The 230,686-nt window shown below is 48.2% G+C and carries 224 protein-coding genes, 23 tRNA genes, 14 rRNA genes, 1 riboswitch and 3 other annotated features (2 of these 265 running past the window's edge); of the genes, 214 read left to right on the top strand and 47 right to left on the bottom strand.

Annotated features, from left to right (window positions below; genetic code table 11):
- From ACXAGL_RS07550 to rsmI, 13 genes are all read left to right on the top strand, one after another.
- Positions 1 to 194: ribosomal RNA gene (locus ACXAGL_RS07550) — 23S ribosomal RNA — on the top strand; it begins 2,723 nt to the left of the window's first position.
- 78 nt (positions 195 to 272) lie between these two features.
- A 5S ribosomal RNA gene (rrf, locus tag ACXAGL_RS07555) occupies positions 273 to 386 on the top strand.
- Positions 387 to 526: 140 nt separating this feature from the next.
- Positions 527 to 709, top strand: coding sequence for a sigma factor G inhibitor Gin (locus ACXAGL_RS07560; protein WP_474970183.1), 183 nt, complete (start codon positions 527 to 529; stop codon positions 707 to 709).
- A gap of 327 nt (positions 710 to 1,036) precedes the next feature.
- A complete protein-coding gene (locus ACXAGL_RS07565; RefSeq protein ID WP_474990707.1) occupies positions 1,037 to 2,452 on the top strand; it encodes an aminotransferase class I/II-fold pyridoxal phosphate-dependent enzyme in 1,416 nt (471 codons plus the stop codon).
- Positions 2,453 to 2,454: 2 nt separating this feature from the next.
- The gene (tmk, locus tag ACXAGL_RS07570; RefSeq protein WP_474990709.1) at positions 2,455 to 3,084 is read left to right on the top strand and encodes a dTMP kinase; all 630 of its coding nucleotides are present in this window, start codon (positions 2,455 to 2,457) and stop codon (positions 3,082 to 3,084) included.
- Between the two features lie 55 nt (positions 3,085 to 3,139).
- Entirely contained in the window at positions 3,140 to 3,469 is a 330-nt protein-coding gene (locus ACXAGL_RS07575; RefSeq protein WP_474990711.1) for a cyclic-di-AMP receptor, read from the top strand.
- A gap of 9 nt (positions 3,470 to 3,478) precedes the next feature.
- Positions 3,479 to 3,919 (top strand): YaaR family protein, encoded by a 441-nt coding sequence (locus ACXAGL_RS07580; RefSeq protein ID WP_474970187.1) that lies wholly within the window; start codon positions 3,479 to 3,481, stop codon positions 3,917 to 3,919.
- Positions 3,920 to 3,932: 13 nt separating this feature from the next.
- Positions 3,933 to 4,919, top strand: a complete 987-nt coding sequence (holB, locus tag ACXAGL_RS07585; protein WP_474970188.1) for a DNA polymerase III subunit delta' — start codon at positions 3,933 to 3,935, stop codon at positions 4,917 to 4,919.
- Between the two features lie 7 nt (positions 4,920 to 4,926).
- Entirely contained in the window at positions 4,927 to 5,754 is an 828-nt protein-coding gene (locus tag ACXAGL_RS07590) for a PSP1 domain-containing protein (RefSeq protein WP_027953500.1), read from the top strand.
- 16 nt (positions 5,755 to 5,770) lie between these two features.
- Positions 5,771 to 6,121 (top strand): DNA replication initiation control protein YabA, encoded by a 351-nt coding sequence (gene yabA, locus ACXAGL_RS07595; protein ID WP_474970189.1) that lies wholly within the window; start codon positions 5,771 to 5,773, stop codon positions 6,119 to 6,121.
- A 74-nt stretch (positions 6,122 to 6,195) separates the two neighbouring features.
- On the top strand, positions 6,196 to 6,939 hold the full coding sequence (locus tag ACXAGL_RS07600) for a tRNA1(Val) (adenine(37)-N6)-methyltransferase (RefSeq protein ID WP_474970190.1): 744 nt from the start codon (positions 6,196 to 6,198) through the stop codon (positions 6,937 to 6,939).
- The gene (locus tag ACXAGL_RS07605) at positions 6,929 to 7,213 is read left to right on the top strand and encodes a GIY-YIG nuclease family protein (protein ID WP_474970191.1); all 285 of its coding nucleotides are present in this window, start codon (positions 6,929 to 6,931) and stop codon (positions 7,211 to 7,213) included. Before ACXAGL_RS07600 ends, ACXAGL_RS07605 begins: the two co-directional genes overlap by 11 nt.
- The gene (rsmI, locus tag ACXAGL_RS07610) at positions 7,191 to 8,069 is read left to right on the top strand and encodes a 16S rRNA (cytidine(1402)-2'-O)-methyltransferase (protein ID WP_474970192.1); all 879 of its coding nucleotides are present in this window, start codon (positions 7,191 to 7,193) and stop codon (positions 8,067 to 8,069) included. The genes ACXAGL_RS07605 and rsmI overlap by 23 nt, the downstream gene beginning before the upstream one ends.
- A gap of 124 nt (positions 8,070 to 8,193) precedes the next feature.
- On the opposite strand, the gene ACXAGL_RS07615 is transcribed toward rsmI, so the two are convergent.
- Positions 8,194 to 8,469, bottom strand: a complete 276-nt coding sequence (locus ACXAGL_RS07615) for an AbrB/MazE/SpoVT family DNA-binding domain-containing protein (RefSeq protein ID WP_027953495.1) — start codon at positions 8,467 to 8,469, stop codon at positions 8,194 to 8,196.
- A gap of 413 nt (positions 8,470 to 8,882) precedes the next feature.
- Here ACXAGL_RS07615 and metG point away from each other — a divergent pair, with 413 nt between their 5' ends.
- The 27 genes from metG to ACXAGL_RS07750 all read left to right on the top strand — a co-directional run bounded on the left by metG (position 8,883) and on the right by ACXAGL_RS07750 (position 35,346).
- Positions 8,883 to 10,838 carry a methionine--tRNA ligase gene (gene metG / locus ACXAGL_RS07620; protein ID WP_474990713.1) on the top strand — a complete coding sequence of 652 codons (1,956 nt, stop codon included), beginning with the start codon at positions 8,883 to 8,885 and terminating at the stop codon, positions 10,836 to 10,838.
- Positions 10,839 to 10,910: 72 nt separating this feature from the next.
- On the top strand, positions 10,911 to 11,684 hold the full coding sequence (locus ACXAGL_RS07625; RefSeq protein ID WP_474970194.1) for a TatD family hydrolase: 774 nt from the start codon (positions 10,911 to 10,913) through the stop codon (positions 11,682 to 11,684).
- Positions 11,685 to 11,894: 210 nt separating this feature from the next.
- The gene (locus ACXAGL_RS07630; protein ID WP_474990715.1) at positions 11,895 to 13,187 is read left to right on the top strand and encodes a ubiquitin-like domain-containing protein; all 1,293 of its coding nucleotides are present in this window, start codon (positions 11,895 to 11,897) and stop codon (positions 13,185 to 13,187) included.
- 97 nt (positions 13,188 to 13,284) lie between these two features.
- Positions 13,285 to 13,848, top strand: coding sequence for a ribonuclease M5 (rnmV, locus tag ACXAGL_RS07635; protein ID WP_474970196.1), 564 nt, complete (start codon positions 13,285 to 13,287; stop codon positions 13,846 to 13,848).
- Entirely contained in the window at positions 13,838 to 14,707 is an 870-nt protein-coding gene (gene rsmA, locus ACXAGL_RS07640; protein WP_474970197.1) for a 16S rRNA (adenine(1518)-N(6)/adenine(1519)-N(6))-dimethyltransferase RsmA, read from the top strand. Before rnmV ends, rsmA begins: the two co-directional genes overlap by 11 nt.
- A 60-nt stretch (positions 14,708 to 14,767) precedes the next feature.
- A complete protein-coding gene (gene yabG / locus ACXAGL_RS07645) occupies positions 14,768 to 15,640 on the top strand; it encodes a sporulation peptidase YabG (RefSeq protein WP_027953489.1) in 873 nt (290 codons plus the stop codon).
- Between the two features lie 276 nt (positions 15,641 to 15,916).
- Positions 15,917 to 16,177: a biofilm formation stimulator Veg gene (gene veg, locus ACXAGL_RS07650; RefSeq protein WP_027953488.1), complete on the top strand. Its 261-nt coding sequence runs from the start codon at positions 15,917 to 15,919 to the stop codon at positions 16,175 to 16,177.
- Positions 16,178 to 16,359: 182 nt separating this feature from the next.
- A complete protein-coding gene (locus ACXAGL_RS07655; protein ID WP_474970198.1) occupies positions 16,360 to 16,539 on the top strand; it encodes a small, acid-soluble spore protein, alpha/beta type in 180 nt (59 codons plus the stop codon).
- Positions 16,540 to 16,665: 126 nt separating this feature from the next.
- Positions 16,666 to 17,532, top strand: a complete 867-nt coding sequence (ispE, locus tag ACXAGL_RS07660) for a 4-(cytidine 5'-diphospho)-2-C-methyl-D-erythritol kinase (RefSeq protein WP_474970199.1) — start codon at positions 16,666 to 16,668, stop codon at positions 17,530 to 17,532.
- Positions 17,533 to 17,593: 61 nt separating this feature from the next.
- Positions 17,594 to 18,412, top strand: coding sequence for a pur operon repressor (gene purR, locus ACXAGL_RS07665; RefSeq protein ID WP_027953485.1), 819 nt, complete (start codon positions 17,594 to 17,596; stop codon positions 18,410 to 18,412).
- Positions 18,413 to 18,587: 175 nt separating this feature from the next.
- Entirely contained in the window at positions 18,588 to 18,887 is a 300-nt protein-coding gene (gene spoVG, locus ACXAGL_RS07670; protein ID WP_027953484.1) for a septation regulator SpoVG, read from the top strand.
- Positions 18,888 to 19,033: 146 nt separating this feature from the next.
- Entirely contained in the window at positions 19,034 to 20,413 is a 1,380-nt protein-coding gene (gene glmU / locus ACXAGL_RS07675) for a bifunctional UDP-N-acetylglucosamine diphosphorylase/glucosamine-1-phosphate N-acetyltransferase GlmU (protein WP_474990717.1), read from the top strand.
- Between the two features lie 15 nt (positions 20,414 to 20,428).
- Entirely contained in the window at positions 20,429 to 21,382 is a 954-nt protein-coding gene (locus ACXAGL_RS07680) for a ribose-phosphate diphosphokinase (protein ID WP_206936280.1), read from the top strand.
- Positions 21,383 to 21,461: 79 nt separating this feature from the next.
- A complete protein-coding gene (locus tag ACXAGL_RS07685; protein ID WP_474970202.1) occupies positions 21,462 to 22,118 on the top strand; it encodes a 50S ribosomal protein L25/general stress protein Ctc in 657 nt (218 codons plus the stop codon).
- A 173-nt stretch (positions 22,119 to 22,291) separates the two neighbouring features.
- A complete protein-coding gene (gene pth / locus ACXAGL_RS07690; protein WP_474970203.1) occupies positions 22,292 to 22,855 on the top strand; it encodes an aminoacyl-tRNA hydrolase in 564 nt (187 codons plus the stop codon).
- Between the two features lie 81 nt (positions 22,856 to 22,936).
- Positions 22,937 to 23,167 carry an anti-sigma-F factor Fin family protein gene (locus ACXAGL_RS07695; RefSeq protein ID WP_027953479.1) on the top strand — a complete coding sequence of 77 codons (231 nt, stop codon included), beginning with the start codon at positions 22,937 to 22,939 and terminating at the stop codon, positions 23,165 to 23,167.
- 50 nt (positions 23,168 to 23,217) lie between these two features.
- The gene (gene mfd / locus ACXAGL_RS07700; RefSeq protein WP_474970204.1) at positions 23,218 to 26,754 is read left to right on the top strand and encodes a transcription-repair coupling factor; all 3,537 of its coding nucleotides are present in this window, start codon (positions 23,218 to 23,220) and stop codon (positions 26,752 to 26,754) included.
- Between the two features lie 328 nt (positions 26,755 to 27,082).
- Positions 27,083 to 27,619, top strand: coding sequence for a stage V sporulation protein T (gene spoVT / locus ACXAGL_RS07705; protein WP_474970205.1), 537 nt, complete (start codon positions 27,083 to 27,085; stop codon positions 27,617 to 27,619).
- Positions 27,620 to 27,703: 84 nt separating this feature from the next.
- Positions 27,704 to 29,281 (top strand): putative polysaccharide biosynthesis protein, encoded by a 1,578-nt coding sequence (locus ACXAGL_RS07710; RefSeq protein ID WP_474970206.1) that lies wholly within the window; start codon positions 27,704 to 27,706, stop codon positions 29,279 to 29,281.
- 5 nt (positions 29,282 to 29,286) lie between these two features.
- A complete protein-coding gene (gene yabN / locus ACXAGL_RS07715; protein ID WP_474990719.1) occupies positions 29,287 to 30,750 on the top strand; it encodes a bifunctional methyltransferase/pyrophosphohydrolase YabN in 1,464 nt (487 codons plus the stop codon).
- Positions 30,751 to 30,753: 3 nt separating this feature from the next.
- Complete coding sequence (locus ACXAGL_RS07720) at positions 30,754 to 31,017, top strand: RNA-binding S4 domain-containing protein (protein ID WP_027953474.1); 264 nt, start codon at positions 30,754 to 30,756, stop codon at positions 31,015 to 31,017.
- 156 nt (positions 31,018 to 31,173) lie between these two features.
- Positions 31,174 to 31,479: a sporulation protein YabP gene (yabP, locus tag ACXAGL_RS07725; protein ID WP_474970207.1), complete on the top strand. Its 306-nt coding sequence runs from the start codon at positions 31,174 to 31,176 to the stop codon at positions 31,477 to 31,479.
- Complete coding sequence (gene yabQ / locus ACXAGL_RS07730; RefSeq protein WP_474970208.1) at positions 31,476 to 32,066, top strand: spore cortex biosynthesis protein YabQ; 591 nt, start codon at positions 31,476 to 31,478, stop codon at positions 32,064 to 32,066. The genes yabP and yabQ overlap by 4 nt, the downstream gene beginning before the upstream one ends.
- A 16-nt stretch (positions 32,067 to 32,082) precedes the next feature.
- Positions 32,083 to 32,466, top strand: coding sequence for an FtsB family cell division protein (locus ACXAGL_RS07735; RefSeq protein ID WP_281659560.1), 384 nt, complete (start codon positions 32,083 to 32,085; stop codon positions 32,464 to 32,466).
- Positions 32,467 to 32,542: 76 nt separating this feature from the next.
- The gene (locus tag ACXAGL_RS07740) at positions 32,543 to 32,929 is read left to right on the top strand and encodes a S1 domain-containing RNA-binding protein (protein WP_027953470.1); all 387 of its coding nucleotides are present in this window, start codon (positions 32,543 to 32,545) and stop codon (positions 32,927 to 32,929) included.
- Between the two features lie 198 nt (positions 32,930 to 33,127).
- Complete coding sequence (locus ACXAGL_RS07745) at positions 33,128 to 34,495, top strand: aspartate aminotransferase family protein (protein ID WP_474990721.1); 1,368 nt, start codon at positions 33,128 to 33,130, stop codon at positions 34,493 to 34,495.
- 8 nt (positions 34,496 to 34,503) lie between these two features.
- Entirely contained in the window at positions 34,504 to 35,346 is an 843-nt protein-coding gene (locus ACXAGL_RS07750) for a MurR/RpiR family transcriptional regulator (protein ID WP_474990723.1), read from the top strand.
- Positions 35,347 to 35,422: 76 nt separating this feature from the next.
- Here the strand turns inward: ACXAGL_RS07750 and ACXAGL_RS07755 are convergent.
- Together ACXAGL_RS07755 and ACXAGL_RS07760 are read right to left on the bottom strand one after the other, a co-directional pair.
- A tRNA-Glu gene (locus ACXAGL_RS07755) sits at positions 35,423 to 35,494 on the bottom strand.
- 24 nt (positions 35,495 to 35,518) lie between these two features.
- Positions 35,519 to 35,592, bottom strand: a tRNA-Met gene (locus ACXAGL_RS07760).
- Positions 35,593 to 35,875: 283 nt separating this feature from the next.
- Here ACXAGL_RS07760 and spoIIE point away from each other — a divergent pair.
- The 98 genes from spoIIE to ACXAGL_RS08250 all read left to right on the top strand — a co-directional run bounded on the left by spoIIE (position 35,876) and on the right by ACXAGL_RS08250 (position 117,297).
- Positions 35,876 to 38,323, top strand: coding sequence for a stage II sporulation protein E (gene spoIIE, locus ACXAGL_RS07765; RefSeq protein ID WP_474970211.1), 2,448 nt, complete (start codon positions 35,876 to 35,878; stop codon positions 38,321 to 38,323).
- A 63-nt stretch (positions 38,324 to 38,386) separates the two neighbouring features.
- A complete protein-coding gene (locus ACXAGL_RS07770) occupies positions 38,387 to 39,124 on the top strand; it encodes a VWA domain-containing protein (RefSeq protein ID WP_474970212.1) in 738 nt (245 codons plus the stop codon).
- Positions 39,105 to 40,028, top strand: coding sequence for a serine/threonine protein kinase (locus ACXAGL_RS07775; RefSeq protein ID WP_474990725.1), 924 nt, complete (start codon positions 39,105 to 39,107; stop codon positions 40,026 to 40,028). Before ACXAGL_RS07770 ends, ACXAGL_RS07775 begins: the two co-directional genes overlap by 20 nt.
- Before the next feature lie 73 nt (positions 40,029 to 40,101).
- Complete coding sequence (gene tilS / locus ACXAGL_RS07780) at positions 40,102 to 41,499, top strand: tRNA lysidine(34) synthetase TilS (protein ID WP_474990727.1); 1,398 nt, start codon at positions 40,102 to 40,104, stop codon at positions 41,497 to 41,499.
- An 11-nt stretch (positions 41,500 to 41,510) separates the two neighbouring features.
- Entirely contained in the window at positions 41,511 to 42,050 is a 540-nt protein-coding gene (gene hpt, locus ACXAGL_RS07785; protein ID WP_027953463.1) for a hypoxanthine phosphoribosyltransferase, read from the top strand.
- A 117-nt stretch (positions 42,051 to 42,167) separates the two neighbouring features.
- A complete protein-coding gene (ftsH, locus tag ACXAGL_RS07790; RefSeq protein WP_474990730.1) occupies positions 42,168 to 44,198 on the top strand; it encodes an ATP-dependent zinc metalloprotease FtsH in 2,031 nt (676 codons plus the stop codon).
- A gap of 118 nt (positions 44,199 to 44,316) precedes the next feature.
- Positions 44,317 to 45,108 carry a type III pantothenate kinase gene (locus ACXAGL_RS07795; RefSeq protein WP_474970216.1) on the top strand — a complete coding sequence of 264 codons (792 nt, stop codon included), beginning with the start codon at positions 44,317 to 44,319 and terminating at the stop codon, positions 45,106 to 45,108.
- 6 nt (positions 45,109 to 45,114) lie between these two features.
- A complete protein-coding gene (gene hslO / locus ACXAGL_RS07800) occupies positions 45,115 to 45,996 on the top strand; it encodes an Hsp33 family molecular chaperone HslO (RefSeq protein ID WP_474990732.1) in 882 nt (293 codons plus the stop codon).
- A gap of 154 nt (positions 45,997 to 46,150) precedes the next feature.
- A complete protein-coding gene (gene cysK / locus ACXAGL_RS07805; RefSeq protein WP_474990734.1) occupies positions 46,151 to 47,083 on the top strand; it encodes a cysteine synthase A in 933 nt (310 codons plus the stop codon).
- Positions 47,084 to 47,204: 121 nt separating this feature from the next.
- Positions 47,205 to 48,038 (top strand): dihydropteroate synthase, encoded by an 834-nt coding sequence (gene folP, locus ACXAGL_RS07810; protein ID WP_474970218.1) that lies wholly within the window; start codon positions 47,205 to 47,207, stop codon positions 48,036 to 48,038.
- Positions 48,031 to 48,399, top strand: coding sequence for a dihydroneopterin aldolase (folB, locus tag ACXAGL_RS07815; protein WP_474970219.1), 369 nt, complete (start codon positions 48,031 to 48,033; stop codon positions 48,397 to 48,399). The genes folP and folB overlap by 8 nt, the downstream gene beginning before the upstream one ends.
- A complete protein-coding gene (gene folK, locus ACXAGL_RS07820) occupies positions 48,392 to 48,889 on the top strand; it encodes a 2-amino-4-hydroxy-6-hydroxymethyldihydropteridine diphosphokinase (protein WP_474990736.1) in 498 nt (165 codons plus the stop codon). The genes folB and folK overlap by 8 nt, the downstream gene beginning before the upstream one ends.
- A gap of 180 nt (positions 48,890 to 49,069) precedes the next feature.
- The gene (gene lysS, locus ACXAGL_RS07825; RefSeq protein WP_474970465.1) at positions 49,070 to 50,560 is read left to right on the top strand and encodes a lysine--tRNA ligase; all 1,491 of its coding nucleotides are present in this window, start codon (positions 49,070 to 49,072) and stop codon (positions 50,558 to 50,560) included.
- Between the two features lie 431 nt (positions 50,561 to 50,991).
- A 16S ribosomal RNA gene (locus tag ACXAGL_RS07830) occupies positions 50,992 to 52,556 on the top strand.
- Positions 52,557 to 52,726: 170 nt separating this feature from the next.
- Positions 52,727 to 55,643, top strand: a 23S ribosomal RNA gene (locus ACXAGL_RS07835).
- Between the two features lie 145 nt (positions 55,644 to 55,788).
- Positions 55,789 to 55,902: ribosomal RNA gene (gene rrf / locus ACXAGL_RS07840) — 5S ribosomal RNA — on the top strand.
- Positions 55,903 to 55,913: 11 nt separating this feature from the next.
- Positions 55,914 to 55,989 (top strand) — tRNA-Val (locus tag ACXAGL_RS07845).
- A gap of 14 nt (positions 55,990 to 56,003) precedes the next feature.
- Positions 56,004 to 56,079 (top strand) — tRNA-Thr (locus ACXAGL_RS07850).
- Positions 56,080 to 56,111: 32 nt separating this feature from the next.
- A tRNA-Lys gene (locus tag ACXAGL_RS07855) sits at positions 56,112 to 56,187 on the top strand.
- A gap of 10 nt (positions 56,188 to 56,197) precedes the next feature.
- A tRNA-Leu gene (locus ACXAGL_RS07860) sits at positions 56,198 to 56,279 on the top strand.
- Between the two features lie 7 nt (positions 56,280 to 56,286).
- Positions 56,287 to 56,361, top strand: a tRNA-Gly gene (locus ACXAGL_RS07865).
- Positions 56,362 to 56,424: 63 nt separating this feature from the next.
- Positions 56,425 to 56,513: transfer RNA gene (locus tag ACXAGL_RS07870), tRNA-Leu, on the top strand.
- An 11-nt stretch (positions 56,514 to 56,524) separates the two neighbouring features.
- Positions 56,525 to 56,601 (top strand) — tRNA-Arg (locus ACXAGL_RS07875).
- A 6-nt stretch (positions 56,602 to 56,607) separates the two neighbouring features.
- Positions 56,608 to 56,684 (top strand) — tRNA-Pro (locus ACXAGL_RS07880).
- 15 nt (positions 56,685 to 56,699) lie between these two features.
- Positions 56,700 to 56,775: transfer RNA gene (locus ACXAGL_RS07885), tRNA-Ala, on the top strand.
- A 119-nt stretch (positions 56,776 to 56,894) separates the two neighbouring features.
- Positions 56,895 to 58,459, top strand: a 16S ribosomal RNA gene (locus ACXAGL_RS07890).
- 170 nt (positions 58,460 to 58,629) lie between these two features.
- Positions 58,630 to 61,546 (top strand): 23S ribosomal RNA (locus ACXAGL_RS07895).
- Between the two features lie 78 nt (positions 61,547 to 61,624).
- Positions 61,625 to 61,738, top strand: a 5S ribosomal RNA gene (gene rrf, locus ACXAGL_RS07900).
- Together the 16S, 23S and 5S rRNA genes with 9 tRNA genes alongside form the textbook arrangement of a ribosomal RNA operon.
- 75 nt (positions 61,739 to 61,813) lie before the next feature.
- Positions 61,814 to 62,503 (top strand): MgtC/SapB family protein, encoded by a 690-nt coding sequence (locus ACXAGL_RS07905; RefSeq protein WP_474990738.1) that lies wholly within the window; start codon positions 61,814 to 61,816, stop codon positions 62,501 to 62,503.
- A gap of 164 nt (positions 62,504 to 62,667) precedes the next feature.
- Positions 62,668 to 63,132 carry a CtsR family transcriptional regulator gene (locus tag ACXAGL_RS07910; RefSeq protein ID WP_474970222.1) on the top strand — a complete coding sequence of 155 codons (465 nt, stop codon included), beginning with the start codon at positions 62,668 to 62,670 and terminating at the stop codon, positions 63,130 to 63,132.
- A gap of 18 nt (positions 63,133 to 63,150) precedes the next feature.
- Positions 63,151 to 63,699, top strand: a complete 549-nt coding sequence (locus tag ACXAGL_RS07915) for a UvrB/UvrC motif-containing protein (protein WP_474970609.1) — start codon at positions 63,151 to 63,153, stop codon at positions 63,697 to 63,699.
- Positions 63,699 to 64,769, top strand: coding sequence for a protein arginine kinase (locus ACXAGL_RS07920; protein ID WP_474970224.1), 1,071 nt, complete (start codon positions 63,699 to 63,701; stop codon positions 64,767 to 64,769). The genes ACXAGL_RS07915 and ACXAGL_RS07920 overlap by 1 nt, the downstream gene beginning before the upstream one ends.
- An 18-nt stretch (positions 64,770 to 64,787) precedes the next feature.
- Positions 64,788 to 67,250: an ATP-dependent protease ATP-binding subunit ClpC gene (gene clpC / locus ACXAGL_RS07925; RefSeq protein ID WP_474970225.1), complete on the top strand. Its 2,463-nt coding sequence runs from the start codon at positions 64,788 to 64,790 to the stop codon at positions 67,248 to 67,250.
- A gap of 153 nt (positions 67,251 to 67,403) precedes the next feature.
- Entirely contained in the window at positions 67,404 to 68,783 is a 1,380-nt protein-coding gene (gene radA / locus ACXAGL_RS07930) for a DNA repair protein RadA (protein WP_474970607.1), read from the top strand.
- Positions 68,784 to 69,857 carry a DNA integrity scanning diadenylate cyclase DisA gene (gene disA / locus ACXAGL_RS07935; protein WP_027953448.1) on the top strand — a complete coding sequence of 358 codons (1,074 nt, stop codon included), beginning with the start codon at positions 68,784 to 68,786 and terminating at the stop codon, positions 69,855 to 69,857. It begins immediately after the preceding gene.
- A gap of 153 nt (positions 69,858 to 70,010) precedes the next feature.
- A complete protein-coding gene (locus tag ACXAGL_RS07940) occupies positions 70,011 to 71,111 on the top strand; it encodes a PIN/TRAM domain-containing protein (RefSeq protein WP_474970227.1) in 1,101 nt (366 codons plus the stop codon).
- Positions 71,112 to 71,218: 107 nt separating this feature from the next.
- The gene (locus ACXAGL_RS07945) at positions 71,219 to 72,403 is read left to right on the top strand and encodes a bifunctional 2-C-methyl-D-erythritol 4-phosphate cytidylyltransferase/2-C-methyl-D-erythritol 2,4-cyclodiphosphate synthase (protein WP_474990741.1); all 1,185 of its coding nucleotides are present in this window, start codon (positions 71,219 to 71,221) and stop codon (positions 72,401 to 72,403) included.
- A gap of 58 nt (positions 72,404 to 72,461) precedes the next feature.
- The gene (gltX, locus tag ACXAGL_RS07950) at positions 72,462 to 73,931 is read left to right on the top strand and encodes a glutamate--tRNA ligase (RefSeq protein WP_474990743.1); all 1,470 of its coding nucleotides are present in this window, start codon (positions 72,462 to 72,464) and stop codon (positions 73,929 to 73,931) included.
- A 44-nt stretch (positions 73,932 to 73,975) separates the two neighbouring features.
- Positions 73,976 to 74,193 (top strand) — a binding site (T-box leader).
- 57 nt (positions 74,194 to 74,250) lie between these two features.
- Positions 74,251 to 74,910 (top strand): serine O-acetyltransferase, encoded by a 660-nt coding sequence (cysE, locus tag ACXAGL_RS07955; RefSeq protein ID WP_474970230.1) that lies wholly within the window; start codon positions 74,251 to 74,253, stop codon positions 74,908 to 74,910.
- Positions 74,900 to 76,300: a cysteine--tRNA ligase gene (gene cysS / locus ACXAGL_RS07960; RefSeq protein ID WP_474990745.1), complete on the top strand. Its 1,401-nt coding sequence runs from the start codon at positions 74,900 to 74,902 to the stop codon at positions 76,298 to 76,300. Before cysE ends, cysS begins: the two co-directional genes overlap by 11 nt.
- A 5-nt stretch (positions 76,301 to 76,305) precedes the next feature.
- Entirely contained in the window at positions 76,306 to 76,707 is a 402-nt protein-coding gene (locus ACXAGL_RS07965; protein WP_474970232.1) for a Mini-ribonuclease 3, read from the top strand.
- Positions 76,704 to 77,450 (top strand): 23S rRNA (guanosine(2251)-2'-O)-methyltransferase RlmB, encoded by a 747-nt coding sequence (gene rlmB / locus ACXAGL_RS07970; RefSeq protein ID WP_474990747.1) that lies wholly within the window; start codon positions 76,704 to 76,706, stop codon positions 77,448 to 77,450. Before ACXAGL_RS07965 ends, rlmB begins: the two co-directional genes overlap by 4 nt.
- A gap of 3 nt (positions 77,451 to 77,453) precedes the next feature.
- Positions 77,454 to 77,963 carry an NYN domain-containing protein gene (locus tag ACXAGL_RS07975; RefSeq protein ID WP_474970234.1) on the top strand — a complete coding sequence of 170 codons (510 nt, stop codon included), beginning with the start codon at positions 77,454 to 77,456 and terminating at the stop codon, positions 77,961 to 77,963.
- Positions 77,964 to 78,044: 81 nt separating this feature from the next.
- Positions 78,045 to 78,701, top strand: a complete 657-nt coding sequence (gene sigH / locus ACXAGL_RS07980) for an RNA polymerase sporulation sigma factor SigH (RefSeq protein WP_027953439.1) — start codon at positions 78,045 to 78,047, stop codon at positions 78,699 to 78,701.
- Positions 78,702 to 78,779: 78 nt separating this feature from the next.
- Complete coding sequence (rpmG, locus tag ACXAGL_RS07985; RefSeq protein ID WP_084162932.1) at positions 78,780 to 78,929, top strand: 50S ribosomal protein L33; 150 nt, start codon at positions 78,780 to 78,782, stop codon at positions 78,927 to 78,929.
- A gap of 39 nt (positions 78,930 to 78,968) precedes the next feature.
- A complete protein-coding gene (gene secE, locus ACXAGL_RS07990) occupies positions 78,969 to 79,145 on the top strand; it encodes a preprotein translocase subunit SecE (RefSeq protein WP_027953438.1) in 177 nt (58 codons plus the stop codon).
- 128 nt (positions 79,146 to 79,273) lie between these two features.
- Positions 79,274 to 79,810 carry a transcription termination/antitermination protein NusG gene (gene nusG, locus ACXAGL_RS07995; RefSeq protein WP_027953437.1) on the top strand — a complete coding sequence of 179 codons (537 nt, stop codon included), beginning with the start codon at positions 79,274 to 79,276 and terminating at the stop codon, positions 79,808 to 79,810.
- Positions 79,811 to 79,961: 151 nt separating this feature from the next.
- Complete coding sequence (gene rplK, locus ACXAGL_RS08000) at positions 79,962 to 80,387, top strand: 50S ribosomal protein L11 (protein WP_027953436.1); 426 nt, start codon at positions 79,962 to 79,964, stop codon at positions 80,385 to 80,387.
- A gap of 115 nt (positions 80,388 to 80,502) precedes the next feature.
- Positions 80,503 to 81,198, top strand: coding sequence for a 50S ribosomal protein L1 (rplA, locus tag ACXAGL_RS08005; RefSeq protein ID WP_027953435.1), 696 nt, complete (start codon positions 80,503 to 80,505; stop codon positions 81,196 to 81,198).
- 51 nt (positions 81,199 to 81,249) lie between these two features.
- Positions 81,250 to 81,398, top strand: a sequence feature (ribosomal protein L10 leader region).
- Positions 81,399 to 81,443: 45 nt separating this feature from the next.
- Positions 81,444 to 81,944, top strand: a complete 501-nt coding sequence (rplJ, locus tag ACXAGL_RS08010; RefSeq protein WP_474970466.1) for a 50S ribosomal protein L10 — start codon at positions 81,444 to 81,446, stop codon at positions 81,942 to 81,944.
- Positions 81,945 to 81,993: 49 nt separating this feature from the next.
- A complete protein-coding gene (gene rplL / locus ACXAGL_RS08015; protein ID WP_474970235.1) occupies positions 81,994 to 82,359 on the top strand; it encodes a 50S ribosomal protein L7/L12 in 366 nt (121 codons plus the stop codon).
- Between the two features lie 102 nt (positions 82,360 to 82,461).
- Positions 82,462 to 83,067 (top strand): class I SAM-dependent methyltransferase, encoded by a 606-nt coding sequence (locus ACXAGL_RS08020; RefSeq protein ID WP_474990750.1) that lies wholly within the window; start codon positions 82,462 to 82,464, stop codon positions 83,065 to 83,067.
- Between the two features lie 312 nt (positions 83,068 to 83,379).
- Positions 83,380 to 86,907, top strand: coding sequence for a DNA-directed RNA polymerase subunit beta (gene rpoB, locus ACXAGL_RS08025; protein WP_474970237.1), 3,528 nt, complete (start codon positions 83,380 to 83,382; stop codon positions 86,905 to 86,907).
- Between the two features lie 72 nt (positions 86,908 to 86,979).
- The gene (gene rpoC, locus ACXAGL_RS08030; protein WP_474970238.1) at positions 86,980 to 90,591 is read left to right on the top strand and encodes a DNA-directed RNA polymerase subunit beta'; all 3,612 of its coding nucleotides are present in this window, start codon (positions 86,980 to 86,982) and stop codon (positions 90,589 to 90,591) included.
- A gap of 141 nt (positions 90,592 to 90,732) precedes the next feature.
- A complete protein-coding gene (locus tag ACXAGL_RS08035; RefSeq protein ID WP_474970467.1) occupies positions 90,733 to 90,984 on the top strand; it encodes a 50S ribosomal protein L7ae-like protein in 252 nt (83 codons plus the stop codon).
- A 92-nt stretch (positions 90,985 to 91,076) separates the two neighbouring features.
- Entirely contained in the window at positions 91,077 to 91,496 is a 420-nt protein-coding gene (rpsL, locus tag ACXAGL_RS08040) for a 30S ribosomal protein S12 (protein WP_027953428.1), read from the top strand.
- A 58-nt stretch (positions 91,497 to 91,554) separates the two neighbouring features.
- A complete protein-coding gene (gene rpsG / locus ACXAGL_RS08045; RefSeq protein WP_474970239.1) occupies positions 91,555 to 92,025 on the top strand; it encodes a 30S ribosomal protein S7 in 471 nt (156 codons plus the stop codon).
- A gap of 42 nt (positions 92,026 to 92,067) precedes the next feature.
- Positions 92,068 to 94,146 (top strand): elongation factor G, encoded by a 2,079-nt coding sequence (gene fusA, locus ACXAGL_RS08050; protein ID WP_474970240.1) that lies wholly within the window; start codon positions 92,068 to 92,070, stop codon positions 94,144 to 94,146.
- A 121-nt stretch (positions 94,147 to 94,267) separates the two neighbouring features.
- On the top strand, positions 94,268 to 95,458 hold the full coding sequence (gene tuf / locus ACXAGL_RS08055) for an elongation factor Tu (protein ID WP_474970604.1): 1,191 nt from the start codon (positions 94,268 to 94,270) through the stop codon (positions 95,456 to 95,458).
- A 371-nt stretch (positions 95,459 to 95,829) separates the two neighbouring features.
- Positions 95,830 to 96,138, top strand: a complete 309-nt coding sequence (gene rpsJ / locus ACXAGL_RS08060) for a 30S ribosomal protein S10 (protein WP_027953424.1) — start codon at positions 95,830 to 95,832, stop codon at positions 96,136 to 96,138.
- A gap of 31 nt (positions 96,139 to 96,169) precedes the next feature.
- On the top strand, positions 96,170 to 96,805 hold the full coding sequence (rplC, locus tag ACXAGL_RS08065) for a 50S ribosomal protein L3 (protein WP_027953423.1): 636 nt from the start codon (positions 96,170 to 96,172) through the stop codon (positions 96,803 to 96,805).
- A 21-nt stretch (positions 96,806 to 96,826) separates the two neighbouring features.
- Positions 96,827 to 97,450, top strand: coding sequence for a 50S ribosomal protein L4 (rplD, locus tag ACXAGL_RS08070; protein ID WP_027953422.1), 624 nt, complete (start codon positions 96,827 to 96,829; stop codon positions 97,448 to 97,450).
- A complete protein-coding gene (rplW, locus tag ACXAGL_RS08075; protein ID WP_474970242.1) occupies positions 97,450 to 97,737 on the top strand; it encodes a 50S ribosomal protein L23 in 288 nt (95 codons plus the stop codon). Before rplD ends, rplW begins: the two co-directional genes overlap by 1 nt.
- 33 nt (positions 97,738 to 97,770) lie before the next feature.
- Entirely contained in the window at positions 97,771 to 98,604 is an 834-nt protein-coding gene (gene rplB, locus ACXAGL_RS08080) for a 50S ribosomal protein L2 (RefSeq protein WP_474970243.1), read from the top strand.
- Positions 98,605 to 98,661: 57 nt separating this feature from the next.
- Positions 98,662 to 98,940: a 30S ribosomal protein S19 gene (gene rpsS / locus ACXAGL_RS08085; RefSeq protein WP_027953419.1), complete on the top strand. Its 279-nt coding sequence runs from the start codon at positions 98,662 to 98,664 to the stop codon at positions 98,938 to 98,940.
- A 20-nt stretch (positions 98,941 to 98,960) separates the two neighbouring features.
- A complete protein-coding gene (rplV, locus tag ACXAGL_RS08090) occupies positions 98,961 to 99,302 on the top strand; it encodes a 50S ribosomal protein L22 (protein WP_027953418.1) in 342 nt (113 codons plus the stop codon).
- A gap of 3 nt (positions 99,303 to 99,305) precedes the next feature.
- A complete protein-coding gene (gene rpsC / locus ACXAGL_RS08095) occupies positions 99,306 to 99,947 on the top strand; it encodes a 30S ribosomal protein S3 (protein ID WP_027953417.1) in 642 nt (213 codons plus the stop codon).
- Positions 99,948 to 99,965: 18 nt separating this feature from the next.
- Complete coding sequence (gene rplP / locus ACXAGL_RS08100; RefSeq protein WP_027953416.1) at positions 99,966 to 100,400, top strand: 50S ribosomal protein L16; 435 nt, start codon at positions 99,966 to 99,968, stop codon at positions 100,398 to 100,400.
- On the top strand, positions 100,390 to 100,590 hold the full coding sequence (gene rpmC / locus ACXAGL_RS08105) for a 50S ribosomal protein L29 (protein WP_027953415.1): 201 nt from the start codon (positions 100,390 to 100,392) through the stop codon (positions 100,588 to 100,590). The genes rplP and rpmC overlap by 11 nt, the downstream gene beginning before the upstream one ends.
- 24 nt (positions 100,591 to 100,614) lie before the next feature.
- Positions 100,615 to 100,878: a 30S ribosomal protein S17 gene (gene rpsQ, locus ACXAGL_RS08110; protein ID WP_027953414.1), complete on the top strand. Its 264-nt coding sequence runs from the start codon at positions 100,615 to 100,617 to the stop codon at positions 100,876 to 100,878.
- 42 nt (positions 100,879 to 100,920) lie between these two features.
- A complete protein-coding gene (gene rplN / locus ACXAGL_RS08115; protein WP_027953413.1) occupies positions 100,921 to 101,289 on the top strand; it encodes a 50S ribosomal protein L14 in 369 nt (122 codons plus the stop codon).
- Positions 101,290 to 101,329: 40 nt separating this feature from the next.
- Positions 101,330 to 101,641 (top strand): 50S ribosomal protein L24, encoded by a 312-nt coding sequence (rplX, locus tag ACXAGL_RS08120; RefSeq protein ID WP_027953412.1) that lies wholly within the window; start codon positions 101,330 to 101,332, stop codon positions 101,639 to 101,641.
- Between the two features lie 26 nt (positions 101,642 to 101,667).
- Entirely contained in the window at positions 101,668 to 102,207 is a 540-nt protein-coding gene (rplE, locus tag ACXAGL_RS08125) for a 50S ribosomal protein L5 (protein ID WP_027953411.1), read from the top strand.
- A 26-nt stretch (positions 102,208 to 102,233) separates the two neighbouring features.
- Complete coding sequence (locus ACXAGL_RS08130) at positions 102,234 to 102,419, top strand: type Z 30S ribosomal protein S14 (RefSeq protein ID WP_027953410.1); 186 nt, start codon at positions 102,234 to 102,236, stop codon at positions 102,417 to 102,419.
- A 30-nt stretch (positions 102,420 to 102,449) separates the two neighbouring features.
- On the top strand, positions 102,450 to 102,848 hold the full coding sequence (gene rpsH / locus ACXAGL_RS08135; RefSeq protein ID WP_027953409.1) for a 30S ribosomal protein S8: 399 nt from the start codon (positions 102,450 to 102,452) through the stop codon (positions 102,846 to 102,848).
- A gap of 30 nt (positions 102,849 to 102,878) precedes the next feature.
- The gene (gene rplF / locus ACXAGL_RS08140) at positions 102,879 to 103,415 is read left to right on the top strand and encodes a 50S ribosomal protein L6 (protein ID WP_474970244.1); all 537 of its coding nucleotides are present in this window, start codon (positions 102,879 to 102,881) and stop codon (positions 103,413 to 103,415) included.
- A gap of 35 nt (positions 103,416 to 103,450) precedes the next feature.
- Positions 103,451 to 103,813 carry a 50S ribosomal protein L18 gene (rplR, locus tag ACXAGL_RS08145; RefSeq protein ID WP_206936248.1) on the top strand — a complete coding sequence of 121 codons (363 nt, stop codon included), beginning with the start codon at positions 103,451 to 103,453 and terminating at the stop codon, positions 103,811 to 103,813.
- A 20-nt stretch (positions 103,814 to 103,833) separates the two neighbouring features.
- Positions 103,834 to 104,334, top strand: a complete 501-nt coding sequence (gene rpsE / locus ACXAGL_RS08150; protein ID WP_027953406.1) for a 30S ribosomal protein S5 — start codon at positions 103,834 to 103,836, stop codon at positions 104,332 to 104,334.
- A 13-nt stretch (positions 104,335 to 104,347) separates the two neighbouring features.
- Positions 104,348 to 104,530, top strand: a complete 183-nt coding sequence (rpmD, locus tag ACXAGL_RS08155) for a 50S ribosomal protein L30 (protein WP_027953405.1) — start codon at positions 104,348 to 104,350, stop codon at positions 104,528 to 104,530.
- Between the two features lie 30 nt (positions 104,531 to 104,560).
- The gene (gene rplO, locus ACXAGL_RS08160) at positions 104,561 to 105,001 is read left to right on the top strand and encodes a 50S ribosomal protein L15 (RefSeq protein ID WP_474990753.1); all 441 of its coding nucleotides are present in this window, start codon (positions 104,561 to 104,563) and stop codon (positions 104,999 to 105,001) included.
- Positions 105,001 to 106,293: a preprotein translocase subunit SecY gene (secY, locus tag ACXAGL_RS08165; RefSeq protein WP_027953403.1), complete on the top strand. Its 1,293-nt coding sequence runs from the start codon at positions 105,001 to 105,003 to the stop codon at positions 106,291 to 106,293. Before rplO ends, secY begins: the two co-directional genes overlap by 1 nt.
- Before the next feature lie 42 nt (positions 106,294 to 106,335).
- Complete coding sequence (locus ACXAGL_RS08170; RefSeq protein ID WP_027953402.1) at positions 106,336 to 106,989, top strand: adenylate kinase; 654 nt, start codon at positions 106,336 to 106,338, stop codon at positions 106,987 to 106,989.
- Positions 106,986 to 107,732 (top strand): type I methionyl aminopeptidase, encoded by a 747-nt coding sequence (gene map, locus ACXAGL_RS08175; RefSeq protein ID WP_474970245.1) that lies wholly within the window; start codon positions 106,986 to 106,988, stop codon positions 107,730 to 107,732. Before ACXAGL_RS08170 ends, map begins: the two co-directional genes overlap by 4 nt.
- A gap of 16 nt (positions 107,733 to 107,748) precedes the next feature.
- Entirely contained in the window at positions 107,749 to 108,084 is a 336-nt protein-coding gene (locus ACXAGL_RS08180) for a KOW domain-containing RNA-binding protein (protein ID WP_027953400.1), read from the top strand.
- On the top strand, positions 108,062 to 108,280 hold the full coding sequence (gene infA, locus ACXAGL_RS08185) for a translation initiation factor IF-1 (protein ID WP_027953399.1): 219 nt from the start codon (positions 108,062 to 108,064) through the stop codon (positions 108,278 to 108,280). The genes ACXAGL_RS08180 and infA overlap by 23 nt, the downstream gene beginning before the upstream one ends.
- 28 nt (positions 108,281 to 108,308) lie before the next feature.
- Complete coding sequence (gene rpmJ / locus ACXAGL_RS08190) at positions 108,309 to 108,422, top strand: 50S ribosomal protein L36 (protein WP_002509257.1); 114 nt, start codon at positions 108,309 to 108,311, stop codon at positions 108,420 to 108,422.
- 24 nt (positions 108,423 to 108,446) lie between these two features.
- Positions 108,447 to 108,812: a 30S ribosomal protein S13 gene (rpsM, locus tag ACXAGL_RS08195; protein ID WP_474970247.1), complete on the top strand. Its 366-nt coding sequence runs from the start codon at positions 108,447 to 108,449 to the stop codon at positions 108,810 to 108,812.
- A gap of 30 nt (positions 108,813 to 108,842) precedes the next feature.
- Positions 108,843 to 109,238: a 30S ribosomal protein S11 gene (gene rpsK, locus ACXAGL_RS08200; protein ID WP_027953397.1), complete on the top strand. Its 396-nt coding sequence runs from the start codon at positions 108,843 to 108,845 to the stop codon at positions 109,236 to 109,238.
- A 180-nt stretch (positions 109,239 to 109,418) separates the two neighbouring features.
- Positions 109,419 to 110,363: a DNA-directed RNA polymerase subunit alpha gene (locus ACXAGL_RS08205; RefSeq protein ID WP_474970248.1), complete on the top strand. Its 945-nt coding sequence runs from the start codon at positions 109,419 to 109,421 to the stop codon at positions 110,361 to 110,363.
- Between the two features lie 41 nt (positions 110,364 to 110,404).
- Positions 110,405 to 110,764: a 50S ribosomal protein L17 gene (gene rplQ / locus ACXAGL_RS08210; protein WP_027953395.1), complete on the top strand. Its 360-nt coding sequence runs from the start codon at positions 110,405 to 110,407 to the stop codon at positions 110,762 to 110,764.
- A 183-nt stretch (positions 110,765 to 110,947) separates the two neighbouring features.
- Positions 110,948 to 111,787, top strand: coding sequence for an energy-coupling factor ABC transporter ATP-binding protein (locus ACXAGL_RS08215; protein WP_474990755.1), 840 nt, complete (start codon positions 110,948 to 110,950; stop codon positions 111,785 to 111,787).
- Complete coding sequence (locus ACXAGL_RS08220) at positions 111,763 to 112,632, top strand: energy-coupling factor ABC transporter ATP-binding protein (protein WP_474970250.1); 870 nt, start codon at positions 111,763 to 111,765, stop codon at positions 112,630 to 112,632. The genes ACXAGL_RS08215 and ACXAGL_RS08220 overlap by 25 nt, the downstream gene beginning before the upstream one ends.
- On the top strand, positions 112,625 to 113,422 hold the full coding sequence (locus ACXAGL_RS08225) for an energy-coupling factor transporter transmembrane component T family protein (protein WP_474970251.1): 798 nt from the start codon (positions 112,625 to 112,627) through the stop codon (positions 113,420 to 113,422). Before ACXAGL_RS08220 ends, ACXAGL_RS08225 begins: the two co-directional genes overlap by 8 nt.
- Before the next feature lie 15 nt (positions 113,423 to 113,437).
- Positions 113,438 to 114,178 (top strand): tRNA pseudouridine(38-40) synthase TruA, encoded by a 741-nt coding sequence (truA, locus tag ACXAGL_RS08230; protein ID WP_474970252.1) that lies wholly within the window; start codon positions 113,438 to 113,440, stop codon positions 114,176 to 114,178.
- 225 nt (positions 114,179 to 114,403) lie between these two features.
- Complete coding sequence (gene rplM / locus ACXAGL_RS08235; protein ID WP_474970253.1) at positions 114,404 to 114,841, top strand: 50S ribosomal protein L13; 438 nt, start codon at positions 114,404 to 114,406, stop codon at positions 114,839 to 114,841.
- Positions 114,842 to 114,858: 17 nt separating this feature from the next.
- Entirely contained in the window at positions 114,859 to 115,251 is a 393-nt protein-coding gene (rpsI, locus tag ACXAGL_RS08240; protein ID WP_027953389.1) for a 30S ribosomal protein S9, read from the top strand.
- Between the two features lie 190 nt (positions 115,252 to 115,441).
- Complete coding sequence (gene cwlD, locus ACXAGL_RS08245; protein WP_027953388.1) at positions 115,442 to 116,170, top strand: N-acetylmuramoyl-L-alanine amidase CwlD; 729 nt, start codon at positions 115,442 to 115,444, stop codon at positions 116,168 to 116,170.
- 74 nt (positions 116,171 to 116,244) lie between these two features.
- Complete coding sequence (locus tag ACXAGL_RS08250) at positions 116,245 to 117,297, top strand: Mrp/NBP35 family ATP-binding protein (protein ID WP_474970255.1); 1,053 nt, start codon at positions 116,245 to 116,247, stop codon at positions 117,295 to 117,297.
- Positions 117,298 to 117,342: 45 nt separating this feature from the next.
- On the opposite strand, the gene gerD is transcribed toward ACXAGL_RS08250, so the two are convergent.
- Positions 117,343 to 117,981 (bottom strand): spore germination lipoprotein GerD, encoded by a 639-nt coding sequence (gerD, locus tag ACXAGL_RS08255; RefSeq protein WP_474970256.1) that lies wholly within the window; start codon positions 117,979 to 117,981, stop codon positions 117,343 to 117,345.
- Positions 117,982 to 118,118: 137 nt separating this feature from the next.
- Between gerD and ACXAGL_RS08260 the strand changes: the two genes are divergently transcribed.
- Positions 118,119 to 118,724, top strand: a complete 606-nt coding sequence (locus ACXAGL_RS08260; RefSeq protein ID WP_474990757.1) for a KinB-signaling pathway activation protein — start codon at positions 118,119 to 118,121, stop codon at positions 118,722 to 118,724.
- A 35-nt stretch (positions 118,725 to 118,759) separates the two neighbouring features.
- Here ACXAGL_RS08260 and pdaB read toward each other — a convergent pair whose 3' ends face one another.
- Entirely contained in the window at positions 118,760 to 119,518 is a 759-nt protein-coding gene (gene pdaB / locus ACXAGL_RS08265; RefSeq protein WP_474990759.1) for a polysaccharide deacetylase family sporulation protein PdaB, read from the bottom strand.
- Positions 119,519 to 119,638: 120 nt separating this feature from the next.
- Between pdaB and ACXAGL_RS08270 the strand changes: the two genes are divergently transcribed.
- The 17 genes from ACXAGL_RS08270 (at position 119,639) to rocF (ending at position 127,681) form a co-directional block, all read left to right on the top strand.
- Positions 119,639 to 119,860 (top strand): hypothetical protein, encoded by a 222-nt coding sequence (locus tag ACXAGL_RS08270; protein ID WP_027953383.1) that lies wholly within the window; start codon positions 119,639 to 119,641, stop codon positions 119,858 to 119,860.
- Between the two features lie 422 nt (positions 119,861 to 120,282).
- Positions 120,283 to 121,847: ribosomal RNA gene (locus ACXAGL_RS08275) — 16S ribosomal RNA — on the top strand.
- An 86-nt stretch (positions 121,848 to 121,933) separates the two neighbouring features.
- Positions 121,934 to 122,010 (top strand) — tRNA-Ile (locus ACXAGL_RS08280).
- Positions 122,011 to 122,019: 9 nt separating this feature from the next.
- Positions 122,020 to 122,095 (top strand) — tRNA-Ala (locus ACXAGL_RS08285).
- Positions 122,096 to 122,257: 162 nt separating this feature from the next.
- Positions 122,258 to 125,174: ribosomal RNA gene (locus ACXAGL_RS08290) — 23S ribosomal RNA — on the top strand.
- 201 nt (positions 125,175 to 125,375) lie between these two features.
- Positions 125,376 to 125,489, top strand: a 5S ribosomal RNA gene (rrf, locus tag ACXAGL_RS08295).
- Between the two features lie 38 nt (positions 125,490 to 125,527).
- Positions 125,528 to 125,602, top strand: a tRNA-Asn gene (locus tag ACXAGL_RS08300).
- A 3-nt stretch (positions 125,603 to 125,605) separates the two neighbouring features.
- A tRNA-Thr gene (locus tag ACXAGL_RS08305) sits at positions 125,606 to 125,677 on the top strand.
- A gap of 19 nt (positions 125,678 to 125,696) precedes the next feature.
- Positions 125,697 to 125,771 (top strand) — tRNA-Glu (locus ACXAGL_RS08310).
- Positions 125,772 to 125,775: 4 nt separating this feature from the next.
- A tRNA-Val gene (locus ACXAGL_RS08315) sits at positions 125,776 to 125,851 on the top strand.
- A 7-nt stretch (positions 125,852 to 125,858) separates the two neighbouring features.
- Positions 125,859 to 125,934, top strand: a tRNA-Thr gene (locus ACXAGL_RS08320).
- 10 nt (positions 125,935 to 125,944) lie between these two features.
- Positions 125,945 to 126,030 (top strand) — tRNA-Tyr (locus tag ACXAGL_RS08325).
- 113 nt (positions 126,031 to 126,143) lie between these two features.
- A tRNA-Gln gene (locus ACXAGL_RS08330) sits at positions 126,144 to 126,218 on the top strand.
- A 90-nt stretch (positions 126,219 to 126,308) separates the two neighbouring features.
- A tRNA-Lys gene (locus tag ACXAGL_RS08335) sits at positions 126,309 to 126,381 on the top strand.
- A 10-nt stretch (positions 126,382 to 126,391) separates the two neighbouring features.
- A tRNA-Gly gene (locus ACXAGL_RS08340) sits at positions 126,392 to 126,466 on the top strand.
- A 3-nt stretch (positions 126,467 to 126,469) separates the two neighbouring features.
- Positions 126,470 to 126,545: transfer RNA gene (locus ACXAGL_RS08345), tRNA-Ala, on the top strand.
- A gap of 233 nt (positions 126,546 to 126,778) precedes the next feature.
- Positions 126,779 to 127,681 (top strand): arginase, encoded by a 903-nt coding sequence (rocF, locus tag ACXAGL_RS08350; RefSeq protein ID WP_474970259.1) that lies wholly within the window; start codon positions 126,779 to 126,781, stop codon positions 127,679 to 127,681.
- Positions 127,682 to 127,690: 9 nt separating this feature from the next.
- On the opposite strand, the gene ACXAGL_RS08355 is transcribed toward rocF, so the two are convergent.
- Entirely contained in the window at positions 127,691 to 127,885 is a 195-nt protein-coding gene (locus ACXAGL_RS08355; protein ID WP_474970260.1) for a Spo0E family sporulation regulatory protein-aspartic acid phosphatase, read from the bottom strand.
- Positions 127,886 to 128,059: 174 nt separating this feature from the next.
- Between ACXAGL_RS08355 and sigW the strand changes: the two genes are divergently transcribed.
- From sigW to glmS, 6 genes are all read left to right on the top strand, one after another.
- Positions 128,060 to 128,623, top strand: coding sequence for an RNA polymerase sigma factor SigW (gene sigW, locus ACXAGL_RS08360; protein ID WP_027953318.1), 564 nt, complete (start codon positions 128,060 to 128,062; stop codon positions 128,621 to 128,623).
- Between the two features lie 15 nt (positions 128,624 to 128,638).
- Positions 128,639 to 129,301: a zf-HC2 domain-containing protein gene (locus tag ACXAGL_RS08365; RefSeq protein ID WP_474990761.1), complete on the top strand. Its 663-nt coding sequence runs from the start codon at positions 128,639 to 128,641 to the stop codon at positions 129,299 to 129,301.
- 142 nt (positions 129,302 to 129,443) lie between these two features.
- Positions 129,444 to 130,256 carry a diadenylate cyclase CdaA gene (cdaA, locus tag ACXAGL_RS08370; protein ID WP_027953316.1) on the top strand — a complete coding sequence of 271 codons (813 nt, stop codon included), beginning with the start codon at positions 129,444 to 129,446 and terminating at the stop codon, positions 130,254 to 130,256.
- Entirely contained in the window at positions 130,249 to 131,220 is a 972-nt protein-coding gene (locus ACXAGL_RS08375) for a CdaR family protein (protein ID WP_474970262.1), read from the top strand. The genes cdaA and ACXAGL_RS08375 overlap by 8 nt, the downstream gene beginning before the upstream one ends.
- 57 nt (positions 131,221 to 131,277) lie before the next feature.
- Positions 131,278 to 132,624, top strand: coding sequence for a phosphoglucosamine mutase (gene glmM / locus ACXAGL_RS08380; protein WP_474970468.1), 1,347 nt, complete (start codon positions 131,278 to 131,280; stop codon positions 132,622 to 132,624).
- Between the two features lie 486 nt (positions 132,625 to 133,110).
- The gene (glmS, locus tag ACXAGL_RS08385) at positions 133,111 to 134,913 is read left to right on the top strand and encodes a glutamine--fructose-6-phosphate transaminase (isomerizing) (RefSeq protein ID WP_474970264.1); all 1,803 of its coding nucleotides are present in this window, start codon (positions 133,111 to 133,113) and stop codon (positions 134,911 to 134,913) included.
- Positions 134,914 to 134,955: 42 nt separating this feature from the next.
- Here glmS and ACXAGL_RS08390 read toward each other — a convergent pair whose 3' ends face one another.
- Together ACXAGL_RS08390 and ACXAGL_RS08395 are read right to left on the bottom strand one after the other, a co-directional pair.
- On the bottom strand, positions 134,956 to 136,104 hold the full coding sequence (locus ACXAGL_RS08390; protein WP_474970265.1) for an FtsW/RodA/SpoVE family cell cycle protein: 1,149 nt from the start codon (positions 136,102 to 136,104) through the stop codon (positions 134,956 to 134,958).
- 166 nt (positions 136,105 to 136,270) lie between these two features.
- On the bottom strand, positions 136,271 to 136,558 hold the full coding sequence (locus tag ACXAGL_RS08395; protein WP_281659506.1) for a phospholipase: 288 nt from the start codon (positions 136,556 to 136,558) through the stop codon (positions 136,271 to 136,273).
- A gap of 276 nt (positions 136,559 to 136,834) precedes the next feature.
- On the opposite strand from ACXAGL_RS08395, the gene trxB reads away from it, so the two are divergent.
- Positions 136,835 to 137,788, top strand: a complete 954-nt coding sequence (gene trxB / locus ACXAGL_RS08400; protein WP_474990764.1) for a thioredoxin-disulfide reductase — start codon at positions 136,835 to 136,837, stop codon at positions 137,786 to 137,788.
- A gap of 118 nt (positions 137,789 to 137,906) precedes the next feature.
- Positions 137,907 to 138,230 carry a hypothetical protein gene (locus tag ACXAGL_RS08405; RefSeq protein WP_474990766.1) on the top strand — a complete coding sequence of 108 codons (324 nt, stop codon included), beginning with the start codon at positions 137,907 to 137,909 and terminating at the stop codon, positions 138,228 to 138,230.
- Positions 138,231 to 138,578: 348 nt separating this feature from the next.
- Here ACXAGL_RS08405 and ACXAGL_RS08410 read toward each other — a convergent pair whose 3' ends face one another.
- Positions 138,579 to 139,196: a LysE family translocator gene (locus tag ACXAGL_RS08410; RefSeq protein WP_474990768.1), complete on the bottom strand. Its 618-nt coding sequence runs from the start codon at positions 139,194 to 139,196 to the stop codon at positions 138,579 to 138,581.
- Positions 139,196 to 139,675, bottom strand: coding sequence for an Lrp/AsnC family transcriptional regulator (locus tag ACXAGL_RS08415; RefSeq protein ID WP_474970269.1), 480 nt, complete (start codon positions 139,673 to 139,675; stop codon positions 139,196 to 139,198). Before ACXAGL_RS08415 ends, ACXAGL_RS08410 begins: the two co-directional genes overlap by 1 nt.
- Positions 139,676 to 139,994: 319 nt before the next feature.
- Here ACXAGL_RS08415 and cydD point away from each other — a divergent pair, with 319 nt between their 5' ends.
- Positions 139,995 to 141,719 carry a thiol reductant ABC exporter subunit CydD gene (gene cydD, locus ACXAGL_RS08420; protein WP_474990770.1) on the top strand — a complete coding sequence of 575 codons (1,725 nt, stop codon included), beginning with the start codon at positions 139,995 to 139,997 and terminating at the stop codon, positions 141,717 to 141,719.
- Positions 141,716 to 143,422: a thiol reductant ABC exporter subunit CydC gene (cydC, locus tag ACXAGL_RS08425; RefSeq protein ID WP_474990772.1), complete on the top strand. Its 1,707-nt coding sequence runs from the start codon at positions 141,716 to 141,718 to the stop codon at positions 143,420 to 143,422. The genes cydD and cydC overlap by 4 nt, the downstream gene beginning before the upstream one ends.
- Positions 143,423 to 143,495: 73 nt before the next feature.
- Here the strand turns inward: cydC and ACXAGL_RS08430 are convergent, their stop codons facing one another.
- Positions 143,496 to 143,843, bottom strand: coding sequence for a hypothetical protein (locus ACXAGL_RS08430; protein WP_474970272.1), 348 nt, complete (start codon positions 143,841 to 143,843; stop codon positions 143,496 to 143,498).
- A gap of 133 nt (positions 143,844 to 143,976) precedes the next feature.
- Between ACXAGL_RS08430 and ACXAGL_RS08435 the strand changes: the two genes are divergently transcribed.
- From ACXAGL_RS08435 to ACXAGL_RS08455, 5 genes are all read left to right on the top strand, one after another.
- Positions 143,977 to 144,924, top strand: coding sequence for an MBL fold metallo-hydrolase (locus tag ACXAGL_RS08435; RefSeq protein WP_474990774.1), 948 nt, complete (start codon positions 143,977 to 143,979; stop codon positions 144,922 to 144,924).
- A 124-nt stretch (positions 144,925 to 145,048) separates the two neighbouring features.
- Entirely contained in the window at positions 145,049 to 146,761 is a 1,713-nt protein-coding gene (locus ACXAGL_RS08440) for a DNA-binding protein (protein ID WP_474990776.1), read from the top strand.
- Positions 146,762 to 146,842: 81 nt separating this feature from the next.
- Positions 146,843 to 147,226, top strand: a complete 384-nt coding sequence (locus ACXAGL_RS08445) for a carbonic anhydrase (protein WP_474970275.1) — start codon at positions 146,843 to 146,845, stop codon at positions 147,224 to 147,226.
- 87 nt (positions 147,227 to 147,313) lie between these two features.
- Positions 147,314 to 147,535: a hypothetical protein gene (locus ACXAGL_RS08450; RefSeq protein ID WP_474970276.1), complete on the top strand. Its 222-nt coding sequence runs from the start codon at positions 147,314 to 147,316 to the stop codon at positions 147,533 to 147,535.
- A gap of 473 nt (positions 147,536 to 148,008) precedes the next feature.
- Positions 148,009 to 149,133, top strand: coding sequence for an NAD(P)/FAD-dependent oxidoreductase (locus ACXAGL_RS08455; protein WP_474990778.1), 1,125 nt, complete (start codon positions 148,009 to 148,011; stop codon positions 149,131 to 149,133).
- A gap of 224 nt (positions 149,134 to 149,357) precedes the next feature.
- Here the strand turns inward: ACXAGL_RS08455 and ACXAGL_RS08460 are convergent, their stop codons facing one another.
- Positions 149,358 to 149,780 carry a VOC family protein gene (locus ACXAGL_RS08460; protein WP_474970469.1) on the bottom strand — a complete coding sequence of 141 codons (423 nt, stop codon included), beginning with the start codon at positions 149,778 to 149,780 and terminating at the stop codon, positions 149,358 to 149,360.
- A gap of 147 nt (positions 149,781 to 149,927) precedes the next feature.
- Here ACXAGL_RS08460 and ACXAGL_RS08465 point away from each other — a divergent pair, with 147 nt between their 5' ends.
- Entirely contained in the window at positions 149,928 to 150,155 is a 228-nt protein-coding gene (locus ACXAGL_RS08465) for a hypothetical protein (protein WP_474990780.1), read from the top strand.
- Between the two features lie 107 nt (positions 150,156 to 150,262).
- Here ACXAGL_RS08465 and ACXAGL_RS08470 read toward each other — a convergent pair whose 3' ends face one another.
- Positions 150,263 to 150,925 carry a type 1 glutamine amidotransferase domain-containing protein gene (locus tag ACXAGL_RS08470; protein WP_474970279.1) on the bottom strand — a complete coding sequence of 221 codons (663 nt, stop codon included), beginning with the start codon at positions 150,923 to 150,925 and terminating at the stop codon, positions 150,263 to 150,265.
- 144 nt (positions 150,926 to 151,069) lie between these two features.
- On the opposite strand from ACXAGL_RS08470, the gene ACXAGL_RS08475 reads away from it, so the two are divergent.
- On the top strand, positions 151,070 to 151,402 hold the full coding sequence (locus ACXAGL_RS08475) for an ArsR/SmtB family transcription factor (protein WP_474970280.1): 333 nt from the start codon (positions 151,070 to 151,072) through the stop codon (positions 151,400 to 151,402).
- A 225-nt stretch (positions 151,403 to 151,627) separates the two neighbouring features.
- Positions 151,628 to 153,121 carry a UDP-N-acetylmuramoyl-L-alanyl-D-glutamate--2,6-diaminopimelate ligase gene (locus tag ACXAGL_RS08480; RefSeq protein WP_474992349.1) on the top strand — a complete coding sequence of 498 codons (1,494 nt, stop codon included), beginning with the start codon at positions 151,628 to 151,630 and terminating at the stop codon, positions 153,119 to 153,121.
- Positions 153,122 to 153,157: 36 nt separating this feature from the next.
- Here the strand turns inward: ACXAGL_RS08480 and ACXAGL_RS08485 are convergent, their stop codons facing one another.
- Positions 153,158 to 153,697 (bottom strand): HD domain-containing protein, encoded by a 540-nt coding sequence (locus ACXAGL_RS08485; RefSeq protein ID WP_474970282.1) that lies wholly within the window; start codon positions 153,695 to 153,697, stop codon positions 153,158 to 153,160.
- 139 nt (positions 153,698 to 153,836) lie between these two features.
- On the opposite strand from ACXAGL_RS08485, the gene ACXAGL_RS08490 reads away from it, so the two are divergent.
- From ACXAGL_RS08490 to uvsE, 6 genes are all read left to right on the top strand, one after another.
- Positions 153,837 to 154,775 (top strand): bifunctional riboflavin kinase/FAD synthetase, encoded by a 939-nt coding sequence (locus ACXAGL_RS08490; protein ID WP_474970594.1) that lies wholly within the window; start codon positions 153,837 to 153,839, stop codon positions 154,773 to 154,775.
- A gap of 25 nt (positions 154,776 to 154,800) precedes the next feature.
- Complete coding sequence (locus tag ACXAGL_RS08495; RefSeq protein ID WP_027953290.1) at positions 154,801 to 155,049, top strand: YuzB family protein; 249 nt, start codon at positions 154,801 to 154,803, stop codon at positions 155,047 to 155,049.
- A 14-nt stretch (positions 155,050 to 155,063) separates the two neighbouring features.
- Positions 155,064 to 155,552 carry a DUF1189 family protein gene (locus ACXAGL_RS08500; RefSeq protein WP_474970593.1) on the top strand — a complete coding sequence of 163 codons (489 nt, stop codon included), beginning with the start codon at positions 155,064 to 155,066 and terminating at the stop codon, positions 155,550 to 155,552.
- Between the two features lie 79 nt (positions 155,553 to 155,631).
- Positions 155,632 to 156,468: an SAM hydrolase/SAM-dependent halogenase family protein gene (locus ACXAGL_RS08505; protein ID WP_474970285.1), complete on the top strand. Its 837-nt coding sequence runs from the start codon at positions 155,632 to 155,634 to the stop codon at positions 156,466 to 156,468.
- Between the two features lie 75 nt (positions 156,469 to 156,543).
- A complete protein-coding gene (locus ACXAGL_RS08510; protein ID WP_474970286.1) occupies positions 156,544 to 157,368 on the top strand; it encodes an aldo/keto reductase in 825 nt (274 codons plus the stop codon).
- Positions 157,369 to 157,503: 135 nt separating this feature from the next.
- A complete protein-coding gene (gene uvsE, locus ACXAGL_RS08515) occupies positions 157,504 to 158,460 on the top strand; it encodes a UV DNA damage repair endonuclease UvsE (RefSeq protein ID WP_474990782.1) in 957 nt (318 codons plus the stop codon).
- A 185-nt stretch (positions 158,461 to 158,645) separates the two neighbouring features.
- Here uvsE and ACXAGL_RS08520 read toward each other — a convergent pair whose 3' ends face one another.
- Positions 158,646 to 159,227 carry a CDP-alcohol phosphatidyltransferase family protein gene (locus tag ACXAGL_RS08520; protein WP_474970471.1) on the bottom strand — a complete coding sequence of 194 codons (582 nt, stop codon included), beginning with the start codon at positions 159,225 to 159,227 and terminating at the stop codon, positions 158,646 to 158,648.
- Between the two features lie 189 nt (positions 159,228 to 159,416).
- On the bottom strand, positions 159,417 to 160,832 hold the full coding sequence (locus ACXAGL_RS08525; protein WP_474970287.1) for an alanine/glycine:cation symporter family protein: 1,416 nt from the start codon (positions 160,830 to 160,832) through the stop codon (positions 159,417 to 159,419).
- A gap of 136 nt (positions 160,833 to 160,968) precedes the next feature.
- Between ACXAGL_RS08525 and ACXAGL_RS08530 the strand changes: the two genes are divergently transcribed.
- The 5 genes from ACXAGL_RS08530 to ACXAGL_RS08550 all read left to right on the top strand — a co-directional run bounded on the left by ACXAGL_RS08530 (position 160,969) and on the right by ACXAGL_RS08550 (position 165,525).
- Positions 160,969 to 161,559, top strand: a complete 591-nt coding sequence (locus ACXAGL_RS08530) for a flavin reductase family protein (protein WP_474970288.1) — start codon at positions 160,969 to 160,971, stop codon at positions 161,557 to 161,559.
- 177 nt (positions 161,560 to 161,736) lie between these two features.
- Complete coding sequence (locus ACXAGL_RS08535) at positions 161,737 to 162,114, top strand: GntR family transcriptional regulator (RefSeq protein ID WP_474970289.1); 378 nt, start codon at positions 161,737 to 161,739, stop codon at positions 162,112 to 162,114.
- Positions 162,107 to 163,006 (top strand): ABC transporter ATP-binding protein, encoded by a 900-nt coding sequence (locus ACXAGL_RS08540; protein WP_474990784.1) that lies wholly within the window; start codon positions 162,107 to 162,109, stop codon positions 163,004 to 163,006. The genes ACXAGL_RS08535 and ACXAGL_RS08540 overlap by 8 nt, the downstream gene beginning before the upstream one ends.
- Positions 162,981 to 164,993: a DUF6449 domain-containing protein gene (locus tag ACXAGL_RS08545; RefSeq protein ID WP_474990786.1), complete on the top strand. Its 2,013-nt coding sequence runs from the start codon at positions 162,981 to 162,983 to the stop codon at positions 164,991 to 164,993. Before ACXAGL_RS08540 ends, ACXAGL_RS08545 begins: the two co-directional genes overlap by 26 nt.
- 13 nt (positions 164,994 to 165,006) lie before the next feature.
- Positions 165,007 to 165,525, top strand: a complete 519-nt coding sequence (locus tag ACXAGL_RS08550; RefSeq protein WP_474990788.1) for an RNA polymerase sigma factor — start codon at positions 165,007 to 165,009, stop codon at positions 165,523 to 165,525.
- A 185-nt stretch (positions 165,526 to 165,710) separates the two neighbouring features.
- Here the strand turns inward: ACXAGL_RS08550 and ACXAGL_RS08555 are convergent, their stop codons facing one another.
- The 5 genes from ACXAGL_RS08555 to ACXAGL_RS08575 all read right to left on the bottom strand — a co-directional run bounded on the left by ACXAGL_RS08555 (position 165,711) and on the right by ACXAGL_RS08575 (position 172,356).
- Positions 165,711 to 166,184 carry a PCYCGC motif-containing (lipo)protein gene (locus tag ACXAGL_RS08555; protein WP_474990790.1) on the bottom strand — a complete coding sequence of 158 codons (474 nt, stop codon included), beginning with the start codon at positions 166,182 to 166,184 and terminating at the stop codon, positions 165,711 to 165,713.
- 94 nt (positions 166,185 to 166,278) lie between these two features.
- Complete coding sequence (locus tag ACXAGL_RS08560) at positions 166,279 to 167,910, bottom strand: thiamine pyrophosphate-binding protein (RefSeq protein WP_474990792.1); 1,632 nt, start codon at positions 167,908 to 167,910, stop codon at positions 166,279 to 166,281.
- Between the two features lie 4 nt (positions 167,911 to 167,914).
- Positions 167,915 to 170,728: a sensor domain-containing phosphodiesterase gene (locus ACXAGL_RS08565; protein ID WP_474990794.1), complete on the bottom strand. Its 2,814-nt coding sequence runs from the start codon at positions 170,726 to 170,728 to the stop codon at positions 167,915 to 167,917.
- Positions 170,729 to 170,858: 130 nt separating this feature from the next.
- Positions 170,859 to 172,040, bottom strand: coding sequence for a chromate efflux transporter (gene chrA / locus ACXAGL_RS08570; protein WP_474970296.1), 1,182 nt, complete (start codon positions 172,038 to 172,040; stop codon positions 170,859 to 170,861).
- On the bottom strand, positions 172,018 to 172,356 hold the full coding sequence (locus tag ACXAGL_RS08575; protein WP_474990797.1) for a PadR family transcriptional regulator: 339 nt from the start codon (positions 172,354 to 172,356) through the stop codon (positions 172,018 to 172,020). The genes chrA and ACXAGL_RS08575 overlap by 23 nt, the downstream gene beginning before the upstream one ends.
- 174 nt (positions 172,357 to 172,530) lie before the next feature.
- Between ACXAGL_RS08575 and ACXAGL_RS08580 the strand changes: the two genes are divergently transcribed.
- A complete protein-coding gene (locus tag ACXAGL_RS08580; RefSeq protein WP_474990799.1) occupies positions 172,531 to 173,517 on the top strand; it encodes an NAD(P)/FAD-dependent oxidoreductase in 987 nt (328 codons plus the stop codon).
- Between the two features lie 140 nt (positions 173,518 to 173,657).
- On the opposite strand, the gene metH is transcribed toward ACXAGL_RS08580, so the two are convergent.
- The 9 genes from metH to ACXAGL_RS08625 all read right to left on the bottom strand — a co-directional run bounded on the left by metH (position 173,658) and on the right by ACXAGL_RS08625 (position 186,293).
- A complete protein-coding gene (metH, locus tag ACXAGL_RS08585; RefSeq protein WP_474990801.1) occupies positions 173,658 to 177,119 on the bottom strand; it encodes a methionine synthase in 3,462 nt (1,153 codons plus the stop codon).
- On the bottom strand, positions 177,100 to 178,959 hold the full coding sequence (locus ACXAGL_RS08590; protein ID WP_474990803.1) for a bifunctional homocysteine S-methyltransferase/methylenetetrahydrofolate reductase: 1,860 nt from the start codon (positions 178,957 to 178,959) through the stop codon (positions 177,100 to 177,102). Before ACXAGL_RS08590 ends, metH begins: the two co-directional genes overlap by 20 nt.
- A complete protein-coding gene (gene metC / locus ACXAGL_RS08595; RefSeq protein ID WP_474970301.1) occupies positions 178,956 to 180,137 on the bottom strand; it encodes a cystathionine beta-lyase in 1,182 nt (393 codons plus the stop codon). Before metC ends, ACXAGL_RS08590 begins: the two co-directional genes overlap by 4 nt.
- The gene (locus ACXAGL_RS08600; protein WP_474990805.1) at positions 180,134 to 181,249 is read right to left on the bottom strand and encodes a methionine biosynthesis PLP-dependent protein; all 1,116 of its coding nucleotides are present in this window, start codon (positions 181,247 to 181,249) and stop codon (positions 180,134 to 180,136) included. The genes metC and ACXAGL_RS08600 overlap by 4 nt, the downstream gene beginning before the upstream one ends.
- 103 nt (positions 181,250 to 181,352) lie before the next feature.
- Positions 181,353 to 181,463: riboswitch (SAM riboswitch) on the bottom strand.
- A 108-nt stretch (positions 181,464 to 181,571) separates the two neighbouring features.
- Complete coding sequence (locus tag ACXAGL_RS08605) at positions 181,572 to 182,018, bottom strand: DUF4385 domain-containing protein (RefSeq protein WP_474970303.1); 447 nt, start codon at positions 182,016 to 182,018, stop codon at positions 181,572 to 181,574.
- Positions 182,008 to 182,976 carry a glutaminase A gene (gene glsA, locus ACXAGL_RS08610; RefSeq protein ID WP_474990807.1) on the bottom strand — a complete coding sequence of 323 codons (969 nt, stop codon included), beginning with the start codon at positions 182,974 to 182,976 and terminating at the stop codon, positions 182,008 to 182,010. The genes ACXAGL_RS08605 and glsA overlap by 11 nt, the downstream gene beginning before the upstream one ends.
- Positions 182,977 to 183,070: 94 nt before the next feature.
- Positions 183,071 to 184,096 (bottom strand): cytochrome d ubiquinol oxidase subunit II, encoded by a 1,026-nt coding sequence (locus ACXAGL_RS08615; protein ID WP_474970305.1) that lies wholly within the window; start codon positions 184,094 to 184,096, stop codon positions 183,071 to 183,073.
- A gap of 24 nt (positions 184,097 to 184,120) precedes the next feature.
- Positions 184,121 to 185,446, bottom strand: coding sequence for a cytochrome ubiquinol oxidase subunit I (locus tag ACXAGL_RS08620; protein WP_474970306.1), 1,326 nt, complete (start codon positions 185,444 to 185,446; stop codon positions 184,121 to 184,123).
- Positions 185,447 to 185,516: 70 nt separating this feature from the next.
- Entirely contained in the window at positions 185,517 to 186,293 is a 777-nt protein-coding gene (locus ACXAGL_RS08625; RefSeq protein WP_474970472.1) for a class I SAM-dependent methyltransferase, read from the bottom strand.
- Positions 186,294 to 186,541: 248 nt separating this feature from the next.
- Positions 186,542 to 186,770 (top strand) — a binding site (T-box leader).
- Between the two features lie 100 nt (positions 186,771 to 186,870).
- On the opposite strand from ACXAGL_RS08625, the gene ileS reads away from it, so the two are divergent.
- From ileS to ACXAGL_RS08645, 4 genes are all read left to right on the top strand, one after another.
- Positions 186,871 to 189,960 (top strand): isoleucine--tRNA ligase, encoded by a 3,090-nt coding sequence (ileS, locus tag ACXAGL_RS08630; RefSeq protein WP_474970307.1) that lies wholly within the window; start codon positions 186,871 to 186,873, stop codon positions 189,958 to 189,960.
- Between the two features lie 103 nt (positions 189,961 to 190,063).
- On the top strand, positions 190,064 to 190,483 hold the full coding sequence (locus ACXAGL_RS08635; RefSeq protein WP_474970308.1) for an RrF2 family transcriptional regulator: 420 nt from the start codon (positions 190,064 to 190,066) through the stop codon (positions 190,481 to 190,483).
- A gap of 360 nt (positions 190,484 to 190,843) precedes the next feature.
- The gene (locus tag ACXAGL_RS08640; protein ID WP_474970309.1) at positions 190,844 to 191,554 is read left to right on the top strand and encodes a nitroreductase family protein; all 711 of its coding nucleotides are present in this window, start codon (positions 190,844 to 190,846) and stop codon (positions 191,552 to 191,554) included.
- 119 nt (positions 191,555 to 191,673) lie between these two features.
- Positions 191,674 to 192,288, top strand: a complete 615-nt coding sequence (locus tag ACXAGL_RS08645; RefSeq protein WP_474970310.1) for a PH domain-containing protein — start codon at positions 191,674 to 191,676, stop codon at positions 192,286 to 192,288.
- Positions 192,289 to 192,401: 113 nt separating this feature from the next.
- Here ACXAGL_RS08645 and ACXAGL_RS08650 read toward each other — a convergent pair whose 3' ends face one another.
- The 5 genes from ACXAGL_RS08650 to nadB all read right to left on the bottom strand — a co-directional run bounded on the left by ACXAGL_RS08650 (position 192,402) and on the right by nadB (position 196,801).
- A complete protein-coding gene (locus ACXAGL_RS08650; protein WP_474970311.1) occupies positions 192,402 to 192,587 on the bottom strand; it encodes an H-type small acid-soluble spore protein in 186 nt (61 codons plus the stop codon).
- A 57-nt stretch (positions 192,588 to 192,644) separates the two neighbouring features.
- Entirely contained in the window at positions 192,645 to 193,241 is a 597-nt protein-coding gene (locus ACXAGL_RS08655; protein WP_474970312.1) for a TetR/AcrR family transcriptional regulator, read from the bottom strand.
- A gap of 74 nt (positions 193,242 to 193,315) precedes the next feature.
- Positions 193,316 to 194,422 carry a quinolinate synthase NadA gene (gene nadA / locus ACXAGL_RS08660; RefSeq protein ID WP_474970313.1) on the bottom strand — a complete coding sequence of 369 codons (1,107 nt, stop codon included), beginning with the start codon at positions 194,420 to 194,422 and terminating at the stop codon, positions 193,316 to 193,318.
- The gene (nadC, locus tag ACXAGL_RS08665; RefSeq protein ID WP_474970314.1) at positions 194,419 to 195,270 is read right to left on the bottom strand and encodes a carboxylating nicotinate-nucleotide diphosphorylase; all 852 of its coding nucleotides are present in this window, start codon (positions 195,268 to 195,270) and stop codon (positions 194,419 to 194,421) included. The genes nadA and nadC overlap by 4 nt, the downstream gene beginning before the upstream one ends.
- Complete coding sequence (gene nadB / locus ACXAGL_RS08670) at positions 195,245 to 196,801, bottom strand: L-aspartate oxidase (RefSeq protein WP_474990809.1); 1,557 nt, start codon at positions 196,799 to 196,801, stop codon at positions 195,245 to 195,247. Before nadB ends, nadC begins: the two co-directional genes overlap by 26 nt.
- Positions 196,802 to 196,899: 98 nt before the next feature.
- Here nadB and ACXAGL_RS08675 point away from each other — a divergent pair, with 98 nt between their 5' ends.
- Both ACXAGL_RS08675 and mscL read left to right on the top strand, forming a co-directional pair.
- Positions 196,900 to 198,024: an IscS subfamily cysteine desulfurase gene (locus ACXAGL_RS08675; protein ID WP_474990811.1), complete on the top strand. Its 1,125-nt coding sequence runs from the start codon at positions 196,900 to 196,902 to the stop codon at positions 198,022 to 198,024.
- 57 nt (positions 198,025 to 198,081) lie between these two features.
- Entirely contained in the window at positions 198,082 to 198,573 is a 492-nt protein-coding gene (gene mscL / locus ACXAGL_RS08680) for a large conductance mechanosensitive channel protein MscL (RefSeq protein ID WP_474970317.1), read from the top strand.
- A gap of 39 nt (positions 198,574 to 198,612) precedes the next feature.
- On the opposite strand, the gene ACXAGL_RS08685 is transcribed toward mscL, so the two are convergent.
- Complete coding sequence (locus tag ACXAGL_RS08685; RefSeq protein WP_474970318.1) at positions 198,613 to 198,825, bottom strand: hypothetical protein; 213 nt, start codon at positions 198,823 to 198,825, stop codon at positions 198,613 to 198,615.
- Between the two features lie 256 nt (positions 198,826 to 199,081).
- Here ACXAGL_RS08685 and ACXAGL_RS08690 point away from each other — a divergent pair, with 256 nt between their 5' ends.
- Positions 199,082 to 200,260: an MFS transporter gene (locus ACXAGL_RS08690; RefSeq protein WP_474970473.1), complete on the top strand. Its 1,179-nt coding sequence runs from the start codon at positions 199,082 to 199,084 to the stop codon at positions 200,258 to 200,260.
- Between the two features lie 135 nt (positions 200,261 to 200,395).
- Here the strand turns inward: ACXAGL_RS08690 and ACXAGL_RS08695 are convergent, their stop codons facing one another.
- Both ACXAGL_RS08695 and ACXAGL_RS08700 read right to left on the bottom strand, forming a co-directional pair.
- Entirely contained in the window at positions 200,396 to 200,824 is a 429-nt protein-coding gene (locus ACXAGL_RS08695; protein WP_027953252.1) for a BrxA/BrxB family bacilliredoxin, read from the bottom strand.
- Between the two features lie 12 nt (positions 200,825 to 200,836).
- Entirely contained in the window at positions 200,837 to 201,976 is a 1,140-nt protein-coding gene (locus ACXAGL_RS08700; RefSeq protein ID WP_474970319.1) for a conserved virulence factor C family protein, read from the bottom strand.
- Between the two features lie 180 nt (positions 201,977 to 202,156).
- Here ACXAGL_RS08700 and ACXAGL_RS08705 point away from each other — a divergent pair, with 180 nt between their 5' ends.
- Genes ACXAGL_RS08705 through ACXAGL_RS08715 form a run of 3 tightly spaced genes read left to right on the top strand, consistent with a single transcriptional unit; the run spans position 202,157 to position 204,482 of the window.
- A complete protein-coding gene (locus ACXAGL_RS08705) occupies positions 202,157 to 203,074 on the top strand; it encodes an ABC transporter ATP-binding protein (protein ID WP_474990813.1) in 918 nt (305 codons plus the stop codon).
- Positions 203,067 to 204,017: an ABC transporter permease gene (locus ACXAGL_RS08710; RefSeq protein WP_474970321.1), complete on the top strand. Its 951-nt coding sequence runs from the start codon at positions 203,067 to 203,069 to the stop codon at positions 204,015 to 204,017. Before ACXAGL_RS08705 ends, ACXAGL_RS08710 begins: the two co-directional genes overlap by 8 nt.
- Positions 204,018 to 204,035: 18 nt before the next feature.
- Entirely contained in the window at positions 204,036 to 204,482 is a 447-nt protein-coding gene (locus ACXAGL_RS08715) for a DUF4064 domain-containing protein (protein WP_474970581.1), read from the top strand.
- A gap of 30 nt (positions 204,483 to 204,512) precedes the next feature.
- Here the strand turns inward: ACXAGL_RS08715 and ACXAGL_RS08720 are convergent, their stop codons facing one another.
- Positions 204,513 to 204,689: a hypothetical protein gene (locus ACXAGL_RS08720; RefSeq protein ID WP_474972337.1), complete on the bottom strand. Its 177-nt coding sequence runs from the start codon at positions 204,687 to 204,689 to the stop codon at positions 204,513 to 204,515.
- A gap of 120 nt (positions 204,690 to 204,809) precedes the next feature.
- Here ACXAGL_RS08720 and ACXAGL_RS08725 point away from each other — a divergent pair, with 120 nt between their 5' ends.
- The gene (locus tag ACXAGL_RS08725) at positions 204,810 to 205,715 is read left to right on the top strand and encodes a formate/nitrite transporter family protein (RefSeq protein ID WP_474970323.1); all 906 of its coding nucleotides are present in this window, start codon (positions 204,810 to 204,812) and stop codon (positions 205,713 to 205,715) included.
- A 222-nt stretch (positions 205,716 to 205,937) separates the two neighbouring features.
- Here the strand turns inward: ACXAGL_RS08725 and ACXAGL_RS08730 are convergent, their stop codons facing one another.
- Positions 205,938 to 206,408, bottom strand: coding sequence for a DinB family protein (locus ACXAGL_RS08730; protein ID WP_474990815.1), 471 nt, complete (start codon positions 206,406 to 206,408; stop codon positions 205,938 to 205,940).
- Between the two features lie 188 nt (positions 206,409 to 206,596).
- On the opposite strand from ACXAGL_RS08730, the gene ACXAGL_RS08735 reads away from it, so the two are divergent.
- Positions 206,597 to 207,361 carry a MerR family transcriptional regulator gene (locus tag ACXAGL_RS08735; protein ID WP_474970324.1) on the top strand — a complete coding sequence of 255 codons (765 nt, stop codon included), beginning with the start codon at positions 206,597 to 206,599 and terminating at the stop codon, positions 207,359 to 207,361.
- A 43-nt stretch (positions 207,362 to 207,404) separates the two neighbouring features.
- Here the strand turns inward: ACXAGL_RS08735 and ACXAGL_RS08740 are convergent, their stop codons facing one another.
- Positions 207,405 to 208,457 carry a class I SAM-dependent methyltransferase gene (locus ACXAGL_RS08740; protein ID WP_474990817.1) on the bottom strand — a complete coding sequence of 351 codons (1,053 nt, stop codon included), beginning with the start codon at positions 208,455 to 208,457 and terminating at the stop codon, positions 207,405 to 207,407.
- 261 nt (positions 208,458 to 208,718) lie between these two features.
- On the opposite strand from ACXAGL_RS08740, the gene ACXAGL_RS08745 reads away from it, so the two are divergent.
- From ACXAGL_RS08745 to ACXAGL_RS08780, 8 genes are all read left to right on the top strand, one after another.
- Positions 208,719 to 209,498 carry a 3D domain-containing protein gene (locus ACXAGL_RS08745; protein WP_474970474.1) on the top strand — a complete coding sequence of 260 codons (780 nt, stop codon included), beginning with the start codon at positions 208,719 to 208,721 and terminating at the stop codon, positions 209,496 to 209,498.
- Between the two features lie 250 nt (positions 209,499 to 209,748).
- Positions 209,749 to 209,904 (top strand): hypothetical protein, encoded by a 156-nt coding sequence (locus ACXAGL_RS08750; RefSeq protein WP_169516172.1) that lies wholly within the window; start codon positions 209,749 to 209,751, stop codon positions 209,902 to 209,904.
- Positions 209,905 to 210,094: 190 nt separating this feature from the next.
- The gene (locus ACXAGL_RS08755) at positions 210,095 to 210,895 is read left to right on the top strand and encodes an SDR family NAD(P)-dependent oxidoreductase (protein ID WP_474970326.1); all 801 of its coding nucleotides are present in this window, start codon (positions 210,095 to 210,097) and stop codon (positions 210,893 to 210,895) included.
- A 627-nt stretch (positions 210,896 to 211,522) separates the two neighbouring features.
- Positions 211,523 to 213,087 (top strand): 16S ribosomal RNA (locus ACXAGL_RS08760).
- A gap of 170 nt (positions 213,088 to 213,257) precedes the next feature.
- A 23S ribosomal RNA gene (locus ACXAGL_RS08765) occupies positions 213,258 to 216,174 on the top strand.
- A 78-nt stretch (positions 216,175 to 216,252) separates the two neighbouring features.
- Positions 216,253 to 216,366: ribosomal RNA gene (gene rrf, locus ACXAGL_RS08770) — 5S ribosomal RNA — on the top strand.
- 148 nt (positions 216,367 to 216,514) lie between these two features.
- Positions 216,515 to 217,423, top strand: coding sequence for a DMT family transporter (locus ACXAGL_RS08775; RefSeq protein ID WP_474990819.1), 909 nt, complete (start codon positions 216,515 to 216,517; stop codon positions 217,421 to 217,423).
- 63 nt (positions 217,424 to 217,486) lie between these two features.
- Positions 217,487 to 218,638: an AI-2E family transporter gene (locus ACXAGL_RS08780; protein ID WP_474990821.1), complete on the top strand. Its 1,152-nt coding sequence runs from the start codon at positions 217,487 to 217,489 to the stop codon at positions 218,636 to 218,638.
- An 83-nt stretch (positions 218,639 to 218,721) separates the two neighbouring features.
- Here the strand turns inward: ACXAGL_RS08780 and ACXAGL_RS08785 are convergent, their stop codons facing one another.
- From ACXAGL_RS08785 to ACXAGL_RS08795, 3 genes are all read right to left on the bottom strand, one after another.
- Positions 218,722 to 219,279: a cysteine dioxygenase gene (locus ACXAGL_RS08785; protein ID WP_474990823.1), complete on the bottom strand. Its 558-nt coding sequence runs from the start codon at positions 219,277 to 219,279 to the stop codon at positions 218,722 to 218,724.
- 13 nt (positions 219,280 to 219,292) lie between these two features.
- Complete coding sequence (locus ACXAGL_RS08790) at positions 219,293 to 220,183, bottom strand: DMT family transporter (RefSeq protein ID WP_474990825.1); 891 nt, start codon at positions 220,181 to 220,183, stop codon at positions 219,293 to 219,295.
- A gap of 165 nt (positions 220,184 to 220,348) precedes the next feature.
- Entirely contained in the window at positions 220,349 to 221,353 is a 1,005-nt protein-coding gene (locus ACXAGL_RS08795) for a YeiH family protein (RefSeq protein WP_474990827.1), read from the bottom strand.
- 108 nt (positions 221,354 to 221,461) lie between these two features.
- Between ACXAGL_RS08795 and ACXAGL_RS08800 the strand changes: the two genes are divergently transcribed.
- Entirely contained in the window at positions 221,462 to 222,352 is an 891-nt protein-coding gene (locus tag ACXAGL_RS08800) for a LysR substrate-binding domain-containing protein (protein WP_474990829.1), read from the top strand.
- Between the two features lie 54 nt (positions 222,353 to 222,406).
- A complete protein-coding gene (locus tag ACXAGL_RS08805; RefSeq protein ID WP_474990831.1) occupies positions 222,407 to 222,874 on the top strand; it encodes a GNAT family N-acetyltransferase in 468 nt (155 codons plus the stop codon).
- A gap of 278 nt (positions 222,875 to 223,152) precedes the next feature.
- Here ACXAGL_RS08805 and ACXAGL_RS08810 read toward each other — a convergent pair whose 3' ends face one another.
- Entirely contained in the window at positions 223,153 to 224,247 is a 1,095-nt protein-coding gene (locus ACXAGL_RS08810; RefSeq protein WP_474990833.1) for an MFS transporter, read from the bottom strand.
- A 224-nt stretch (positions 224,248 to 224,471) separates the two neighbouring features.
- Here ACXAGL_RS08810 and ACXAGL_RS08815 point away from each other — a divergent pair, with 224 nt between their 5' ends.
- From ACXAGL_RS08815 to ACXAGL_RS08835, 5 genes are all read left to right on the top strand, one after another.
- Positions 224,472 to 225,389 carry a LysR family transcriptional regulator gene (locus tag ACXAGL_RS08815; protein ID WP_474970327.1) on the top strand — a complete coding sequence of 306 codons (918 nt, stop codon included), beginning with the start codon at positions 224,472 to 224,474 and terminating at the stop codon, positions 225,387 to 225,389.
- On the top strand, positions 225,319 to 225,891 hold the full coding sequence (locus ACXAGL_RS08820; RefSeq protein WP_474972274.1) for a nucleotidyltransferase family protein: 573 nt from the start codon (positions 225,319 to 225,321) through the stop codon (positions 225,889 to 225,891). Before ACXAGL_RS08815 ends, ACXAGL_RS08820 begins: the two co-directional genes overlap by 71 nt.
- 88 nt (positions 225,892 to 225,979) lie before the next feature.
- Positions 225,980 to 226,783: a YtvA family blue-light photoreceptor gene (ytvA, locus tag ACXAGL_RS08825; protein ID WP_474972273.1), complete on the top strand. Its 804-nt coding sequence runs from the start codon at positions 225,980 to 225,982 to the stop codon at positions 226,781 to 226,783.
- 215 nt (positions 226,784 to 226,998) lie between these two features.
- A complete protein-coding gene (locus ACXAGL_RS08830; protein ID WP_474967106.1) occupies positions 226,999 to 227,298 on the top strand; it encodes a putative quinol monooxygenase in 300 nt (99 codons plus the stop codon).
- 173 nt (positions 227,299 to 227,471) lie between these two features.
- Positions 227,472 to 228,638 carry an acyl-CoA dehydrogenase family protein gene (locus ACXAGL_RS08835; RefSeq protein WP_474990835.1) on the top strand — a complete coding sequence of 389 codons (1,167 nt, stop codon included), beginning with the start codon at positions 227,472 to 227,474 and terminating at the stop codon, positions 228,636 to 228,638.
- A gap of 38 nt (positions 228,639 to 228,676) precedes the next feature.
- On the opposite strand, the gene ACXAGL_RS08840 is transcribed toward ACXAGL_RS08835, so the two are convergent.
- Together ACXAGL_RS08840 and ACXAGL_RS08845 are read right to left on the bottom strand one after the other, a co-directional pair.
- On the bottom strand, positions 228,677 to 229,201 hold the full coding sequence (locus tag ACXAGL_RS08840; protein ID WP_474967109.1) for a type 1 glutamine amidotransferase domain-containing protein: 525 nt from the start codon (positions 229,199 to 229,201) through the stop codon (positions 228,677 to 228,679).
- 17 nt (positions 229,202 to 229,218) lie between these two features.
- The gene (locus ACXAGL_RS08845; RefSeq protein ID WP_035532877.1) at positions 229,219 to 229,626 is read right to left on the bottom strand and encodes a DoxX family protein; all 408 of its coding nucleotides are present in this window, start codon (positions 229,624 to 229,626) and stop codon (positions 229,219 to 229,221) included.
- 159 nt (positions 229,627 to 229,785) lie between these two features.
- Here ACXAGL_RS08845 and ACXAGL_RS08850 point away from each other — a divergent pair, with 159 nt between their 5' ends.
- Positions 229,786 to 230,686 carry the 5' portion of a DUF1002 domain-containing protein gene (locus tag ACXAGL_RS08850; RefSeq protein ID WP_474967110.1) on the top strand. The gene runs 2 nt beyond the window's last position, so the window shows 901 of its 903 coding nt (coding positions 1-901); it begins with the start codon at positions 229,786 to 229,788; its stop codon straddles the right edge of the window (only 1 of its three bases is visible, at position 230,686).

Raw genomic sequence — 230,686 nt, forward strand, 5'->3', positions numbered from 1 at the left:
GAGCATCGCTGGGTAGCTACGTGTGGTCGGGATAAGTGCTGAAAGCATCTAAGCATGAAGCCCCCCTTGAGATGAGATTTCCCTCTGCTTCGAGCAGATAAGATCCCTCAGAGACGATGAGGTTGATAGGTCCGAGGTGGAAGCGTGGTGACACGTGGAGCTGACGGATACTAATGGATCGATGACTTATCTATATATACTTCGTGAATGATGTTTCATCAATAGTTGTTTCCTTATCCAGTTTTGAGGGTTCACCTCAAACTTTATATCGATGTGGTGGTGAAGGCGAAGAGGTCACACCTGTTCCCATGCCGAACACAGCAGTTAAGCTCTTCAGCGCCGATGGTAGTCGGGTTTACCCCCGTGAGAGTAGGACGCTGCCACGTCACACAAAACCTTCAGGATTGTCCTGGAGGTTTTTTTCTATCTTTTTTTGCATGTACATAGACCTTGAAAGTATAAGATTCATAGTTTTGGACATACTAAGGCTGTAGCATTTAAATCGCACGGAAAGAGGGGGATAGCGATGAGTAGGAAAGATCGATGCAGCATTTGTGAGAGGAAAACCGACCAGGGATTATATTTATTGAAAATTTATATCTGCGAAGCCTGTGAATCAGAAATAAAAGACACACCGGCGGATGATCCGAAGTATGTGCATTTTGTGAAGAAAATGGCAGAGGCACAGAAGTCCATGATTCCCTCCTGACGTATGGTGACTTGTACCAACAATGATCTTGAAGTGGTTTGTCTTTACCAGTAGAAAAAGATCGCGGATTCTCAAGCCGTGCGGCCGGTGGATACCAAGGCTTCACTTGCCAGACGGGCATCGCTGATGCTTGGAACATTATCAAACGATCATTTGAAAAGGAAGATTTTCTGTTAAACAGAAGGTCTTCTTTTTTTCTGTTTCAAATTTATAGAGGAAAAGGACAGACTTGCTCTTTAAACCCTGCAGGGGTCGGCAAATCTTCGGTGGATTGCCTGAGGAGGCGATCTCCGGTAGTGTGGAGGAAGAAGAAAGGATGGAGTGCGCGTGAATTTAAAATCGACGCCTCTTTATGAGGCGCTGCAGAAAAATAGAGAGAAAGAACCGATTTCTTTTCATGTTCCAGGTCATAAATACGGGCAGATATATAAGGGAGAGGATACCGGCTTTCTTGGACTGGATGCGACAGAAATCAGTGGATTGGACGATCTGCATGCTCCGGAGGGCGTCATACGCCAGGCGCAGGACCACGCGGCTCGTTTTTTTGGAAGTGAAGAGACGTTTTTCCTCGTGAATGGTACGACGGTTGGAAATATGGCGCTCCTCTTAACAGTCTGCGGGCCGGGTGATGAAATCATCGTGCAGCGGAACTGTCATAAATCTGTTCTGAATGGTATAGAACTGGCGGGAGCAAAACCAGTATTCATTGCCCCTGAATATGAGGAGGATACGGGCCGCTACAGCCGGGTCACACCATCGTCTATCCAAAAAGCGCTCGACCAATATCCGGACAGCCGTGCTGTTTTTTTAACCTATCCCGATTATTTCGGCCGGACGTATCCTTTGAGAGAGATCGCTTCCGTTGTCCACAGCCGGGATATTCCTCTGCTGATTGATGAAGCTCATGGTGTTCATTTTCATTTAGGACCTCCATTCCCGGAGCCGGCCTTAAAAGCGGGGGCCGACGCCATCGTCCAGTCGGCCCATAAAATGGCCCCGGCGATGACGATGGCTTCTTACCTGCATATAAAGGGGTGCCGCGTCTCTTCTGCCCGTCTGCGCCACTACCTGCAGATGCTTCAATCAAGCAGTCCTTCCTATCCATTGATGGCGAGTCTTGATCTGGCAAGGGATTACTTACAGCAGTGGTCTACAGAGGATCGGAAAACGCTTGTTTCTTTCATTAAGGATGTGCGGGCAGTATTTGAAGGTTATCCGGAGCATTGGCGTGTTCTTCCCATCACTCCTTGGGACGATACAATGAAGATCATTCTTGAGCCTGAGACGAACACAGGCTTTGCTGTAGCTGATGTATTGGAAAAGCAGGGACTGGTCCCCGAGATGGCTTCAACGGACCAGGTGCTGCTCGTGTTAGGGCTGGAGCCTTATTTTTCCTTGGCTAACTTAAAGAAACAACTGGCTTTCGTCGATAACAAATTAAAAAAGACGGAAAACCATGCTACAATAAAGCAAGATCAAATATCGTTTCCACCTATTCAAACATTGGAATGGAGTTATTCGGAGATGAGGGACAAACCGGTCGTTCTTATGGACTGGAACGAAGCGGAAGGACAGGCAGCCGCCGAAGCCATCATCCCTTATCCACCCGGAATCCCTTTGATACTCAAAGGGGAACGCCTTTCCAGTACACATATCCAGGCCGTCCACTCTTTGGTGGAGAAGGGCGCACGTTTTCAGAACTTAGATATGGCAACAGGGGTGCGAGTGTTTAAAGGAGAATGATTGTGAAGGGATTGTTTGTAACATTTGAAGGCGGCGATGGGGCTGGAAAGTCATCCATGCTGAAAGAAATGGCCGCTGAACTTCGGAGTGAGGGATACCCGGTCATGGAAACTAGGGAACCGGGCGGAATCCGTATTGCAGAAAAAATTAGAGAAGTCATCCTGAATCCGGACCATACAGAAATGGATGCACGGACAGAGGCACTGTTGTATGCAGCAGCCCGGAGGCAGCACCTTGTTGAAAAGGTTTTACCTGCTTTAGAGAAAGGGAGCATTGTGTTGTGTGACCGTTTCGTCGATTCCAGTCTGGCCTACCAGGGTGCTGCCCGGGGGCTTGGTATGGAAGAGGTCTATCAAATCAATGAGTTTGCGATAGAAGACTGCATGCCGGACCTGACTCTGCTGTTTGATATAAACCCGGAAGAGGGTCTCGACCGGATTGCACAGAACAAAGGACGGGAACAGAACCGTCTCGATTTAGAACATCTTGCTTTTCACAAAAAAGTCCACGAGGCTTATGAGGAACTTGCCGCACGCAGTAAAGACCGTATTCAAATCATTGATGCCGGCCGGTCGTTCGACGAAGTGAAAAAGGACGCCTCAAGAATTCTACGTGCGTCCTTACCCTCATAATCCTTCCGCGATTTGTTATAATAGGAGAAAACACCCAAACAGGAGGGCTGTTCTCATGAAAATGATTATTGCGGTCGTCCAGGATAAGGACAGCAGCCGTTTAAATGATGCGTTATCCAAAAATGATTTTAAAACAACTAAACTTTCGACCACCGGTGGTTTTCTCAGGGAAGGAAATACGACATTCATGATCGGCTGTGAAGATGATCACGTCGATCGTGCCCTCGATATCATCAGGGAAAATTGCAGCCAGCGCGAACAGATGGTGGCACCGATTTCTCCAATGGGAGGGAATGCCGACTCGTACATTCCGAAACCTGTGAAGGTGGAAGTCGGAGGAGCGACGGTGTTCATCTTACCTGTCGATTCCTTTTTCCAGTTTTAAGAGGCTCTTATGAAAATCAATCAGGATATAAGAGCAAATGTGGAAGGCCCTGTTAAAAACACAGGAAAGATACCTCAGGGAAACCGGACGTTCGGTACGATCATCCAGACCCAGACTCAGCAGCTGCAGCAGAATCAGCTGGACCGGCTTGTGGAGACGATTACGGCCCAGGGGGAACGCGTTGCGCGCTCCCGTTCCTTCAGGGATCTTGCTAAATATAAACGTCTCATCAAGGATTTCATTAAAGAATCCGTGCAGTACGGCACAAACCTCAAGCAGTCCCAGCAATGGAGTCCTCATGGACAGACGCGCAGGCTTACGCTCATTGAAACCATTGATGAGCAGCTTCTGGAACTTACGGAAATGGTGATGGATCAGGAGAAGCGTTCGGTCGACCTGCTTGGATTGATGGGTGAAATGAAAGGTCTGCTGATTAATCTTTACACATAAGGACGGTATGTACATGCAGACGTGGCAGGATATGAAACAATTACAGCCGTTAGCGGCTCAGATGCTGGTCAACAGCTTCAAGAAAGACCGCATCTCCCACGCCTATCTATTTCAGGGAGATCGCGGCACTGGAAAAAAAGAAATGAGTTTACTATTTGCGAAAAGTATTTTCTGTAAAAATAAAGACGGGGCGGAACCGTGTCAGAACTGCCGCGACTGCCACCGTATCGATTCGGGGAACCACCCCGATCTGCACTGGATAGAACCGGATGGACAGTCTATTAAAAAAGACCAGATCCTTCATCTGCAAAAGGAATTCACATACACAGGACTGGAGTCCAACCGTAAAGTCTATATCATTGTGGATGCAGAAAAAATGACCGTCAACGCGGCGAACCGCCTGTTGAAGTTCCTCGAGGAGCCGAGCCGGCAGACAACCGCGATGCTGTTAACGGAAAACGGCGCCACGATTTTGGATACTATCCGATCCAGATGCCAGCTGCTGGCTTTTCAACCACTCCAGGCGCATATCATGGAGAAAAAATTAATTGAAGAAGGCGTTTCCAACTCAAACGCCCGCCTGCTTGCGGCTTTGACGAATAACATGACGGAAGCACTGGAGATGAATGAGGATGAGTGGTTTGCGAATGCTAGAAAAATAGTGATACAATTAATTGAAGTGCTTCAAAACAAACCAAATGAAGGACTTTTGTTTATCAACCATCAATGGATGCCTCACTTTAAGGAACGCACCCAGCTGCAGCGCGGTCTTGACGTGCTCATACTCTGGTTTCAGGATATGATCCATCAACTTTTGGACCGGGAAGATTCGATCGTTTTCATTTCAGAGAAAGAGAAATTGAACCAGTCGGTCATGAGATGGTCACGACAGTCGGCAGCCAGAGGTCTTTCCAGCATTCTTGAGGCAAAACGAAAGATAAATCAAAATGTCCATCCTAATTTAGTGATGGAACAACTTACCCTTCAACTACAGAGGTGATGATCGTATGATCGAAGTTGTAGGTGTCCGATTTAAACAAGCCGGTAAGGTCTACTACTTTGATCCAGGTGGACTGCGTATGACGACGGAAGACTACGTCATTGTGGAAACGGTCCGCGGGATTGAATTCGGAAAAGTTGTCATTGCTAATAAATCCATAGATGAAGAAGATGTGGTGTTACCTCTTAAGAAAGTGATCCGCATGGCGGATGACAAGGATAAACTCACCGTGGATGAAAACAAAGACAATGCTCAAAAAGCCTACCAGGTTTGTGTGAAAAAAATCCGTGAACATAAATTGGACATGAATCTTGTCGATGTTGAATATACATTTGATCGCAATAAAGTGATCTTTTATTTTACTGCCGATGGACGCGTCGATTTCCGGACACTCGTCAAGGATCTCGCGTCTGTTTTCAAAACGAGAATCGAGCTTAGACAGATCGGTGTCCGTGACGAAGCCAAGATGCTCGGCGGCATCGGTCCCTGCGGAAGAATGCTCTGCTGTTCTACGTTCCTCGGGGATTTCGAGCCTGTATCTATTAAAATGGCCAAAGACCAGAATCTGTCGCTCAACCCAGCCAAAATTTCAGGCCTCTGCGGCCGCTTGATGTGCTGTCTGAAGTACGAAAATGATGATTATGAAAATGCGAAAAAAGAGCTTCCGGATCTCGGTGAGAATATATCAACTTCTTATGGGAAAGGCAGAGTGGTCGGTCTCAACATGCTTGAACGCATGGTTCAGGTTGAATTCCGCGAGAAGGAACGTGTATTGGAGTATTCCCTTCAGGAACTGATTGATGAAGGCGTCCTTCAAACCGAAGCCTCAGAATAAAAGGGTGAAGTCGACCGTGAATAAGAAAGCCATTTTTGAACAAGTATCCCATTTCGAAAGCCAGATCGGCGAGTTGTATGAACAACTTGGAGATCTGAAAAAGCAGCTGGCCTATCTATTGGAAGAGAACCAGCATTTATCGCTTGAGAATCATCATCTGCGGCAGCGGTTGGAAAAGGAAAATGAGAAACAGGAGACCCCTTCCTCACCCTCGTCGAAACAGGACAAAGGCACGGTCGTCGGAGAAGGCTATGATAATCTGGCCAGACTCTATGAAGAAGGCTTTCATATTTGTAATCTGCATTTCGGCAGCCCGAGAGACGAGGATTGCTTGTTCTGCCTATCATTTTTGAATAAAAAGAAATAAATCCAGGTCCAGGCCCTTTCCTTGCTCGTTCGAGGAAGGGCTCTCTTTATATTGGAAAGAAAGGAAACAGACGGATGGTACAATTGAAAGATGATGAACGAATCGATGATTTATTAGCCAAGGAAGAACGGAGGATTATCCAAAGCCCGAGCGCTTTTGCCTTTTCGCTCGATGCTGTTCTGCTTGCCGACTTTACGTACGTACCGAAAACAAGAGGAAAGATTCTCGACTTGTGTACGGGAAACGGGGTCATTCCGTTGTTTCTATCCACACGCTCTTCCGTACCCATAACTGGAGTGGAAATCCAGGAGCGTCTGCATGATATGGCGGTTCGGAATGTTGAATTGAATGAACTCGGTGATCAGCTTCAGATGATCCATGGGGATTTGAAGGAGATGCCGGCCTATTACGGTAATAACAAGTTCGATCTGGTCACCTGCAATCCTCCTTATTTTCCAACACCCAAAACAGAGGAACATAACTTGAATGAATACCTGGCTGTCGCCCGCCATGAGATTCACTGTACTCTTGAGGATGTAGTATCTGCATGCAGCCGGCTTGCAAAATCCGGTGGGAAAGTATCCATGGTGCATCGGCCGGACCGGCTTGTGGAGATTATCCAACGTTTCAAAGCCCACAAGCTGGAGCCGAAGCGGATGCGGCTTGTCTACCCGAAAGCAGGGAAGGAAGCGAACATCCTTTTGATTGAAGGGGTGCGGGACGGTCGTCCTGGATTGAAAATCCTTCCGCCATTCTATGCGCTTCAGGAAGATGGCGGTTACACCGATGAACTGAAGGATATTCTAAATGGACGGTAGTCATTATGTCTATATGCTTCGTTGTGGGGACGGGAGCCTTTATACCGGGTATACGAATAACCTCGAGCTCCGTCTGCAGAAGCATCGGGAAGGAAAAGGAGCTAAATATACCAGGGGCCGGGGACCGCTCGTACTGGAAGCGTGGCAGTGTTATGATCATAAAAGAGAAGCCCTCCAGGAGGAATACCGTTTAAAGCGGATGGCCAGAACGAAAAAAGAAATATGGATTGAACAGCGGAAGGAGGAAGCTGGTGAAAATTCAAAAGAGCTTTAATGAACATCCAACAGGTACCCTTTATATTGTACCTACACCAATCGGGAATCTGGAGGATATGACGTACCGGGCTGTATCCACCTTAAAGGGTGCTGATATGATTGCGGCAGAAGATACCCGGAATACAAGAAAGCTGCTGAATCATTTCGATATTCACACATCGTTGGTCAGCTATCATGAGCATAACAAATACACCAAGGGATCTCAGCTGGTCGAACAGCTGCAGGCAGGGCAGACCATTGCTCTTGTCAGCGATGCGGGGATGCCGGGGATTTCAGACCCGGGCACAGATCTTGTGGCTGAAGCGGTGGAGGAGGACGTTCCAGTCGTTGTTCTTCCAGGGGCGAATGCCGCCCTCCCAGCCCTGGCCGGGTCCGGTTTACCGACGGATGAATTTTACTTTTGTGGCTTTCTGCCACGTAAAAAGAAAGACAGGGCAGCTGTATTGGGACGTCTGAAACCTTATGGAGCGACGTTGATCTTTTATGAATCTCCTCATCGTCTGAAGGAAATGCTCGCGCATATGAATGAGGAGTTCGGAGCAAGAAGAGCATCGCTCGTGCGGGAATTGTCCAAGCGTTTTGAAGAATATGTACGCGGGACCCTTCCTGAACTCGCCCAGTGGGCTGAGGACGAGGACCTGCGTGGGGAATTCTGCATCATTATAGAAGGCTCTTCAGAAGAGGAAAAGCAGGAGGAGGCATGGTGGGCGGGGATTTCCCTGATTGACCATGTGGACCACTACATCGAGAAAGAACAGATGAAAAGCAAGCAGGCGATTAAACAGACCGCCCTGGACAGAGAACTTCCAAAACGGGATGTTTATCAGGCTTATCACGTCATCCAGGATGAATAGATATAAGAAAATCCCTTACTGTCAGGCCTGTCCAGTAAGGGATTTGTTTTGGAGCATATGTCAGACTGATTATCTCTCTATTCGCTAACCAGTGATTGTCGTCGTCTTTTGTTTATCTCTTTTTTTATTTAAGGTTGTCTTGAAGTTCGTTAAGAAGCATTTGAGCGCCTTCTTTACTTAGAACAAGGTTGCCGTTGGCCAGTTTCATGTTGTCGTCTGAAACTTCACCAGTAATATGACAAGTCATATTCGGCTTATACTTCTTGAGAACGATGCGGTCATCGTCCACGTAAATTTCTAATGCGTCTTTTTCATTGATCCCCAGTGTGCGGCGAAGTTCGATCGGAATCACAACGCGACCAAGCTCGTCCACCTTACGTACAATACCTGTAGATTTCATTTTTCTATCTCCCCTCAATCAAAAGTTTGATCGTCATGTTTCGACATATGTCTCGACATAATAGTACCAACCATTCCCAGACGTGTCAATTACTAAAAAAGGTGCAGAGATTTCCATATCCCTATACGAGGTGAGGTATATAAAATGGGGGAGAGGAGTGATTTCCGCAGGCCTGATTTCCTCTTCTCCATTTATATCGGTTCCAAAAATGGATAGTTTATCCACTTCGGTTATATATGTCCTATTTTACCACGGTATTTACAGATGTGAAGCACTAATGTGTGCTTCTTTTGACAGTTTTACACAACTTTCGGTATATTTTAATGTTAGGAATGGAAATAAAAGAAATAAATCGATAGAATGATACCATGACCTTTCATGGCGTTAGGATGATTTTTTGAGGAGGGAACAGGATGCCAGAGGAAAAGAATACGTTCTATATTACAACACCAATCTATTACCCGAGTGGTAATCTGCATATTGGACATGCCTATACAACGGTGGCCGGCGATGCGATGGCCCGTTATAAGCGCCTGCGGGGGTACGATGTGATGTACCTGACAGGGACGGATGAGCACGGACAGAAGATTCAGCGGAAAGCCGAGGAAAAAGGGGTTTCGCCACAGGAGTACGTCGACGATATCGTCAGCGGAATCAAGCAGCTGTGGGATAAGCTGGATATTACGTATGATGATTTTATCCGTACGACACAGGACCGCCACAAAGTGGTCGTTGAGAAAATTTTCGACTATTTAATGAAAAAAGGGGATATCTACCTCGACGAATATGAAGGATGGTACTGTACATCGTGCGAGTCCTTCTTCACAGAACGCCAGCTTGATGACGGGCACTGCCCGGACTGCGGCGGTGAAGTGGAGAAAGTTAAAGAGGAGTCCTACTTCTTCAAAATGAGCAACTACGTGGATCAGCTTCTTGACTTTTATGAGAAGAATCCAACGTTCATTCAGCCGGAAAGCCGGAAGAATGAAATGATCAACAACTTCATTAAACCAGGACTTGAAGATCTGGCGGTTTCCCGGACGACCTTCGATTGGGGAATCGGCGTGCCGGGTAATGAAAAACACGTCATTTACGTGTGGATTGATGCCTTGAGTAACTACATTACAGCCCTCGGTTATGGTACGGATGATGATACACGCTATCAGAAATACTGGCCGGCCGATGTCCAGCTGGTAGGGAAGGAAATTGTCCGTTTCCATACGATTTACTGGCCGATCATGCTGATGGCGCTGGATCTTCCGCTTCCGAAAAAAGTGTTCGCCCACGGATGGATTTTGATGAAGGACGGCAAGATGTCCAAATCAAAAGGGAATGTCGTCGACCCGGTTCAGCTCAGTGACCGCTATGGTCTTGACGCCCTGCGTTACTATCTGCTTCGCGAAGTACCGTTCGGATCTGATGGCGTCTTCACTCCGGAAGCGTTCGTAGAGCGGACCAATTATGACCTGGCCAATGATCTTGGCAACCTGTTGAACCGTACAGTGGCCATGATCAGCAAATACTTTGATGGACAGATCCCGGCGCTTACACTGGCTGAGGATACCTTTGATGAAAGCCTGGAAAGTCTTGCCCGTGAAACGCTTGACGGCGTCGAAGAGTCGTTGGAAAATATGGAGTTCTCCGTTGCGCTTTCCACGTTGTGGAAGTTCATCAGCCGTACGAACAAGTACATTGATGAAACGCAGCCATGGGTGCTTGCCAAAGATGATACGAAACGGGAGCGTCTCGGAAATGTCATGGCGCACCTGGCCGAAGCCCTCCGTCATACCGCAGTGATGCTGCAGCCATTCCTGACGCAGACACCGGACCGGATTTTCCAACAGCTTGGCTTGAATGAAGAGCGTTTCAAGTCATGGGAAAGCCTTGCAGAGTTCGGATTGATTCCAGCAGGAACGACTGTTCAAAAAGACGAGCCGATTTTCCCGCGTCTTGACGCAGAGGAAGAGACGCAGGTCATTAAAGATATGATGAAGCAGCCGGCTCCGAAGGAAGAAGAGAAAAAGGAAGCTCCAGCCGATCTTGCTGATGAAGTGACGATTGAGGACTTCGCCAAACTCGACTTCCGCGTAGCTGAAGTTTTGAAAGTCGACAAAGTGAAAAAAGCGGATAAACTGCTGAAAATCCAGCTCGATCTTGGCTTTGAGCAGCGTCAGGTTGTCTCAGGCATTGCCGAGCACTATTCACCAGAGGAACTCGTTGGTAAGAAAGTGATCTGTATTGCCAACCTGAAGCCGGTGAAACTGCGCGGTGAATTGTCCCAGGGGATGATTCTTGCCGGTGAAGACAATGGAAAGCTTGCTCTAGCTTCTGTCGATCAGACCTTGAGCAATGGCACAAAAGTGAAATAACACAGGACTAAAAAGGGAAAGCTCTAATCAGCGCTTTCCCTTTTCCAATGAAAAAAGAAAGGCGGGACAACGATGCTTTTTGATACACACGTTCATTTGAATGCCGATCAATTTGAAGAAGACCTTGAGGAAACGATCCAAAGGGCACGCGAAGCTGGTGTGACGTATATGACTGTCGTCGGTTTTGACAGAAAGACGATTCCGAAGGCACTGGAAATTGCGGAATCGGATGAGAATATCTATGCGGCTGTGGGGTGGCACCCGGTCGATGCGGTCGATATGACTGATGAAGACCTGGCCTGGATTGAAGAGCTGACTTCTCATCCGAAAGTAGTGGCTCTCGGCGAAATGGGACTCGACTACCACTGGGATAAATCACCGGCTGATGTGCAGAAGGACGTCTTCCGGAAGCAGATCAGGCTGGCGAAAAAAGTCAAGATGCCGATCATCATTCACAACCGGGAGGCAACGGAGGATATTGTGCAGATCCTGAAAGAGGAGAACGCAGCAGAAGTCGGTGGGATTATGCACTGTTACAGCGGCCCTGTGGAAACTGCTCAGGAATGTATCGATATGAATTTCCTGATCTCCCTGGGCGGACCTGTGACATTTAAGAATGCCAAGCTTCCGAAAGAAGTCGCCAAAGCCGTTGATTTAAAGCATATGCTTGTGGAGACGGACTGTCCGTTTCTAGCTCCTCATCCAAATCGAGGCAAACGGAACGAACCGGCTTACGTAAAGCTTGTAGCCGAACAGGTCGCTGAATTGAAGGGGATCTCTTATGAAGAGGTCAGCCGTGTCACGACAGAGAATGCCTTGTCCTTCTTTGGTATTTCCCATTCGTAATGGAGGACTTTGGTCATAATATTACAGCTGTTTGAGAATTGTATGGGAATTGTAACATGCCTGTTATGTTATTCATCTGGGCATAAATGCATAATGGAGGAGTCAGTGATTGTCATCTGACTCCTCCATTTTATTTAAAGGGGAGTTAGTTGACATCATTTTGTCACTTGAATACAATGGAACGCGTGCTTAAGAGAGGGGGCCTTTAGGATGAATAGAAAAGAAATTGTAAAAAAAGCTGTCAGTCAAACGACTTTCTGGGCTGTATTATCTGTTATCCTGGCATCCGCCTTTTTAGTGACCGTTACCTATGAAGCGACCAAGGCTTCTGTCCAGGTGACTCAGAACGGAGAAAAAGAATTGATTCGTACTCATGCGGATACGGTAGAGGAATTATTGTCTGATCTGGACGTTTCCATACAATCGCATGATGAATTATCACATAAATTATCTGATTCAGTTGAATACGGAATGGATGTTGAATACATAGCATCAAAATCGGTTCACCTGGCCATCGATGGCGGGGAAAAGAAAGACTATTATACAACGGCAGCTACTGTCGGAGAGTTTTTCAAGGAGAATGATCTGGAATTCAAGGAACACGATCAGCTGTCCCACCAATCCAGTGAGCATCTCGCTGATGGCATGAGTATTGAGGTCGCTGAAGCCTTTCAAGTTACGTTGAATGATGGCGGAGACGAGGAACATATATGGACGACACCTTCCACTGTGGAAGAATTATTGAAAGAACAGGGAATTGAACTCGATGACCTGGATGAATTGAACGTTGATGCGGATGCATGGGTATCTGCGGATACACCGCTGGAAATCACGCGGGTGGAAAAGGTGACCGACATTGTCGAAGAAGAAACGGATTATTCGGTTGAAGTGAAAAAGGACGACTCCCTTCCGAAAGGGGAGCGCAAGGTGCTGGAAGACGGGCAGGAAGGTCTTGTGACGAAGGAGTATGAAGTTACGATTGAAAATGGCGAAGAGGTCAGCCGTGAGCTTGTAGAAGAGACGGTCGATCAGGAAAGCCGAAGGGAAATCGTAGCGCTTGGTACAAAAGTGGATGAACCCACACCACAGCCTGTGTTGGCAGCCTCCACTTCAGATGCTGAAAAAGACACAGACTCTTCCCGCGAAGTTGTGCAGACATCTGCCAACGTTTCAAAAAGCAGTCCGGAAACAAGTCGTGAAAAAGAATCAAGTCAAACGATGCGGATGCACGCTACAGCGTACACGGCAGAGTGTGCCGGATGCTCGGGCGTAACAGCAACGGGAATCGACTTGAATGAAAACCCTGAGAAGAAAGTCGTAGCTGTCGATCCGGACGTCATTCCGCTGGGCAGCCGTGTCTGGGTGGAAGGCTATGGAACTGCCATTGCAGGAGATACGGGTGGAGCAATCAATGGGAAACGGATTGATCTTCATGTCTCTTCCAAGAGCGAAGCTTACAACTTTGGTTCGAAAACGGTACAAGTGAAAATACTGGATGAGTGAAGACAGCAGAGGAACTTTTCCTCTGCTTTTTTCCGTGTATAGACTCATGGTATGCTAGGGAGAGGTTTATAAACGGACGTGTAGGGAGGATATACCATTGAAAATTAAAGAGGTCATTGTCGTTGAAGGAAGAGACGACACGGCCAAAATTAAACGGGCCGTGGATGCAGATACCATTGAAACGAACGGCTCGGCTATTGATGAAGAGGTGCTGACACGCATCAAACATGCGCAGGAGAAGCGGGGAATCATTATTTTTACGGACCCCGATTATCCGGGAGAGCGGATCCGTCATATCATTGCGCAGAAGATTCCGGACTGCAAGCACGCCTTCCTTCCGAAGCATCAGGCCAGAGCGAGGCAGGATAAAGGGATCGGAATAGAGCATGCTTCCATTACGGACATTCAAACAGCTTTAAGCGCTGTCTATGAGCTGATGGATGAGAAGGCAGGAGAAATTTCAAAGCAGGATCTGATCGACCTTGGTTTGATCGGAGGCCCGCATTCTGCTGACTTACGAGAAAAGATAGGCATGGACTTAAACATAGGCAAAACCAATGGAAAGCAGCTGCTCCGCCGGTTGAATATGTTTCATATCACCCGCCGGCAGCTTGCTGAAAGTATAGATAGAATCAATCAGGAGGAAAGCTATGAACAGTAAAGCGGTTGCGACACCATCACGTACAAAGGAAATACTCGGGAAGTATGGATTTTCGTTTAAGAAAAGCCTCGGCCAGAACTTTCTTATCGACGTAAACATTCTGAAGAATATTATTGAAGAGGCTGGTATTCATGAAGAGGCAGGAGCCATTGAAATCGGTCCGGGAATCGGAGCGCTTACAGAACAATTGGCCCGTCATGCCGATCGTGTCGTAGCCTTTGAAATTGATCAGCGTCTGCTTCCGATCTTGGAAGATACACTGAGTCCATATGATAATGTGCATGTCATCAATCAGGATATTCTTCAAGCCGACGTAGAACAGGTCATTCAGGAACAGTTCAAGGAAGGACAGCCGGTCAGGGTTGTCGCCAATCTTCCTTATTACATTACGACGCCTATTCTGATGAAGCTGTTGATGAGTCATCTGCCGATTGACAGCATAACCGTCATGATCCAAAAGGAAGTGGCCGACCGTATGGCCGCCGAACCGAACACGAAGAGTTATGGATCGTTGTCGATTGCTGTCCAGTACTATACAACAGCGGCCGTAGCCCTGACTGTTCCTAAGACCGTCTTTATGCCGCAGCCGAACGTGGATTCTTCTGTCCTGCACCTGGAGATGCGTGATCAGCCTCCGGTCCAGGTGGAAGATGAAGACTTTTTCTTTGATGTGGTCAAAGCCACTTTCGGGCAGCGCAGGAAAACGTTGATGAATAACCTGGCCCGTCATTTCAAGGGCCGCATGGATAAGAGTGAACTGCGGACCCGCCTGGATGAAGCCGGCATTGATCCTTCCCGCCGCGGAGAATCCTTGTCGATGGAAGAGTTTGCAGCTCTTGCGAATGAGTTGTATAAGTAAGACACAAAGCCCATCTTTTCACATACACTAATGTAGTGCTTAGAGTAAGGTGGGGAAGAAATGATATCAAATGGAGACCTCGTTACGAGGAAGTCTTATCAGCACGATGTAATTTTCCGTGTGAAGGAGAAATCCTCTTCCGTCGTCCAGTTGATGGGTGAACATATCCGTCTCGAGGCGGACGCCCCGCTGGATGATGTGGAAGAAGTCACAGGCGCGGAGTACCACCGTAGAAAAAGCCGTGTAGAGGAACAGGAAGCCTTTTCCTACCGCTTATTCAGACAGGATTACCGGCTGTTAAGGGAACAGCGGGAAGCGGATGCAGGAAGTGGCTACGGAACCGATGAAGAAACGAGCTATTTTCAAATCCCGCCGCGTATCCTCCATATTGATGGGGACCCGTTGTTTTTAAAAAAATGCATTGCCTTATATGAACAGCTTGGCCTGCAGGTACACGGACAATATCTCCATGAGAAGGAAATGCCTCACCAAGTGCTGCCTTTAATAGAAAAAGTTCATCCGGAAATCGTCGTTTTAACGGGACATGACTCGTATTCGAAAGCGAAAGGTCCGGTCAGGGAACTGGAATCGTACCGCCATTCCAAGTACTTTGTCGAAGCGGTGAGGAACATCAGGCGCAGCTACCCTAATTTCGATCAGCTGGTCGTATTTGCTGGAGCCTGTCAGTCGCACTTTGAATCGATCATCCGTGCGGGGGCCAATTTTGCGAGCTCACCATCCCGGGTGAACATCCACGCCATCGACCCTGTGTATGTAGCAGCCAGAGTGGCATATACGTCGTTCAAGGATCATATTAATATATGGGAGGTTATCCGCAACACCATCAGTGGTCAGGATGGGCTTGGCGGAATAGAGACGAAGGGACTTCTTCGGATCGGAATCCCCTATACGAAAAATCAGGAAGAATTATAGCCGTTGTTTCCAACAAACAACGGCTATTCACTTTTGGGATGGCCCGACGTGTCGTCATCCTTTGTTTCGAATCATCCGGCACTGGATTCCTGCTGATTCAATCCCGCAGAAATGCCGCAAAAAACTACATACTTTTCCTACTTATGGATAACCTAACCAAGAGTAATTATTTATATCATTCTGTTGCAATGTTTTCGATCAGTTGGTATAATTGATAACTTTATTTGACTTTGTCCATAGTCTGTGGTATTCTTATAAACAGTGAGGTGGAGTGCAGTGGCTAAAACGTTAGGTGAAATTAAGCAGTCCCTAGAAGGACAGATTGGTAAACGACTAACTTTGAAAGCAAACGGCGGGCGCCGCAAGACGATTGAGCGTTCCGGTGTTTTAGCAGAAACTTATCCTGCAGTTTTCATTGTCGAGCTTGACCAGGAAGAAAATGCATTTGAACGTGTATCATACAGCTATGCAGATGTACTTACAGAGACAGTCGAACTGACCTTTGATGACCTTAAGACTTTGGCCCTTGAGCAGTGAACCTTCCGTTTGCTGCTTTTTTATTTTGCCTTCATGACGGAAAGCCATTCGTCAGCCTACAGCAGGCGGCTTTATTGTAGAAGTTCCTGCCAGTATTGTATAGAACTACCGGTTTTCCGGTGAGTGGTTTGGCACATACTAACGTTGTCGTAGCTGAGTGAAAGCGAAAGGAGCTGAGAACGATGGGACGTAAGCGCAGCATGATGTCCGATTCGTTTAAAGAAGAGATCGCGAAGGAACTTGGGTTTTACGACAAGGTACAGAAAGATGGCTGGGGCGGCATCTCTGGGCGCGATGCCGGCAACATGGTCAAACGGGCGATACAAATGGCAGAAGAACAAATGGTGAAAAACCAAAACTGAACGTTCCCCTTGATGCCGGGCATCAAGGGGTTTTACAGGTTTGTCTGTTTTACAGGTCCTTCTTCCTCTTCCAGGTGCGAAATATGGTACAATGCTTTCAGATAATCCAGAAGAAGAGGTGCTTATATGCAGATTTTAGAAAAAGCTCCTGCCAAGATAAATTTGTCCTTAGATGTTTTACATAAACGACCGGACGGCTTCCATGAAGTTGAAATGGTGATGACGACCGTTGATTTAGCGGATCGTATCCAGCTGACGCTTCTACGTGAACCTGTCGTAAGAGTGGAATCTGAAAGCCGCTTTGTTCCGAATGATGAACGAAACCTTGCCTACCGGGCGGCAAAGCTGATCCAGGATCGTTTCCGTGTAAAAAAAGGTGTGCATATTCATATTGAAAAAAACATTCCCGTTGCGGCTGGTCTTGCCGGGGGAAGCAGTGACGCAGCGGCTGTCCTGCGCGGAGTGAACCGGATGTGGGGACTCGGCCTGTCTATGGATGAACTGGCCGTCCTTGGTGCTGAAATCGGTTCGGACGTGTCGTTCTGTGTTTACGGAGGAACAGCACTTGCGACCGGTCGTGGTGAAAAAATTCAATCGCTGCCGGCTCCGCCGCCATGCTGGGTCGTTCTTTCGAAGCCGACTATCGGCGTATCGACCCAGACGGTTTATCAGAACCTGGATCTTAAAGGAGCGCTTCATCCTGATACCACGGCGATGGTTGAGTCACTGAAGGTTGGAGATTACGACGGGATCTGCTCTCATGTCGGCAATACACTGGAAGGTGTCACTCTCGGTCTTCATCAGGAAGTCGGCCAGATCAAGGAGCAGATGAAGCAGGCTGGAGCGGACGCTGTGCTCATGAGCGGAAGCGGACCGACCGTGTTCTGTCTTGTCGATCAGGATGCCCGTGCCCAGCGGATTTACAACAGCCTGAAAGGGTTCTGTACGGAGGTTTATATGGTAAGGATGCTTGGTTACCGGGAAACCACTTGATAAATTCCGTACATATTTGTTATATTTAACTAAAATATTCGGATTTTGAGGTGTCCTTACTATGAAAAGAAGTGAAAGGCTCGTTGCGATGACGCATTTTATCCTGGACCAGCCGAGAACGTTGATTTCCCTCCCCTATTTCTCAGAAAAGTACGGAGCGGCCAAGTCTTCCATCAGTGAAGACCTTGGCATCATTAATAAAATGTTCCAGCATGAGGGGATCGGGTATTTGGAAACGATATCCGGTGCCGCCGGAGGAGTGAAGTACATTCCTGTATTCTCTGAAGATTACAGCCGCACGTTCGTGAATCAGCTCTGTGATCGTCTGGAGGATCCGGAACGTCTGCTTCCCGGAGGGTATTTGTTTATGAGTGATATACTCGGGGACCCGGAGACGACGAGGAATATCGGCCGGATGTTCGCCTCCGCCTTCCGTGATAAAGGCGTTGACGTCGTCATGACGGTAGCAACCAAAGGGATTCCTTTAGCCTATGCCGTCGCTTCGTATTTGAACGTCCCAGTCGTCATTGCCCGCCGTGATCCTAAAATATCAGAAGGTTCCACCGTGAGCATCAACTATGTATCAGGCTCCACCCGTAAAATCCAGACCATGGTGCTGACGAAGCGTTCTCTCCAGGAAGGATCCAGAGTCTGCATCATCGATGACTTTATGAAAGCGGGCGGAACCATCAACGGCATGCGGAACCTGTTAAAAGAATTCAACGCAGAACTTGCCGGCATCGGCGTCCTCGCAGAAGCGGAAGATGAAGAGGAGGACCGGGTGGTGGAAGAATATTTATCCCTCGTCCAGATCGTCAATGCGGACGACCGCCGTTCAACCATCGAAGTCCGTCCGGGCAATCTGCTTGAAAATATCTAACCTTTTCCAAAGCTCTCATTCTTTCGTATGAGGGCTTTTTTCATGGCCGGAAAACCATCGGAGAGTCTGGAGTTCATCGAATATAAAAATTTTTTAGAAAACAGGCAGGAATTTTTCCCGTTTTGTGGAATTTGTGTTACATAAGTTCTTTTGGATAAAAAAGGTGGTGAAATTAATGGAAGTAACTGACGTAAGACTGCGACGCGTGAATACCGATGGAAGAATGCGAGCAATTGCTTCTATTACCTTGGACCAGGAATTTGTTGTCCATGACATACGGGTGATTGATGGCAACAACGGATTGTTTGTGGCGATGCCGAGCAAACGGACTCCGGATGGAGAGTTCCGTGATATTGCACACCCGATCAATTCAGGTACACGTGGAAAGATCCAGGACGCTGTACTTGAAGCCTATCACCAGGCTGGTGAAGAGGAAGGAGCAGAGGTGGAATTCGAAGAAGCCGGGGCCTCCTGATACTTAGGAAACAACAAGAGTCTAACCGATGTGGTTAGGCTCTTTTTTCTGTTCTGGTAAAACCTTCATGCATTGTCCTATATTGTTGAAAATACCCCTGGATTAAGATATGATTCAAAGTGGATAATTAGGATGGAGGTTCTTTCATGACGAATCGATATGCCGTCGTACTGGCAGCTGGACAAGGGACACGTATGAAATCGAAACTGTACAAGGTTCTGCACCCTGTATGTGGGAAACCGATGGTTCAGCATGTCGTCGACCAGTTGAATACATTAGATCTAAGTGAATTGATTACAGTAGTAGGATTTGGAGCGGAAAAAGTTCAGGAACAGCTTGGTTCGGACAGTCATTATGTCGTCCAGAAAGAACAGCTGGGCACAGGCCACGCCGTTCAACAGGCCGATGACATCCTTGCTGATAAAGAAGGAACGACTGTTGTCGTCTGTGGTGATACGCCTCTATTGACAGCTGAAACCCTTCAGAAACTTCTCGATCATCACGAAGCGCAGAACGCAAAAGCCACCATTTTAACGGCTCACGCGGATGACCCTCATGGATATGGACGGGTCATCCGTGGCGGAAACGGCCAGGTGGAACGTATTGTTGAGCAGAAGGATGCATCAGAAGATGAACAGGCGATTCAGGAAATCAATACAGGAACGTACTGCTTTGATAATGCTCTGCTTTTTGACGCACTGAAAAATGTTTCCAATGACAACGTCCAGGGAGAGTATTACCTTCCGGATGTGGTTGAAATTCTTAAAGACCGCGGAGAAACAATCAGTGCCTATCAGACACCGGAATTCTCTGAATCACTCGGAGTCAACGACCGTGTAGCTCTGGCAAAAGCAGAAAAATTAATGAAAGCACGCATTAACGAGAAACATATGAGAAATGGTGTCAGCTTGATCGATCCGGATCAAACGTATATCGGACCGGATGTCACCATCGGACCGGATGTCACCATCTATCCGGGGACCGTCATTGAAGGAACGACAACGATTGAAAATGATGCTGTCGTCGGTCCTCATACGACAATCAGCAGCTGTCACGTCGGGGCGGAAACGACGATCAAGCAGAGTGCGGCTTCGGACAGCCGGATTGGAAACCGTGTGCAGATCGGGCCGTTCGCCCATATCCGCCCGCAGTCTGATCTCGGCAATGATGTAAAAGTAGGTAATTTTGTTGAAGTGAAAAAAGCCTCCTTCGGAGATGGAAGCAAAGCCTCCCACCTCAGCTACATCGGAGATGCAGAAGTGGGAAGCGGTGTGAACATCGGCTGCGGTACAATTACTGTCAACTACGATGGTCAGAACAAGCATTTGACGACAATCGAAGATGATGCCTTCATCGGATGCAACTCCAATCTGATTGCACCGGTGACGGTCGGCCGTGGATCCTACGTGGCGGCCGGATCCACCATCAATCAGGACGTCCCGTCAGAGGCACTGTCTATTGCCCGTTCAAGACAGACGAACAAAGAAGGCTATGCTAATAAAATGAAATCGATCAAAAAAGATTAACGGAGGGTAACATCCATGCCAACTGGATATAAAGATTCAAAACTGAAAGTATTCTCGCTTAACTCGAACCCGGGCCTTGCGAAGGAAATAGCGGACAACATTGGAGTGGAACTTGGGAAATGTACAGTTACAAGCTTCAGTGACGGAGAGATTCAAATCAATATCGAAGAAAGTATCCGCGGCTGCGATGTCTATATCGTCCAATCGACCTGCGAGCCTGTCAACCAGCACATCATGGAACTGTTGATTATGATCGATGCTCTGAAGCGTGCATCTGCCCGTACTATCAATGTCGTTATGCCTTACTACGGTTATGCCCGTCAGGATCGTAAGGCCCGTGCCCGTGAGCCGATTACGGCCAAATTGATTGCCGATCTGCTTGAAACAGCCGGAGCTTCCCGTGTCCTGATGCTGGATCTGCACGCACCGCAGATCCAAGGGTTCTTCAACCTGCCGATCGATCACCTTGTCGGAGTCCCTATTCTTTCTGATTACTTTGAAGAGAAGAATTTTGATGATGTCGTCATCGTATCCCCGGACCACGGTGGTGTAACCCGTGCCCGTAAAATGGCCGACCGTCTGAAGGCTCCGATTGCGATTATCGATAAACGCCGTCCAAGACCGAACGTCGCGGAAGTGATGAACATTGTCGGAAACATCGAAGGAAAGACGGCCATTCTGATCGATGACATCATCGATACAGCGGGGACCATTACCCTCGCTGCCAATGCGCTCGTGGAAAACGGAGCGACAGAGGTTTACGCGTGCTGTACGCACCCTGTCCTATCCGGACCTGCGATTGACCGGATTGAGAACTCTAAAATTAAAGAATTGGTCGTGACCAATACCATCCCGCTCGGCGAAGAAAAAGCGAGCGATAAGATTACGGAACTTTCCGTAGCCGGCTTGATCAGTGAAGCGATCATCCGTGTTCATGAACGCCAGTCCATCAGCATACTATTCGATTAATTTACGAAAATACGTTTAGCTCTTTGTTTTAATGGGAAACTTTTATTAATGATTGGTAAATTAATGGAGGTTGATTATTTTGGCTATTACGTTGAAAGCGAAACAAAGACAAAATCTCAAACAATCCGTCACGCGTGAACTGCGCCAGGAGGGAAGTATCCCAAGTGTTGTTTACGGAAATGACAAAGAACCGATCACGGTTGCTGTTAACAGCATAGAGTTACTTAAAACTGTTCGTGATGAAGGGAAGAACGCAATCATTTCCCTGAATATCGAAGGTAAAGATACAGTTGATGTGATGCTGCATGACTATCAGGTGGATCCTTTGAAAGATGAATTGATCCATGCCGACTTTTATGTCGTGAACATGTCCCAGGAGATGGATGTGGAAGTACCGGTTCGTCTGGAAGGAGAAGCCGCCGGCAGCAAAGAGGGCGGTGTCGTTCAGCAGCCGCTTTATGACCTTGCCGTTCGTGCAAAACCTGCGGATATTCCGGAAGAAATCGTCGTGGATATCTCTGAATTGAACATCGGTGACAGCGTGATGGTAAGTGATCTGAAATCTTCCCGTAATTATGAAATTACAGAAGATGACAATACGACCATTGTTTCCGTAACACCACCGGAAGAAATGCCGGAGGAAGAACCGGAACCATTGGATGTTGATGCGGATCCAGAAGCGTCCGAAGAGAAATTCGAGGACGAAAAAGCTGGAACGGATGAAGCGAAACAGTAAAACAGGATCCCATGGATCAAGGGGCGCGGCCATAGAGGCCCGCCCCTTTTCTGTGTTTAGGAACGATGGAAAAGGGGATTGTAGGAATACATCGGCCTTTCCAGCGTGTTTTGACATTATTTTTGATTCAGCTTTGCTATAATAGATGGTAATAGAGAAAAAGGGAGTTCATTATGAAATGTATTGTTGGTCTCGGCAACCCGGGAAAGAAGTATGACCGGACCCGTCACAATGCCGGGTTTATGGTGCTTGATGAATGGGCGGAACGCAACAACTGGTCATTCAGTCAAAAGAAATTCAATGGCTTATATACAATGGAGCGTATGGATGGCGAAAAAGTGGTGCTTCTGAAGCCACAGACTTATATGAATTTGTCAGGAGAGTCCCTGAGACCGCTGATGGATTATTATAATCTGGATGTGGAGGATATCCTTGTCGTCTACGATGACCTTGATCTTCCCCCTGGCAAAATCCGCCTGCGCAAAAAAGGCGGCCACGGAGGTCACAACGGCATCCGCAGTATCATCGACCATCTCGGAACGAAGGAGTTCAAACGGCTTCGTGTCGGCGTAGGACGTCCGGAAGGCTCCAAAACCGTCATCGATCATGTGCTCGGAACGTTCACAAAAGAAGAGGTCCCTCACGTTGAAGACAGTATCGATTACGCTGTGAAGGCGTGTGAGGCATGGGTGGGTCAGACCTTTGACGAAGTGATGAATACGTACAATATGAAATGACACCTGTTTACTTCTGAGTTCGTATAACGGACCACAAGGACGGTAACACTATCTACCATCACCCCTTCAAGGAGGATGGACATGAAAATACGATACTTCTGCCGTCATTGTGAGAATCAGGTTGGAGAATTAGATGCAGCACACGTGGATGTTTCTCAACTAGGGTTTGATCTGTTGAATGATCAGGATCAGGAACAGATGGTTCATATGACCGCTGATGGCGGTATGAATATACGGACGATCTGTGACTCGTGTAAAGAATCATTGGACGAACATCCACATTACCATGAACTGGACCATTTTATTCAGTAAATCCCGACCCCCAGCTTCTGCTGGGGGAAAAGGTGGTGGAGGAATTCGTTATGCAAGGGATAAAGGATTATTTACATCCAAAGGAAGATGTACAGTCCGTGATTGAAGGCTTTCAATCCGGAATGAAAGAACAAATGGTGGCCGGTCTTTCCGGAGCCTCCAGGAGCCTGATGATTTCTCTTCTTCAGCAATCCCTGGATCGTCCGGTTATTCTTGTCACCCATCAACTGATACAAGCACAGCAGCTGTATGACGACATGCAGGAGCTTGCAGATCCTGATCAGGTTCATCTGTATCCAGTCAATGAACTGATTGCATCGGAAATCGCTGTGGCGAGTCCTGAACTCCGCAGTCAGAGGATCGAAGCGCTCAGCCAGTGGCTGAATCAGGAAAAAGGTGTATTGATCGCACCTGTAGCTGCTTTGAAACGTATGATGCCGCCGCAATCCTATTGGGAGCGTAACCTGCTCCCTTTTCGTGTTGGGGAAGAAATCAACCTGGAGGATTACCTGGAACGGTTTATCAGCATGGGGTATGAGCGTACGGAAATGGTGGCGACCCCGGGGGAGTTCTCGCTTCGTGGGGGAATTCTGGATGTGTATCCGTTAACGGCAGAGTTTCCGTACCGGATCGAATTGTTTGATACAGAGGTGGATTCTATTCGTACCTTTGATTCAGAAACCCAGCGCTCCCATCAAAAGGTGGAGGCTGTCACCATCGGCCCGGCAACAGAACTGCTGTTAACGTCCGAGGACTTTACAAGAGCCCACCATCGTCTGGAAAACGCGCTGGCTCATTCATTGAAGAAGCTGACGAAGACCGAATCCAAGGAGACGCTGAGCCGGGTCATTGATCATGATCTGGAGCGTCTGAAACACCACGAACGATTCCAGGAAATGTATAAATACATTGAAATGTTCTATGAGGAGCCTGTCAGTCTACTAGACTACTTGTCTAAGGACGGACTTATCGTTTTAGATGAGATGAGCCGGATCCAGGAAACCGCCCACCGTCTTGATCAGGAAGAGGGTGAATGGCTGCAGAGCATGCTCGAGGCGAATCAGTCGGTCCGCGATCTTCACTTATCCTTTGACTGGCAGGATACGTGGAATAAAATGGAGCACCCCCGTCTTTATTTATCTGTTTTTATGCGTCATATTGCCAATACCCAGCCTCAGAACATCGTCAATATTTCCAGTCGGCAGATGCAGCAGTTCCACGGCCAGATGAATTTATTGAAAAATGAGATGGACCGCTGGGAGAAGCAGGATTACTCTGTCGTGATTCTCGCACCGGATGAGAACCGTCAGGAGAAGATCCAGGGAGTCCTGGCGGATTATGACATTGAAGCTGTTCCTGCTAAAGGGGAACCGGAACTCCCACTTGTGAAACCGACGATTGTCATCGGCAACATCAGCAGCGGTTTTGAATGGCCGATGCACAAGGTGGCCGTCCTGACAGAAAAGGAATTGTTCAAAAAGCGGACGGCCAAGCCGAAACGCAGACAGAAAATGTCCAACGCCGAACGGATCAAAAACTATCAGGAGCTTAAAGTCGGCGATTATATTGTGCACGCCAGTCACGGGATCGGGAAGTACCTCGGAATTGAAACGCTGAAAATGGGAGGAAGTCATAAGGACTTCCTGATGGTGAATTATTCGGGGAATGACAAACTGTATGTCCCGATCGATCAGATCGATATGATCCAGAAATATGTCGGTTCTGAAGGCAAGGAACCGAAAGTGTATAAACTGGGCGGCAGTGAATGGAAAAAAGTCAAAAGCCGTGTGCAGTCCTCTGTTGAAGATATTGCTGATGACTTGATCGAACTGTATGCCGAGCGTGAAGCATCCAAAGGGCATGCCTTTCAGGAAGACGGCGAAATGCAGCGTGAATTTGAAGCAGCTTTCCCGTATGAGGAAACCGAGGATCAGCTCCGCTGTATCGAAGAGATCAAGGCAGACATGGAACAGATCCGTCCGATGGACCGGCTGCTCTGCGGGGACGTCGGCTACGGGAAAACCGAAGTGGCGATCCGCGCCGCCTTCAAAGCGATTGCAGAAGGCAAACAGGTGGCTCTGCTCGTTCCGACGACGATTCTTGCGCAGCAGCATTATGAGACGCTTCAGGAGCGCTTTCAGGGCTTCGGAGTCAATGTAGGCCTTATGAGCCGCTTCCGTACGAAAAAGCAGCAGAAGGAGACGACAGACCGGTTGAGAAAAGGACTGGTTGACGTCGTCGTCGGTACCCACCGGGTTCTTTCCAAGGACGTCGAGTTCAAGGACCTTGGTCTCTTAATTGTGGATGAAGAGCAGCGTTTCGGAGTGAAGCATAAAGAGAAAATCAAACAGTTGAAGAACAATGTCGACGTTTTGACCCTTACAGCGACGCCGATCCCACGAACCCTGCACATGTCGATGCTCGGCGTTCGTGATTTGTCCGTAATTGAAACGCCGCCGGCCAACCGATTCCCGATCCAGACGTACGTACTGGAATACAACCCGATCTTCCTGAGGGAAGCAGTGGAACGGGAGATGGCAAGGGACGGCCAGGTGTTCTTCCTGTTCAACCGGGTGGAGAATATTGAACGGATGGCGCAGGAGATTGCTGAACTTGTCCCGGAAGCACGGGTGAGCTTTGCTCATGGGCAGATGAATGAAACTGAGCTTGAGAACGTTATGTTCTCCTTCCTCGGCGGAGAGTCCGACGTGCTTGTCAGTACGACAATCATTGAAACAGGGGTGGACATTCCAAACGTGAACACCTTGATTGTCTATGATGCGGACCGGATGGGTCTCAGCCAGCTGTATCAGCTGCGTGGACGTGTCGGACGTTCCAACCGTGTAGCCTACGCGTACTTTACGTATCAGAAGGACAAAGTGCTCACAGAAGTAGCGGAGAAAAGGCTCCAGGCGATCAAGGAATTCACCGAGCTTGGATCCGGGTTCAAGATTGCCATGCGTGACTTGTCCATCCGTGGAGCCGGTAACCTGCTCGGCTCCCAGCAGCACGGGTATATCGATTCGGTCGGGTTTGATATGTATTCCCAAATGCTGAAAGATGCGATCGAGGCGAAGCGTCAAGGCAAAAAGCCGGAAGAAGTCCAGCCTTTCCAGCCGGAGCTTGACTTGAGCGTGGATGCCTATATTCCGGATGATTACATCGCTGATGAAAAACAGAAAATCGACATGTACAAATTGTTCCAGGCGGTGGAGTCTGTCGAGGATATTCAGGATCTCAGGGATGAACTGATCGACAGGTTCGGGGACTACCCGGGAGAAGTGGAAAATCTCTTCCGCGTCTCCAGCATCAAGCTGCAGGCGAAGCGGGCCAGGATTGAATCCGTCGCAGAGAAGAAGAAGAAAATCGAAATGGTGATGGAAGCGGAACAGAGCCGTGACATCGATGGTTCCAAATTGTTCGACTTTGCCAACTCTTATGGAAGGATGGTTCAGCTCGGCACCGAGGACAGCCAGCTGAAGGTGACCTTCACGTGGGACCGCAAACAGGAATTCGACCGCTACAGGCTTGTGGAAGAATTCATCGGCCGTCTCCCGGAGATGATGAGAGAAACGACAACAGCCTGATAATAATCACCCTGTGGCTGCAGGGTGATCCGGCCTGGAGAGAAACCCCGTGTTTTTCTCCAGGCTTTTTTCATGCCTCCAGATGTATAGATCATTCCTTATCCGCGGACGAGCGTCCATGTTTGAAGCTGACTCCTGCCAAGTTGAAAAACAGAGGGGTTCTATCCTGCTTGAGGATAGGTTTACATTATTTATGAAAAAAACCAGACCAAGGGTGTATAGGTTTTTATTGCTGACCCATACTATCGTTAATCACCCGCTTGTTCTGCTTGCTCTTCAACAGGAGAAGGAAAGGTAGTCATCACAGAAAAGGAGGCAGCATAAAAGAATGAAAGCAACTGGTATTGTACGTCGTATTGATGATCTAGGCCGTGTTGTTATTCCGAAAGAAATCCGCCGCACCCTCAGAATCCGTGAAGGAGATCCTCTGGAAATATTCGTGGACAGAGAAGGGGAAGTCATTCTGAAGAAATATTCCCCGATCAGTGAACTGGGTGATTTTGCGAAGGAATATGCGGAAGCCTTAAGTGAGTCCCTGGAATCCCCTGTTCTTATATGTGACCGGGACGAGTATATTGCTGTGGCTGGTGGAGGCAAAAAAGAATACATGAACCGGTCGATCGGGTCAAAAGTGGAGGAAGTCATGGACTCGCGGTCCATGGCTTCTGAAAAGCATCCGGATCCAGTGGAATTCGTCCGCGGGCAGGAAGAAGACGTCATTTCCTATCTTATTCATCCTATCATCGCCCAGGGAGATCCTATTGGCTGTGTGATTGCGTTCAATAAAGAAGGAGCACCTCTTGAAAGCGACGCAGATAAGGCGGTCCAGACGGCAGCAAGTTTTCTCGCCAAACAGATGGAATAACACGAAGGTCAGGCCGATGGTCTGGCCTTTTCCTATGATATAATGGAAGTTCTGAACACATACATATGAGGAGAACGTTCCAAAATGACTCGAACATCTACACCATCTATTTTAAAAGGCGCCTTCATTCTTTCTATGGCTGGTTTGATCAGCAAAATCATTAGTGCCGGCTACCGGGTGCCTCTGCAGAATCTGACCGGGGATCTTGGTTTTTACGTATATCAGCAGGTCTATCCGATTCTCGGAATGGCCCTGGTGCTGGCCTTGTACGGTTTCCCCGGTGCGATTTCAAAATTCATATCCGACCGGGACCACAACAGCAGTCCGGCGTCCCTTCCATCTTTTTACCTGCCTGTATTCCTTCTGCTTACCGCCTTTAGTTTGGTCATCGTGGCTGCGGGCTGGATGCAGGCTCCCCGGCTGGCCCGGTGGATGGACGATCCACATCTGACCCAGGCCGTCCGCACATCTTTTTGTGTCTTTTTGTTTATTCCTGTGATTTCTGTTCTCCGAGGCGTTTTTCAGGGGAAAAATGATATGACTCCGACCGCTGTATCCCAGATCGTGGAGCAGGTCTTCCGAGTAGCTGTTATTATCACCACGGCTCTTGTGGTTTCCCGAAGCGGGGATTTGTACCACATCGGAACCGGAGCGGCCTATGGAAGTATGGCAGGAGCGGCAGCAGCTTCTCTTGTACTTTTCCTTTGGATGGTTAAAAAACGGGGGATATGGACTTTTCAGCGCTCTCCTGTCCGGGCTTCCTTCAGCAGACACATCCTGCTTTACGGAGTATTGATTTCCTTTAACTATATGCTGCTGTTGTCCCTGCAGCTCGTCGATGCCTTTACTCTTGTTCCGCAGTTGGTCCAGAACGGGTACCATCCGGAAGAGGCGAAGGTTGTCAAAGGGATTTATGACCGGGGGCAGCCATTGATTCAATTGGGAACGATCCTGGCTTCTTCCCTTGCTCTTGCTTTGATTCCTTCTGTGACACGTCGGCGGATGGACGAGAATCCGGAGCTGGTCCGGTCTTCGATTACGAGTGCCGGAAAAATCACACTTTACATAGCCACCGGAGCCGCCGCCGGGTTGATCTTCCTTTTTCCTGACGTGAACGAGGTATTTTTCCAGGATGCTGCCGGGAGCGGTTATTTACGTATCCTGATGCTCGTTATCATTGCCAGTTCACTGTCCATTACGACCGCTTCTGTCCTGCAGGGACTCGGCCGGATTCGTCACACAGCTGTTCTTGTCATAGCCGGGATCGGTGTGAAGGGGGCAGCTAATTTTCTATGGATCTCATCAGCCGGTATCTACGGAGCTTCTCTTGCTTCGTTAACCGCTGTTACTTTTGTTTTGTTTGGAAATATCGTAATCTTAAGGAAAGATCTTTCATTATGGAGATGGCGGTGTCTTCCGTGGGGCTCCCTGGTCTCTGCCGTGGCAGGAATGTCTGCAGCATTGTACATAAGCAGAGGAGTAATCAAAGCTTTATTCGCCCTGGATGACCGGCTGCCTCTTCTTCTTTATATTCTGACTCTTTCAGTCGGGGGAGCTGTAGTCTTCGGACTGATTCTGATCAGGACCGGCGGTTTTACAAGACAGGAGATAGAAGCTCTTCCCTCGAGTAACCGGCTGATTCCATTATTACCGAAAGGATGAAAACGATGCAGACGATTAAAATTTTCGGACTGGGCGCCTCCGGGCTGGACCAGCTTCCGCTTGGTGTTTACAGGCAGCTGACGCAGGCCGGTGCCCGGCTCACTGCAAGGACACTGGATCATCCTGTCGTAACAGAGCTCCTTCAGGAAGGGCTCTCGATCGAAAGCTTTGATGAAGTGTATGAGGAGCACGAATGCTTCGGCAGCGTATATGAAGAAATCACCAGCCGTCTTCTGGAGCGTCCGGAAGACGAGATTTTCTATCTTGTGCCCGGCCACCCGATGATGGCGGAAAAAACGGTGCAGCTTCTTTTAGAAAAGGAAAAAGAAGGGGAAATAAACGTAGAGATTGAGGGAGGGCAGAGCTTCCTGGATGCCACCTTCACCACCCTCGGCATCGACCCGATTGAAGGTTTCCAGCTCGTCGATGCGACCGATATCAAGCGCGAGCAGCTGATGTATACAAGCCATCTGATTTTATGTCAGGTCTATGATGCGATGACCGCATCTGAAGTGAAGCTGACGCTGCTTGAGGATCTTCCAGCTGCGCATCCGGTAACCATTGTCACAGCAGCAGGGGGAAGCGGCGAGCTTGTCCGTACGGTTCCTTTAGAAGAGCTCGACAGGAGTGTGGAGGTTGACAACCTGACAAGTGTCTATGTCCCTCCTTTGCAAAAGTCCCTTCTCAATCACCAGTTTTTCCGGCTGAGGGAAGTGATCCGGATTCTCAGGAGCCCGGAAGGATGTCCATGGGACAGAAAGCAGACCCACGAGTCGCTGCGGAAGTATCTGATCGAGGAAACCTACGAGTTCATCGACGCCGTCAACCAGGAGGACGATGATCAAATGGTGGAAGAGCTCGGGGATGTGCTTCTGCAGGTGATGCTGCACAGTCAAATCGGTGAAGATGAAGGATATTTTACCATTGATGACGTAATAGTATCGATAACGGATAAAATGATCCGCCGCCATCCGCACGTCTTCGGGGAAGTTCAGGCAGACACGACGGATGAAGTGCTGACGAACTGGGACGCGATCAAACAGCAGGAAAAGGGAAACAAATCCCCCCGCCTTTTGGACTCCGTACCGGAAAGTTTCCCAGCTCTCCTGCAGGCGGAGGAACTGCAGAAAAAGGCGGCCAAGGTCGGCTTTGACTGGGAGGATGTTGCCCCTGTTTTAGAGAAAGTGGAGGAAGAGTGGCAGGAGTTTCAAGAAGCGCTAACCTCCGGGGACCGGGAGGAAATGGAGAAGGAGTTCGGGGATTGGTTGTTTGCCATTGCCAACCTCGCCCGCCATTACCGCCTGAACAGTGAAAATGCCCTGCAGCGGACCAACCGTAAGTTCCGGATGAGGTTGTCGTCCATGGAAGAATCGGTGGAGCGCAGCGGCAGGAAACTGGAGGATTACGAGTTGGATGCTTTGGAAGAGTTATGGGTACAAGCGAAAGCCAAACATAAAGGAGCGGAATAAAGCATGCGTTTAGATAAATTTCTAAAAATCTCGCGGTTAATTAAGCGTCGGACGCTGGCCAAGGAAGTAGCCGATCAGGGACGGATCAGCATCAACGGCGCGCAGAGCAAGGCGGCCAGTAACGTAGCCGTCGGCGATGAGCTGACGATTCAGTTCGGCCAGAAGGTACTGACCATTGAAATTAAGGATTTGAGAGAGAACGTCAACAAAAATGAAGCAGCTTCCTTATATGAAATCAAAAAGGAAGAACCTGTGAATCAGGATTAATCTGATGAACCACCTCCCCGGGGGAGGCAGGCGGACTGTCGAGGGCATTCTCGACAGTCTTTTTTACGTGTGAGCCCTTTCGATCAGAGAGGCAGGCTCCAAGTCATAATCCTTCTCTTTTTTTCATAGTTTGTACAAGAGAAGGAGGCTGTTAAGATGGAGAGCTATGAGAAAAACCACGGGAGTAGGACTCAGCAGCAGGTCGATCATCATGTAAAGGTTATGAACCGGAGAAATATTGAAATATCAGGCGTCAAAGAAGTGGACAGCTTCGATAGTGAAGAGTTTCTACTGCAGACGAATATGGGGTATCTCGTCATCCGCGGCCAGAACCTGCAGATGAAAAACCTGGACCTTGATTCCGGGGTGGTTTCCATAAAAGGAAAAATGCATGAAATGACTTATTTGGACGAGCACCAGGGGGAGAAAGCTAAAGGTTTGTTTAGCAAGCTGTTCAAATGACCCTCACGACGCAGTTTATGACGATCCTGTCCATGATCGGGGGAGGGATGTTCGTGGGAGCATCCCTGGACACATTCGAACGTTTTTTTCATAAGCGCAATAAACAAAGCTGGCTTGAGCTCCTGTATCAGCTTGGTTTCTGGCTGGTTCAGGCGGCCTTTCTTTTTTACCTGCTTTATCTTGTGAATTACGGTGAGCTCCGGGTGTATGTATTTGTAGCGGTCGTATGTGGGTTCGCCGCTTATCGTGCATTATTTCAGAGCCTCTACTTACGTTCGCTTGAGCTTTGGATAAAGATCTGCACGGCTGTTCTCACCTTTTTGAAAAAAACGGTGTATTATCTTGTATACATCCCTGCGAAATCCATCATTTTCCTTATTATTTCTTTACTTCTTGGCGTTTATAAGATACTTTTAAAGGGTATCATTATATTGTTTATTGTCGCTTTTTATCCAATCAAACTGCTTTTTCGATTGATTTGGCGTTTCCTGCCGAAAAACATGAAAATTTACTTAAGTGAATCAGCAGGGTTTTTGGAAAAGATGAAGAATATAATGGTCAGTTGGGTAAAACGATTCAAAAAGTAAAGGAGGACGAACTTACATGGCAAAGAGACAGCAGGAGTCGGTGGCACGTCTGGATTCTACATACATGCAGCATTATGATGCCTATATGGACAGACATCAGCGGAAGAAAAAGCGCCTGATACGCCGTCTCGCAATGTTTGCCCTGTTAGTGTCGATCGTAGCTGGATCCATGGTGTTTTACCATGTGAAACAGCAGTCACTTTATGCACAGAAACATGAGGAATTCGAACAGTTGAAACAGGATATGAGTGTTTTGGAAAAAGAGGAGAAGGATTTGAAGGAGGAAATTGACCTTCTGAATGATGAGGAGTACGTTCTCCAAATCGCCAGGACCAATTATTTCTTCTCTAAAGAAGGCGAAATTATCTTTAAAATGCCTGATGAGGATCCATCTTATTGACACTCTTTTCAAAGCTTATATATAATATATAAGAAGATATATTCTTATCGAAATTTTAAGGAGGAGCATTTTTTTTATGTCAATTGAAGTAGGCAGCAAGCTGCAGGGTAAGGTAACGGGAATCACTAATTTCGGAGCGTTCGTCGAGCTTCCGGATGGCAAGACGGGGCTGGTTCACATTAGCGAAGTTGCCGACAACTACGTAAAAGACATTAATGAGCACCTGAGTCAGGGAGACCAGGTGGAAGTAAAGGTTATTAATGTCGGAGATGATGGAAAGATCGGTCTTTCCATTAAGAAAGCGAAAGAGAACCAAAACCGTCGTCCGCCAAAACCTCGTAAGCCGGCTGAATCATTCGAACAGAAGATGAACCGTTTTATCAAGGATAGCGACGAACGTTTAGCATCACTGAAGAAGCACACGGAGTCCAAACGTGGAGGTCGAGGTGCTAAAAGAGGATAGCTTGCTGTCTAGGACAATGAGTAAAAGGTGCGCATCTTTTATATAAAAGGAACCCATCCAAATGTGGATGGGTTCCTTTTTTTATTTTTCTAGGGCAGGAGCCGTTTACAGGGTTGAAATGATGGAATCAGTATGAATATATTATTTCATAATAATTTGTATATGAAATAATAATCTCAAAATGTGGAGGGTTTTGTTTTGAATAACCAGAAAGAGCAGCCGGGCCATAGAAGGATGCGGCAGTCAGCCGAAGCCTATGCGAGAGCTGAAAAGGTCATCCCCGGCGGTGTGACCGCGAATATCAAATATTTCGAACCACACCCCATATTTATGAAAAAGGCCTCAGGCAGCCATCTGTATGATGCTGACGGCAATCATTATGTGGATTACCTTCTTTCCTATGGGGCGCTGATTCACGGGCATGGCCATCCTTCCATCAAAAAGGCTGTCATCCGGCAGATGGAGGAGGATGGAACGACGATTTACGGGACACCTCACGAACGGGAGGTTGAGATGGCGGAACGGCTTTGTTCGTTATATCCAGGCATGGAACGGGTCCGGTATACCAACTCAGGACTGGAAGCCACGCTGCTCGCACTGAGAGTCGCTAAAGCCTATACGGGCCGGCCGAAAATAGCAAAGTTTGAAGGGCATTATCATGGAGGATATGATCAAGTATTATGGAGTATCCATCCGGAGGAGAAGGAAGCAGGAGATGCGGAAGAGCCGAATCCGGTTCCCGAATCGAGTGGTCTTCCAGAGTATTATCAGGATCATACCATCATTCTTCCGTTTAATGACCTGGAATCGACAGAACGAATCCTGCGCCGGCATGCCGGGGAGATTTCTGCGCTTATGATGGAGCCTGTTCAGGGCGGTTACATACCGGCGGATTCGTCATTCATGGACGGCGTGCGCCGCGTGACGAAAGAGCTTGGCATTCTGCTGATTATGGACGAAGTGAAAACAGGCTTCCGCTTATCTCTCGGAGGGGCTCAGAAAACGTATGGCATCACCCCTGACTTGACGGCACTCGGAAAAGTGCTGGGCGGAGGTTTCCCTGTCGGGGCCCTCGGAGGAGCAGAGCACGTCATGGAGGTCCTGAATCCGAAGCGGAGTTATGATGTAATGTCCGGCAGTTCGTCCGATCAGCCGCGTGCTCTGTTCCACAGTGGCACCTACAATGGTCATCCGACCGTGCTGGCTGCCGGGATGGCGACGATCGATCTGCTTCAGCAGAGGGACGTCATGGAAAACCTGATGACCAAGACGCACAAACTGCGCAAGCACCTGGAAGACTTGTATAAGGCTATGGGAATACCAATGAAAACGGTAGGGACAGGGAGTATTTTTAATGTGATGATGACAGACGGGGATATCCGTAACTACCGTGATCTTCAACACGTGGACATGACGTTCAGGAAGCGCGTAGATGAGAGGCTGCTTCAGCTCGGTGTGTATACGAAACCGCTCAACCGTTACTCGATGTCAACAGTGCATACGGAAGCAGACATACAGTTTACTGTAGATGCGCATGAAAAAGCGGTGAAGAATGTGAAAGGGTGACAGCTGCTGTGAAGAATGAACCGAATGTATATGAGACGATCCGCCGGTCTCTTCCGGAGATGAGCCGCTCCCACAAAAAAGTGGCAGCCATTCTGCTGGACCGGCCGGATGAAGTTGTTTTCCTGAATGTCAGCCGGCTGGCTGCTATGGCCGGGGTGAGTGACGCGACAATCACACGGTTCGCCGTTTCTCTTGGCTTCCGGGGGTTTGCAGAATTCCAGAAGGCCATCCAATCATCCTTAAAACAGCAATGGAAGACGAGTGAACGGCTGATAAAGACAACGAACCCTTCTCCTTCATTTGAATCTGTGCTCAAAGAAGACATCCGGGAAATGGAAGAGACGATGAACAGGCTGGATGAAAAGGAGCTGATGAAAGCGGTCCATGCTTTATGGAAGGCTGATAAAATTTGGTTTGCTGCGAACCGGAGTGCAGAAGCATTAGGGGGATTCCTTCATTACTATTTGGAAAAGGTGGTGGATGATGTCCGCATGATTCACTCCGTGGAGAGGGATGCGGACCTTCTGGCACGTCTGGGAAAACAGGATGTGGTGATTGGGATCAGTTTTCCACGGTACAGCAAAAGCACCGTCGACATCCTTGCCTACGCTTATGAGGAGGGTGTGGAAACAGTGGCACTTACAGACACCCTTTCCTCCCCTCTTTCCGCTTATTCGGATACGGTTCTCACAGCAAAGAGCCGGATGCATTCTTATATTGATACGTTTACAGCACCGCTCAGCGTCATTCAGGCACTGCTCGTACAGATCGGGAGGGAAAAAGAAGAAGAAACAGAAAAGCGTCTCGAGCATCTGGAATCGATCTGGGAGAAATTCGATGTGTTTTATTGAGGGCCTGCATAGAAAAGGACATAGAAAAAACGCCTTCCAATTTGGAAGGCGTTTTTCTGGACAAGAATGTTTCCGATGACCCGTACGGGATTCGAACCCGTGATACCGCCGTGAAAGGGCGGTGTCTTAACCACTTGACCAACGGGCCAATATATCGTTTTTGAAAAAATAGTAGCGGCGGAGGGGATCGAACCCCCGACCTCACGGGTATGAACCGTACGCTCTAGCCAGCTGAGCTACACCGCCATGTGTTTGAAGTGATGTTGTCTCGCAACGTCACAAAAAATATAGTACACCATGATAGAAAAAGAGTCAACAACCAATAAAAAAATCAGACAACTCTGTTTATTTCGCTAGGGAAAGAAGGGGGTTTTTGGGAGGGGATGGAAGTGCCCGGCATACATTTTGTAGAATCTGATGCGGCTTCTGAGAAAAGCATCGAAGTTTTTGTTTCTGCTCTCTTGTTGTTTTGACAAAATGCTTCTTCTTCATGTGGTTTAATAGGTTTCACAAAGAAGGAGTGATAAACATGTTAGAAACAGTTTCGAAGCAGGAAAATCGTCCATCAGCCGTCCGAGGTTCAAGAATGGTTCAAGGCTTCCAAAGAGCTTCTTTCCGCACAGTTTCGTTTATGGCCGACAAAGGAGTCTTCCACATGGTCCTCGCCCTGCTGCTTGGACGAGCTATCATTCTATCATCCATGGCCCCTTTCGGTGTCGCTTTCCTGTCGGTGATCTGGTGGATGAAACGTCCGCTCGTCATCCCCGTAACGATCATGATGGCAGCAGGGGCATCTACATACAGCTACGCACATGCGGGGTTTATTGTAGGGGCGTCGACGGCTTTTTTGCTCTTAAGCCTGGGGCTGCGCAAAACAAGTCACCCCCAGAAGTGGCTCCCGGCTTTGGCATTAATGGCAAGCTTGATCCCCCGCACCGTCAGCCTCGCTTTACTGGACCGCTGGCAGCTCTATGAAATTACATTGATGGCTGCCGAAGGAATACTGAGTTTCATCCTTGTCCTTATCTTTATGCAGAGCATCCCGATTTTAACACCTCAGAGGTTTCAGCCTACGTTGAAAAATGAAGAGATTGTCTGCCTCATTATATTACTCGCTTCCGTTTTGACAGGATTGATCGGGTGGCAGATCCAGGGCGTAGCCGTCGTGGATGTATTTGCCCGGTACCTTGTCATTCTGCTCGCCTATATTGCCGGCGCTGCCATCGGTTCAACCGTTGGAGTCGTCACAGGACTGGTACTGAGCTTATCGAATATGGATCATATCTATCAAATGAGTCTGCTGGCTTTTTCCGGCCTGCTTGGCGGGCTCTTGAAGGAGGGGAAAAAAGCAGGAGTCAGTGCCGGTCTGGTGGTCGGCACCCTTTTAATCGGTTTTTATATGGGCAGTGACACAGAACTGCCGGCTTCCTTATGGGCAACGGCCTGGGCCGTGGCGTTGTTTGTTCTCACGCCGAACTCCTGGGTGAAACAATTGTCCAAGTATGTTCCGGGCACAGATGAACATTTTTCGGAACAGCAGAAATACTTACAAAAAGTCCGGGATGTCACGGCTGTGAGGGTCGGGAAGTTCTCGGACGTTTTTCAGGCTTTATCAAGAAGTTTCACATATTTAGAGTCTCCAAAGGAGGAAAGCGGTGAAGCGGAGGAGATCGATTACTTCTTGAGCCATGTCACAGAAAAGACCTGTCAGTCCTGTTTCATGAAGGAAAAGTGCTGGGTGCGGAACTTTGATGACACCCATAATTTGATGACGGATTTGATGCATGAACTGGATGAGAAAGGAGAGGCGGGCAGGGGCCTGCGGAAAAGTGTGGACCAGCACTGCGTGAAGCCGCAGAAGCTGATTGATACGATGAATCACGAGTTGTCTTTTTATCATGCCAACCGGCAGTTGAAACGGCAGGTGCTGGAGAGCCGGCGCTTTGTGGCGGAACAGCTGCAGGGGGTTTCGGAGGTGATGGATAATTTCGCTCAGGAGATTGTGAAAGAACGAGAGCACCACGAAAAAAAGGAGCATGTCATTTATCGTGCTCTTGAACGAATGGGGATGGTGATCCAGAAACTCGAAATCTATTCATTGGATGAAGGGAACATGGACCTTGAACTGATTGTAGAAATTGATAATTACCGCGGAGAAGGAGCGAAAATTATTGCACCGGTATTGTCCGACATTCTGGGGGAGACGATTGTCGTAACGATGGAGGAAATCTCTCCTTATCCGCAGGGCAGGTGTTACCTTTCGTTCGGCTCTGCCAAACATTACGCCATCGAATCCGGAGTGGCGCATGCAGCCAAAGGGGGCGGGTTTGTATCCGGAGACAGTTTTACGATGATGGAACTGGGCAGAGGGAAATATGCCCTGGCGATCAGTGATGGAATGGGTAACGGGGAACGTGCTCATGAAGAAAGTATGGAAACGCTGCGTCTGCTCAAGCAGATTTTACAGTCCGGCATCCAGGAATCAGCAGCGATCCAATCGATTAACTCCATCCTGTCGCTTCGTACGAATGATGAAATTTTTTCAACGTTGGATTTAGCTGTGATTGATCTGCATCAGGCGACATCCAAGTTCATTAAAGTCGGGAGCACCCCGAGTTTTATAAAAAGAGGAGATAAAATCCACACCGTTGAAGCCGGGAATCTGCCGATGGGCATTATCCCGGACGTGGATGTAGACGTAAGGAGTGAACAGCTGAAAGCCGGGGACTTCCTCATCATGATGAGCGACGGCATACTGGAAGCGCCGCGTCAGATTGAAAACGTGGAAATGTGGATCAAACGGAAGATCCGCGAAATATCGAGTCAGGATCCACAGGTGATGGCTGATCTGCTCCTGGAAGAAGTGATCCGTACCCATTCGGGTGACATTGTCGATGATATGACGATCATCGTCGCGAGAATCGATCATTATCTGCCGGAGTGGGCGTCCATTCCCTCAGAGAAAAAAGAGGCCTGACCGCGTATAGAACCCCTCCTTTTCGGCGAAGATGGAAGCAACGAAACAGGAGGGAGCATCATTATGAAAACAGGGCGACTGAAGCAGATACTTTTGTTAACCGATGGATGTTCAAATCACGGGGAGGACCCTGCCACAGTGGCGGCACTGGCAAGAAGCCAGGGGATAACGGTGAACGTGATTGGTGTTCTCGACGACCGGCAGAACAGCAGGCCGCAGGGGCTTGATGAAGTAGAGGCGATTGCCGAGGCAGGCGGGGGCATCAGTCAAATCGTGTATCAAAAAAGTCTGTCCCAGACCGTGCAGATGGTGACAAAACAGGCGATGACCCAGACGATACAGGGAATCGTCAATAAAGAGCTGCAGGAGATTCTGGGAAAAAATCAATCGCTGGAGGAACTTCCTCCTGAGCAGCGGGGAGAAGTTGTGGAAGTCGTTGATGAGCTTGGGGAAAGCAGTGCTCTGGAGGTGCTTGTACTCGTGGACGTGAGTGCAAGCATGCATCATAAGCTTCCTACAGTGAAAGATGCTCTTTTTGATTTGTCCTTAAGCCTCAATGCACGATCAGGGTCCAATCAGTTCAGTGTCTACACCTTCCCGGATCCGAAACATACGATCCTGCAGATGGTGGACTGGACGCCCGAACTGGGAGCGGTCAATCGTTTGTTTTCTAAATTGAACAGCGGCGGCTATACACCGACAGGACCTGCACTTCGAGAGGCGCTGTATGCTTTTGCTGCCAAATCAGCCCCTTCCCGCCTGGAAGATGGAGAAGATCCTTATGAAGAAACAGGCTGGTAACTTCTCACCGGGCCATCAGGTCCTCGGCAGGTGGAACAAGAACCCTTACATCATCATGGAAAAACTCGGTTCAGGAGCGTGCGGCACCGTTTATAAATGCCGCTCGACACGGGGGGAGACGTATGCGCTCAAAATGGGAACCGACAGCTCCAGAATGATGCTTGAGGTGAACATGCTAAAGAAATTCAGCAAGGTCCAAGGGGAAAAACTTGGGCCTTCTTTTGTTGATGTGGATGACTACCGGATGTCCGGGGGGCATCAGCTGCCTTTTTATGTGATGGAATACATAGAAGGAAAGCCCCTGCCTCAGTTTTTGGCGGGGAAGTCGAAAGAATGGATCGGTATTTGCGCAGCTCAAATTCTGGGTGATATCGCCAAACTTCACAAAGCCGGCTACGTGTTCGGCGATTTGAAAACAGACAACCTGCTCGTGTCCGGTTCGCGGGTCCGGCTTATTGACGTCGGAGGTGTGACAGCAGCGGGCAGGGCGATAAAGGAATACACGGAGTTCTATGACCGCGGGTACTGGGGGATGGGTTCCAGGAAGGCCGAACCTTCCTATGATCTATTCGCGCTTACGATGATTATGCTGGAAACCGCAGGGGCGGGGCGTTTTGAAAGGGGGCCTTCCCCGAGAAAGATGCTCGAACAGAAACTGGCAGCTTCTTCTGTACTCAAACCATACCGGACAATCATCCAAAACGGCTGGAAGGGAAAGTACAAGGATGCGTCGGAAATGGAAAGAGATATGGCAGGTGTACTGCTGCACAAAACACCGCCTCCAACACGTGTCCATTTCCGCGCAGATCAGAAGAAAAAGACCACCGATTCCGGGGAGTTAACGGCCATCACCTTATTTTCCGTTCTGCTTATGGGAGGGTCCCTCCTTACTTTTTTCTTGTAACAGCTATTCTTTTGCAGATGGTGAGAAGAGTGATACGATAGGGGAAGATAGAGATAGACAGGAGGAACGTCTGATGGATCACGTTGTCCATTCGTTCATCTCAAAACATCAGTTAATTCAGCCGGGACAGACTGTCCTTGCTGCTGTATCCGGAGGGCCGGATTCAACAGCTCTTCTCCATATGCTGACCCAGCTGAGAGAAAAGGTTCCGTTTCACCTCACAGCTGTGTCCGTGGATCACGGCCTGCGGGGAGAAGAAGCGCGGGAGGATCTGACCTTTGTTCAGATGCTGGCGGATCAGTGGGGTGTCGAATTTTATGGAACCTCTGTCGATACAGGTTCGTATAAGGAATCATCGGGAAAAGGGACACAGGAAGCGGCCCGCGATCTCCGTTATCGTTTCTTTGAAGAGCAGATGTATGCCCGGCAGGCGGATGTCCTCGTCATGGGGCATCACGGAGACGATCAGGCAGAAACACTCATGATGCAGATGGTCCGTTCCGCCAGGCCCGAAGCGGTCCGGGGAATCCCTTTGCGTCGGCCGTTTGCCTGCGGTGAAATCGTACGGCCGCTGCTATGTGTCTCCAAGGAACAGCTTCTCCATTATATGAATGACCGTTCTCTTCCAAGCCGCCATGATCCCTCTAATGACCGGACGGATTACACGCGCAACGCATTCCGTCACAGGGTGATGCCTTTTTTGAAGGAGCAGAATCCCCGGCTTCATGAGCATGTGCAGGCATTCAGTGAAAGGGCAGCGGAAGAGCGTTCCTACATAAACGAACAGGCTCAGAAGGTGTTGGAATGTGTTCATTTTTTGGAGGATGTTGAGAAATTCGTACAATTTTCCAAACAAACTTTCAAAACATTTCCGCTTGCTTTACAAAGGACGGCCTTTCATCTAATATTGAACTATCTGTATGTGAAGCAAAACGAAGACATTTCCTATCTTCATGAAGAAATGTTCATGGACCTGTTAAGGGACGAGAAACCGAACCGCTCCCTTGATTTTCCCGGAGGGTTGAAAGTGGTCCGCGCTTACGATGAGATCACCTTCACATTTGCGGATGAAGACGAGGATCCGTCCTTTCGTTTCATGCTGCACCCCGGGTCTTCTGTCTCCCTTCCGGATGGTTCGTCCATGGAAGCGGAATGGAGCTGGTCGCCGGAAGAGCCTGATGCCTTCACCTATGTATGTGAGGACTATCACGTAAACCTTCCGCTCATCGTCCGCTCCAGACAGCCTGGAGACCGTATGGAAGTCAGAGGGATGAAGGGGTCAAAAAAAGTAAAAGATATTTTTATTGATCAGAAAATCCCTGCCCGCACCCGCGGGATACTGCCGGTCGTTACCGATCAGACAGGGGAAATCCTCTGGCTTGGCGGACTGAAGAAAGGCGGCAGGCAGGGAGGCAGGTCCTCAACAGGTCCATGGCTTCGGTTACATTATAAAAACAAAGCAGACGCGTAGGAGGAGCAATCATGCACAACGAAATTGAAAAGGTCTTGATTTCCGAAGAGGAGATCCAGCAGAAATGCAAAGAGATGGGAGCCCGTTTATCCGAGGAGTATAAGGATCGATTTCCTTTGGCTATCGGAGTGCTGAAAGGGGCAACTCCTTTTATGACAGACCTTTTGAAACGGATGGAGACGCATTTGGAAATGGACTTTATGGATGTGTCCAGCTATCACGGTGGAATGGAATCCTCCGGTGAGGTCAAGATTGTCAAGGACCTTGATACAAAAGTAGAGGGCCGGGATATCCTGATCATTGAAGACATTATTGACAGTGGCCGCACGCTTGCCTATCTTGTCGACTTGTTTAAATATAGAAAGGCGAATTCGATTAAGATCGTCACTCTTCTTGATAAACCGACGGGACGCAACGCTGATGTAATAGCAGACGTTGTCGGCTTTGAAGTACCGGATGAGTTCGTTGTCGGGTATGGTCTGGATTATCAGGAGAAGTATCGGAATCTTCCTTATGTAGGGGTGTTGAAACCTGAAGTATATGGCGGATAGTCCCAGATACTCCGTAAGTGGTTTCAAACGGTTCGTTTCAAGGGTAATTAGTTGTGTCGTCCGATTTTGTTATGGTAGTATTTACTATAGTTTTTCTCGTTTGGGAGGAGGTAGGCAATGAACCGGATCTTTCGTAATACCATATTTTACTTACTTATCTTCCTCGTTGTTATCGGCGTGGTCGGTTTATTCCGAGGTCAAGGTGATCCGCAGCAAGAGTTAAATGTAAATCAGTTTTACGATAAATTAAACAGCGGTGCCATCGAAGAGATGACAATTCAGCCTGTTAATGGAGTGATTCGAATCACTGGTCAGCTGGAGGGTGCAGAAGAAGGGGAGGAAGCCTTCACCGCACAGATTACAGCGAACGACCAGACACTATCCAACATTACAGAAACGGCTCAGGAGCAGTCGATTTTAAATGTTGAACAGGAAGAGCAGCCGAGCGCATGGGTGACATTCCTGACATCCATTATTCCGTTTGTCATTATCTTCATTCTCTTCTTCTTCCTGCTTAACCAGGCTCAGGGCGGCGGAAGCCGTGTCATGAACTTCGGTAAGAGCAAGGCGAAGATGTACACCGAAGAGAAGAAAAAAGTACGTTTTAAAGACGTCGCTGGTGCAGATGAAGAGAAGCAGGAGCTTGTGGAAGTAGTTGACTTCCTTAAAGACCCGCGCAAATTCTCTGCTGTTGGTGCACGTATTCCAAAAGGTGTCCTGCTGGTAGGGCCGCCGGGTACAGGTAAAACATTGCTGGCCCGTGCCGTTGCCGGAGAAGCGGGAGTTCCGTTCTTCTCCATCAGTGGTTCGGACTTCGTTGAAATGTTTGTCGGTGTCGGGGCTTCCCGTGTCCGCGACCTGTTTGAAAATGCGAAGAAGAATGCCCCTGGTATCATCTTTATCGATGAGATCGATGCTGTTGGACGTCAGCGTGGCGCAGGCCTTGGCGGCGGTCACGATGAGCGTGAGCAGACATTGAACCAGCTTCTTGTTGAGATGGACGGTTTTGGAGTCAATGAAGGAATCATCATCATTGCTGCGACCAACAGACCGGACATTCTTGACCCGGCCCTTCTTCGTCCCGGCCGTTTTGACAGACAGATTACTGTCGATCGCCCGGATGTTAAAGGCCGTGAAGCTGTTCTCGCCGTTCATGCGAAGAACAAGCCGCTGTCTGAAAATGTCGATTTGAAGACGATTGCTCTTCGTACACCAGGATTCTCCGGCGCAGACTTGGAGAACCTGTTGAACGAATCCGCACTTGTAGCTGCCCGTGGAGACAAGAAAAATGTCGACATGGATGATGTTGATGAAGCCATCGACCGGGTTATTGCAGGACCGGCTAAGAAGAGCCGTGTCATTTCCAAGAAAGAGCGCGACATCGTGGCCAACCACGAAAGTGGACATACGGTTATCGGTATGGTGCTTGATGATGCGGACATGGTTCATAAAGTAACGATCGTCCCACGAGGTCAGGCCGGCGGTTATGCGGTCATGCTTCCGAAAGAAGACCGCTACTTTATGACAAAACCTGAACTTTTCGACAAAATTACAGGTCTTCTGGGCGGCCGTGTAGCTGAAGAAATCATCTTCGGTGAAGTAAGTACCGGTGCCCACAACGACTTCCAGCGTGCGACAAGTATTGCACGCAAGATGGTTACCGAGTACGGCATGAGTGAAAAACTTGGACCGCTTCAGTTCGGTTCCAATTCCGGAGGTCAGGTCTTCCTGGGCCGTGACATCCAGAACGAACAGAACTACAGTGACCAGATCGCTTACGAAATCGATCAGGAAGTGAAGAACTTTATCCAGTACTGTTATGATCGCGCGAAGACGATTCTGACAGAAAACAGAGATAAATTAGAGCTGATTGCCAAAACATTGCTGGAAGTAGAAACTCTGGATGCTACTCAAATCCGTTCCTTGTTTGATAAAGGACGTCTTCCAACAGATGAAGAGCTTGAAGCCCTTGCTAGAGAACACAACGCTAAAATCAAGAACAATACTTCTTCCGGAAGTGACGAAGATGTACGCGTAAACATCCAATCCAAAGATGAAGAAGTCTCTGAAGAGGAACAGGAAACTGAAGATTCCTCAACAAATAAAGAAGAAGAGAGCGGATCAGATTCCGAAGATCGTCGTTCTTAATTCAACGAAAAAACCACACCAGCTCCGGCGGTGTGGTTTTTCGTGTTTCATTACAGCAGACGGTTCGGCTCTTGTGGTATGATGGTAGCCGAAGGAAATGACACAGGAGGCTTTTTGTATGAATTTTGTCCTTGATGTGGGAAATACCAATACTGTCTTAGGTGTGTTTGAAAATGGTGCGTTAAAGTATCAATGGCGTATTAAGACAGATCGACATAAAACAGAAGATGAGTTCGGAATGCTGATCAAATCCCTTTTTGATCATGAAGGTCTGGCCTTTGAAGATATGGACGGGGTCATCATCTCTTCCGTAGTTCCGCCCATAATGTTTGCACTTGACCGTATGTCTCGTTATTATTTTAAAAAGCAGCCCATGATTATCGGAGAGAATAATGTCGACCATGGTCTGCCCATGAAATATCCGAACCCTGACGAAATAGGGGCGGACAGGGTAGTGAATGCTGTCGGAGCCATTGATGAGTACCCGCTTCCTTTGGTCATTATTGATTTCGGAACAGCCACAACCTACTGCTACATCAATGCAGAAGGCGAGTATCTGGGAGGTGCCATTGCGCCTGGAGTCAACATATCCATGGAAGCCCTCTATGCCAAAGCAGCTAAACTGCCGAAGATTGAAATTAAAAGTCCGGAACATGTCATCGGACAAAGTACTGTAGAAGCGATGCAGTCCGGAGCGTTTTACGGATACGTCGGACAAGTGGATGAAGTCGTACGAAGGATGAAGGAAACTTCCGACCGTACGCCGACGGTCATTGCTACCGGAGGCTTAGCGAACTTAATTGCCGGCCAGTCCAGGACCATTGATCATGTAGATCCCTATCTTACATTGAAGGGGCTGCATAAGATATATCAGCGCAACAAAGAGAAAAAAGCATTTAAAGGAGAATGATGATTCATGTCAGATTATTTAGTGCGGGCGATGGCCTTTGATGGACAAGTGAGAGCGTACGCTGTTCAGTCCACCAACACCGTCGAAGAAGCAAGACGCAGGCAGGATACGTGGGCGACAACATCAGCCGCTCTGGGTAGAACCTTGACGATCAGCTCTATGATGGGAGCTATGCTTAAAGGAGATGACAAAATCACAGTGAAGGTTGAAGGCGGCGGCCCGGTGGGTGCCATTGTCGTGGATGCCAACGCTAATGGGGAAGTTCGCGGCTATGCGAAGAATCCTCATGTTGATTTCGAGTCCAATGCCCAAGGAAAGCTGGACGTATCACGTGCGGTCGGTACGTCCGGGACATTGAGCATTGTGAAGGATCTTGGGATGAGGGATCATTTTACCGGCCAGGTACCGATTGTGTCCGGAGAAATCAGTGAGGACTTCACTTATTATTTCGCGAACTCTGAACAGGTCCCTTCCGCTGTAGGGGCGGGTGTGCTCGTGGATACAGATCACAGCATCCTTGCTTCCGGGGGCTTTATCATTCAAATGATGCCGGGCGCTGACGACAAGACGACGACAGAAATTGAGAAACGTCTCTCTGATATGCGCCCTATTTCCGCGCTTGTACAGGAAGGAAAAACACCAGAGCAGATTCTTCATACCGTTCTAGGGGAAGAAAATGTCCAGTTGTTGGACACAAAGCCTGTGAATTTCCAATGCCATTGTTCACGCGAACGGGTCGAGATGGCCATTTCCAGTCTTGGTGATGAGGAAATTGAACGCATGATTGAAGAGGATAACGGTGCGGAAGCGAAGTGTCACTTCTGCAACGAAGATTATCAATTCTCTGCGCATGATCTGGAAGAACTGAAATCTCAGAGCACCAGCTGATTTTTTTCATCAACAGCAGCCGATAAGGATATAAATAAAAGACGGGACTTTCGTTCCGTCTTTTTCTATTCTTTCAGCATGAATTGTTTGACAATTGTAGTGGATTTCAGTAAGTTAAAGTTAAATCCTATTTAAATACTTGGTTTTAGGAGTGATGGTGTTGAGAATCGTTAATAACGTAAGTGAACTTGTAGGACAGACTCCGCTGGTAAAACTGAACGGCAGTGCTGACGCAGACAGTGCAGACATTTACCTTAAACTGGAGTACATGAATCCAGGGAGTTCCGTTAAGGATCGTATTGCCCTGTCCATGGTGGAAGAAGCGGAAAAAGACGGCCGATTGAACGAGGGCGACACGATTGTGGAACCAACGAGTGGAAACACGGGGATTGGTCTGGCTATGATTGCTGCAGCCAAAGGCTATAAAGCGATTCTCGTCATGCCGGATACGATGAGTCAGGAACGTCGGAACCTTCTGCGTGCCTACGGGGCGGAACTGGTTCTTACACCGGGAAGCGATGGTATGAAGGGAGCGATTAAGAAGGCGGCTGAGCTTCATGAAAAGCATGGCTACTTCATGCCTCAGCAGTTTAACAATGAAGCGAACCCTCTCATCCACGAAAAGACCACAGGACCTGAAATCATCGAGCAGATGGGTGATCAATTGGATGCTTTTGTTGCTGGTATTGGCACAGGGGGAACAATTACCGGTGCTGGAAAAGTGCTGAAGGAAAAGTACCCTGACATGAAGGTCTATGCAATTGAACCGGAAGAATCCCCGGTATTATCCGGCGGAAATCCCGGCCCTCACAAAATCCAGGGGATCGGTGCCGGCTTTGTGCCAGGAATCCTGAACACAGAAATCTACGATGAAGTCGTAACGGTTTCAAAGGAAGACTCCTTTACGGCTGCCCGCGAAGCAGCGCGTAAAGACGGAATCCTTGGAGGGATTTCTTCCGGTTCAGCGATCCACGTAGCGAAACAAGTGGCTAAGCAGCTTGGAAAAGGTAAAAAAGTGGTAGCGGTCATCCCTAGTAATGGAGAAAGATATCTATCCACTCCTCTTTACCAATTTGATGAAGAATAAAGCCTGACGCACTCCTTTTAGCAGGGGGTGCGTTTTTTCGTAGGACAGGAATTCCTGTCATGATAGAACTTATGAAATGTTGTAAGATAGGGGAAGAGTAATAAAGAAATGAGGGAAATACATGTCCTTATACTTACACACGCGCGTAAAAACCTATGATTTAACGGAACAGACGCTCGTTATGGGCATTTTAAACGTCACTCCTGATTCCTTTTCGGATGGCGGGCTGTACACAGATGTTGACAGGGCTGTCCAACAGGCTGAAGCTATGGTGGAGGCAGGAGCCCACATCATTGACATTGGTGGTGAATCAACCCGTCCAGGCCATGACCCTGTACCGGCGGATGAGGAGTTGAAAAGAGTTCTTCCAGCGATAGAGGCGGTGAGTCAGGCGGTCGATGTACCCATCTCCATTGATACGTACAAGTCGGAAGTGGCTGACCGGGCAGTCCAGCATGGCGCCTCCATCATTAACGATGTTTGGGGAGCTGTAAAGGATCCAGCTATAGCTGATGTCGCTGCCCGGCATGACGTTCCACTTGTTTTGACCCACAACCGGAACGATCGGAATTACACTTCGTTAATCGATGATATTAAAAAGGATCTGACGGAAATGGTGAGCCGTGTGAAGGCGCGGGGAGTGAAGGATGAGCAGATCATCCTTGATCCGGGTATCGGTTTTGCCAAGAGCCAGCAGGATAACCTAGTCGTCATGCGTCACCTGAGCGACCTTCGTGACCTCGGTTACCCGGTTCTTCTCGGTACTTCAAGGAAATCTTTTATCGGTACAGTGCTGGATCTTCCTAAAGAGGAACGAATGGAAGGGACAGGCGCAACGGTGTGCTACGGGGTGGCCCAGGGAGTGGAAATGGTAAGGGTGCACGATGTGGGTCCCATGGTCCGTATGACGAAAATGATGGATGCTATGATTGGAAAGGGTGGAGGAATTGGATAAAATCTACGTTAATCAAATGGAATTCTGGGGCTATCACGGCCTTTTTCCGGAAGAAAACAAACTGGGGCAGCGTTTTTATGTAGACCTTGAATTGGAGCTGGACTTAAAACCGGCCTCCCAATCTGACGATATGACAAAGTCTATTGATTATGGGGCGATTTATGAAACAACCAAAAAGATTGTAGAGGGGAAGGCCTATAAGCTTGTGGAGTCTGTAGCTGAGCAGATATCCGGAGAGTTGTTCTCCTCCTTCCCGCTGTTAGAAGGGTGCCTTGTAAAAGTATTCAAACCGGACCCGCCCATTCCCGGCCATTATCAATCCGTAGCAATTGAGATATACCGGAGCCGGTCTGATGAATAAAGCTTATATCGCACTCGGCTCCAACCTCGCTGAAAGGGAACAGTACCTTCGTGATGCCATTGCTTTACTGGATGAAAATGAAGCCGTTCAAGTAGAGGGGAGATCGGGGGTATATGAAACGAGTCCTGTGGGTTATACAGATCAGGGGGATTTCCTGAATATGGTGATCATCGTGGAGACATCCCTTCCTCCTGAAGATCTGTTGGCGGCCTGTCAGGCGATTGAAGAAGGGCTGGGAAGAAAAAGATTGGTGAAATGGGGGCCGCGGACTATTGATCTCGACATTCTTTTGTATAACGAAGAAAACAGAGCAGCTGCCGACTTGACGATTCCTCACCCCCACATGCATGAACGGGCGTTTGTTATCGTCCCTCTGGCCGATGTAGATCCACAGGCCTACCTTCCCCATCTGCAGAAGAAGGCGGTCGAACTGCTTCATGAACTTCCCGATGCAGAAAGGGAGAGCGTCACGTTATGGGGGCACCTGTGAAGAGAAAGCCGTGAAGCAGCAAGGGCATCAGCCGGGAAAGCTGAGGTTCCCGTGAGCGTTGACACACCCATAAGACTTTTTTATACTAAACCATAGTTAGATGCTGCCAGTCCTTTGCTGGCAGTTTTTGTTATTGTGGCGGCACAGTACAAGGAAAAGATGAGGAATGGAGTGATAGCAGTGTCAGAAGAACTGAATGAATATATGCAGGTGCGCAGAGACAAAATGAATGCTCACCGTGAGCAAGGTCTGGATCCGTTCGGCGACCGTTTCGACCGGACCCACTATGCGGATCAGTTAAAAGAACAATACGATACCTATACAAAAGAAGAATTGGAAGAAAAGCAGTTCCCGGCGACCGTAGCTGGACGAATCATGACCAAGCGTGGGAAAGGGAAAGCCGGCTTCGCGCACATCCAGGATGTCACAGGGCAGATCCAGTTGTACGTCCGTAAAGATGAAATCGGCGAAGAAGCTTATGACAATCTCTTTAAAACAGCAGACCTGGGGGATATTGTCGGAGTAACCGGAGTGATGTTCAAAACAAACGTCGGAGAACTTTCTGTAAAAGCGGAGGAATTCCAGCTGCTTACGAAATCCCTGCGCCCGTTACCTGAAAAGTTCCACGGACTCCAAGATGTAGAACAGCGCTATCGACAGCGTTATCTTGACTTGATTACGAACCCTGACAGCAGGGACACGTTTGTTCTGCGCAGTAAAATCATTCAATCCATGCGCCGTTACCTGGACGGTTTAGGTTTCCTTGAAGTGGAGACACCATTAATGCACGGCATTCCGGGAGGAGCTTCCGCCCGTCCGTTCATTACCCATCACAACGCTCTTGATATGCAGTTGTACATGCGTATAGCCATCGAGCTACACTTGAAGCGTCTCATTGTAGGCGGCATGGAGAAGGTATACGAGATCGGACGTGTCTTCCGTAACGAAGGCGTATCTACGCGTCACAACCCTGAATTTACGATGATTGAATTGTATGAAGCGTATGCGGATTATAAAGACATTATGGCCTTGACGGAAAACATGGTCGCTCATATCGCTAAAGAGGTGCTGGGTACGACAACGGTCATGTATGACGATCAGGAGATTAACCTGGAACCAAACTGGGCCCGCCTGCATATGGTGGATGCAATCAAGGAATATACAGGCGTTGATTTTTGGAAGCACATGAGTAATGATGAAGCTAAAGCTCTTGCTGAAGAACATGGCATTGAAATTAAAGACACAATGACATTCGGTCATATTGTCAACGAGTTCTTTGAGCAGCGTGTCGAGGAAAAGCTCGTCCAGCCGACCTTTATTTATGGACATCCAATAGAGATCTCTCCACTTGCCAAAAAGAATCCTGAAGATGAACGCTTCACGGACCGCTTTGAATTATTCATCGTTGGACGCGAACATGCCAATGCGTTTTCTGAGTTGAATGATCCGATCGATCAGCGCGAACGGTTCGAAGCTCAGCTTAAAGAGCGTGAAGAAGGTAATGATGAAGCCCACATGATGGATGAGGACTTCCTGGAAGCTCTTGAGTATGGTATGCCGCCGACCGGTGGATTGGGCATCGGCGTGGACCGCCTCGTTATGCTGTTAACCAATTCAGCCTCTATCCGTGACGTCCTGCTGTTCCCGCAAATGCGACATCGCGAATCCTGATCCAGCTATCCTCCGCCGGTTATAAAGGCGGGGGATTTCTTTTTACAATAAAATGATAAGATATTTTAAAAAAACTATTGCGTTGGATTCATATCCGTGATAAATTATTACTTGTCGCTTTAAGAGAGCGGCGCGATGTTGAAAAACATCAAAACGAATCATGAAAAAAGTCGTTGACACAAACGGCTTCCCATGATAAATTAGTATTTGTCGCCAAAAACGACAGCGAAACGCTTTCTCAACTTAATGAAAAAAGTTGTTGACATGAAAAGCAACACATGTTAAGATGATTAAGTCGCTGTTTTCAAACGGCCGACAACATTTGATCTTTGAAAACTGAACGAACCAACCAGTACGTCAAAACATTTCTTCTTTAATGAAGAAATTTGAAACAAGCACATTCGGTGTGCAAATGAGCAAGTCAAACTACTTTTATGGAGAGTTTGATCCTGGCTCAGGACGAACGCTGGCGGCGTGCCTAATACATGCAAGTCGAGCGCGGGAAGCGAGCGGATCCCTTCGGGGTGAAGCTCGTGGAACGAGCGGCGGACGGGTGAGTAACACGTGGGCAACCTGCCTGTAAGATCGGAATAACCCCGGGAAACCGGGGCTAATGCCGGGTAATACTTTTCTTCGCATGAAGATAAGTTGAAAGATGGCTTCTCGCTATCACTTACAGATGGGCCCGCGGCGCATTAGCTAGTTGGTGAGGTAACGGCTCACCAAGGCAACGATGCGTAGCCGACCTGAGAGGGTGATCGGCCACACTGGGACTGAGACACGGCCCAGACTCCTACGGGAGGCAGCAGTAGGGAATCTTCCGCAATGGACGAAAGTCTGACGGAGCAACGCCGCGTGAACGATGAAGGTCTTCGGATCGTAAAGTTCTGTTGTCAGGGAAGAACAAGTACCGTGCGAATAGAGCGGTACCTTGACGGTACCTGACGAGGAAGCCCCGGCTAACTACGTGCCAGCAGCCGCGGTAATACGTAGGGGGCAAGCGTTGTCCGGAATTATTGGGCGTAAAGCGCGCGCAGGCGGTTCCTTAAGTCTGATGTGAAAGCCCACGGCTCAACCGTGGAGGGTCATTGGAAACTGGGGAACTTGAGGACAGAAGAGGAGAGTGGAATTCCACGTGTAGCGGTGAAATGCGTAGATATGTGGAGGAACACCAGTGGCGAAGGCGACTCTCTGGTCTGTTTCTGACGCTGAGGTGCGAAAGCGTGGGTAGCAAACAGGATTAGATACCCTGGTAGTCCACGCCGTAAACGATGAGTGCTAGGTGTTAGGGGGCTTCCACCCCTTAGTGCTGAAGTTAACGCATTAAGCACTCCGCCTGGGGAGTACGGCCGCAAGGCTGAAACTCAAAGGAATTGACGGGGGCCCGCACAAGCGGTGGAGCATGTGGTTTAATTCGAAGCAACGCGAAGAACCTTACCAGGTCTTGACATCCTTGGACCTCCCTAGAGATAGGGATTTCCCTTCGGGGACCAAGTGACAGGTGGTGCATGGTTGTCGTCAGCTCGTGTCGTGAGATGTTGGGTTAAGTCCCGCAACGAGCGCAACCCCTAATCTTAGTTGCCAGCATTCAGTTGGGCACTCTAAGGTGACTGCCGGTGACAAACCGGAGGAAGGCGGGGATGACGTCAAATCATCATGCCCCTTATGACCTGGGCTACACACGTGCTACAATGGATGGTACAAAGGGCAGCGAAGCCGCGAGGTGTAGCAAATCCCATAAAACCATTCTCAGTTCGGATTGCAGGCTGCAACTCGCCTGCATGAAGCCGGAATCGCTAGTAATCGCGGATCAGCATGCCGCGGTGAATACGTTCCCGGGCCTTGTACACACCGCCCGTCACACCACGAGAGTTGGCAACACCCGAAGTCGGTGAGGTAACCTTTTTGGAGCCAGCCGCCGAAGGTGGGGCCAATGATTGGGGTGAAGTCGTAACAAGGTAGCCGTATCGGAAGGTGCGGCTGGATCACCTCCTTTCTAAGGATATTACGGAAACGTACTGTGTTGGTTGTTCAGTTTTGAGAGATCAAAGCATCTTTCAAATTTGTGAACCTTGAAAACTGGATAAGGAATTATGACTCATCTAGCGATGAGATCATGATGACAAGACATCTAATTGATTTATATAAACGTCTTTTCACGAAGATAGTTAAGTGAATAAGGGCGCACGGTGGATGCCTTGGTACTAGGAGCCGATGAAGGACGGGACTAACACCGATATGCTCCGGCGAGCCGTAAGCAGGCTTTGACCCGGAGATTTCCGAATGGGGAAACCCACTGTTCGTAATGGGACAGTATCCTATACTGAATACATAGGTATAGGAAGGCAGACCCGGGGAACTGAAACATCTAAGTACCCGGAGGAAGAGAAAGCAAACGCGATTTCCCAAGTAGCGGCGAGCGAAACGGAATCAGCCCAAACCAGAAAGCTTGCTTTCTGGGGTTGTAGGACACTCCTTTGGAGTTATCAAGGAGGAAGATAGACGAATCGATCTGGAAAGATCAGCCGAAGAGGGTAACAGCCCTGTAGTCGAAATCTTCCTCTCTCCGGAGTGGATCCTGAGTACGGCGGAACACGAGGAATTCCGTCGGAATCCGGGAGGACCATCTCCCAAGGCTAAATACTCCCTAGTAACCGATAGTGAACCAGTACCGTGAGGGAAAGGTGAAAAGCACCCCGGAAGGGGAGTGAAATAGAACCTGAAACCGTGTGCCTACAAGTAGTCGGAGCCCGTTAATGGGTGACGGCGTGCCTTTTGTAGAATGAACCGGCGAGTTACGACCGTATGCGAGGTTAAGCAGCAGAAGCGGAGCCGCAGCGAAAGCGAGTCTGAACAGGGCGAGTGAGTATGCGGTCGTAGACCCGAAACCGTGTGATCTACCCATGTCCAGGGTGAAGGTCAGGTAACACTGACTGGAGGCCCGAACCCACGTAAGTTGAAAATTACGGGGATGAGGTGTGGGTAGGGGTGAAATGCCAATCGAACACGGAGATAGCTGGTTCTCTCCGAAATAGCTTTAGGGCTAGCCTCAGAATAGAAAGTCATGGAGGTAGAGCACTGATTGGACGAGGGGCCCCTATCGGGTTACCGAATTCAGTCAAACTCCGAATGCCATAGACTTTGTTCTGGGAGTCAGACCGTGGGTGATAAGGTTCATGGTCGAGAGGGAAACAGCCCAGACCGCCAGCTAAGGTCCCAAAGTGTGTGTTAAGTGGAAAAGGATGTGGAGTTGCTTAGACAACCAGGATGTTGGCTTAGAAGCAGCCATCATTCAAAGAGTGCGTAATAGCTCACTGGTCGAGTGACTCTGCGCCGAAAATGTACCGGGGCTAAACACACCACCGAAGCTGCGGATTGATCTTATGATCAGTGGTAGGAGAGCGTTCTAAGTGCTGCGAAGTCAGACCGTAAGGACTGGTGGAGCGCTTAGAAGTGAGAATGCCGGTATGAGTAGCGAAAAAAGAGTGAGAATCTCTTTCACCGAATGCCTAAGGTTTCCTGAGGAAGGCTCGTCCTCTCAGGGTTAGTCGGGACCTAAGCCGAGGCCGAAAGGCGTAGGCGATGGACAACAGGTTGATATTCCTGTACCACCTCCTTTCCGTTTGAATGACGGGGGGACGCAGGAGGATAGGGAGAGCGTGCCATTGGATGTGCACGTCCAAGCAGTGAGACGGTCGGAATAGGCAAATCCGTCCGGCAACGTCAAGCTGTGATGGGGAGGGAACTATAGTACCGAAGCTCCTGATTTCACACTGCCAAGAAAAGCCTCTAATGAGGAAAGAGGTGCCCGTACCGCAAACCGACACAGGTAGGCGAGGAGAGTATCCTAAGGTGAGCGGGAGAACTCTCGTTAAGGAACTCGGCAAAATGACCCCGTAACTTCGGGAGAAGGGGTGCTCCTCTGCCGAGGAGCCGCAGTGAAAAGGCCCAAGCGACTGTTTACCAAAAACACAGGTCTCTGCGAAGCCGTAAGGCGAAGTATAGGGGCTGACACCTGCCCGGTGCTGGAAGGTTAAGGGGATGCGTTAGCTTATGCGAAGCGTTGAACCGAAGCCCCAGTAAACGGCGGCCGTAACTATAACGGTCCTAAGGTAGCGAAATTCCTTGTCGGGTAAGTTCCGACCCGCACGAAAGGTGCAACGACTTGGGCACTGTCTCAACGAGAGACCCGGTGAAATTATACTATGTGTGAAGATGCACATTACCCGCGACAGGACGGAAAGACCCCGTGGAGCTTTACTGCAGCCTGATATTGAATGTTGGTACAGCTTGTACAGGATAGGTAGGAGCCTTGGAAACCGGAGCGCCAGCTTCGGTGGAGGCGCTGGTGGGATACTACCCTTGCTGTACGGACATTCTAACCCAGGACCGTAATCCGGTCCGGAGACAGTGTCAGGTGGGCAGTTTGACTGGGGCGGTCGCCTCCTAAAGAGTAACGGAGGCGCCCAAAGGTTCCCTCAGAATGGTTGGAAATCATTCGCAGAGTGTAAAGGCACAAGGGAGCTTGACTGCGAGACCTACAAGTCGAGCAGGGACGAAAGTCGGGCTTAGTGATCCGGCGGTACCGTATGGAAGGGCCGTCGCTCAACGGATAAAAGCTACCCCGGGGATAACAGGCTTATCTCCCCCAAGAGTCCACATCGACGGGGAGGTTTGGCACCTCGATGTCGGCTCATCGCATCCTGGGGCTGTAGTCGGTCCCAAGGGTTGGGCTGTTCGCCCATTAAAGCGGTACGCGAGCTGGGTTCAGAACGTCGTGAGACAGTTCGGTCCCTATCCGTCGTGGGCGTTGGAAATTTGAAAGGAGCTGTCCTTAGTACGAGAGGACCGGGATGGACACACCGCTGGTGTACCAGTTGTTCCGCCAGGAGCATCGCTGGGTAGCTACGTGTGGTCGGGATAAGTGCTGAAAGCATCTAAGCATGAAGCCCCCCTTGAGATGAGATTTCCCTCTGCTTCGAGCAGATAAGATCCCTCAGAGACGATGAGGTTGATAGGTCCGAGGTGGAAGCGTGGTGACACGTGGAGCTGACGGATACTAATGGATCGATGACTTATCTATATATACTTCGTGAATGATGTTTTAATCAATAGTTGTTTCCTTATCCAGTTTTGAGGGTTTTCAAAAAAACTTTCAAAAACACCTTGATTTTCAATGCGGAACACGGTATAATAGTTCTTGTCCTTGAAAAAAGGTAAACAAAAGATCTGGTGATGAAGGCGAAGAGGTCACACCTGTTCCCATGCCGAACACAGTAGTTAAGCTCTTCAGCGCCGATGGTAGTCGGGTTTACCCCCGTGAGAGTAGGACGTCGCCAGGTCGATACATATTGGAGGATTAGCTCAGCTGGGAGAGCACTTGCCTTACAAGCAAGGGGTCGCAGGTTCGAACCCTGCATCCTCCACCATTTACATTTAGTTAGCCGGCCTAGCTCAACTGGCAGAGCAACTGATTTGTAATCAGTAGGTTGGGGGTTCAAGTCCTCTGGCCGGCACCATGAGTTGCCTGTTGCTAACTTAAAGATTTCGTGAGCCATTAGCTCAGCTGGTAGAGCATCTGACTTTTAATCAGAGGGTCGAAGGTTCGAATCCTTCATGGCTCACCATGTATTCTATGCGGGTGTGGTGGAATTGGCAGACACGCTAGATTTAGGATCTAGTGCTTCACGGCGTGGGGGTTCAAGTCCCTCCACCCGCATTATTAAGCGGAAGTAGTTCAGTGGTAGAACATCACCTTGCCAAGGTGGGGGTCGCGGGTTCGAATCCCGTCTTCCGCTCCATTTACTAAGCTAAGTTACTTAATGATATTATAATAAACAACACGACATATACGAAACTGCCGAGCCGGGGTGGCGGAATTGGCAGACGCACAGGACTTAAAATCCTGCGGTGGGTTTCCACCGTGCCGGTTCGAGTCCGGCCCTCGGCACCAAATATATATATGCGCCCGTAGCTCAATTGGATAGAGCGTCTGACTACGGATCAGAAGGTTAGGGGTTCGACTCCTCTCGGGCGCGCCATTATAACGGGAAGTAGCTCAGCTTGGTAGAGCACTTGGTTTGGGACCAAGGGGTCGCAGGTTCGAATCCTGTCTTCCCGACCATTCCAAATTTATAATGGGGCCTTAGCTCAGCTGGGAGAGCGCCTGCTTTGCACGCAGGAGGTCAGCGGTTCGATCCCGCTAGGCTCCACCAATTATTTTATTTGATCTTTGAAAACTGAACGAACCAACCAGTACGTCAAAACATTTCTTCTTTAATGAAGAAATTTGAAACAAGCACATTCGGTGTGCAGATGAGCAAGTCAAACTACTTTTATGGAGAGTTTGATCCTGGCTCAGGACGAACGCTGGCGGCGTGCCTAATACATGCAAGTCGAGCGCGGGAAGCGAGCGGATCCCTTCGGGGTGAAGCTCGTGGAACGAGCGGCGGACGGGTGAGTAACACGTGGGCAACCTGCCTGTAAGATCGGAATAACCCCGGGAAACCGGGGCTAATGCCGGGTAATACTTTTCTTCGCATGAAGATAAGTTGAAAGATGGCTTCTCGCTATCACTTACAGATGGGCCCGCGGCGCATTAGCTAGTTGGTGAGGTAACGGCTCACCAAGGCAACGATGCGTAGCCGACCTGAGAGGGTGATCGGCCACACTGGGACTGAGACACGGCCCAGACTCCTACGGGAGGCAGCAGTAGGGAATCTTCCGCAATGGACGAAAGTCTGACGGAGCAACGCCGCGTGAACGATGAAGGTCTTCGGATCGTAAAGTTCTGTTGTCAGGGAAGAACAAGTACCGTGCGAATAGAGCGGTACCTTGACGGTACCTGACGAGGAAGCCCCGGCTAACTACGTGCCAGCAGCCGCGGTAATACGTAGGGGGCAAGCGTTGTCCGGAATTATTGGGCGTAAAGCGCGCGCAGGCGGTTCCTTAAGTCTGATGTGAAAGCCCACGGCTCAACCGTGGAGGGTCATTGGAAACTGGGGAACTTGAGGACAGAAGAGGAGAGTGGAATTCCACGTGTAGCGGTGAAATGCGTAGATATGTGGAGGAACACCAGTGGCGAAGGCGACTCTCTGGTCTGTTTCTGACGCTGAGGTGCGAAAGCGTGGGTAGCAAACAGGATTAGATACCCTGGTAGTCCACGCCGTAAACGATGAGTGCTAGGTGTTAGGGGGCTTCCACCCCTTAGTGCTGAAGTTAACGCATTAAGCACTCCGCCTGGGGAGTACGGCCGCAAGGCTGAAACTCAAAGGAATTGACGGGGGCCCGCACAAGCGGTGGAGCATGTGGTTTAATTCGAAGCAACGCGAAGAACCTTACCAGGTCTTGACATCCTTGGACCTCCCTAGAGATAGGGATTTCCCTTCGGGGACCAAGTGACAGGTGGTGCATGGTTGTCGTCAGCTCGTGTCGTGAGATGTTGGGTTAAGTCCCGCAACGAGCGCAACCCCTAATCTTAGTTGCCAGCATTCAGTTGGGCACTCTAAGGTGACTGCCGGTGACAAACCGGAGGAAGGCGGGGATGACGTCAAATCATCATGCCCCTTATGACCTGGGCTACACACGTGCTACAATGGATGGTACAAAGGGCAGCGAAGCCGCGAGGTGTAGCAAATCCCATAAAACCATTCTCAGTTCGGATTGCAGGCTGCAACTCGCCTGCATGAAGCCGGAATCGCTAGTAATCGCGGATCAGCATGCCGCGGTGAATACGTTCCCGGGCCTTGTACACACCGCCCGTCACACCACGAGAGTTGGCAACACCCGAAGTCGGTGAGGTAACCTTTTTGGAGCCAGCCGCCGAAGGTGGGGCCAATGATTGGGGTGAAGTCGTAACAAGGTAGCCGTATCGGAAGGTGCGGCTGGATCACCTCCTTTCTAAGGATATTACGGAAACGTACTGTGTTGGTTGTTCAGTTTTGAGAGATCAAAGCATCTTTCAAATTTGTGAACCTTGAAAACTGGATAAGGAATTATGACTCATCTAGCGATGAGATCATGATGACAAGACATCTAATTGATTTATATAAACGTCTTTTCACGAAGATAGTTAAGTGAATAAGGGCGCACGGTGGATGCCTTGGTACTAGGAGCCGATGAAGGACGGGACTAACACCGATATGCTCCGGCGAGCCGTAAGCAGGCTTTGACCCGGAGATTTCCGAATGGGGAAACCCACTGTTCGTAATGGGACAGTATCCTATACTGAATACATAGGTATAGGAAGGCAGACCCGGGGAACTGAAACATCTAAGTACCCGGAGGAAGAGAAAGCAAACGCGATTTCCCAAGTAGCGGCGAGCGAAACGGAATCAGCCCAAACCAGAAAGCTTGCTTTCTGGGGTTGTAGGACACTCCTTTGGAGTTATCAAGGAGGAAGATAGACGAATCGATCTGGAAAGATCAGCCGAAGAGGGTAACAGCCCTGTAGTCGAAATCTTCCTCTCTCCGGAGTGGATCCTGAGTACGGCGGAACACGAGGAATTCCGTCGGAATCCGGGAGGACCATCTCCCAAGGCTAAATACTCCCTAGTAACCGATAGTGAACCAGTACCGTGAGGGAAAGGTGAAAAGCACCCCGGAAGGGGAGTGAAATAGAACCTGAAACCGTGTGCCTACAAGTAGTCGGAGCCCGTTAATGGGTGACGGCGTGCCTTTTGTAGAATGAACCGGCGAGTTACGACCGTATGCGAGGTTAAGCAGCAGAAGCGGAGCCGCAGCGAAAGCGAGTCTGAACAGGGCGAGTGAGTATGCGGTCGTAGACCCGAAACCGTGTGATCTACCCATGTCCAGGGTGAAGGTCAGGTAACACTGACTGGAGGCCCGAACCCACGTAAGTTGAAAATTACGGGGATGAGGTGTGGGTAGGGGTGAAATGCCAATCGAACACGGAGATAGCTGGTTCTCTCCGAAATAGCTTTAGGGCTAGCCTCAGAATAGAAAGTCATGGAGGTAGAGCACTGATTGGACGAGGGGCCCCTATCGGGTTACCGAATTCAGTCAAACTCCGAATGCCATAGACTTTGTTCTGGGAGTCAGACCGTGGGTGATAAGGTTCATGGTCGAGAGGGAAACAGCCCAGACCGCCAGCTAAGGTCCCAAAGTGTGTGTTAAGTGGAAAAGGATGTGGAGTTGCTTAGACAACCAGGATGTTGGCTTAGAAGCAGCCATCATTCAAAGAGTGCGTAATAGCTCACTGGTCGAGTGACTCTGCGCCGAAAATGTACCGGGGCTAAACACACCACCGAAGCTGCGGATTGATCTTATGATCAGTGGTAGGAGAGCGTTCTAAGTGCTGCGAAGTCAGACCGTAAGGACTGGTGGAGCGCTTAGAAGTGAGAATGCCGGTATGAGTAGCGAAAAAAGAGTGAGAATCTCTTTCACCGAATGCCTAAGGTTTCCTGAGGAAGGCTCGTCCTCTCAGGGTTAGTCGGGACCTAAGCCGAGGCCGAAAGGCGTAGGCGATGGACAACAGGTTGATATTCCTGTACCACCTCCTTTCCGTTTGAATGACGGGGGGACGCAGGAGGATAAGGAGAGCGTGCCATTGGATGTGCACGTCCAAGCAGTGAGACGGTCGGAATAGGCAAATCCGTCCGGCAACGTCAAGCTGTGATGGGGAGGGAACTATAGTACCGAAGCTCCTGATTTCACACTGCCAAGAAAAGCCTCTAATGAGGAAAGAGGTGCCCGTACCGCAAACCGACACAGGTAGGCGAGGAGAGTATCCTAAGGTGAGCGGGAGAACTCTCGTTAAGGAACTCGGCAAAATGACCCCGTAACTTCGGGAGAAGGGGTGCTCCTCTGCCGAGGAGCCGCAGTGAAAAGGCCCAAGCGACTGTTTACCAAAAACACAGGTCTCTGCGAAGCCGTAAGGCGAAGTATAGGGGCTGACACCTGCCCGGTGCTGGAAGGTTAAGGGGATGCGTTAGCTTATGCGAAGCGTTGAACCGAAGCCCCAGTAAACGGCGGCCGTAACTATAACGGTCCTAAGGTAGCGAAATTCCTTGTCGGGTAAGTTCCGACCCGCACGAAAGGTGCAACGACTTGGGCACTGTCTCAACGAGAGACCCGGTGAAATTATACTATGTGTGAAGATGCACATTACCCGCGACAGGACGGAAAGACCCCGTGGAGCTTTACTGCAGCCTGATATTGAATGTTGGTACAGCTTGTACAGGATAGGTAGGAGCCTTGGAAACCGGAGCGCCAGCTTCGGTGGAGGCGCTGGTGGGATACTACCCTTGCTGTACGGACATTCTAACCCAGGACCGTAATCCGGTCCGGAGACAGTGTCAGGTGGGCAGTTTGACTGGGGCGGTCGCCTCCTAAAGAGTAACGGAGGCGCCCAAAGGTTCCCTCAGAATGGTTGGAAATCATTCGCAGAGTGTAAAGGCACAAGGGAGCTTGACTGCGAGACCTACAAGTCGAGCAGGGACGAAAGTCGGGCTTAGTGATCCGGCGGTACCGTATGGAAGGGCCGTCGCTCAACGGATAAAAGCTACCCCGGGGATAACAGGCTTATCTCCCCCAAGAGTCCACATCGACGGGGAGGTTTGGCACCTCGATGTCGGCTCATCGCATCCTGGGGCTGTAGTCGGTCCCAAGGGTTGGGCTGTTCGCCCATTAAAGCGGTACGCGAGCTGGGTTCAGAACGTCGTGAGACAGTTCGGTCCCTATCCGTCGTGGGCGTTGGAAATTTGAAAGGAGCTGTCCTTAGTACGAGAGGACCGGGATGGACACACCGCTGGTGTACCAGTTGTTCCGCCAGGAGCATCGCTGGGTAGCTACGTGTGGTCGGGATAAGTGCTGAAAGCATCTAAGCATGAAGCCCCCCTTGAGATGAGATTTCCCTCTGCTTCGAGCAGATAAGATCCCTCAGAGACGATGAGGTTGATAGGTCCGAGGTGGAAGCGTGGTGACACGTGGAGCTGACGGATACTAATGGATCGATGACTTATCTATATATACTTCGTGAATGATGTTTCATCAATAGTTGTTTCCTTATCCAGTTTTGAGGGTTCACCTCAAACTTTATATCGATGTGGTGGTGAAGGCGAAGAGGTCACACCTGTTCCCATGCCGAACACAGCAGTTAAGCTCTTCAGCGCCGATGGTAGTCGGGTTTACCCCCGTGAGAGTAGGACGCTGCCACGTCAACCAAAAAACCAGAAGTATTTACTTCTGGTTTTTTTCTATTAAGAATATATTGTTGAATAAAGGAGGTTATCCATGAACTGGTCCTACTTTTTCCATGAAGATATACTTATGTTCATCTTTCGATTATTTTTCGCGTTACTATTAGCAGGACTCATAGGTTTTGAGAGGGAATTGAAAAATCATTCCGCTGGATTCCGGACGCATATCCTTGTAGGGGTGGGTGCCTGTATGATGATGCTCCTTTCTTTATATGGATTTCAAGCGTTCATAGAGGAATATGATCAAGTGCGCTTTGATCCCGCCCGTATTCCATCTTATGTAATCAGTGGGATCGGCTTTTTGGGAGCGGGTACGATCATCGTCAACGGCATGACCATCCGGGGGCTGACAACAGCTGCCTCTATTTGGACGGTTGCTGGCATCGGTCTCGTTGTTGGAGCGGGAATGTACGATGTTGCAACAGTAACCACACTGTTTGTGCTGATCAGTCTGATTCTTTTAAACAAAGTAGAAAAAGAGAAATTGAACGGCGGTCCTACGTATCATATTACAATAAAAAAAGATCTGCAGATTCATCAGCTGCTTTCTTTGTTTGAACAGGAGGACCTGGACATTCGCAGTTTGGATGTAATGGCTCTTGATGGCGAGCAGAAGAGAGTGACCGTTCAGATTGAAAAAAAGCCCGGCCTCGATCGTTCAAAGCTGCTGGCGGAGATTACATCTATTAATGGAGTGGAAGGCTGCGGTCATGATCGGTCATGAAATCTACACAGACATCTGTGTAGATTTTTTGTTTTAATTCAAGTTCAATCGGGGAAACATAGATGGTGTGTATCAAACAAACAAGATAGTTGCGTACGGATAAAATTTGAGTATAATAAAATTAAAGTCAAAGATAGTCAAAGTCAGAAGAAGGGGGAGGGGCGATGCGGAACATATCCGATGTCATTGAGGATTATTTAAAAGATATACTGGATCAAAGTCAAAAGCAGATCATTGAAATTAAGCGAAGCGAACTGGCGGAAAGGTTTCAGTGTGTTCCATCTCAAATCAATTATGTGATTAAGACACGTTTTACAGTGGAAAAGGGTTATATCGTAGAAAGTAAACGTGGAGGTGGAGGGTATATCCGCATCAGCCGGATCCAGCATCGCAAGGATTCTGAAATGATCGAAGATGTGATGCACCTCATTCACCCACGTGTCTCTCAGTCTCAGGCGGAGGACGTTCTTGCGCGTCTCGTAGAATTTGATGTGATTACGTTAAGAGAAGGGAAACTTCTCCAGAGTGTCATTGACCGCGATGTGCTGGCTTTTCCTCTGCCTGTCAGGGATGAAATTCGATCGCGGATTATGAAGGCGATGTTATTTACCCTTAAATACAAATGCTGACTGAAGGGAGAGATTCAGATGGAATGCCAGGAATGTCATCAGCGTCCGGCAACGGTGCATCTGACGCAGGTTGTGAATGGTCAGAAGACAGAGATTCACGTCTGTGAGCAGTGTGCAAAGGAAAATGGCTATATGAACTATGGTGAAGAAAATTTTTCGCTGAACGATCTGCTTTCCGGTCTTTTTCATTCTGAGGGCCCTTCTCCATTTAAGGGACAGAGTCCTCAAACGTATCCTAAAAAAGAAACTCTAAAATGTCCGAACTGCGGACTTACTTATAATGAATTTGCTAGAATCGGCAAATTTGGCTGTGCCGTCTGTTATGAAACATTTAATGATCGGCTTAACCCGATTTTAAGACGTGTACACAGCGGGAATACCCGTCATGATGGGAAGATTCCAAAGAGAGAAGGCGGAAACCTTCATCTGAAAAAAGAAATCGAAGAATATAAAATTAATCTTCGACAATTAATCGAGCAGGAAGAATTTGAAGAAGCAGCGAAATGTAGAGATAAGATACGTTCATTAGAGAACGAACTTCATCAGGATGAGGGTGGTGAAGAGTAATGTCCCTGAAGCAGTTTATCAATGAAGCCATCAGTCCATGGATGAAACAGGAGGGACCGGACAGCGATATTGTGATGAGCAGCCGCATACGCCTCGCCCGGAATTTTGCAGAACATCCTTTTCCTATCATCGCAAAGGAGGACACCTTAAGTAAGGTCCTGGCTCATTTTGAAGAAAATTTTCAGCAGACGTCTTTCCGGGACTATAAGGATTTTGAATTGGTCCGGATGCGGGACCTTCAACCTGTGGAGAAAAGGGTGCTTGTAGAAAAGCACTTGATCAGCCCTCACCTTGCTGAGCACTCAGAAAACTCAGCCTCACTGATTTCTCAAAATGAACAGGTCTCCATCATGGTTAATGAAGAAGACCATGTACGCATACAATTATATTTCCCGGGTTTTCAGCTTGATAAAGCACTGGAACAGGCGAGTCAGCTTGATGACTGGCTCGAGGAAAAAGTAGATTATGCCTTTGATGAAAACCGAGGATATCTTACGGCCTGTCCTACAAACGTAGGTACGGGGATGAGGGCTTCCGTAATGATGCACCTCCCTGCTTTATCGATGACTCAGCAGATCAACCGGATGATTCCGGCGATCAACCAGCTGGGGCTGGTGGTAAGAGGTATTTACGGGGAAGGCAGTGAAGCACTGGGGAGCATTTTTCAAATATCCAACCAGATTACTCTCGGAAAGTCGGAGGAGGACATTGTGGAAGATCTCCATAGTGTCGTGAAGCAGCTGATCGACCAGGAGAGGAAAGCAAGAAAGACGTTGATGCACCGCTCCAGTATCCGTCTGGAGGATCGGATTTTCCGGTCGTACGGGGTGTTAACAAACAGCCGCATCATCGAATCGAAAGAGGCGGCGAAATGTCTGTCCGACCTGCGGCTCGGTATCGATCTTGGTCTCATTGATCATATTCCAAGAACCATTTTGAATGAATTGGTGATTTTGACACAGCCGGGCTTCCTTCAGCAATACGCTGAAACATCGTTATCCCCTGATGAGAGGGATGTAAGGAGAGCTTCGCTTATCCGTGAGAGGCTCCAGCTTGAGCATAAAGAATAATGTTAGGAGGGAATGTCCATGATGTTTGGGCGATTTACAGAAAGAGCACAGAAAGTACTTGCTTTAGCGCAGGAAGAAGCTGTCCGTTTAGGACACAACAATATTGGAACAGAACACATTCTGCTTGGACTTGTCAGTGAAGGGGAAGGCATTGCAGCCAAAGCTTTGACGGCTTTAGGTCTGGAATCCTCTAAAATCCAGCAGGAAGTCGAGAAGTTAATCGGCAAGGGAGAGAAAGTATCCCAGACGATTCACTATACGCCGCGTGCGAAAAAGGTGATTGAGCTTTCCATGGATGAAGCACGCAAGCTTGGTCATTCCTATGTCGGAACCGAACACATTCTTCTCGGTTTGATCCGCGAGGGAGAAGGAGTGGCGGCCCGTGTATTGAACAACCTTGGTGTAAGCTTGAATAAAGCCCGTCAGCAGGTTCTTCAGCTGCTTGGGAACAATGAGTCCACCGGCGGTCAGAATCGCAGAGGCGGCGGCTCAGGAGCTCAGGCGGCGAATGCGAATACGCCGACCCTTGACTCCCTTGCCCGTGACTTAACAGCAATTGCCAAGGAAGGTAATATCGACCCGGTCATCGGCCGCAGTAAGGAAATTGAGCGCGTGATTCAAGTATTAAGCCGCCGTACGAAGAACAACCCTGTTCTTGTAGGTGAGCCTGGTGTTGGTAAGACCGCTATCGCTGAAGGCCTTGCCCAGCAGATCATGAATAACGAAGTGCCCGAAATTCTTCGTGAAAAACGCGTCATGACGCTTGATATGGGAACCGTTGTCGCTGGCACGAAATACCGCGGTGAATTTGAAGACCGTCTGAAAAAAGTGATGGAGGAAATCCGTCAGGCAGGCAATATCATTTTATTCATTGATGAGCTTCACACGCTGATCGGCGCCGGTGGTGCTGAAGGTGCCATTGATGCTTCCAACATCCTTAAACCGTCGCTTGCCCGTGGTGAGCTGCAGTGTATCGGAGCTACGACACTTGATGAGTACCGTAAGTATATTGAAAAGGATGCGGCTCTTGAGCGCCGATTCCAGCCGATTCAGGTGGATGAGCCGACGCTTGATGAGTCTGTTCAGATCCTTCAAGGACTGCGTGACCGCTATGAAGCGCACCACCGTGTAACGATTACAGATGAATCCATTGATTCTGCCGTCCGTTTTTCTGATCGTTACATCACAGACCGGTTCCTTCCGGATAAAGCGATCGATTTGATTGATGAAGCAGCATCCAAAGTGCGGTTGCGTTCCTACACGGCTCCACCGAACTTAAAAGAGCTCGAACAGAAGCTTGAGGAAGTTCGCAAGGAGAAAGATGCAGCGGTACAAAGCCAGGAATTTGAAAAAGCCGCTTCCCTGCGTGACAGCGAGCAGCGCCTTCGTGATGAACTGGAGCAGACGAAAGACGAATGGAAGGAAAAGCAGGGACAGGAAGACTCTGAGGTAACTGTTGAAGATATCGCAGCCGTCGTTTCTGTTTGGACCGGCGTTCCTGTTTCCAAGATGACGAAAGATGAAAGTGAGCGTCTGTTGAACCTTGAAGAGACGCTTCACAACCGTGTCATTGGTCAAGAAGAAGCCGTTAAGGCCATTTCCAAGGCGATCCGCCGTGCCCGTGCCGGTTTGAAAGATCCGAAGCGTCCAATCGGTTCCTTTATTTTCCTTGGACCTACAGGTGTCGGTAAAACAGAACTCGCCCGCGCCCTTGCAGAAAGCATGTTCGGCGAGGAAGATGCCATGATCCGTATTGACATGTCCGAGTACATGGAAAAACACAGCACGTCCCGTCTGGTCGGCTCTCCTCCAGGTTATGTCGGCTACGAAGAAGGCGGCCAGCTGACTGAGAAAGTGCGTAACAAGCCTTACTCCGTCGTTCTGCTGGATGAAATCGAAAAGGCGCACCCGGAAGTCTTCAACATCCTTCTCCAGGTTCTGGAAGATGGTCGTTTGACAGATTCCAAGGGCCGTGTCGTTGATTTCCGTAACACGGTGCTGATTATGACATCCAACGTTGGAGCCCAGGAGCTTAAGCAGAATAAATATGTTGGATTCTCTATGGGAGAATCGGGCCAGGATTACAAGGACATGAAGTCCAAGGTTACGGATGCATTGAAGAAAGCCTTCCGTCCTGAATTCCTGAACCGTATCGACGAGACAATCGTCTTCCATTCTCTTGAGAAGAAACATATGAAAGACATCGTTGTTCTTATGGCTGAAGAACTCAGAAAACGCCTGTTGGAACAGGAAATCGACTTTACGCTCACAGACGCAGCCATTACCTATATTGCAGATTCCGGTTTTGATCCGGAGTACGGTGCAAGACCACTGCGACGTTCCATTCAGAAAAACGTCGAGGATCTGTTGTCTGAAGAGCTTCTTAAGGAAAACATCGCTAAAGGCCAAAAAGTTAAAATTGATCTGGACGATGAAAAGAACTTCGTCGTTCATAAGCAGCAGGAGTCTTCAACAAGCTGACTGCATGAGTAAAGAATCGGAAGGTGTCTGCCTTCCGATTTTTTTCTTATTCCGGTATGATTTGAATCACAACATTTAATAAAAATGATAAGACTGTGAAACTTCCTCACAATCTTTTTCGTATACACTCATAGGAATAGAAGAGGTGATCTCTTGGCAAAAAGAAAGACAAAGTTTGTCTGCCAGGAATGTGGATATGAAACACCGAAATGGATGGGGAAATGCCCTGCGTGCCATCAATGGAACACGCTCGTGGAGGAAATGTCGGCTCCGGCTGCCAATTCCCGTCACGTTTTCCAGACCAGTTCCACTTCTGCAACGACAAAACCTGAAAAAATTACACAGATCAAATCACAGAAAGAGCCACGGCTGCCGACAGATATGCCTGAATTCAACCGCGTGCTCGGCGGTGGTATTGTAGCAGGCTCCTTAGTTTTAATCGGGGGAGACCCGGGTATCGGTAAGTCAACATTACTCCTTCAGGTTTCCGCGCAGATCGCTGATAAGGATTTTCCGGTCCTCTACATATCAGGGGAAGAATCTCCCCGGCAGACGAAGCTGAGGGCGGAACGTTTAGACATCACATCTGACGAGCTTTATGTACTGTCGGAGACGAATCTCCAGGACGTGACGAACCAGATTGAACAGATCGATCCGAAGTTCGTCGTCATTGACTCGATCCAGACGATATTCAAAGAGGATGTCACATCTGCCCCGGGGAGCGTTTCCCAGGTGAGGGAATGTACGAGTCAGCTGATGAGAATTGCCAAAAGCAAAGGTATCCCGATTTTTATTGTGGGGCATGTTACGAAAGAAGGATCCATCGCGGGGCCGCGGCTTCTGGAGCATATGGTGGATGCCGTCCTTTATTTTGAAGGAGAGCGCCATCACACCTTCCGAATTTTGAGAAGTGTGAAAAACCGTTTCGGAAGCACGCACGAAATGGGTATATTCGAAATGAAGGAAAAAGGACTTGAAGAAGTGCTCAACCCTTCGGAGATCTTTCTTGAGGAGCGGTCCCAGGGGGCAGCCGGCTCAATTGTTGTTGCTTCCATGGAAGGAACGAGACCCGTGCTTGTGGAAATTCAGGCTCTCATTTCACCAACGGCCTACGGGAATCCGAGGCGTATGGCGACAGGACTTGATAACAGCCGGGTGCCGCTGCTTATGGCGGTTCTTGAGAAACGGGCCGGTCTTCTGCTCCAAAACCAGGATGCGTATGTCAAAGTCGCCGGTGGTGTCAAACTGGATGAACCGGCTATTGACCTTGGCGTGGCGATCAGCATTGCCTCAAGCTTCCGCAACCAATCGTCCAATGGGGATGATGTCGTAGTAGGGGAAGTGGGTCTGACCGGTGAAATCCGTCGTGTAGCAAGGATTGAACAGCGTGTTCAGGAAGCGGCTAAGCTTGGCTTCAAGCGGGTCATCATTCCTAAGAAGAACATGGATGGCTGGACACCGCCCTCCCAGATTGAAGTGATCGGAGTCAGCACCGTCCAGGAAGCTATGAAGGTCACATTGGGGGACACATAAATGGAATGGCACGAAATCAAGGAAAACGGAATTGGAGACATTTTGAAGCTGGTGGCTCCGGGGACGCCACTTAGGGACGGCATTGACAACGTCCTCCGTGCAAATACGGGGGGCTTAATCGTCCTGGGCTATGGAGACGGTATGCGGGAACTCGTGGATGGTGGTTTTCACATCCAGTCAGACTTCACACCGGCGCACTTATATGAATTGGCCAAAATGGACGGAGCGCTCATCCTTAATGATGAAGGTACGAAAATTTTATACGCGAATGCCCAGTTGATGCCGAACCCTGATATCCTCTCCAATGAAACAGGGATGCGTCACCGGACAGCTGAGCGGGTGGCCAAGCAGACAGGTTCACTTGTGATTGCCATCTCCCAGCGGAGGAATGTCATAACGCTGTATAAAGGATCGCTCCGTTATTCCTTGAAAGACATCGGCGTCATCCTGACGAAGGCGAATCAAGCAATTCAGACATTGGAAAAGTATAAAAATGTGCTCGACCAAAGCGTCACCAACCTTGGAGCCATGGAATTCGAGAACATGGTTTCCTTTTCCGAAGTGGTCCAGGTTGTACACCGGATTGAAATGGTTCTCCGCACAAAGACAGAAATCTTAAATTATGTGAATGAGCTTGGAATTGAAGGACGTCTGATCCAGCTTCAGCTCACGGAACTGGTCTCCAACATTGAGGAAGAGGCAGAGCTTCTCATGAAGGATTACAGCCGCCGGCCTGATTACGAACCTTACTATATGTTAAAGAAGATGCAGGAAGTGTCCAATCCGGAACTTCTTTCTGATGAGCAGGTATTAAAACTACTGGGGTATTCAACCGGAACGAAGCTTTCTGATGCCGTTCATCCACGAGGCTACCGGATTCTCAGCCGGATCCCGCGTCTTCCGTTTTTAATTATTGAACACCTGGTGCAGCGGTTCAGCACCCTTGATGATCTCATCCAGGCTTCCCCCAAAGAGCTTGTCAAAGTCGATGGCGTCGGGGAAATCCGGGCAGCAAAAATCAGAGACGGACTCGACCGCATACAGGAACAACTGTTTGTAGACCGTCATATATAAGAACATTGACTTATTTAAAATAAATGTGGTATGATGAATGTTTTGCTCATTGACTAAAAATGGAAGTTGTGCTAAGTTTAAGACCATCATTCCTTTTTATATGATTAATGGTTGTGAGGTTTGGTCATACTGTGTTTGAGGAGGTGAATACAAGTGCTTAAACGTATTGTACAGTTGTTTATTGTTATTACCGGCGGAACCATCGGTTACCTCTATTTCCCTGAACTGTTTACAACCATGGGGCTTACGTGGCAGACCTGGATTCAAGCTGTCATGGGAGCTGTAATAGGAGCACTTATTTTATTTTTATTAACATTCTGGATCGTAGATTATATTGTCGATTTCATTCGATGGGTGGAGGATTCTCTTGTCCGGGCCCCTGTCGCTGATTTACTGTTCGGAAGTTTAGGTTTAATTGTTGGACTGCTGATCGCGTATTTGATTAATGTGTTTGTCCAGGATATTCAAATCCAGGTCATCAACCAGGTCGTACCGATTGCTCTTACCGTTCTGCTTGGCTACCTCGGTTTTCAGGTCGGATTCAAACGTAAAGATGAATTCTTGAATCTTGTTTCCAAAAAGGATAAAAAAGCGGACGAGGACGCGGAAAGCTCTTCCGGTACAGCGGTGGATGAGTCGTTGATTCCTAAGCAGAAGATTCTTGATACCAGTGTCATTATTGATGGTAGAATCGCAGATATCTGTGAAACTCACTTTCTGGAAGGTACGATCGTGATTCCCCAGTTTGTTCTTGAAGAACTTCAGCACATTGCTGATTCCTCTGACGGACTGAAAAGAAACCGCGGACGCAGAGGTTTGGATATTCTGAACCGGCTGCAGAAGGATCTTCCTGTTAATGTGGAGATTTATGAAGGTGACTTTGAAGAGATTCAGGAAGTGGACAGCAAGCTTGTCAAACTCGCTAAAGTCACGGACGGTATTGTCGTGACCAACGACTTCAACTTAAATAAAGTCTGTGAGTTTCAAAATGTTCAAGTGCTGAACATCAATGATCTTGCAAATGCTGTGAAGCCTGTTGTGCTCCCTGGTGAGGAAATGACCATCCAGGTGATCAAAGACGGGAAAGAGCAGAATCAGGGTGTCGCTTATCTGGATGACGGAACAATGATTGTCGTTGAAGAAGGGAAGGACTTTATCGGTAAGACGATTGAAGTTGTGGTCACCAGTGTCCTTCAGACATCAGCGGGCCGCATGATTTTCGCAAAGCCTAAATCACTTGAAAAAGCCCTTTAAAAACGGTATAAACTAAATAGAGAAATACAAAAGTGATAACGCGTATGTTATCGCTTTTGTTCTTTTATGGGGAATTTCACAACACTATCCCGCTCAAGGTGGCTATTATGATAAAATACACAGCGATTGTGCTTGCGGCCGGACAAGGAAAGCGGATGGGTGCAGGTCACAATAAACAATTCATTAACATCAATGATAAACCTCTGATCCTTCATACTCTGTCTGTCTTTGAACAAGATGAGTGGTGTGGGGAAATCGTTCTCGTTACGAATGAACAGGAGCAGGACCAGATGGAGAGACTGCTTGAGCGATTTCCTTCAACCACACCCATCAAGGCTGTGAATGGGGGAGCAGAACGGCAGGACAGTGTACATGCCGGACTATCTGTCGTGCAGAGGAAAGACATCCCTGTACTGATCCATGACGGGGCGCGTCCTTTTGTCATGGAAGAAAGTCTTCATCAATTAGCAGAAACAGCTGTGGAAAAAGGAGCGGCGCTGCTGGCTGTTCCGGTCACGGATACGATTAAACAGAAAGAGGGAAGGACGCTTACAACCCTCGACCGTAACAAACTGTGGGCTGCCCAGACGCCGCAGGCTTTTCAGTATGATCTGATTACCGAAGCGCATGAAGAAGCGCAGGAACGTGGATACTATGGTACAGATGATGCATCGTTAGTGGAACAGTCTGGTAAAGAAGTGGCGGTCGTGCAGGGAAGTTATGACAATATTAAGCTGACAACTCCTGAGGACTTACATAAGGCAGAAGCCTATTTGAATAACCAAAAGGAAAAGGAGGCACATTCAATGTTTCGAATCGGACAAGGTTTTGATGTGCACCAGCTGACAGAAGGTCGTCCATGTATCATCGGGGGAATTGAAATCCCTTATGAAAAAGGACTCCTCGGACACTCGGATGCCGATGTTCTGCTTCATACCATCGCGGATGCTTGTCTTGGAGCGGTAGGAGAAGGAGATATCGGCAGGCATTTTCCGGATACCGATCCGGAGTTCAAGGATGCAGACTCCGGCCGTCTTCTCCAGCATGTATGGGAAATTATTAAGAAAAAGGGGTATACGCTTGGGAATATGGACTGTACTGTGATCGCCCAAGCACCGAAAATGGCCCCTTATATTGAACAAATCAGAGAAAACATTGCGGATCTGCTCCAGACCGAAAAAGATCTCATCAATGTCAAAGCCACAACAACAGAGAAGCTTGGTTTTGCCGGACGAAAAGAAGGAATTGCGGCCCAGGCGGTTGTTCTGTTGCAAAAGAATCCACAATCCTAAGCAAAAAATGATAAAATGAGTCAAGGATTATGACCGGTTACCGGAAAGGAGAACAATTATGACAAACGAAGTACGTGTGCGGTATGCACCAAGTCCAACGGGGTATCTTCATATCGGAAATGCCCGAACAGCTCTGTTCAATTACCTGTTTGCTAAAAATGCAGGGGGGAAAATGGTCGTTCGTATTGAGGATACGGATGAAAAGCGGAATGTCAAAGGCGGCGAGCAAAGCCAACTGGATTATTTGAAATGGCTCGGGATTGAATGGGAAGAAAGTCCGAACCTTGGTGGGGAATATGGACCTTACCGTCAGATGGAACGCCTGGACATCTACAAGAAATATGTCGATGAACTGATGGAGCGCGGACTAGCCTACAAGTGCTACATGACGTCTGAAGAACTGGAAGCGGAACGTGAGGCGCAGATGGCCCGCGGGGAGGCACCTAAGTATTCCGGTGCACACAGCAGCCTGACAGAGGAACAAATGGCGGCATTTGAAGCCGAAGGCCGTGAGCCGAGTATCCGCCTGCGTGTGCCGGAGAACCATACGTATACGTTCAACGACATTGTACGCGGAGACATCACGTTTGAATCCGGCGACTTTGGAGACTGGGTCATCGTTAAGAAAAACGGTACACCGACGTACAACTTTGCTGTAGCCATCGATGATTATCTAATGAAAATCACTCACGTGCTGCGCGGAGAAGAGCACATTTCCAACACACCAAAGCAGATGATGGTTTATGAAGCATTCGGATGGGAAGCTCCGAAATTTGGTCATATGACGTTGATCCTGAACGAAGACCGTAAAAAGTTGAGCAAGCGTGATGAGCACATTCTTCAGTTCATTTCCCAATACAACGATCTGGGGTATATGCCTGAAGCGCTTTTCAACTTCATCACCTTGCTGGGCTGGTCCCCTGTAGGTGAAGAGGAGATCTTTACGAAGGATCAGCTGATCGATATTTTCGATGCTGAGCGCCTTTCCACATCCCCGGCTGTATTTGATGCAGCCAAGCTGAAATGGATGAACAACCAGTATATTAAAGCGGCTGACCTTGATCACGTCGTTGAACTGGCTCTTCCTCACCTTGTGGAAGCCGGCCGTGTATCGGAAGACATGAGTGATGAGGATCGCCAATGGGTGAAGGAACTCATCGGCCTTTATCAGGAGCAGTTGAATTACGGAGCGGAAATTGTCGAATTGACAGAGCTCTTCTTCAAGCAGGAAATTCAGTATGATGAAGCGGCTATGGAAGTGCTTCAGGGCGAGCAGGTGCCTGAGGTGCTTGAAACGTTCAAAAAGAACCTTCAGCAATTGGAAGAGTTCACACCGGCCAATATCAAGGCACAAATTAAAGCGGTGCAGAAGGAAACCGGCCATAAAGGGAAGAAACTCTTCATGCCGATCCGTGTCGCTACAACCGGTCAGACACACGGTCCGGAGCTTCCTAACGCGATTCATCTGCTTGGACTTGATACCGTTACGGTCCGACTGAACGATGTATTAAGCAAAGGACAAGCTTAAATCGTTCACAGGAAGGAAATAATATCATATAGTAGAGTTACCTATACGAAACGTTGATGAGGAGAAGTAAAGGAACCACTCTTCTGCAGAGAGAATCACCTTTGGCTGGAAGTGATTTGGAGAGAGTTCCTTGAAATGCACCTCGGAGTCTTCCGCTGAATATCAGTAGGCGGAAGCGGCTGCCTTCCGTTATCAAGGCTCGAGAGGGGAAAGGATTTCATGTTTCCCAAACAGAGTGGAACCACGTTCAAGCGTCTCTGTGCTTAAGGCACAGGGGCGCTTTTTTTCTGCTTTGTGTTATTCAAAGGAGGGAGCAAGTATGGGGCTTTTTAAGATGTTCAAGGAAGATGTGGATGTGGTGTTTGATCAGGATCCTGCTGCTCGTTCTTACATTGAAGTCATTCTTACCTATTCCGGCCTCCACGCCATCTGGGGGCACCGGGTGGCCCATGCGTTTCACAAAAGGAAATTCTTTTTTCCTGCCCGGCTGATTTCCCAGTGGAGCCGCTTCTTAACCGGTATTGAAATTCATCCGGGCGCGAAGATCGGCCGCCGTTTTTTCATTGACCACGGCATGGGAGTCGTTATCGGGGAAACGTGCGAAATCGGTGATAACGTGACGATATTCCAAGGCGTGACCCTCGGAGGGACTGGGAAGGAGAAAGGGAAGCGGCACCCAACGCTGCTCGATAACTCCCTTGTTGCTACAGGAGCGAAGGTTCTTGGATCCATCACTATAGGAGAGAATTCCAAGGTAGGGGCTGGGTCTGTCGTGTTGAAAGATGTCCCTGATAATTCCACAGTCGTCGGAATCCCTGGTCATGTCGTTATCCAGAACGGCAGGAAAGTCCAGAAAAACCTCGACCACCATAAACTGCCGGATCCTGTTTATGACCGGCTGAACAATCTGGAAAAAGAACTACAGCAGCTGCGTGATCAGCTGAAAGCGAAAGAAGGAGTGAAGACTAATGGCGATTAATGTATACAACACTTTAACGCGTAAGAAAGAACCATTTACACCCATTGAAGAAGACAAGGTAAAAATGTATGTGTGCGGACCCACCGTGTACAACTACATTCATATCGGAAACGCGCGCCCGGCCATCGTCTTCGATACGGTCCGCCGTTATTTTGAATACCGCGGCTACGATGTGCACTATGTGCTCAACTTTACTGATGTGGATGACAAATTGATTAAAGCGGCCAACGAAATGGGCGAAGGGGTGACAGAAATCGCCAACCGGTTTATCGATGCCTATAAGGAAGATGTCGGTGCCCTTGGAGTTAAAGAAGCCGTCGATCATCCCCGGGTAACAGAAAACATGGAAGAAATCATCAGTTTCATTCAAGGACTTGTTGATAAAGGATACGCCTATGAAGCAGGCGGAGATGTTTATTTCCGCACCCGCTCCTTTGACAATTACGGAAAGCTTTCTCATCAATCCGTCGATGAGCTTCGTTCCGGATCGCGTATTGAGGTTGGAGATAAGAAAGAAGATCCGCTTGATTTCACCCTTTGGAAAAATGCGAAGCCGGGGGAAATTACATGGGATAGTCCCTGGGGCACCGGGCGTCCGGGCTGGCATATTGAATGCTCGGCTATGGCGAAAAAGTATCTTGGAGATACGATTGATATTCATGCAGGCGGACAGGACCTTACCTTCCCCCACCATGAAAACGAAATAGCACAGTCAGAAGCCCATAACGGAGAATCCTTTGCTCGTTACTGGATGCATAATGGGTATATTAATATCGACAACGAAAAAATGTCGAAATCCCTCGGAAACTTTATTCTTGCTCATGATCTTGTGAAAAAGCATGATCCAAAAGTCATCCGCTTCTTCATGCTGAGTGTCCAGTACCGTCATCCGATCAATTTCAGTGATGAATTATTGAAGGGCGCAAAGAGCAGCTTTGAACGAATTCAGAATGCTTATGAAAACCTTCGTCACCGTAAAGAAACGTCAGTGAGTCTGCAGGCCGACCGTGACGAGTGGATGGAGAAAGTACAGGGATTCAAGGATCAGTTCATTAAAGAAATGGATGATGACTTCAATACAGCGAATGCAATTTCTGTCATTTTCGACCTGACCAAGGCCGCCAACCTTTACCTTCAGGAAAATCAGACACATGTCGATGTGCTTGATGCATTCGAACAGACGCTGGAAGAATTGCTGCGTGTGCTTGGTATTCAAATTGGAGAAGAAACAGACCTTCTTGATGAAGAAATCGATGCTTTAATCGAAGAGCGTAAACAGGCAAGGAAAGACCGGAATTTCGAGCGTGCCGACCAAATCCGTGATGAGTTGAAAGACCGTCATATTATCCTGGAGGATACATCACAGGGAACGCGCTGGAAGCGGGGCTGAAGACCATGAAGGATGTTAAACAGATGAAGAGTCTCGCCCTCGCCTATATGGGGGATTCCGTGTATGAGCTGTATGTCAGGCATCACCTTTTGGAAAAAGGAGAAGTGAAACCACAGCAGCTACATCAGGCGGCGGTCCAGTTCGTATCAGCTGGATCGCAGGCCGCTGTTGTCCAAGCCTGGCAGGCGGACGGACTTTTGACGGAGGAAGAAGAAGGGGTGCTGCGCCGGGGGCGCAATGCCAAATCCGGCTCCGTCCCGAAAAGCACGAATGTCCAGACCTATCGTTATTCCACAGCTTTTGAAGCTGTACTTGGCTTTTTGTATTTGTCCGGTCGTACTGAAAGACTGGAAACTCTGATCGACTATTCCATTAAGCACGTAGAAGAAAGGAGCGAGCATTCATGACAAACGGAGAATGGATCATAGGAAAGAATCCGGTGCAGGAAGCGCTGAGAGCCGGACGCTCCATCAACAAGGTGATGGTATCCGATCAGCTCCAGTACCAGGCGTTTAAAAAGCTGGAGCAGCTGGCTAAAGAACAGGGCGTCAACGTTCAGAAGGTACCGAAAAAGAAAATCGACCAGCTTGTGGACGGAAACCACCAGGGGGTGGCTGCTTCTGTAGCCGCCTACGAATATGCAGACCTTGAAGATCTTTTTGCTAAAGCGGAGGAAAAAGGGGAGGCGCCGTTTTTCATCATCTGTGATGAGATTGAAGACCCTCATAATCTGGGATCGATTCTGCGGACAGCAGACGCAGCAGGAGCTCACGGAGTGATCATTCCGAAAAGGCGGTCCGTTGCTCTTACGGCGACTGTGGCGAAAACGTCGACAGGAGCGATTGAATACATTCCTGTGGCCCGTGTGACGAATCTTGCCCGTACCATTGATGAATTAAAGGAACGGTTCGTCTGGGTCGTCGGCACAGATGCAGAGGGTACGGAGGATTACAGACAGCTGGATGGCGGTATGCCGATTGCCCTTGTCATCGGAAGCGAGGGCCGGGGGATGAGTCGTCTCACCAAAGACAAGTGTGACTGGACCGTCAGTCTGCCGATGGCTGGCAGAGTAACCTCCCTGAACGCTTCTGTAGCCGCATCCCTCCTTATGTATGAAGTCCATCGCAAACGGCATCCGCTGGGTGAGTAACAGATGGTTGTACTAATTGTTGATGGCTATAACATGATCGGAGCCTGGCCGGAACTCGTGAAATTAAGGGATAAGGATCTCGGACAGGCCCGGGATCTATTAATTGAGATGATGGCTGAGTACCAATCCTATACAGGTGACCGGATCATCATTGTATTTGACGCCTATCATGTGCGCGGCCTCGAAAAAAAACAAAAAAATTACAAAGTGGAAGTCATCTTTACAAAAGAAAACGAAACTGCTGATGAGCGTATTGAAAAATTAGCCGGTGATTTGAATGATGTCCGCACACAGGTCTATGTGGCGACATCGGATTATGCCGAGCAGCGGACGATCTTCGGGCAGGGAGCTTTCCGGAAGTCGGCCCGGGAACTTTATATTGAAATGAGAAATATAGAAAACCAGATTGAGAAAGATGTAGAAAATCATAATCTATACCCGTACCAGTCCAAGATTCCCATCGACAAAGAGATGCGGGAAATCTTTGAGAAATGGCGGCGAGGAGATAAATAATTCTGACAACTTGTTGACGCTTTTCAAGCGCTTACTGTATAATATTGCTATATTTAGGTAGCACGGTCGGAGGGATCCTGTGTGAGCATCTTACAAACGGAGAAAAGCAGCAGTGAGTTGGATCTTAGCAAGCTTGATGATGAAGCGATCGTTGAAAGGATCAATCAAGGACAGGTCCAGGCGCTTGACTATTTGATCAATAAGTACAAAAATTTTGTTCGCGCAAAGGCTCGAACCTACTTTCTTATTGGAGCAGACAGGGAAGATATTGTTCAGGAAGGTATGATAGGCCTTTACAAAGCGATCCGCGATTATCGTGAAGGCAGACTCTCGTCTTTTAAAGCATTTGCAGAACTGTGCGTCACCCGTCAGATTATCACCGCCATTAAAACCGCCACCAGACAGAAGCATATCCCTTTAAACTCCTACGTTTCTTTGGACAAGCCGATTTACGACGAAGAGTCAGACCGGACTCTGCTTGATGTTATCGCCGGTTCCAAAGCCATTGACCCTCAGGAATTAATTGTGAATAAAGAAAAATTCGCCGATATGGAAGAGAAGATGTCCGAGCTGCTGAGCGATCTGGAAAGAAAGGTTCTCACGCTGTACTTGGATGGACGTTCCTATCAGGAAATTTCAATAGAGCTCGACAGACACGTGAAGTCTATTGATAATGCATTGCAGCGGGTGAAGAGAAAGCTCGAAAAGTATTTGGAAGTGAGTGAAATCACCCTCTGAACGCTGCATTGACACGGTAACCTTTGAATGCTACATTAAATGAGTATGTGTAAACCTCTTAAAAGAGAGGCGACGGAAATGCGGAAAAAAGTGATATTAGCTTGTACAGAATGTCTCAATCGAAATTATAGTTCATATACAAATCGTTCCAACCAATCTGAACGTCTCGAGGTACGGAAGTTCTGCAAAAACTGCGGGAAACATACGTTGCACCAGGAGACAAAGTAGAGAAGCAGCCGGATGGCGCAAGTTTGGGGGTATTGCAGCATGTTTAAGTTCTTCAAGAATGTAGCTCGGGAGATGAAGAAGGTAAGCTGGCCGAAGGGTCAGGAACTGACACGTTACACCATCACCGTTCTCGGAACGGTCGCTTTCGTAGCTGTGTTCTTTGCTATTGTAGATCTTGGGATTTCCCAAGTGCTTGAACTCATTGCTCAAGAATAGTAGAGTGGATTTTATGCTATAATAGGAGATAGACTTACAAAAAACCCGTTCCGCGGGTTTTTTCATGTTGGAGAAATTTTCATCACTCTAATACAAGGGAGGGAAGGGCAAGCACTTGTCCTGTGATTATGGAAAAAAGATGGTATGTAGTGCACACGTACTCAGGTTATGAGAATAAGGTTAAGACAAACCTTGAAAAGCGCGTGGAATCAATGGGTATGGAAGATAAGATTTTCCGTGTCCTTGTCCCGGAGGACGAAGAAGCTGAGATTAAAAACGGCAAAAAGAAAATCGCAAAGAAAAAGGTCTTCCCAGGCTATGTTCTTGCGGAAATGGTGATGACGGATGATTCCTGGTATGTTGTTCGTAATACGCCGGGGGTGACCGGCTTCGTCGGTTCCACAGGTTCAGGGTCCAAGCCGATTCCTCTACTCCCTGAAGAAGTAGAAACGGTGCTTAAGCGGATGGGCATGAATGAAGAGCCGAAGGCAGAGGTTGACTTTGAGGTGAAGGAAAGTGTTACAGTAACAGATGGGCCTTTTGCCAACTTCACAGGTACGATCGAATACATTGACACGGATAAACAGAAAGTCAAAGTCCACGTGAATATGTTCGGACGTGAAACACCAGTCGAGTTGGACTTTACTCAAATCGAAAAATTATAAAATTCATCTCTCCCCTTGCATATTAGAGTTAAAGATGCTAGAATTTTTATGTTCTATATGCGCCCTGTAAAATACAGGTTTCTGCATATTGCAATGGAGTGGGAGGGTGAATCCCTATTACCACATCACGGACTTTAAGGAGGTGTGTCTCGTGGCTAAAAAAGTAATTAACGTAGTTAAGCTTCAAATCCCTGCGGGTAAAGCAAACCCAGCGCCGCCAGTAGGACCGGCACTAGGTCAAGCAGGTATCAATATCATGGGTTTCTGTAAAGAGTTTAACGCTCGTACACAGGAACAGGCGGGTACGATTATTCCGGTTGAAATTACGGTATATGAGGACCGTTCATTTACATTCGTTACTAAAACTCCACCTGCTGCTGTTCTTCTTAAGAAAGCGGCTGGTATCGAATCAGGTTCCGGTGAGCCAAACCGTAACAAAGTTGCTTCTGTTAAACGTGACCAAGTTCGCGAAATCGCAGAAACAAAAATGCCTGATTTAAATGCGGCTGACGTTGAAGCTGCTATGCGCATGGTTGAAGGTACAGCGCGCAGCATGGGAATCACAATCGAAGACTAATCCCACAGCGTCACATGGAGATAGGAGAAGGTTGCGGAAATGGAGCTTGTGACTCTTTCGCAACCTTTATTCGTGGGAGGAAAATCCGTTAAAACCACAAGAGGAGGAAATTGAAATGGCTAAAAAAACGAAAAAGCAGCAAGAACTTCAAAAACTTGTTGACCGTACAAAAGCTTACGATGTACAAGAAGCGATCAAGCTTGTAAAAGAAACTTCAAAAGCTAACTTTGATGAAACTGTTGAAGCAGCTTTCCGTCTGGGTGTAGACCCTAAAAAAGCGGATCAGCAGATCCGTGGCGCGATGGTGCTTCCACACGGTACAGGTAAATCCCAGCGTGTGCTTGTTTTCGCTAAAGGTGATAAAGCGAAAGAAGCAGAAGCAGCTGGTGCAGACTACGTAGGAGAGCAGGACCTGATCAACCAAATCAACCAAGGCTGGTTCGATTTTGATGTAGTTGTTGCAACTCCAGACATGATGGCTGAAGTTGGTAAACTTGGTCGTGTACTTGGACCAAAAGGTCTTATGCCAAACCCTAAAACCGGCACGGTAACGTTCGAAGTTGAAAAAGCTGTCAATGAAATCAAGGCTGGTAAAGTTGAATACCGCGTTGATAAAGCAGCAAACATCCACGTTCCGATCGGTAAATCTTCTTTCGATGAAGAGAAACTTGCTGAAAACTTCGCAGCGATTACAGATGCGTTGGTTAAAGCGAAGCCGCAGGCTGCTAAGGGAACTTACATGCGTAACGCTGCTGTTTCATCTACTATGGGTCCTGGAATCAAAGTAGACGTTTCTGCTTACACGAAGTAATAAAAAGTGTTGACTTTCCGCTATTAGTGTTATATACTAAGTAGCGTTGTATAAAAAGAATACGTTATACCGTAGACAGCAGGGGCGGTTTTCCGCTTAAAGTCCTGCCGAGGTGTGTGATATATCATAGAGCAGCGCCATCTGCCCTGCTCTATGAAAAACACCTCCATGTCTATGTGGAGGTGTTTTTCTTTATTAAGAAAACCTTCGAACGGTATGATGAAAAGTCAATAGGAGGTGGAACGATGAGCGGTATTATCGAACAGAAGAAACAGATTGTATCTGATCTAGCTGAAAAGTTCCGCAACAGTAAATCTGCTGTATTAGTAGATTACCGCGGTCTTGATGTAGCTGAAGTCACTGAACTTCGTAATCAGCTTCGTGAAGCCGGCGTAGAATACAAAGTGCATAAAAACACGATGATTCGCCGTGCGGCTGCAGAAGTTGAACTATCTGACCTTGATGAAGTGTTACAAGGACCAACAGCGATAGCTTTCCACACAGATGATGCGGTAGCTCCTGCTAAAATCTTGAACAACTTCGCTAAAGATCATGAAGATCTTGAAATCAAGGGTGGCGTAGTTGAAGGTCAGGTCGCAACTCTTGAGCAAATCCAAGAGCTTGCCAACCTTCCGAACTACGAGGGTCTTGTATCTATGTTCCTAAGCGTACTACAAGCTCCAATCCGCAACTTCGCTTATGCTACACAAGCAATCGCGGATCAAAAAGAAGAAGAAAGTGCGTAAGTTAGCATTCGTTTAAAATAAACCAACAAAACTAAGGAGGAAATTTCTCATGTCTAACGAACAAATTATCGAAGCGATTAAAGAAATGTCTGTTCTTGAGCTTAACGACCTAGTTAAAGCAATTGAAGAAGAATTTGGTGTATCTGCTGCAGCTCCAGTTGCTGCTGGTGCTCCTGCCGGTGGTGCAGAAGCTGCTGAAGAGCAAACTGAATTTGATGTAGTACTAGAATCTGCTGGTTCTTCTAAGATCAAAGTGGTTAAAGCTGTACGCGAAATCACTGGTGCTGGTCTTAAAGACGCTAAAGAAATGGTTGATGGTGCTCCAAGCGCAATCAAAGAAGGCATTTCTAAAGAAGAAGCTGAAGAGATCAAATCTCAGCTTGAAGAAGCAGGCGCTACTGTCGAACTTAAGTAAGGAAAACCTTGGAGAAAAGCTCGCTGATATATCGGCGGGCTTTCTTTTTCTTAATAGACATTTTATTCTCTAAAATTCAGACAATGGAGAAGGTGTTCGGATATGTCGGAGCATTATTATTCAAAAAAGACATCAACAGCTAGTGAAGAGAAAACATGGTCCTTTGAATTGAAGGGGTTTCCGTTTTCTTTCACAACAGATCATGCCGTCTTTTCCAAAAATGAAGTGGATTACGGCTCAAGGGTCTTGATTGATGCCTTTCAACTCCCTGAAGTGGAAGGGGAAATCCTTGATCTTGGATGTGGGTATGGCCCTATCGGGTTGTCTCTGGCTAAAACTTTCAGTGACCGCCGTTTTGTGATGGTGGATGTAAACGAACGGGCCCTCCATCTGGCGGAAAAAAATGCGGCTGCCAATCACATTCATAATGTAACCATTCTGGAGAGTGACCGCCTTCAGGGTGTCCGGGACAGGAAGTTTGCTGCTATTTTAACCAATCCACCGATTCGTGCCGGTAAGTCTGTTGTGCATGCGATGTTTGAAGAAGCATCGGAAGCGCTGCTGCCAGGCGGGGAGTTGTGGGTTGTGATTCAGAAAAAGCAGGGGGCGCCATCTGCTAAGCAGAAACTCGATGAATGGTTCGGTTCATCTGAAGTCGTTTTGAAAAAGAAAGGTTACTACATTCTCAAAGCAAAAAAGATTGACTAGCAAACCCACTTGTGCTAGTATTGAAAAATGCCAATATATCTGATATCTGTCAAGTCTTTTTTACAAAATAGTATAAAAAACTTGCGGACTGGTCAGAATGGTAAAATCGAACGCTGAAAGTAAATGAGGTTTTTAATGTATGAAAAGCCTTTTTCTTTTTTGTCTAACGTTAGAGAGAAATGAAGAATCACCATCTGCAATTGCCGCAGATGTTTAAATATGCTTGTGGCAAGATCAACCGCAAGCCTGTTCGGCATGTCTTGCCGGACCCTTTTTTCGTTATTAAAATGCTTGATTTGAGGGGTGAATCAGTTGACAGGTCAACTAGTTCAGTATGGACGACACCGCCAGCGCAGAAGTTATGCACGTATCAGTGAGGTATTGGAATTACCAAACCTGATTGAAATCCAAACCGCTTCTTACGATTGGTTCTTAAAAGAAGGTTTGAAGGAAATGTTCCAGGACATTTCCCCGATTGAAGATTTCACAGGTAATCTATCGCTTGAATTCGTAGACTACAGCCTTGGCGAACCAAAGTATCCAGTCGATGAGTCAAAGGATCGCGATGTAACATATAACGCACCGCTTCGAGTGAAAGTACGCCTTCTAAACAACGAGACAGGTGAAGTAAAAGAGCAGGAAGTTTTCATGGGTGACTTCCCATTGATGACAGACACAGGTACCTTCGTAATCAACGGTGCTGAGCGTGTCATTGTATCTCAGCTCGTCCGCTCTCCAAGCGTGTACTTTAACAAGAAAATAGATAAAAACGGTAAACGCGGCTATACGGCAACCGTCATTCCAAACCGCGGAGCGTGGCTGGAATTTGAAACAGATGCCAAAGATGTCGTACACGTACGTATTGACCGTACGCGTAAGCTGCCGATTACAGTTCTGCTGCGTGCTTTAGGATTCGGAACCGACCAGGAGATCATTGATCTTATCGGCGACAACGAATACTTGAAAAACACGCTTGAGAAAGATAATACGGAGACTACAGAGAAAGCGCTGCTTGAAATCTACGAGCGTCTACGCCCTGGTGAGCCGCCTACAGTAGAAAATGCGAAAAGCTTGTTGGTTTCCCGTTTCTTCGATCCAAAACGCTACGACCTAGCGCGCGTTGGACGATATAAAATGAACAAAAAGCTTCATATTAAGGACCGTTTGTTCAATCAGACACTGGCGGAAACGCTGGTCGATGAGGAAACAGGCGAAGTCATCGCTGAAAAAGGCGATAAGATTGACCGCCGTCTCCTGAATAAACTGATCCCTTACTTCGATGATCAGGAAGGTACATTGAGTGAAGAAACACTTGAACCCGTTGAAGGCGTTCTTGAAGATCCGATCCAAGTACAGTCTGTGAAAATCGTTGATCCAACTGACCCGGAAGGGGAGCGTTCCATCAACGTTATCGGCAATGCCAACATTGACCGTGATGTGAAGAACATTACTCCTGCTGATATTCTTTCTTCTATCAGTTACTTCTTCAACCTGCTGCATGATGTAGGCGGTACAGACGATATTGACCACCTTGGTAACCGTCGTCTGCGTTCTGTAGGTGAACTTCTTCAGAACCAGTTCCGTATTGGTCTTTCCCGTATGGAGCGTGTCGTTCGTGAGCGTATGTCCATCCAGGATACATCGTCCATCACGCCACAGCAGTTGATTAACATCCGGCCGGTGATTGCGTCCATTAAAGAGTTCTTCGGAAGCTCGCAGCTTTCACAGTTCATGGACCAGACCAACCCGCTTGCGGAATTGACGCATAAACGCCGTCTATCCGCTCTTGGACCAGGTGGTTTAACTCGTGAACGCGCAGGATTTGAAGTTCGTGACGTACACTATTCCCACTACGGGCGTATGTGTCCGATCGAAACACCGGAAGGTCCAAACATTGGACTGATCAACTCCCTTTCTTCCTATGCGAAAGTGAATGAGTTCGGATTTATTGAAACGCCATACCGTCGTGTCGACCCGGATACAAACAAAGTAACGGCTCAAATCGACTACCTGACTGCCGATGAGGAAGATAACTACGTGGTCGCCCAGGCGAACGCGAAGCTTGATGATGACGGTGGATTCACAGATGAAGAAGTTATCGCACGTTTCCGCGGGGAAAACACGGTCGTAGCCCGTGACCGCCTTGACTACATGGACGTATCTCCGAAGCAGGTAGTATCTGCTGCGACAGCTTGTATCCCATTCCTTGAGAATGATGACTCCAACCGTTCCCTTATGGGTGCGAACATGCAGCGTCAAGCAGTACCATTGCTGAAGCCGGATGCGCCTCTTGTGGGTACTGGTATGGAATATGTGTCTGGTAAAGACTCCGGTGCTGCCGTTATTTGTAAGCACGAAGGAATTGTTGAGCGCGTGGAAGCGAAAGAAGTCCGCGTCCGCCGTATTTCTGAAGTAGATGGCAAAGAGGTTGAGGGAGATCTTGACCGTTACCGTCTTCAGAAATTCATCCGTTCCAACCAGGGAAGCTGTTATAACCAGCGTCCAATCGTTTCTAAAGGTGACCGTGTTACAAAAGGGGAAATCCTAGCTGATGGTCCATCCATGGATATGGGTGAACTGGCTCTTGGACAGAACCCGCTTGTGGCCTTCATGACATGGGATGGTTACAACTACGAGGATGCGATCATTATGAGTGAGCGCCTTGTTAAAGACGATGTATACACTTCCATCCACATTGAAGAATATGAATCAGAAGCCCGTGATACGAAGCTTGGACCTGAAGAGATCACTCGTGATATTCCTAACGTCGGTGAAGATGCTCTTCGTGACCTGGATGACCGTGGAATTATCCGCGTCGGAGCAGAAGTCAGTGACGGAGATCTGCTTGTCGGTAAAGTTACACCTAAAGGGGTAACAGAACTGTCTGCAGAAGAACGCCTTCTTCACGCTATCTTCGGTGAAAAGGCTCGTGAAGTCCGCGATACGTCTCTTCGTGTTCCTCACGGTGCCGGTGGTATCGTTCTTGATGTGAAAATCTTCAACCGTGAAGACGGAGATGAACTTCCACCAGGAGTGAACCAGCTGATCCGTGCTTATATCGTTCAGAAGCGTAAGATTTCTGAAGGGGATAAGATGGCTGGACGTCACGGTAACAAAGGTGTTATTTCCAAGATTCTTCCGGAAGAGGACATGCCGTTCCTTCCAGATGGAACACCGGTTGACATCATGTTGAACCCACTTGGTGTACCATCTCGTATGAACATCGGTCAGGTGCTGGAGCTGCACATGGGTATGGCCGCCCGTTTGATGGGTGAAAGAATTGCCACCCCGGTCTTTGATGGTGCCCGCGAGGAAGATGTTTGGGAAACATTACAGGAAGCAGGCATGGCTCGTGATGCGAAAACGATCCTGTATGATGGACGTACCGGGGATCCGTTTGATAACCGTGTATCTGTCGGTGTCATGTACATGATCAAACTGGCACACATGGTTGATGATAAACTCCACGCCCGTTCAACTGGACCTTACTCTCTCGTTACCCAGCAGCCACTTGGTGGTAAAGCCCAATTCGGTGGTCAGCGTTTCGGTGAGATGGAGGTATGGGCCCTTGAAGCATATGGTGCTGCCTATACCCTGCAGGAAATCCTGACGGTTAAATCCGATGATGTTGTTGGCCGTGTGAAAACATACGAAGCCATCGTCAAAGGTGACAACGTACCGGAACCTGGTGTGCCGGAATCCTTCAAGGTTCTTATCAAGGAACTTCAAAGTCTTGGTATGGATGTGAAGATTCTCTCCGGTGATGAGGAAGAGATTGAGATGCGGGATATTGAGGAAGAGCAAACCAAAGAATCCGAGAATTTGAACTTAGACGATTAAGTTAGAAACACTGCTGTCGCTCGTGTTCTAAGCTTAGGGTAAAACCTGGATACTGAAAGGGAGGTAGGCCCCTTGCTAGATGTTAACAACTTTGAGTATATGAAAATCGGCCTCGCTTCACCGGATAAGATTCGTTCTTGGTCCTATGGTGAAGTTAAAAAGCCGGAAACCATCAACTATCGTACGTTGAAACCAGAGAAAGACGGTCTTTTCTGTGAGCGTATCTTCGGGCCTCAAAAAGACTGGGAATGTCACTGTGGAAAATACAAACGCGTCCGTTACAAGGGGGTCGTTTGTGACCGCTGTGGCGTTGAAGTAACAAAAGCGAAAGTACGCCGTGAGCGTATGGGGCACCTTGAACTAGCTGCCCCTGTCTCTCACATCTGGTACTTCAAAGGTATCCCGAGTCGTATGGGTCTTGTATTGGATATGTCGCCAAGGGCGCTTGAAGAGGTTATTTACTTCGCCGCTTACATCGTGACCGATCCAGGCGAGACAGCTCTTGAGAAGAAGCAGCTGCTTTCTGAAAAAGAGTACCGTTCATACCGTGAGAAATTCGGACAAGGCTTCCAGGCTGCTATGGGAGCGGAAGCCATCCGTAAACTTCTATTCGACATCGACTTGGATGGAGAAGTAGACACACTGAAGGAAGAATTGAAAACTGCCCAGGGTCAGCGACGCACACGTGCGATCAAGCGCCTGGAAGTGTTGGAGTCCTTCCGTCACTCTGGTAACGATCCTTCATGGATGATCCTGGATGTTCTTCCTGTCATCCCTCCGGAACTGCGCCCAATGGTGCAGCTGGATGGTGGACGTTTCGCCACATCTGATTTGAACGACCTTTATCGTCGTGTCATCAACCGTAATAACCGTCTGAAGCGTCTATTGGATCTTGGAGCCCCTACGATTATCGTTCAGAACGAGAAGCGTATGCTTCAGGAAGCTGTTGACGCCCTGATCGATAACGGCCGACGCGGCCGACCGGTTACAGGTCCTGGTAACCGTCCACTTAAATCTCTTTCCCACATGTTGAAAGGGAAGCAGGGACGTTTCCGTCAAAACCTTCTTGGTAAGCGTGTTGACTATTCCGGACGTTCCGTAATCGTTGTAGGACCATCGTTGAAGATGTACCAGTGTGGTCTTCCGAAAGAAATGGCTCTGGAGTTGTTCAAGCCTTTCGTTATGAAGGAATTGGTTTCCCGCGGACTTGCACACAACATCAAGTCAGCTAAACGTAAGATTGAACGCGTTCACCATGAAGTTTGGGATGTTCTTGAGGATGTCATTAAAGAGCACCCGGTTCTTCTTAACCGTGCACCAACGCTTCACCGTCTTGGTATCCAAGCGTTCGAACCGACGCTTGTAGAAGGACGCGCCATTCGTCTGCACCCGCTCGTATGTACGGCTTATAACGCCGACTTTGACGGTGACCAGATGGCTGTACACGTACCGTTATCCTCAGAAGCTCAGGCTGAAGCGCGTATTCTGATGCTTGCGGCTCAGAACATCCTGAACCCGAAAGACGGAAAACCAGTTGTTACGCCGTCACAGGATATGGTACTTGGTAACTACTACCTCACTCTTGAGCGTACCAACGCAATAGGAGAAGGTATGTTCTTCAAGGACTTGAACGAAGCGCTGATGGCTTACCAGAATGGTTATGCCCACCTGCACACACGTGTAGCTGTTCAGGCGAGTTCCTTGAATAACGAAACATTCACAGAAAAACAGAACCAGCAGCTTCTTCTGACTACGGTCGGTAAGTTGATCTTCAACGAAATGCTGCCTAGTTCTTTCCCTTATATCAATGAACCAACAAAAGAAAACCTGGAGATCAAGACTCCAGATCATTACTTTATTGAAAATGGAACAGATATCCGTGCGGAAATTGCGAAGCGCGACGAAGTCGCTCCATTCAAAAAAGGAATTCTTGGAGACATCATTGCAGAAGTGTTCAAACGCTTCTCCATCAGTGAAACGTCCAAGATGCTTGACCGTATGAAGGATCTTGGTTTTGCTTACTCTACGAAGGCCGGTATTACAGTCGGTGTATCCGACGTTGTCGTACTTCCAGAGAAACAGGAAATTCTTGATGAAGGTCAGAAGAAAGTCGATAAGGTCATGAAACAGTTCCGCCGCGGTTTAATTACCGAAGAAGAACGTTATGACCGCGTCATTGAAATCTGGGGAGCAGCCAAGGATGATATTCAGAACCGTCTGATGAAATCCCTTGATCCGCGTAACCCGATCTTCATGATGAGTGATTCCGGAGCCCGTGGTAACGCCTCTAACTTTACGCAGCTCGCTGGTATGCGTGGTCTGATGGCCAACCCGGCTGGACGTATCATTGAACTACCAATCAAGTCCAGTTTCCGTGAAGGTCTGACTGTACTTGAATACTTCATCTCCACACACGGTGCACGTAAAGGTCTTGCTGATACAGCCCTTAAGACAGCCGACTCAGGTTATCTGACTCGTCGTCTTGTAGACGTTGCGCAGGATGTCATCGTCCGTGAAGATGATTGTGGAACGGACCGCGGCTTGACTGTTGCCGCCCTTCAGGAAGGCTCTGAAATCATTGAGCCGCTGATCGACCGTCTCATTGGTCGTACAGCGTTCCAGAAAATTGAACACCCTGAAACAGGTCGTGTTCTTGCAGAAAGAAATGAAGTTATTTCCGAAGATACTGCGAAACAGATTGAAGATTCCGGTATTAAGGAAGTTGTCATCCGAACTGCCTTCACTTGTAATACGAAGCACGGCGTATGTAAGAAATGTTATGGCCGCAACCTTGCCACTGGTGATGAGGTTGAAGTTGGAGAAGCTGTCGGAATCATCGCAGCGCAGTCCATCGGTGAGCCTGGTACACAGCTTACTATGCGTACCTTCCACACAGGCGGGGTAGCCGGAGACGATATCACACAGGGTCTTCCTCGTATCCAGGAGATCGTGGAAGCTCGTAATCCGAAAGGTCAGGCTGTCATCACTGAAATCGATGGTACTGTCCACGAAGTGAATGAAGTGAAAGAGAAACAGGAGATCGTCGTCCAGGGCGCGGTTGAGTCCCGCTCCTATACTGCTCCATACGGTGCCCGTATGAAAGTAAGTGTCGGTGACGAAGTGAAGTCCGGTGATGCGTTGACGGAAGGTTCCATCGATCCGAAGGAACTGTTAACCATCAAAGGTCTCGACGGAGTTCAGGAATATCTTCTTAAAGAAGTTCAGAAAGTATACCGTATGCAGGGTGTAGAAATTTCTGATAAGCACGTAGAAGTTATGGTCCGTCAAATGCTCCGCAAAGTCCGTGTTCTTGACTCTGGTGACACAGATGTTCTACCTGGATCCCTTCTTGAAATTCACCAATTCAAAGAAGCGAACCAAAAAGTGCTCATGGAAGGTGGTCAGCCGGCAGTCGGCCGTCCAGTCATCCTGGGTATTACGAAAGCGTCTCTTGAAACAGACAGCTTCCTGTCCGCCGCGTCCTTCCAGGAAACGACTCGTGTCCTGACTGATGCAGCTATTAAAGGCAAGCGCGACGAGCTGCTTGGCTTGAAAGAGAACGTCATTATCGGTAAACTTGTTCCTGCAGGTACGGGCATGACCCGCTACCGCAAGATACAGGCTCAAGCCGAGGGTGCGCAGACCGAAACTTCGGTAACACCTGAAGAGGTTACGCAGCCATAAAAAGAGAAGTAGATGTTAACAAAGGGTAAAAAATAAGGAAGCACTAAAAATCTCACCCGAATGCAGTTGACATGCATTTGGGTGAGTGATAATATTATCAAGGTGCTTCCATTTATCCTTGTTACTTTGGAGGATATGAAGATGTCTTATGAAAAAGTAGCACAGGCAGGTTTCGATATCATTATCGGAACAAAGCAGACACTGAAAGCCATGAAAAATGGTGAAGTGAACGAAGTCATAACGGCTGACGATGCCGATCAGTCCATGACATTTAAAGTAGCTGAACTGGCCCGGCAACTGAACATTCCCCATACACGGGTTCCTTCCATGGAAGAGCTCGGGAATGCATGCGGTATTGACGTTGGTGCGGCTACAGTGGCGATAAAGCAATAAAGTTTTGGCGTTTCAACGCGAAAGCTTTGTTTTTTGCCTTTTTATGAACCACCTGGATGTGTGGTATTAAAAAATGAAGGGAGGATACAACCATGCCAACTATTAACCAATTGGTACGTAAAGGTCGCGTGAGCAAGACAAAGCAGACGAACTCTCCAGCTTTGAACAAAGGCTATAACAGCATGAAAAAGCGTATGACAGATCTTGCTGCTCCACAAAAACGTGGTGTCTGCACACGTGTTGGTACAATGACACCGAAGAAACCGAACTCTGCACTTCGTAAATATGCACGTGTTCGTTTGACTAACCAGCTTGAGGTTAACGCTTATATCCCTGGTATCGGCCACAACCTTCAAGAACACAGTGTTGTTCTTATCCGTGGCGGTAAAGTTAAAGACTTGCCAGGTGTACGTTACCACATCGTACGTGGTGCGCTTGATACTTCAAGTGTTGACGGCCGTATGCAAGGTCGCTCCAAGTACGGTACCAAAAAGCCAAAAGCTAAAAAATAAACGATATGAATATATCGCTTAAATAAACTAAAACAATTGTGAGAAGGGAGGGGAACATATGCCACGTAAAGGTCCAGTAGCAAAACGTGATGTGTTGCCAGATCCAATGTATAACTCTAAGCTTGTTACTCGTTTGATCAACCAAATCATGGTGAACGGTCAGCGCGGAAAAGCTCAAAAGATTCTTTATAAAGCTTTTGAACTTGTTCAGGAGCGCAGCGGAAACGAAGCAATGGAAGCATTCGACGAAGCAATGAAGAATGTTATGCCTGTATTGGAGGTTCGCGCACGCCGTGTGGGTGGTTCCAACTACCAGGTACCAGTTGAGGTTCGTCCGGAACGTCGTCAGGCTCTAGGTCTTCGTTTCATCGTAAACTATGCGCGTCTACGCGGAGAGAAAACGATGGAAGAGCGCCTTGCTAACGAAATTCTTGATGCATCGAACAACACTGGTGCTTCCGTTAAACGCCGCGAAGAAATGCACAAAATGGCAGAAGCGAACAAAGCATTCGCTCACTACCGTTGGTAATCACCAAAAAAATAACTGTTCAAACAGGAAGGAGAAAGATTCATGGCTAGAGAGTTCTCCTTGGAAAAGACTCGGAATATCGGGATCATGGCTCACATCGACGCTGGTAAAACAACGGCGACTGAGCGTATTCTTTTCTACACAGGACGTATCCACAAAATTGGTGAAACTCACGAAGGAGCTTCCCAAATGGACTGGATGGAGCAGGAACAGGAGCGCGGAATCACAATTACATCCGCCGCTACGACTGCTCAGTGGAGAGACCACCGTATTAACATCATCGACACTCCTGGACACGTAGACTTCACTGTTGAAGTTGAGCGTTCCCTGCGTGTACTTGATGGATCTGTAGCTGTTCTTGACGCCCAATCCGGTGTTGAGCCTCAAACAGAAACTGTTTGGCGCCAGGCTACCACGTACGGTGTTCCACGTATCGTGTTCGTTAACAAAATGGACAAAGTAGGGGCTGACTTCATTTACTCCCTTGGCACATTGAAAGACCGCCTTGGTGCAAATGCCGCAGCTGTTCAACTTCCTATCGGTGCAGAAGATGAATTCGAAGGAATCATCGACCTTGTAACGATGGAAGCCTACTACTACATGGATAACCTTGGGACTCGTGCAGAAGCACGTGCCATTCCGGATGACTACAAAGATCAGGCTGAAGAGTACCGCGGCAAGCTTGTAGAAGCTGTTGCTGAACTTGATGAAGACTTGATGATGCAGTATCTGGAAGGGGAAGAAATCACGAACGAGCAGCTGAAGACGGCTATCCGTACAGCTACTCTAACTGTAGACTTCTACCCAGTCTTCTGTGGGTCTGCCTTCAAGAACAAAGGTGTACAACTTCTAATTGATGGTGTTATTGATTATCTACCATCTCCATTGGATGTACCTCCAATTGAAGGTCACGTACCACAAACTGAAGAGCATGTTGTCCGTAAGGCTGATGACAACGAGCCATTCTCTGGTCTGGCTTTCAAAGTTGCCACAGACCCTTATGTAGGTAAACTGACATTCTTCCGCGTATATTCCGGAACACTTTCCGCTGGTTCTTACGTGAAAAACTCCACGAAGGATAAGCGTGAGCGTGTAGGTCGTATCCTGCAGATGCACGCAAACTCCCGTGAAGAGATTTCCACAGTATACGCTGGTGATATCGCTGGTGCGGTAGGTCTTAAAGACACGGGTACAGGTGACACTCTATGTGATGAGAAGAGCCTTGTTATCCTTGAATCTATGGAGTTCCCTGAACCGGTAATCTCTGTAGCTATCGAGCCTAAATCCAAAGCTGACCAAGATAAAATGGCCATTGCCCTTGGTAAGCTTGCTGAAGAAGATCCAACGTTCCAAACGGAAACAAACGTTGAAACAGGACAAACGATCATCGCTGGTATGGGTGAGCTTCACCTTGACATCATCGTTGACCGCCTGAAACGTGAGTTCAAAGTTGAAGCGAACATTGGCGCTCCACAGGTTGCCTACCGCGAAACATTCCGCGCTAGTGCACAAGTGGAAGGTAAGTTCGTACGTCAATCCGGTGGTCGTGGACAATTCGGTCACGTATGGGTTGAGTTCGAACCAAACGAAGAAGGCGCTGGTTTCGAATTCGTCAACAAGATTGTTGGTGGTGTTGTACCGCGTGAATACATTCCATCTGTAGAACAAGGGATTAAAGAATCCTTGGAGAATGGTGTATTGGCCGGCTACCCAATGGTAGACATCAAAGCAACTCTTTATGATGGTTCCTACCACGATGTCGACTCCAACGAAATGGCCTTTAAAGTTGCTGCTTCCATGGCACTTAAAGAGGCTAAAAACAAGTGTAAGCCTGTTCTACTTGAACCAATGATGAAAGTAGAAGTTGTTATTCCTGAGGAATACATGGGCGATATCATGGGTGACGTAACTTCCCGTCGTGGACGTGTTGAAGGTATGGAAACTCGTGGTAATGCACAAGTGGTTAAAGCATTCGTTCCACTATCTGAAATGTTCGGTTACGCAACAGCGTTGCGCTCCAACACTCAGGGCCGCGGAACTTACACCATGCACTTCGACCACTACGAAGAAGTTCCGAAGAGCATCTCTGAGGAAATCATCAAGAAAAATTCCGGACAATAATTGATTTTTTAAACAAGTTACAGTATAACTTGTAATGTAAGCTTAGGAGTGCTTGTCACTCCTTGGCTGCATATAAATCTTAAACTAATAATTGTTACTTATCTAAAGGAGGAAATATACAATGGGTAAAGAAAAATTTGACCGGTCCAAGTCCCACGTTAACATTGGTACTATTGGACACGTTGACCACGGTAAAACTACTCTAACTGCAGCGATCACTACTGTACTTCATAAGAAATCTGGTTCTGGTGAAGCTATGGCCTACGACATGATCGACGGTGCTCCTGAAGAGCGTGAGCGTGGAATCACTATCTCCACTGCACACGTTGAGTACGAAACTGAATCTCGTCACTATGCACACGTTGACTGCCCAGGTCACGCTGACTACGTTAAGAACATGATCACTGGTGCTGCTCAAATGGACGGCGCGATCTTGGTTGTATCTGCAGCTGACGGTCCAATGCCACAAACTCGTGAGCACATCCTACTTTCTAAAAACGTAGGTGTACCAGCTATCGTTGTATTCTTGAACAAAGTTGACATGGTAGACGACGAAGAGCTTCTTGAGCTAGTTGAAATGGAAGTTCGTGATCTTCTATCTGAATATGACTTCCCTGGTGACGATGTACCAGTAATCAGCGGTTCTGCTCTTAAAGCTCTTGAAGGTGAAGAGAAATACGAGCAGGCGATCTATGACCTTATGGACGCTGTTGACGAGCACATCCCAACTCCAGACCGTGACACTGACAAGCCATTCATGATGCCTGTTGAGGACGTATTCTCCATCACTGGCCGTGGTACAGTTGCAACTGGCCGTGTTGAGCGTGGTCAAGTTAAAGTCGGTGACGAAGTTGAAATCATCGGTATGGCTGAAGAGTCCTTCAAGACTGCCGTAACTGGTGTTGAAATGTTCCGTAAGCTTCTTGACTATGCAGAAGCTGGCGATAACATTGGTGCTCTTCTACGTGGTGTTAAGCGTGAAGACATCAACCGTGGTCAGGTACTAGCTAAGCCTGGTTCCATCACACCACACACAAACTTCAAAGCTGAAGTTTATGTACTAGCTAAAGACGAAGGAGGACGTCACACTCCATTCTTCTCTAACTACCGCCCACAGTTCTACTTCCGTACAACGGACGTAACTGGTGTTATTCAACTTCCTGAAGGCGTAGAAATGGTTATGCCTGGGGACAACGTTGAAATGACAGTTGAACTTATCGCTCCAATCGCGATCGAGGACGGAACTCGTTTCTCCATCCGTGAAGGTGGACGTACTGTAGGTTCAGGCGTTGTATCTACAATCACTAAATAAGATTTCTCTTATTTTATAGGAAGCAGCAGCCATCCGGCTGCTGCTTTTTTTATGTTATCACTTGAAAGAACCGGCTGAATTTGTTTTAATGTATTATGGAATTTTCGTGGTGCATCGATCGGATTTTATATAGAAGAGATGGTTGAAATGTGCCGCAAACATCAGTATAATAGTAAAAGTGTCCGTAGATAAATTATTTATGGATTTTCCTTGCATTGACCCGAATTATTCTATATAATGAGTAATGTTGGTCATAAAAGGCGATGAAGCGAAAGGTTGTTGACACACCCGGCCCCTTTGCCATGGCTGGTGTTCAAGTTTTTTCGCGGAGAATGTCTATTTTAAAAATGGGCGAAGAAGGAGGGAATATCATGGCAAAAGAAAAAATTCGTATTCGTTTAAAAGCGTATGATCACAGAGTGCTTGATCAGTCAGCAGAGAAGATCGTTGATACAGCTAAGCGTTCCGGCGCGGAAGTATCTGGTCCGATCCCGCTTCCAACTGAGCGTTCTGTATATACAGTACTTCGTGCGACTCACAAGTATAAAGACTCTCGTGAGCAGTTCGAAATGCGCACACACAAACGTCTGATTGACATTGTTAATCCAACACCACAGACTGTTGATTCACTAATGCGTTTGGATCTACCATCTGGTGTGGATATCGAAATTAAACTATAATATATCGTTAAGATAATAGGAGGTGTAACGGATGACGAAAGGAATCTTAGGACGCAAGGTCGGCATGACACAGATTTTCTCAGACAACGGTGAATTGATCCCTGTAACTGTTATTCAGGCTGAGCCGAACGTAGTTCTTCAAAAGAAAACTACAGAAAATGATGGTTATGAAGCGATCCAGCTTGGATTTGCTGATGAAAAGTCCAACCGTTTGAAGAAAGCTGCTCAAGGGCACGCTGACAAAGCAAACACAACACCTAAGCGCTACGTTCGTGAATTCCGTAATGCGAACCTTGATGACTTTGAACTAGGTCAAGAGGTTAAGGTAGATATGTTTGAAACTGGTGACGCAATCGATGTGACAGGTACTTCTAAAGGGAAAGGTTTCCAAGGTGCAATCAAGCGCCACAACCAATCCACTGGACCTAAAACACACGGTTCCCGTTTCCACCGCCGTTCCGGTTCTATGGGACAAGGTGCAGACCCATCTAAAGTCTTCAAAGGCAAAGGTCTTGCAGGACAAATGGGTGGCGAGCAGGTAACTCTTCAAAACCTTGAAGTAGTTAAAGTAGACGCTGAGCGGAACCTGCTTCTAGTCAAAGGTAATGTACCAGGCGCGAAAAAATCTTACGTTAAGATTACAAGTGCAAATAAGGCTAGCAAATAATCAACGAAGGGAGGATATGTCATGCCTAAAGTAGCACTATTAAACCAAAGCGGTTCTAATGTTGGTGAAATCGAACTGAATGAAGCCGTATTTGGGATTGAACCTAATACTCACGTATTACACGAAACAGTGTTGATGCAGCGCGCGAATCTTCGCCAAGGCACACACAAAGTAAAAGGACGTTCTGAAGTATCCGGCGGTGGCCGTAAACCATGGCGTCAAAAAGGTACAGGCCGTGCACGTCAAGGGTCTATCCGTTCACCACAATGGGTTGGCGGTGGAACTGTATTCGGTCCTACACCACGCAGCTACAGCTACACGATGCCGAAAAAAGTTCGTCGTCTTGCACTTCAGTCCGCTTACTCTTCTAAAGTACAGGAAGGTAACGCAATCGTTCTTGAGAGCTTGTCTCTAGACGCTCCAAAAACTAAAGAAGTTGTAAATATGCTTAGCGCACTAGACGTAAACGAGAAGGCTTTGATCGTTACAGCAGGAGAAGATAAGAACGTAGCTCTTTCTTCTAATAACATCCCTACAGTAAATGCTCTCCCTGTAGAGCAGGTAAGTGTGTTAGACTTGCTGACGCATGACAAGCTGATCCTTACTAAGGAAGCAGCTGAAAAAGCAGGGGAGGTGCTCTCATAATGAAAGAACCACGCGATATTATTAAGCGCCCTGTCATTACTGAACATTCTGCTGATCTTATGGGAGAAAAGAAATATACGTTTGAAGTTAGCCCGAAAGCTAACAAAACTGAAATTAAAAATGCAGTTGAAGAAATCTTTGGCGTTCAGGTTGAATCTGTCAACACAATGAACCTTAAAGGTAAATTCAAGCGTATGGGTCGTTACGGCGGCTATCGTTCTGATCGTAAGAAAGCAGTTATTAAGTTGACTCAGGACAGTGAAGAACTAGAATTCTTTGAAGTATAATTGACTAATTGATAATGAAGGAGGGAAATAAAGATGGCGATTAAAAAGTTCAGACCGATTACTAACGGTCGTCGACACATGTCAGTTTCTGATTTCGCTGAAATTACGACTGACAAACCTGAACGCTCCCTTATCGCTCCACTTCACAAAAAAGGTGGACGTAACAACCAGGGTAGGCTGACAGTTCGTCATCAGGGCGGAGGCCACAAGCGTCAGTATCGTATGATCGACTTCAAACGCGACAAAGATGGAATACCTGGACGCGTTGCTACAGTTGAATATGATCCGAACCGCTCCGCTAACATTGCACTAATCAACTATGTTGATGGTGAAAAACGCTACATCCTTGCTCCTAAAGGTGTTAAGGTTGGCACAGAAATCATTTCAGGTGAAGGTGCGGATATCAAACCTGGTAACGCTCTTGCACTTAAAGATATTCCAGTTGGTACAATCGTACACAACGTAGAACTTAAGCCGGGACGCGGCGGACAGCTTGTTCGTTCTGCTGGTGCTTCTGCACAAATCCTTGGCCGTGAAAACAAATACACTCTAGTACGCCTGACTTCTGGTGAGGTCCGCCTGGTACTATCTACCTGCCGTGCAACAATCGGTCAAGTTGGTAACCTTGAGCACGAACTTATCAGTGTTGGTAAAGCTGGACGTTCTCGTTGGAAAGGCAAGCGCCCTACTGTACGTGGTTCCGTAATGAACCCTAGTGATCACCCACACGGTGGTGGTGAAGGACGCGCACCAATCGGTATGCCATCTCCTGTATCTCCATGGGGTAAACCAACCCTTGGATACAAGACAAGAAAACGCAACAAGCCGTCTGATAAATATATCGTACGTAGACGCGGTAAAAAATAACGGGATTGTCGGGCGGGCAGTAGGACCCGTCTCTCAATCGCGAAGGGAGGTTTATTCATGGGCCGCAGCCTGAAAAAAGGACCTTTTGTAGATGATCATTTGATGAAGAAAATCGAGAAGCTTAATGAAGATAGCAAACAGCAGGTCGTGAAGACTTGGTCTCGTCGTTCAACTATCTTCCCTAACTTCGTAGGACACACCATTGCTGTTTATGATGGTCGCAAACACGTACCTGTCTATGTTACAGAAGACATGGTAGGTCATAAACTAGGTGAATTCGCGCCAACCCGTACGTTCAAGGGACACTCTGGCGATGACAAGAAAACAAAACGCTAATATAGAGAGGAGGCACTCTAATGCAAGCTAAAGCAGTTGCTAAAACCGTTCGTATCGCTCCTCGTAAAGCTCGTCTTGTAATTGATTTAATTCGAGGAAAAAATGTGGGTGAAGCTCTAGCTACACTTCGCCTGAAAAACCGCGGCGCATCTCCAGTAGTTGAGAAACTTCTTAACTCTGCGATCGCCAACGCTGAACACAATTATGAAATGGATCCGGAAAACCTATATGTTTCCGAAGCGTTTGTAAACGAAGGCGTAACACTTAAACGTTTCCGTCCTCGTGCAATGGGCCGCGCAAGCCAGATCAACAAACGCACAAGCCACATCACTGTGGTCGTATCAGAAAAAAAGGAGGGATAATCAGTGGGTCAAAAAATTAATCCGGTAGGTCTTCGTATCGGCGTTATCCGTGACTGGGAGTCCAAGTGGTACGCTGGTAAAGACTACGCAGACTTGTTACATGAAGACATTAAGATTCGTGAATATGTTGAAACTCGTCTTAAAGATGCTGCTCTTTCCACGGTCGAAATCGAACGTGCGGCAAACCGTGTAAACATTACTGTGCACACAGCTAAGCCAGGAATGGTTATCGGTAAAGGCGGTTCTGAAGTCGAAGCACTTCGTAAAGCTCTTAACCAACTCACTGGTAAACGAGTTCACATCAACATCGTTGAAGTGAAAAAGCCAGATCTTGACGCTACACTTGTAGCTGACAATATTGCACGTCAATTGGAAAACCGTGTATCTTTCCGTCGTGCTCAGAAACAAACTCTACAACGCGCAATGCGTGCAGGAGCTAAAGGTATCCGTACCCAGGTATCTGGTCGTCTAGGTGGCGCAGATATCGCTCGTGCTGAATACTACAGTGAAGGAACTGTACCACTTCATACACTTCGTGCAGACATCGATTACGGTACTGCTGAAGCAGACACCACTTACGGTAAGCTTGGTGTTAAAGTGTGGATCTATCGTGGTGAAATCCTTCCAACTAAAACTGATAAATAAGGAAGGGGGAACAGCATTATGTTAATGCCTAAACGTGTTAAATATCGTCGTCAACACCGTACAAGCTTGAAAGGCCGTGCAAAAGGCGGTACTGAAGTTGCATTCGGTGAATATGGTTTGCAAGCTATCGATCCAGCTTGGATCACAGCCCGTCAGATCGAGGCAGCGCGTATCGCGATGACTCGTTACATGAAGCGTGGCGGTAAAGTTTGGATCAAAATCTTCCCTGATAAGCCTTATACTGCTAAGCCCCTAGAAGTACGTATGGGTTCCGGTAAAGGTGCTCCAGAAGGTTTCGTAGCAGTTGTGAAACCAGGGAAAATTATGTTTGAGATCGCAGGAGTTTCTGAAGAGGTAGCCCGCGAAGCACTTCGTCTTGCTTCCCACAAACTTCCGATCCGCACGAAATTCGTAAAACGTGAAGAAATTGGTGGTGAAATCAATGAAGGCTAATGAGATCCGTGAATTAACCACTGCCGAAATTGAACAAAAAGTTAAATCTCTTAAAGAGGAACTTTTCAACCTACGCTTCCAATTGGCAACAGGTCAACTTGAGAACACTGCACGTATCCGTCAAGTTCGCAAGTCCATCGCCCGTATGAAGACTGTTGCTCGTGAACGTGAGCTAGGCGTAAATAACTAATAGATGAGAGGAGGTCACCCTCACATGACTGAACGTAATAATCGTAAGGTTTATACCGGCCGTGTTGTTTCTGACAAAATGGACAAAACAATCACTGTTATGGTAGAAACTTATAAGTTCCACAAGCTTTATGGCAAACGCGTAAAGTATTCCAAAAAGTTCAAAGCACATGACGAAAACAACCAGGCGAAAAACGGCGACATCGTGCGCATTATGGAAACTCGTCCATTGTCCGCATCCAAGCGTTTCCGTCTTCTAGAAGTTGTTGAAGAGTCTGTTATTATCTAAATAAAGTTCGCTCGGAGATGATCCGAAGGGAGGTTACATGGTATGATTCAACAGGAATCTCGTCTGAAAGTTGCAGACAACTCTGGTGCACGTGAAATCCAAACGATCAAAGTCTTGGGTGGATCCGGCCGTAAAACAGCTAACATTGGTGATATCATCACTGCTACTGTGAAACAGGCAACACCAGGAGGCGTTGTTAAAAAAGGTGAAGTAGTTAAAGCTGTTATCGTACGTTCTAAGAGCGGTATGCGCCGTAAAGATGGTTCTTATATCCGTTTCGACGAAAACGCAGCAGTAATCGTTCGTGATGACAAAGGACCACGCGGTACTCGTATCTTCGGACCGGTAGCTCGTGAACTTCGTGATGCTAAATTCATGAAGATTGTATCTCTAGCTCCAGAAGTATTATAAAAGCCTGAATGAAATGCCTTGTTAAGGAGGTGCGCGTAGAATGCACGTAAAAAAAGGTGACAAAGTAATGGTCATTAGCGGTAAGGATAAAGGCAAGCAAGGTACAATCCTTGAAGCTTATCCAAAGAAAGATCGTGTTCTTGTTGAAGGCGTGAACGAAGTGAAAAAACACGCGAAGCCGTCTCAAGAAAACCCACAGGGTGGAATCTTGACTCAGGAAGCAGCGATCCACGTATCAAACGTAATGCCGATTGATCCTAAGACTGGCGAACCGACCCGTGTTGGTTACAAAGTCGAAGACGATAAGAAAGTTCGTATCGCGAAAAAATCCGGTGAAGCGCTGGACAAATAACCCATAGATGAAAGGAGGGCCACACGATGAACGAACTAAAGAAACAATATAAAGAAGAAGTTGTTCCATCCCTGATGAGCAAATTTGAATATGAGTCCATCATGCAGACACCAAAAGTTGAGAAAATCGTTGTCAACATGGGTGTAGGCGATGCTGTTCAAAACGCGAAAGCACTTGATACAGCTGTTGAAGAACTAACAATGATTACTGGTCAGAAACCAGTGATTACGAAAGCTAAGAAATCAATCGCAGGCTTCCGTCTACGTGAGGGTATGCCGATCGGTGCGAAAGTAACCCTTCGCGGAGAGCGTATGTACCAATTCCTACAAAAGCTGATCGCCGTATCACTACCACGTGTGCGTGACTTCCGTGGTATTTCTAAGAAAGCTTTTGATGGTCGTGGAAACTACACTCTTGGTGTTAAAGAGCAATTGATTTTCCCAGAGATCGATTACGATAAAGTAAACAAAGTGCGTGGAATGGATATCGTTATTGTCACTTCTGCTGACTCTGACGAAGAAGCGCGTGAACTATTAGCTCAATTCGGCATGCCGTTCCAAAAATAATGAGCTGACATTAAGGAGGGAAAATAGTGGCTAAAAAATCAATGGTCGCGAAGCAACAGCGTAAACAGAAGTACGAAGTACGCGAATACACTCGTTGTGAACGCTGCGGACGTCCGCACTCCGTACTACGTAAGTTTAAGCTTTGCCGTATTTGTTTCCGTGAACTTGCATACAAAGGACAAATCCCTGGTGTCAAAAAAGCCAGCTGGTAAACCCGTAACAGGGAAGGAGGTAAAAGAGTTATGACAATGACAGATCCAATTGCAGATATGCTGACTCGTATCCGTAATGCGAATATGGTTCGCCACGAGAAGCTTGAACTTCCAGCTTCCAACGTGAAAAAAGAAATCGCTGATATCCTTAAGCGTGAAGGTTTCGTACGTGACTACGAATTTGTAGAAGACAACAAGCAGGGTGTTCTTCGCATCTTCCTTAAGTACGGCCAGAACAACGAGCGCGTAATCACTGGTGTTAAACGTATCAGTAAGCCAGGTCTACGTGTGTATGCGAACTCCGAAGAGCTTCCTAAAGTTCTTAACGGACTTGGTATTGCCGTTGTATCCACATCAAAAGGTGTCCTAACAGATAAAGAAGCTCGTGAACAAGCCATCGGCGGCGAAGTTCTAGCTTACGTCTGGTAATAAAACGAACAAGACAGGAGGTGCAAAAATATGTCTCGCGTAGGATTAAAAACTCTTGAGATTCCTGAAGGTGTAGAAATCATTCAGGACAACCAAACGATTACAGTGAAAGGTCCAAAAGGGGAACTGACTCGTACGTTCCACGAGGACATCACTGTTACAGTTGAAGATAACGTTCTATCTGTATCGCGTCCAAGCGATCACAAAGAGCACCGCGCTCTTCACGGTACAACACGCAGCCTGATCGGCAACATGGTTGAAGGTGTATCTAAAGGTTTCGAGAAGAACCTTGAAATCATCGGTGTCGGTTACCGTGCTCAGAAGCAGGGCGAAACAGTTGTTGTGAACGCTGGTTATTCCCACCCTGTAGAAATCGAAAAACGCGAAGGAATCGAAATCGAAGTTCCTTCCAACACAAAAGTTACTGTTAAAGGTATCGACAAAGAACTAGTTGGTGCTGTTGCTGCTAACATCCGTGCTATCCGTCCTCCAGAGCCTTACAAAGGCAAAGGAATTCGTTACGAAGGCGAACGTGTACGCAGTAAAGAAGGTAAAACAGCTAAATAAGGTTCTAAGGTAACGTATAGAAAGGAGTGACCAAGATGATCACGAAGGCAGATAAAAATGTCGTACGTAAGAAGCGCCACGCCCGCGTTCGTAAAAATGTTGTCGGCACAGCTGAACGCCCACGCTTGAACGTATACCGCTCTAACAATCACATCTATGCTCAACTCATCAATGATGAGAGCCAGGTAACAGTAGCAAGTGCATCTACTGTAGATAAAGGTTTTGACCTTGACCAGACTGGTAACGTGGAAGCTGCTAAGAAAGTCGGTGAAATGGTAGCACAACGCGCAATCGATAACGGCTTTAAAGTTGTTGTATTCGACCGCGGAGGTTACTTGTATCACGGCCGTGTCAAAGCACTAGCTGAAGCAGCCCGCGAAACCGGACTTGAATTTTAATAGTTAAAGGAGGGACACAAATGAATTTAAACATCGACCCTAACAAACTTGATCTTGAAGAACGCGTAGTCACTATCAACCGTGTAGCGAAAGTAGTTAAAGGTGGACGCCGTTTCCGTTTTGCTGCGCTTGTTGTAGTTGGAGATAAAAATGGTCATGTTGGTTTCGGTACAGGGAAAGCCCAAGAGGTACCGGAAGCAATCAAAAAAGCCATTGATGATGCTAAGAAAAATCTAATCACAGTACCAGTGAAGAACACGACGATTCCACACGAAATCAACGGACGTTTTGGTGCAGGTAACATTCTTATGAAGCCGGCAGCAGAAGGTACTGGAGTTATTGCTGGTGGACCTGTCCGTGCGGTACTTGAGCTTGCAGGTGTTCAAGACATTCTATCTAAGTCTCTTGGTTCTAACACGCCAATCAACATGGTACGTGCTACACTTACTGGACTTAGCGAGCTTAAGCGCGCAGAAGACGTTGCAAGACTTCGCGGTAAGTCTGTACAAGAACTAGGATAAGGAGGGAAATAAAATGGCTAATCAGTTAGAAATTACCCTCACGCGCAGCGTTATTGGTAGACCACAAGATCAGCGTGCTACGGTCAAGGCTCTTGGTCTTAACAAGATCCGACAAACTGTCGTAGTTGAAGATAACCCGGCGATCCGAGGTATGGCTAATAAGGTGTCTCACCTAGTTACGATTAAGGAAGTTTAATAGAAGAAAAGTAATAAGGAGGTGCAACGCATGAAACTGCATGAACTTAAACCGGCTAAAGGTACTCGTAAAGAGCGTAACCGTGTAGGCCGTGGTATGGCTTCTGGTAATGGTAAAACATCCGGACGTGGACACAAAGGTCAAGGTCAGCGTTCCGGCAGCAAAACACGCCCAGGTTTCGAGGGTGGACAGATGCCACTATTCCAGCGCCTGCCTAAGCGTGGTTTTACAAACATTCACCGTAAAGAGTTCGCAATCGTTAACCTTGATGCCCTGAACCGTTTCGAAGAAGGTACAGAGGTTACTCCTGAGCTTCTACTTGAATCCGGCGTGGTAAGCAACCAAAAAGCAGGAATCAAAGTATTGGGTAAAGGTTCTATCGAGAAGAAACTTACAGTGAAAGCTCACAAATTCTCTGCTTCCGCAAAAGAAGCGATTGAAGCGGCGGGCGGTCAAACTGAGGTGATTTAATGTTCCGGACAATCTCCAATTTTATGCGCGTGGGTGATATTCGACGGAAAATCATTTTCACTTTGCTGATGCTCGTTGTGTTCCGCCTGGGAACCTTCATCCCGGTGCCTTTCACAAACAGAGACGCCATCACTTTCATGGATGAACAGAACGCATTTGGGTTTCTGAATACGTTCGGAGGCGGGGCATTACAGAACTTCTCCATCTTTGCTATGGGGATCATGCCCTACATTACAGCCTCCATCATCATGCAGCTGCTGCAGATGGATGTTGTCCCGAAATTTGCTGAGTGGAAACAGCAGGGTGAAGTTGGCCGTCGAAAATTAGCTCAGTTTACCCGCTACGGAACTATTGTTCTCGCTTTCGTTCAAGCCATTGGTATGTCCATTGGTTTTAACGCTTTGGCAGGAGGTCAGTTGATCTCGGATCCTGGTGTTACCAAGTTCTTAGTCATTGCGCTTGTGCTGACAGGCGGAACAGCTTTTCTAATGTGGCTTGGCGAGCAAATCACTGCACATGGCGTAGGAAATGGTATTTCTATACTGATTTTCGCAGGTATCGTTGCGGCGATTCCGAATGGTGTGAATCAGTTGTATGATCAGTACATCTCCGGTGCAGGAGACGAACTGTTCATCAATCTGGTTATCATCGCGTTGATTGCCTTGGTCATCGTTGCGGTCGTGGTTGGAGTTATCTTCATCCAGCAGGCCCTTCGTAAAATCCCAATCCAGTATGCGAAGCGTTTAGTGAATCGTTCCCCTGTAGGTGGACATTCCACTCACCTTCCACTCAAAGTGAATGCTGCAGGAGTTATTCCGGTCATCTTTGCGATATCCTTTATCATCGCTCCGAGAACCGTCGCCGGCTTCTTTGAAGACAGTGAAGTAGCTTCTGTTATCCAGTATATCTTTGATTACCAGAACTGGCCGGGAATGATTATCTATGTTGCGTTAATTATTGCCTTCACGTATTTCTACACGTTTGTTCAGGTTAATCCGGAACAGATGGCAGAAAACCTGAAGAAGCAGGGCGGTTACATTCCGGGGATTCGTCCCGGGGCCAATACTGAAACGTATCTGACCCGTGTAATGTACCGATTAACCTTTGTAGGATCCATTTTCCTTGCAGCTGTCTCCATCCTTCCAATCATCCTTGGTTCCCTGGCGCAACTGCCGCCGACGGTCCAAATTGGAGGAACAAGCCTGCTCATCGTTGTCGGGGTTGCCCTTGAAATGATGAAACAGCTTGAAAGTCAGCTTGTAAAACGCCACTATAAAGGATTCATTAAATAATAAACATCCTGCTATTGAATAAATGAGAGCGAGGGGAAGACGTTGAATTTAATCCTAATGGGTCTCCCTGGTGCCGGAAAAGGTACTCAGGCAGAGAAAATAGTCGAAAAATATGACATCCCTCATATCTCAACTGGAGATATGTTCCGTTTAGCTATCAAAGAAGGAACATCCCTTGGTCAAGAGGCCAAATCATATATGGACAAAGGCGAACTCGTTCCCGATGAAGTTACCATCGGAATCGTTCGCGAACGTCTAAGTAAGCCGGATTGTCAGAAAGGCTTTCTGCTCGATGGTTTCCCTAGAACCATCGCTCAGGCAGAAGCCCTTCACAACCTTCTGGCCGATATGGAACGGTCACTGGATTATGTTCTTCATATCGATGTTCCAAAAGAGAAGCTTATCGAGCGTCTGACTGGACGACGCATCTGCCCGACCTGCGGTGCTACGTACCACGTTGTGTTCAACCCTCCTAAAGAGGACGGGATCTGTGATAACGATGGTTCAGCATTGACTCAGCGGGAAGACGATCAGCCTGAAACCGTTAAGAAACGCCTCGAGGTCAACGTAGAACAGCAGCAGCCTCTGCTTGATTTCTATCAGGATCAAGGCTACCTGGTCTCCTTCGAAGGTGATAAAGACATCAAAGAAGTATTTGTTGACATTGATCAAAAGCTTGGAGCACTGGCTGAATGATTATATGTAAGACTCCGCGGGAATTAGATATTATGCGTGAAGCAGGTCGCATTGTCGCCCTGACGCACCAAAAGATGAAAGAAAACATCCGACCAGGTATAACTACTGGAGAATTGGATAAGATTGCTGATAAATTCATACGCAGTATGGATGCAATCCCTTCTTTTAAAGGTTATAATGGATTCCGTGGCAGTATCTGTGCATCTGTCAACGAAGAACTTGTTCATGGTATTCCTGGAGACAGGGTCCTGAACGATGGTGATATTATCAGTATCGATATTGGGGCAAAATATAAAGGCTATCACGGTGATTCGGCCTGGACGTATCCGGTCGGCACTGTTGATGAGGGCACATTGGAGCTGCTGAGAGTTACCGAGCAGTCATTGTTCAAAGGACTTGATGAAGCAAAACCAGGTGAACGCCTTTCAAATATATCGCATGCCATCCAAAGCTATGTGGAGCCTGAAGGTTTCTCCATAGTCAGGGAATATGTCGGTCACGGCGTTGGTCAGGAACTTCATGAGGATCCACAGATTCCTCATTATGGACCTCCCAACAAAGGCCCCCGATTGAAACCTGGAATGGTATTAGCTGTTGAACCGATGATCAATGCAGGTTCACGTTATGTGAAAACCCTGAATGATCAATGGACGGTTGTAACGCAGGATGGAAAGATGTGCGCACATTTTGAGCACACCATCGCGATTACGGATGAGGGTTACGAAATATTAACAAAATCCTAAATGAAGGTGATCGTTTTTGAACGAATCTGAGTCGAGTCCGCGAATAGGTCAAATTGTTCGTATTGTGCAGGGGCGTGAGGCAGGACAGTACGCAGTGGTGATCGGTGTGCTGGATGGCCGCTTTGTGCTGCTTGCCGACGGAGAGAAACGTAAGTATGATCGACCAAAGAAAAAGAATCTGCAGCACGTTGAGCTTATGGATTTCATCTCTCCGGAAGTCCAGGACAGCCTTCTGGAAACTGGTCGGGTCACAAATGGCAAGCTTCGATTTGCCGTAGCAAAATATGTCAATGAAGCAGTGACTGATTTGAAGAAGGGAGATCAACTCGATGGCGAAAGACGATGTAATTGAAGTAGAAGGGACCGTCGTTGAAACCTTACCGAACGCTCAGTTCAAGGTTGAACTTGAAAACGGTCATACCGTTCTTGCTCATGTTTCCGGTAAAATTCGCATGCACTTTATCCGAATCTTACCTGGGGACAAAGTAACGGTAGAACTTTCTCCTTATGATTTGACAAAAGGACGTATTACGTACCGTTATAAATAAAACTCCGATCTTAAAGGAGGTATGGATGATGAAGGTAAGGCCTTCTGTAAAACCAATTTGCGAAAAATGCAAAGTCATCAAACGTAAAGGTAAAGTCATGGTTATCTGTGAAAACCCTAAGCATAAACAAAAACAAGGTTAATCTTAAAGGAGGTGCACGTAACTTATGGCACGTATTGCAGGTGTAGATATTCCCCGCGACAAGCGCGTGGTTGTTTCATTAACTTATGTCTATGGTATCGGTAAATCCCTTGCTGCAGACATCCTGGCTGATGCTGGTGTATCTGAGAGTACCCGCGTTCGCGATCTTACAGAAGACGAACTAGGTAAGATCCGTCAAGCTGTTGAACAGCACAACGTAGAGGGTGATCTTCGTCGTGAGAACTCTCTAAACATTAAGCGTCTGATTGAAATCGGTTCTTACCGTGGAATCCGTCACCGTCGTGGTCTTCCACTTCGCGGACAAAAGACGAAGAACAACTCCCGTACACGTAAAGGTCCACGTCGTACAGTAGCTAACAAACGTAAATAATAATTAATACAAAGGAGGTAAACTCATCCTATGGCACGTAAAGGAAACACTCGCAGTCGTAAACGCCGCGTGAAAAAGAATATAGAGACGGGTATGGCTCATATCCGTTCTACATTCAACAACACAATCGTAACGATCACTGATGTCCAAGGTAATGTTATCAGCTGGAGCAGTGCAGGTTCTCTTGGTTTCAAAGGTTCCCGTAAATCTACTCCATTCGCTGCACAAATGGCTTCCGAAGCAGCAGCGAAAGATGCTATGGACAACGGCATGAAAACTCTTGAAGTTACAGTAAAAGGTCCTGGTGCAGGTCGTGAAGCTGCGATCCGTTCACTACAGGCAGCAGGTCTTGATATTACGGCAATCCGTGACGTAACTCCAGTACCACACAATGGTTGCCGCCCACCAAAACGTCGTCGCGTATAATAAGTTCTGAATAGAATTTGTCACCCTGTCTATAATGGGTTATGATAGCTTTTAAATCAGCACCGCAGTAGACAGAGCCATTAAGCAGTTATCTTATATCGGGACTGCCTACCTGAGGAATTTCGGTTAGACCTGTCGTCTAACCGGGGTTTCGACGTTTTGAAGGAGGGTTTTGAGTAAATGATCGAAATTGAAAAGCCAAAGATTGAAACGGTCGAGATCAGCGATGAGTCTACTTTTGGTAAGTTCGTCGTAGAACCGCTAGAACGTGGATATGGTACAACTCTAGGGAACTCCTTGCGTCGTATCCTATTATCCTCACTTCCCGGATCTGCTGTCACTTCTGTTCAAATTGACGGTGTACTTCATGAGTTTTCCACGATTGAAGGCGTCGTTGAAGACGTAACAACTGTTATTTTGAACCTGAAGAAACTAGCTTTGAAAGTTTATTCTGACGAAGAGAAGACTTTAGAAATTGATGTGCAGGGTGAAGGCAAGGTTACCGCGGCTGATATTACGCATGATAGTGACGTTGAAGTTCTAAATCCAGATCTTCATATCGCTACACTCGACAGCAATTCCAGCTTCCGTGCTCGCATTACAGCAGAACGCGGTCGAGGATATCGTCCGGCTGAAGGAAATAACCATGAGGATCTACCCATCGGCGTGATTCCCGTTGACTCTATTTTCACACCGGTTTCCCGTGTGACGTATCAAGTAGAGAATACTCGAATCGGTCAAACATCTAATTTTGATAAATTGACATTGGATGTTTGGACGGATGGCAGCATTCGTCCAGAAGAGGCGATCTCTCTTGGAGCTAAAATTTATATGGAGCACCTCAATATTTTCGTCGGCCTTACTGATGAAGCTCAAAAAGCTGAAATCATGGTCGAGAAAGAAGAGGACCAAAAAGAAAAAGTTCTTGAAATGACGATCGAGGAACTTGACCTTTCCGTTCGTTCCTACAACTGCTTGAAGCGCGCAGGTATCAACACTGTGCAGGAGCTTGCCAACAAGTCTGAAGAAGACATGATGAAGGTGCGCAACCTTGGCCGCAAGTCACTTGAAGAAGTGAAGCATAAACTGAACGAACTAGGTCTTGGACTAAGAAAAGACGATTGATAGAACACATCTAAGAGATCCAGTTAAGGGAGGGATTATCAATGGCTAGAAAACTAGGACGTACTACAGATCAGCGCATGGCTTTGCTTCGCGGCTTGGCAACTGACCTGATCGTACACGAACGTTTGGAAACAACAGAAGCTAAAGCGAAAGAGCTTAAGTCTGTTGTAGAAAAAATGATTACACTAGGTAAACGCGGCGATCTTCATGCCCGTCGTCAAGCGGAAGCATTCCTATATAATGCACAAGCTGATGAGGAAGGAGAGCAGACTGCACTGCAGAAGCTATTCTCTGACATCGGCCCACGCTACGAGGACCGTCAAGGTGGTTACACTCGCGTATTGAAGCTTGGCGAGCGTAAAGGTGATGGAGCTAAAATGGCAATCATCGAACTAGTATAATGATTACCATCGGGGTAAAAGGGCAGGAGTGAATCTCATTATGAGGTTACATCCAGCCCTTTTTTTATACTTTTTTATACCGATGCGGGAATACCTCCCGTTATGAAAGGGAAATTCTCTTTATAACGGGGAATGGTGTCATATTTCCCGGGAAATCGTCAGCTGAGCAGAGGAGGAACAGAGATGGGAGAGAGACAAGTCGAGTTCCGGAACGTATCTTTTCGCTACCAGGAGGACATGCCCTGGGTGTTGAGGAACGTAAGCTTTACAATCGGACCGGATGAATGGGTGGCTGTAATCGGTCATAACGGCTCAGGAAAGTCGACCATAGCGAAATTAATGAATGGACTGCTGTTTCCACAGGAAGGGGAAATCCTGGTAGATGGGATGCCCGTCAACGAAGAAACCATCTGGGATGTTAGAAAACAGGTAGGCATGGTCTTTCAAAATCCGGACAACCAGTTTGTCGGGACTACTGTGAAAGATGATGTCGCTTTTGGTATGGAGAATCACGGCATGCCCAGGGAGTTGATGCTTGAAAGGATCAAAGAGAGCCTCTCAGCCGTAGGGATGGCTGATTATGAGCAGCAGGAACCGCACCGTCTGTCAGGCGGACAGAAGCAGCGGGTAGCTATCGCGAGTGTCCTTGCCGTGTCACCGAAGTTCATCATTCTTGATGAGGCCACTGCTATGCTCGACCCGAAAGGCCGCATGGAAATTATGAACACGGTCCACCGCGTTCAGGAAGAACGGGACCTGTCCCTGATTACCATCACTCATGATCTGCATGAGGTTACTCAGTCTTCCAGGGTGATTGTCATGAATAAGGGAGAGGTTTGGATGCAGGGATCTCCTAGAGACGTATTTTCCAAAAAAGAACACTTACAAGAAATTGGCTTGGATACTCCATTTGTTAGTAAATTGGCCGACCACCTGAAAGCAGAGGGTGTGCCGCTTACCCGTGAGCCATTGAATCACCAGGAGTTGTTGGAGGAATTATGGACATCACGTTCGATCATGTAAGTTATACGTACCAGCCGAATACACCATTCGAACACAGAGCTTTGGATGATTTGTCCTTTACCATCCAATCCGGTTCTTTTGTAGCGGTCATCGGTCACACCGGGTCAGGTAAATCCACATTGATTCAACACCTGAACGGGCTGCTTCAGCCGACAGAAGGGCAGGTGCAGGTGGGCCCGTATACGATGGCAGCCGGGCAGAAAAACAAACAGCTGATGAAGCTTCGGGAAAACGTCGGCGTCGTGTTCCAGTATCCTGAGCACCAGTTGTTTGAAGAAACTGTGGAAAAAGACATCGGCTTCGGTCCGCAGAATTTCGGAGTTGGACAGGACGAAATCAAACGCCGGACGAAAGAAGCGGTCCAGGCGGTAAAACTGCCGGAAGAGCTTCTGGAACGCTCTCCCTTTGATTTAAGCGGAGGACAGATGCGCCGAGTTGCCATATCCGGTGTTCTCGCCATGGCTCCTGAAGTGCTTGTGTTGGATGAACCGACCGCCGGACTTGATCCGAACGGGCGTAAGGAAATCATGGATATGTTTTATCACCTGCATCAGGATAAGGGTCTTACAACCGTGCTTGTAACCCACAGTATGGAGGATGCTCTTGCCTATGCCGATCATATTATCATCATGAATCAAGGGAAGGTTTACAGGGAAGGGTCCCCGCTGGAGATTTTTAAGCAGCAGCAGGCACTGGAAGATGTGCAGCTGGATGTACCGGAAGTCGTTTCCTTTTTGAAAATGGCCCGGGATTACGGCCTTGATCTTGAATACGAAGGCCAGACGATAGCGGAGTTAGCAAAGGAAATAGCCCTGAAAGTGAAGGGGGGCGGCGATCATGAGTAGTTCCCTGATTATCGGTCAATACATTCCATCGGATTCTGTTATTCACCGCCTGGATCCCCGCTCCAAAATCGCTGTCATCTTTTTTTATGTCGTGATCGTCTTTTTTGCTAACTCTGTTATGAGTTATGGGGTGCTCGCCTTGTTCGCTCTTTCGAGTGCCGTTTTATCGAAAGTTCCATTTTCCTACATCATGAAGGGGTTGAAGCCGGTCTGGTTCCTGGTGATCTTCACGTTTCTCCTTCACTTGTTCGTGACAAGGGAAGGGGAGGTTGCGTTCAGCCTGTTCGGCTGGGCGGTTTATGAGGAAGGGTTGATCCAGGGGGCAGCGATTTCCCTGAGGTTCTTCCTGTTGATTCTCGTTACCTCCCTGCTGACGTTGACGACGACGCCGATTGAGATTACCGATGCCATTGAGGAGCTGCTGGGTCCTTTGAAAAAAGTGAAATTCCCTGTCCATGAACTGGCGCTGATGATGTCGATCTCCCTGCGTTTCATCCCAACATTGATGCAGGAGACAGAAAAGATATCCAAGGCACAGGCCTCAAGAGGTGTAGACTTCCGCACAGGCGCTTTTAAAGACCGTGTGAAGGCCGTTGTACCTCTGCTGGTCCCTTTGTTCGTCAGTGCCTTTAAACGCGCAGAGGAGCTCGCTATGGCGATGGAAGCGCGTGGGTATCAAGGGGGCGAAGGAAGAACGAAGCTGAGAGAATTAAAACTGGAGCGAAGGGACTGGCTGCTCTTTGCTGTTTTCATTCTGCTGGCCGCAGCTCTCTTCCTGACCCGTTCATGATCGGAGGTGCTGGGTATGAATCGTATACGTATGACCATCGCCTATGATGGCACCGGTTACGCAGGCTATCAGGTTCAGCCGAATGGCGGCACGATTCAGGCAGAGCTTGAGAAGGCTTTAAAAAAGATTCATAAAGGAAATACCGTAAAGGTGACGGCTTCGGGCAGAACCGATGCCCGTGTGCATGCTGTCGGGCAGGTGATTCATTTTGATACACCGCTTGAGATTCCCGTCAGTAACTGGCGGCGGGCGCTGAACTCCATGCTGCCGGATGACATTCAGGTGAAAGAAGCTGAGCAGCCGTCCGGTGGTTTTCATGCCAGGTATGATACAACCGGAAAAGAATACCGGTATTTTGTGAGGAATCACCCTGATCCAGATCTTTTCCGCCGTCACTACACTTCTCACGTCAAAGCTCCCCTTGACATCACAGCTATGAAAAAGGCGTGCGGCTATATCGAAGGAGAGCATGATTTTACATCCTTCTGTTCACCGAAGACAGATCTTAAGGGGAGCAAGGTGCGCACGATTTTCAAAGCGGATGTAGAAAGTCGTGGAGAAGAAGTGGTGTTCACCTTTAAGGGATCCGGATTTTTATATAATATGGTAAGGATTCTTGTCGGCACACTTCTCGAAATAGGAAAAGGAGAGCGTGCCCCGGAGGATATTCCTGTTATCTTAAAAGCCCGCACACGGGAAGCGGCAGGCCGGACGGCTCCTCCTCAAGGGTTGTTCCTATGGAAGGTCGATTATTAAGAGGTTCTGAACATTTTCCATTCATTGGGTCCTCTGTCTCAGAAAAAAACAACGAATCCAGGTGTGCATTCCCTTGACACATGAATATAGAGTGTTATATTATATTCTATGGCATTTTATTTCTGTACCACGGTTAGCCCCGGAAAACTAATCGTACTTTGAGATAAATGATAAAGCAGTTAATCAGTCTATGTGATAATAAAACATTTCAGGAGGGAAACCGATATGCGCACAACTTTCATGGCAAATGAAAACAACGTTGAACGTAAATGGTATGTTGTGGATGCTGCAGGGCAGACACTCGGCCGTTTAGCGAGCGAAGTTGCTGCGATCCTTCGCGGTAAGAACAAACCAACATACACACCACACGTTGACACTGGTGACCACGTCATCATCATCAATGCTGGTGAGATCGAACTAACAGGTAACAAAATCAACGATAAGGTTTACTATCGTCACTCCAACCACCCTGGTGGTCTGAAGTCCCGTACGGCTAACGAAATGCGTACGAAATATCCAGAGCAGATGCTTGAACTTGCTGTTAAAGGCATGCTTCCAAAAGGAAGTCTTGGACGTAAAATGGGCAAGAAACTTCATGTATTTGCAGGATCTGAGCACAAACATGAAGCACAACAACCAGAAGTTTACGAACTTCGCGGATAATTAAAGGAGGTAATCTAGTGGCACAAGTACAATACTCCGGTACTGGTCGTCGTAAGAGCTCAACAGCTCGTGTACGTCTTGTTCCAGGAACTGGTCGTGTAGTAGTTAACAAACGTGATGCTGAAGACTTTTTCCCATATGAAACCCTTCGTATGATTCTTAAACAGCCTCTTGCTGTAACAGAAACTGAAGGTAACTATGATGTCTACGTAAACGTAGACGGCGGTGGATTCACAGGACAAGCAGGAGCAATCCGTCACGGTATCGCCCGTGCATTGCTTAAAGCTGACCCAGAATACCGTACACCACTTAAACGCGCAGGTCTATTGACTCGTGACGCACGTATGAAAGAGCGTAAGAAATACGGTCTTAAAGGTGCTCGTCGCGCGCCACAATTCTCCAAGCGTTAAGTTTTGGACGATCCGAAAGACTCCCGACCATTATGGTCGGGAGTCTTTTTTTGCTTTCCTATACGTTCAGGGTGTATCCTCCAGTTCCTGCGTTCAGTTTCCAAGCTGGTAGCTGAGGTTGACCTGCTCATATTTTTGTCTCTTGTCCCATACAATGATTCAGGGGAAGTACAAGGGAGTGTGAGCGATTGTGAGTCGACGATTGAAGACCTTTTTGTGGCTGGCTGGTGTGATTGTCCTTGTGTGCATGGTTTCCTATCCGATTCAGGAAGTGAAGGATGCATGGACGGTTTGGTCATCGCCGCTTTCCGGAAAAGTGATCGTTCTTGACCCGGGACATGGCGGTCCGGATGGTGGGGCGGTAGGCGGGGATGGTACAGAGGAAAAAATCATCACCCTGAAGATGGCGGAATACCTGCAGGATTACCTCCAGCAGGCAGGGGCCCTTGTATATATGACGAGGTACGAAGATGCTGATCTTGCTTCGGAGGGAACATCCGGTCTTTCCAGGAGGAAATCGGAAGATATACGTAATAGAGTGGAGTTTATCGAAGAAAAAGAAGCGGACTTATACTTAAGTCTGCATTTGAATGCCATTCCATCTGATAAGTGGAGCGGGGCACAGACGTTTTATTATCCGGAAAGCGAGGAAAGTGAATATCTCGCCAAGTTCATTCAAGCTGAAATACAATCCAACATGGGTAATACAAAGCGCGAGGCTCTCGGGCTCAGCAATATCTATATCCTGAAGCATGCACAGGCTCCCGGCGCCCTTGTAGAGGCGGGGTTTTTGTCCAACGACCGTGAACGGGAACTATTGAAATCAGACGATTATCAAAGGCAGATGGCTGCTTCGATCTATCAAGGGGTGCTGCGTTTTGTCACGGAACGGGATTTCCCTGAGGAAAATGGATCGTGAGCAAATCACTTAGAAAGCGTTTCATGTATGTTATACTACAGGAAACGATCATTTTCTAAGGATGGTGAACCGGCTTGTTGACACAAGAGAAAGTACTAGAAATCCTGAACCCTATTCAAGATCCATTTTTACATAAAACACTGGAAGAAACCGGTGGAGTGGAAGAAGTAAAAATCAAGGAAGAAAAAAATCATGTCAGCGTGAAGATTCTGATTGGAAAGACGAATACAGCGGAGCAGATGGAACTGCAACAGACCATCGTCAATGCCCTGAAAAGCGGGGGAGCGGCGACAGTCGGTCTTCGTTTTGATCAGCTTCCGGATGAGGTTATTCAGAAATTACAGCCGGCCGATCAGCAGTCGGAGGATGCCTCTTTACTGAGCGGCAATACGAATACAAAGTTCATTTCCATCGCCAGCGGTAAAGGCGGGGTGGGTAAATCAACCGTAACGGTGAACCTTGCCGTAGCCTTAACACGTCTTGGGAAGAAAGTCGGCATCATTGATGCGGATATCTATGGTTTCAGTGTTCCGGATATGATGGGCGTGGAAGAGCGTCCGGTCGTCCGCGGGGAAAAAATCATTCCTGTTGAACGATTTGGAGTGAAAGTCGTTTCCATGGGTTTCTTTGTGGAAGATAACTCTCCGATCATCTGGCGTGGACCGATGCTTGGAAAAATGCTGACAAGCTTCTTTAAGGAAGTGGAGTGGGGAGACCTTGACTACCTGCTTCTAGATCTGCCGCCTGGTACGGGAGATGTAGCGCTGGATGTCCATTCGATGCTTCCTTCTTCCAAGGAAATCATCGTAACGACCCCGCACCCGACAGCTGCTTTCGTAGCCGCGCGTGCTGGTCAGATGGCGATTAAGACGGAACACGAGATTCTTGGTGTTGTGGAGAACATGGCTTACTTTGAAAGTAAAGAAACAGGAAACAAAGAGTTCATCTTCGGCCGTGGAGGCGGAGTGAAGCTTGCGGATACGCTGCAGACAGCTGTACTTGGCCACGTGCCACTTCAACAGCCATATGAGGAAGAAGAAGTCTTTGCTCCTTCTGTTTATCAGTCGGATCACCCGATCGGTGTCATTTATCGGAATATGGCCGCTAAAGTCATTGATAAATATTAATAAAAACCACGCGTCCCTTCACGGGGCGCGTGATTTTTTATAGACTTAACCGCTTTGTCCTTCTTCGCCGCCACTTTCAGATTGACTTCCGCCACTCTGCTGGCCGCTTTCCTCGGAATCGCCGCCTTGTTCTTCCCCGCTTTTCATTTCCTCTGCGGCTTTTAACAGTGTTTCAGTCATTTTTGCCTGGAAGACAGGACTATTCAACGTTTCCTCGATGGTGGTCTCCAAGTGTGCCTTGAACTTCTGTCCCTGCATGACAGTTACCATCTGCTCCATCATTTCAGGGTTTTTATAAATATCGATCATCAACTTCTGATATTCTGCATCTTTCATGAGCCCTTTCATCAATTCTTTCTGCTGATCCTCCAGAACTTTGCTGAATTCCTGGACGAACGCAGGGTCTGAAAAAAGCTTGCTCCAAAAAGCTTTACCTTCTTCAGATATCAACGTCTGCTGGACAGCTTGAGAGACGACTTCGGACTCTAAAGCCATGGACTGCTGCATCTCCTCATCGGAAAGGACTTCAGTCATCGCCTTTTTTCCATCATCGGACTTGAGGATATCGACCATCATTTTCTTGGTGGTATCGTAGTCCGCCTGTTCACTTGCTCCTGATGAACCATTACAAGCGGCCAGGAAAACAAGAACGAGAACGGGCAGCAATATACGGAGTCTGGACATCATTGCATGTCCCCTTTCTTATGTTCTCCATAGCCTTACTATTCGCGTTTCGACAAATTTTATACGTTCGGAGGCAAAGAGACAGGCTTCATGATAAAATACGGGGAGAAAGTTTTGTACATATAGGGGGAGCGCTTGTGAACAGTCGTAAATGGGTACAGTTATTTTTATCAACGTTATGGATCGGCGGCGGGGTGACCCTGGCGGCCAGTTTCTTTTTTAAATTTGATTCGTACGCCGAGTTTTGGCAGCCCTTTCAATTATTTGAGCTGTTCGGTCTGCTTTTATTTTTTGCGGGTATGGGCTTTATATTCAGTATCATCAGTCAAATGGGTTTCTTCGCCTATTTGACCGTCAATCAATTTGGAAAGGGCCTGTTCCGTTCTGTATGGACACCGGTACAGCTGTTTTTAATTGCCTTTACTCTTTTTGATTTGGTGTATTTTCGATATCAGGCGGCTGAAAATGGGGCATCTGTCTGGGGATATGTTGTGACAGCGGCTGCGCTTTTGGTTCTATCGGTGATTGTTGCTTACATTAAAACAAAAGAGACAAATGCCCATGCATTTATCCCCGCCCTATTCTTTATGGTTGTCGTTACAACGGTGGAATGGGTGCCGGCACTTAGAGCGGCAGGGAGTGATTATGTATGGTTGATGGTCATTCCTTTATTTATCTGCAATGCCTATCAGCTTCTTCTGCTGCATCGCCTTACGGGGCCTGCCCGTAGTGAAAATGCCTGACAAAAGCCGCCGTATCCTACGGCGGCTTTCTTTTATTATTGGATCTGACTCGTCCTGGCTTCGCCGCCACTTGCTAATTCGGTGATACTGACGAAGGAAAAGCCCTTTTGTTTCAATCCGGGGAGAATGACCTCAAGGGCTTTAGGCGTCTGTTTGACCGAATCGGAAGCATGCATAACAATGATATCTCCTTTAGAGCTTTCGTTTAACACGGCATCGATGATGGCGTTGGTGCCTGGATTTTCCCAGTCCCTTGGATTCAAACTCCACTGGACGGCCTGCAAATCGTTTTGTTCGATGGTTTTTAACACTTCTTTATTCATATGACCATGCGGAGGCCGGATCCATTGCATGTCTTCAAAGCCAAGCTTGGCAAACACCTCATCTGCCTTTTTCAAATCGCCGGCTACCTGGTCTGGTTCTTTCTCAAGGTAGCTCTCATATGTGTAGCCCATCATCCCGATTTCATGCTTTCCTTCCTGAATGGTTTTGACGATATCCGGGTGTCTCTCCGCCCATTCGCCGCTCAGGAAGAATGTAGCCTGGACTTGGTGGGCTTCCAGCTGCTTTAACACTTCATTGACCTTTTCCGTTCCCCAGCTGATGTTAAAGGTCAGCGCGATATGGTCCTGATCGCTGCTCCCTTGTGTAAGAGCGCGCGGCTCCCCATTATTAGAGAAAGCGGGCAGCTGCTCCCAGCGGCCGATCCACAGGGCGAAAGCACAAAATAAAGCAAGAAGAGCGATAATGCCGTAACGCTTAAGTCTTTCTGTTTTCCACGTGTAAAAGCTCATGGATCGACTTCCTTTCCTACCAATATGTTCTATACATATGAAAAAGCGGACAACCTATGCTAAAAACAATGAAATTAGGGTAGAAATAAATAGAGTCGTTTATCAGGGAGGTACTTTCAGATGCATGGGTTAATTATTAATGAACAGGAGCGTCGTGAAATAGAGTACTTATTAAAGCGGGAAATGGAAGAGATCACTTTTGATATGGGTGATCACCGGATTGATCAGGGAATGAAGCAGGCGATGGAAGAAAGGTATGAAGTGCTTTTTCAGATCTTCCGACGCTTTGCCGCAAGGGAAGAATGCCTGCAGTATATGCCAAGGAAAAAGAAGCAGAACTAACAGCTCGATAAATCCTGTCATCCGCACAGGATTTTTTTATTAAAAAAACATTAAAAAGTATTGCATTTGTTTTTTAACCTGTGCTATATTATTAAACGTTGTCGGGAAACAAAACGACTTGCCAATCAGTTTGAAATTGAATTGAAATTGATTTGAAAAAGTTGTTGACACTACTTCCCACACATGATAAATTATTACTTGTCGCCGAAAACGACAGCCAAACGCTTTCTCAACTTCATGAAAAAAGTTGTTGACACGAAAAACAACACATGTTAAGATGATTAAGTCGCTGTTTTCAAACGGCAGACAACATTTGATCTTTGAAAACTGAACGAACCAACCAGTACGTCAAAACATTTCTTCTTTAATGAAGAAATTTGAAACAAGCACATTCGGTGTGCAAATGAGCAAGTCAAACTACTTTTATGGAGAGTTTGATCCTGGCTCAGGACGAACGCTGGCGGCGTGCCTAATACATGCAAGTCGAGCGCGGGAAGCGAGCGGATCCCTTCGGGGTGAAGCTCGTGGAACGAGCGGCGGACGGGTGAGTAACACGTGGGCAACCTGCCTGTAAGATCGGAATAACCCCGGGAAACCGGGGCTAATGCCGGGTAATACTTTTCTTCGCATGAAGATAAGTTGAAAGATGGCTTCTCGCTATCACTTACAGATGGGCCCGCGGCGCATTAGCTAGTTGGTGAGGTAACGGCTCACCAAGGCAACGATGCGTAGCCGACCTGAGAGGGTGATCGGCCACACTGGGACTGAGACACGGCCCAGACTCCTACGGGAGGCAGCAGTAGGGAATCTTCCGCAATGGACGAAAGTCTGACGGAGCAACGCCGCGTGAACGATGAAGGTCTTCGGATCGTAAAGTTCTGTTGTCAGGGAAGAACAAGTACCGTGCGAATAGAGCGGTACCTTGACGGTACCTGACGAGGAAGCCCCGGCTAACTACGTGCCAGCAGCCGCGGTAATACGTAGGGGGCAAGCGTTGTCCGGAATTATTGGGCGTAAAGCGCGCGCAGGCGGTTCCTTAAGTCTGATGTGAAAGCCCACGGCTCAACCGTGGAGGGTCATTGGAAACTGGGGAACTTGAGGACAGAAGAGGAGAGTGGAATTCCACGTGTAGCGGTGAAATGCGTAGATATGTGGAGGAACACCAGTGGCGAAGGCGACTCTCTGGTCTGTTTCTGACGCTGAGGTGCGAAAGCGTGGGTAGCAAACAGGATTAGATACCCTGGTAGTCCACGCCGTAAACGATGAGTGCTAGGTGTTAGGGGGCTTCCACCCCTTAGTGCTGAAGTTAACGCATTAAGCACTCCGCCTGGGGAGTACGGCCGCAAGGCTGAAACTCAAAGGAATTGACGGGGGCCCGCACAAGCGGTGGAGCATGTGGTTTAATTCGAAGCAACGCGAAGAACCTTACCAGGTCTTGACATCCTTGGACCTCCCTAGAGATAGGGATTTCCCTTCGGGGACCAAGTGACAGGTGGTGCATGGTTGTCGTCAGCTCGTGTCGTGAGATGTTGGGTTAAGTCCCGCAACGAGCGCAACCCCTAATCTTAGTTGCCAGCATTCAGTTGGGCACTCTAAGGTGACTGCCGGTGACAAACCGGAGGAAGGCGGGGATGACGTCAAATCATCATGCCCCTTATGACCTGGGCTACACACGTGCTACAATGGATGGTACAAAGGGCAGCGAAGCCGCGAGGTGTAGCAAATCCCATAAAACCATTCTCAGTTCGGATTGCAGGCTGCAACTCGCCTGCATGAAGCCGGAATCGCTAGTAATCGCGGATCAGCATGCCGCGGTGAATACGTTCCCGGGCCTTGTACACACCGCCCGTCACACCACGAGAGTTGGCAACACCCGAAGTCGGTGAGGTAACCTTTTTGGAGCCAGCCGCCGAAGGTGGGGCCAATGATTGGGGTGAAGTCGTAACAAGGTAGCCGTATCGGAAGGTGCGGCTGGATCACCTCCTTTCTAAGGATATTACGGAAACGTACTGTGTTGGTTGTTCAGTTTTGAGAGATCAAACTATGAAAATAGCATGTTCTCCATTGTTGAATGGGCCTGTAGCTCAGCTGGTTAGAGCGCACGCCTGATAAGCGTGAGGTCGGTGGTTCAAGTCCACTCAGGCCCACCATTCAAAAATGGGGCCTTAGCTCAGCTGGGAGAGCGCCTGCTTTGCACGCAGGAGGTCAGCGGTTCGATCCCGCTAGGCTCCACCATTTAAATGTTCCATAAAACACAAGCGTTCATGTTGTGTTTTATATGTAACCTTAAAATGAATTGAACCTTGAAAACTGGATAAGGAATTATGACTCATCTAGCGATGAGATCATGATGACAAGACATCTAATTGATTTATATAAACGTCTTTTCACGAAGATAGTTAAGTGAATAAGGGCGCACGGTGGATGCCTTGGTACTAGGAGCCGATGAAGGACGGGACTAACACCGATATGCTCCGGCGAGCCGTAAGCAGGCTTTGACCCGGAGATTTCCGAATGGGGAAACCCACTGTTCGTAATGGGACAGTATCCTATACTGAATACATAGGTATAGGAAGGCAGACCCGGGGAACTGAAACATCTAAGTACCCGGAGGAAGAGAAAGCAAACGCGATTTCCCAAGTAGCGGCGAGCGAAACGGAATCAGCCCAAACCAGAAAGCTTGCTTTCTGGGGTTGTAGGACACTCCTTTGGAGTTATCAAGGAGGAAGATAGACGAATCGATCTGGAAAGATCAGCCGAAGAGGGTAACAGCCCTGTAGTCGAAATCTTCCTCTCTCCGGAGTGGATCCTGAGTACGGCGGAACACGAGGAATTCCGTCGGAATCCGGGAGGACCATCTCCCAAGGCTAAATACTCCCTAGTAACCGATAGTGAACCAGTACCGTGAGGGAAAGGTGAAAAGCACCCCGGAAGGGGAGTGAAATAGAACCTGAAACCGTGTGCCTACAAGTAGTCGGAGCCCGTTAATGGGTGACGGCGTGCCTTTTGTAGAATGAACCGGCGAGTTACGACCGTATGCGAGGTTAAGCAGCAGAAGCGGAGCCGCAGCGAAAGCGAGTCTGAACAGGGCGAGTGAGTATGCGGTCGTAGACCCGAAACCGTGTGATCTACCCATGTCCAGGGTGAAGGTCAGGTAACACTGACTGGAGGCCCGAACCCACGTAAGTTGAAAATTACGGGGATGAGGTGTGGGTAGGGGTGAAATGCCAATCGAACACGGAGATAGCTGGTTCTCTCCGAAATAGCTTTAGGGCTAGCCTCAGAATAGAAAGTCATGGAGGTAGAGCACTGATTGGACGAGGGGCCCCTATCGGGTTACCGAATTCAGTCAAACTCCGAATGCCATAGACTTTGTTCTGGGAGTCAGACCGTGGGTGATAAGGTTCATGGTCGAGAGGGAAACAGCCCAGACCGCCAGCTAAGGTCCCAAAGTGTGTGTTAAGTGGAAAAGGATGTGGAGTTGCTTAGACAACCAGGATGTTGGCTTAGAAGCAGCCATCATTCAAAGAGTGCGTAATAGCTCACTGGTCGAGTGACTCTGCGCCGAAAATGTACCGGGGCTAAACACACCACCGAAGCTGCGGATTGATCTTATGATCAGTGGTAGGAGAGCGTTCTAAGTGCTGCGAAGTCAGACCGTAAGGACTGGTGGAGCGCTTAGAAGTGAGAATGCCGGTATGAGTAGCGAAAAAAGAGTGAGAATCTCTTTCACCGAATGCCTAAGGTTTCCTGAGGAAGGCTCGTCCTCTCAGGGTTAGTCGGGACCTAAGCCGAGGCCGAAAGGCGTAGGCGATGGACAACAGGTTGATATTCCTGTACCACCTCCTTTCCGTTTGAATGACGGGGGGACGCAGGAGGATAGGGAGAGCGTGCCATTGGATGTGCACGTCCAAGCAGTGAGACGGTCGGAATAGGCAAATCCGTCCGGCAACGTCAAGCTGTGATGGGGAGGGAACTATAGTACCGAAGCTCCTGATTTCACACTGCCAAGAAAAGCCTCTAATGAGGAAAGAGGTGCCCGTACCGCAAACCGACACAGGTAGGCGAGGAGAGTATCCTAAGGTGAGCGGGAGAACTCTCGTTAAGGAACTCGGCAAAATGACCCCGTAACTTCGGGAGAAGGGGTGCTCCTCTGCCGAGGAGCCGCAGTGAAAAGGCCCAAGCGACTGTTTACCAAAAACACAGGTCTCTGCGAAGCCGTAAGGCGAAGTATAGGGGCTGACACCTGCCCGGTGCTGGAAGGTTAAGGGGATGCGTTAGCTTATGCGAAGCGTTGAACCGAAGCCCCAGTAAACGGCGGCCGTAACTATAACGGTCCTAAGGTAGCGAAATTCCTTGTCGGGTAAGTTCCGACCCGCACGAAAGGTGCAACGACTTGGGCACTGTCTCAACGAGAGACCCGGTGAAATTATACTATGTGTGAAGATGCACATTACCCGCGACAGGACGGAAAGACCCCGTGGAGCTTTACTGCAGCCTGATATTGAATGTTGGTACAGCTTGTACAGGATAGGTAGGAGCCTTGGAAACCGGAGCGCCAGCTTCGGTGGAGGCGCTGGTGGGATACTACCCTTGCTGTACGGACATTCTAACCCAGGACCGTAATCCGGTCCGGAGACAGTGTCAGGTGGGCAGTTTGACTGGGGCGGTCGCCTCCTAAAGAGTAACGGAGGCGCCCAAAGGTTCCCTCAGAATGGTTGGAAATCATTCGCAGAGTGTAAAGGCACAAGGGAGCTTGACTGCGAGACCTACAAGTCGAGCAGGGACGAAAGTCGGGCTTAGTGATCCGGCGGTACCGTATGGAAGGGCCGTCGCTCAACGGATAAAAGCTACCCCGGGGATAACAGGCTTATCTCCCCCAAGAGTCCACATCGACGGGGAGGTTTGGCACCTCGATGTCGGCTCATCGCATCCTGGGGCTGTAGTCGGTCCCAAGGGTTGGGCTGTTCGCCCATTAAAGCGGTACGCGAGCTGGGTTCAGAACGTCGTGAGACAGTTCGGTCCCTATCCGTCGTGGGCGTTGGAAATTTGAAAGGAGCTGTCCTTAGTACGAGAGGACCGGGATGGACACACCGCTGGTGTACCAGTTGTTCCGCCAGGAGCATCGCTGGGTAGCTACGTGTGGTCGGGATAAGTGCTGAAAGCATCTAAGCATGAAGCCCCCCTTGAGATGAGATTTCCCTCTGCTTCGAGCAGATAAGATCCCTCAGAGACGATGAGGTTGATAGGTCCGAGGTGGAAGCGTGGTGACACGTGGAGCTGACGGATACTAATGGATCGATGACTTATCTATATGAAGAAGGCGAAAGCGACTGGTCAAATCCGACTGGCTAAGCAAACATTCGTAAAGGCTGTGTTTTTCAGTCTTGAAGAAGGTGTGCTTAGAACAGCGAGGATTTAGGAGCTGCAGCCGGACTGAACTTCGTGAATCGCGTTTTAATCAATAGTTGTTTCCTTATCCAGTTTTGAGGGTTCACCTCAAACTTTATATTGATGTGGTGGTGAAGGCGAAGAGGTCACACCTGTTCCCATGCCGAACACAGCAGTTAAGCTCTTCAGCGCCGATGGTAGTCGGGTTTACCCCCGTGAGAGTAGGACGCTGCCACATTGATTCTCTTTCCTTATTGTTTTGAAGACTTTTATGATTCCAACGTAGCTCAGTGGTAGAGCAATCGGCTGTTAACCGATCGGTCGTAGGTTCGAATCCTACCGTTGGAGCCACTTGCTTCCATAGCTCAGTGGTAGAGCACTTCCATGGTAAGGAAGGGGTCGCCGGTTCAAATCCGGCTGGAAGCTCTGAAGGTTTTGTACGACTGGCCCGTTGGTCAAGTGGTTAAGACACCGCCCTTTCACGGCGGTAACACGGGTTCGAATCCCGTACGGGTCACCAATATGGAGGATTAGCTCAGCTGGGAGAGCACTTGCCTTACAAGCAAGGGGTCGCAGGTTCGATCCCTGCATCCTCCACCATATTTTAGCCGGCCTAGCTCAACTGGCAGAGCAACTGATTTGTAATCAGTAGGTTGGGGGTTCAAGTCCTCTGGCCGGCACCACTTTTCAAGTGGAGGGATAGCGAAGTTGGCCAAACGCGGCGGACTGTAAATCCGCTCCCATCGGGTTCGTAGGTTCGAGTCCTACTCCCTCCACCATTTTTATTTTATTGTTTCATAAGAAGCTGACTTAATCATCAGCTATTTTTTATGAAAAAATTCCACATGATTGTATAATATTCTTAAGTTGGTTATACTAATTTTGTACTTGTTGGGCCATAGCCAAGCGGTAAGGCAACGGTTTTTGGTACCGTCATGCGCTGGTTCGAATCCAGCTGGCCCAGCCATATTTCCTTTAAGAATAAGACTACCATGTGTTGAGCATATTCCATATATTGAGCGCATTGCTCATAAAAAACGAGTATCATTCTTCATAGGAGCCATTAGCTCAGCTGGTAGAGCATCTGACTTTTAATCAGAGGGTCGAAGGTTCGAATCCTTCATGGCTCATCTCTTTTTCGCGGGAGTAGTTCAGTGGTAGAACACCACCTTGCCAAGGTGGGGGTCGCGGGTTCGAATCCCGTCTCCCGCTCCATATGGGGCCTTAGCTCAGCTGGGAGAGCGCCTGCTTTGCACGCAGGAGGTCAGCGGTTCGATCCCGCTAGGCTCCACCATTACATAGAACCAAATAGATCCTGGTGATCTTTTATACGATAGAAAGCCTGACATAGAACTTGTCAGGCTTTTTTTATATCTGGTGATCCGTTGTTTTGGCAGGCAGCTTGTAAACATGCATGATTACCACTATAAGGCAGGAAATAACGTATATATATACACAATGATGTCCAGTTGAGTCATCTTTAATAAAACGGATACAATGAAAATAGTGTAAAAAGGAGGAACTTTAATGAATAAACAGCTTTCAGTAATCGGAGTACCCATGGATCTTGGTCAAATGCGCAGAGGAGTCGATATGGGTCCAAGTGCTATCCGGTATGCAGGGATGGTTGAACGTCTAGAGCAGTTGAGTTATACCATTGAAGATCTAGGAGACATTGAGATTCCTCGTCCGAAGCATCAGACGGATGTAAAGCATGATAACCTCAGGAACCTTCACGAAATAGCTGAAGGAACGAGCAGACTGGCTGAAGCGGTCGATCAGGTCATCGAAAACAACCGTTTCCCTCTTGTATTAGGAGGAGATCACAGTATTGCTATGGGGACTCTTGCAGGAGTCGCAAAACACTACAATAATCTCGGAGTGATCTGGTATGACGCTCACGGGGATTTAAATACAGCGGACAGTTCACCGTCCGGAAATATTCATGGCATGCCGCTGGCAGCAAGTCTGGGGATCGGGCATGAAAAGCTTACGGGTATCCATGGCTATTCTCCTAAGATTAAGCCTGAGAACATTGTCATCATCGGTGCCCGCTCTCTGGATGAAGGAGAGAAAGTACTGATTAAGGAGCAGGGAATCAAAGTCTATACGATGCATGAAGTGGATCGTATGGGAATGACTAAAGTCATTGAAGAAGCCGTGGACTATTTGAAGGACAGGACAGACGGCGTGCACCTCAGCCTTGATCTGGACGGTCTGGACCCAAATGATGCGCCGGGTGTCGGGACACCTGTTATGGGCGGCCTGAGCTATCGGGAAAGTCATCTGGCTATGGAGATGCTTCATCAATCGGAAATGATTACCTCCGCAGAATTTGTGGAAGTCAATCCTATCCTTGATGAAAAAAATAAAACCGCCGGCGTAGCGGTCGGTTTGATGGGTTCTTTATTTGGAGAAACTCTGAAATAAGTTCGATCATTAACAGTAACCTGCTTTACTTAAGGCGGGTTGCTGTTTTTTATATTGTACTTCGTCATATTCATTAAGAAGCTGATCCAGCTTAACGCTCACTTTGACAACTTCGGGGGATGTTAAGTGATGGAGGCGGGCTAAACGGCTCATTTCCAAACGACAAGCTTCGATTTCTTCCGTCAACGAAGTCACTCGCGTCATGTTTTGTAGTCCTCCTAAGAAATTTTTTACATTTACAGCTTTATATCCGATACTAAAAAAAGTTAAACTTATATTTAGGAAAAAGATATATATTTTTTTATATGTTTTTTTGAAACTTTGAGGCGAGGTCATCCGTAAAGGATATCGACCGCACATATAGCGGAGGTATAACAAATGGAAACCATGATAAAACAGAAAATAAAACAAGTGAAAAAGGGAGATCAGGCAGCATTTGAAGACATTGTTTCTTTTTATCAGAACAAGGTCTATCATATATGTCTGCGGATGATCGGGAACTCATACGAAGCTGAAGATCTTGCACAGGAAGCATTTATCCGGGCCTATACAAACCTCCACACGTTTGATGAGCGGCGCAAATTCTCAACATGGCTCTATAGAATAGCCACCAACTTATCGATCGACCGCATTCGGAAGAAGAAGCCGGACTATCACCTCGATGCTGAAGTGAAGGGCACGGATGGACTGGATATGTACTCTCAGCTGGCTGCAGACCAGGCACTGCCTGAGGAAGAGGTCGAAAGCCTTGAGCTGCAGACGTACATCCATAAGGAAATCCTTGCTCTGCCTCCGAAATATCGGAGCGTGATTGTTCTGCGGTATTTGGATGAGTTAGCTCTCCAGGAAATCGCCGAAGTTCTTGATATTCCCGTAGGGACGGTGAAGACAAGGGTGCACAGAGGAAGGGAAGCACTAAGAAAACGGCTTCGCCATGTATGAAGGAGTTGAGAGGGAATGAATTGCAGTAAAGAAGCCATTACACTCATGCATAAGTATTTAGACGGCGAATTAAACACAGAGGAAGAACGACGACTGAGAGATCACCTGCAGAGCTGTCCGTCCTGCCAGAGCCATTTTCATGAATTGAAGCGGACGACTACGCTGATTACCAATACATCTCCAGTTTCTGCACCGCCTCGGTTCACGGCAAATGTGATGAACAGTCTTCCAAAGCAGAAAAAACGGAGAAATTATATACGCCGGCTGCAGCAGCATCCGATTCTGACCGCCGCTGCTGTATTCTTTATTCTCATGTTCAGTGGCATTTTCACAGCATGGAATCAGGATCAGCAGGTAACGGTATCCAAACAGGAAAACCTTGAAATCAGAGAGCACACGGTGATTGTACCGGATGGTGTCACGGTTAAGGGGGACCTTGTCGTTCGAAACGGAGACCTGCGGATTGACGGGGCTGTCGATGGAAATGTGACCATCATTAACGGAGACATCCTGGAAGGAACATCCGGGAAACAGGGATCAGGGGAACTGAACCGTTCTGATCTCAGAGCCTACTCAGGGGAATTGACCGAAGTGAACCAGATTTATGAATGGGTTTGGTATCATACGAAACAAACCGTGTCAGATATTTTCTCCTTCGGGTCCGAACAAGAAGACTAAAGGCAGGATGACATAGGTCATTCTGTCTTTTTTTTGGGTATGATAAGATCAGGACAGGTTCTGATATATTCAAAAAAACTTATGTGATATAATGGTAAATGTGAATTTTTCAGATTTATTTTATTTAAAAGGAAGTGTAGGCATGCTTGATGGGGGACTGGATGTTTTAGATTACCTGCTGATAACTGTGGATATCGCCCTTGTCTGGTTTGTTGTATATAAATTAATCATGCTGATCCAAGGGACGAAGGCGGTCCAGCTTCTAAAAGGAATCTTCATTATCCTGGGGATATGGCTGCTGAGTAATTTATTTGGACTAACCACACTGCGATGGCTCATGTCACAGGCCATCACCTGGGGTTTCCTTGCTATTATCATCCTATTCCAGCCGGAGCTGAGAAGGGCTCTGGAACAGCTCGGGCGGGGAAGCTTTTTCAGCAGGAATTCGTCAGAGGAAGAAGATACGGAAAAAACACTGCAGGCGATCATTAAATCCTGCAACTATATGGCCAAGCGCAGAATCGGAGCCTTGATTACGATCGAGCGCGATACGGGCATGGGAGACTATGTGGAGACAGGGATCCGGGTTAATGGACATTTATCCAGTGAGCTGCTCACCAACATATTCATACCGAATACACCGCTTCATGATGGAGCCGTCATACTTAAGAATGATGAAATCGTAGCTGCTGCCTGTTATCTTCCGTTGTCGGAGAGTCCTTTTATCTCGAAGGAACTTGGAACACGGCACCGGGCGGCGATGGGAATCAGTGAAGTGACAGATGCGCTGACAATTGTTGTATCTGAGGAGACCGGGGCGATTTCCTGTACGAAAAATGGTGAGCTGCACCGCGAGCTCGATCAGGTGAAGCTCGAGGAAATGCTGCGTACAGAGCTTGATTACTCTGCTCCTGCCGTTAAAAGCTGGAACTGGAGGGGGAAAAAGAATGGATAATTGGTTTAAAAGTGTATGGTTTATCCGGATTATCTCCCTTCTTTTAGCCGGTCTGCTCTGGGTGACGGTCAATGTCGATAACAACATGGATTCTGACTCGCTGTTTTTTAATGAGACATCGTCGGAATCTGAAACGATGGAAAACATTCCACTTGAAATCCGCTTTGACAGTGAAGAATATGTGGTCAGCGGGATCCCTCAGGATGTGACCGTGACGGTCGAGGGTCCAGCGGGAGCTGTAGCCCCTGTTTCACGTCAGAAGAACTTCAACGTATTTGTCGACTTGAATGACCTTGGACCTGGAACCCATGAGGTATCCCTCCAGCATTCAGGAATCAGCAGCCAGCTGGCTGTTTCCCTTGAACCGAAAATTATTGAAGTGGAAATTGAAGAAAAAACGACCGAAAATTATGATGTAAGCATCGATTATGCAAATGAGAACAATCTGGACACTAGCCTGGAGCTTGGAACACCGGAAGTCTCTCCGGCTCAGGTGGAGATTACAGGCGCAGCATCGGTCGTTGAACGGGTAGCTTCTGTAAGAGCCATCGTTGATGTGGGCGCAGCTGAAGATACCGTTGAGCAGGGAGAAGCCCCTGTAAAGGTTTACGACAATCAGGGCAATGAACTGAACGTTCTTGTAGAGCCTGCGGCTGTTGATGTAAGCGTCCCTGTATCCAAACGAACGAAAGAGGTCCCTGTGACGCCGGAAGCAAGCGGCGGTACTCAGGAAGGGGTTCTGATTGAAGAAGTAACAACGGAAGTCGAAAATGTAACGTACCAGGGCCCTGAAGAGGTCCTGGCCGGTATTGAAGAACCTGTTGAAATTCCAGTGGATGTTACAGAAGTGACCGAAGATCAGGTGGTTGACGTTGATGTACCCCTGCCGGACGGCACGACAGCCGTATCACCGGAAACGATTGAAGTCACCATTGACGTCCTTGATGATCAGCAGGGAGAGTAAACCAGAATAATTATACTTAATTGATATGCATAGGACAGAAAGAGAGGTTCGTTGAAAATGGGTAAATATTTCGGAACAGATGGCGTTCGTGGGATCGCCAACAAAGAATTAACACCAGAACTGGCTTTTAAACTAGGACGTTACGGCGGTTATGTTGTAACCAAAGGGGTGGAACGTCCGAAAGTTTTAATCGGCCGTGATACTCGTATTTCCGGCGAAATGCTGGAAGGGGCCCTTGCTGCTGGTCTTCTCTCTATTGGAGCGGAAGTGATGCGTCTCGGCGTCATCTCCACACCAGGGGTGGCCTTTTTGACCAAAGCGCTTCAGGCAGAGGCTGGAATTATGATTTCTGCTTCCCACAATCCAGTGGAAGACAACGGCATCAAATTCTTCGGTCCGGACGGCTTTAAGCTGACGGATGACCAGGAAGCGGAAATCGAAGCACTGATTGATGCAGAACAAGACGATCTTCCACGCCCATCCGGTGCGGATCTTGGTCAAATCAATGACTATTTTGAAGGCTGCCAGAAATACCTGCAGCACTTGAAGCAGACCGTGGATTATGATTTTGACGGCCTTCATATTGCGCTTGATTGTGCACACGGGGCGACGTCTTCACTCGCTTCTCATCTGTTTGCCGATCTGGAAGCGGATATTTCCTCCATCGGTTCGTCTCCGGACGGCCTGAATATTAATGCTGGGTTCGGGTCGACGCACCCGGAAGCTCTTCAGGCCCTTGTTAAAGAGAAAAAAGCGGATATCGGACTTGCTTTTGACGGCGATGGGGATCGTTTGATTGCTGTCGATGAGAAAGGAAATATTGTAGACGGCGACCGTATCATGTTCATCTGTGCCAAATATATGAATGAGAAAGGTCTCCTTAACCATTCTACAGTCGTATCCACTGTCATGAGTAACCTTGGATTTTATAAAGCTGTGGAAGCCAACGGCATTAAGAGTGATAAAACAGCTGTCGGCGACCGCTATGTGATGGAAGAAATGCGCCGTGGCGGCTACAACCTCGGTGGAGAGCAATCCGGACACATCATCTTCCTTGAACATAACACGACAGGGGACGGGATGCTTTCCGCTCTGCAGCTTGTAAACGTCGTTAAAGAGACAGGAAAGCCTCTCTCAGAGCTTGCTGCGGAGATGGAGAAGTTCCCACAGGTTTTGATAAATGTAAAAGTCATTGATAAAAACCGTGTACAGACTCACCCGCGCATTCAGGAAGCCATCCAGGCAGTGGAAGAGGAAATGGGAGACAGCGGCCGTGTCCTTGTCCGCCCTTCCGGAACAGAACCACTTGTGCGGATCATGGTGGAAGCTCCGACAGAAGAGCAATGTGAAACTTACTGTAACAAAGTCGTTGCAGTCGTTGAAGAAGAATTAGGTATGGAATAAAGCATGGACGCGCAGCTCTTCACAGGATAGGAGAGCTGCGCATATTCTATTACAAGGTCCTTACAATTCATGATCGCCTCTAATTTTTATTGACCTTTTTCACAAGGCTCAGGTAAAATATGACTTGTACTTGAAAAATCTGTCGAAATCCTTTTAATAGGGAAAAGCTAAGGGTAACAGATGAGAGAGGCTTTATTTTGAAACAGATAGGGAGGATAGAGGTCATCAATCATTAAAAGCGCCAGGACTGTGCAGATGGAACGTTTCTATGCGCAGTTGACGAGGTGGAGGTTCATCGAGCATTCGGCGGATGCCTCCCGGCTGTGACACTTCAGCCGTTGGTTCAGCTGTAAAACGGAAAGGCGACTTTTCGAACAATACGGCTGGATAAAGTGCACAAGATATAGATCGTTGAGGGAGAGGGGCAGCGAATAGCCCCGTGCTGACATTCGTTGCCCTTCTCGTAAATTAAGGAGGACAACAATTATGTGTGGAATTGTAGGATATATTGGACAACAGGATACAAAGGAAATTTTGTTAAACGGACTGGAAAAGCTTGAATACCGCGGATATGACTCTGCCGGAATTGCTACCTTGAATGATAACGGCGTTGAAGTAACGAAAGTCAAAGGCCGTATTGCAGCGCTGCGCAGTGCAGTCGATGAAAACGTAGCATCCACTCACGGCATCGGCCATACACGCTGGGCCACTCACGGAGCTCCAAGTGAAGAGAACGCCCACCCGCACCAGAGTACTTCCGGCCGTTTTACACTCGTTCATAACGGCGTTATCGAGAACTATGTAGATGTGCGTGATGAATACCTGGCAGGCGTTGAACTGAAGAGTGAAACAGATACAGAGATCATCGTCCAGCTGATCGAAGTCCTGCACAATGAAATGAACGATGTAGCGGCTGCCTTCCATAAAGCTGTGAAGCTTCTGACAGGTTCCTATGCGATTGCTCTCATCGATCGTGAGAACAAAGACACGATTTATGTAGCAAAAAACAAGAGCCCGCTTCTTGTAGGTCTTGGTGATGATTTCAACGTTGTAGCGAGTGACTCTATGGCGGCGCTTCACGTAACGGATCAGTTCCTTGAGCTGATGGATAAAGAAACAGTGATCGTCCGCCGTGACGGTGTTGAAATCCTTTCTCCTGAAGGTGACGTGGTCACTCGTGAGCCGTTCACAGCTGAAATCGACGCGACAGATATCGAAAAAGGCACCTACCCTCACTTCATGCTGAAGGAGATTGATGAGCAGCCTTTCGTTATCCGTAAAATCATCCAGGAGTACCAGGATGAAAACGACGACATTAAATTGGATGCTGACATCCGCAATGCGATGAAGGAATGCGACCGTATTTACATCATTGCTGCGGGAACAAGCTATCATGCCGGTCTTCTCGGCAAACAGTTCATCGAAAAACTGGCGAATATTCCAGTTGAAGTCCACGTGGCAAGTGAATTTTCCTATAACATGCCGCTCTTGTCCGAGAAGCCGTTGTTTGTATACATCTCCCAAAGTGGGGAAACGGCAGACAGCCGTTCCGTTCTTGTTCAGACGAAAGAACTTGGCCACCCGGCCCTGACGATTACCAATGTTCCAGGATCCACCCTCTCCCGTGAGGCGGATTATACACTGCATCTGCATGCGGGTCCTGAAATTGCGGTAGCGTCCACAAAAGCTTATACAGCCCAGATGGCTGTCCTTGCGATTCTGGCTGTGGATACAGCCCGCGCTAAAGGAATCGAGCTTGATTTTGATCCGATGCAGGAGCTTGGAATTGTAGCGAATGCTATGGAAGCCTTGACGGATCAAAAAGAAGAGCTGGAAGAGCTGGCCCGTGAATACCTGCCGGTGACACGGAACTGCTTCTTCATCGGTCGTGGAATCGACTTTTATGTCGGTCTTGAAGGTTCATTGAAGCTGAAGGAGATCTCCTATATCCAAGCGGAAGGATTCGCTGGTGGAGAGCTTAAGCACGGAACCATCGCTCTGATTGAAGAAGGCACGCCGGTTGTAGCGCTTGCGACACAGGAAAACGTCAACTACTCCATCCGCGGAAACGTACAGGAAGTGGAAGCACGTGGAGCTAACAGCATGATCATCAGCATGAAAGGTCTGGATAAGGAAGGCGATGCCTTTGTCATTCCTCACGTTCATGAGATCCTGACACCGCTTGTATCTGTTGTACCGCTTCAGTTGATTTCCTATTACGCAGCACTGCACCGTGACTGTGACGTAGACAAACCACGGAACCTTGCGAAAAGTGTAACCGTCGAATAAGACCAAAAAAGCTTCAGAGGAATCGGTCCTCTGAAGCTTTTTTTATTCTCCGAACATATAGGTTTTATGATGGTACGATATCGAGAAAGCGATGCCGAGGGCCATCAGGTTTCCTAAGAGGGCACTCCCCCCGTAACTGATAAATGGCAGCGGAATCCCTGTAATAGGAAGGAGCTGCACAGACATGCCGATGTTTTGGAAGACGTGGAAGGCGATCATACTGATGATCCCTACCATGACATAGGAGCTGTAATGACTGTTCGCTTTAAATGCGATCGTCGTGAAGCGGTAGATCAGGAAGAAAAACAGGATAATGACGACACACGAGCCGAGAAATCCATATTCCTCCGCAATGATACTGAAAATAAAGTCCGTTTGAGCTTCAGGCAGATACACTTCCCTTTCCCCGAAGCCTTTACCATACAGCTGCCCCGATCCTATCGCCCGCATGGCTTTGACGAGCTGATAGCCTGAGGAATCTTCATATTTGGTCGGCTGGAACCAGGAATAGATCCGTCCCAGCTGATATTCCTTTACCCCGAGGTATTTATCCAGAATTTGTGGAGCTTGGATCGCCAGCCAGATCAGGCTTGTCCCCAGTGCTGAAATGACAGCGAATATCGGCAGGATAATTTTCCATTGGATTCCGGAAACCAGGACAAAACCTGCAAGTATGGCTAGAAAGACAAGACCTGTCCCTAAGTCAGGCTGCTGCATGACTAAAAGGAATGGGACGCCTGCAGCGGCTCCCAGCTTAAGAAGGAGCAGAAAGTCCGACTTCAGCGTCGAGACGCTTTTGCTGTTATGATTAACGGCAATTCTTCCGAGAACGAGTATCGTAAAAATTTTAACAAGCTCTGCAGGCTGCAGAGACAAACCTGGCAGGGTGAACCAGCTTTTCTGTCCTTTAATGACAGGAGCGATGGATGATGGTGCCAGGATCAAGGCAATAAGTAAAACAAGACCGAAACCATATAAGTACCAGCTGATCTTTTTAAAATCTTCGGGATCCACGATCATCATAAACCCAATAACGACTCCGCCGACCCCGTACCAGACCAGCTGTTTGAGTACGAAATTCTCATTGTACTGCGTACTTTGCTGAGCGCTGAACAAGGCGACGGAGCTGATCGCAATAAAACAGCAGATAATAAAGAACAGCTGCCAGTCAAACCTTTCTTCGAATTTCATGATTAGTCCTACATCCTCTCGTGTTGGCGACGCATGCAGAATAAGCGTGCTGTTGACTATTATAAGCACAGAATTGGGTTTTGAAAAGTGACGGCGGCCTATATTTCATAATAATTTCCTTAGGATCAAACCATAAAAAAAAGAAAGACAGCTTCCTTTGTCTTTTTTAAAACGAACAGGTGAACAGGCGTTGGAATTTCATATAGTTATACATCGTACGGGCGTGACGTCCCTCACGGGTCCGTGGGTTCTGGAGCTGTCCTAAACGACGAATGAAAGCATCATCACAATAACAGTAATTCTTTGTATAGCGGTAGCACTCATCATGTGCTTTACAGGCAGCATCGACGGCATTGACCGGCTCTCCCGGGCCGCTGCATCCAGGACCGCAGTATTTGTAACCGGGAAACACACAAAATCCAGGGCGGCGTGCAGGTCTTCTTCGTCCAGGCATAGAATCACCTCCATATCCATGATCTGATGATAGTGTATGCTCAAAGCGCCGATTTGGGGTGGTCACTTGTTTATCCCTGTTTAAAAAAGTAGAAGGCAGCTACGGGTCCGTTTTAAAAGTGGAAGAGGAAACCTCCCTTGTTTATGGAAAGCGGGAACGTCTGATAAGAGGGGTCTTCCCTGCCCCCATCTTTCATCAGTTCCTAAGGGAGAGGCATGACTTTAAGCAAAAAGGGATATAACACTAATACGAGTCATTTTAAAAGGAGGCACTTCTATGACCTACAAATCTGTCATCTTAGGAACAGGACCGGCTGGTTTGACAGCCGCCGTCTATCTTGCACGCGCAGACATGGAACCCCTGGTGATCGAGGGACCTGAACCTGGAGGTCAGTTGACCCTGACCACGGAGGTGGAGAACTTCCCCGGTTTCCCGGATGGCATCATGGGGCCTGAACTTATGGATAATATGAAAAAGCAGGCCGAGCGGTTCGGCGCTGTTTTTAAACGGGGCTGGGTAACAGATGTCCAGGTGAATCAGCGGCCATTTACCCTTCAGGTGGATGGCATCGGCGAAATACAGACGAACAGCCTGATTATCTCCACAGGGGCTTCCGCCAAACTGCTCGGTATTCCCGGCGAGAAAGAGAATATCGGAAAAGGAGTGAGCACCTGTGCAACCTGTGATGGGTTCTTTTTCCGCGGGAAAAAAGTTGTGATCATCGGCGGCGGCGATTCGGCGATGGAAGAAGCGACCTTCCTGACCAAGTTTGCGAGTGAGGTGCAGGTGATCCATCGAAGAAATGAACTGCGTGCTTCTAAAATCATGCAGTCGCGGGCACAGGAAAATGATAAGGTGACGTGGGCTCTAAATAAAACGCCGGTGGAGATGGTCTCAGACGGGATGAAAATTTCGGGCATCAAAGTGAAGGATAATGAAACTGGTGAAGAGGAAGTTATCGATACAGATGGGATTTTCGTTGCCATTGGTCACAATCCAAACACAGATTTTCTGAAAGGAAAGCTGGATATGGATGAGAAGGGTTATCTTCTTGTGGAACCAGGAACGACCAATACGAATATCCCCGGCGTCTTCGCCTGCGGGGACGTCCAGGATCAAAAGTACCGTCAAGCCATTACGGCAGCCGGCACAGGATGTATGGCTGCAATGGATTCTGAACGCTTCCTGGAAGGCGAAGCGGCTGTCGATTGGAGCCAGAACCTTTCTTAGTAAAAGGCTGCCCTGGAAGGGGCGGTCTCTTTTTTTTAGATACACTTAATTGAATTTTTTGGAATTAGTAGGTAGGATACAGTCACTGAATGTGTAATGAAAGAAAGGGGAGGGAAGCTTGATTTGGCAGCAGACGAACGGGTTATTCCTGCAGCGTTTCGACCAGCTTGGGGAAAGATCATGGAGAGAAGACTTTTCTTACAAGCTGATCTTTTCGCCTGCGGGTAAAGGAAAGTATCAGACGAAGTTTGGAGACATGTTCATAGAAGAAGGAGCATTTCTTCTGAATCCAACTGCACCACATAAACAGCCTCATGCCTTTCAGGAGAAACTTCTTGCTGAGGTGGACCCATTCTTTATTCAAACCGCTCCTGCTCTCATATATAAACGAATATCTGTGTTGTTCCATAGGGTTTTATACATAGGCCCACATCCCCGTTGATTGTAAGGTAGAGAATGGAAAAATCGTCTGAAATATTGGTGGAATAACAAGCAAGAATCATAAAGGGTGAAAAGCTTTGAACGTTTATTTAGATTCAAACATCATTTATTGATCCATTTTTTTAAGAAAACTATAGTCTTTTGACTTTAGAGTTAAGCAAGGATTCATAGATATTTTCACGCCTACATTAGTATATGATGAAGCTTGGAATAACTACAAAGAACAAATTGAAGGTATATAGACCATGTAAGCACCCCTCATATCTTTTCTTGATCCATAAGAAGATCAATGAACCAGTGAAACATTAAATATATGGACAACACCCCAATAATATTATGAGATCAATCTCTAACCACCAAGTCCAGTAACTAAACTATATACTCCAAACGACGATAATATAATTCCAGAAATGCGATTAATCAGGCTCAAATAATCATTCTCTAGTCGATTGCCTAATGTTCCTGCAAGGCTACTTAATAATAACCACCATAATGATGAACCTATAAAAATCCCTGCGACTAAAATTAAGCCAGGTGCCGTTGCATTGTTAGTTGTAATTCCTAGGCCTGAGATAATGGCGATAAATGATAAAATTGTAACTGGATTAGTAATAGTTAAAAAGAAAGTAGATATGAAAGCTGAAAACGGTTGGTTACCTTTGGCTTCAGCTGATCTATTTGAAGGTTTTGAAATAAATATTTTCACTCCTAAATAACATAAGAATATACCGCCAATAAGATGAAGCCACAATTGTTGACCAATTAAAAAGTTTGTTATAAATGTTAAACCGAGACCAGCGATTATTCCATATATTCCATCTGCTGTTGCAGCCCCTAATCCAGATACAAATCCAGTTAACTTACCATGTTCAAGAGTTCTGCGGATACATAACACCCCAATTGGTCCAACTGGAGCAGCAATACTAATTCCAATGAACAGTCCTTTTAGTAATAGTTCCCCGAACATTACTGTTCACCTGATTTATTAAATTTTGCTTTTTGTAAGGGGACCCGCAAAGTTTCTTTTGTTGTATCCATCACAATTGTTGTTTTTGTCCTCCGTACACCTGCAAGGTTTTTAATTTCATAACTTATTACTCGGTCCAAATCCTTTGTATTTTGGCAACGAATTTTCAATAAATAATCATCTTCCCCGGCAATATGATGACATTCCTGCACTTCTTCCAAATCCTTGACAAGCCTTAAAAAATCTTTCCTGAATGTTGGTTTTTCTAATGAAACTGCCACAAATGCTGTACATTCTGTTCCTACACTTTCCCCATTTACCATTGCGCCAAGTTCTTTTATTACTTCATTGTTTAACAAACGATTAACACGGTCTGCAATAGATGGAGCAGATAATCCAGTTTGGGAAGCTAATTCAGCCCAAGTAACCCTTCCATTATCAATTAATGCTTTCAATATTTTGTAATCAAAGTTATCCAACTGATTTTTCCTCCTTTTATAAATTTTTCACTATCATATTATTTATAAAATAAAAAGTAAAGGTTATTTCCATTAACCTCCTGAAAGGTTTTCGGCATACAAATCCTCATCACAGGTTTGATAAGGTGTTTGCGACGATAAGCGACCGGGGTAAGTTATCCGTTGAGATTGTATGACTGGCGGCAGAAAAGGGGACGATGTTAAAGAATTGTCATAGAATCCTCAGGCTTCTCTTTAGAAAAAAGGGTGTCTTTCCTTTATAATAAAGGTAATGTGAAAAACTTCACAAAAAATACGTGTAAGGAGTTTTCTATAGATTATGAAGCATCTCAGCCGCTTTGCTTTTGCTGATCGAAAAGGGATGACGCTGTTAATCCTCACGTCTCTTCTCATCGGAGCCAGTATCATCGGTCAATCCTATTATTTCGTTGCGATTGTGGATCGGATTTTTCTTGGTCAGCAAAGCCTCCAGGATGTTCTGCCTTTGTTTGCCGGGCTGTTTCTCGTGTTGGCTGGACGTACTCTCTTCACATGGCTCAATGGAAAAACGGGCATCCGTCTTGCTTCGAGAGCTAAAGAGCATTACCGGCATCGTTTGATTGAAAAAATGTCCAGGCAGTCGATCTCCACATCGGTGACCGGGCGGTCCGGACAAAAGGTGAGTGTACTCATGGATTCCGTGGATGAACTGGACGGCTATTTCAGCCGCTATATTCCACAAATGATCCAGACCCTCATTATCCCTGTGATGATTTTGGCCGTTGTGTTTTCCGCCCATCTTTATTCCGGGCTGATCATGGTAATCACAGCTCCGTTCATTCCGATGTTCATGGCGATCATCGGTGTGATGACGAAGAAGAAATCGGAAGACCAGATGGAGAAGCTTTCGGCTTTTTCCGGACAGTTTCTGGATACCCTTCAAGGACTTGTTACGTTGAAGCTCTTCAACCGCAGTCATCGCCAGCAGGAGGAAATAGAATCGAGCAGTCTCGGATTTAAAACGGCTACGATGGAAGTGCTGAAGGTGGCCTTTGTGTCCTCCCTCATGCTTGAGTTCATCTCCATGCTCAGTATTGGCCTGATTGCTCTTGAGATTGCCATCCGACTTGTTGTGTATGAAAGTGTCTCTTTTTTCACCGCTTTTTTTATTTTGATTCTTGCACCGGAGTTTTACTTGACACTGAAGGAGTTCGGCAGTGCGTTCCATACGGGACGTGGAGCTTCCGGGGCCTCCAAGCAGCTGGAGGAGACGCTGAACGAAGAGGACCATTCGTTGGTATGGGGAGATCAGGGGCTTACGTATGAACAGCCTCCGGCCTTGTCTCTCCGCGCTGTTCAGTTTCAGTATGAGGAAGGATTCGCTCTTGATCCGGTATCGGTGGACATTCCAGCAGGGAGTCAACTGGCGGTGGTCGGAAAGAGTGGATCAGGCAAGACAACCCTGCTCAATATTTTTTCGGGACTGCTTGCTCCTTCATCTGGTGATGTAGACGTGAACGGACGTCCGCTTTATTCGTACAAGGAAGCGGACTGGTTCAACGGTGTCAGCTACATCTCCCAGCACCCGTATCTTTTTTCGGGTACGATTGCAGAGAATATGGCGATTGGAGTTCCCGGCGCCTCCAGGGAAGAAACGGCCCGTGCAGCGGAGAAGGCCGGCCTTTCCCAGCTGCTTGAGACGTTGGAGGATGGATTGGATACATCAATCGGTGAGGGCGGAAGAGGTTTATCCGGCGGGGAGAAGCAGCGCATTGCACTGGCCCGTGCCTTTTTGAAAAAGCCTTCCGTCATTCTGTTTGATGAGCCGACAACAGGGCTGGATGTGAAAACAGAGACTGTCCTTCAGCGCTCCATTCAAGAGCTGTCGGAGACGGCGACTATGATTACGGTCGCCCACCGCCTCCATACGATTCAGGCGGCCGACCAGATTCTTGTACTCGATGAGGGACGTGCTGTGGGTACAGGCACCCATGAACAATTAAAAGCTGAGCTGCCTCTATATCGGCAGATGGTCACAATGCAGAAAGGAGGAGAGGGGGCATGAAAGATCTCAAAGAAGTCATTCGTCTCGTTACGCTTGAGAAAAAAGATATTCTCCTGTCGATTCTCTTTGGTTTTCTCGCTGGTCTCTCTGCTGTGGGCTTGTTTGCTTCCAGCGGGTACTTGATATCCAAGGCGGCACTGCTTCCTCCTTTATATGCCTTGACTGTCCTGATTGCTTTTTTAAAGCTGTTTGGGTTTGCCAGGGCGCTTGGCCGGTACGCCGAGCGGTACTTTTCCCACAGAGCGACCTTTTCGATTCTGAGCCATCTGCGGGTTACGTTTTATAAGCGGCTGGAACCGATCGCCCCGAGGCTGTTTCAAAAGTATCGGAGCGGAGACCTGCTTGCACGGATTGTCGGGGACGTGGAAAGTCTGCAGAACTTCTTTTTACGAGTGTATTATCCCCCCGGCGTCCTCGTTATCATATTCTTAGGGACAATGGTGTTCACGTCCATCTTTTCGCTTTCGGTGGCCGTGGTCCTGCTGCTCGGACTCGTTGTAACGGGACTGGTGATCCCGGCCTGGTACAGTGTGAAGCAGAGGAAATCGAGCCGGTTTGTCCGCGAGTCCAGAGGACAGCTTTCTACAGAGGCCACTGAATTCATCTATGGATTCAGAGACTTGAAAATTCATCAACAGCTTTCTGAAAAACAGGAGATGCTGCAGCAGGCTTCACACGTTTACCTCCAACAGCAGGAGAAGGACAGCCGTGAGATGCTTGCCAGCCATTCCTGGAACACGTTCGTGACGCTGATCGTTTCATGGGTCGTCCTGGGCCTCGGAGCGTTTCTCGTCTCTTCCGGGGACTTGAACGGGTTGTTCCTTGCGATGCTTGTGATGATTTCCCTGACTGTTTTTGAAAATGCGGCACCTATGGCTGTTCTGCCTGCGCATTTGGAGGACAGCCGGAGAGCATCTGCCCGGTTATTTTCCCTGGTGGATGAAGAAAAAACAGAGAACGGGACAAAGGAAATGGATGATTCCGATGCCCCCTCTATCCGGATGGAGAACGTCAGCTGGCGGTTTCCTGAAGAACCGCGCCAGGCGTTGACGGATGTTTCCTTTTCCATTCCTTCCGGCAGTAAAACAGCCATCGTAGGAGCAAGCGGCTCAGGGAAGTCGACGATCTTCCAGCTGCTGTTGAAGTTCCATACGGCAGATGCGGGCGTCGTGAAAGTCGGTGGAGAGGATATCCGGACCCTTGACGAAGAGAGTCTCTGGGCCCACACCAATGTGATGCTGCAGGAGAACCACTTTTTCTTCGGTACCATCGGTGACAATTTAAGTATGGCAAATGAGGGTGCGACAGAAGAGCAGCAGCAAGCGGCTCTTGCTTCTACAGGGTTGTCCTTTTCCCTCGATAAACAAGTCCTTGAAAAAGGAGAGAATTTATCAGGAGGGGAAAAACAGCGTCTGGCGGCTGCTCGTGCCTTCTTGAAAGGGAAGCGGTTGTGGCTGCTTGATGAACCGACCTCTTCGGTGGATACGTTGACGGAGAGAGGCATTTACGACCGCTTATTCCACCAGGCTCAAGATGATACCGTCATTCTGATAAGCCACCGGCTGAACGGATTGGAAAGGATGGACCAGATCATCGTTATGGAAGATGGGAAAATTCAGGAATCCGGGTCCTATGAGGACTTGATGAGCCGCCGTGGTCTATTTTATGAAATGAAACAGATTGAGCGGACGATTCTTGCGTGAATGAAAAAAGGCCGCCACACGATTGTGGCGGCTGTTTTAAGTTCGTTTGAGATAAGACATAAGCGTGATTCCCTTAGTAATAGTATGGATATGGATAAGGGTAGTAATAGGGATACGGACGGAAGGCGTAAGGGAACAGAGCTAAGGTGGCGAGACCGGCAATCGGATAAATGCCTCTTCGGAACCGGCGGGCCCTTCTGCGTCTATATCCATATTGGCGCTCATCCATCACCTGTCCTTGCTCATCGACGACGACGTCTTCGCTGATCAGGATGGTGAAGCTGTCTCCGGAAACGTCTGTGAGGATCCCATCAAAGGACCGGCCATCCTCCATCTCGACCATCACGTGAAAGTGCTTCATCTTTTTACAATCGCTGTACCCCGGTTTGGAAGGGGTTTGTGGATGACGTTCTTCAGTCATTGAAACCAACTCCTCACCACCCATGATATTCACCCAGCCCATTTTTGTGACTCTTTCTCTACACAAGAAAACGTTATCATTTTATGGAAACTTCTAGTAAACTGAAGATAAATCTAAGGGAGAGGTGAGCCGATTGGAAAAGAAAGCACCCACAGCATTAGGGGAGGATCTGTATCTGATTGACGGTTATGATTTAGGCTTTGAGGGACGTACAGGTACATATGTATTCAAAGAGGAGTCTCCGGTGTTGATTGAAACCGGACCGAGCCCATCCATTCCATATGTGCTGGCTGGACTATCAGATCTGGGGATCCGTCCGGAGGATGTGACGTCGATCATTTTGACTCATATTCATCTGGACCATGCCGGCGGGGTGGGGCTGCTTTTGAAGGAATGTCCCAACGCTGAGGTGATTGTCCATAAGAAGGGGAAACGCCACCTGGCCGATCCGTCCAGACTGGTGAAGGGAGCCCGTATGGTGTACGGGGATGTTTTTGATCAGCTGTTCGACCCTGTCCTTCCTGTTCCGGACGAAAGGCTGGTTGTAATGGAAGAGGGGGAGACTTTGAAGCTGTCAGATCACCGGACATTGACGTTCTATGACAGCCCTGGTCATGCCGGCCACCATCTCGCCGTCTACGATTCACGAAGCAGAGGGCTTTTCACCGGTGATACCGCAGGGATACGTTATCACCACGTGGAGGACCGGATGGAACCGTTCTTCCTTCCTACAACCTCTCCCAATCAATTTGATCCGGACGTGATGATTTCCTCGATCGAAAAGATGGAGAGCCTTCAACCCGAACGCTTGTATTTCGGTCATTACGGGGCGTCGGAGGATCCTGAACAAGCGTTTGATCAAGTGAAGAAATGGATTCCTGTTTTCGTAAGTGAAGCGAAGGACGCTCTGGAACAAGGAGAAGGCATAGAAGGAATACAGAAGCGGCTTCATCTGCGTGTGTCCGCCTACCTCAACCGAAATGGCGTTCCCGATGATCACCCGGTATACCAACTGCTTCAGCTCGATTTTGAAGTGTGTGCCATGGGTCTTGCGGATTATCTCCAAAAACAAAATGTCTGACCTCTTGATCTTCGTTGGATAGATCAAGGGCGCTTCCTCTATCCGTCCTTCGGAAAACTTTTTGAAACCAAAGAAGGGCGGATACGTAAATAAGCTGTAGACATAGAAAGGAGTTCTGACTTTTATGATAGGAATGCTGATTACAGCTCTATTATCTTTTATTTTATTTTTCATCCTGACGTTCATCGTCTATTGGAAAAACCGTATGAGAAGAAAGAAGATTATGAGGACAGCCGCCGGCGTATTTATTTTCGGCTTTATCCTCATGTTCGCGATTGCCTATGCGTTCATGCCGACCATTACGATTCCGAATATGCTGATCTTGAACAGTATTACCGCCATCCTGTTCGTGCCGCTTGTTTATGGCGGAGCCAAGGTGCCTGTGCAGTATCAGACGATGCACCGCTCGTTATCGGGCGTCATTGTTCTTGTGACCGCTGTTTTAATCGTAGGCGTATTCGTCTACAGTATTTTTGCCCTGCAGGACAGCCATGATTCGATCGCCAAATCGGAGGAGGCGGAGGCCCGCCCATTGAATGAGGAAAATACACCGATTTCTGTCGCGCCTGAATCGGCCCGTAACAAAGTGCAGAAAGCGATGAGTGTCGTCCCGAACACCCAGTTTTATGATCTTGGAAAGCTTCAGGCCCAGCAGGTGGACGGGGATATCGTCTACGTCGCTCCAGTGGAATTCTCAAGCTTTTGGCGCTATGTACGGGGAAATGAGACGGAAGGATACTTCACGATCGCAGCGACGAACATTAATGCCCAGCCTGAGTTCGTCCAAAGCAAAATGAAGTATACCAACTCGAGTTATTTCAACCATAACGTCCAGCGCGTCGTTTACAGTGCCCACCCGGACCACATTCAAAGCGGGGAAGCCCAGATTGAAGTGGATGATGAAGGGAAGCCATGGTACGTACAGACGATTTACAAACCGCTGTTCTTTTCCAACCGGCCGGATATGCAGGAAGTCAAAGTCGCCGTTGTAGACCCGGTGACCGGCGATGTGGAAACCTATCCAGCTTCAGAAGCGCCGGAATTTGTTGAAGGATCGGTCAGTTCCGAACTGGCTGCCACGGAGAATGAATACTTCGGGAAGTACATCAACGGATGGTTGAACTCCATTTTTGGTAAAAAAGATGTGAAAATCCCGAACGAATCCGGAACAGAGAGCAGTGTGACCCCGATATTCGATGAGAACGGGGCCATGTACTACTTTACGGATATGGCTTCACCGAAAGAAAACATCGATTCAGCCCTTGGTTATACATTGATTGATGCCCGTACTGGTGAACTGACGTATTACAACGGTCAGCAGAACCAGGGGATCATGGACAGTAAAGGGGCAGTGCAGATCGTGAACAAGCAGTATCCAGAGAAAAACTGGACCGGAACGATGCCGGTGCTTTACAACGTGGACGGACACCCGACGTGGATTGTCAACGTTCTGGATCCGAACGGCCTCTTTAAGCAGTACGCCTACATTAAGGCCGCCGATTCTGATTTTGCTGTCTTCGGGGATACGGCCAAACAGACGCTGAACGCCTACCGTCTCCAGATTGCCCAGGACCCAAGCAATGTGGAAGGCAGTCAGGAAGTGGACCTCACGGAGAAGAGCGGCGTCATCAAACGTGTACTCGTAACCTCCACTGAATCCAGACAGTCGGTGCAGTTCCTCCTTGAAGGAGAAACGACTATATATACCGTTACGACCAGCAAGGCTCCGTTATCGATCTTCCTGAAAGAAGGAGATCAGGTGGATCTTGAAGCGCGTATCCGGGAAAATGGAACCGGTACGGTGGAAACGATGCAGATCGAAGGCATCAGCAATTAAGAAGGCAGCAGGGGTTTGGCCTCCTGCTGTTTTTTCTTTATGATAAGATAGAAAACATAGAAAAAATGAGGAGGAATTTTTATGTCTGAAAAAACGTTTGCCACCGCTATCAACTGTATGGATGGAAGAGTACAGCTGCCGGTTATTTACTGGATGCAGAAAAAATACGATACAGCCTACATCGATATGATTACAGAAGCCGGCCCGACGAAGTTCCTTTTGGAAGGATCAGAAGAGCAGCTGGCTGCTGTGAAAACAAAAATCAACATCTCCACCGATAATCATGGATCCAATGTTGTCGCTGTTGTCGGCCACCATAATTGTGCCGGAAACCCAGTCGATCGTGAAGTGAAGGAAGGGCAGATCAAACAGTCTGTCGACCTTGTGAAGTCCTGGGGCTTCGGTGTAGAAGTCATCGGTCTGTATGTGAATGATCAATGGGAAGTGGAAGTCGTTGTAGGATAGAGGATTTTCCTTCCCCGCATCGAATGTATACCGTACAACGGGGGATCGGCCCGCGGTTATACATTTGATACGGTAAGGAGTGGGGAAATGGAGCAGGTGAATGGATTTGACTTCGTTGGCAGCGCGCACGATCCGATTTTTTTGGAATTAAGGAAATTGACAGAGGGTTGTCCAACCGTCACCATCGCTTCCTACACCGTCACGCTGAATGCTTTTTCACTCTTTGAGATTGAAAGCGTCGGCATCCATGACTGTGTAAGTACCTTGGAGCAATGCTATCGCTACTTATGTACACACACAGCGGAATGACTGGGAAAAGGCGTCTCAGGCTGTAGAAAAGTCCGTGTTATCCAGTTAGAGTTGTCCGTATGTCATGTTGAGAGGGCACGTTCTTCTTTCGGTGGATGCCTGCCGCGGGCACGGCCTCAGCTGACTTGGTCAAGAAAACCATTGGACCAAGTGGATCTTCGGCTCGCGCTGTTCCCGCAGACGTCACCACTGAACGCTCCACGTGCCGATGCCTGTGGGAAGACAGCTTTATCCTATGACAAAAGAGAACGTTGAGCATAGCTGCTTCGCCGTTTCAAAAGGACAGGCTGCGTTACGGCCGCCTGCGTGGGAAGATTCTATCCATGACCACTCCTTTGGAGGCACTGGAAAAAAGGTTTCTCCACAGAAAAAGGCGTCTCACAAGGAGACGCCTTTTTCTATGGAGAGATTTGAGTCCCGGCGCATTGTCCTATACAATAGATGCAGACAATGAGCGTAAAAAGGAGTTCGTTATGAAGAGATATATCATCGTAGGAGCAGGTATTTTAGGAGCCTCGACCGCTTACCATCTGATCAAAGAAGGGGCGGACGTCACTATTGTGGACCGGAAGGATGAGGGCCAGGCCACAGAAGCCGCTGCAGGCATTGTCTGTCCGTGGCTCGCACAGCGCCGGAATCAACGGTGGTACCGTCTCGTCAAAGGCGGCGCAAGGTATTATCCTGAGTTGATCCAGCAGTTGGAAGCGGATGGCGAGCACGAGACCGGTTATAAAAAAGTGGGAGCGGTCAGCCTGCACACCAACCCGGAAAAACTGGAGAAGACCATTGAACGGGCGGAAAAACGGAGGGAGGATGCACCGGAAATCGGTGAAATCACACGACTTTCGCCGGAAGAAACACGCACCTATTTCCCTCTGTTATCAGAGGAAAGCTATGAAGCGGTTCATGTCAGTGGCGCGGCCCGTGTCAACGGCCGCGCGCTCCGTGACGCATTAATCCGAGCTTCAAAAAAGCGTGGAGCCGTCATGATGCATGGCGATGCCTCCCTCACTTTTGAAGGGGATACCGTGACAGGCGTGGAAGTGAACGGACGGAAGCTGGAAGCGGATGAAGTGATCGTCACCGCAGGCGCCTGGGCGAAGCCGTTGTTCCAGCCGCTCGGGATCCAGTTCCTTTCCCGTCCCCAGAAGGCACAGATTGTCCATTTGGATGTAGAAGGTACGGAAACCGCGGACTGGCCGGTAGTTATGCCGCCGAACAACCAATATATGTTGTCTTTTGGTGGGGGACGTATGATTGTTGGAGCCACGCACGAGACAGATGCCGGATTCGATCAGCGTCAGACAGCCGGAGGCCTTCATTATATTTTAGATAAGGCTCTGGAGGTGGCTCCTGGTCTTCAAGACAGTACTTTTGTGGAAAGCCGTGTCGGGTTCCGGCCGTTTACGCCGGGTTCTCTGCCGGTGTTTGGCCGGATTCCTGGATGGAAAGGCGTGCTGACGGCCAATGGTCTCGGGGCTTCCGGTCTTACCTCCGGCCCCTATCTTGGCGCAGAGCTTGCCAGGATGGCCCTCGGACGTGATACAGAATTGGATGCAGAAGACTACAGCGTGGCAGAAGCACTGGAAGAAGCGTAAAAGACCGTGTATTCAGTCAAAGTTGTCCGTATATCGTGTGGAGAGACATGTTCAGCGGGAGAACATTGAGCACAGCTTCGCAGACTCAATGGAACCTGTCGTTTGTGTGAGACAGGTCATGTTTGTGAACAAGCGCTGCTGAGGCTTTTAGAGGCACTGGACAAGAACGTGGTTTCTTTACAAGTTGAAAAGACAGGGGACCAAGAGGTTCCCTGTCTTTTTTATCATTCCTGCTTGTTCGGATAGTCGCAGTATTCAATGATGGTGCCCTCGGTGTCGGCGGGATTCAGATAAATGAGCCGTCTTCCGTGCTTGTTTGTTCTCCGGGACCATTCCAGGGTGCGTATCCCTTGAGCATGAACCTCTTCTATGGCTTCATCCAGGTTCTCCACTTCGTAGGCTACGTGGTGGACGCCTTTGCCTTTCTGCTTAATGAAGCGGGCGATCGGCGAGGTGGTGTTATTCGTCGGCATCAGCAGTTCTGTGCGGCTGCCGTGCACATCCATCACAGCAATTTCACTTTCCACGCCTTCGGCTTCATTTCGATAGCGGTCAATCAGGGTTCCGCCTAAAACCTCTGTGTAGAATGTAATGCTTTCTTCAATAAGGCGTACGGCAACGCCGATATGGTCGAGTCTTTTTTCCAACATGGATTCTCCTTTACAATCTGCGTGCGTTTATTGTAGCACAGCTGCGGATGTGCGGCAGGCATCTGCCCTTTTTATCCGTTGTCCACTAAAACGTACAAGCTGATTTGGAAAAAATACATACTGTAGAGCAGGAGGTGAAAGTTCATGCCTGCCTGGATTAGTCACAGTATGAAAGTTCTGCTTTCCATCCTGCTGTTTATCTTTTCTACAGCGGTGCTGACAGCAGGACTCCTTTTCGCCTTTCTTACAGGATGGACATTCCTGAAGGGGGCGGGGGCGGCAGCGCTCCTCGTGTTCTGGCTGATCACTTTCGGGGTTCTCTCCCGCCGGCTGTACCACTATTTGTTCCACCCACCAGGAGAGGACCAATAAGGGAAAAGCTTGTAGAAAAACACCATGTTTTTCTACAAGCTTTTTCCATGTCTCCATCCTTCTTTTTGGACAGCCGAAAGGGACCCTGAATCAGGATCCCTTATTTCTTACTGATTTAACTGTTTTACGACTTCTTTGGCTGCGGCTTCTGTGGATTGAGGGTTCTGCCCGGTAACCAAGCGTCCGTCTACTTCTACATGCTCTGCCCAGTTGGCCCCATTTCGGACTTGTGCACCAAGTTCGCTCAGGCGGCTCTCCAATAGGAAAGGCATATGCTCATCAAGGCCTGTTTCTGCTTCTTCCGCGTCTGTAAAAGCACTGACGCGTTTCCCTTTTACGAGAGGGTCGCCGTTGGATAATGTGGCACCGACAAGACCTGCGGGGCCGTGGCAGACCGCAGATACGACTTTTCCATCTTCATAAAATCCTCGAAGCAGTTTCTGCAGTTTTTCGTTATCTGGAAAATCAAACATCGTCCCGTGTCCGCCTGGGAGGAAGATGGCATCGTAATCGTCCGCTTCCACGTCGATCAGCGGGGTCGTATTTTCTAAATGAGGTTTGGTATCCAGGATTTCCTGTGGTTCGTCGTCACTGACACTGTTCGGATCGATCGGAATTCCGCCGCCATTTGGACTGGCGACAGTAATGTTGTAGCCATGCTTGTTAAATTCATTATAGGCTTCTCCGAATTCAGACAGCCAAAGACCTGTGGACTGTTCTTCCGTAATCGTGTCGTGGTTCGTGACGACCATTAGAACGTTTTTAGACATAAACGATTGTTCCTCCTTTATCGGTTCTACAGTAGAAATTCCCGGCAGGGGCGGAGAGTAAACGTCTCCCTCCATTGACAAAAGGAGGAGAGGGACATACGATGAATTTACATTTCTCTTCACTATGGTAAAGGAGGCAGCAGGATGGCTGACGAAAAGGAACAAACGATGACAGAAGAGGACCAGAGCCCCCTGGATGAGGAGACGTTATTCGTCGTTTCCCAGACGTTTAAGGCATTGGGCGATCCAACGAGAATCCGTATCCTGCATTTGTTGTGCGAGAAGGAGATGTCTGTCAACCAAATTGCCGATCATTTGAACCTAAGACAGTCCACCGTGTCTCATCAGCTGCGTTTTTTAAAAAATTTAAGGCTGGTCAAATACAGAAGAGCAGGCACGACGATTTATTATTCCAACGATGATGACCATGTCATTGACCTTCTGCAGCAGACGATCAGCCATGCCAGGCATAATTGATAATTGTATGAAAATGGAATGTTTCTCCTTCAAACGATTCAGTTTCCCTGCCATACAGCAGAAAGGTTTCAATGTCTTTGAAGAACGGGTAAAGTACGTAGTAAGGTATGTACCCCATGAGCGGTAAATAGTGGGTCAGCTTCCGTTAATCCCACGGAGGAACCGTACATAGTTCACCTGCAAAAAGACGACGATAAAGTTATATAAAGAGTGAGGAAAATGAACATGAATCTTTCATTTGATCAAATCCCCCAATTGAATATAGAGGCCCTTTACGGCCCAACTGAGCAAACGGTTTCCTCCCTCGCCTTTCATTCCGGACGTCTACAGCCGGATGCCGCTTTTTTCTGTTTAAAAGGAGAAACCTTCAACGGCCATGAGTATGTTGAGGAGGCGATTGCCGGCGGGGCCAATGTCATTATTGGGCATGAGGATGAGCTGTTCCGGCGTATGAGTGAGGTCTATACGCGGACAACGTTTATTGTCACTTCCCATGTACGATCGGCCATGGCTGGTTTCTCCAAGTACTTTTATGGAGCAGCCGATGATGAGCTGAAGACGATTGGTGTCACTGGTACGAACGGTAAAACGACTGTAGCCGCCTACGTGCGGTCTCTGCTTACGCTTCTTGAACTTCCGGCAGGATCCATCGGAACGACAGGAATCTGGACATCCAGCAGAAAGCTCTCCTATAAAAAAAGTACGCCGACCACACCGGAATCAATGGATCTGCATCGCATTTTCCGTGACCTGCGTACCCACGGAGATGAAGCAGCCGTGATGGAAGTATCCTCCATTGCCCTGGATCAATCCCGTGTGGAAGGCATTCAGTTTGATGTGGCGATCCACACCAACTTTTCTGAGGAGCATTTGGAATACCACCATACCATCGACCACTACAGGGAGTGTAAAATGCGTCTCTTCAAACAGGCCGATCACCGCGTCGTGAATATCGATGACGACGGCATGGCCGCTGAACTTCTCGCAATGGGAAGGGAAGGGCTGCTGACGTACAGTATAGAAGGCCGTCCAGAGGCTGATATCAGAGCGGAAGACATTGAGGTGACAGAGGCGGGCTCCACCTTCACACTACAGGTGTACGGACGTTCGGAAAACGTACAGGTACCTGTGTACGGCACCTATAACGTCGCGAATGTTCTGTCTGCCATCGGCACAGCTCTTCACCTTGGATTCACCATCGATCACATCCTCTCCGTCCTCCCGGCCATGCAGGGACCGGAAGGACGCTTCCAAGTTATCGATACTCCAATGAATCAGAAGGTGATTCTTGATTACGCCCATACGCCTGTAGCTTTAAACCGTCTCCTGGAAGAAGTGAAAAAGCTGAGACACCGCCGTTTAATTGTCATGATTGCCGGGATCGGCATCCGTGATTTCAATAAAATGCCGAAGATGGCAGCGGCGATTGAAGGCCGGGCCGACGAAATCATCGTAACGGTCGACCATCCCGGCTACCACGATCCGCAGATTATCGTTGATCAAGTCTGCACAGGATTTTCCCATCCGGAATCTCCGCATGTCCATCAGACCCGCACGCGGGAGGAAGGCGTTCTGCGTTCCCTCGAGCTGGGGGGAGAAGGCGATATTATTCTTCTGACCAGCGGGTGCATCAATAATGCGCAGATGGTGAAGGGAGAGGAAATCCCTCATTCAGACGAGGCGATTATAGATAGCTTTTATGCCGGAGTGGCTCAATAAAAACATCCAGTTCCTGTTTGGGAACTGGATGTTTTTTTAATCAAACGTTTGTTCAACCAGTTCTGCGTACTCTTGAAAAAAGGGAGGAGCGTCCTGTTTGGAGAGACCATTGTACATAGCTGAAGCGACCGATTGATAATACCATTTCTGCTGGGAGTATCCCGCGTTGAAGTTATCCCACACCTTTTCCCCGAGGCGCTGCTGGGCCGTATGGATGGAGCGCAGGTTATCAAGCTTATCTGCTGCAATCAGGGACTTGATTTCCATACGGCCGTCCCGGACCACGTTGATGGTGTGCTGTTTGCGCTGCTGCCAGGGAAGCCGTTTGTCCTCCGTATGCGCCGCCACAAGCTCTGTCACCTGATTACCAAACTGCTTCTGAATATCCTCAATGGTCACCTCTGTATCTTCTACGACATCATGGAGCCACCCTGCACAAATAAGTGCTTCAGAAGCTCCGCATCCTCTGAGGATTTCACTCACTCTCTGCGGGTGAACAATGTAAGGGTCAGCTGAGTTCTTCCGTTTCTGCCCTCTGTGGGCTCTGGCTGCCAGCCGTTCCGCCTGCTCAATCATGCTTTTCCTCCTTTTCTTTTGATCATAACAGAAGAACAAGGGCAGAATCATTGCAAAAACTGTCCAAGGTTGATTAAATAAGAATGGATATTATATAATTAGAAGGTTTAATCAACAGGTTGAAGGGGATGCTTTGTTAATGGAACTGATTGAAGTACAAGGACGACCACCTGAGAATCAAGAGCCCGTTGTTTTAATTATCGGGAAGATGGACGGCGTACACCTGGGGCATCAGTCGCTTCTACAGGAAGCAGAGAAGCTGGCCCGTCCGGAAGATAAGATTGCGGTTTATGGTTTTTCTGATCATCCCAAATGGGTGCTGCGCGGCGAGGAATCCTTTAAGTATGGGTTGTCTACACTTGAAGATAAACTGGCCCGTCTGGAACGGTTCGGGGTAGATCGTTACTATCACGTCCATTTTACAAAAGAATATGCAAAAACATCTCCCGATGAATTTGTACTGGAGCATTTGAACCGCTTGAATATCCAGCATGTGATTGTAGGAGAAGATTTCCGATTCGGAAAAGGCCGTGGCTCTGACGCGGAAGGACTGGCAGAGCTGTGCGGGGAAATCGGAGCCGGGGTATCGATTGTACCCGGTGTGATGCTTCATGATTCTAAAGTGAGCAGTACCGATATCCGCACGCATGTATCCAACGGAAGGATGGAAGCGGCCCAGGCGATGCTCGGGCGCCCTTATGAAGTTACAGGTTTCGTTGAAAAAGGGGAGCAGCTTGGACGCACGCTTGGTTATCCGACCCTGAATGTCGGAGGAATCGATGACTACATCAAAGCCAAGCCGGGCGTCTACCTCGGTCTTGTGAAGCTTGTACAGGATTCTCCTGAATATTATTACACATTAATCAGTGCCGGTTACCGCCCGACGGTAAACGGTGATTCTTATAAAGTCGAAGCTTACCTTCTGGATTTTTCCGGTGATCTCTACGACAGGAAAGTGACCGTTCAGTTTTTACGGCACTTGAGAGACGAGGAGAATTTTGACGGGGTCGATGCCCTTGTCACGCAGATGCAGAAGGATGAGCAGAAGGCCCGTCGAATTTTAGGCTTACCCGAATAATACACCTTAGAAAGGAGTACACCTGATGGGAATCGTTGTTGTTGAAGTATGTGACGGCAACTTGATCAATGAACTGGACATCGAAAGCATCATTGAATCCGAATATCCAGAAGTCGCTGTACTCATGAACGAATGTTTATCGTTCTGCGGCATGTGTGCCGTCCGTCCGTATGCCATTGTCAATAATCAGCGCGTTTTCGCAAAAACACCCGAAGACGCCCTGGAGAAAATCCGTACGAAGATTGAAGAAGAACTGGCCATTTACGCTGAATAAGGCAGGAGAGACTCATGGGGTTTTTTGATTCGTTGAAGAATAGTCTGCGCCTTCCAAAAAAAGAGGCGATGTTCCATTTGAATAGAAAAGGCATTACACAGACGATCGGTTATTTGTTTGTGCTTCTGTTTGCTTTGTTCCTGCCGGATATGGTTTTTTCGATTATGTATCTGGAGACGAGCGTTACAGAAGTATCCAGAGGAATGTACATCGTGCAGTTCCTCGTCTTTTATCCGCTGTTGATTGTCTTTTTAATCCTTGTCGGGGTTTCCATATTGGCCGGAGGTGCGCTCCTGCTTTGTAAGGCCCTTGAGAGAAAACTGAGCTATCAGCTGCTGTGGAAGCTGACCGCTTATGCTGCCACACTGCCGTTGATTCTCAGCGTCGTGCTGAAATATGCAGCGGTGCCGAACGTGATCAGTGCTCTTATTTTTTTCATTCTTTTCAGCTTTTATATGTACCGGATGATCATCATCTATCCAAAAGCACCTGTCCGTTCGTAGGACTAGTGCTTTTTTATGTTGCTTTTTTCAAATGAATTATTTAGAATGTTCCTAATTTAACAGGATGGAGGTTCTGCGAATGGGAGCACTCGTATTTCAATCGGATTTCGGACTCGGAGATGGTGCAGTGAGTGCCATGCACGGGGTGGCGCATGGAGTGGATGACTCGTTGAACATCTTTGATTTGACCCATGACATTCCACCTTTTCATATATGGGACGGCTCATACCGGCTGTGGCAGACGATGGGGTATTGGAGAACAGGAACAGTCTTTGTGTCTGTCGTGGATCCTGGCGTCGGATCTGCCCGAAGAAGCATCGGGGTCCGGACCGGGTCCGGCCATTATGTCATTACACCGGACAACGGAACGTTGACGCATATAATGGCGGCCGAAGGAATCGTCGAGGTCAGGGAGATTGACGAGCGGGTCAACCGTCTTCCGCGCTCCGGTGAATCGTTTACGTTCCACGGCCGGGACATTTACGCCTATACAGGAGCAAGATTGGCTTCCGGAGTGATTTCTTTTGAGGAAATCGGTCCTCCTCTTGATCCAGCGGAACTTGTGAAGCTCCCGGTGAAAGAGCCCGTGCTTCAGCCTGGGTCTGTATCGGGGATCCTGGATATCCTTGATGTGCGGTTTGGAAATGTATGGACCAACATTCCTCGTCGGTTATTCCTTCAGACAGGCGTCGATTACGGCAGTCAACTGGATGTGCAGATCACTCACAATGGCCAGGAGGTGTATCACAATACGGTGACGTTCGGCCGTTCTTTTGCAGCTACGCACATCGGAGAGCCTCTCTTATATGTGAATTCGCTCGATCATATGGCCGTCGCCATTAACCAAGGCTCCTTTTCCAAGGCGTATGGTATTCGGACAGGATCGAATTGGGAAATACAATTGAAAAAGCCGTGAGCAGATTAGAAGCCCGCATGAAAGCGTTATGATACACTACAATTTGAAATCCCTAAGCAGAAAAGGAGAATGACAATGAAGACGGTTACGCTACATAGGCAGATTGAAATGCCTCAGCTCGGTTTCGGTGTTTGGCAGGTAGAAGAAAAGGAAGCAGTGCCTGCGGTAACAAAAGCCATCGAAACAGGTTATCGTTCTATTGATACAGCAGCCATTTACGGCAACGAAAAGCAGGTCGGGGAAGCCATCCGCCAGAGTGGCGTTGCGCGCGATGAATTGTTCATTACGACAAAGGTATGGAATACAGACCAAGGGTACGACAATACATTGAAAGCTTTTGAAACTTCTCTTGATAAGCTTGGCCTCGACTATGTGGACCTTTATTTGATCCACTGGCCGACACCGGAATTCGATGAGTACGTTGAAACCTATAAAGCACTTGAGAAACTGTATAAAGACGGTAAGGTAAAAGCTATCGGAGTCTGTAACTTCGACATCGATCATCTGCAGCGTCTATTGGATGAATGCGATGTGAAGCCTGCAGTCAACCAGGTGGAATGCCATCCATATCTTGCACAGAATGAGCTGAAGGATTTCTGCCGTGATCATGGTATCCTCGTAGAAGCATGGAGCCCTCTCATGCAGGGGGGAGAAGTTCTGAAAAACGAAGATGTTCAGTCCATTGCCAAAAAGCATGGGAAAACACCAGCGCAGGTGATCATCCGCTGGCACCTGCAGAACGATACGGTTGTCATTCCGAAATCCGTGACACCATCCCGCATCGAAGAGAACTTTGATGTGTTTGACTTTGAATTGACGGCCGACGATATGGCGGCCATCAACAAATTGGACCGTGGAGAGCGTAAAGGTCCGAAGCCATCAGAAATGAATGTAAGATAATCATGAGAAAAGGACGGCCGGACGATGGCCGTCCTTTTTATTGGAAAAAAACATAGCGGACAGTGGAATCCATTATTAACCTTTTCCATTATGGGGAAGATAGAACTATACCATTTTGTGAGAAGGAGTATGTTTATGATCATCCGCTTCGGCTATGTATCCCACGCTCTATCGCTGTGGGAGGCCGCGCCTGCAAAAACGATGACTTTTGCCCGCTACGAGAAACTTGGGCGGGAAGAAGCGTTGAAACAGCTTCATACGATTGCAGAAATGAATCTGCGCCGTACCATTCGGATTCTCCACTATAATGTGGCCCGGCAGATCCACCTATACCGGATGTCTTCCTCCTTAATTCCGCTTGCCACCCATGATGATGTGGAGTGGGACTATATTACACCCTTTGAGTATTTGTTCAGGGAAATCGGGGATATTGTCAGAAGGCACCGGATGAGGACGAGTTTCCACCCCAATCAATTTACGTTGTTTACCAGTGACAGGCCTGAAGTCACGATCAATGCCGTCAAGGATATGACCTATCATTACGCGATGCTGGAAGCGATGGGCCTGCATGAGGAAGCCCATATCAACCTTCACGTGGGCGGTGCCTACGGAAATAAAGCTAAAGCACTCGGCCGTTTTCACGAGAATATCAAGCAGCTCCCGGATCCAGTCAAACAGCAGATGACGCTTGAAAATGATGATAAAACCTACACCACATCGGAAACACTTGACGTGTGCGAAAAACACAACATTCCAATGATGTTCGATTATCATCACTATAGGGCCAATCATACAGATGAAGAATCACTGAAGGATCTCCTGCCCCGCTTTTTCCGGACGTGGGAAGGCATGCATGTGCCACCGAAAATCCACATCTCCTCCCCGAAGTCGGAGAATGCTTTCCGTAGCCATTCGGATTATGTGGACGCTGATTTTATTCAGCCGCTCCTAAAGGAATTGAAAGCATTGAACCAGCGGGTCGATTTTATGATTGAAGCGAAAGGAAAAGATCTTGCTCTCATGAAGCTGGTGGAGGACATGGCTGCTGTCAGAGGTGTGAAAAGGATAGAAGAGGCCGTGCTCGATCTATAAAACAGTCCTTTGCATGCTGCTTCTATCCGTTTATACCGAATTGCTTTTAAGATGAGCATTCACTGACAAGAGGTTTGTGAGCATTTATTCTGCAATCAAAAAAGAGCTGCTTCTTTGCTTCGCAAAAGAGCAGCTCTTTTTTCTCGTCTATCTCTGTCAAAGTCTCCGGGTATTGGAGAGGGATCTTACTTCAGAATTTTGGCTGCTTCCACAAAACGCTGGATGCCTGTGAATAGTTCTACGGCAAAGAACAACAGCGTTGACCAGAGCAGATAATCCGGAAACAACATCATAATGCTGAATAAAAGGAAGCCTTCTGTCCGTTCGGCCGCCCCTGCCTGATAATAGAAGGACTTCACCCCTGCTTTTTCAGACACAGCTCCAACGACAAGGAAAATCGTCATCGAAATGATGATGGAGGCGGTAAGAAGAAGAAGCGGCCACAGCACGTCCGGGTGCACGTAGGCGATCGCAAGAATGATTCCGACTTCGACGACCCGGTCGAACGTAATATCCATCACGGTGCCGAAGGGGGATGTTTTCGTGTGGCGGGCCATTGTCCCATCTACGGCATCGAGAAATCCGGAAAACCATAAAAGGACGACAGCAGCCACCGGATGGCCGAGCATGTAAAGGATACTGGTGCCCAGACCGATGAATAGAGCGGTGATGGTGATTTGATCGGCTGAACGGCCCTGTTTTAATAAATAGTGGGCGGTTTTATCAATGGAAGGCTGTACATATTTCCTGGCGTGGGTATCGAGCATGTGAACACCTGCTTTTCGTTGTTTTCCTGCGTGTTTATCCAATATCCTATCCTCTTAGACGATAGCATAATCAGGGCTGGGAAGAGAATTGAAAAGGTCCATGTGTAAGCTTTCTTACAATCGGAGGACAGCCCATAAAAAAAGCTGACGGGAAAAGTCCCCGTCAGCCGGCTTCCGTACAGGAAGGGTTCAGCTGGCATCTTCCTCTTCCTCAAACAAGGAGATGTTCCGTTTGGAGGTTTTCTTTTTATACACCCGGTTTACGTAGTCATCGGTCAGTGCCGCGATTTCCTTGTGCAGGAACAGGAGCGGGATGATATTCGCAAGAAGGACAAGGGCTAGAAGCAGATCAAGGAACTGCCATACAAACTGAAGGCCTCCGAGAGCTCCGACGAAGACGGCTAGAATATAAACGATTCTCATCCCTTTGGCCGCTTTCAGCCCATATAAGTATTCCGCCTGCTTCTCTCCGTAGAATACAAGAATTCCAATCGTCGTAATGACGAAAAAGAGCAGGAAGACACTGATGAAGCTTCCTCCGAACGCGTCGCCGAACTCACTGCCGATGGCGACGTTGATCATGTTGGAGGCGTCGCTGCCATCGACTTCTGTCCAGGCCCCTGTAACGAGCACGACAAGGCCGGAAACGGTACAGATCAGAATCGTATCTACGAAAACGCTGAAGATCCCCCACAGCGCCTGGCGGGAAGGGTGATCGGTCTGAGCAGCAGAATGGGCGATCGAAGCTGTCCCGAGTCCTGCTTCGTTGGAGTAAAGACCGCGCGCAATTCCCCAGCGGAGCGCCTGGGCTACGGCGGCCCCGGCAAATCCGCCCGTAGCGGAAACAGGGGTGAAGGCGTGCTGGAAAATAAGAGCAAAGACGGCAGGGATTTCACCCATGTTGGCAAAGATGACGTAAAAACAGACAGCAAGGTAAATCAGCACCATCCCCGGCACCATTTTATCGGTGACTTTGGCGATGCGCTGAATGCCACCAAATACCACGAGGGCAATAGCCACGCACATGATGGCGCCGGTAACTTCCACCGGCCACCCAAAGGCTCCTTCGGTCTGGGTGGCAATGGAATTGGACTGGACCATGACACTTGGTATCAGTTCAATCATAAGGAGAAAGGCAAAGGCGGTGGAGACCCATTTCCAGCCGAGTGCTTTTTTTATGTAATACTGCGGGCCGCCGACCCATACGTTCTTTTCATTCTTTTCCCTGTATTTCACCCCGAGAAGAATCTCGCTGTATTTTGTTGCCATTCCAATAAGCGCTACCACCCACATCCAGAAAAGTGCCCCCGGCCCACCGAGCGATATGGCTACCGGAACCCCTACGATATTTGTGGCGCCCGCTGTTGAGGCAAGGGCTGATGTGAACGCCTGGAAAGGAGTGATGCTTCCTTTCTGTTTGTTTTTCTTGAAAATCTGGCCCACGGTTTGATGGAGAACATGGCCGAAGAAGCGGAATTGAAAAAACTTGATGCGGAACGTGAGGAAGATCCCGCCGAGAATTAAAATAATAGCAAGAGGGTATGTCCATAAAAAGTTGGATACAGTGGCTAATGCATCTTTAAAGGCACTCCATAAATCTCCCAATAAAAGAAACTCCTTCCTATTTTTAAATGTTAATCATACATTCCCTTTACCATTTACTGTTAAACGGTGAATTACTCTACATGATGTGGAAGAACATGGATTCTAGTACAATGAAAAGAAAAGGAGGAGAAGCAGGATGAAAATCGGAGAAAATCAGTTTCATGAGCATCGTATGAGTAAGCTGGTGAAAGGGGCCGTCGTCCCTCGTCCCATCGCATGGGTGTCTTCTCTCAGCTCTGATGGTGTGGCCAATCTGGCTCCGTTCAGTTTTTTTACAGTGGCTTCCATGGACCCGGTCACGCTTTGTTTTTCCATTGGTGATGGAGCACGGGAGAAGGATACTCTTGTCAACATAAGGGAAACCGAAACCTTCATTATTAATCTTGTGACAGAACAACTGGCTGACCAAATGCACGAGAGCAGTAAAAATCACAGCCCGGATGTAGATGAGTTCCATGCCGCCGGCGTGGAGTCGGAACCCGGAGATTTTGTAAATGTTCCGAGAGTGAAGGAATCTCCTGTGCATATGGAGTGTGCGCTGTCACAGGTTGTAGAGGTGGGGTCCGGTCATTTAGTGCTCGGCCGTCTTGTTGGTTATCATGTGAAGGACGATGTCTATGTGGACGTGGATAAGATCGATCCCCATAAACTGAAACCTGTTGGAAGGATGGCAGGAGATTATACATACGTCCGGGAGTTTTATTCCCTGCCCACCCACGGAGAATAATGGACAAACATCGAGACGGCCGGGATTTCACCCGGCCGTCTTTTTTTATGATCCGGCAGCTAAAAGTGGGAAGTTGTTATTTTTTCAAACCGGGACTTCTCAAAATATGGAGTGACGTGTATACTACTGTATTAGTAGTAATAATACAGTTAATACAGAAGAGGCGGAGGTGGATCTATGTTTGAGCTGGATATCAGGAGCCGTAAGCCGATTTACGAGCAGCTGATCGACAAACTGAAGCAGCTGATTATTCACGATGTGCTTAAGGAGGATGAAAAGCTGCCTTCTGTGAGGGAACTGGCGCAGCAGTTGACGATCAACCCGAATACGATTCAAAAGGCATACCGGGAGCTCGAGTCCCAGGGCTACATTTACTCGTTGAAAGGGAAAGGAAGCTTTGTTCATCCTTCAAGTAAAAACGGACGGAAAGAGGAGCTGGAAAAAGTGAGGGAAGAGTTGAAGAAATTATTTGCAGAAGCGATGTATTTAGGTATGAGCCGGGAAGAGATTGCTGAACTTTTAAAGGATGTGGAAGGGGGAGAACGTCATGATTGATGTGAGAAACGTCGATAAATCGTTCGATAAACAACAGATTTTAACCAATGTCAGCTTTCATGTGAACAAGGGATCGATCTACGGGCTGCTTGGGTCCAACGGGGCCGGTAAAACGACGATGATGCGGATGCTCGCAGGAATCCTGCGGCAGGACGACGGTCAGGTCCATATTGACAATGCTGGAATTTATGAAAATACGAAAACAAAGCAGCGGCTCATTTTTCTGCCGGACCACCTGTATTTCCTTCCTCAATATACCATTCGGCAGATGGGGGACTATTATCGATCCTTGTTTCCCGGCTGGGATGAAGAGCGGTACGAAAAGCTGAGAACGCTGTTTGAGCTGGACGACAAGCAGAAGCTCAGCCGTTTTTCAAAAGGGATGCAGAGACAGGCAGCGTTCTGGCTCGCATTGTCCACGGTGCCGGATGTATTGATTCTTGATGAGCCGTTTGACGGCCTGGATGCTGTCATGAGACAGAAAATCAGAAACTTGATTATCCAGGATGTGGCTGAACGTGAAATGACGGTTTTGATTTCTTCTCATAACCTGCAGGAAGTGGAGGATATCTGCGACCACGTCGGCATCCTGCATAAGGGCGAGATCCTGCTGGAACGTGATTTGGACGACTTGAAGGAAGACGTGCATAAAATTCAGGCCGCCTTCAAGGAGGATGCGTTCGATCCTGATGAAACAGATCTTGACGTCCTTCATGTAGAAAAACGGGGAAGCGTATATGTTCTCATCGTCCGCGGCACAGAGAAGGAAGTGGCACAGGAAATTCAGTCATGGCATCCTGTGGTTTATGACCGCCTGCCGTTAACGCTTGAGGAAATTTTCATTTATGAAATGGGAGGTGCCGGATATGCGTTCGAAAACATCCTTGTTTAATAAGGAAATATTCAAGCAGGATTTCAGAGCTGTAGGGTGGATCAGCATCGTCTATTTTCTTGGACTTTTCTTTCTCGTTCCGCTGCCGTTGTTTATGGATTTGAATACAGCCGCTCCTATGGCTTCACCGGTGGATAATGACGGAGGGCTCTTCGGTTCGATGTTCGCCTTTGTACTTCAAGCCGTTTTTCTATTGATTCTGCCTGTCTTGATGGCTGTCTTTTTATTCCGGTATCTCCAAACGAAGGATGCCTCGGACTTTGCTCATAGCTTACCGATCAGCCGCGGCAGGCTCTTGAACCATCATCTGGTGTCAGGGATTGTTCTGCTGCTCGTCCCGGTTCTCTTGAATTTCATCATTCTAGTTGTAACTTCACGGGTCGCGGACGTATCGGGTTATTTCACGATCGGAAATGCCGCCTACTGGCTCGCTGTTTTCTGTGTCATGTCCATCCTTTTATTTATGACCGGTGTCTTTGTAGGGACGCTGACCGGTTTATCCGCTGTCCATGCAGTAATTACGTATATTTTCCTGCTATTTCCTGCCGGGATGTACTTATTGATCAGCTATTACCTGGACATGACAGTCAATGGTTTTTCAGGCGTCATCGCTCAGGAAGAAACGATCCAGCATTTATCACCAATCACAGATGTGCTGACGGCGTCCTCTTCCGGTGGTGAAGTCTCCAATCTTCCATTATCCCAAGTTTCTTTATGGACGTACGGTTTGGCATCTGTCGTCATGTATGGCCTTTCTTATGTCATTTACCAAAGGCGTGCGTTGGAAACGGCCACAAAAGCTGTGACTGTACCAGCGCTGCGCCCTGTCTTCAAGTTTGGTGTCACCTTCTGCACCGCGCTGCTTGGAGGGATGTATTTCGGTCTCAGCCTGAGTTTGTACGGCTGGATGGTGTTTGGCTGGGTATTGGGCGGAACCTTCGGATATATGGCAGCAGCTATGCTTTTGGAAAAGACATGGCGTGTCTTCCATATCCGGCTCATGAAAAACTGGCTTATCTATACGGGAAGCGCTGGTGCTGTCCTGGCTCTCCTTCCGTATGGCTGGCAGAGCTATGAAACTTATATTCCAGAACAGGAAATGGTTGTGAAAGCTTATATCAGTGAGGGATATGGTGAATACGAGCAGTACCAGAACGCCGGAACGCCGATCCCTTCTATCACTTCCGGAGAAGGAATTGAGTCGGTGCTGAATTTACATGAAGCCCTTGTCGAATACAGTGAACCTATGGAGATGGGAGAAGACTATTACTTTATCAACTATGAACTGGAAAACGGTCGGAAGGTCCAGCGGCAGTACCAGACGGGTGATCGAAGAATCGAAGCCGCCCGGCAGGCGGTTTATGAAACAGATGAAGGTAGAAACATCCGTTATCCAGCTTTAACGCTGGAGAGTGGACAGGTGGACCGCATCCATCTTGATCCTAATGGGAAAGGAAGTCCGCATACAATCGTGGATGACGAGAAAGTGGCCGGCTTGTTGAAGGCTTTGAAAGAAGATCTGCGCAGCCAGTCTTATGAAGAGATGGCCCATCCAAGCGGCATGTATTCATGGATTTCCTTCCGTGTGAGGGACGAATCCAATGAAATCATAACCAACCCTTATCAAACGACCGTATATGAAGGATATGAACAAACGACGGCCTGGCTTAAAAAGGAAGGGTTATATGAGGACTTCATGGTCGGACCCGAGGACATTGCCGAAGCGGAAGTGTTTGAATGGCCGGAGGAACAGTTCGCCGAGGATTACCCGAGATTTATCTTTGATCGTTTATTGGAACAGGGCGTGGAGCCACTGGCCGTGGAAGGGAAAGAGAAAATAGAGCCTCTGCTTCAAGGCGGACACAATCAGGATGACGGCGCCTATATAGTCGCCCTTTATTATGATGATACCAACAAAGACTATAATGAAATTGTGACGTTCACCAAAGAAAATGCTCCCGATTTCGTTCGTCAGCATTTTGAGTAAGGGGGAGATCCGGATGGATATTTATGAACTTTATGAGCGTTATCACCGGCGGGTCTTTTTCTCTGCATATAAAGTGGTGAATAACTACAGCCTTGCTGAAGATGTGGTGCAGGAAACGTACTTGAAAGCCTATCACAAACTGGATGAACTGACGGATGAGGAAAAAGCAGGGGCCTGGTTGTCGACGATTGCCGCAAGAAAAGCGGTCGATCTGCTGAGAAAAGAGCGGCGTGCCGTTGTAGTATCGCTTGAACATATCCCGCTGCCCGATTCTTTATGTCAACAGGGCTCTCTCGTTGAAGCAACGTGTGAACGGCATCAGCTTGAGGAGGAGATCCTATCATCCATCGGCTTATTATCCCCTAAAATAAGGGAGGTTCTTCAGTTAAGCTTTCAGTACAGCATGAAGGAGAAGGAAATTGCGGACCTTCTGAACATAACCCAGAGCGCGGTGAAGTCGAGACTGCACCGCGGTCGTAAACAGTTAAAACAGAAATTCGAACAGAAGAAGCCGGTGGAAAAGACGGCATGAAAGATTTGTTCTGAAGATGGACTCCCTTCAGCTTGTAGAGGAACCTGTGCTTTTCTATTATCCCCATAAGTCCGGATCATTGGGTGACCTCGGACGCTCTCTGAGTACCATATGCTGTTTCTGAATAAACAAAGGCCGCCCCGGTTTCCGGGGCGGCCTTTGTCGTTCATTTTAAAACGATCTGATTAAAGAGCAGGGGTTGGAGTAGGTTTTGCATACCCGTTTTCATATGCTTCATCAATATCTGCACGGATGTCCTTGATTGATTTCCCCTGCTGATAATCGTTGATGGAAGAGGCAGCAATTTCAAGGCAGACCCCGCATTTCGTTCCGTGGTCATCCCACATGATCTTGCCGTCGTCATGATTTTCATGAACGAAGCAGTCGTAATTATCTTTATGGCCGGCGCTTTCTCCGCAGCCACAGTAACAAGGGATGTTTTCAAGCAGATCGCGGTGCTGGGCAGCAGCCAGGTAGATGTTCTGGACATTTTCAGGTTTTCCGTCCATGAAGTCTGGGAGGACATCCGCTGAAGCCGTTTCTTCACGTAGATCTCCGTTCGCATGTTCAACATGACTCTCTTCACTTTCCGATGCTCCACATCCTGTGAGGGACAGTCCGGATACGAGTATACCCACGATGAGTACATTTTTCAGCAAAACAAAGCACCCTCTTTATATAGATTATCTCTATCATAAAGAGGGCGCAGGAAAGATTCAATCGTTTTCAAAAAAATGACAGACGTTTATAGATTTATTTTCCGAAAGAAGAAAGGAATTTGACTCTATCGCCCATAGGCGGGACATTGTCATCCACAAGGGAAATCTCAAGAACAGCTGGTCCGCTGCTGTTCAAAACCTCTCCGAGTGTTTCTTCATTCACATCTTCCATGGAATGGACGGAAACGGACGGCACACCAAGAGAAGCGGCCATAGCCGTTATATTGACCGCTTCCTGACCAAACCGCTCATGCGCACGCTTATACTGCAGCGTATGCCCGTGATGGACCATGCCGAGCCGTGCATTATTCATCACGATAAACAATACGGGGATGTTGTATTCTTTGGCTGTCAGCAGTTCCATCCCGTGCATGAAGAAGCAGCCATCTCCGGTAAGGCTTACTACAGGTCTTTCCGGCTCTGCAAGCTTGGCACCGATGGCACTGCCGATGCCGCTTCCCATTGCTCCGAAATGGACATTGATATCAAAAGAATCTGTGGAACGGACGTTCATATAGTGAACGACATAAGCCATGAATTCTCCGATATCCACTGTATAGCGCGTATTCAAAGGGAGGAGCTTCTGCAGGGAGAGCAGCACGTTCCGGGAGTTATACTCCGATGTGATTTCCTGTGAGCGCTGTGGGAAGGCAGGCATTCGTTTCTGCCTGTGTCCAAGCTGGTTCAAAGCTGTAATCAAAGAAGATACCGTCACATTGATATCCCCGTGTACAGCCATGTCTACCGGATACTTCCGGTTGAAAACCGTAGCATCGTAATCAACCTGGATAAGCGTACGGTTGGCGGCCAGATTGGGATTCCAGTTGTTCGTAGCCGTTTCTCCGAGGCTCGACCCAAGCACAAGGATGGTTTCAGCTGCATTCGAATGAATGAATGTGGAAGCCTCTTCGTGCCCGGCAAATCCGAATATCCCTTTCAGAAGCGGATGATCATCCGGGATGAATCCCTTCGCCTGAGGGGTCGTGATAATCGGCCATTCCAGTGTTTCAGCCAGTTCCAGTACGTCTTCGACAGCCCCGCGGATCCCTTGGCCGGCGAAAATGAATCCACTCGTTCCGGCGAGTTTTTCAGCCGTTTCCTGGATTTTATCATCATCGGGAAGAAGGGGGACGCGTTCAGGAAAAGCCGGAAGAGCGGGGGGCATAACGGATGAAAGCTGAACGTCGATCGGCATAGCGATATGCACAGGACCTGGAACACCGGTCAGGGCAATTTCCACCGCTTTATGAATTTCCGGAAGCAGGTCCTCTGCCCGGTCCACACGCTGGCTGTATTTTGTAACCGACTGATACAGAGGGTCCGCATGCAGTTCCTGGGACGCGTTCAATCCGACCGTATCCACAGGGACAGCTCCGGTGAGAAACAGGACAGGAAGGTGCTCCCGCATCGCATTCGCCGCTCCTGTCACCAGGTTTGTTCCTCCGGGTCCACTGCTTCCGATGCACACACTCAGCGAACCGGAATATTTAGCATAGGCTGCGGCCATATAGGAGGCTGCTCCCTCATGCTTAGCAATTACAGGTGTAATGGAAGGCGTATCATAAAGCTCATCAAAAAAGGCATTCACCGATCCAGCCGGAATTCCGAAAATATAAGAGACATTTCCTGAAACTAAATAATCCAGTACAGCTCGAACAGATTTCATTTCGTTAGCTCCTTTGTGATTGTGATGGGACATACCGTTTCTCAAATTCAGATACAGGAAGAGGGCGGCTGTATAAATATCCTTGAATCCAGTAGCACCCGTGCCGGGCAAGGAAATCAGCCTGATCTCTGCTCTCGACCCCTTCTGCAATGACGTTCAGTTTCAGACTGTCAGCCAGAGTGATGATCGTTTTGATGATGGCGGCATTGTTCGCATTCGTTGTCATATGATCAATAAAGGATTTATCAATCTTAAGTGTATCCACCGGGAAATCCTTCAAATAGCCGAGAGAGGAATACCCCGTGCCAAAATCATCAATAGATATCTGCACACCCAGGTCCTTCAGTTCCCGGATCGTTTTAAGGGTTTGATTGGTATTGTTGACGATTAAATTTTCGGTCAGCTCCAATTCCAGCAGCTGTGGTGGAAGACCGGTCTCTTTAAGAATAGCAGCTACCTTGGACGCAAGATCGGTCTGCTGGAACTGCTGCGGCGACAGGTTGGCGGAGACGGCGAGCTGCGTGCACCCTTTGTCGTACCATTTTTTCATCTGACGGCAGGATTCTTTGATGACCCATTCCCCAAGGGCAGTAATCAACCCGGTTTCTTCCGCCAACGGAATGAACCGGCCGGGGGAGAGCAGACCGAATTCCGGATGATTCCATCGGATCAGTGTTTCCGTGCCGATCAATTCATCGGAGCGGACGTCGAATTTGGGCTGATAATACAGTTCAAACTCTTCCCCGCGCTGGAGGGCTTTGAATAAGTCATTCTCCAGCTTGATCTGTTCAACCGAACGTTCTTCGATATCATTGGAAAAAAGCTGATACCGATTACCTGCGTAATCTTTCGCCTTATACATCGCTACATCGGCATGTTTGATCAGCGATTCGACATTGTCCCCATTCTCCGGATATAAGCTGATACCGATGCTGGTTTTTATGCTTACTTCCTGGGATTGAATCGTAAAGGGCGTATCGAAAGAAGCCAGTACCCGCTCTGCGCATGCGACAGCATCTTCTGTCCGGTCGATTTTAGGAAGAAGGATGATGAATTCGTCGCCTCCCTGTCTGGAAACCGTCGCCTCCTTCGGAATGGCATGCTCCAGACGCTGGGCGGCCTGCTGGAGCACCATATCCCCGAAGCTGTGTCCGAACGTATCATTGATTTTCTTGAATCGGTCGAGGTCCAGAAACAGAATGGCCAGCGATTTTCCTGTTAATTCTGCATAGCTGAGCGCCTGCTTCAGCCTGTCTCTGAACAGGACACGGTTCGGAATATTGGTGACGACATCGTAATAGGCATGGTACTTGATCTTTTCCTCCATCTGCTTGCGTGATGTCACATCTTTGAAGGTCACTACGTACCCGATGGTCTCATCGTTTTCCTGCTTAGGTGTAATGACATATTCGACAGGAAACGATCCGCCGTCTTTTTTTATGAAAAAGTGCTCCTGCCCGCTGTAAGTTTCCTTCCAGAGATAGAGATCCTTGAAGGAGTGGATGTCCACACTCGGATCTTCCCACTTGAAAATCCGTGCGTAGGACAAGCCTACTACATCGGTTTCATCGGCGTAACCGAGCAGACTGGTGGCAGAAGGGTTCGCAAAGGTGATATTTCCATCAAGATCGATGCCGAAAATCCCTTCGCCCGCTGAATTCAAGATCAAATCCTTTTCGCGGCTGATCTGCTTCAATTCTATGAAAGCTTCCTCCAGTTCCCGGTTTTTTTCTATTAATTCAGAGGTGCGGTCCTGGATGATAACCTCCTGCTTTTCTATATACAATAGATTGAATAAAACGGGGGCTGTGGTATCCACGATGGATTCAGCGAGCTGGCGGACAGAGGGGGTGAAACGGAAGTTCGTTTCAGTCAGATTGACGATGGCGATGGCTCCAAGGACTTCTCCAAGTGATACAAGAGGAATCATATACAGTCCTTTAATTCCAAACTCCCTGCAAATGTGCTTGTTGACGCGGTCATCTTCATACACATCCGGGACAAGCACGGACTTTTTCGTTTCAATCACTTCCTGAAAGATCAGGTCTTCCTTATGATCGAACCGTGTCTTTCGGTGAGTGGCGATCCAGTCTTCCTCGGTCCAGTCACTATTTTTGTTCAGGCTCGCCGGCTTCAGGCGGTCTTCTGCTACAGGATCGATAAAATGGGCGCCGATGTTCTGGTTTCCAAGGACTTCCCCAAGGTAATAAAAACATTTATCAAGAGCTTCCTGCAGCGAAGAGCACAAAGATAAATCGCGTGTCACGTTAAGGAGAAGCTGTTTTTCTGAAATCAGTTTTTCTTTCCTTGTCAGGTTGTTGGCATTTCGCAGCGCTACAGCGGCCATGTGAATATAGGCTTTGACACTTTCAATCTCAGAGTCCGTCAAATCCATGGGGATCCCGTAGTCAAACAAGAAGACGAGTCCATACAATTCATCTTCATAGGAGATGGGAGCGACAAGCAGCGATTTGATTTTAAACGCCTGAACCGCCCGCTGGTCCGGGCGGTCATCCTTGGAAGTGTCTGGAATATAAATCGCTTCCCGTGTTTCAATCACTTCATTGGCTAGCAGATCCTGTTCCGGCTCGACAATGTGCATATCCAATGTCATGCCGTTAATGGTATTGGGTTTCCCTACATAACCCTGGTACGTGCCGTCTTCCCGCGGCAGATAAATCCCCACGGAATCGCACCGCATGATTTCTTCTGATATGGCTGTTACTACATGCTCTAATACTTCGCGCAAATCCAGCTTGGTGTTGATCAGCTTGGTAATTTGAGCTAGTCGCGAATATCTGGTTTGCTCTTCAGCCATGCGTTTCCCTCCATAGTTTCATCTTTTGATAAAGTTCGACTATTATAGTGAACTTCCTGCATAAGATCCAAAGTTTTTTGAATAAGATCGAAAATAAAAGGCACAAAAGAAAGTCTTTTGTGCCTGGTTTCTATAACATATTGAGCACAGCTCCGGCAGCAACCCCGATGATAACGATGGCCCATGCCGGGACTTTAAAGAAATGAAGCAGGGAGAACAGGATGGCGGCGAGAGCGAAATCTTCTCCGCTTAAAATCGAGCTCTTAAGGACCGGATCATAAAAGGCAGCCAGCAGGATGCCGACGACGCTGGCGTTGACGCCTGTTAGAACCCCTTGGAAAGCCGGCCGCTTTCTAAGTTCGTTCAAGAACGGGAGCGCGGCTACAAGAAACAGGAAAGACGGAAGGAAAATCCCTGCCGTCGCGGCGACAGCTCCAGGTATTCCCTGAATCATCGTACCGAGATAGCTTGAAAACGTGAACAAAGGTCCGGGAACAGCCTGGGCCATTCCATATCCGGCCAGAAAATCACTGGCAGATAAAAGCCCGGTCGGAACAACTTCCCGTTCCAGCATCGGAAGGACGACATGACCACCCCCGAAAACAAGAGACCCGACCCGGAAGAATGTATCAAACAGCTGGATGAACAGATTGTCTGTATTCCTGGCCAGCACAGGCAGGAAAATAAGCAGGCCGACAAGAATGCTGAGGGACGCGATTCCTGCTTTTTTAGAAAAGGTGACAGGAAACGGCTGAATTTTAGATGGATTCAATCCGGAAAACATCTTCCATCCGAAGACGCCCGCAGCGAATATGATGACCAGCTGCATCCAGGCGGATGGATAAAGCAGCAGAATCAAGGCGGCTGCCAGGGCCATCGCAATTCTCGGCTTGTCCGGGGTCAGCTTTTTACCAAGGCCCATCAATGCATGCAGGACGACAGCTGCGGCAACGACTTTAAGGCTGTGGATGAAACCGGCATCTGCCAAGTCAAAGGATTGATAAAGCATAGCGAATAGAATAAGAACCAGAATGGACGGCATCGTAAAACCGAACCAGGAAATCAATCCTCCAATGAACCCTCCGCGCAGCATACCTATGGCAATCCCTACCTGACTGCTTGCCGGGCCGGGGAGAAATTGGCAGAGGGCAATGATATCAGCATAGGTTTTATCATCGAGCCACTTTTTACGATCGATGTATTCGTCCTTAAAATAGGCAAGGTGCGCGATAGGACCGCCGAAGGACGTGAAGCCGAGTTTTGTCGACGTGCGCAGAATTTCCAGCCAGTTACTTTTCTTTGATGGACTCATCTGAAATTTTCCTCCAATCTTTTCCTAAGATTTCTTCAGCAAGTTCCTGGACCTGCTGTTTTCCTTCTTTCAGCACCTGCTGCCCCTTACTTGTAATGACATAGTATTTGCGGATTTTCCCTTCTACCTTCTCCTCGTATTTTTCCAGCAGCTCATCCTTGTGCAGCTGCTTGAGCGTAGGGTAGAGGGTCCCCGGGCTGATGTCATAACCGTGGGAAGCAAGCTCCTCCATAAGAAACGCGCCGTATATCGGTTCTATACTGGCGTGATAGAGGATATGGATCTTAATCGAACCAAGAAAAAAATCTCTCAGCACATCGATCACCTCCATTATCAAAATCCGATATCATAATACGATAACGGTCTGGAGAAAGCAATGGAATACCTGTAACCTTTACAAAAGATTTACTTTTGCATTCTATTTCCGCCCTCCGTACAATGGGAGGTAAACACGTGTACGAACATATATGAAGCGGAGAAGGTGACAGAGATGGAAATGTATGATGTAACCATTATCGGCGGAGGTACGACGGGGATGTACGCCGCTTTTTATAGTGGGATGAGAGGGCTGAAGACGAAGGTGATGGAAGACCAGCCGGAAACAGGTGGCAAGGTTTCGTTCTTTTATCCGGAGAAACTAATTTATGATGTCGGCGGTTTTCCCGGGATTTCCGGGGAGGAACTTGCGGCAAATGTGGAAAAACAGGCACAGAGCATTCAACCGGCTCTTGTGACAGGGACGAAAGTAAAAGACCTTCAGAAACAGGAAGATGGGACGTTTCTTCTCGTGACCCATGATGGGTCCGCTCATTATACAAGGACCGTCCTGATCGCTTCCGGACTGGGGACTTTCCAAATGCAGCCTCTCCAGGTGAATGGCGCCGCTGCTTATGATGGCACACAGATCCACTACACGATAAAAAATAAGGAACAGTACAAAGGACTGAAAACCGCTGTTGTATCAGAAAACCGTGTCGGAATCGACTGGGCGCTTGCGCTGGAAGAATCCGCTGATGAAGTGACGCTGATCAATAGGGGCAGCGCCTTTAAAGCTGTTTATGAAAAGGATGAGGAAAAACTGCTGGCATCTTCTGTCCACGTCCAGTACGGCCGGACTGTTCAGCAGTTGAAAGAGGCAGACGGACAGATGACAGGGGTGATTCTGAGCGATGGTACAGAGCTTTCTCTTGATCACCTTCTCGTTTATGAAGGGCTGCAGATGGAGAAAAGTGTGTATGATCAGTGGGGAATCCATACCGATAAAGGACGGATTCCTGTAGAAACGGACATGTGTACCAATATTCCCGGAGTATTTGCAGCAGGGGATGCGGTGGTCTATCCGAGTAAAACGATGCTGATTGCTTCCGGATTCAATGAAGCAATGGCTGCCATCAACAGCGCTGCCACTTTCCTGGATCCTAAAGCGAAGACGCAGGTATACAGTACCGTCATTTATAAATACCGCGATGACAAATAAGTCGCGTCACAGGTCTTTTGTTCTGTAAAAACGGCCATTCGTGGACGAGCGCGGCATTCAAAGGATAAACCCGTACAGTGACTCAGAAATCTTGGTCTCTGTACGGGTTTTATATCGGTATAGAGCTTTTCCGCTTCGTTTTAATGAACGTTGAAGTAACGGGCTTCCGGATGGGCAAAGACCATCGCTGTTACGGAAGCTTCCGGTTCCATCATGCATTCCTCTGTCAGATCAATACCAATATCCTCTGGTTGAAGAAGTCGGAACAGCTTCTTCTGATCTTCAAGCTCTGGACACGCCGGGTAGCCGAAAGAATACCGCTGTCCCTGATATTTGGCTGAAAATCGTTCCTGCATTGTAAAGTCTGTCGCATCCGGGAATCCCCAGCGGTCACGCATTTCCTGGTGAATCTTTTCAGCCAGCGCTTCGGCTGTCTCCAGAGCCAGTGCCTGCAGCGCATGGCTCTCCAGGTACCGGCCGTTATTTTTCAGTTCCACGGACCGCTGTCTGATTCCTTTGCCTGCGGTAACTGAAAAAAAACCGACATAATCCATCTCTCCGCTTGAAACGGATCTTACATAGTCTGCCAGGCAGAGGAACGGTTCTTTCTGCTGCCTTGGAAACGTAAAGCGTTCCATGAGACGGGTTTGATCCCGGGGGTCGTAGATCAGGACATCATCGCCGTCGGACTGCGCGGGGAAAAACTGGTATAAGGCAGAAGGTTCGATCCAATTGTTTTGTTTGGCCTGCGTCAGCAGTTGATTGACGACTTCGTTTAAATGGACGGCTTTTTGATTTCCTTCTGCCAGCAGCTTCTCGAATCTACCCTTTAATCCGAGGTGGTGTCCAATCAACATCTGCTTATTGATATACGGTTCAACGTGTGCGACTGGGTGTCGGCTAATCAAATGCCGCTGAAAGTCATGTGGCTGGTAGACGGGTCCATTTGCAGCAACCGTTGAGACTGGGCGGACAGCCGTGGTTGTGCCTCCGCCTCTGTTTTTTTCCGGGGCTGGACGGTTCGATCGCTCGACTGCAGCTGCCTGTCTTTCAGCCTGTTCACTCAGGAACTGTTCCCTGGAGTCTTCACTGCTTAATTGATTGGATATAGCCAGCCCGTCCATGGCATCCTTGGCATATAAGACAGGCCCTCCATATTCCGGTGAAATTTTTGTATGGGTGAACTTCCGCGACAGGGCAGCGCCGCCGACAAGAATCGGCAGGTGGATGTTCTGCTGTTTCAAGTCCTGAGCGGTTAATACCATCTGCTGGGCAGACTTCACAAGAAGACCGGAGAGTCCGACAATGCTCGGTTTTTCTTGCTGTATCTGCTGAATCAGCTCTGCGGGTGTCACTTTGATTCCGAGGTCGACGACTTCAAAACCATTGTTGCTTAAGATGATTTCGACCAGGTTTTTGCCGATGTCATGAACATCTCCTTTGACTGTCGCAAGCAGAACCTTGCCTTTTTTATTGGAAGCATCCCCTTTTTCCATATGCGGCTCAAGGTAGGCGACGGAAGCCTTCATGACTTCGGCACTCTGCAGAACCTCAGCGACAATCAGCTGGTTATCATTGAACAAGCGGCCGACTTCAGCCATGCCGGTCATTAATGGACCGTTAATAATCGAAAGAGGTGTGTCATACTGTTGGAGGGCGAGGTTCAAATCAGGGATCAGCCCTTCCTTCGTACCTTCCACGACATAATGAGCGAGCCGCTCCTCAAGAGTCATGGTTGATGTCGGCGTTTTGGATTCCTTTTTCTTTCCGCGGTAAAAAGCTGTGAAATCTGCCAGTGTTGCGTCATTGGTATGAAACAGCAGTTCATCGGCGAGGGAGATTTCATCCCCGCCGATCGAGGCGTACCGCTCGAGCTTTTCCGTATTCACAATCGCGTAATCGAGACCCGCTTTTGTACAGTGATACAAATAGACAGCGTTCAGCACTTCCCGGCCGACTGGAGGAAGCCCGAAAGATACATTACTCACCCCGAGGACAGTCTGGCAGAGAGGAAGGTGCTGCTTCATCAACCGGATGCCTTCAATTGTCGCTTCTGCTGACCCGATATACTGCGCATCTCCGGTACCGACGGGGAAGACGAGGGGGTCAAAAATAATATCACGTGGGTTGATTTCGTATTCGTTTACGAGAATATCAAAGGAACGTTCGGCGATTTCCAGTTTCCGCTCCGCCGTAACGGCCATCCCCGTTTCATCAATCGTCCCGACAACAAGTGCCGCTCCGAACTGCTTAGCTAGGGGAAGCACCTCTTTGAAGCGCTCTACACCATCCTCCAGGTTGATGGAGTTAATGATCACTTTCCCCTGGGAAAAGGTAAGTGCTTTCCGGATGACGTGATAATCCGTGGAGTCGATTACCAGAGGCACCTTCACCTTATTGACGACCTGCTTCATGAAGGCTTCCATATCCTTGATTTCCTCCCGGTCCGGGTCGGCGAGACAGATATCGATGACCTGTGCTCCTTTTTTCACTTGGGCGCGGGCAATTTCCGACGCTTCCTCGTATTTTTCTTCTGCAATCAACCGTTTGAACTTTCTGGACCCGATTACGTTCGTCCGCTCCCCTACAAGGATCGGGCGGTCAGCGGGGTCATCATAAATCAACGGCTCGATTCCGGATAGTGCGTGGGCATGGTCTTCCGGGGCGGTTCTTGGAGTGTACTCTTTGACGGCTTCCGCTATGGCACGAATGTGATCCGGCGTCGTGCCACAGCAGCCGCCGACAATATTCAACCATCCTTTTTCAGCAAAACCTGCCACTTTAGATGCGAGAGAAGCCGGGGTTTCATGATAATGTCCTTCTTCATCGGGCAGCCCTGCATTGGGGTAGCAGCTGACGGAGGTGGCAGCAAGATCCGAAAGAGAGCGCAGGTGATCCCGCATAAACTCCGGCCCTGTGGCGCAGTTCAACCCGACGACAGCCGGATTCATATGTTCCAGCGATAAATAAAAGGCTTCTATGCTTTGTCCGGCAAGGGTCGTTCCCATCGGCTCAATCGTACCGGAAATCATAAGGGGCAGCTCGATTCCGAGTGCATGACCGGCTCGTGTAATCCCGAGATAGGCCGCTTTGACATTCAGCATATCCTGGGACGTTTCCAACAACAGAAGGTCGACGTTTCCCCTCATTAATCCGCGTGCCTGTTCCTCATAGGTGTCCGCCAGCTGCTCGAATGTCGTCCCACCGGTGACGGATAAGGTTTTCGTCGTCGGCCCCATCGCTCCTGCAACAAAGCGGGGGTGATGTTCTGTGCTCATTCGTTCTGCAGCCGTTTTAGCGATTTGTGCTGCTTTGATATTGATTTCCTCAGCCAGGTGACCGAGATTGTATTCATCGAGGACAAGGCTCGTCGCACCAAACGTGTTGGTTTCGATAATGTCCGCTCCCGCTTCCATATACCGGGTGTGGATGGTATCAATCAACTCCGGGAAGGTGAGGTTCAAATATTCATTGCATCCGTCGTAGTCCTCGCCGCCAAAATCCTCAGGGCTCAGGCCGGCTTCCTGAAGCATCGTCCCCATGGCTCCGTCCAAAATGAGAATCCTTTTTTTCAGTTGTTCGTCAAACCATGTGGATGCCATCGGACATCTTCCTTTCCTGTTCCTTTGTTTTCTGTTTAATGTACTTCGTTAGTTCCACCGTCATCTCGTAGCGGAGGAACGGGGTGATCAAGTAAATGCCGTTAAACAGGTCAACCGCTGTATCGATGAGGGACTTTGCTATGCTGATGCCCTCGGCCTGTGCTTGTTTCCGGTCCTGTCCGGCTTTTTCCATTTTTTCCAGTATGGAAGGAGACAGGGTGATGCCGGGCACTTCATTGTGAAGGAATTCAGCATTGCGTGCGCTTGTCAACGGCATGATGCCGATGTAAAGAGGGGCTTCCACTTGTTTTGTCGCTTCATAGACTTCGAGAAGCTGCTCTTCGTTAAACACAGGCTGACTGATAAAGTAATCGGCGCCGGAGGTAATTTTCTTCTTCATTCTTCCGACGGCACGGTTCAAATTTCTTACATTCGGATTAAAGGCTGCAGCGACTGAGAATGATGTTTGGTTCCCGAGAGAATTTCCGGAAAAAGAAATGCCTCTGTTCATCTGCTTAATATAGTGAATGAGATCCAAAGATGACAAATCATAGACAGACGTCGCTCCAGGAAAATCCCCGATCTTCGTGGGATCGCCGGTGACCGCCAGGACTTGGCGGATGCCTTGTGTATGAAGACCCATCAAGTGGGACTGCAGACCGAGAAGATTGCGGTCCCGGCAGGCGATATGGACGAGTGGATCGACATCATATTTTTCTTTAATGATCGAAGCCATGACAGAGTTGCTGATTCGTGGAGAGGCTAGGGAGTTATCCGCAAGGGTGATCGAGTTAACACCAGCTTCCTGAAGCGCTTTGGACCCTTTAAGAAAACGATCGATGTTCAACTTTTTCGGGGGATCCAGTTCGACAATGATGGACCGGCCTTTCTTCGCCGCTTCATGGAGGTGTGGTCGTTGATCTTTAGTGGATTGGACGGCTGTTTCGGTCTTTTGTCGGACAACTACAATCTTTTCTTTGATCGGTGCTTTTCCTTTTACTTTGGATGCGATGGCTTCAATGTGCTCCGGTGTTGTGCCGCAGCACCCGCCGATGATCCGCGCCCCTTGGTCGTAAAGCGCCCGGGCGCTTTTTTGAAAGTAGGAGGGATCTGTCGCATAAACCAGTCTGCCATCCTGAAAGGCCGGCAGACTGGCATTCGGATAGACCGATAGAAAAGCTTTTTCGGGTAAGGGCACTTCTTCTAAGGACTGGATCATATGGTACGGGCCGAGACGGCAGTTGATGCCTGTCACGTCCGCTCCGATTTTTTCCAGATGAGTGAGCGCGTCAGGGAGTGGTGTACCATCCTGCAGCACCCCGGGTTCATGCATCGATACCTGGGCAATCAGAGGAAGGTCTGTTTCCTTCCGGGCGATCGACAGAATGGTGGAGAGTTCCTCTAGATCATAGAAGGTTTCAAAAAGAAGGCCGTCCACTTGTTCAAACAAAAGACAGTAGAGTTGTTCGCGGAAGCTTCGTTTTATTTCCTCAAGAGAAACAGCTTGTTTCTGAACCCCCCGGATGCCGCCGACCGTTCCGAGTACATACGCCTTGTCGCCGGCGGCATGTCTTGCGAGCTGGACAGCGGCTGTATTGATCTCCTTCACGTGATCCTCGAGGCCGTAACGGCCAAGCTTGATGTAATTGGCGCCGTACGTATTGGTTTGAATCAAATCGGCTCCTGCCTGGACGTAAGCGTCATGAACGCTTTTCACTTCTTCTGCATGCGAAAGGTTCAGTTCCTCGAAACACTGGTCGACCCCGTAGGAATAAAGAAGAGTCCCCATCGCCCCGTCTCCGACTAGTGTTTGTCTATGGAGGGCTTCACGTAATGTCATATACTCACCCTCCTGTCTTCAGTAGTCCGTTCGATTTGGTTCAAAGCCTGCGAAAAGTCTGCGATCAGGTCCTCCGGCTTTTCCAATCCGACCGATAAACGCAGCAGTCCGTCCGTGATGCCGCGTTTGGCCCGTTCCTCCTTAGGCATGGAGGCATGGGACATCCGCGCCGGGTACGATAAGATCGACTCGACAGCTCCAAGACTTACGGCATACACCGGAATTTCGACCGCTTTTGTGAATTGGCGGACCGCCTCCTCGTCACGGAGGCGGAACGATAGAACGGCTCCATACCCGTCGGATTGATACGTGTGGGTGGAATTCCCCGGATGACAGCGGAAGCCTGGGTAGTACACGTGCTCGACCAGAGGGTGACTGGATAAAGCTTCTGCGACTTTTGCCGCTGATTGAGATGATTGGGTGATTCGGCAGTGGAGTGTCTTCAGGCCGCGGAGCACGAGCCAGCAATCGTGTGCGCCCAGAATAGATCCGAAAGAATTCTGTAGAAAAGAAAGAGCCTCTGCGACATCTTCCCTGTTGGTCACAGCTAAGCCGGCAACGACATCACTGTGTCCGGCAATGAACTTCGTTGCACTATGGAGGACAAGATCGGCGCCAAGGTCGAGCGGACGCTGCAGGGCTGGTGTCATAAAGGTGTTATCGACAAAGGTGAGGCAGTTGTTCGCTTTGGCGAGTTTTGCCACTGCCCTTATATCAGTGATTTCAAGTGTTGGATTGGAAGGAGTTTCAATATATAACAGCTTCGTATTCGGCTTTATGGCTGTAGCCACTTCATGAAGATCGGTCATGTCAACAAAGGTGTGATCGATTCCAAAGCGGTGGAGAACATCGTGGATCATTCGGAAAGTCCCCCCGTATACGTCCTTGGTTATAACGATGTGATCCCCTTTGGATAAAAGCATGAACGCTGTGGAAATCGCTGCCATTCCGGAGGCGAAAGCAAAGCCTTTCGTGCCGTTTTCAAGGCCGGCGATCGTCTCTTCCAACGCTGTTCTTGTCGGGTTTCCCGACCGGCTGTAGTCGTAATCCCCCGGTGTGTCAAAATCCTGTTGGTGAAAGGTTGAGGCCTGTTGGATCGGGACACTCACCGCTCCGGTCTGCGGATCGAACTTCTGGTCGTTGTGAAGCAGGCGGGTCTGCAGGGAATGGGTATTCATTGGACGGATTCCTCCTTAGGTAATTGACTCAAAGTAGATTGAAGATCTCTCAAAAGATCATCGATGTGCTCCACGCCTACGGAAAAACGGAGCAGTTTATTGCACACGCCGTAGCGGACGCGTTCTTCTTCAGGGATATCGGCGTGGGTCTGGGTGGCGGGGTAGGTGATGAAGCTTTCCACACCTCCGAGACTTTCCGCGAAACTGATTAAATTCAATCCTCTTAGAAAAGGATCGATCCAGGCTTCTTCCTTTAGTCGGAAGGACACCATGCCGCCTTTTCCTGGGTAGAAAATATCACTCACACATGGATGATCCTCCAAGAATTGAACGACGGCTTTCGCGTTGCCTTCATGCTGCCTCATTCGTAGAGGCAGGGTTTTCATGCCGCGCATGACGAGCCAGGAGTCAAACGGCGACAGGACAGCTCCGGATGTATTTTGATGAAAAGCGAGCTTTTCGCTGATGTCTGCGCCTTTACTGACAAGCAGTCCGGCCAGAACATCGTTATGTCCGGCCAGGTATTTCGTCGCGCTGTGAATGACGACGTCCGCTCCTTCCTTCAGCGGCTGCTGGAGAACTGGTGTATAAAGGGTGTTGTCGACTATCAGCAGGAGGTCTTGTTTTTCTGCTAGTCCGGCCATCTGCCTGATGTCGGTTTGGTGCATGAGCGGATTTGTCGGAGTTTCAATGTAAACGGCTTTCGTACGTTCGGTCACATAAGAAGGCAGGTCATTCAGCCTTTCGTTTTCCAGGTAGGTAAACTGCAGACGGTAACGCTCCTTCATATGTTCAAATAAGCGGTAGGTCCCTCCATATAAATCTTCGGATACGAGAATTTCATCTCCTTCGCGGAAAAGAGAGAGGACGGTCTGGATGGCGGACATTCCGGAACTGAAGGCAAAACCTGCATCACCTTCTTCGATATCGGCGATGGAGGCTTCCAGGATTTTTCTTGTCGGGTTACCCGTCCGCGTATAATCAAATCCTGTAGATTCCCCGAGCCCTGGGTGCCGGTAAGGGGTGGAAAAGTAAACCGGTGGGTTGATCGCTCCATACGGTTCGTTCCGCTGGTTTCCTGTCTGGACGAATTTTGTTTCCGTGTGACACATAAAAATACTCCTTTCGTTTATGAACCGATCAAGAGAGGAAGCAGTGTGAAAACAAAAAGGACGCCTTCTCTAAGAAGAAGGCGTCCTGGATATCCAAGGCTTCTTCTTATCTTTCAAGTTGATCAACAACTTGCTGGAGTTAGCACCCTTCTGGTCGATACCAGGGGTTGCTGAGGCTTCACAGGGCCAGTCCCTCTGCCTCTCTTGATAAGAATATAATTGTAAGTTCATGTAAATGTTGATGACTACTCTACACTACTCAGAAAGTTTTGACAATATGCATGCGGAAGATTTTCCAATTTTTAATCGGAACGTCCTGATTTTATCCGTATTCCTTTTGGTGGGCCCGTTTTTTCTCAAGGTATTCTTCATCTTCGCGGACTTTGATCCATTTCTCTTCGAAAATCCGGGCTGATTCTGCTTTTTCCTCATCTATATCCCGGTCATTGATATCTCCATCGTCATCGTATTTTTTTCCGCCTTTATAATTGGCGTACCGTCGCGAGCGTGTATACCCCATCTGGAGGAATTTACGGGCCATATCCATGCCGACAAAATCATCGTTTTTCTTATACTCTTCGAACATGGCGTAGATTTTTTCTGACGACTCTTTTGCGATCTCAGGTGTTTTGAAGCGCCAGTGCTGCAGAATTTCACTTTTGTAGGGCTCGACGAGAAGCACCCCCTGTTCTCCGCGCCCGACGCGGTATTTTCCGGGTTCTTCTCTGAAATCAATGGAATCAAAATCCAGATCGTAATCAAAAGGCATGGTCCTTCGTCCTTTCTGTATTTTCTATGCCGAACATATTTAATTTCAGGTCCCTGGACATTTTTTTGATCAAAGCGCCGCCGGCTGTACTGTTTCCCTTTTCATCAATGGCAGGGCCGACGACACCGATGCCCATTCTTCCAGGAACCGTACCGATGATGCTCCCGGATACTCCGCTTTTACACGGGAATCCAGCTTCGACTGCGTAGTGACCGGAGGAGTTGTACATCCCGGAGGTCATCATGATGGCTTTTACGGTTCTTAGGTGGTGGGCAGGAATCAAGCTTTCTTCCGTATCTGGATCGAGACCGCCTTTAGCAAGGAACAAGCCGACCCGGGCAAAGTCATGACAGCACATCATGACTGAATTCATACGATAGTATAAATCCAGCGCTTCTTCCACATCGGTCACAAGGGTTCCTGTGCTGTGCATAAAGTAGGCGAGGGAACGGTTGCGCGAGCCGTTCGCCTTTTCTGCTTCGTACATCTCACCGCTCATTTCTAGATGATCGTTGCTGGTGATTTTCTTTAAGAAATTCATGTAGCGGTCGAACCGGTTTTCCACGCTCTGTCCTTTAATAAGGGAAGCTGTAGCGATGGCGCCCGCGTTAATCATCGGATTGAAAGGCTTGCTTGTGTCATAGGATTCCAGCTGGCTGATGGAATTGAAGAAATCTCCCATCGGCTCCATTCCTACAGTTTGAAAAACACGGTCCTTTCCGAAGTCCTGGAGAGCAAGCATCAAGCTGATGACTTTTGAGGTACTCTGCATCGGAATGTATTTAGCATGATCCCCGGCGCTGTAACTCGAGCCGTCTGTCGTGATGATGCTGACGCCGAGGTAGTCTTTATTTGCCTCCCCGTAATCAGGAAGGTTCATATTCACCTTTCCTTGAGAAGCATAGGGACGGCTGTCTTCAATGGCTTCTTCCAAATAGGAGTTCGATAGTTCTGTCATAGCGTTTCTCCTTTTTTGTAGTTCAGTACCCTTTTACAGAAAGTGGGTAAACAAAAAAGAGCAGCCATCCCCGCAGGGAAGTGGCTGCATGTGCTTACTGCTGCTTTAAGTAGCGCCGGTCTTTCAGGAACAACCTCCAGAATAAATAGAAGGCTGGAATCAAAATTCCGAACCCGACGGCGTAAACGATCAGCATCGGATAGAAGGTGGACGCGTTGGTGAACCCATCGCTGACTGTTAAATCCGGGTAAATCAAGTACGGCAGGTGGGCGGATCCGTAGGCATAAATAGCGAATCCGTACTGCAGCACGATCATGATGACGGCAGGTCGGGCCCGTCCCTTTCTTCCGTCCGGTTTTTTCAAAAACAAAAGAACATAGCCGATCAGGAAAAACAATAAGGAAAGACCGAAGATGAGCCAGTTCTGCTCAATATTATCAACGATCCAACCAGCTTCTTCAGGAAACGTTCCAATGGTCAGCATAGCGACGGCGATGCTGACAGGTCCGAGCCAAAGAGCATGTTTCCGGAAGGTATCATACGCGTCCCAATCTTCGGCTTCCTTGGCATAATCCATTAAGAAGACGGAAGAAATGAACAGTTCTGTCGAAAGGCCGAACAATACGTGCATGTACAGCGTCGGATGGGTCAGAAGATCTCCGTATTCCAACCGTGGATAATCATCTTCGAAACTGATGAACCCACCGAGGGTGATCGGGAGAATACTAACGAGCAGGGCAGGAATGATCAGCCCTGTGACCCCGGAGGTGACACGAAGGAGTCCGACAAATTTCCCAGCATAGTGCTGGAACACCATAAAGGTGGTGCGGATCGTCAGGAGCAGCAGTCCGAGCGCGACAGGAACAAGCAGGACACTGCTCAGAAGCGTCGTTGCATAAGGGAAAAACGTGACCACAGATACGACGAAGATGACGAGGAATACATTGGTGACCTCCCACGTCGGAGATAAAAAGCGGTTCGCAATTTGGGAGGCGCTTTTCTCTTCACTTTTTCCATAAATCATCCCCCAGAACCCTGCTCCAAAATCAAGAGAGCCAAGCATTGCGTAAATGAACAGCAGGCTCCACAAAATGGTGACGGCCAGTGTTGAAGCTTCCATGAAATGTTCTTCCTTTCTCTGCCTTTATTGAGAGCTCAAGTCCCGGCTGACAGGGTTTCTCTTGAAATAGAACCGGAGGACGAATCCTGTGACGAACAACAGAGTGATGTACAAACCCATGAACAAGTAAAAGAGAAAACCGACACTTTTGGATTTTGTTGCAGCTTCCCCTGTTCTCAGGACATCTGTAATCGTCCACGGCTGACGCCCGATACAGCTGAAGCACCAGCCGGCTTCAATCGCCAGCAGAGCCAGCGGGCCGCTGACGACAAGGATGGCGAGAATCCATCCGGGAAACTCTTTTTTAAGAACAAGTTTCCAGAACAAGGCGGCAAAAGCGACGGCAATCAGGACGGTACCGATGCCGACCATGACATTGAACAGAATATGGACATACAAGGGCGGCCACAGCTCCTGCGGGTATTCATTCAGACCGATCACTTCGGTATCAAACCGGTCACCAGCAAGGAAGCTCAGTCCGTATGGAATTTCAATGGCGTACTTCACCCGCTGGTCCTCGAGGGATGTGTAGCCTCCGACAGAAAGCGGGGCATAACGCTGAGTTTCGAACAGCCCTTCGGCAGCTGCCAGTTTTCTTGGGTTGTATTCATGCAGCATTTGAGCGGTTTCGTGGCCGTTGATCGCTGTTCCCAAAGACATCAACGCGCCGAAATAAAGGGCGATCATCAACGCTTTTTTATGGTAGGCCCGCTCCTGATCAGTGATTTTTGATTTCATCAAGCGGAGGGCGGCTACGGAAGCCACAAGAAAAGCCACCGTCATGTAGGCGGAAAGGGTAACGTGAATGGCGGTGACGCCGAAGCTCGGGTTGAAAAAGGCCGCCCACGTATCGATGTCTGTAATCTCCCCGTCCGGCAGCATCCGGAATCCCGCCGGGGTGTTCATCCAGGCATGCACATCCGTAATCAGTATGGCCGACGCAGTCGCTCCAAGAGCAACAGAGATGATGCTCACAAGACGGAGCGTCGGCGGCAGGCGGTCCGCCGCATATAAATAAATCGACATGAAAACCGCTTCAATCAGGAAAGCGAAAATCTCCATCTGGAACGGCAGGGCGATGACTTGGCCGACGATTTCCATGAAATCAGGAAACAGCAGGGAAATCATTACGCCGACAATTGTTCCGGATGCGATCGATACAGCAAGCAGGATGGCGAAAGCCTTCGTCCATCTTCGCGCCAGCAGGGCATAATCGCTGTCTTTTTTAATGAAATACATAACTTCCGCAATAATGATCATCACGGGAAGCCCTACACCGATAGTGGCGTAGATGATATGGAAGCCCAGGGAAGTTCCGAAAAGGGCACGGGCCATGACGACGATATCCATTTGATTTCCCACCTCACAACAAGTTTCAATATCCTTTGGTTATTCTTCCTATGAGGTGGAGGATTATTCGTTAGCAGGAACCTTTTTCTACAAGAACCATATACTCGTCGATGGAAAAGTGTTCAACACCTGAATCTGATGATGTAATCGAAAAGTAGGCTTTCGTATGGCTGTCGGCCGATAATAAATCCTGTTCTATGGCGTGCTGTTCTGTTGGAGAAGGCTGGGTGCGGGCCACCCACGACGAAAAGGGGAGGGTCTTCTGTCGTCTCAAGTGTTTCTTCACAATCAGCGATTGGTCGTTGAATAAGGCCTCCCATTCCGATACCTTCAAGGCGCGGACGTGGCTGGGGTCCCTCCTTTTTTCAAGAGCGTTGTAAAAATGATCAAGCCGATCATCTTCAGGGGCTGTGTTATCGATCATGAGGAAGCGGCCGCCAGGTTTCAGGACGCGGGAGACTTCCGATACAAAGGTATCGGGTTCAGGAAAGTGGTGGGGAGCAATCCGGCAGGTGACCGCATCGAAGTAATCGTCAAGAAAAGGAAGCTCTTCAGCATCCGCTATAATGAACGCGATATTGGCCATGCCGGAAAGATGGGCGGCTGTGTTCTGAAGCATTTCCTTTGTCAGATCCGCCGCGTAAACACGGTTCACGAACGGCTGCACGGCCTTGGCCACATGACCGCCGCCTGTAGCTGTATCCAGCACCCTCCAGTGTTTTTCCGGCTTCAGCCATTCGACCAACAGTCTCAAATCATCAGGGTTGTTATGGGTGGTGCTTTGGACATAGGCCTCTTTGTTTTTTGAGAAAGTTTCCTGTACACGCCGTTTCTGTTCGTTTTTCATCACAGACACCCTTCCTTCAATGGAGTTGTTTATAGTGTAATCCGAAGCTTTGGTTTTGGATAATACCAATCTTTGATCTGCCGTGATCACCAGAACAAATCAAAGATCCAATCGTAAAAAGTGACAGAAAATCAGTGGGGGTGTAAAGTGAAATCCACACGTATAATCCGTAGGGGAATGGGCGAAGATGGGGGTAAGAAACTTTTTGACATCCCTGACGTTCCATTGTACGATTAGAGAAGATACGTATAGTTTCATTGACGGGAAGAGTAAATCGATCACCTGACCTGTAGAGAGTCGCTGGCTGGTGGAAAGCGACGGCGGAATCGGTTGAAGATCATCCCTGAGAAGTTCTGCTGAAATGATTGAGAGTAGGTGGAACCGGCTGACGTCCGTTATCCGTTTTTTACCGAGCGCCGTGCGGCTGAACCTGCACGGAATATGGGTGGTACCGCGGAATGAACATCCGTCCCTGTTTTCATACAGGGGCGGATTTTTTGTTTTTTTCAGGGGAACTGTATCCAGTTGTGTCCCATGTGATTATCTATACAAAATAAAAGGGTAAGAGGTGGAAGAAATGCGCAGTGTCAATACGAAGGAAGTGGCTTTAGACCGCGAGAATCGTGTCAAAGATTACTGGAAACAAGAAGATGTCTTCCGACGCTCCATGAATGAGCGCGAAGGCGCAGAAACTTTCGTTTTTTATGAAGGACCTCCGACAGCGAACGGACTTCCGCACGCGGGTCACGTCCTCGGCCGGGTCATCAAGGACTTTGTGGGCCGTTACAAAACGATGCAGGGCTATCAGGTGCTGCGTAAGGGCGGCTGGGATACTCATGGTCTTCCGGTTGAACTGGAAGTTGAAAAGCAGCTCGGCATTTCCGGAAAGCAGCAGATCGAGGAATATGGTGTAGAGAAGTTCATCGAGAAGTGTAAGGAAAGTGTCTTCAACTATGAAAAAGAGTGGCGTGAATTCACGGAATCCATCGGGTACTGGCTCGATATGGATGATCCGTATGTAACGCTTCAGGACCGTTATATTGAAAGCGTCTGGTACATCCTGAGTGACCTTCATAAGCGCAACCTGCTATCCAAGGGTCACCGGGTTACTCCGTACTGCCCGAGCTGTCAGACAACCTTGAGCTCCCACGAAGTGGCTCAAGGCTATGAAGATGTGAAAGACTTGTCCGCGACAGCGAAGTTCAAGGTCAAAGGGACAGAGAATGAATTCTTCCTTGGCTGGACGACGACGCCTTGGACACTTCCGGCCAACGTTACCCTGGCTGTCCATGCAGATCTCGATTACATCAAAGCAGAAAAAGACGGCGAAGTTTACATCGTTGCTGAAGCTCTTGCTGAGAAAAATCTTGGCGAAGATTATACGGTCGTATCCAAGCATAAAGGAAGCGAGTTCAGCGGTGTATCCTATGAAGCACCATTCCCGTTTGTAAAGCCTGAGCGTGGTCATTTCGTTGTCGAAGCAGATTTCGTCAACGCCGAAAGCGGTACGGGTGTTGTTCACATCGCACCTGCCTACGGGGAAGATGACTACAACCTCGTCAAAGAACACAATCTTTCCTTCTTTAACGTTGTAGACGGACAGGGACGCTACACAGCAGATATCCCTCCATTCGAAGGACGCTTCGTGAAAGACTGTGATGTAGATATCGTGAAGTACCTGGCTAATGAAGGTCTTCTTTTCCATAAAGAAAAATATGAGCACAGCTATCCACACTGCTGGCGCTGTGATTCACCACTGCTTTATTACGCAATCGAAAGCTGGTTCATCAAAACGACAGAGCTTAAGGACCAATTCCTTGCCAACAACCAGCAGGTCGACTGGCATCCGGATCACATCAAAGACGGACGCTTCGGAAACTTCCTCGAGAATATGGTCGACTGGAACATCGGTCGGAACCGTTTCTGGGGAACACCGCTGCCGATCTGGATGTGTAATTCCTGTGACCACCAATACGCTCCGCACAGTAAAGCGGACCTTCAGGAAAAAGCGATCGGAGATATCGGAGACGTTGAGCTGCACAAGCCTTACGTCGACCGTGTTCAGGTTTCCTGTGAAAAATGTGGCGGCACGATGGACCGTGTGCCGGAAGTCATTGACGTCTGGTTCGATTCCGGTTCCATGCCGTTTGCCCAGCAGCATTACCCGTTCGAAAACCAGGAGCAGTTTGAAAAGCAGTTCCCGGCTGATGTGATCTGTGAAGGAATTGACCAGACACGTGGCTGGTTCTACAGCCTGCTTGCGGTTTCTACGCTGTTCACAGGCAAAGCACCGTATAAGCGCGTCCTTTCCACCGGCCACATTCTTGATGAAGAAGGCCGTAAAATGTCGAAGAGTAAGGGAAATGCCCTTAATCCGACAGACATCGTCAATAAGTTCGGTGCCGATCCGTTCCGCTGGGCGCTTCTTGCGGACAGTGCCCCTTGGAACAACAAACGTTTCTCTGAGCGTGTCGTGATTGAAGCCAAGTCCAAAGTCATTGATACCCTTGTGAACACGCACGGTTTCTATACGCTGTACGCGAATATCGACGGCTACACGTTCAATAAGGATGAAACCGGGGAGAAGACGCTGCTTGACCGCTGGGTCCTTTCCCGTTTGAACAGTGTGACAGCTGTCGTGGAAGAAGCCCTTGAGGATTACGACTTCACCAAAGGAGCGAAGGCTCTTGAGAAATATATCGATGAAGTGAGTAACTGGTACATCCGCCGCTCCCGTGACCGTTTCTGGGAAGAAGGCATGACCGAGTCCAAAAAAGCGGCCTACCATACGCTTCATGAAGTGCTGACGCAGCTGAGCCAGTTGATGGCTCCGTTCACACCGTTCTTGGCTGAGGATATCTACCAGAACTTGACGGGTGAAAGTGTGCACCTGGCCCACTTCCCGAAAGTGGACGATGCTGTCGTCAATAAACAGCTGGAAAAAGATATGGACGCTGTCCTGCAGGTGGTCGAGCTTGCCCGTGGTGTGCGTAATACAGAAGCGATCAAGACGAAACAGCCGCTCTCTGAGCTTGTCGTCATTCCGGTCAACCCGGATCTGGGCAAGGCGCTGGAGGAATACAGCAGCATCATCCGTGATGAGATCAACGTCAAAGAAGTTGTTGTTAAGCAGTCTTCCGAGGATCTTGTCCGTTATGAAGTGAAGCTGAACTTCCGCGCAGCCGGCCCGGTACTTGGTAAGAATGTCGGTCTCGTCAAAGGCTATCTGGAAAAGCTGTCGGAAGAAGAAGCCGCAGCCGTTGTCCAAAATGAAAAAGCAGTCGTGCCAACAGCCGATGGTGAGGTTGAAGTACCGATGGATCTGTTGAACGTGGAACGTGTGGCCGACGCCGGCCTGTCCATGGGGTCCAACCAGGACTTCCACGTCGTTCTTGATACATCCATCACAGAAGAGCTCCGCCTTGAGGGCCTTGCCCGTGAAGTGATTCGTGTGATTCAGGATGAGCGGAAGCAGCAGGACCTGCCGATCGATCTTCGTGTCGACATCGCTCTTGCCGGTGATGAAGAAGTACAGGAAGCCATTAAGCAGAACGAACAGCTGATTCGTGAGAATGTCCTCGTTAAGGAGCTCACGGTCGGCGAAAAAGAGGAAATGAAAGAGTATACCGTTGGTGATCATACACTGAAACTGGCTCTTACACAGTAAGGATGGAAAGTCCCGGCTCCGGCCGGGGCTTTTTTGCCGTTCCGGTGTTTTGACTTTTTTTGCAGGATGTCCCAAAATAAGAAGCAGATGAAGAGGTGAAATCATGGCAGAAAAGGTATCAAGCACACGATGGTTTGGGATGGCTGTTCAGGCCCTTGTCGTCCTTGCTGAAAATGAAGGACTCTGCCCGAGTGGAAAGCTTGCCGAAAAGCTGGAATCCAAATCTGTGTTCTTAAGAAAGATCCTCCGTCACTTAGTGAAGGCGGGATTGATTCACGCCAAAGAAGGTAGAGAAGGGGGCTATTCCTTAGTGAAAGACCCCGAAGATATAAAGCTGTCAGAAGTCTATGAAGCAATGAGAGCGGAAACTTTTCCGAAGGGTTTCTTTAATGTCGGAGGCAAAGAATGCTTTGCGCCTTCTACAAGGGAATCCTTGATTGAACTCCGTAATGATATGGAAAGCTGGGTTGTAGCCGGGCTTGAAGAGAAAACCATTGCCGACCTGATTCAAAAGGAATCGTAATGTTGTTTTAGACGGACTGTCGAGAGAATTCTCGGCAGTCCTTTTTTTCTGTAAAATCCGAGATGTTTTTTGTATGGAAAATGGACGACCTTTTATTCAACAAAGGGCACCCTCAAATTCAGCTCATGATTAGTAAGGTCACGTTCCGCTTATCGGTGGATCTTTTTCCCACAGGCGTCACTACGGAAAGCTGGAGTTGATCTCGCCATTCCATTCGTAAAAAGGGTCTTATGAACAGAAACGGATGGAAGCGAAACGTTATGCCGGGCTTTTCTTGGGTTATCATAAACTGTAGTTGACAAAGGAACAGTTAAATCATATACTGTTCTTGTGATAAATACAGTTTAAAGGAGCATCATCATGTCTCAAAATACAATGAGTAAAGAAGAATACCTAAATAAAGTAAAAGAAATCGATACAACGAAAGAAGCACCGAAGCAGCTGGAGGATACGGATTTTCTAACCGTAGCCAAAGAACGCCGCTCTGTCCGCCAGTATGATCCTGAATTCAAAATGGAAGAAAGTGAAATCCGTGAGATTCTGGAAACAGCGGTTCTGGCTCCATCTTCCAGTAACCTTCAATCGTGGAGATTCCTTGTCATCGAAGATCAGGCGGAAAAAGAAAAGCTTCTACCTATCGCCAGCAATCAGCAGCAGATCGTCGATGCATCCGTCGTTGTGGCTGTTCTTGGTGACCGTGAGGCCTATAAAAACGCAGACCAGATTTACAGCCAGATTGCTGAAAAAGGCAACATGCCTGAAGACGTGAAAAATATGTACGTCAACAGCATTTTTGATAACTACGGAAACTTCCCGACAGAGCGTCTTGCGAAAATCGCTCACATCGATGGCGGAATCGTGGCCAACCAGCTGATGCTTGCAGCAAAAGCGAAAGGCTATGACACCGTACCGATGGGCGGTTATGATGAAGCGCAGTTCCTGGAAACTTTCAATGTTCCTGAAAACTATGAAGCTGTTATGCTGATTTCCCTTGGAAAAGGTACAAAAGCTGGTTTTCAAAAGACCCGTCTTCCATTGGACGAAGTGGTGCAGTGGAACCGTTACGAATAAATAAAGCATGCCGTTCCGATATAGGGACGGCTTTTCTTTTCGGGAATTTTCTATCCACGGAAGGGAATGGACGTTGTCTGTCGAATGATGTAGAAGAAGAATTTAAAGGAGGTTTTCCTATGTTTAAAAAGCTGGCCAGTGATGCCCTCGGGTTGAGTGATATTGGGAGAATTATTTCTAAAGAAGATTTTGATAAGACCCAGTCGGATGATTTTGTCCTGACGGAAGATGGAGAAAAGATCCACTTTCTGATCAAATCAAAAAGTGATGAGTACTGCTTTACCAACCGGGCCCTCATTCACCTGGACGGGGAGAAAGCCTCCAGCAGCAAACGGAATATTCTGCGCTACGACTATTACAAAAATCCGATTCGAAACGTAACCATAGAAACCGCAGGAACCATCGACCTTGATCTGGAAATCAAATTTGCCATCGGCAGTCAGTCCATGAGTATTGATATTGCTAAAGATGAAGGCGAGGCCATTGCCGATCTTTATAAATCCCTTACAGCGATTTCTCAGATTCAGGAAGACCATCAGCTCCATGCGGAATATGCGAGAGAAAGTCTGGAGGCTGCCCGTGATCTTCTGCGCGAAAACAGGTTCCATGACAATCAAGTCTCCTCTGAGTTTAAGGAATCCGTAACGTTCACCTATGATTGGCTCGCTCAAAAGCACACCGAGCATACACGCAAGGATTTCAGGGAGATCTTCGAAAAGTACATCCAGAATTAAGTTCTCTGCGCAGTATAATAAGAGGGCCGTCCTCTGATGATCCTGGTTTTAAAAAAGCCTGTAAAGACATCGTGTCTTTACAGGCTTTTTGTATATTTAGTTATTCATCCCGTTCACTGATCCAGTTCTTTGAGTTCGTACAACGGAACTTTCTGAACGATATTCGGCTGATCCGTCGGGTGAATCCTCGCCATTTCACTGCGTTCTATCACTTCTTCAATATAAATTTCCCGGTCCTTATGATGGACCTGGATCCTATCAGGGGAATGAAAGATTTCTTTGGCGCGTTCTTTGTTCATCATGGAGACCTCCTGTCGTTTACGTTTACTGTCTGCCTCCACGACGGTTTATATGCATCACCGCCCGATAATGAAATCGAGCTTTCTTTTGATTCCGTTCAAAAACATCTCCAGGGAAACTTCCTCTTCATACACGTACAATAGAAACTCGAAAGCCAGGGAACTGTATATGATTTCGGCAGCCTGATTGGCGTTAAAATCCGCGGGCAGCAGCTCTTTTTCCTTCATCTCATTCAAAAGAACGATCATTTCGTCCACCAGCATGAAGTCGATACCGATCATTTTTCTGCGATTTTCGGCGTCGCCTTCCATCACGGGGAAGAGGCTGTTCATCATTTCTTTGAACACGGATTTATCCATCGACGTGAACTCCTTCATCCGGTTCCATAAGTACATATAAATCATTTCCGCCGGCTCTTGATTCGTCGATGGATGGACCTCTACAGAGGTGGTCTCCAGCTGCTGAATAAAGCTTTCAGAAAAGGAATCAATAAACAAATCCATCAGGGATGGGTAGGTACGGGCAGCTGACACTTCAGAAACTTCCGCTTGTCCGGCGATTTCCTTTACGCTCGTTCCACTGAATCCTTTGGTGGAAAAGAGGCTGTAGGCCGCCTTCAGCATCCGCTGCTGTTCTTCTTCGTTCATGTGCATAGGGATCAGCTCCTTCAAAACAGTAAGTACTCTCCTTTTGAGTGTACGCTCTTTTGCAGGAAATGCAACGGAATCTAAGCGTGATCCAACATCCGGTTCAGGGCAAGACGTGCCGGCCCGGCCACTTGTTCGGCCACTTTGATCCGGTTCGGAGGTTGGCCTTCAGCCAGCGATTCGAGAGCCCATGCCAAATGGGGGAGGTCAATCCGATTCATCGTCAAGCATGGACACATCCTTGGGTTAAGTGAAAGGATATGCTTGTCCGGGTGCTCCTGGATGATCCGGTTTACGAGGTTCATTTCCGTTCCGATTGCCCATGCGCTGCCCGGAGGAGACTGTTCGATAGACTGGATAATCATATTAGTGGATCCGGAAATGTCAGACGCTTCGACAACCTCTCTTGAGCACTCCGGGTGGACGATGATCTTCATATCCGGATATTCCGCACGAATGTGATCCACATTCACGGTGGTGAAATTTTCATGAACAGAGCAGTGTCCTTTCCATAAGATAACCTGGACCTCATCCATGGGGCCGCTGCCCACCAGCTCTTCCTGAACCGGATCCCATACGGCCATTTTTTCTAGAGGAATTCCAAGCTCGAAGGCTGTATTCCTGCCCAGATGTTGATCAGGGAGGAATAACAGGCGTGGTTTTTGGTTGAACGCCCACGTCACCATATCCGCTGCATTCGATGACGTGACTGTCGCCCCGCCATGTTCCCCGACGAACGATTTAATCGCAGCTGTGGAATTTACATAGGTGAGAGGAAGAATCGTGTCTCCAAACAAAGCCGTCAACTGCTCCCATGCCCGTTCCGTCTGGCGGATATCAGCCATGTCAGCCATGGAACACCCTGCCCGCATATCGGGGAGGAAGACGTGCTGATCTTCTCTTGTTAAAAGGTCCGCCGTTTCCGCCATAAAGTGAACACCACAAAAAACGATGGCTTCCGCCTCGTGCTGAGTGGCGGATAGTTGGGCAAGCTTTAACGAATCTCCGCGGGCATCAGCAAATTGGATGACTTCATCTTTTTGGTAGTGGTGTCCGGGAATGAATAACCGAGGACCCCATTCTTGTTTCACTCGTATAATCATCTCTTCAAGCTCTTCATCAGCCATCCTCTTGTACCGTTCAGGCAGGGAGGGGCGTGTCGAATTCAAAGTTTCAAAAAGGTTCATAACATCTCCTCCTTCATTAAAACCGCCCGGGCGCTGAAATCAAGCGATCGGACGCTGTGGGTTAAAAAGCCGAGGGAAATGTAGTCCACGTTCAAATGGCGGTAAGTGGAAAGGTTGTCCAGATGGATGCCGCCGGAAACTTCGGTCGTGATGGTCTCTGGAATAGAAGGAAGCATCCGTTCAATGTCTTCAGGAAGACGGTTATCAAACATAAGGACGTCCACCCCCGCATCCACCGCTTCCAGCACCTGTTCGTCTGTCTCGGTTTCCACTTCGATGTTCACCATATGGCCGGTTTTTGCTTTGATATGCTGGACGGCGTTTGTAAGAGATCCATAAAAAGCGATGTGGTTGTCTTTTAACAGGACAGCATCATATAGTCCGAAGCGGTGATTGTATCCGCCACCGGCGCGGACGGCTTCCTTTTCAAACATCCGCAGCCCCGGCGTCGTTTTCCTCGTGTCACAAAGACGGATCTTTGGATTCCCGAGGGTCCGGACAGCTTTCCTGGTCAGAGTGGCGATGCCGCTCAGCCGCTGAATGCAGTTAAGGACGACCCTTTCCCCTTTCAGAAGATCCGTCATCGGTCCGTAAACCTCAGCCAGACAGGTGCCCGGCTGGAATTCGTCTCCGTCCTGGACAAGCACCTTTGTTCTAACCTTTTCGTTGAGGAGATGGTAGCTGTCTGTAACCACCCATCCTCCGCAGAATATTCCTTTTTCTTTAGCGGTGATGCGCAGCATGCCGTGCTGATCGGCAGGAAACAGCAGATCCGTACTGACATCGTAATCTCCAATATCCTCGATTAAGAAATCCTTCAGTTTATCCAAGCGTTTGATGCGGTTCATCATTCGTCTCCTTTGTGTGGGATTGAAGCAGGATGGTCTGGTCCTTCCACTCTGCCTGTTCTTCGGGATAGTCAGAACGAAAATGACTGCCTCGGCTTTCCTTTCGTTCCAAAGCAGCGGTCGTAATCAACCGGGCTGTATGGAGCAGGAATAAAACCGTTACCTGCTCCTTCGTCAACATCCCTTTATCAAAACCATGACCCGTTGGGAAAGAGTCCAACCATTTTTTATGGGCATGCAGATCCTTATGGTTTCTTACAATTCCTGCTGCTTCCATCGTCCGCTTCTGAATAACCTGCCGTTCAGGGAGGTGAAGGGGAACGGCAGGCGGCGGACTTTTTTTCCGTCGCTGCGAGGGGAGAGAGGATGACAGGGAGTTCAAAAACCGTGCGGCTCTTCTGCCGAAAACGAGGCCTTCCAACAGGGAATTGCTCGCCAGTCGGCTGGCACCATGGACTCCTGTACAGGCGTTTTCTCCAACAGCATATAATCCGGGAACGTTCGTCCTGCCCCTGTCATCTGTTTTGACCCCTCCCATAATAAAATGACACCCAGGTGCCACAGGAATCAGACCTTGCTGAAGGTCGACCTGATGCTTCAGGCAGAGGGCGGTTATGGAAGGAAACCGTTCCTGAAAACGAGGCACGTGCCGGATGTCCAAAAAGACCGGCCGGCCTTTTTGACGGTAGTGAAAGATGGTCTGAGCCGTCACATGGCGCGGGGCAAGATCTTCCATCGGGTGGATCCCTTTCATGATTCTTCTGCCGGTCTCATCGACAAGCACAGCTCCCTCTCCTCGTACAGCTTCGGAAATTAACCCGGCGCCCTGCCCGCTAATGTAAAGAAGGGTGGGGTGAAACTGGATATACTCCATATCAATCAACTCCGCTCCAGCCTCAAAAGCAAGAGCGATGCCGTCCCCTTCAGCGGATGCTGCATTGGAAGTACAGGCATACACCTGGCCGCACCCTCCTGCAGCGAGGACGGTATGGGGAGAAAGGAAGGTATGGATCTTCCCGTATGCATCCTTACTTCGTGCACCAAAACATTCTCTCTGATCGTTGATAAGTAATTCAAAAACGAACTGATTTTCCAGAACAGTTACGTTTGGCGGCAGCACATCTGCCAAGCATTCCACAAGCCTCCTGCCGGTTTGATCTCCCCCTCCGTGGACAATGCGGCTTTGTCCATGGGCGCCTTCCCGTCCCAGCTGAAACTGTCCCAGTGAATCTTTATCGAATGCGCAGCCGATAGAAGCCAGATCATGGATGACGGAGTTCGCTTCCCGGGTCATAATGTGAAGGGGCCGCGATGCATTGGTAAAGCGGCCGGCTTTAACGGTGTCGTTGTAATGGGAGGAAGGGCTGTCATCCCCGCCAAGTGCTGCCGCAACTCCGCCCTGCGCCAAGAAAGAATTGCTGTGTTGTAATGTAGACTTTGTGAGTAATATCACATTCATTGTCGGACGAAGGTGTCTGGCAAGCTGTAAAGCAGAAGCGCCGCTTCCAATGATCAAAACATCTGCATCCATGTCGTTTCCTCCTGTTAATGTATATACATATGTATTGACACTAATGTTCACATAAATTTAAACTGAAGGCAAGTGTTTTTTGAACAGGGGGATCGATCATGAATCGATATTTTGATTATGCGGCCACAAGTCCGGTGGATCCAGAGGCATTGGAGGCTTATGTCCATGCTGCCACTCACTACTATGGAAATACGCAAAGTCTCCACGATGCAGGAACAAAAGCTTCCTCATTATTGGAACACTGCCGGAAGAAGCTTGGGGAACTCCTTCACGTCCCGTATGAAGGAATTGCTTTTACGAGTGGAGGAACAGAAAGTAATGAACTGGCTGTATCGGCATTAATAAGGGCACTTAACAGTCAGCATCTTGTCATTTCCGGAGGGGAACATTCTTCCATTCACAATCTGGCAGAGCGGATGAAAGGACAGGGCATCCGAGTGACGATCATCCCGCTGCATCCAAATGGGCAGGTCGATCTTACAAAACTGGAAAAAGCCCTGTATGATGAACCTGCTGTCGTCGCTCTTCACCATGTCAATGGAGAAATCGGGTCCATCCAGCCAGTGGAAGAAGCTGTCCATACGGCAAGGAGGTATGGATCTCTGCTCCACTGTGACTGCGTACAGTCCTTTGGGAAAATTTCCTTAAGCACCATCGGATCCATTGTGGACAGTTTATCGGTTTCCAGCCACAAAGTGTCCGGGCCCAAGGGGACAGGGGCTGTATACATACGTCCTGATCTTTCCTTTCAGCCTCTTACCCCAAACGTGACCCATGAAAAAGGGGTACGCCCGGGAACCGTGGATGTACCGGGGGCCGCCGGATTCGTTACGGCTGCGGAAAAAGCAGTCAAGCACCTCCCTGTACGTGCTGCTTATCATCAACAATTAAAAACATCTTTTCTTGAGGAGTTAACACCGGGATATTGGCAGCTGGCCGGAGACACCGAACATCAGCCTGTGCCCATCATAGGTCTGATGATCGATAACCATCAGGGGCAGTGGATGATGCTGGAAGGCAGCCGGAAAGGGTACTTCTTTTCGACGGGCAGCGCCTGCCGCACCCATACGCAGCAGCCATCGTATACGTTAAGCGCCATGGGGGTGAAAGAAGAAGACGCGAAGTCTTTTATTCGGATATCCTTCAGCCATCACCATTCAAAAACGGATATCCTCGATCTTGCCCATCATCTGAATCAGTATCTGCCTCGGGAGCACGTTTGAAAGGCAGGGACATGCTTCCTATTTTTTTTTCATACAATGAGGGAAAGGGGGGATAGGATGGGGATTTTTCATGAATTCAAACAGTTCACCATCCGGGGAAGCGCTGTCGATATGGGGGTTGGAATGGTGCTTGGAGCTGCATTCAGCGGTTTTATCGACTCCCTCGTCACCGACCTGCTTCTTCCTCCCATCGGTGTTCTGTATTCCAGTATGAATTTCGAAAATATGTTCATCAGTCTGGACGGCTTGTTTTACCCTTCCCTCGCGGCAGCGAAGGAAGCAGGAGCGGCAACCATCAATTATGGACTTTTTCTTACCGCTTTCATCCGTTTCGTCATTATTCTATTTGCTGTCTTCCTCGTTGTAAGGCAGATGAATCGTTGGAAGAAACCACATCAGCACCCGCTGGACGGCCTGACAAAAAAAGAGTGTCCGTACTGTTGTCTTCCTATTCCGCCCCGGGCAGTCATCTGTCCGCATTGTTCATCCTCGCTGGAAGAGCAGAAAATTTCCTCCCGGACACATGGCACGACGTGGAGAATCAAATAAAAAGGCGCAGTGATGACACTGCGCCTTTGGTTATGTGCGTTATTCAGCTGATTCTTCCTCAGATTCTTCTTCAGAACCCTCTTCGGAATCTTCGCCTTCCATTTCAGAGGAATCCTCTGATTCTGTATCACCGGATTCCTGCTCTTCTGTCTGCTCTTCCTCTGTGTTGCCTTCCTCTTCACTTTCTCCGCCGCATGCTGCCAGTGTTAAAACAGAAACCATACCTAAAGCCAGTAACCATTTCTTCAACATCAATAAACTCCCCTTTCAAAATTGAGGTACGTCCACAAGATACCTCCTCATTGTTAAGATAAATTGAATAACTTGTTATATTATGGTAAAGTCTGATAATTTAAAAAGATTTGGTTCATTGGTCGGGTGACTTTAGGAGGGATTTATTTCCTGAGGAGTGGAGGGAGAGATTCAATGATTTGGGACATCCTACAACTATGAAGATGTAGGAGGTGCCGCTTTGGATAACAAAGTCAGCGGCTGGTGTCTCGTCAGTATGGCTTCTATACCTCTTGTGATGACGCTTGGCAATTCCATGTTGATTCCTGTACTTCCGATTTTTGAAAAGAAGGTAGGCATTACGTCTTTCCAGTCCAGTACGATCATTACCAGCTATTCCATTGCTGCTATTATTCTCATCCCTATTGCCGGTTATTTATCGGACCGCTTCGGGAGGAAGATGATCATCCTGCCCAGTCTCGTACTGGCTTTTATCGGGGGTTTGATTGCTGGTTTTGCATCCTGGAAGCTGGAGGAGCCGTTTCTATGGATCACCATCGGCCGCGTCCTTCAGGGAATGGGAGCAGCGGGAGCAACGCCCATTATCCTTCCGCTTGTGGGGGATTTGTACAAGGATGATGATGCAAAGGCAAGCTCATGCCTGGGGATCATTGAAACATCCAATACGTTCGGGAAAGTGCTCAGTCCTATTTTGGGAGCAGCTTTTGCAGCCGTCTTATGGTTTTTACCATTTTTCTCGATCTCTTTTTTCAGCCTCATCTCAATTGTTTTAGTCTTTTTCTTTATTCAGGTGCCAAAAGGCGGGGAAGAAAAACCCCGGCCTTTTAAGCAGTTTATTAAAAAAACGAAAGAAATTTTTAAGCGGGAGGGGGCATGGTTATATCCTGTTTTTCTTATTGGTGCCTATGCCATGCTCGTTTTATTTGCCGTCTTGTTTTTTATGTCGGATATGCTGGAGAAGGTCCATGATATTAAAGGAGTAAAAAAAGGATTTGTGCTGGCCATTCCTTTATTCACCTTGTGTATGTCTGCTTTCATCACAGGGAGAAAGATTAAGGGAGATACTGACGTCATGAAAAAGGTGCTCCTTTTTTCTCTGCTGACGGCCGCTGGTAGTGTCGTATTTACAGGCTATATGCATGAGCGGCTGGTATGGCTGCTTGTCGTAACAAGTATCCTCGGAACGTCTATCGGGGCGATGCTGCCTACGCTGGATGCTTTGATTACAGAAGGGATTGAGAAGGAGGAAAGGGGGACCATCACCTCGTTTTACAGCTCTTCAAGGTTTATCGGAGTAGCCGCAGGTCCTCCGCTGATGTCTCTTCTGATGAAAGAATATATGAACGTCAGCTATATGGCGGCAGGGGCAGCGGGGGCTTTGTTGTTTATCATCGTATGGAAGCTTGTGCAGCCTGACAACCAAAAAACAGCATAAACCAGACGGTCGATAGTGTTCGCGGCCGTCTTTTTTTGATAGAGATCATCGCCCCGCCCTTAAAAGTCATCCTTTCTGGAAGGATGAAAAAAGCCTGCAGGAAAACATGCGGTTTTCTCTGCAGGCTGAAAGGTTTCAGCAGTATTCGTTGTAGGCCTTCGTCAGGTTCGCGGTAATTTCCTCGACCTCATAATCTTCGATGTCTTCTCTTGGAATGAAGTGGACGACCTGTCCGTCTTTCAATAAAGCCATGGAAGGAGAGGAGGGTTCGTACCCTTCGAAGTAATCACGCATACGCGCAGTCGCTTCGCGGTCCTGTCCGGCAAATACTGTAACAAGGTGTTCCGGTGCCTTTTCGTTGTTCAATGATTCTCTTGCAGATGGGCGCGCAAGTCCTGCAGCACAGCCGCAGACGGAATTGACGACAACGAGGGATGTTCCCTTCGTTTCGCCGATGAATGTATCGACTTCTTCCGGTGTTGTTAATTCAGTAAAGCCGGCGTTCGTTAATTCATCACGCATCGGCTGGGAGATTTCTTTCATATACTGCTCATATGGGTTCATGGGGTGGACCTCCTATTGTTGTTTTTGCTGAGTGGCCTGTGTCATCTGATGCCACACAGATCCTTTGGCTTCTTCTCCGCCTTCAATTCTTTCTATAGCCATATTCACCTGCAGGCGTACTTCGAATTCCGGGTCATCCGCCGCTTTTCTTAAGGCAGGCAGAGCAGATTCATCTCCGAGTTCGTAAAGGAACATGGCTGCACGCCAGCGGACAAGCTTGTTGGAATCACTTAGAGATTCCATCATTTTGGGCATGGCTTCCTTGAAGCCGAGGTCGGATAAACAGTCGCCGGCTGTGCGCCGGACAGTGACTGTCTTATCATTCAATGCTTTATACAAATAAGGAAGGGTTTCCAGCTCTTCGATCATGCCGAGATAAGCAGTCGCAAGCCTGCGGATCGAAGCTTTCCCGTCATCAAGCGCTTTATCGAGAATCCGGTAATCCTCAGCTGTCGGATCCATTTGATCCAGAGCGGCATACCGGACCTTCCAATCGTCATGATCCAGAGTCTCCAAGGTAATGGAGGCTTGTTTTTCCTGATTATCTTCGACAGGAATCTCCTCATCAAACGCTTGTTTAACGAGCGTTTCCAGTCGGTTTTGATCATAGCTTGCGGAAATCTCTTCTTTTACCTGTTCCCCGATTTCCTGGACATCACCGTAACGCGGGCTCTGCTCGACCCACTTTCGTTCCATAATCATGTTTGGAGAGGCAGGAGAGGCTTTCATAGCCGCTTCCATAAAACGTTCAGGAAGTCCTACCCGCGTCTCCTCGTCCCCTTCTTCGAGTTTCACCTGCATCGGAAGTCCTTTGAACATTTGGATGAAGACGCGTACTTCGCCGAAATGCTCGTCCGGCTGAACGGGTTCTTCCGTCTGTTCTGCCGCTTCTGCCTCGCCAAAGACTTCACGTACTTGGGGAAGAATAGCTTCCCAGGACACACGGGCATTTCTCTCGAGGGCTATGAAGTCGGTCACATGATAGGCTCCCTTGACGCCTTCCACAGCAAAGAGCTGCTGGATGAAATTCGGGGATTGTTCATGGTCGTCCCCTTTTTTGTAGTTATGCGTTTCGCCGTCCGGGAGTGTCTCACTTAAGTTAATCTTCATGGAGTTCGGACTGGGTGTTGGTTCAATCGAAACAATTCTCATTCAACATTCCCCCTAAACGTTCCTTATCTTTTCATTTTACCAAAGATAAGCAGCATCATCCAAAAATCCTCCTTCTGTCCATTCGGGCATTTGGATGAAGGGGGAACAACGAAAAATGAAACCATTTGTGAAATAAAGACGTATGTATATTGGAGACTAAGAAAAAAGGAGGGGAAAGAAATGTCGGAAGCAGTCATGCAGCTGAAGAATGTTAAGAAGACCATCGGCAGGAAGGAAATCATCAAAGGGTTGGATTTTGATATCCATGCCGGAGAGGTTTTCGGTTTTCTTGGTCCGAACGGGGCTGGAAAAACAACTACAATCCGAATGATGGTCGGATTGATTGAAATGACCGAAGGCGATGTTGTAATTAAGGGACACAGCATAAGCAGAGAATTCAAGCAGGCGGTCCGCCACGTGGGTGCCATCGTTGAAAATCCGGAGATGTATCCGTTTCTAAGTGGCTGGAAAAACCTCGTTCACTATGCAAGAATGATGCCTGGTATTACAGAAGAGAGAATTCATGAGGTGGTCAAACTTGTCGGCCTTGAAAATCGGATCAAGGAAAAAGCAGGGAAGTATTCCCTCGGGATGAGACAGCGTCTTGGTATCGCCCAGGCCCTTCTCCATAATCCATCCGTATTGATTCTGGATGAGCCGACCAACGGACTGGATCCATCAGGTATCAGGGAAATCCGTGCCTACATAAGAAAACTTGCGGAAGAAGAAGGAGTGGCCGTCATCGTATCCAGTCACATCCTTTCCGAGATGGAAATGATGTGTGACCGGATGGGCGTGATTAAAAATGGTGAGCTGATTTCCATCCAGATGGTTCACGAAGCACAACAGAGCGAGGATGTCGAAGTCGTATTCACGGCATCACCGGTCGATCAGAGTGCCGCAGCCTTGAAAGAGTTGACGGGTAAAGACGTAGAGGCCGGGGAAGAGACATTGACCGTCCAGATGACAAAAGAGGCGATCCCTGACGTCGTTTCCGGGCTCGTTCAAAAAGGGAACCGGATTTATGGAGTAAATATCCACCGCTCCACACTCGAGGATAAATTTTTAGATTTGATTGGAGAGGGAGCCATTGAGTAATTTTTTTCAATTAGTCAAAAATGAATGGATGAAGCTGCTCCATCAGAAATCCACCTGGATTATGATGGTAATCCTGGCCGTACTGGTTTTAGGGGCGGGCATCCTTTTTAAAGTGGATGCAGCCTTTACGAACGGCGACGTGCCGAGCGGGGATAACTGGAAGCAGGAATTGCAGGAGCAGAACGAACAATTGATGGAGGATCCCACAGGAGAAGTAGAATATCCGAACTACCGGAATATGGAGGAGAACCAGTATCGGATTGATAACGATCTTGCACCGACCGCATATAACGGCTGGGACTTTGTCGGAGATAATCTCGGACTCTCTGCACTTGTCGGCTTGTTTGCTATTATTGTAGGTGCGGGAATTGTTGCAAATGAATTTCGCTGGGGAACGATCAAGCTGTTATTGATCCGTCCGATTACTCGGCTGAAAATTCTATTGTCCAAATACGTTACAGTCCTTACATACGCGCTGGCCATGATGGTGTTTTTGTATGTGTTCTCGTTGATTACGGGCGCTGCTCTGTTCGGTCTCGAAGGTTTTTCAGAAACTTACGTCTATCAACAGAATGGTGACTATCAAAACACAGGATTGTTTTCTTTTTCATTGTTGAAATATGGTTTGAGCTTTATAGAATTAACCATTATGACGACTTTTGCATTCATGATTGCTGCTATATTCCGGAACACATCGCTTGCCATCGGTTTAAGCATTTTCTTGATGATGGCCGGAAGTTCCATCATTTTCTTCCTTATTGAAAAGGAATGGGCGAAGTTTATTCTTTTCGCTAACACGAACTTGAACCAGTTTTTCGAGGGATCACCGATCATTCCCGATCTGACTCTTGGGTTTTCTGTAACGGTTTTAGCGGTATATTATATAGTATTCCTGCTATTATCCTGGGTATTTTTCACGAAGCGCGACATCGCTGGATCATAATTAAAGGAGGAATTGGATATGAAACGAACAGCAGAAATTGTACTTACGGTTATCGGTATTGTCTTGTTTGGACTGCCTGTTATTTTGAGCGGGGTCCTTTTGAATGCAAAGGATAATCCGCAGGTGCGTCAGGAACTAGAGAGCTTTATGAATTCTCCGGAAATGCAGATGGAAGGTCAAATGAACATCAATCAGATTGTAGACGCTATGGGATCTTTTGCAATGTTTGTCCTCATCGCTTCGCTGATTGCCATCGGCTTGGGAATACTGGCAATCGTCTTCCTTAAAGGGGATAAAAAGCCGAAAGCCGCGGGTATCATTCTGATCATTACCGCTGTCATCTTCACCTTTGCCACCTTCGGCATGGGTCTTTTCGGAGCGGCAGCCTTCCTGATTGCAGGAATCGTCGCTCTTGTTCGTAAGAAGAAATCAACCGTAGAAGATGAAGGCACAATCGATTATTAAGGAAAAAGCACAGCCGCGGCTGTGCTTTTTTTAATCCATGTAGCGGTTCTGCTCGTCCACTTCGGCAGCCTGGCGGTCATATACACGCCCGTACTGGGGTTGGAATCCGCTCCCTCCACAAATCCGGCACGTGTAACGCCATGCCTCATCGTCCATTAATAACCCTTCGCCGTTACAGGCGAGGCACAATTTGTCCTGTTTCATCACTCAGATCCATCCTTCCCTTCTCCTGCTTTCCTGCTCTTACTTTTTCACAGGGAGAATTTGTTATGCAGGGATTATGTTTTTTCAGAACGGGGAATGCAGTAATCATTGGAGGGATGAGTCATGAGCAGGGAAGAGGATTACGTGGAAGAACAGGAAGAGCATGAAGAGATAAAAAACGGAAAAAAAATAGACCGGCCCGGCCGGCAGTTTTATATTCCATCCCAGATCGTCGACGAATTCGGGGAAAAGGGAAGAGATCACTTAAATAAACCGTTCAGGGCCCAGTTTCTGCTGGCTTTGACAGCGGGTTCCTTTATGACCTTCGGGGCGGTGTTCTCCATCCTTCTTGCTGTTGGAGTGGAGACGAAAGGACTTTACCATCTGCTATCCGGCCTCGGATTCGCCGCCGGGTATTCGATGGTGTTCATTTCGGGAGCGGTTTTGTTTACAGAAGTCAACGTTCTTCTGCCCTCCTACTTATTTAACAAGCAGGGATTAATGAGCAGGAATATTTATAAATTCTGGCTGTCCTCTTATGTAGGTAACATTCTTGGTGCCTTTATGGTAGCTGTACTCATTTATATGTCCGGCTCTTTATCCACTACGTTCAATACTGAACTATCCATGTATCTGGATCACAAAATGAAATTTCTTGATCATGGATGGAAAGGTTGGTTCCAGATTCTGATTTCCGGGGTGCTGGCTAACTGGCTGATTGGTATGGCCGCGTTCCTGACAACGGCTGCCCGCGATATTACAGGGAAAATCCTGGGAACGATGCTGCCGGTTATCCTGTTTGTTGCTGGTAACTTCCAGCACAGTGCAGCAAATATGGGCTATTTCAGCATGGGTTTTCTAATTTCAGATCAATACACATGGTATGAATATATCCTTCTTAATCTGCTTCCCGCCAGTATCGGGAACTTGATTGGAGGAGGGATTCTCGTTTCCCTGCTGTTTTCCTACGCCTATAAGGAAGATATCCAGACCACACTCGGGAGAACCAATGGTTCAAAGAAAAAATAAGACAAAAGCCTGCGGAGAAACCCCTGTTTCTCCGCAGGCTTTTTTTCTTGCTGTCAGGAGCACCACTTCTTGAAAGTACCTTAGGCATCCACCGGTAAGCAGAACGTGCCCCTCCATACGACATACGGCCAACTCTACCTGGATAACACGGACTTTTTCCCGTGGAGACTTCGATGTTTAGAGGCGCTTGGTGATGATGATTTTGAAAACAGGTCTCTATATTCATTCAAACAGCAGCACTTCAAGGTCTTTGTTGTAGGAATGCACCAGCATAGACTGCAGCTGCCCGCGGTGATGGTACATATGAGCAACGATCTGGACGAGCCATTCATACCGGGTGTAGCGTACGTCCCACCAGGAGGTCGTCTCTTCCTGGAGTTCTTCTTCTGTATAATATTCAAACTGGGCTTTCAACTGGGCAAAGTTATGAAAAAGATGATCGAGAATTTCCTCTTTCGTTTTCATGTTGACCGTTTCATAGAACCTCTCCATCTTTTCTTTTGAGGCCCCTTCTGTTATGTATCCGTCGGCCGCCGGAATAGTGGCCATATGGGCCAGCAGTTCGCCGATGGAGTATTTGCCCCGGGTCGGCCTTAACTGCATATCTTCTTCTGTCAGCTGACCAATAATTTCAGAAAGGGAGGCGATGACTACTTCCAACTGATGAAACGCACTTTGGCAATACATATTCATAAGAACACAACCTCATTTATAATGGTATTTCATGTTTTACTTCTGCGGATTCTGTCTGAATTCCTTTTTGAGGTGAAAAACTACATAGAACGACGAAATAAGTGTTTTTTTTCAATGCCCTGTTTCGTGAAAAAGGATTGACCCTTACGCTGCGTGAGCGCTTATGGTTAAAGAGGAGGTGATGATCGATGTACAAAGTGAAGGAAATGGCGGAACTTGCCGGCACCAGTATCCGGGCGCTCCATCATTATGATGAGATCGGCCTGCTCACGCCCAAATGGACAAACGAGAAAGGCTATCGGTTTTACGGAGAGGATGAAGTGAAAAAACTTCAACAGATTCTTTTTTTCAAAGAGATGGACTTCCCGCTTGCCAGGATTCAGCAGATTATCGAAAATCCGGATTTCAATGAAGCGGAAGCCCTGTCCCAGCATAGAACGGTGCTCATGAAGAAAAAAGAACGACTGGAAAAACTGATCTCGTCTGTCGATCAATCCCTTCAGTCCCTGCAAGGAGGAAAAGAGATGACACATGAAGACAGATTCACGCCCTTTAACAAAGAGGAAATCGAAAAGCACCAGCAGCAGTATACTGCTGAGGTAGAGGAGCGGTGGGGGCATACGGATGCCTACAAAGAGTCGAAGAGAAGAACAGATCAGTATAAAGACGAGGACTGGAAAAAAATCCAGGAAGAAAGCATGGCTATTGACCGGAGCCTCTCGGCGAGAATGAAGGATGGACCCGGTAATTCAGAGGTGCAGCGGTTGATTGGTGAAAAGCGCAGACATATAACCGATCATTTTTATCCGTGTACACTGGAAATATTCAGGGGACTGGGAAGCATGTATGTGCACGATCCGCGATTCAAGAAAAATCTGGATCAGTGGGGAGAAGGGTATGCCGCTTTTCTTCATGAAGCCATCGACATCTATTGTGACCGAGTGTCCTCGTGAAAAAAGGTGGAGGCGGCCCGTATGGGCGGCCTCCATCTTTTTTTTACCGCGGGCGGCAGATCAGTCCGTTATGAACTTTGATATAACCGTGCCTGAGGATATCAAAGCCGTTCTCATACATATATAAACCCATCTGTTCAACGGTCATCAGTTCTCTGTAAGTATGATTCATCACATCAGCCATTACATGGTAATACAGGCGGGACCGGAGCTGGTTCCTCGGAGTTGTAAGAACGGCATAGCCGTTGTCCTTCAAAAAACGCCTGTGCCAGTCTACCGCTTCCTGTTTATACTCATCAGGGAAATGCTCCAGCAGACCTACCGAAAGTACGATGTCGAATTCTTTCCCATAAGGAAGGTTCCGGATATCGTCCACCACATATTCAATGTTCATGTCATCCTTGTAGACGATTTTATCCTGGCCTGTTTTTGGGTTGTGTCCGAGAAAAGGGTAGCTTTCCGGAAACTCAGCAAAACGTGTCGTTTTGCAGTATTCATCGTAATCAACCATGACAATTTCTGCACCGGGGTACATGGCAGCGAGCTGCATGGCTTCATATCCTTCCGCAGCTCCGAGAAAAAGAATACGGGGGCGGTGGACGAGCAGTCCCTGGAACAGGGCTCTTTTTCCCCGTGGATCCCAAATGCCGTCCTGGATTCGGTGCACGTAGTTCCATAAGTGCAGTCGTACAAGGTTTCCGAGTGCCTGATTTACTTCAGACGGTTGAAACGAACGAAGACTGCTCAGGAATTCCTGTTTGGTCCGGTCTTTTTCCTTGGGTACATCTTTCATGAACCACTCATGAAAGGCTCTGTTGAAATAGGTCCATGAGGTGTGAGGATCCATCGTTACTTCGTTGGATTGTTCCCATTCCTTCCGTTCTTTGGCGTACCTTTTTACTTCGAAAGGTTTTCCGATGTCTTTCCAGGACAACAGTGACCAGTCGGACACCGTATTGACGCGGACGAACTTATTGTATTCCTTTTCCGAATACTTCCTGAGGTCAACGCGATGCCGGGGGAGGACAACTGTATTTCCGACATCTTCTTCACGGTAAGGTTTGGATGACTGGTTTTCGAGTACGGCTTCCTTCATCAACGATCCCACCTTTTCCTTTATTAGGTTCACTATACTTATTTTTGTAAACGTTTACAATATTTCACTTCATTATATGGGCACCCTTCTTTCTTCTATATATTACAGACCGGTAAAGTCCTTGTAATGTATGAAACGTATTTGTTGCTCTTCTGTTATTGGAATCCTCGCTGTACATGTTAGAGTAGGTCTTGTGAATTTAAAGCAGCGCTTAGCCGAGAGCTGAGCGAGACTGTTTACCAAGGAGGAAATTGAATCATGATGAAAAAAACTATCGTTTCTTTGGCGGCGGTCGCATCGGTTTCGGCAGTAACAGCAACAGCAGTAAGTGCAGAAGAAGTAACAGTGAATAAAGGAGACACACTTTGGGGCATTGCTCAAAACCATAATGTGTCTGTGCAAGATATAAAAAATAACAACGGATTAAACTCTAACTTAATTTTCCCGAATCAAACGCTGACCGTAAACGGAGGCAACAATAATGGACAAGCTTCCTCATCCAGCGATGTCCACAAAGTCGTTTCCGGCGACACACTATTCAGTATTGGTCAAGACAATGGCGTGAGTGTAGAACAGCTTCAGGCCTGGAACAACATTGATTCCCATTTAATCTACCCTGGCGAAGAGCTTTCTCTTCAAGGCTCGGCTGTAGAAACGTCTACAGAGCAGAGCGCTCCTGAAAGCCATTCATCTGATCAAGAGGCAGAAGCTGAACAGACATCAGCAAATCCTGCCGGTGGGGACGAAGCCGTTAAAACAATGACAATGGAAGCGACAGCTTATACAGCGTTTTGTGAAGGCTGCTCCGGTACGACAGCAACCGGTATTGACCTTAGAGCCAACCCGGACCAGAAAGTGATCGCTGTCGACCCTGATGTGATTCCACTAGGTACAGAAGTCTATGTAGAAGGTTACGGCAAGGCTGTAGCCGGCGATATTGGTGGTGCGATCCAAGGGAACCGTATCGACGTCTATATGGAAGACCGTTCTGACGCGCTTGATTTCGGACGTAAATCTGTAGAAGTAAAAGTTTATGAATAATATAGAAGAAAGACGGCCCTAATCCAGGGCCGTCTTTTTTTACATTTGTTTGAGAAATGCTCTCCAATTAACGAAAATACGTTTAAAAATCAAACACAGCGGAAACCGTTGAGTAAGGATGATTCCTGATATAAAAGGATGTAATAGAAAAAATGCTATAAAACATAAATTTTGCTTGCATTAACGTCGTTTTACTAATAATATCAAGAGGAATCATTTCATATCCTAAAAAGAAAAGGAGGACACCACGATGACTCTGCTCTATTCAAAAGCCCGTGAGTTGTTCGATCAGGACTACAAAAACAGCCCTGAAGGTCAGGCACAGGAAAAAGGTAAAGGGGTAAAACGCACACGGAGTGGAAAGGTTCTTTTCTCTTTCCGTAAGCAGAATAACAAACGTAAATAACTTTAGACGTGGTGAAGCCAGCTATGAGAAGAAATATGAAACGAATAAACATGGCCGACTATTTAAAAAATAGAGTCCCATGGATCAGCGCTTATTTGACGGAATCAGTCAATAGGCGCTGATTTTTTTATGCAAAGGTTTAGGTGGTCCTCGTAGCGGTAATGGTGTAGTCACAAGGAGGCGGACAAGGATGACCATTTTTTCTAAAGAAGCTCTGAAGGGCGAACATATCATCGTAACGGGAGCAACAGGTGGAATTGGATATGAAGCAGCGAAGGAAATTGTCCGTGCAGGAGGTCATGTAACCATTACCGGCCGGAACGAGGAAAAGCTTTCTTCATTGAGAGAGGATTGCGCCAGCATCAATGGGGCGGCACAGATTTATGTAAGTGTAGCGGATCTGAACAAGACGGAGGACCGAAAGAAAATTGTCCACGATGCAGCACAGGCCATCGGGCCCGTTACCGGAGTTGTCAACTCTGCGGGGATCATTGGCGGCGGGCCGCTGGAAGACCTCACAGAGGAGGAGATGCGGAAGGTCATGGAATTGAACTATTTTTCCACGGTTCTTTTTACTCAGGAAGCTTTTCAAATGATGAAGGCACACGGGAAAGGTTCGATTGTAAATTTGTCTTCACTTTCTGGTCTGCGAGGAACGCACAGCAATACAGCTTACAGTGCCTCGAAGTTCGCGATCACCGGCTTTACACAGTCTTTTGCGTTTGAGGCCATTGAACATGGGATCCGCGTAAATGCGGTCTGCCCGGGGTACGTGGATACAGCAATGGGGCAGGAAGCCATCCGTACAAAAGGAGAGAGGGAAGGAAGAAGCTACGAGGAGCAGCGGGCACTCGCTGAAGAGGGCATCCCGTCTGGGAGGTTAAGCAGCCCGGAAGAAGTCGCACGTTCAATCGTTTACTTGCTCTCTTCTGCTTCAGAAAACATTGTTGGAGAATCATTGAAAGTTTCAGGTGGGACGGTCATGAGATAAGGAACGGTTTCCCACTCTTTTGTTTTCCAAAGACTCAAACAGGGAAAAGATAACTATTCGCCTATTCTATAAGGAAAGGAGTGATTTCGATGGGACGGTTGATTCGAAAAGTAGCCAAGTATGGACCCATTGTCTATCCACTGATTAAGAAGTTTATGAGAAAAAGAAAAGGAAGATATTAAAACGTGCTGATACCAGCGCGTTTTTTTGTAGGAAGATCATCATGTATACGGTATTCTTCATCCTAATCTTAAAAAATATGAAAATACCACTTGTGTAATAAAGGACAGCCATGGTATATTATTAAACGTCGCATTAAGAGCGACTCAACGGAAAGAAAGACGCCGTGAAAAACACAAAAATAGTTGTTGACTTCAATAACCATGCGTGTTAAATTAGTATTTGTCGCCGAAAACGACAGCCAAACGCTTTCTCAACTTAATGAAAAAAGTTGTTGACACGAAAAAACAACACATGTTAAGATGATTAAGTCGCTGTTTTCAAACGGCCGACAACATTTGATCTTTGAAAACTGAACGAACCAACCAGTACGTCAAAACATTTCTTCTTTAATGAAGGAATTTGAAACAAGCACATTCGGTGTGCAGATGAGCAAGTCAAACTACTTTTATGGAGAGTTTGATCCTGGCTCAGGACGAACGCTGGCGGCGTGCCTAATACATGCAAGTCGAGCGCGGGAAGCGAGCGGATCCCTTCGGGGTGAAGCTCGTGGAACGAGCGGCGGACGGGTGAGTAACACGTGGGCAACCTGCCTGTAAGATCGGAATAACCCCGGGAAACCGGGGCTAATGCCGGGTAATACTTTTCTTCGCATGAAGATAAGTTGAAAGATGGCTTCTCGCTATCACTTACAGATGGGCCCGCGGCGCATTAGCTAGTTGGTGAGGTAACGGCTCACCAAGGCAACGATGCGTAGCCGACCTGAGAGGGTGATCGGCCACACTGGGACTGAGACACGGCCCAGACTCCTACGGGAGGCAGCAGTAGGGAATCTTCCGCAATGGACGAAAGTCTGACGGAGCAACGCCGCGTGAACGATGAAGGTCTTCGGATCGTAAAGTTCTGTTGTCAGGGAAGAACAAGTACCGTGCGAATAGAGCGGTACCTTGACGGTACCTGACGAGGAAGCCCCGGCTAACTACGTGCCAGCAGCCGCGGTAATACGTAGGGGGCAAGCGTTGTCCGGAATTATTGGGCGTAAAGCGCGCGCAGGCGGTTCCTTAAGTCTGATGTGAAAGCCCACGGCTCAACCGTGGAGGGTCATTGGAAACTGGGGAACTTGAGGACAGAAGAGGAGAGTGGAATTCCACGTGTAGCGGTGAAATGCGTAGATATGTGGAGGAACACCAGTGGCGAAGGCGACTCTCTGGTCTGTTTCTGACGCTGAGGTGCGAAAGCGTGGGTAGCAAACAGGATTAGATACCCTGGTAGTCCACGCCGTAAACGATGAGTGCTAGGTGTTAGGGGGCTTCCACCCCTTAGTGCTGAAGTTAACGCATTAAGCACTCCGCCTGGGGAGTACGGCCGCAAGGCTGAAACTCAAAGGAATTGACGGGGGCCCGCACAAGCGGTGGAGCATGTGGTTTAATTCGAAGCAACGCGAAGAACCTTACCAGGTCTTGACATCCTTGGACCTCCCTAGAGATAGGGATTTCCCTTCGGGGACCAAGTGACAGGTGGTGCATGGTTGTCGTCAGCTCGTGTCGTGAGATGTTGGGTTAAGTCCCGCAACGAGCGCAACCCCTAATCTTAGTTGCCAGCATTCAGTTGGGCACTCTAAGGTGACTGCCGGTGACAAACCGGAGGAAGGCGGGGATGACGTCAAATCATCATGCCCCTTATGACCTGGGCTACACACGTGCTACAATGGATGGTACAAAGGGCAGCGAAGCCGCGAGGTGTAGCAAATCCCATAAAACCATTCTCAGTTCGGATTGCAGGCTGCAACTCGCCTGCATGAAGCCGGAATCGCTAGTAATCGCGGATCAGCATGCCGCGGTGAATACGTTCCCGGGCCTTGTACACACCGCCCGTCACACCACGAGAGTTGGCAACACCCGAAGTCGGTGAGGTAACCTTTTTGGAGCCAGCCGCCGAAGGTGGGGCCAATGATTGGGGTGAAGTCGTAACAAGGTAGCCGTATCGGAAGGTGCGGCTGGATCACCTCCTTTCTAAGGATATTACGGAAACGTACTGTGTTGGTTGTTCAGTTTTGAGAGATCAAAGCATCTTTCAAATTTGTGAACCTTGAAAACTGGATAAGGAATTATGACTCATCTAGCGATGAGATCATGATGACAAGACATCTAATTGATTTATATAAACGTCTTTTCACGAAGATAGTTAAGTGAATAAGGGCGCACGGTGGATGCCTTGGTACTAGGAGCCGATGAAGGACGGGACTAACACCGATATGCTCCGGCGAGCCGTAAGCAGGCTTTGACCCGGAGATTTCCGAATGGGGAAACCCACTGTTCGTAATGGGACAGTATCCTATACTGAATACATAGGTATAGGAAGGCAGACCCGGGGAACTGAAACATCTAAGTACCCGGAGGAAGAGAAAGCAAACGCGATTTCCCAAGTAGCGGCGAGCGAAACGGAATCAGCCCAAACCAGAAAGCTTGCTTTCTGGGGTTGTAGGACACTCCTTTGGAGTTATCAAGGAGGAAGATAGACGAATCGATCTGGAAAGATCAGCCGAAGAGGGTAACAGCCCTGTAGTCGAAATCTTCCTCTCTCCGGAGTGGATCCTGAGTACGGCGGAACACGAGGAATTCCGTCGGAATCCGGGAGGACCATCTCCCAAGGCTAAATACTCCCTAGTAACCGATAGTGAACCAGTACCGTGAGGGAAAGGTGAAAAGCACCCCGGAAGGGGAGTGAAATAGAACCTGAAACCGTGTGCCTACAAGTAGTCGGAGCCCGTTAATGGGTGACGGCGTGCCTTTTGTAGAATGAACCGGCGAGTTACGACCGTATGCGAGGTTAAGCAGCAGAAGCGGAGCCGCAGCGAAAGCGAGTCTGAACAGGGCGAGTGAGTATGCGGTCGTAGACCCGAAACCGTGTGATCTACCCATGTCCAGGGTGAAGGTCAGGTAACACTGACTGGAGGCCCGAACCCACGTAAGTTGAAAATTACGGGGATGAGGTGTGGGTAGGGGTGAAATGCCAATCGAACACGGAGATAGCTGGTTCTCTCCGAAATAGCTTTAGGGCTAGCCTCAGAATAGAAAGTCATGGAGGTAGAGCACTGATTGGACGAGGGGCCCCTATCGGGTTACCGAATTCAGTCAAACTCCGAATGCCATAGACTTTGTTCTGGGAGTCAGACCGTGGGTGATAAGGTTCATGGTCGAGAGGGAAACAGCCCAGACCGCCAGCTAAGGTCCCAAAGTGTGTGTTAAGTGGAAAAGGATGTGGAGTTGCTTAGACAACCAGGATGTTGGCTTAGAAGCAGCCATCATTCAAAGAGTGCGTAATAGCTCACTGGTCGAGTGACTCTGCGCCGAAAATGTACCGGGGCTAAACACACCACCGAAGCTGCGGATTGATCTTATGATCAGTGGTAGGAGAGCGTTCTAAGTGCTGCGAAGTCAGACCGTAAGGACTGGTGGAGCGCTTAGAAGTGAGAATGCCGGTATGAGTAGCGAAAAAAGAGTGAGAATCTCTTTCACCGAATGCCTAAGGTTTCCTGAGGAAGGCTCGTCCTCTCAGGGTTAGTCGGGACCTAAGCCGAGGCCGAAAGGCGTAGGCGATGGACAACAGGTTGATATTCCTGTACCACCTCCTTTCCGTTTGAATGACGGGGGGACGCAGGAGGATAAGGAGAGCGTGCCATTGGATGTGCACGTCCAAGCAGTGAGACGGTCGGAATAGGCAAATCCGTCCGGCAACGTCAAGCTGTGATGGGGAGGGAACTATAGTACCGAAGCTCCTGATTTCACACTGCCAAGAAAAGCCTCTAATGAGGAAAGAGGTGCCCGTACCGCAAACCGACACAGGTAGGCGAGGAGAGTATCCTAAGGTGAGCGGGAGAACTCTCGTTAAGGAACTCGGCAAAATGACCCCGTAACTTCGGGAGAAGGGGTGCTCCTCTGCCGAGGAGCCGCAGTGAAAAGGCCCAAGCGACTGTTTACCAAAAACACAGGTCTCTGCGAAGCCGTAAGGCGAAGTATAGGGGCTGACACCTGCCCGGTGCTGGAAGGTTAAGGGGATGCGTTAGCTTATGCGAAGCGTTGAACCGAAGCCCCAGTAAACGGCGGCCGTAACTATAACGGTCCTAAGGTAGCGAAATTCCTTGTCGGGTAAGTTCCGACCCGCACGAAAGGTGCAACGACTTGGGCACTGTCTCAACGAGAGACCCGGTGAAATTATACTATGTGTGAAGATGCACATTACCCGCGACAGGACGGAAAGACCCCGTGGAGCTTTACTGCAGCCTGATATTGAATGTTGGTACAGCTTGTACAGGATAGGTAGGAGCCTTGGAAACCGGAGCGCCAGCTTCGGTGGAGGCGCTGGTGGGATACTACCCTTGCTGTACGGACATTCTAACCCAGGACCGTAATCCGGTCCGGAGACAGTGTCAGGTGGGCAGTTTGACTGGGGCGGTCGCCTCCTAAAGAGTAACGGAGGCGCCCAAAGGTTCCCTCAGAATGGTTGGAAATCATTCGCAGAGTGTAAAGGCACAAGGGAGCTTGACTGCGAGACCTACAAGTCGAGCAGGGACGAAAGTCGGGCTTAGTGATCCGGCGGTACCGTATGGAAGGGCCGTCGCTCAACGGATAAAAGCTACCCCGGGGATAACAGGCTTATCTCCCCCAAGAGTCCACATCGACGGGGAGGTTTGGCACCTCGATGTCGGCTCATCGCATCCTGGGGCTGTAGTCGGTCCCAAGGGTTGGGCTGTTCGCCCATTAAAGCGGTACGCGAGCTGGGTTCAGAACGTCGTGAGACAGTTCGGTCCCTATCCGTCGTGGGCGTTGGAAATTTGAAAGGAGCTGTCCTTAGTACGAGAGGACCGGGATGGACACACCGCTGGTGTACCAGTTGTTCCGCCAGGAGCATCGCTGGGTAGCTACGTGTGGTCGGGATAAGTGCTGAAAGCATCTAAGCATGAAGCCCCCCTTGAGATGAGATTTCCCTCTGCTTCGAGCAGATAAGATCCCTCAGAGACGATGAGGTTGATAGGTCCGAGGTGGAAGCGTGGTGACACGTGGAGCTGACGGATACTAATGGATCGATGACTTATCTATATATACTTCGTGAATGATGTTTCATCAATAGTTGTTTCCTTATCCAGTTTTGAGGGTTCACCTCAAACTTTATATCGATGTGGTGGTGAAGGCGAAGAGGTCACACCTGTTCCCATGCCGAACACAGCAGTTAAGCTCTTCAGCGCCGATGGTAGTCGGGTTTACCCCCGTGAGAGTAGGACGCTGCCACGTCACACAAAACCTTCAGGATTGTCCTGGAGGTTTTTTCGTATAGAAAAATGTATGTTTCATTTCTATTGATTGGAACGTTTAGATTTGATAGAGTATAAAATTATTGGTTTTTATTTCCAAGTCGATGAGAGGAAGGAGGAGGAAGGGCGTGAAGCTGTACGGGGCATTAATGGCACTCAGCCTGATATGGGGGTTATCCTTTGTCTTTATTGAGGTCCTTATACCTGCTGCAGGAGTATGGGGGACTGTGTTTCTGAGATGTATGGCAGGCGCCGCTGTCCTTCTTCCGCTCTTTCTTTATCGCTGGTGGAAAGGGAAGCGGCCGGCTGTTCTTCCGTGGAAGCGTCTTATCGCTGTCGGTTTGTTCAATGCCGGGCTTCCGTGGGGACTGATTGCTTTAAGTCAGACATCACTGACAAGCAATATGGCTGCTGTATTGAATGCCTCTACACCCATTCTGACAGGAGTGGCAGGATTTCTGTTGTTTTCTGTGCGTCTGCACTGGAGACAGTGGGGAGGCATAGTGATCGGCTTTGCAGGTATCATCCTGTTAACCGGATTCCGCCCCGGGGAAATGACAGGGGAGGGTTTCATCGGAGTCGGTACGATGCTTTTAGCGGCTTCCTGTTACGGGTTTGTATCCCATTTCACCAAAAGATATCTTCAAGGGACAGACGTCGTCCTGCTGGCTTTAGCCGGTCTGTTGGTCGGAGCCGCTTCCGGTGCGCTCGGGTTGTTCTGGCTCGAGCCGGGCAGCTGGGGAAATGTCGTCAATCTGGACCTTCAATCCATATTGGCTGTCATCGGTCTTGGATGTCTCGGATCAGGGGCAGCTCACCTTCTCTATTATTATATGATTGATCAGGCTGGGGCCGAGTTTGCGAGTATGGTCACCTATCTTGTCCCTGTCACCGCCTTGATTTGGGGTCGTGTACTTTTGGGAGAAGCTGTTACGCCCAACCTTATATACGGTCTGTTGACAATCTTTGCAGGCGTCTACCTGTCTACGAAAAGAAAAAGTCACAGCCATCAGCTTCCTTCTGTAAAAGCTGGATAAGGTGGAAAGAGCTTTCTGTGTGATAGAATAAAATCAATCATGCTGTGCTGAGGAGAAATGTTTATGAATCGCTGGGACTCCACACCGGTCATCCGTTTTTTTGGAGGCCGTAAAACATTATTTCTACTAGGTATTCTACTAATGACCGGATTGAATATCCTGGTCTTTTCAAATGTATGGTTTATATTCGAACCTGTTGCCGTATTTGTGAAAACCGTAGCGCTCCCGCTTATCTTATCTGTTGTGGTCTATTATCTGCTCCGGCCGGTGATTAACTTACTGGAGAAGTGGAAAATCAAACGTATTTGGGGCATTGTCTTAACGCTGCTCGTGCTCATCGGGTTAATTACGATGGTGATCGTTTTGATCATACCTTTCCTGGAAAAGCAGTTGATCAGTCTTTCGGAAGAACTGCCACGCTATGTCGTCGACTTAATATTATCGATGGATGAGTGGCTGAAGAATTCCTATTTTTCCGCTTACTACACTAATATGTTTCAGGATGTAGATGGGATGATCAATCAAGTACCGGATTACATATCGTCCTATGCCACACAGACAGTGGAAGGGATCACGAGTATCATTTCCACTGTCACCAGTGTCGTTGTAGCCATTGTGACTCTTCCCTTCATCTTGTTTTACTTATTAAAAGACGGTCATAAGCTGCCCGGGGTCATAATCCGTCTGTTTCCTCCTAAAGCGCGCCCGGAGGTATCAAGTGTTTTCAAAGGCATTGATCACCAGTTAAGCGCCTATATTCAAGGACAGATCATTGTAAGTTTCTGTATCGGTGTCATGATGTATATCGGGTTTTTGATCATCGGACTGGATTACGCCCTGCTGTTGGCTGCAATCGCCAGTGTCACGAGCGTAGTCCCTTACTTAGGGCCGGTAATTGCAATCACGCCGGCGTTAATCATATCTATTGTGACTTCCCCGTTCATGGTGCTGAAGCTTGTCTTCGTCTGGACGGTTGTGCAGCTGTTGGAAGGAAAATTCATTTCTCCCCAGATCATGGGGAAAAGCCTGCATATCCATCCAGTCACGATTATCTTCGTCCTGCTTACGGCCGGTCACCTTTTTGGAATCATTGGAATCATCCTGGCCATCCCAGGCTATGCCATTTTAAAGGTGTTTGTTTCTCACTTTTTCCACTGGTTTCGGCGCCGGTACAACCGCTTTGTTGAAGAAAAAGATCAATACGAAATGGATTAAAAGAGGAAGCGGTGCACCGCTTCCTCTTTTTTTTGCTGATCGTCCGTGGTCTTCCGGTGCCTGCAGGAGTTCCCGGTACCCGCTCAATTCTTCTTCAATTGTATTTCCTTAAGCCGCTGCCGCTGTTCCTCCGGCCACCAGGCACCGCAGTCTGCGGAAACGACACAAGCAGCGCAGGTGTCCAGGTCATAGACTTTCATCCCCCGAATCGGCGGGGAGTATAAATGAAGAGTGACAAGGGCATTTTCTCCGCTGCGTCCCATTTTATGAATCCCCTTTTTGGGAGCGAACATTGTCCGCCCTTTTTCCTTGTATTCTGTAAAAAGGGGTTCAGGGAGCTTTTCACTTCCTCCTTTATAGACGGTTTGTTTCGTTTCCCCGTTCATAATGAGTATCCAGCCGGATGATTCTCCATGATCGTGAGGGGCACATTCGATGTCTGCCCAATTCATCACAATCATCTCCACATGTTCATCCTCATAGATCATCTGGCGGTAGTACGGTTTACCCTCAGGATCCTTCAGGTAGGGATCCAGCTCCTCAAGTGTAATGTCGCATTCAAGCAGTCTTTTTTTCAAGGATGCCGGAGAGTGATCTGTCAGCGTACGAAAAGCGTTTTGCACCCGTTCTTCCATGTGCATCACGGTTCCTCCTTTATTTTCTTTTTTGATGCTGGGCAAGCAGAACCCCCATTAGAATGAATAGGCCGCCAATAACTGATGTGGCTGCCAGTTTTTCATGAAGGAGAAGCATGGCGGCGGACAATGTGGCCAAGGGTTCCAAGTACATAAACACGGACACTTGGGAGGCGGGCAGAATTTCATGCGCTTTCGCCCAGTACCAGTAAGCCACAGCGGAAACGAAAATACCTAAAAACAACAGGTGGACCCAATGACTCAATTCCAGTGCAGCCAGCTGAGTGAGCCCTTGATTTCTAATGAAAAAAGGCAGGGTCAGCAGACAGCCGATGATGCTCATATAAAAGGTTAGGACGATGGAAGGGAGAGGGACAGCCAGCTTCTTCAAAAGTACCGAATAGACCGCCCAGTTCAGAGTGCTTAAAATCATAAGCAGATAGCCCATGCTTAAAGAAAGCTTAATAAAAGATCCTTCCCCTCCGGAGGTGATGAGAAGCACACCGAGCACAGCTGTAATGATGCCGGCTGTTTTTTTCAGACTTAGAGGTTCGTGTAGAAAGATGAATGATAAAGCAATGGTGAAAATGGGTGAAAAAGAAATGAGCCATCCGGCATCGGAGGCCTGGATGGATAAAAGGGCGGTCGCCTGGATCACCTGGTGGATGTAAACCCCTAGAATGCCGAGAACGAGGAGGTGGGGCAGATGGGTTATGCGTACTTTTAAGGGATAGCGGAAAACGATAATCATACAAAATAAAAATAGAGCCCCGATTCCAAAGCGTAGAACAAGCAGGGAATACGGGTCTATTTTTTCGAGCACCGCCTTGGTCGAAACAAAAGATATTCCCCAGAAAGTGATGGACAACAGGGCATACAGGGATGCACTCATTTTAGCTGGAGCATTCATATACCTGAATCCTTTCTATAAGTCCGCTGCTTTTACTATATGCATAGAAAGGACAGGCATGTCAGACACCCTGATCCTCCTTTATTTTACCAAAAGACTCTGGGAGCTTAAGTCCTTCGACAAAGAGTGCAGGAAAAAGACAAAAAACTCCTCGTGAGCGAGGAGTTAAAAGATCCAGTAGGTGAAAAAAGCCAGCAGGATGGAGACGAAAATCAATATCACCGTCGGTTTTAATGCTCTGTCCCGAACATCTCTGAGACTGACACTCAGCCCTAAGCCGACCATCGACATCGTCAGCAGGAAGGATGTAAGGGTGAGCAGGTTGTTCATGACAGGGTCGGGAATGGTGATATACGTCCCTTCGACATAGCTTCCGAACAGACTCATAACGATAAAGCCCAGCAGAAACCAGGGGAACGTGATGGATCCCTGGTTTTCTCCTTTGCTCCGGATCTTCATGACCCAGAGAAGCAGAAGACTGACAGGGACAAGGAGAAACACGCGTGCGAGCTTTGCGAGAAAGGCCATGCCCAGCCCATCAGCTCCTGCAGGCTCACCTGCCAGGGCAACATTGGCGATTTCATGCAGGCTGAGGCCGGCCCACATGCCATAGGCGTCTGCATCCAGAGGAAGGATCGGCCGGATAATGGTGAAGCCGATCGCAAAGAGCGTACCGACAATCGATATAATTCCGGCACTTACGGCTGTGTCCTCTTCCTTAGCATGAATGATCGGCGACACGGCGGCGATTGCTGAGGCCCCACAGATACCGGTGCCGATTCCGAGCAGGGTCATAAGTGAGAGGTCGGCTTTAAACATCTTAGCTGCAAGGACCATGAGTCCGACAGCAAAAATGATGACGAGGACACTCTTCCACAAGAGGGGAAGTCCTTCATTGACGATCATGTTCATATTCAGACGGAGGCCGAATAAGATGATGGCCAGCCGAAGCAGTTTTTTCGCTGCGAATTGGATTCCGCTTTTCATTTGTTCGGGATAACCAAAATAATGGCGGTAGAGGACAGCCAGCAGAATGGCGGCAGCAAGAGGTCCGATCTGACTGACTCCAGGAAGCTGGGCAGCCAGAAAACCGACCGCTGATAGTAAGGCTGTAAATGCAATACCAGAAAGAAGAGGCTGTTTATATATCGTTGATGTAATGATGTTCATGATGGTTCTCCTTTCTATTCCTTCCTTATCATAAGCGCCCATTGATTATTAGTAAAATAAAACTTTATAATAGTTATAATAGGATTTAATAATAATAGGAGGGTCATCATGGATTTTGAATCATTGAAAACGCTCATTACGGTGATTGATGAGAAAAGCTTTACAAAAGCTTCTCACCTGCTCCGGCTTTCACAGCCCACAGTAAGCTCCCATATCCGGCACCTGGAAGAAGAATTCAATACTGTGCTGATTAACCGATCACCGAAACGCTTTGATGTCACACCGACAGGCGAGATGGTGTATAAGAGAGCCAGACAGGTTCTCGGCGTTATGGATAAAGCCAGAAAAGAAGTGCTGCAGTACCATGACCAGATGAAAGGGACGGTGAAAATAGGAGCGAGTTATACAGTAGGGGAATACATTCTTCCTTCCCTTCTCCGGGCGTATGACGAGGAGTTTCCTGAAGTGGATCTTCAGGTGACCATTGCCAATTCTGAGAGAATCAACAGAGAGGTTCAGCTTCATTCCCTGGACATAGGGCTTGTTGAAGGCCGTGTGGCTGATCAGGGGTTGTCTTCCTTCCCTTTTATGAAGGATAAGATGGTGGTCATCGTGCCGGATGACCACCCGATCCGCACATGTGAAACGCTGACGTTCGAGGATCTGCAGGATCACACGTGGATGATCAGGGAGGAAGGCTCCGGTACAAGGGCGATGATGGAATCGATGCTGGAGTCGTACAATATACGACCGAGAAAGACGATTACGATCGGGAGCAATCATGGAGTCGTCCAAGGTGTAAAAGAAGGGCTGGGGCTATCCTTTATTTCAGAAACGGTGGTGACCCACACAGCTGCCGAACACCTGATTATGCCCCTTCCTTATATTCAGCCGACCACCCGTTATTTTTCAGTCGTCACCCCGATGAGTGAAGAGGAAATCACAGAACAGGTGCAGGCATTTATCGGAAAGGTGAAGGAGTTATTTCAATTGTCATAAAACCTTAACGTCACAGCATGACCATTTTGTTATGATGGAAGGGAGAGAGATTTGGTGCAGATAAGAAAGATGGGGAACAACGATACAGATGAAGTCATCCGCTTGATGGTTGGTGCGATTATGGACATTCCGCTGGACGTGTATACGGATGAACAGAAAAAAGCATGGGCCGGGGCTGTTTCATTGAATGAAAGCTTGTCTGGAAGGCTGCTGAACGGGTTCACCCTGCTTGCCTTGGAACAGGATCAGGTTATTGGAATGGCCTCCTTAACCGATGAGGAATGTATCGATTTCCTATATGTAAGCCCGGATTACCAGCGGACAGGAACAGCATCCATCCTTTTGGAACAGTTGGAAAGAATGGCTGAATCCATGGGAGCGGTGCGCCTCCATACGGAAGCCAGTTTTGCTGCTGTCCCTTTCTTCATGAAGCACGGGTATGAGAAGATCCGTCATCAAGAGAAGACACTGAACGGAACGGTTATAAAAAATGTTCGAATGTGTAAAAAGGTGCATAACTGATTTAAGACAAGGGTATGGTTCATTGTAAGTCAAGTGAAACGTTTTGCGATGGGAGACGTATATAGAGTAATAAGTAGATTGTCGTCAGATTTCCTGCCAATTCTATTTCATACTGAGGTGAAAACATGCAGAGACTGGACCAGATCGTCGATTACTTGAAGACACTGGGGATCGAGGTTGAAAAAGTGTACCGTACACCGAAGGAAGAGACAAGATAACCGTACTTAACTTATACATGACCAAAGGTATGCTTTTGAAAAGCATGCCTTTTTTTATGATCAGGCGGTTCTCCGGTTTGTTACCGCTTGAAAATCTGGATGGCGGGACTGGATATGTGCCCACAAAATACCGGCACCAGCTGGAAGAAGCAGCCATAGGAAGACAAAGGAGACACCGGAAGTAGAAGCAATGGCTCCAAATACCGGCCCACTGATGACGACAGAAGACTGATTGGCGAGCATACGCAGACTGGAGAGTCTTCCGTGGAAAGCCGGATCCGACGCCATCTGCTGAACCGATTGAAGTAAAGCGCGAATGGATGATGTGCCGAAACCGATAAAGAAAAAACCTATAAAAGCGGGCCATACGTTGGTAGTCAGGCTGACGAGGAGCAGACCACATGAAGTAACGGCAAAGGCCCATACCGCCAGGCTGTGTTTGAATAGTTTCCACCACCACGTCCCCAGCAGCCCGGCTGCCATGCCTCCAATCGAAAACACCGCATCGAGCAGTCCGTAGAGGAAAGCCCCCTGCAGCAGGTGGGCACTGGTATAAACGCTTAAAAAGCCGAGAGAAGTATGAAAGGTCAGCTGCCCGATCATCAAGAGAAAGAACAAACCGTAAAACAGCGGGTGGTGATGGACATAACGGAAGCCTTCCTTCATATCCAGAAAAAATGAAAGGCGTTTCCGCTGTTCTTTTCTAAAGGGAGCTTCATTCAGCTGCATCACGGACAGGGTGGCTGCTGTAAACAGGAGAAGAACGACTGCTAAGGGGATTTCCGCAGGAAGGGTCCCTGCCAGAACCCCGCCTGTGCCTGCACCGATCAGGCTGCCTGTGATCGTCGAGGAATTGGACCAGGAGAAGATTTTCGGAAGCTCGTCTTTCGGAAAGATCGCCGCTGTCAGAGCCTGCAGGGCAGGACGGAATAAGGAGCCGGCTGTCTGAAGGAGCATATGGACGAGAATAATCAGCCAGGGGGCTTCTGTATCCACGGCAGATGTCGTCCATAAAAATAAGAGGATGAGCACACTGGATGCTCCGGCAGCTACAGCGAGTTTCTTCCGGCTGTACCGGTCTACAAGTACTCCGAAGAACAGGTTGGAGACCATCCCGGGCAGAAAGCCGAAGCTGACAAATAACCCTGTATACAAAGGGTCGTTCGTCCATTGGAACAAGATTCAGGTGGTCAGCACAAAATACATGGCCCGCCCGCATTCGTATAGAAAGTAACTTCCGATCAGACGTCCGGTTTTCAAATGAAGCATGTGATCCCTCCTTTTTCCCTTTTATCTTACTGGAAGGATAGAGATTTAAATAATATTTAATTATAATAAAGGGTGATAAGAAAAATGGATAGGGGGAACGTTCGGTGAGAATGGAAGATTATGATCTGTTAATCCAGCTTCATGAATGTGGTACCATCCGTTCGACAGCAAAAAAAATTCTTCTTTCCCAGCCGGCGATCACTCAGAGATTGAAATACATAGAAGAAGAACTGGGAGGAGCCATTTTCGTCCGCACCTCGAAAAAGCTGTGGATCACTCCTTTCGGTGAGCTGACGCTTGCTTCAGCCAGGGAAATCCTGCAAAAGGAAAAGGAGCTCAAAGATAAACTGGCGATGGCAGGAGGGAGGGTGTCGGGCACCCTTTCCATAGGAGCGTCGTCGCTGTACAGCCAGTATTTTCTTCCGGAAATACTCCAGTCATTTACAAAGATGTATCCTGAGGTAACGGTTGATCTTATCACAGGTATCAGCAGTGAAGTCCGCTCATCAGCGCTCGATAATCATCTATCCATCGTGAGAGGGGAGCCGATTTCCGGATTCAACTCGACCCATTTATTGAATGACCCGCTTTATTTATTCGATTTGTTACCTCTCCCCCCTGTAACGGAGAGGCCGTTCATCGAATTCAGAACAGATCCGGACTTTACACGTCTTCTTGAGGAGTGGCGGGAAAATCAGAAGGAACTCACTTACAGGCCGACGATGAAGGTCGATCATTTCGAGACCGCTAAACAAATGATGAAACACGGACTCGGAATGACGGTCCTTCCAGGAAGTATTGCGTACGAGGAAAAGGAAGAGTATGCCTGCCTGCCTCTTGTAGATCAAGAGGGGAATGCTGTAACCAGGGAGACATGGGCATGCGTGAAGCCGGATGTCCGTTCCCTTCCACAGGTAGAGGCCTTTCTTCAACACCTGAAAAAAAGGAGTGGAAATCATGAATGCTCTGGAAAGCGAGCTGATCGAAATCATCCAGGAGAAAACCCCTCACCTCCTTCCGATCTTTGACCAAGCCGATCATTATTTTTCGAGTTATTACATAGGAGCGGGGGCACTTGTGCAGAGTGTATGGAATGAGAAGCATGGGTTTGACCCCGCGTATGGGATAGGAGATGCGGATTTGATCTATTTTGATCCAGAAGGAACATTGGAAGAGGAGCGGCAGTTGGAAAGGGACATGAGAAAGCAGCTTTCCCGCCACCCTTTTGAAGTGGATGTAACGAACGAGGCGCTCGTTCACTTATGGTATGAAGAAAAATTCGACATTCCGCTTGATCCCTATCCGTCCCTCGAAGCAGCCGTGGATACATGGCCGACGACAGCCTCCTCACTAGCTGTCCAAAGAAGAGCACCAGGCACCTTCGATATGTATGCCCCTTTCGGTCTGGAGGATTTATTCAGCTTAATTGTCCGGCCGAACAAGCGGCTGATTCCGGAGGAAGTCTATTTGAAAAAGGCAGCGAAATGGAAAAAACGCTGGCCGAAACTTACTATTTTACCTTGGGAATAGATGGAAGTGGATGGATTAACTTGCAAGGGGTTTGTCATTCATTTTATTATAATAGTATTCATTCCATTTTAAAGGGAGCTGGATGACCGTGAATGAACTTTCGTTTGCTAGATTAGAAGAAATTCAACAAAATGAATTCATAAAAGCTGCGATCGACCGCGTGGGTGCAGGTGTCGTAATTTCAGATCCGGAGCAGGAAGATAATCCGATGATTTACTGTAATAAAGGATTTGAGGAACTGACTGGATATAAAGCTGAGGAAATTCTCGGACGCAACTGCCGTTTTCTTCAAGGGGAAGACACGAGCGAAAGTCAGGTTGAACGCATCAGAGAAGGATTGAAGAGCAAAGAGCCGGTTCTGCTGGAGATTAAGAACTACCGGAAGGACGGGACACCGTTCTGGAATGAGCTGCAAATCTTCCCGGTCTATATCTCGCAGATGGATCAGACTTATTTTGTAGGGGTTCAGAAAGACGTGACCCAGCGCAGGGAGCAGGAGGAATTGATTGGCCATTACCTTTCTGAAGTGAAGCGGCTTTCCACGCCGATTGTACCTGTGGAAGACAACATTTCTGTACTGCCACTTGTTGGAACAGTGGATGATGAACGGCTGCAGCAGATGTTGGAAGCGGTCAGTCATCACGTTAAAGAAACAAAGGAAGATTATCTCATCATGGATATGTCAGCGGTTCATTCCTACAATGAAGCGGTACATATGGGGATTTATCAAATGAATCAGCTGTTGGACTTGATGGGGACGACGCTGGTCATTACGGGCATTAAGCCGACCTTTGCGATTCAAAGTGCTCCATACGCGGACTTCAGTGAACTTTCGCTGCAGACGTATGCCTCTGTAAAACAGGCGTTGAAACAAATTCCTAGAAGGAAATGATCAAAGCACCGATCTGATGCATTCAGACGGTGCTTTTTTATGTGGAGGAAGAGCGCTTGGTGAGCGAATCACTTCCTGCCCGGCGGTTTATCCATTACGATGTAGAGGAGAATCCGGCTCGAGGTACCTGGATGTCTGCTGATAAAGAGCACGATTCCGGGTGACTCTATTGGAGTACGAATTCACAAATGCGATACGAAGAGAGGGAAGATGGTATGTATATTATTCATGCTGTATTTGAAGTGGCTCCTGATAAGGAACATGGTTTTCTGGAGGAAATCCGTCCACTGATCCAGGCATCCAGAGAGGAAGAGGGAAATGTCTCTTATGATCTGGTCAAGGATATGGACAAAGCATACACCTACAAAATGGTGGAAGTGTGGCAGAACGGGGAAGCCGTAGAGAAGCATAATCAAAGTGAGCATTTCCAGGCGTTTGTCGGAAAAGCTTCTGAATTTTTAGCTGCTCCTCTTTCTATTAAGATATACGAAGGTGAAGAAGTAAAACAAGGATAAAACAGGAACCCGGCTGAAGGCAGCCGGGTTTTTTACATACAAAGAGGAGACGGGAATGATTTATGAAGAGGCAGGGTATGTTGAAAAGAGAATCAAAAGAAGCACCGCGTTGGCTTCATTCCGAGTTGTCAGGTATGATTTAATTATAGATTACGAACCGGGAGTGGATAGGAATGACAGGTATGATTGAAACGTGGATTAAAAACGAACGTCAGGAACGTCTTTTTCAAAAAGCCGGAGCGATTGCGGATGAAGCAAAAAAACACATCCAGGAAACCGATCAGCAGGCAGCCTTTTCTCCGCAAACGCTGCAGGTCATGAAGGAAGAGGGGTACCCATCCCTCGCTCTTCCCCCTCAAGACGGCGGAGAAGGCCTTTCCCTGTATGAGCTGCTGCTGCTTCAGGAAAAAATTGCAGAAGGCGATGGTTCCGTCGCTTTGTCCATCGGTTGGCATATGGGCACAATGATGGAACTATCGCAGGAGAAGTTATGGGAACCCGCTTCCTACAACAGACTCGTCCAGGAAGTCGTCTCCAGCCAGAAAGTCGTCAACCGTGCAGCTACAGAACCGGCAACCGGGAGCCCGACCCGCGGAGGAATCCCTGAGACGACCGCAGTGAAAAGGGACGACCGCTATGTCCTCAGCGGACGAAAGTCTTTCACGTCAATGGCTGAGCATCTGGATTATTATATTGTATCCGCCTATGTGGAAGATAAAGACAGTGTCGGATGGTTTATGATCGACCGCCACCAGCCCGGCCTTTCGGTGGAACAGACGTGGGATACCCTCGGAATGAGAGGGACGGCCAGTCATGATTTGGTTATGAACGATGTGGAGTTGAATGAAGAGGACCTCGTCGAATTGAAGCAGGAGGGAAAGCCGTCTCCAAAAGGATGGCTGCTTCATATCCCTGCGTGTTACTTAGGCATTGCTGTCGCTGCACGCAATGATGCCGTGGCTTTTGCGAAGGAATTTCAGCCGAACAGTCTCGATCAACCGATCGCAGAAGTCCCTCACATCCAGGATAAAATCGGGGAAATGGAATGGAAGCTGATGCAGGCGCATGCCTACCTTTACAGTGTGGCACGTAAATGGGATGAAGAACCGGAAAAGAGGAAACATATGGGTCCTGACTTGGGCGCTGTGAAGCTTGCGGTTACCAACACAGCGAATGAAGTGGTGGATCTTGCCATGCGGATTGCAGGCGGCCGCGGACTGTCAAAGACTTATCCGTTTGAGAAATACTACCGTGATGTACGTGCCGGGCTGCATAATCCGCCGATGGATGATGCGGTTGTGTCCATGCTTGCCAAGCACGCCATTTCCGATGATCAATAAAAAATCCCAAAGCGGTTCGCCGCTTTGGGATTTTTCTCTTATTGTTCAGCGAGCAGGTCGGCGAAAGCTTTCGCATAAGGGGGAAGATCCGGCGGACGTCTTGCGGACACGATGTGGGCGTCCTGGACGACCGCTTCGTCCACCCAGGTGGCTCCTGCATTTGTCATGTCATCTTTAATACCTGGTGTACTGGTTACCGTTCGTCCTTCCAGAATACCTGCAGAAATCAGTACCCAGCCGGCGTGGCAGATCTGACCGATCGGCTTTTCATGTTCATTCATATGCCGGACCATATCGAGAACTTTGTCATATCTGCGGAGCTTGTCTGGAGACCAGCCGCCGGGGACGAGAATTCCGTCATAGTCAGAAGGATCGATTTCATCAAAAGCGAAATCAGATACGGCAGGAACACCGTATTTCCCTGGGTACTCCTCGCCGGCTTTTTCACCGACAAGATGAACCTCAGCTCCTTCCTCCTGCAGACGGAGAAGCGGGTACCATAATTCCAAGTCTTCAAAATCCTTGCTCACAAGAGCGATGATTTTCTTATCTGCTAAACGCATAGACTACCTCCTCCGATTTAATTCCTCTTCATTTTATCAAACCGCTGCGCTGGTTTCGAATCCTGCGAACAGGCCAGTACCCACCAGATGAGCACAGGCTGGAAAAGCGGGCGGATCCAGAGAGCAGCCGGACTTGCTTCCTCCGACCATGGAGCCGGTATAGAATAGATGGCTGCGTAGATATTGGCAGGGAGCACAGCAATCAAGAAGACGGCTGTAGCGAGGCCGGCGGCTTTTCTCGTCTGCGGGAAAACCAAGAGCAGCGACAGCAGCCATTCGGTGATGCCGGACATGTAAACAATTTCAAGCTTCAGCGGCACCCATTGCGGAAGCATCCTGGCAAATCCGTGGTCGTAGATGAAATGAGTGATTCCTGCGTAGAACAAAGCGGCAGCAAAAATATAAAGGCCGATTTTTCGTATCATGTCATGGTCACGCTCCTTTAAAAATATCAGTGCTTTTGAAACCTTTTTTCCCTCCCGGACGTCTATGTAAAAGACCCGTTTGAGAATGCGGGTATACTAGTAAGGTGATTCCGCCTCGTTGTATGAGAAGGAATCAACCACGATTAAGGGGTCGACGTTATGAAAAAACTGACAAGTATCTGGATGATGGCTCTGCTTCTCTTTTCTGTTTGGGCGGTGCCTCTGGAAAGTTACGCCTCTACAGGAGACCAGGGCATCAATGAAAAGCTGGGACTGCCGATTGTTGTCTACGGTGAAGCCCTTTCAGAAGCGCAGAAATCTGAGGTGGCGGACTTACTCAAGGTGGACCAGCATGAACAGGTCGACGAGTTTTCGGTCAACGGACAGGATCTGAATGAGTACATCGGTGGTAATCCAAATTCGAATATGTATTCTTCTGTGAAAATTCTTCATAAAGACAACGGAGAAGGATTGTCCATTGAAATCGTTACACCAGATAACATAACACAGGTGACTAAAGAAATGTATACGAATGCTCTCCTTACTGCCGGCGTCGAAAACGCTGAAGTGCTGGTGGCTTCCTCTGTGAAAGTGAGTGGACATTCCGCTCTTACCGGGATCTACAAAGCGTATGATGCCAAAGGGGTGAAACTGGATGAGAGCCGTATGAAAGTCGCGAGCGATGAACTGGATATTGCGACAGATATTGCAGAAGAAGAAGGGATTGACCAGGATAAAGTCAGCGAACTGCTGACGGAAATCAAGAAAGCCATCGCTGAGCAGGATCCAGCAACGAAGGAAGAGGTCGAGCAGATTGTTCAGGAGCAGCTGCAGACGCTGAACATCGAACTCAGTGAAGAAGACCGCCAGCGATTGACGGATTTGTTTGATCAAATGAGAAATTTGAATATCAATTTCGATCAAGTGAAAAACCAACTGGATGATCTGACAGGCAGCATCCAGGATATCATCAATGATGATGGGTTCTGGAACAGCTTCCGTAATGCCGTTCAAAGCTTCTTCCAGTCTTTGAAAAACTTCATAAGCTCCTTGTTCAACT

It is taken from the genome of Halobacillus sp. ABA4_118 (genome assembly GCF_056160205.1).

Coding starts and splice junctions, on each gene's coding strand:
- ACXAGL_RS07560 (WP_474970183.1), top strand. CDS start 527: ATGAGTAGGAAAGATCGATGCAGCATTTGTGAGAGGAAAACCGACCAG.
- ACXAGL_RS07575 (WP_474990711.1), top strand. CDS start 3,140: ATGAAAATGATTATTGCGGTCGTCCAGGATAAGGACAGCAGCCGTTTA.
- ACXAGL_RS07580 (WP_474970187.1), top strand. CDS start 3,479: ATGAAAATCAATCAGGATATAAGAGCAAATGTGGAAGGCCCTGTTAAA.
- holB (WP_474970188.1), top strand. CDS start 3,933: ATGCAGACGTGGCAGGATATGAAACAATTACAGCCGTTAGCGGCTCAG.
- ACXAGL_RS07590 (WP_027953500.1), top strand. CDS start 4,927: ATGATCGAAGTTGTAGGTGTCCGATTTAAACAAGCCGGTAAGGTCTAC.
- ACXAGL_RS07600 (WP_474970190.1), top strand. CDS start 6,196: ATGGTACAATTGAAAGATGATGAACGAATCGATGATTTATTAGCCAAG.
- ACXAGL_RS07605 (WP_474970191.1), top strand. CDS start 6,929: ATGGACGGTAGTCATTATGTCTATATGCTTCGTTGTGGGGACGGGAGC.
- ACXAGL_RS07615 (WP_027953495.1), bottom strand. CDS start 8,469: ATGAAATCTACAGGTATTGTACGTAAGGTGGACGAGCTTGGTCGCGTT.
- metG (WP_474990713.1), top strand. CDS start 8,883: ATGCCAGAGGAAAAGAATACGTTCTATATTACAACACCAATCTATTAC.
- ACXAGL_RS07625 (WP_474970194.1), top strand. CDS start 10,911: ATGCTTTTTGATACACACGTTCATTTGAATGCCGATCAATTTGAAGAA.
- ACXAGL_RS07630 (WP_474990715.1), top strand. CDS start 11,895: ATGAATAGAAAAGAAATTGTAAAAAAAGCTGTCAGTCAAACGACTTTC.
- rsmA (WP_474970197.1), top strand. CDS start 13,838: ATGAACAGTAAAGCGGTTGCGACACCATCACGTACAAAGGAAATACTC.
- yabG (WP_027953489.1), top strand. CDS start 14,768: ATGATATCAAATGGAGACCTCGTTACGAGGAAGTCTTATCAGCACGAT.
- ACXAGL_RS07655 (WP_474970198.1), top strand. CDS start 16,360: ATGGGACGTAAGCGCAGCATGATGTCCGATTCGTTTAAAGAAGAGATC.
- ispE (WP_474970199.1), top strand. CDS start 16,666: ATGCAGATTTTAGAAAAAGCTCCTGCCAAGATAAATTTGTCCTTAGAT.
- purR (WP_027953485.1), top strand. CDS start 17,594: ATGAAAAGAAGTGAAAGGCTCGTTGCGATGACGCATTTTATCCTGGAC.
- spoVG (WP_027953484.1), top strand. CDS start 18,588: ATGGAAGTAACTGACGTAAGACTGCGACGCGTGAATACCGATGGAAGA.
- glmU (WP_474990717.1), top strand. CDS start 19,034: ATGACGAATCGATATGCCGTCGTACTGGCAGCTGGACAAGGGACACGT.
- ACXAGL_RS07680 (WP_206936280.1), top strand. CDS start 20,429: ATGCCAACTGGATATAAAGATTCAAAACTGAAAGTATTCTCGCTTAAC.
- pth (WP_474970203.1), top strand. CDS start 22,292: ATGAAATGTATTGTTGGTCTCGGCAACCCGGGAAAGAAGTATGACCGG.
- ACXAGL_RS07695 (WP_027953479.1), top strand. CDS start 22,937: ATGAAAATACGATACTTCTGCCGTCATTGTGAGAATCAGGTTGGAGAA.
- mfd (WP_474970204.1), top strand. CDS start 23,218: ATGCAAGGGATAAAGGATTATTTACATCCAAAGGAAGATGTACAGTCC.
- spoVT (WP_474970205.1), top strand. CDS start 27,083: ATGAAAGCAACTGGTATTGTACGTCGTATTGATGATCTAGGCCGTGTT.
- ACXAGL_RS07710 (WP_474970206.1), top strand. CDS start 27,704: ATGACTCGAACATCTACACCATCTATTTTAAAAGGCGCCTTCATTCTT.
- yabN (WP_474990719.1), top strand. CDS start 29,287: ATGCAGACGATTAAAATTTTCGGACTGGGCGCCTCCGGGCTGGACCAG.
- ACXAGL_RS07720 (WP_027953474.1), top strand. CDS start 30,754: ATGCGTTTAGATAAATTTCTAAAAATCTCGCGGTTAATTAAGCGTCGG.
- yabP (WP_474970207.1), top strand. CDS start 31,174: ATGGAGAGCTATGAGAAAAACCACGGGAGTAGGACTCAGCAGCAGGTC.
- yabQ (WP_474970208.1), top strand. CDS start 31,476: ATGACCCTCACGACGCAGTTTATGACGATCCTGTCCATGATCGGGGGA.
- ACXAGL_RS07735 (WP_281659560.1), top strand. CDS start 32,083: ATGGCAAAGAGACAGCAGGAGTCGGTGGCACGTCTGGATTCTACATAC.
- ACXAGL_RS07740 (WP_027953470.1), top strand. CDS start 32,543: ATGTCAATTGAAGTAGGCAGCAAGCTGCAGGGTAAGGTAACGGGAATC.
- spoIIE (WP_474970211.1), top strand. CDS start 35,876: ATGTTAGAAACAGTTTCGAAGCAGGAAAATCGTCCATCAGCCGTCCGA.
- ACXAGL_RS07770 (WP_474970212.1), top strand. CDS start 38,387: ATGAAAACAGGGCGACTGAAGCAGATACTTTTGTTAACCGATGGATGT.
- ACXAGL_RS07775 (WP_474990725.1), top strand. CDS start 39,105: ATGAAGAAACAGGCTGGTAACTTCTCACCGGGCCATCAGGTCCTCGGC.
- tilS (WP_474990727.1), top strand. CDS start 40,102: ATGGATCACGTTGTCCATTCGTTCATCTCAAAACATCAGTTAATTCAG.
- hpt (WP_027953463.1), top strand. CDS start 41,511: ATGCACAACGAAATTGAAAAGGTCTTGATTTCCGAAGAGGAGATCCAG.
- ftsH (WP_474990730.1), top strand. CDS start 42,168: ATGAACCGGATCTTTCGTAATACCATATTTTACTTACTTATCTTCCTC.
- ACXAGL_RS07795 (WP_474970216.1), top strand. CDS start 44,317: ATGAATTTTGTCCTTGATGTGGGAAATACCAATACTGTCTTAGGTGTG.
- hslO (WP_474990732.1), top strand. CDS start 45,115: ATGTCAGATTATTTAGTGCGGGCGATGGCCTTTGATGGACAAGTGAGA.
- cysK (WP_474990734.1), top strand. CDS start 46,151: ATGGTGTTGAGAATCGTTAATAACGTAAGTGAACTTGTAGGACAGACT.
- folP (WP_474970218.1), top strand. CDS start 47,205: ATGTCCTTATACTTACACACGCGCGTAAAAACCTATGATTTAACGGAA.
- folK (WP_474990736.1), top strand. CDS start 48,392: ATGAATAAAGCTTATATCGCACTCGGCTCCAACCTCGCTGAAAGGGAA.
- ACXAGL_RS07905 (WP_474990738.1), top strand. CDS start 61,814: ATGAACTGGTCCTACTTTTTCCATGAAGATATACTTATGTTCATCTTT.
- ACXAGL_RS07910 (WP_474970222.1), top strand. CDS start 62,668: ATGCGGAACATATCCGATGTCATTGAGGATTATTTAAAAGATATACTG.
- ACXAGL_RS07915 (WP_474970609.1), top strand. CDS start 63,151: ATGGAATGCCAGGAATGTCATCAGCGTCCGGCAACGGTGCATCTGACG.
- ACXAGL_RS07920 (WP_474970224.1), top strand. CDS start 63,699: ATGTCCCTGAAGCAGTTTATCAATGAAGCCATCAGTCCATGGATGAAA.
- clpC (WP_474970225.1), top strand. CDS start 64,788: ATGATGTTTGGGCGATTTACAGAAAGAGCACAGAAAGTACTTGCTTTA.
- disA (WP_027953448.1), top strand. CDS start 68,784: ATGGAATGGCACGAAATCAAGGAAAACGGAATTGGAGACATTTTGAAG.
- ACXAGL_RS07945 (WP_474990741.1), top strand. CDS start 71,219: ATGATAAAATACACAGCGATTGTGCTTGCGGCCGGACAAGGAAAGCGG.
- gltX (WP_474990743.1), top strand. CDS start 72,462: ATGACAAACGAAGTACGTGTGCGGTATGCACCAAGTCCAACGGGGTAT.
- cysE (WP_474970230.1), top strand. CDS start 74,251: ATGGGGCTTTTTAAGATGTTCAAGGAAGATGTGGATGTGGTGTTTGAT.
- cysS (WP_474990745.1), top strand. CDS start 74,900: ATGGCGATTAATGTATACAACACTTTAACGCGTAAGAAAGAACCATTT.
- ACXAGL_RS07965 (WP_474970232.1), top strand. CDS start 76,306: ATGAAGGATGTTAAACAGATGAAGAGTCTCGCCCTCGCCTATATGGGG.
- rlmB (WP_474990747.1), top strand. CDS start 76,704: ATGACAAACGGAGAATGGATCATAGGAAAGAATCCGGTGCAGGAAGCG.
- ACXAGL_RS07975 (WP_474970234.1), top strand. CDS start 77,454: ATGGTTGTACTAATTGTTGATGGCTATAACATGATCGGAGCCTGGCCG.
- rpmG (WP_084162932.1), top strand. CDS start 78,780: ATGCGGAAAAAAGTGATATTAGCTTGTACAGAATGTCTCAATCGAAAT.
- secE (WP_027953438.1), top strand. CDS start 78,969: ATGTTTAAGTTCTTCAAGAATGTAGCTCGGGAGATGAAGAAGGTAAGC.
- nusG (WP_027953437.1), top strand. CDS start 79,274: ATGGAAAAAAGATGGTATGTAGTGCACACGTACTCAGGTTATGAGAAT.
- rplA (WP_027953435.1), top strand. CDS start 80,503: ATGGCTAAAAAAACGAAAAAGCAGCAAGAACTTCAAAAACTTGTTGAC.
- rplJ (WP_474970466.1), top strand. CDS start 81,444: ATGAGCGGTATTATCGAACAGAAGAAACAGATTGTATCTGATCTAGCT.
- rplL (WP_474970235.1), top strand. CDS start 81,994: ATGTCTAACGAACAAATTATCGAAGCGATTAAAGAAATGTCTGTTCTT.
- ACXAGL_RS08020 (WP_474990750.1), top strand. CDS start 82,462: ATGTCGGAGCATTATTATTCAAAAAAGACATCAACAGCTAGTGAAGAG.
- ACXAGL_RS08035 (WP_474970467.1), top strand. CDS start 90,733: ATGTCTTATGAAAAAGTAGCACAGGCAGGTTTCGATATCATTATCGGA.
- rpsL (WP_027953428.1), top strand. CDS start 91,077: ATGCCAACTATTAACCAATTGGTACGTAAAGGTCGCGTGAGCAAGACA.
- rpsG (WP_474970239.1), top strand. CDS start 91,555: ATGCCACGTAAAGGTCCAGTAGCAAAACGTGATGTGTTGCCAGATCCA.
- fusA (WP_474970240.1), top strand. CDS start 92,068: ATGGCTAGAGAGTTCTCCTTGGAAAAGACTCGGAATATCGGGATCATG.
- tuf (WP_474970604.1), top strand. CDS start 94,268: ATGGGTAAAGAAAAATTTGACCGGTCCAAGTCCCACGTTAACATTGGT.
- rpsJ (WP_027953424.1), top strand. CDS start 95,830: ATGGCAAAAGAAAAAATTCGTATTCGTTTAAAAGCGTATGATCACAGA.
- rplC (WP_027953423.1), top strand. CDS start 96,170: ATGACGAAAGGAATCTTAGGACGCAAGGTCGGCATGACACAGATTTTC.
- rplD (WP_027953422.1), top strand. CDS start 96,827: ATGCCTAAAGTAGCACTATTAAACCAAAGCGGTTCTAATGTTGGTGAA.
- rplW (WP_474970242.1), top strand. CDS start 97,450: ATGAAAGAACCACGCGATATTATTAAGCGCCCTGTCATTACTGAACAT.
- rplB (WP_474970243.1), top strand. CDS start 97,771: ATGGCGATTAAAAAGTTCAGACCGATTACTAACGGTCGTCGACACATG.
- rpsS (WP_027953419.1), top strand. CDS start 98,662: ATGGGCCGCAGCCTGAAAAAAGGACCTTTTGTAGATGATCATTTGATG.
- rplV (WP_027953418.1), top strand. CDS start 98,961: ATGCAAGCTAAAGCAGTTGCTAAAACCGTTCGTATCGCTCCTCGTAAA.
- rplP (WP_027953416.1), top strand. CDS start 99,966: ATGTTAATGCCTAAACGTGTTAAATATCGTCGTCAACACCGTACAAGC.
- rpmC (WP_027953415.1), top strand. CDS start 100,390: ATGAAGGCTAATGAGATCCGTGAATTAACCACTGCCGAAATTGAACAA.
- rpsQ (WP_027953414.1), top strand. CDS start 100,615: ATGACTGAACGTAATAATCGTAAGGTTTATACCGGCCGTGTTGTTTCT.
- rplN (WP_027953413.1), top strand. CDS start 100,921: ATGATTCAACAGGAATCTCGTCTGAAAGTTGCAGACAACTCTGGTGCA.
- rplX (WP_027953412.1), top strand. CDS start 101,330: ATGCACGTAAAAAAAGGTGACAAAGTAATGGTCATTAGCGGTAAGGAT.
- rplE (WP_027953411.1), top strand. CDS start 101,668: ATGAACGAACTAAAGAAACAATATAAAGAAGAAGTTGTTCCATCCCTG.
- rpsH (WP_027953409.1), top strand. CDS start 102,450: ATGACAATGACAGATCCAATTGCAGATATGCTGACTCGTATCCGTAAT.
- rplF (WP_474970244.1), top strand. CDS start 102,879: ATGTCTCGCGTAGGATTAAAAACTCTTGAGATTCCTGAAGGTGTAGAA.
- rplR (WP_206936248.1), top strand. CDS start 103,451: ATGATCACGAAGGCAGATAAAAATGTCGTACGTAAGAAGCGCCACGCC.
- rpsE (WP_027953406.1), top strand. CDS start 103,834: ATGAATTTAAACATCGACCCTAACAAACTTGATCTTGAAGAACGCGTA.
- rpmD (WP_027953405.1), top strand. CDS start 104,348: ATGGCTAATCAGTTAGAAATTACCCTCACGCGCAGCGTTATTGGTAGA.
- rplO (WP_474990753.1), top strand. CDS start 104,561: ATGAAACTGCATGAACTTAAACCGGCTAAAGGTACTCGTAAAGAGCGT.
- secY (WP_027953403.1), top strand. CDS start 105,001: ATGTTCCGGACAATCTCCAATTTTATGCGCGTGGGTGATATTCGACGG.
- map (WP_474970245.1), top strand. CDS start 106,986: ATGATTATATGTAAGACTCCGCGGGAATTAGATATTATGCGTGAAGCA.
- infA (WP_027953399.1), top strand. CDS start 108,062: ATGGCGAAAGACGATGTAATTGAAGTAGAAGGGACCGTCGTTGAAACC.
- rpmJ (WP_002509257.1), top strand. CDS start 108,309: ATGAAGGTAAGGCCTTCTGTAAAACCAATTTGCGAAAAATGCAAAGTC.
- rpsM (WP_474970247.1), top strand. CDS start 108,447: ATGGCACGTATTGCAGGTGTAGATATTCCCCGCGACAAGCGCGTGGTT.
- rpsK (WP_027953397.1), top strand. CDS start 108,843: ATGGCACGTAAAGGAAACACTCGCAGTCGTAAACGCCGCGTGAAAAAG.
- ACXAGL_RS08205 (WP_474970248.1), top strand. CDS start 109,419: ATGATCGAAATTGAAAAGCCAAAGATTGAAACGGTCGAGATCAGCGAT.
- rplQ (WP_027953395.1), top strand. CDS start 110,405: ATGGCTAGAAAACTAGGACGTACTACAGATCAGCGCATGGCTTTGCTT.
- ACXAGL_RS08215 (WP_474990755.1), top strand. CDS start 110,948: ATGGGAGAGAGACAAGTCGAGTTCCGGAACGTATCTTTTCGCTACCAG.
- ACXAGL_RS08220 (WP_474970250.1), top strand. CDS start 111,763: ATGGACATCACGTTCGATCATGTAAGTTATACGTACCAGCCGAATACA.
- ACXAGL_RS08225 (WP_474970251.1), top strand. CDS start 112,625: ATGAGTAGTTCCCTGATTATCGGTCAATACATTCCATCGGATTCTGTT.
- truA (WP_474970252.1), top strand. CDS start 113,438: ATGAATCGTATACGTATGACCATCGCCTATGATGGCACCGGTTACGCA.
- rplM (WP_474970253.1), top strand. CDS start 114,404: ATGCGCACAACTTTCATGGCAAATGAAAACAACGTTGAACGTAAATGG.
- gerD (WP_474970256.1), bottom strand. CDS start 117,981: ATGTCCAGACTCCGTATATTGCTGCCCGTTCTCGTTCTTGTTTTCCTG.
- pdaB (WP_474990759.1), bottom strand. CDS start 119,518: ATGAGCTTTTACACGTGGAAAACAGAAAGACTTAAGCGTTACGGCATT.
- ACXAGL_RS08270 (WP_027953383.1), top strand. CDS start 119,639: ATGCATGGGTTAATTATTAATGAACAGGAGCGTCGTGAAATAGAGTAC.
- rocF (WP_474970259.1), top strand. CDS start 126,779: ATGAATAAACAGCTTTCAGTAATCGGAGTACCCATGGATCTTGGTCAA.
- ACXAGL_RS08355 (WP_474970260.1), bottom strand. CDS start 127,885: ATGACGCGAGTGACTTCGTTGACGGAAGAAATCGAAGCTTGTCGTTTG.
- sigW (WP_027953318.1), top strand. CDS start 128,060: ATGGAAACCATGATAAAACAGAAAATAAAACAAGTGAAAAAGGGAGAT.
- ACXAGL_RS08365 (WP_474990761.1), top strand. CDS start 128,639: ATGAATTGCAGTAAAGAAGCCATTACACTCATGCATAAGTATTTAGAC.
- cdaA (WP_027953316.1), top strand. CDS start 129,444: ATGCTTGATGGGGGACTGGATGTTTTAGATTACCTGCTGATAACTGTG.
- ACXAGL_RS08375 (WP_474970262.1), top strand. CDS start 130,249: ATGGATAATTGGTTTAAAAGTGTATGGTTTATCCGGATTATCTCCCTT.
- glmM (WP_474970468.1), top strand. CDS start 131,278: ATGGGTAAATATTTCGGAACAGATGGCGTTCGTGGGATCGCCAACAAA.
- glmS (WP_474970264.1), top strand. CDS start 133,111: ATGTGTGGAATTGTAGGATATATTGGACAACAGGATACAAAGGAAATT.
- ACXAGL_RS08390 (WP_474970265.1), bottom strand. CDS start 136,104: ATGAAATTCGAAGAAAGGTTTGACTGGCAGCTGTTCTTTATTATCTGC.
- ACXAGL_RS08395 (WP_281659506.1), bottom strand. CDS start 136,558: ATGCCTGGACGAAGAAGACCTGCACGCCGCCCTGGATTTTGTGTGTTT.
- trxB (WP_474990764.1), top strand. CDS start 136,835: ATGACCTACAAATCTGTCATCTTAGGAACAGGACCGGCTGGTTTGACA.
- ACXAGL_RS08410 (WP_474990768.1), bottom strand. CDS start 139,196: ATGTTCGGGGAACTATTACTAAAAGGACTGTTCATTGGAATTAGTATT.
- cydD (WP_474990770.1), top strand. CDS start 139,995: ATGAAGCATCTCAGCCGCTTTGCTTTTGCTGATCGAAAAGGGATGACG.
- cydC (WP_474990772.1), top strand. CDS start 141,716: ATGAAAGATCTCAAAGAAGTCATTCGTCTCGTTACGCTTGAGAAAAAA.
- ACXAGL_RS08430 (WP_474970272.1), bottom strand. CDS start 143,843: ATGACTGAAGAACGTCATCCACAAACCCCTTCCAAACCGGGGTACAGC.
- ACXAGL_RS08440 (WP_474990776.1), top strand. CDS start 145,049: ATGATAGGAATGCTGATTACAGCTCTATTATCTTTTATTTTATTTTTC.
- ACXAGL_RS08445 (WP_474970275.1), top strand. CDS start 146,843: ATGTCTGAAAAAACGTTTGCCACCGCTATCAACTGTATGGATGGAAGA.
- ACXAGL_RS08450 (WP_474970276.1), top strand. CDS start 147,314: ATGGAGCAGGTGAATGGATTTGACTTCGTTGGCAGCGCGCACGATCCG.
- ACXAGL_RS08455 (WP_474990778.1), top strand. CDS start 148,009: ATGAAGAGATATATCATCGTAGGAGCAGGTATTTTAGGAGCCTCGACC.
- ACXAGL_RS08465 (WP_474990780.1), top strand. CDS start 149,928: ATGCCTGCCTGGATTAGTCACAGTATGAAAGTTCTGCTTTCCATCCTG.
- ACXAGL_RS08470 (WP_474970279.1), bottom strand. CDS start 150,925: ATGTCTAAAAACGTTCTAATGGTCGTCACGAACCACGACACGATTACG.
- ACXAGL_RS08475 (WP_474970280.1), top strand. CDS start 151,070: ATGGCTGACGAAAAGGAACAAACGATGACAGAAGAGGACCAGAGCCCC.
- ACXAGL_RS08480 (WP_474992349.1), top strand. CDS start 151,628: ATGAATCTTTCATTTGATCAAATCCCCCAATTGAATATAGAGGCCCTT.
- ACXAGL_RS08485 (WP_474970282.1), bottom strand. CDS start 153,697: ATGATTGAGCAGGCGGAACGGCTGGCAGCCAGAGCCCACAGAGGGCAG.
- ACXAGL_RS08490 (WP_474970594.1), top strand. CDS start 153,837: ATGGAACTGATTGAAGTACAAGGACGACCACCTGAGAATCAAGAGCCC.
- ACXAGL_RS08495 (WP_027953290.1), top strand. CDS start 154,801: ATGGGAATCGTTGTTGTTGAAGTATGTGACGGCAACTTGATCAATGAA.
- ACXAGL_RS08500 (WP_474970593.1), top strand. CDS start 155,064: ATGGGGTTTTTTGATTCGTTGAAGAATAGTCTGCGCCTTCCAAAAAAA.
- ACXAGL_RS08505 (WP_474970285.1), top strand. CDS start 155,632: ATGGGAGCACTCGTATTTCAATCGGATTTCGGACTCGGAGATGGTGCA.
- ACXAGL_RS08510 (WP_474970286.1), top strand. CDS start 156,544: ATGAAGACGGTTACGCTACATAGGCAGATTGAAATGCCTCAGCTCGGT.
- uvsE (WP_474990782.1), top strand. CDS start 157,504: ATGATCATCCGCTTCGGCTATGTATCCCACGCTCTATCGCTGTGGGAG.
- ACXAGL_RS08520 (WP_474970471.1), bottom strand. CDS start 159,227: ATGCTCGATACCCACGCCAGGAAATATGTACAGCCTTCCATTGATAAA.
- ACXAGL_RS08530 (WP_474970288.1), top strand. CDS start 160,969: ATGAAAATCGGAGAAAATCAGTTTCATGAGCATCGTATGAGTAAGCTG.
- ACXAGL_RS08535 (WP_474970289.1), top strand. CDS start 161,737: ATGTTTGAGCTGGATATCAGGAGCCGTAAGCCGATTTACGAGCAGCTG.
- ACXAGL_RS08540 (WP_474990784.1), top strand. CDS start 162,107: ATGATTGATGTGAGAAACGTCGATAAATCGTTCGATAAACAACAGATT.
- ACXAGL_RS08545 (WP_474990786.1), top strand. CDS start 162,981: ATGCGTTCGAAAACATCCTTGTTTAATAAGGAAATATTCAAGCAGGAT.
- ACXAGL_RS08550 (WP_474990788.1), top strand. CDS start 165,007: ATGGATATTTATGAACTTTATGAGCGTTATCACCGGCGGGTCTTTTTC.
- ACXAGL_RS08560 (WP_474990792.1), bottom strand. CDS start 167,910: ATGAAATCTGTTCGAGCTGTACTGGATTATTTAGTTTCAGGAAATGTC.
- ACXAGL_RS08565 (WP_474990794.1), bottom strand. CDS start 170,728: ATGGCTGAAGAGCAAACCAGATATTCGCGACTAGCTCAAATTACCAAG.
- chrA (WP_474970296.1), bottom strand. CDS start 172,040: ATGAGTCCATCAAAGAAAAGTAACTGGCTGGAAATTCTGCGCACGTCG.
- ACXAGL_RS08580 (WP_474990799.1), top strand. CDS start 172,531: ATGGAAATGTATGATGTAACCATTATCGGCGGAGGTACGACGGGGATG.
- metH (WP_474990801.1), bottom strand. CDS start 177,119: ATGGCATCCACATGGTTTGACGAACAACTGAAAAAAAGGATTCTCATT.
- ACXAGL_RS08590 (WP_474990803.1), bottom strand. CDS start 178,959: ATGACATTACGTGAAGCCCTCCATAGACAAACACTAGTCGGAGACGGG.
- metC (WP_474970301.1), bottom strand. CDS start 180,137: ATGAATACCCATTCCCTGCAGACCCGCCTGCTTCACAACGACCAGAAG.
- ACXAGL_RS08600 (WP_474990805.1), bottom strand. CDS start 181,249: ATGTGTCACACGGAAACAAAATTCGTCCAGACAGGAAACCAGCGGAAC.
- ACXAGL_RS08605 (WP_474970303.1), bottom strand. CDS start 182,018: ATGCCTTTTGATTACGATCTGGATTTTGATTCCATTGATTTCAGAGAA.
- glsA (WP_474990807.1), bottom strand. CDS start 182,976: ATGACAGAACTATCGAACTCCTATTTGGAAGAAGCCATTGAAGACAGC.
- ACXAGL_RS08615 (WP_474970305.1), bottom strand. CDS start 184,096: ATGGAAGCTTCAACACTGGCCGTCACCATTTTGTGGAGCCTGCTGTTC.
- ACXAGL_RS08620 (WP_474970306.1), bottom strand. CDS start 185,446: ATGGATATCGTCGTCATGGCCCGTGCCCTTTTCGGAACTTCCCTGGGC.
- ACXAGL_RS08625 (WP_474970472.1), bottom strand. CDS start 186,293: ATGAAAAACGAACAGAAACGGCGTGTACAGGAAACTTTCTCAAAAAAC.
- ileS (WP_474970307.1), top strand. CDS start 186,871: ATGCGCAGTGTCAATACGAAGGAAGTGGCTTTAGACCGCGAGAATCGT.
- ACXAGL_RS08635 (WP_474970308.1), top strand. CDS start 190,064: ATGGCAGAAAAGGTATCAAGCACACGATGGTTTGGGATGGCTGTTCAG.
- ACXAGL_RS08640 (WP_474970309.1), top strand. CDS start 190,844: ATGTCTCAAAATACAATGAGTAAAGAAGAATACCTAAATAAAGTAAAA.
- ACXAGL_RS08645 (WP_474970310.1), top strand. CDS start 191,674: ATGTTTAAAAAGCTGGCCAGTGATGCCCTCGGGTTGAGTGATATTGGG.
- ACXAGL_RS08650 (WP_474970311.1), bottom strand. CDS start 192,587: ATGAACAAAGAACGCGCCAAAGAAATCTTTCATTCCCCTGATAGGATC.
- ACXAGL_RS08655 (WP_474970312.1), bottom strand. CDS start 193,241: ATGCACATGAACGAAGAAGAACAGCAGCGGATGCTGAAGGCGGCCTAC.
- nadA (WP_474970313.1), bottom strand. CDS start 194,422: ATGAACCTTTTTGAAACTTTGAATTCGACACGCCCCTCCCTGCCTGAA.
- nadC (WP_474970314.1), bottom strand. CDS start 195,270: ATGAACCGCATCAAACGCTTGGATAAACTGAAGGATTTCTTAATCGAG.
- nadB (WP_474990809.1), bottom strand. CDS start 196,801: ATGGATGCAGATGTTTTGATCATTGGAAGCGGCGCTTCTGCTTTACAG.
- ACXAGL_RS08675 (WP_474990811.1), top strand. CDS start 196,900: ATGAATCGATATTTTGATTATGCGGCCACAAGTCCGGTGGATCCAGAG.
- mscL (WP_474970317.1), top strand. CDS start 198,082: ATGGGGATTTTTCATGAATTCAAACAGTTCACCATCCGGGGAAGCGCT.
- ACXAGL_RS08685 (WP_474970318.1), bottom strand. CDS start 198,825: ATGTTGAAGAAATGGTTACTGGCTTTAGGTATGGTTTCTGTTTTAACA.
- ACXAGL_RS08690 (WP_474970473.1), top strand. CDS start 199,082: ATGGCTTCTATACCTCTTGTGATGACGCTTGGCAATTCCATGTTGATT.
- ACXAGL_RS08695 (WP_027953252.1), bottom strand. CDS start 200,824: ATGAACCCATATGAGCAGTATATGAAAGAAATCTCCCAGCCGATGCGT.
- ACXAGL_RS08700 (WP_474970319.1), bottom strand. CDS start 201,976: ATGAGAATTGTTTCGATTGAACCAACACCCAGTCCGAACTCCATGAAG.
- ACXAGL_RS08705 (WP_474990813.1), top strand. CDS start 202,157: ATGTCGGAAGCAGTCATGCAGCTGAAGAATGTTAAGAAGACCATCGGC.
- ACXAGL_RS08715 (WP_474970581.1), top strand. CDS start 204,036: ATGAAACGAACAGCAGAAATTGTACTTACGGTTATCGGTATTGTCTTG.
- ACXAGL_RS08725 (WP_474970323.1), top strand. CDS start 204,810: ATGAGCAGGGAAGAGGATTACGTGGAAGAACAGGAAGAGCATGAAGAG.
- ACXAGL_RS08730 (WP_474990815.1), bottom strand. CDS start 206,408: ATGAATATGTATTGCCAAAGTGCGTTTCATCAGTTGGAAGTAGTCATC.
- ACXAGL_RS08735 (WP_474970324.1), top strand. CDS start 206,597: ATGTACAAAGTGAAGGAAATGGCGGAACTTGCCGGCACCAGTATCCGG.
- ACXAGL_RS08740 (WP_474990817.1), bottom strand. CDS start 208,457: ATGAAGGAAGCCGTACTCGAAAACCAGTCATCCAAACCTTACCGTGAA.
- ACXAGL_RS08745 (WP_474970474.1), top strand. CDS start 208,719: ATGAAAAAAACTATCGTTTCTTTGGCGGCGGTCGCATCGGTTTCGGCA.
- ACXAGL_RS08750 (WP_169516172.1), top strand. CDS start 209,749: ATGACTCTGCTCTATTCAAAAGCCCGTGAGTTGTTCGATCAGGACTAC.
- ACXAGL_RS08755 (WP_474970326.1), top strand. CDS start 210,095: ATGACCATTTTTTCTAAAGAAGCTCTGAAGGGCGAACATATCATCGTA.
- ACXAGL_RS08780 (WP_474990821.1), top strand. CDS start 217,487: ATGAATCGCTGGGACTCCACACCGGTCATCCGTTTTTTTGGAGGCCGT.
- ACXAGL_RS08785 (WP_474990823.1), bottom strand. CDS start 219,279: ATGCACATGGAAGAACGGGTGCAAAACGCTTTTCGTACGCTGACAGAT.
- ACXAGL_RS08790 (WP_474990825.1), bottom strand. CDS start 220,183: ATGAATGCTCCAGCTAAAATGAGTGCATCCCTGTATGCCCTGTTGTCC.
- ACXAGL_RS08795 (WP_474990827.1), bottom strand. CDS start 221,353: ATGAACATCATTACATCAACGATATATAAACAGCCTCTTCTTTCTGGT.
- ACXAGL_RS08800 (WP_474990829.1), top strand. CDS start 221,462: ATGGATTTTGAATCATTGAAAACGCTCATTACGGTGATTGATGAGAAA.
- ACXAGL_RS08815 (WP_474970327.1), top strand. CDS start 224,472: ATGGAAGATTATGATCTGTTAATCCAGCTTCATGAATGTGGTACCATC.
- ACXAGL_RS08820 (WP_474972274.1), top strand. CDS start 225,319: ATGAATGCTCTGGAAAGCGAGCTGATCGAAATCATCCAGGAGAAAACC.
- ACXAGL_RS08830 (WP_474967106.1), top strand. CDS start 226,999: ATGTATATTATTCATGCTGTATTTGAAGTGGCTCCTGATAAGGAACAT.
- ACXAGL_RS08835 (WP_474990835.1), top strand. CDS start 227,472: ATGACAGGTATGATTGAAACGTGGATTAAAAACGAACGTCAGGAACGT.
- ACXAGL_RS08840 (WP_474967109.1), bottom strand. CDS start 229,201: ATGCGTTTAGCAGATAAGAAAATCATCGCTCTTGTGAGCAAGGATTTT.
- ACXAGL_RS08845 (WP_035532877.1), bottom strand. CDS start 229,626: ATGATACGAAAAATCGGCCTTTATATTTTTGCTGCCGCTTTGTTCTAC.